This window comes from Catellatospora sp. KI3, assembly GCF_029948125.1.
Classification (GTDB): Bacteria; Actinomycetota; Actinomycetes; order Mycobacteriales; family Micromonosporaceae; genus Catellatospora.
Window position 1 is genome coordinate 170,761 of sequence record NZ_JASAMB010000004.1, and the last position, 229,685, is coordinate 400,445.

General features: G+C 72.1%; 200 protein-coding genes, 1 pseudogene and 1 riboswitch (2 of these 202 only partly in view). Of the genes and pseudogenes, 103 read left to right on the forward strand and 98 right to left on the reverse strand.

All coding sequences use genetic code 11. The annotated features are described in order from the left end of the window. Positions 1-147, forward strand: the 3' portion of a protein-coding gene (locus QEZ54_RS09220) for a VOC family protein (RefSeq protein WP_281304089.1). It extends 261 nt beyond the left edge of the window; only the last 147 of its 408 coding nucleotides appear in the window; the start codon falls outside the window, past its left edge; it ends in the stop codon at positions 145-147. A 37-nt stretch (positions 148-184) separates the two neighbouring features. On the opposite strand, the gene QEZ54_RS09225 is transcribed toward QEZ54_RS09220, so the two are convergent. The 3 genes from QEZ54_RS09225 to sulP are packed head-to-tail and all read right to left on the reverse strand — an operon-like array spanning position 185 to position 2,986. Next, a complete protein-coding gene (locus tag QEZ54_RS09225) occupies positions 185-859 on the reverse strand; it encodes a phosphoribosyltransferase family protein (protein WP_281304298.1) in 675 nt (224 codons plus the stop codon). After that, positions 792-1,247, reverse strand: coding sequence for a hypothetical protein (locus tag QEZ54_RS09230; protein ID WP_281304090.1), 456 nt, complete (start codon positions 1,245-1,247; stop codon positions 792-794). The genes QEZ54_RS09225 and QEZ54_RS09230 overlap by 68 nt, the downstream gene beginning before the upstream one ends. Positions 1,248-1,300: 53 nt before the next feature. After that, the gene (gene sulP, locus QEZ54_RS09235) at positions 1,301-2,986 is read right to left on the reverse strand and encodes a sulfate permease (protein WP_281304091.1); all 1,686 of its coding nucleotides are present in this window, start codon (positions 2,984-2,986) and stop codon (positions 1,301-1,303) included. A 185-nt stretch (positions 2,987-3,171) separates the two neighbouring features. On the opposite strand from sulP, the gene QEZ54_RS09240 reads away from it, so the two are divergent. Next, complete coding sequence (locus QEZ54_RS09240) at positions 3,172-4,068, forward strand: alpha/beta fold hydrolase (protein ID WP_281304092.1); 897 nt, start codon at positions 3,172-3,174, stop codon at positions 4,066-4,068. 121 nt (positions 4,069-4,189) lie between these two features. Next, entirely contained in the window at positions 4,190-5,512 is a 1,323-nt protein-coding gene (locus tag QEZ54_RS09245) for an FAD-dependent monooxygenase (protein ID WP_281304093.1), read from the forward strand. Between the two features lie 29 nt (positions 5,513-5,541). Here the strand turns inward: QEZ54_RS09245 and QEZ54_RS09250 are convergent, their stop codons facing one another. Further along, positions 5,542-5,835 carry a hypothetical protein gene (locus tag QEZ54_RS09250; RefSeq protein WP_281304094.1) on the reverse strand — a complete coding sequence of 98 codons (294 nt, stop codon included), beginning with the start codon at positions 5,833-5,835 and terminating at the stop codon, positions 5,542-5,544. A 215-nt stretch (positions 5,836-6,050) separates the two neighbouring features. Here QEZ54_RS09250 and QEZ54_RS09255 point away from each other — a divergent pair, with 215 nt between their 5' ends. Together QEZ54_RS09255 and QEZ54_RS09260 are read left to right on the forward strand one after the other, a co-directional pair. Then, positions 6,051-6,710, forward strand: coding sequence for a TOPRIM nucleotidyl transferase/hydrolase domain-containing protein (locus tag QEZ54_RS09255; RefSeq protein ID WP_281304095.1), 660 nt, complete (start codon positions 6,051-6,053; stop codon positions 6,708-6,710). Positions 6,711-6,772: 62 nt separating this feature from the next. After that, positions 6,773-7,003 (forward strand): hypothetical protein, encoded by a 231-nt coding sequence (locus QEZ54_RS09260; protein ID WP_281304096.1) that lies wholly within the window; start codon positions 6,773-6,775, stop codon positions 7,001-7,003. A 32-nt stretch (positions 7,004-7,035) separates the two neighbouring features. Here QEZ54_RS09260 and QEZ54_RS09265 read toward each other — a convergent pair whose 3' ends face one another. Together QEZ54_RS09265 and QEZ54_RS09270 are read right to left on the reverse strand one after the other, a co-directional pair. After that, positions 7,036-8,088: a universal stress protein gene (locus tag QEZ54_RS09265; RefSeq protein ID WP_281304097.1), complete on the reverse strand. Its 1,053-nt coding sequence runs from the start codon at positions 8,086-8,088 to the stop codon at positions 7,036-7,038. Beyond that, positions 8,085-10,481 (reverse strand): phosphoketolase family protein, encoded by a 2,397-nt coding sequence (locus QEZ54_RS09270; protein WP_281304098.1) that lies wholly within the window; start codon positions 10,479-10,481, stop codon positions 8,085-8,087. The genes QEZ54_RS09265 and QEZ54_RS09270 overlap by 4 nt, the downstream gene beginning before the upstream one ends. Positions 10,482-10,656: 175 nt before the next feature. On the opposite strand from QEZ54_RS09270, the gene QEZ54_RS09275 reads away from it, so the two are divergent. After that, positions 10,657-11,175, forward strand: a complete 519-nt coding sequence (locus QEZ54_RS09275) for a (2Fe-2S)-binding protein (RefSeq protein ID WP_281304099.1) — start codon at positions 10,657-10,659, stop codon at positions 11,173-11,175. 93 nt (positions 11,176-11,268) lie between these two features. Here QEZ54_RS09275 and QEZ54_RS09280 read toward each other — a convergent pair whose 3' ends face one another. Further along, a complete protein-coding gene (locus tag QEZ54_RS09280; RefSeq protein ID WP_348650526.1) occupies positions 11,269-11,613 on the reverse strand; it encodes a PPC domain-containing DNA-binding protein in 345 nt (114 codons plus the stop codon). A 313-nt stretch (positions 11,614-11,926) separates the two neighbouring features. Between QEZ54_RS09280 and QEZ54_RS09285 the strand changes: the two genes are divergently transcribed. Then, positions 11,927-13,321 carry a hypothetical protein gene (locus QEZ54_RS09285; protein ID WP_281304101.1) on the forward strand — a complete coding sequence of 465 codons (1,395 nt, stop codon included), beginning with the start codon at positions 11,927-11,929 and terminating at the stop codon, positions 13,319-13,321. A gap of 218 nt (positions 13,322-13,539) precedes the next feature. Here QEZ54_RS09285 and QEZ54_RS09290 read toward each other — a convergent pair whose 3' ends face one another. After that, positions 13,540-13,722 (reverse strand): hypothetical protein, encoded by a 183-nt coding sequence (locus QEZ54_RS09290; RefSeq protein ID WP_281304102.1) that lies wholly within the window; start codon positions 13,720-13,722, stop codon positions 13,540-13,542. 228 nt (positions 13,723-13,950) lie between these two features. Beyond that, a complete protein-coding gene (locus QEZ54_RS09295; RefSeq protein ID WP_281304103.1) occupies positions 13,951-14,127 on the reverse strand; it encodes an RCC1 domain-containing protein in 177 nt (58 codons plus the stop codon). Positions 14,128-14,308: 181 nt separating this feature from the next. Between QEZ54_RS09295 and QEZ54_RS09300 the strand changes: the two genes are divergently transcribed. From QEZ54_RS09300 to QEZ54_RS09315, 4 genes are all read left to right on the forward strand, one after another. After that, a complete protein-coding gene (locus QEZ54_RS09300; RefSeq protein WP_281304104.1) occupies positions 14,309-15,304 on the forward strand; it encodes a xanthine dehydrogenase family protein subunit M in 996 nt (331 codons plus the stop codon). Continuing rightward, positions 15,301-17,529 carry a xanthine dehydrogenase family protein molybdopterin-binding subunit gene (locus QEZ54_RS09305; RefSeq protein WP_281304105.1) on the forward strand — a complete coding sequence of 743 codons (2,229 nt, stop codon included), beginning with the start codon at positions 15,301-15,303 and terminating at the stop codon, positions 17,527-17,529. The genes QEZ54_RS09300 and QEZ54_RS09305 overlap by 4 nt, the downstream gene beginning before the upstream one ends. A 12-nt stretch (positions 17,530-17,541) precedes the next feature. After that, entirely contained in the window at positions 17,542-18,102 is a 561-nt protein-coding gene (locus tag QEZ54_RS09310; RefSeq protein ID WP_281304106.1) for an antibiotic biosynthesis monooxygenase, read from the forward strand. A 273-nt stretch (positions 18,103-18,375) separates the two neighbouring features. Further along, entirely contained in the window at positions 18,376-18,753 is a 378-nt protein-coding gene (locus tag QEZ54_RS09315; RefSeq protein WP_281304107.1) for a VOC family protein, read from the forward strand. Between the two features lie 61 nt (positions 18,754-18,814). Here the strand turns inward: QEZ54_RS09315 and aroA are convergent, their stop codons facing one another. The 3 genes from aroA to QEZ54_RS09330 all read right to left on the reverse strand — a co-directional run bounded on the left by aroA (position 18,815) and on the right by QEZ54_RS09330 (position 21,706). Continuing rightward, positions 18,815-20,137, reverse strand: a complete 1,323-nt coding sequence (gene aroA / locus QEZ54_RS09320; protein WP_281304108.1) for a 3-phosphoshikimate 1-carboxyvinyltransferase — start codon at positions 20,135-20,137, stop codon at positions 18,815-18,817. A 153-nt stretch (positions 20,138-20,290) separates the two neighbouring features. Beyond that, positions 20,291-20,686 carry a chorismate mutase gene (gene aroH, locus QEZ54_RS09325; RefSeq protein WP_281304109.1) on the reverse strand — a complete coding sequence of 132 codons (396 nt, stop codon included), beginning with the start codon at positions 20,684-20,686 and terminating at the stop codon, positions 20,291-20,293. Positions 20,687-20,746: 60 nt separating this feature from the next. Next, on the reverse strand, positions 20,747-21,706 hold the full coding sequence (locus QEZ54_RS09330) for a LysR family transcriptional regulator (protein ID WP_281304110.1): 960 nt from the start codon (positions 21,704-21,706) through the stop codon (positions 20,747-20,749). 209 nt (positions 21,707-21,915) lie between these two features. Here QEZ54_RS09330 and QEZ54_RS09335 point away from each other — a divergent pair, with 209 nt between their 5' ends. The 6 genes from QEZ54_RS09335 to QEZ54_RS09360 all read left to right on the forward strand — a co-directional run bounded on the left by QEZ54_RS09335 (position 21,916) and on the right by QEZ54_RS09360 (position 27,316). Beyond that, complete coding sequence (locus tag QEZ54_RS09335) at positions 21,916-23,193, forward strand: M64 family metallopeptidase (RefSeq protein WP_281304111.1); 1,278 nt, start codon at positions 21,916-21,918, stop codon at positions 23,191-23,193. Between the two features lie 144 nt (positions 23,194-23,337). Beyond that, positions 23,338-24,087, forward strand: coding sequence for an SDR family oxidoreductase (locus tag QEZ54_RS09340; protein WP_348650527.1), 750 nt, complete (start codon positions 23,338-23,340; stop codon positions 24,085-24,087). 91 nt (positions 24,088-24,178) lie between these two features. Continuing rightward, positions 24,179-24,649 carry a DIP1984 family protein gene (locus QEZ54_RS09345; RefSeq protein ID WP_281304113.1) on the forward strand — a complete coding sequence of 157 codons (471 nt, stop codon included), beginning with the start codon at positions 24,179-24,181 and terminating at the stop codon, positions 24,647-24,649. Between the two features lie 333 nt (positions 24,650-24,982). Next, positions 24,983-25,606 carry a class I SAM-dependent methyltransferase gene (locus QEZ54_RS09350; RefSeq protein WP_281304114.1) on the forward strand — a complete coding sequence of 208 codons (624 nt, stop codon included), beginning with the start codon at positions 24,983-24,985 and terminating at the stop codon, positions 25,604-25,606. 36 nt (positions 25,607-25,642) lie between these two features. Continuing rightward, positions 25,643-26,221 carry a DUF664 domain-containing protein gene (locus tag QEZ54_RS09355; protein ID WP_281304115.1) on the forward strand — a complete coding sequence of 193 codons (579 nt, stop codon included), beginning with the start codon at positions 25,643-25,645 and terminating at the stop codon, positions 26,219-26,221. A 252-nt stretch (positions 26,222-26,473) separates the two neighbouring features. Then, positions 26,474-27,316, forward strand: a complete 843-nt coding sequence (locus QEZ54_RS09360) for a hypothetical protein (RefSeq protein WP_281304116.1) — start codon at positions 26,474-26,476, stop codon at positions 27,314-27,316. A gap of 66 nt (positions 27,317-27,382) precedes the next feature. Here the strand turns inward: QEZ54_RS09360 and QEZ54_RS09365 are convergent, their stop codons facing one another. After that, on the reverse strand, positions 27,383-27,736 hold the full coding sequence (locus tag QEZ54_RS09365) for a hypothetical protein (protein ID WP_281304117.1): 354 nt from the start codon (positions 27,734-27,736) through the stop codon (positions 27,383-27,385). A gap of 283 nt (positions 27,737-28,019) precedes the next feature. Further along, on the reverse strand, positions 28,020-29,138 hold the full coding sequence (locus QEZ54_RS09370; protein ID WP_281304118.1) for a lytic polysaccharide monooxygenase: 1,119 nt from the start codon (positions 29,136-29,138) through the stop codon (positions 28,020-28,022). Positions 29,139-29,389: 251 nt separating this feature from the next. Here QEZ54_RS09370 and QEZ54_RS09375 point away from each other — a divergent pair, with 251 nt between their 5' ends. Then, positions 29,390-30,319 (forward strand): aminoglycoside phosphotransferase family protein, encoded by a 930-nt coding sequence (locus tag QEZ54_RS09375; protein ID WP_281304119.1) that lies wholly within the window; start codon positions 29,390-29,392, stop codon positions 30,317-30,319. Positions 30,320-30,352: 33 nt separating this feature from the next. Here QEZ54_RS09375 and QEZ54_RS09380 read toward each other — a convergent pair whose 3' ends face one another. The 4 genes from QEZ54_RS09380 to QEZ54_RS09395 form a co-directional block, all read right to left on the reverse strand. Next, positions 30,353-30,889, reverse strand: coding sequence for a hypothetical protein (locus QEZ54_RS09380; RefSeq protein WP_281304120.1), 537 nt, complete (start codon positions 30,887-30,889; stop codon positions 30,353-30,355). A 2-nt stretch (positions 30,890-30,891) separates the two neighbouring features. After that, positions 30,892-31,932, reverse strand: a complete 1,041-nt coding sequence (locus tag QEZ54_RS09385) for a LuxR C-terminal-related transcriptional regulator (protein WP_281304121.1) — start codon at positions 31,930-31,932, stop codon at positions 30,892-30,894. A gap of 182 nt (positions 31,933-32,114) precedes the next feature. Then, positions 32,115-33,293 (reverse strand): MFS transporter, encoded by a 1,179-nt coding sequence (locus tag QEZ54_RS09390; protein ID WP_281304122.1) that lies wholly within the window; start codon positions 33,291-33,293, stop codon positions 32,115-32,117. 106 nt (positions 33,294-33,399) lie between these two features. After that, positions 33,400-33,951 carry a hypothetical protein gene (locus QEZ54_RS09395; protein ID WP_281304123.1) on the reverse strand — a complete coding sequence of 184 codons (552 nt, stop codon included), beginning with the start codon at positions 33,949-33,951 and terminating at the stop codon, positions 33,400-33,402. Positions 33,952-34,496: 545 nt separating this feature from the next. Between QEZ54_RS09395 and QEZ54_RS09400 the strand changes: the two genes are divergently transcribed. Continuing rightward, entirely contained in the window at positions 34,497-36,536 is a 2,040-nt protein-coding gene (locus QEZ54_RS09400) for an endo-1,4-beta-xylanase (RefSeq protein ID WP_281304124.1), read from the forward strand. Positions 36,537-36,585: 49 nt separating this feature from the next. Here QEZ54_RS09400 and QEZ54_RS09405 read toward each other — a convergent pair whose 3' ends face one another. Both QEZ54_RS09405 and QEZ54_RS09410 read right to left on the reverse strand, forming a co-directional pair. Further along, on the reverse strand, positions 36,586-37,857 hold the full coding sequence (locus QEZ54_RS09405; RefSeq protein WP_281304125.1) for a glycoside hydrolase domain-containing protein: 1,272 nt from the start codon (positions 37,855-37,857) through the stop codon (positions 36,586-36,588). A gap of 92 nt (positions 37,858-37,949) precedes the next feature. Further along, positions 37,950-40,241, reverse strand: coding sequence for a tetratricopeptide repeat protein (locus QEZ54_RS09410; RefSeq protein ID WP_281304126.1), 2,292 nt, complete (start codon positions 40,239-40,241; stop codon positions 37,950-37,952). 355 nt (positions 40,242-40,596) lie between these two features. On the opposite strand from QEZ54_RS09410, the gene QEZ54_RS09415 reads away from it, so the two are divergent. Next, positions 40,597-41,019: a peptidase inhibitor family I36 protein gene (locus QEZ54_RS09415; protein ID WP_281304127.1), complete on the forward strand. Its 423-nt coding sequence runs from the start codon at positions 40,597-40,599 to the stop codon at positions 41,017-41,019. A 4-nt stretch (positions 41,020-41,023) separates the two neighbouring features. Then, positions 41,024-41,992: a hypothetical protein gene (locus QEZ54_RS09420; RefSeq protein ID WP_281304128.1), complete on the forward strand. Its 969-nt coding sequence runs from the start codon at positions 41,024-41,026 to the stop codon at positions 41,990-41,992. A gap of 61 nt (positions 41,993-42,053) precedes the next feature. Here QEZ54_RS09420 and QEZ54_RS09425 read toward each other — a convergent pair whose 3' ends face one another. Then, complete coding sequence (locus QEZ54_RS09425; RefSeq protein WP_281304129.1) at positions 42,054-43,625, reverse strand: PP2C family protein-serine/threonine phosphatase; 1,572 nt, start codon at positions 43,623-43,625, stop codon at positions 42,054-42,056. A 102-nt stretch (positions 43,626-43,727) separates the two neighbouring features. Here QEZ54_RS09425 and QEZ54_RS09430 point away from each other — a divergent pair, with 102 nt between their 5' ends. Beyond that, the gene (locus tag QEZ54_RS09430) at positions 43,728-44,036 is read left to right on the forward strand and encodes an STAS domain-containing protein (RefSeq protein ID WP_281304130.1); all 309 of its coding nucleotides are present in this window, start codon (positions 43,728-43,730) and stop codon (positions 44,034-44,036) included. Here QEZ54_RS09430 and QEZ54_RS09435 read toward each other — a convergent pair. The 8 genes from QEZ54_RS09435 to QEZ54_RS09470 all read right to left on the reverse strand — a co-directional run bounded on the left by QEZ54_RS09435 (position 44,033) and on the right by QEZ54_RS09470 (position 51,372). Then, positions 44,033-44,623, reverse strand: coding sequence for a TetR/AcrR family transcriptional regulator (locus tag QEZ54_RS09435; RefSeq protein WP_281304131.1), 591 nt, complete (start codon positions 44,621-44,623; stop codon positions 44,033-44,035). The two genes, QEZ54_RS09430 and QEZ54_RS09435, sit on opposite strands and share 4 nt — an antisense overlap. Before the next feature lies 1 nt (position 44,624). Continuing rightward, a complete protein-coding gene (locus QEZ54_RS09440) occupies positions 44,625-45,431 on the reverse strand; it encodes a fatty acid desaturase (RefSeq protein ID WP_281304132.1) in 807 nt (268 codons plus the stop codon). Positions 45,432-45,483: 52 nt separating this feature from the next. Further along, complete coding sequence (locus QEZ54_RS09445; RefSeq protein WP_281304133.1) at positions 45,484-47,007, reverse strand: NAD(P)/FAD-dependent oxidoreductase; 1,524 nt, start codon at positions 47,005-47,007, stop codon at positions 45,484-45,486. Between the two features lie 162 nt (positions 47,008-47,169). Further along, positions 47,170-48,069, reverse strand: a complete 900-nt coding sequence (locus QEZ54_RS09450; protein ID WP_281304134.1) for a bile acid:sodium symporter family protein — start codon at positions 48,067-48,069, stop codon at positions 47,170-47,172. Positions 48,070-48,136: 67 nt separating this feature from the next. Beyond that, on the reverse strand, positions 48,137-48,673 hold the full coding sequence (locus tag QEZ54_RS09455) for a hypothetical protein (protein WP_281304135.1): 537 nt from the start codon (positions 48,671-48,673) through the stop codon (positions 48,137-48,139). Between the two features lie 45 nt (positions 48,674-48,718). Next, positions 48,719-49,891, reverse strand: coding sequence for a threonine synthase (locus QEZ54_RS09460; RefSeq protein WP_281304136.1), 1,173 nt, complete (start codon positions 49,889-49,891; stop codon positions 48,719-48,721). A gap of 78 nt (positions 49,892-49,969) precedes the next feature. Further along, positions 49,970-50,485, reverse strand: coding sequence for a cupin domain-containing protein (locus QEZ54_RS09465; RefSeq protein ID WP_281304137.1), 516 nt, complete (start codon positions 50,483-50,485; stop codon positions 49,970-49,972). Further along, positions 50,482-51,372, reverse strand: a complete 891-nt coding sequence (locus tag QEZ54_RS09470) for a LysR substrate-binding domain-containing protein (protein ID WP_281304138.1) — start codon at positions 51,370-51,372, stop codon at positions 50,482-50,484. The genes QEZ54_RS09465 and QEZ54_RS09470 overlap by 4 nt, the downstream gene beginning before the upstream one ends. Before the next feature lie 155 nt (positions 51,373-51,527). Between QEZ54_RS09470 and QEZ54_RS09475 the strand changes: the two genes are divergently transcribed. The 12 genes from QEZ54_RS09475 (at position 51,528) to QEZ54_RS09530 (ending at position 66,960) form a co-directional block, all read left to right on the forward strand. Then, positions 51,528-52,733, forward strand: a complete 1,206-nt coding sequence (locus QEZ54_RS09475) for an RNA-guided endonuclease TnpB family protein (RefSeq protein ID WP_281304139.1) — start codon at positions 51,528-51,530, stop codon at positions 52,731-52,733. Positions 52,734-53,163: 430 nt separating this feature from the next. After that, positions 53,164-54,534, forward strand: a complete 1,371-nt coding sequence (locus tag QEZ54_RS09480; RefSeq protein ID WP_281304140.1) for an NtaA/DmoA family FMN-dependent monooxygenase — start codon at positions 53,164-53,166, stop codon at positions 54,532-54,534. Further along, entirely contained in the window at positions 54,531-56,081 is a 1,551-nt protein-coding gene (locus QEZ54_RS09485) for an ABC transporter substrate-binding protein (protein ID WP_281304141.1), read from the forward strand. The genes QEZ54_RS09480 and QEZ54_RS09485 overlap by 4 nt, the downstream gene beginning before the upstream one ends. Then, positions 56,078-57,076 (forward strand): ABC transporter permease, encoded by a 999-nt coding sequence (locus QEZ54_RS09490; RefSeq protein WP_281304142.1) that lies wholly within the window; start codon positions 56,078-56,080, stop codon positions 57,074-57,076. The genes QEZ54_RS09485 and QEZ54_RS09490 overlap by 4 nt, the downstream gene beginning before the upstream one ends. 1 nt (position 57,077) lies before the next feature. Next, positions 57,078-57,950 carry an ABC transporter permease gene (locus tag QEZ54_RS09495; protein WP_281304143.1) on the forward strand — a complete coding sequence of 291 codons (873 nt, stop codon included), beginning with the start codon at positions 57,078-57,080 and terminating at the stop codon, positions 57,948-57,950. Continuing rightward, complete coding sequence (locus tag QEZ54_RS09500; protein ID WP_281304144.1) at positions 57,950-58,795, forward strand: ABC transporter ATP-binding protein; 846 nt, start codon at positions 57,950-57,952, stop codon at positions 58,793-58,795. Before QEZ54_RS09495 ends, QEZ54_RS09500 begins: the two co-directional genes overlap by 1 nt. Then, positions 58,785-59,618, forward strand: a complete 834-nt coding sequence (locus QEZ54_RS09505) for an ABC transporter ATP-binding protein (RefSeq protein ID WP_281304145.1) — start codon at positions 58,785-58,787, stop codon at positions 59,616-59,618. Before QEZ54_RS09500 ends, QEZ54_RS09505 begins: the two co-directional genes overlap by 11 nt. A gap of 18 nt (positions 59,619-59,636) precedes the next feature. Continuing rightward, on the forward strand, positions 59,637-62,084 hold the full coding sequence (locus QEZ54_RS09510; RefSeq protein ID WP_281304146.1) for an FAD-dependent oxidoreductase: 2,448 nt from the start codon (positions 59,637-59,639) through the stop codon (positions 62,082-62,084). Between the two features lie 67 nt (positions 62,085-62,151). Beyond that, positions 62,152-62,973 carry an ABC transporter permease gene (locus tag QEZ54_RS09515; RefSeq protein WP_281304147.1) on the forward strand — a complete coding sequence of 274 codons (822 nt, stop codon included), beginning with the start codon at positions 62,152-62,154 and terminating at the stop codon, positions 62,971-62,973. A gap of 26 nt (positions 62,974-62,999) precedes the next feature. Then, positions 63,000-64,058, forward strand: a complete 1,059-nt coding sequence (locus QEZ54_RS09520) for a glycine betaine ABC transporter substrate-binding protein (protein ID WP_281304148.1) — start codon at positions 63,000-63,002, stop codon at positions 64,056-64,058. Continuing rightward, the gene (locus QEZ54_RS09525; protein WP_281304149.1) at positions 64,042-64,866 is read left to right on the forward strand and encodes an ABC transporter ATP-binding protein; all 825 of its coding nucleotides are present in this window, start codon (positions 64,042-64,044) and stop codon (positions 64,864-64,866) included. Before QEZ54_RS09520 ends, QEZ54_RS09525 begins: the two co-directional genes overlap by 17 nt. A 102-nt stretch (positions 64,867-64,968) precedes the next feature. Beyond that, entirely contained in the window at positions 64,969-66,960 is a 1,992-nt protein-coding gene (locus tag QEZ54_RS09530; RefSeq protein ID WP_281304150.1) for a sulfatase, read from the forward strand. A gap of 45 nt (positions 66,961-67,005) precedes the next feature. Here the strand turns inward: QEZ54_RS09530 and QEZ54_RS09535 are convergent, their stop codons facing one another. The 5 genes from QEZ54_RS09535 to QEZ54_RS09555 form a co-directional block, all read right to left on the reverse strand. Then, positions 67,006-67,257, reverse strand: coding sequence for a hypothetical protein (locus QEZ54_RS09535; RefSeq protein WP_281304151.1), 252 nt, complete (start codon positions 67,255-67,257; stop codon positions 67,006-67,008). 195 nt (positions 67,258-67,452) lie between these two features. After that, entirely contained in the window at positions 67,453-67,905 is a 453-nt protein-coding gene (locus QEZ54_RS09540) for a GNAT family N-acetyltransferase (protein WP_281304152.1), read from the reverse strand. Between the two features lie 143 nt (positions 67,906-68,048). Next, on the reverse strand, positions 68,049-68,342 hold the full coding sequence (locus tag QEZ54_RS09545) for a hypothetical protein (RefSeq protein ID WP_281304153.1): 294 nt from the start codon (positions 68,340-68,342) through the stop codon (positions 68,049-68,051). A gap of 60 nt (positions 68,343-68,402) precedes the next feature. Further along, the gene (locus QEZ54_RS09550; protein WP_281304154.1) at positions 68,403-68,975 is read right to left on the reverse strand and encodes an ATP-binding protein; all 573 of its coding nucleotides are present in this window, start codon (positions 68,973-68,975) and stop codon (positions 68,403-68,405) included. Between the two features lie 150 nt (positions 68,976-69,125). Then, on the reverse strand, positions 69,126-69,923 hold the full coding sequence (locus QEZ54_RS09555) for a hypothetical protein (protein ID WP_281304155.1): 798 nt from the start codon (positions 69,921-69,923) through the stop codon (positions 69,126-69,128). 301 nt (positions 69,924-70,224) lie between these two features. Here QEZ54_RS09555 and QEZ54_RS09560 point away from each other — a divergent pair, with 301 nt between their 5' ends. After that, a complete protein-coding gene (locus tag QEZ54_RS09560) occupies positions 70,225-71,430 on the forward strand; it encodes a multidrug effflux MFS transporter (RefSeq protein ID WP_281304299.1) in 1,206 nt (401 codons plus the stop codon). Positions 71,431-71,535: 105 nt separating this feature from the next. Further along, the gene (locus QEZ54_RS09565; protein WP_281304156.1) at positions 71,536-72,489 is read left to right on the forward strand and encodes a hypothetical protein; all 954 of its coding nucleotides are present in this window, start codon (positions 71,536-71,538) and stop codon (positions 72,487-72,489) included. Positions 72,490-72,550: 61 nt separating this feature from the next. Here QEZ54_RS09565 and QEZ54_RS09570 read toward each other — a convergent pair whose 3' ends face one another. From QEZ54_RS09570 to QEZ54_RS09585, 4 genes are all read right to left on the reverse strand, one after another. Then, the gene (locus QEZ54_RS09570) at positions 72,551-72,688 is read right to left on the reverse strand and encodes a hypothetical protein (RefSeq protein ID WP_281304157.1); all 138 of its coding nucleotides are present in this window, start codon (positions 72,686-72,688) and stop codon (positions 72,551-72,553) included. A gap of 3 nt (positions 72,689-72,691) precedes the next feature. Continuing rightward, positions 72,692-73,210: a pyridoxamine 5'-phosphate oxidase family protein gene (locus QEZ54_RS09575; RefSeq protein WP_281304158.1), complete on the reverse strand. Its 519-nt coding sequence runs from the start codon at positions 73,208-73,210 to the stop codon at positions 72,692-72,694. Between the two features lie 61 nt (positions 73,211-73,271). Then, complete coding sequence (locus QEZ54_RS09580) at positions 73,272-73,700, reverse strand: hypothetical protein (RefSeq protein WP_281304159.1); 429 nt, start codon at positions 73,698-73,700, stop codon at positions 73,272-73,274. Continuing rightward, complete coding sequence (locus tag QEZ54_RS09585; protein WP_281304160.1) at positions 73,700-74,704, reverse strand: hypothetical protein; 1,005 nt, start codon at positions 74,702-74,704, stop codon at positions 73,700-73,702. Before QEZ54_RS09585 ends, QEZ54_RS09580 begins: the two co-directional genes overlap by 1 nt. Before the next feature lie 135 nt (positions 74,705-74,839). Here QEZ54_RS09585 and QEZ54_RS09590 point away from each other — a divergent pair, with 135 nt between their 5' ends. Beyond that, positions 74,840-75,133 (forward strand): hypothetical protein, encoded by a 294-nt coding sequence (locus QEZ54_RS09590; RefSeq protein WP_281304161.1) that lies wholly within the window; start codon positions 74,840-74,842, stop codon positions 75,131-75,133. On the opposite strand, the gene trpD is transcribed toward QEZ54_RS09590, so the two are convergent. From trpD to QEZ54_RS09605, 3 genes are all read right to left on the reverse strand, one after another. Beyond that, positions 75,084-76,163 (reverse strand): anthranilate phosphoribosyltransferase, encoded by a 1,080-nt coding sequence (trpD, locus tag QEZ54_RS09595; protein ID WP_281304162.1) that lies wholly within the window; start codon positions 76,161-76,163, stop codon positions 75,084-75,086. The genes QEZ54_RS09590 and trpD overlap by 50 nt on opposite strands. A gap of 341 nt (positions 76,164-76,504) precedes the next feature. Next, positions 76,505-77,101: a TMEM175 family protein gene (locus tag QEZ54_RS09600; protein ID WP_281304163.1), complete on the reverse strand. Its 597-nt coding sequence runs from the start codon at positions 77,099-77,101 to the stop codon at positions 76,505-76,507. A 102-nt stretch (positions 77,102-77,203) separates the two neighbouring features. Beyond that, positions 77,204-77,617 carry a group III truncated hemoglobin gene (locus QEZ54_RS09605; protein WP_281304164.1) on the reverse strand — a complete coding sequence of 138 codons (414 nt, stop codon included), beginning with the start codon at positions 77,615-77,617 and terminating at the stop codon, positions 77,204-77,206. Between the two features lie 106 nt (positions 77,618-77,723). Between QEZ54_RS09605 and QEZ54_RS09610 the strand changes: the two genes are divergently transcribed. Then, positions 77,724-78,422, forward strand: a complete 699-nt coding sequence (locus QEZ54_RS09610; RefSeq protein WP_281304165.1) for a Clp protease N-terminal domain-containing protein — start codon at positions 77,724-77,726, stop codon at positions 78,420-78,422. A gap of 111 nt (positions 78,423-78,533) precedes the next feature. On the opposite strand, the gene QEZ54_RS09615 is transcribed toward QEZ54_RS09610, so the two are convergent. Beyond that, entirely contained in the window at positions 78,534-79,925 is a 1,392-nt protein-coding gene (locus tag QEZ54_RS09615) for a hypothetical protein (RefSeq protein WP_281304166.1), read from the reverse strand. A gap of 293 nt (positions 79,926-80,218) precedes the next feature. Here QEZ54_RS09615 and QEZ54_RS09620 point away from each other — a divergent pair, with 293 nt between their 5' ends. Beyond that, on the forward strand, positions 80,219-81,130 hold the full coding sequence (locus QEZ54_RS09620) for an arginase family protein (RefSeq protein WP_281304167.1): 912 nt from the start codon (positions 80,219-80,221) through the stop codon (positions 81,128-81,130). Here the strand turns inward: QEZ54_RS09620 and QEZ54_RS09625 are convergent. Next, entirely contained in the window at positions 81,049-82,614 is a 1,566-nt protein-coding gene (locus tag QEZ54_RS09625) for an SDR family oxidoreductase (protein WP_281304168.1), read from the reverse strand. The two genes, QEZ54_RS09620 and QEZ54_RS09625, sit on opposite strands and share 82 nt — an antisense overlap. A 216-nt stretch (positions 82,615-82,830) precedes the next feature. On the opposite strand from QEZ54_RS09625, the gene QEZ54_RS09630 reads away from it, so the two are divergent. After that, entirely contained in the window at positions 82,831-83,091 is a 261-nt protein-coding gene (locus QEZ54_RS09630; RefSeq protein WP_281304169.1) for a hypothetical protein, read from the forward strand. A gap of 61 nt (positions 83,092-83,152) precedes the next feature. Here the strand turns inward: QEZ54_RS09630 and QEZ54_RS09635 are convergent, their stop codons facing one another. Then, positions 83,153-84,403, reverse strand: a complete 1,251-nt coding sequence (locus tag QEZ54_RS09635) for a cellulose-binding domain-containing protein (protein WP_281304170.1) — start codon at positions 84,401-84,403, stop codon at positions 83,153-83,155. Between the two features lie 231 nt (positions 84,404-84,634). Here QEZ54_RS09635 and QEZ54_RS09640 point away from each other — a divergent pair, with 231 nt between their 5' ends. From QEZ54_RS09640 to QEZ54_RS09650, 3 genes are all read left to right on the forward strand, one after another. Next, complete coding sequence (locus tag QEZ54_RS09640) at positions 84,635-85,423, forward strand: methyltransferase domain-containing protein (protein ID WP_281304171.1); 789 nt, start codon at positions 84,635-84,637, stop codon at positions 85,421-85,423. Between the two features lie 129 nt (positions 85,424-85,552). Then, complete coding sequence (locus QEZ54_RS09645; protein ID WP_281304172.1) at positions 85,553-86,110, forward strand: hypothetical protein; 558 nt, start codon at positions 85,553-85,555, stop codon at positions 86,108-86,110. Continuing rightward, positions 86,107-88,920, forward strand: coding sequence for a M48 family metalloprotease (locus QEZ54_RS09650; RefSeq protein ID WP_281304173.1), 2,814 nt, complete (start codon positions 86,107-86,109; stop codon positions 88,918-88,920). Before QEZ54_RS09645 ends, QEZ54_RS09650 begins: the two co-directional genes overlap by 4 nt. A gap of 167 nt (positions 88,921-89,087) precedes the next feature. Here QEZ54_RS09650 and QEZ54_RS09655 read toward each other — a convergent pair whose 3' ends face one another. The 10 genes from QEZ54_RS09655 to QEZ54_RS09700 form a co-directional block, all read right to left on the reverse strand. Next, positions 89,088-90,530, reverse strand: a complete 1,443-nt coding sequence (locus tag QEZ54_RS09655; protein ID WP_281304174.1) for a glycosyl hydrolase — start codon at positions 90,528-90,530, stop codon at positions 89,088-89,090. 75 nt (positions 90,531-90,605) lie between these two features. Then, the gene (locus QEZ54_RS09660; protein ID WP_281304175.1) at positions 90,606-92,369 is read right to left on the reverse strand and encodes a ricin-type beta-trefoil lectin domain protein; all 1,764 of its coding nucleotides are present in this window, start codon (positions 92,367-92,369) and stop codon (positions 90,606-90,608) included. A gap of 85 nt (positions 92,370-92,454) precedes the next feature. Then, a complete protein-coding gene (locus QEZ54_RS09665) occupies positions 92,455-93,786 on the reverse strand; it encodes a GH1 family beta-glucosidase (protein WP_281304176.1) in 1,332 nt (443 codons plus the stop codon). Positions 93,787-93,862: 76 nt separating this feature from the next. Continuing rightward, a complete protein-coding gene (locus QEZ54_RS09670) occupies positions 93,863-95,299 on the reverse strand; it encodes a glycosyl hydrolase (protein ID WP_281304177.1) in 1,437 nt (478 codons plus the stop codon). Between the two features lie 32 nt (positions 95,300-95,331). Continuing rightward, positions 95,332-96,429, reverse strand: coding sequence for a mannose-6-phosphate isomerase, class I (gene manA, locus QEZ54_RS09675; RefSeq protein ID WP_281304178.1), 1,098 nt, complete (start codon positions 96,427-96,429; stop codon positions 95,332-95,334). Positions 96,430-96,445: 16 nt separating this feature from the next. Continuing rightward, entirely contained in the window at positions 96,446-97,330 is an 885-nt protein-coding gene (locus QEZ54_RS09680) for an ROK family protein (RefSeq protein WP_281304179.1), read from the reverse strand. Beyond that, positions 97,327-99,696, reverse strand: coding sequence for a glycoside hydrolase family 2 protein (locus QEZ54_RS09685; protein WP_281304180.1), 2,370 nt, complete (start codon positions 99,694-99,696; stop codon positions 97,327-97,329). The genes QEZ54_RS09680 and QEZ54_RS09685 overlap by 4 nt, the downstream gene beginning before the upstream one ends. A 101-nt stretch (positions 99,697-99,797) precedes the next feature. Next, positions 99,798-100,679, reverse strand: a complete 882-nt coding sequence (locus QEZ54_RS09690; protein ID WP_281304181.1) for a carbohydrate ABC transporter permease — start codon at positions 100,677-100,679, stop codon at positions 99,798-99,800. After that, positions 100,676-101,635, reverse strand: a complete 960-nt coding sequence (locus QEZ54_RS09695; RefSeq protein ID WP_281304182.1) for a sugar ABC transporter permease — start codon at positions 101,633-101,635, stop codon at positions 100,676-100,678. Before QEZ54_RS09695 ends, QEZ54_RS09690 begins: the two co-directional genes overlap by 4 nt. Before the next feature lie 99 nt (positions 101,636-101,734). Further along, entirely contained in the window at positions 101,735-103,054 is a 1,320-nt protein-coding gene (locus QEZ54_RS09700; RefSeq protein ID WP_281304183.1) for an extracellular solute-binding protein, read from the reverse strand. Positions 103,055-103,398: 344 nt separating this feature from the next. Between QEZ54_RS09700 and QEZ54_RS09705 the strand changes: the two genes are divergently transcribed. Next, entirely contained in the window at positions 103,399-104,448 is a 1,050-nt protein-coding gene (locus tag QEZ54_RS09705; RefSeq protein WP_281304184.1) for a LacI family DNA-binding transcriptional regulator, read from the forward strand. Positions 104,449-104,459: 11 nt separating this feature from the next. Here the strand turns inward: QEZ54_RS09705 and QEZ54_RS09710 are convergent, their stop codons facing one another. From QEZ54_RS09710 to QEZ54_RS09720, 3 genes are all read right to left on the reverse strand, one after another. Then, complete coding sequence (locus tag QEZ54_RS09710) at positions 104,460-104,951, reverse strand: DUF3253 domain-containing protein (RefSeq protein ID WP_281304185.1); 492 nt, start codon at positions 104,949-104,951, stop codon at positions 104,460-104,462. Between the two features lie 74 nt (positions 104,952-105,025). Continuing rightward, positions 105,026-105,193, reverse strand: a complete 168-nt coding sequence (locus QEZ54_RS09715) for a hypothetical protein (protein WP_281304186.1) — start codon at positions 105,191-105,193, stop codon at positions 105,026-105,028. 63 nt (positions 105,194-105,256) lie between these two features. After that, positions 105,257-106,273: a LacI family DNA-binding transcriptional regulator gene (locus QEZ54_RS09720; RefSeq protein WP_281304187.1), complete on the reverse strand. Its 1,017-nt coding sequence runs from the start codon at positions 106,271-106,273 to the stop codon at positions 105,257-105,259. A 205-nt stretch (positions 106,274-106,478) separates the two neighbouring features. Here QEZ54_RS09720 and QEZ54_RS09725 point away from each other — a divergent pair, with 205 nt between their 5' ends. The 3 genes from QEZ54_RS09725 (at position 106,479) to QEZ54_RS09735 (ending at position 110,767) form a co-directional block, all read left to right on the forward strand. Further along, positions 106,479-108,584: a cellulase family glycosylhydrolase gene (locus QEZ54_RS09725; RefSeq protein WP_281304188.1), complete on the forward strand. Its 2,106-nt coding sequence runs from the start codon at positions 106,479-106,481 to the stop codon at positions 108,582-108,584. A gap of 150 nt (positions 108,585-108,734) precedes the next feature. Continuing rightward, complete coding sequence (locus tag QEZ54_RS09730; protein WP_281304189.1) at positions 108,735-109,343, forward strand: C39 family peptidase; 609 nt, start codon at positions 108,735-108,737, stop codon at positions 109,341-109,343. Between the two features lie 65 nt (positions 109,344-109,408). Then, positions 109,409-110,767: a family 43 glycosylhydrolase gene (locus QEZ54_RS09735; protein ID WP_281304190.1), complete on the forward strand. Its 1,359-nt coding sequence runs from the start codon at positions 109,409-109,411 to the stop codon at positions 110,765-110,767. Between the two features lie 67 nt (positions 110,768-110,834). Here QEZ54_RS09735 and QEZ54_RS09740 read toward each other — a convergent pair whose 3' ends face one another. Both QEZ54_RS09740 and QEZ54_RS09745 read right to left on the reverse strand, forming a co-directional pair. Further along, positions 110,835-111,491, reverse strand: coding sequence for a TIR domain-containing protein (locus tag QEZ54_RS09740; protein WP_281304191.1), 657 nt, complete (start codon positions 111,489-111,491; stop codon positions 110,835-110,837). Between the two features lie 101 nt (positions 111,492-111,592). Beyond that, entirely contained in the window at positions 111,593-112,750 is a 1,158-nt protein-coding gene (locus QEZ54_RS09745; protein WP_281304192.1) for a phosphoribosylaminoimidazolecarboxamide formyltransferase, read from the reverse strand. 33 nt (positions 112,751-112,783) lie between these two features. Next, positions 112,784-112,868, reverse strand: a riboswitch (ZMP/ZTP riboswitch). Between the two features lie 72 nt (positions 112,869-112,940). Here QEZ54_RS09745 and QEZ54_RS09750 point away from each other — a divergent pair. Next, entirely contained in the window at positions 112,941-113,906 is a 966-nt protein-coding gene (locus tag QEZ54_RS09750) for an NAD-dependent epimerase/dehydratase family protein (protein WP_281304193.1), read from the forward strand. Positions 113,907-113,969: 63 nt separating this feature from the next. Here QEZ54_RS09750 and QEZ54_RS09755 read toward each other — a convergent pair whose 3' ends face one another. The 3 genes from QEZ54_RS09755 to QEZ54_RS09765 all read right to left on the reverse strand — a co-directional run bounded on the left by QEZ54_RS09755 (position 113,970) and on the right by QEZ54_RS09765 (position 119,609). Then, entirely contained in the window at positions 113,970-116,855 is a 2,886-nt protein-coding gene (locus QEZ54_RS09755) for an AbfB domain-containing protein (protein ID WP_281304194.1), read from the reverse strand. Between the two features lie 257 nt (positions 116,856-117,112). Continuing rightward, on the reverse strand, positions 117,113-119,029 hold the full coding sequence (locus QEZ54_RS09760) for a protein kinase (RefSeq protein WP_281304195.1): 1,917 nt from the start codon (positions 119,027-119,029) through the stop codon (positions 117,113-117,115). Between the two features lie 82 nt (positions 119,030-119,111). Next, entirely contained in the window at positions 119,112-119,609 is a 498-nt protein-coding gene (locus tag QEZ54_RS09765; protein WP_281304196.1) for an ATP-binding protein, read from the reverse strand. A gap of 114 nt (positions 119,610-119,723) precedes the next feature. On the opposite strand from QEZ54_RS09765, the gene QEZ54_RS09770 reads away from it, so the two are divergent. The 3 genes from QEZ54_RS09770 to QEZ54_RS09780 are packed head-to-tail and all read left to right on the forward strand — an operon-like array spanning position 119,724 to position 121,716. Next, positions 119,724-120,155 (forward strand): NUDIX domain-containing protein, encoded by a 432-nt coding sequence (locus tag QEZ54_RS09770; protein WP_281304197.1) that lies wholly within the window; start codon positions 119,724-119,726, stop codon positions 120,153-120,155. Continuing rightward, the gene (locus QEZ54_RS09775; RefSeq protein WP_281304198.1) at positions 120,155-120,748 is read left to right on the forward strand and encodes a histidine phosphatase family protein; all 594 of its coding nucleotides are present in this window, start codon (positions 120,155-120,157) and stop codon (positions 120,746-120,748) included. The genes QEZ54_RS09770 and QEZ54_RS09775 overlap by 1 nt, the downstream gene beginning before the upstream one ends. 50 nt (positions 120,749-120,798) lie before the next feature. After that, positions 120,799-121,716: a serine hydrolase domain-containing protein gene (locus QEZ54_RS09780; RefSeq protein WP_281304199.1), complete on the forward strand. Its 918-nt coding sequence runs from the start codon at positions 120,799-120,801 to the stop codon at positions 121,714-121,716. Positions 121,717-121,738: 22 nt separating this feature from the next. Here QEZ54_RS09780 and QEZ54_RS09785 read toward each other — a convergent pair whose 3' ends face one another. Continuing rightward, on the reverse strand, positions 121,739-122,101 hold the full coding sequence (locus QEZ54_RS09785; RefSeq protein WP_281304200.1) for a hypothetical protein: 363 nt from the start codon (positions 122,099-122,101) through the stop codon (positions 121,739-121,741). An 81-nt stretch (positions 122,102-122,182) separates the two neighbouring features. Between QEZ54_RS09785 and QEZ54_RS09790 the strand changes: the two genes are divergently transcribed. Next, positions 122,183-122,983, forward strand: coding sequence for a class I SAM-dependent methyltransferase (locus tag QEZ54_RS09790; RefSeq protein ID WP_281304201.1), 801 nt, complete (start codon positions 122,183-122,185; stop codon positions 122,981-122,983). Here QEZ54_RS09790 and QEZ54_RS09795 read toward each other — a convergent pair. After that, positions 122,973-123,941, reverse strand: coding sequence for an NAD(P)-dependent alcohol dehydrogenase (locus QEZ54_RS09795; RefSeq protein ID WP_281304300.1), 969 nt, complete (start codon positions 123,939-123,941; stop codon positions 122,973-122,975). The genes QEZ54_RS09790 and QEZ54_RS09795 overlap by 11 nt on opposite strands. Before the next feature lie 115 nt (positions 123,942-124,056). Between QEZ54_RS09795 and QEZ54_RS09800 the strand changes: the two genes are divergently transcribed. After that, complete coding sequence (locus QEZ54_RS09800) at positions 124,057-124,752, forward strand: TetR/AcrR family transcriptional regulator (RefSeq protein WP_281304202.1); 696 nt, start codon at positions 124,057-124,059, stop codon at positions 124,750-124,752. Between the two features lie 4 nt (positions 124,753-124,756). Here QEZ54_RS09800 and QEZ54_RS09805 read toward each other — a convergent pair whose 3' ends face one another. From QEZ54_RS09805 to QEZ54_RS09815, 3 genes are all read right to left on the reverse strand, one after another. After that, positions 124,757-124,975 (reverse strand): hypothetical protein, encoded by a 219-nt coding sequence (locus QEZ54_RS09805; RefSeq protein WP_281304203.1) that lies wholly within the window; start codon positions 124,973-124,975, stop codon positions 124,757-124,759. A gap of 36 nt (positions 124,976-125,011) precedes the next feature. Beyond that, entirely contained in the window at positions 125,012-125,197 is a 186-nt protein-coding gene (locus QEZ54_RS09810; RefSeq protein ID WP_281304204.1) for a hypothetical protein, read from the reverse strand. 63 nt (positions 125,198-125,260) lie between these two features. After that, on the reverse strand, positions 125,261-125,455 hold the full coding sequence (locus QEZ54_RS09815) for a hypothetical protein (protein ID WP_281304205.1): 195 nt from the start codon (positions 125,453-125,455) through the stop codon (positions 125,261-125,263). A 189-nt stretch (positions 125,456-125,644) separates the two neighbouring features. Between QEZ54_RS09815 and QEZ54_RS09820 the strand changes: the two genes are divergently transcribed. Beyond that, the gene (locus QEZ54_RS09820) at positions 125,645-126,883 is read left to right on the forward strand and encodes an MFS transporter (RefSeq protein ID WP_281304206.1); all 1,239 of its coding nucleotides are present in this window, start codon (positions 125,645-125,647) and stop codon (positions 126,881-126,883) included. Between the two features lie 55 nt (positions 126,884-126,938). Here the strand turns inward: QEZ54_RS09820 and QEZ54_RS09825 are convergent, their stop codons facing one another. Then, positions 126,939-127,463, reverse strand: coding sequence for a hemerythrin domain-containing protein (locus QEZ54_RS09825; protein WP_281304207.1), 525 nt, complete (start codon positions 127,461-127,463; stop codon positions 126,939-126,941). Between the two features lie 170 nt (positions 127,464-127,633). Between QEZ54_RS09825 and QEZ54_RS09830 the strand changes: the two genes are divergently transcribed. The 4 genes from QEZ54_RS09830 (at position 127,634) to QEZ54_RS09845 (ending at position 132,122) form a co-directional block, all read left to right on the forward strand. Further along, positions 127,634-127,966 carry a hypothetical protein gene (locus tag QEZ54_RS09830; RefSeq protein ID WP_281304208.1) on the forward strand — a complete coding sequence of 111 codons (333 nt, stop codon included), beginning with the start codon at positions 127,634-127,636 and terminating at the stop codon, positions 127,964-127,966. A 6-nt stretch (positions 127,967-127,972) separates the two neighbouring features. Further along, positions 127,973-129,049, forward strand: coding sequence for a hypothetical protein (locus QEZ54_RS09835; protein ID WP_281304209.1), 1,077 nt, complete (start codon positions 127,973-127,975; stop codon positions 129,047-129,049). Then, positions 129,046-131,382: a lanthionine synthetase LanC family protein gene (locus tag QEZ54_RS09840; protein ID WP_281304210.1), complete on the forward strand. Its 2,337-nt coding sequence runs from the start codon at positions 129,046-129,048 to the stop codon at positions 131,380-131,382. Before QEZ54_RS09835 ends, QEZ54_RS09840 begins: the two co-directional genes overlap by 4 nt. Before the next feature lie 95 nt (positions 131,383-131,477). Beyond that, on the forward strand, positions 131,478-132,122 hold the full coding sequence (locus tag QEZ54_RS09845) for a carbonic anhydrase (RefSeq protein WP_281304211.1): 645 nt from the start codon (positions 131,478-131,480) through the stop codon (positions 132,120-132,122). Positions 132,123-132,280: 158 nt separating this feature from the next. Here QEZ54_RS09845 and QEZ54_RS09850 read toward each other — a convergent pair whose 3' ends face one another. Further along, positions 132,281-135,169, reverse strand: coding sequence for a BTAD domain-containing putative transcriptional regulator (locus QEZ54_RS09850; protein WP_281304212.1), 2,889 nt, complete (start codon positions 135,167-135,169; stop codon positions 132,281-132,283). A 215-nt stretch (positions 135,170-135,384) separates the two neighbouring features. On the opposite strand from QEZ54_RS09850, the gene QEZ54_RS09855 reads away from it, so the two are divergent. From QEZ54_RS09855 to QEZ54_RS09875, 5 genes are all read left to right on the forward strand, one after another. Beyond that, on the forward strand, positions 135,385-135,861 hold the full coding sequence (locus QEZ54_RS09855) for a PLAT/LH2 domain-containing protein (RefSeq protein ID WP_281304213.1): 477 nt from the start codon (positions 135,385-135,387) through the stop codon (positions 135,859-135,861). A gap of 820 nt (positions 135,862-136,681) precedes the next feature. Continuing rightward, positions 136,682-137,536 (forward strand): hypothetical protein, encoded by an 855-nt coding sequence (locus tag QEZ54_RS09860; RefSeq protein ID WP_281304214.1) that lies wholly within the window; start codon positions 136,682-136,684, stop codon positions 137,534-137,536. A 134-nt stretch (positions 137,537-137,670) separates the two neighbouring features. Continuing rightward, positions 137,671-138,993: a beta-ketoacyl synthase N-terminal-like domain-containing protein gene (locus QEZ54_RS09865; protein ID WP_281304215.1), complete on the forward strand. Its 1,323-nt coding sequence runs from the start codon at positions 137,671-137,673 to the stop codon at positions 138,991-138,993. Positions 138,994-139,022: 29 nt separating this feature from the next. Then, on the forward strand, positions 139,023-145,322 hold the full coding sequence (locus QEZ54_RS09870; protein ID WP_281304216.1) for a type I polyketide synthase: 6,300 nt from the start codon (positions 139,023-139,025) through the stop codon (positions 145,320-145,322). A gap of 53 nt (positions 145,323-145,375) precedes the next feature. Then, complete coding sequence (locus QEZ54_RS09875; protein WP_281304217.1) at positions 145,376-145,762, forward strand: RidA family protein; 387 nt, start codon at positions 145,376-145,378, stop codon at positions 145,760-145,762. A gap of 59 nt (positions 145,763-145,821) precedes the next feature. Here the strand turns inward: QEZ54_RS09875 and QEZ54_RS09880 are convergent, their stop codons facing one another. Further along, a complete protein-coding gene (locus tag QEZ54_RS09880) occupies positions 145,822-147,294 on the reverse strand; it encodes a pentapeptide repeat-containing protein (protein ID WP_281304218.1) in 1,473 nt (490 codons plus the stop codon). 227 nt (positions 147,295-147,521) lie between these two features. Here QEZ54_RS09880 and QEZ54_RS09885 point away from each other — a divergent pair, with 227 nt between their 5' ends. The 4 genes from QEZ54_RS09885 (at position 147,522) to QEZ54_RS09900 (ending at position 151,615) form a co-directional block, all read left to right on the forward strand. Next, positions 147,522-148,136: a hypothetical protein gene (locus QEZ54_RS09885; protein ID WP_281304219.1), complete on the forward strand. Its 615-nt coding sequence runs from the start codon at positions 147,522-147,524 to the stop codon at positions 148,134-148,136. Between the two features lie 112 nt (positions 148,137-148,248). Further along, the gene (locus tag QEZ54_RS09890; RefSeq protein WP_281304220.1) at positions 148,249-149,595 is read left to right on the forward strand and encodes an MFS transporter; all 1,347 of its coding nucleotides are present in this window, start codon (positions 148,249-148,251) and stop codon (positions 149,593-149,595) included. Between the two features lie 9 nt (positions 149,596-149,604). After that, entirely contained in the window at positions 149,605-150,528 is a 924-nt protein-coding gene (locus QEZ54_RS09895) for a serine hydrolase domain-containing protein (protein ID WP_281304221.1), read from the forward strand. Between the two features lie 343 nt (positions 150,529-150,871). After that, positions 150,872-151,615, forward strand: a complete 744-nt coding sequence (locus QEZ54_RS09900; protein WP_281304222.1) for an AfsR/SARP family transcriptional regulator — start codon at positions 150,872-150,874, stop codon at positions 151,613-151,615. 15 nt (positions 151,616-151,630) lie between these two features. Here QEZ54_RS09900 and QEZ54_RS09905 read toward each other — a convergent pair whose 3' ends face one another. Continuing rightward, complete coding sequence (locus QEZ54_RS09905; RefSeq protein WP_281304223.1) at positions 151,631-153,694, reverse strand: tetratricopeptide repeat protein; 2,064 nt, start codon at positions 153,692-153,694, stop codon at positions 151,631-151,633. Between the two features lie 13 nt (positions 153,695-153,707). Further along, positions 153,708-154,892, reverse strand: a complete 1,185-nt coding sequence (locus tag QEZ54_RS09910) for a hypothetical protein (protein ID WP_281304224.1) — start codon at positions 154,890-154,892, stop codon at positions 153,708-153,710. A gap of 171 nt (positions 154,893-155,063) precedes the next feature. On the opposite strand from QEZ54_RS09910, the gene QEZ54_RS09915 reads away from it, so the two are divergent. Further along, a complete protein-coding gene (locus QEZ54_RS09915; RefSeq protein WP_281304225.1) occupies positions 155,064-155,375 on the forward strand; it encodes a hypothetical protein in 312 nt (103 codons plus the stop codon). A 177-nt stretch (positions 155,376-155,552) separates the two neighbouring features. After that, positions 155,553-155,795: pseudogene (locus tag QEZ54_RS09920) on the forward strand (hypothetical protein); the annotation flags it as partial. Here QEZ54_RS09920 and QEZ54_RS09925 read toward each other — a convergent pair. Then, the gene (locus QEZ54_RS09925) at positions 155,776-156,285 is read right to left on the reverse strand and encodes a hypothetical protein (protein ID WP_281304226.1); all 510 of its coding nucleotides are present in this window, start codon (positions 156,283-156,285) and stop codon (positions 155,776-155,778) included. The pseudogene QEZ54_RS09920 and the gene QEZ54_RS09925 sit on opposite strands and share 20 nt — an antisense overlap. Positions 156,286-156,853: 568 nt before the next feature. Here QEZ54_RS09925 and QEZ54_RS09930 point away from each other — a divergent pair. Continuing rightward, positions 156,854-157,498 (forward strand): class I SAM-dependent methyltransferase, encoded by a 645-nt coding sequence (locus QEZ54_RS09930; RefSeq protein WP_281304227.1) that lies wholly within the window; start codon positions 156,854-156,856, stop codon positions 157,496-157,498. A gap of 52 nt (positions 157,499-157,550) precedes the next feature. Here QEZ54_RS09930 and QEZ54_RS09935 read toward each other — a convergent pair whose 3' ends face one another. The 4 genes from QEZ54_RS09935 to QEZ54_RS09950 all read right to left on the reverse strand — a co-directional run bounded on the left by QEZ54_RS09935 (position 157,551) and on the right by QEZ54_RS09950 (position 167,184). Further along, on the reverse strand, positions 157,551-160,067 hold the full coding sequence (locus QEZ54_RS09935; protein ID WP_281304228.1) for a DUF4832 domain-containing protein: 2,517 nt from the start codon (positions 160,065-160,067) through the stop codon (positions 157,551-157,553). 67 nt (positions 160,068-160,134) lie between these two features. Beyond that, positions 160,135-162,807: a fibronectin type III domain-containing protein gene (locus QEZ54_RS09940; protein ID WP_281304229.1), complete on the reverse strand. Its 2,673-nt coding sequence runs from the start codon at positions 162,805-162,807 to the stop codon at positions 160,135-160,137. Between the two features lie 51 nt (positions 162,808-162,858). After that, positions 162,859-164,223 (reverse strand): DUF4832 domain-containing protein, encoded by a 1,365-nt coding sequence (locus QEZ54_RS09945; RefSeq protein ID WP_281304230.1) that lies wholly within the window; start codon positions 164,221-164,223, stop codon positions 162,859-162,861. 72 nt (positions 164,224-164,295) lie between these two features. Next, on the reverse strand, positions 164,296-167,184 hold the full coding sequence (locus QEZ54_RS09950) for a DUF4832 domain-containing protein (RefSeq protein WP_281304231.1): 2,889 nt from the start codon (positions 167,182-167,184) through the stop codon (positions 164,296-164,298). A gap of 259 nt (positions 167,185-167,443) precedes the next feature. Between QEZ54_RS09950 and QEZ54_RS09955 the strand changes: the two genes are divergently transcribed. The 7 genes from QEZ54_RS09955 (at position 167,444) to QEZ54_RS09985 (ending at position 175,791) form a co-directional block, all read left to right on the forward strand. Continuing rightward, positions 167,444-168,325 (forward strand): sugar ABC transporter permease, encoded by an 882-nt coding sequence (locus QEZ54_RS09955; RefSeq protein WP_281304232.1) that lies wholly within the window; start codon positions 167,444-167,446, stop codon positions 168,323-168,325. A gap of 14 nt (positions 168,326-168,339) precedes the next feature. After that, a complete protein-coding gene (locus tag QEZ54_RS09960; RefSeq protein ID WP_281304233.1) occupies positions 168,340-169,221 on the forward strand; it encodes a carbohydrate ABC transporter permease in 882 nt (293 codons plus the stop codon). Positions 169,222-169,252: 31 nt separating this feature from the next. Next, a complete protein-coding gene (locus tag QEZ54_RS09965; RefSeq protein WP_281304234.1) occupies positions 169,253-170,596 on the forward strand; it encodes a sugar ABC transporter substrate-binding protein in 1,344 nt (447 codons plus the stop codon). A gap of 87 nt (positions 170,597-170,683) precedes the next feature. Then, positions 170,684-172,180 (forward strand): glycoside hydrolase family 36 protein, encoded by a 1,497-nt coding sequence (locus QEZ54_RS09970; RefSeq protein WP_281304235.1) that lies wholly within the window; start codon positions 170,684-170,686, stop codon positions 172,178-172,180. Between the two features lie 137 nt (positions 172,181-172,317). Further along, positions 172,318-173,487, forward strand: coding sequence for an ROK family transcriptional regulator (locus QEZ54_RS09975; protein WP_281304236.1), 1,170 nt, complete (start codon positions 172,318-172,320; stop codon positions 173,485-173,487). Positions 173,488-173,498: 11 nt separating this feature from the next. Next, on the forward strand, positions 173,499-174,677 hold the full coding sequence (locus tag QEZ54_RS09980; protein ID WP_281304237.1) for a Gfo/Idh/MocA family oxidoreductase: 1,179 nt from the start codon (positions 173,499-173,501) through the stop codon (positions 174,675-174,677). Positions 174,678-174,819: 142 nt separating this feature from the next. Beyond that, entirely contained in the window at positions 174,820-175,791 is a 972-nt protein-coding gene (locus tag QEZ54_RS09985; protein WP_281304238.1) for a LuxR C-terminal-related transcriptional regulator, read from the forward strand. A 77-nt stretch (positions 175,792-175,868) separates the two neighbouring features. Here QEZ54_RS09985 and QEZ54_RS09990 read toward each other — a convergent pair whose 3' ends face one another. The 6 genes from QEZ54_RS09990 to QEZ54_RS10015 form a co-directional block, all read right to left on the reverse strand. Continuing rightward, entirely contained in the window at positions 175,869-177,284 is a 1,416-nt protein-coding gene (locus QEZ54_RS09990; protein ID WP_281304239.1) for a CHAP domain-containing protein, read from the reverse strand. A 146-nt stretch (positions 177,285-177,430) separates the two neighbouring features. Continuing rightward, positions 177,431-177,694, reverse strand: coding sequence for a hypothetical protein (locus QEZ54_RS09995; RefSeq protein ID WP_281304240.1), 264 nt, complete (start codon positions 177,692-177,694; stop codon positions 177,431-177,433). A 1-nt stretch (position 177,695) separates the two neighbouring features. Further along, entirely contained in the window at positions 177,696-177,914 is a 219-nt protein-coding gene (locus tag QEZ54_RS10000) for a hypothetical protein (protein ID WP_281304241.1), read from the reverse strand. 193 nt (positions 177,915-178,107) lie between these two features. Next, complete coding sequence (locus QEZ54_RS10005; RefSeq protein WP_281304242.1) at positions 178,108-179,499, reverse strand: FAD-dependent monooxygenase; 1,392 nt, start codon at positions 179,497-179,499, stop codon at positions 178,108-178,110. A gap of 81 nt (positions 179,500-179,580) precedes the next feature. Then, positions 179,581-181,284 carry a PQQ-dependent sugar dehydrogenase gene (locus QEZ54_RS10010; RefSeq protein WP_281304243.1) on the reverse strand — a complete coding sequence of 568 codons (1,704 nt, stop codon included), beginning with the start codon at positions 181,282-181,284 and terminating at the stop codon, positions 179,581-179,583. A gap of 68 nt (positions 181,285-181,352) precedes the next feature. After that, entirely contained in the window at positions 181,353-182,339 is a 987-nt protein-coding gene (locus QEZ54_RS10015) for a hypothetical protein (protein WP_281304244.1), read from the reverse strand. Positions 182,340-182,342: 3 nt separating this feature from the next. Here QEZ54_RS10015 and QEZ54_RS10020 point away from each other — a divergent pair, with 3 nt between their 5' ends. After that, positions 182,343-182,684, forward strand: coding sequence for a hypothetical protein (locus tag QEZ54_RS10020; RefSeq protein ID WP_281304245.1), 342 nt, complete (start codon positions 182,343-182,345; stop codon positions 182,682-182,684). Here the strand turns inward: QEZ54_RS10020 and QEZ54_RS10025 are convergent. Continuing rightward, a complete protein-coding gene (locus QEZ54_RS10025; RefSeq protein ID WP_281304246.1) occupies positions 182,668-182,796 on the reverse strand; it encodes a hypothetical protein in 129 nt (42 codons plus the stop codon). The genes QEZ54_RS10020 and QEZ54_RS10025 overlap by 17 nt on opposite strands. A gap of 89 nt (positions 182,797-182,885) precedes the next feature. Here QEZ54_RS10025 and QEZ54_RS10030 point away from each other — a divergent pair, with 89 nt between their 5' ends. The 4 genes from QEZ54_RS10030 (at position 182,886) to QEZ54_RS10045 (ending at position 186,764) form a co-directional block, all read left to right on the forward strand. Then, positions 182,886-183,662 carry a hypothetical protein gene (locus QEZ54_RS10030; protein WP_281304247.1) on the forward strand — a complete coding sequence of 259 codons (777 nt, stop codon included), beginning with the start codon at positions 182,886-182,888 and terminating at the stop codon, positions 183,660-183,662. Positions 183,663-183,832: 170 nt separating this feature from the next. Next, the gene (locus QEZ54_RS10035) at positions 183,833-185,056 is read left to right on the forward strand and encodes a hypothetical protein (RefSeq protein WP_281304248.1); all 1,224 of its coding nucleotides are present in this window, start codon (positions 183,833-183,835) and stop codon (positions 185,054-185,056) included. A gap of 29 nt (positions 185,057-185,085) precedes the next feature. Then, positions 185,086-185,874, forward strand: coding sequence for a class I SAM-dependent methyltransferase (locus QEZ54_RS10040; protein WP_281304249.1), 789 nt, complete (start codon positions 185,086-185,088; stop codon positions 185,872-185,874). Between the two features lie 143 nt (positions 185,875-186,017). Then, on the forward strand, positions 186,018-186,764 hold the full coding sequence (locus QEZ54_RS10045) for a methyltransferase domain-containing protein (RefSeq protein ID WP_281304250.1): 747 nt from the start codon (positions 186,018-186,020) through the stop codon (positions 186,762-186,764). A 48-nt stretch (positions 186,765-186,812) separates the two neighbouring features. Here QEZ54_RS10045 and QEZ54_RS10050 read toward each other — a convergent pair whose 3' ends face one another. The 4 genes from QEZ54_RS10050 to QEZ54_RS10065 all read right to left on the reverse strand — a co-directional run bounded on the left by QEZ54_RS10050 (position 186,813) and on the right by QEZ54_RS10065 (position 190,403). After that, positions 186,813-187,844 (reverse strand): hypothetical protein, encoded by a 1,032-nt coding sequence (locus tag QEZ54_RS10050; RefSeq protein ID WP_281304251.1) that lies wholly within the window; start codon positions 187,842-187,844, stop codon positions 186,813-186,815. 126 nt (positions 187,845-187,970) lie between these two features. Continuing rightward, positions 187,971-188,618 carry a hypothetical protein gene (locus tag QEZ54_RS10055; protein ID WP_281304252.1) on the reverse strand — a complete coding sequence of 216 codons (648 nt, stop codon included), beginning with the start codon at positions 188,616-188,618 and terminating at the stop codon, positions 187,971-187,973. Between the two features lie 136 nt (positions 188,619-188,754). Beyond that, positions 188,755-189,864, reverse strand: a complete 1,110-nt coding sequence (locus tag QEZ54_RS10060; RefSeq protein WP_281304253.1) for a GerMN domain-containing protein — start codon at positions 189,862-189,864, stop codon at positions 188,755-188,757. Beyond that, positions 189,861-190,403: a SigE family RNA polymerase sigma factor gene (locus tag QEZ54_RS10065; protein ID WP_281304254.1), complete on the reverse strand. Its 543-nt coding sequence runs from the start codon at positions 190,401-190,403 to the stop codon at positions 189,861-189,863. Before QEZ54_RS10065 ends, QEZ54_RS10060 begins: the two co-directional genes overlap by 4 nt. 317 nt (positions 190,404-190,720) lie before the next feature. On the opposite strand from QEZ54_RS10065, the gene dnaK reads away from it, so the two are divergent. Genes dnaK through trxA form a run of 6 tightly spaced genes read left to right on the forward strand, consistent with a single transcriptional unit; the run spans position 190,721 to position 197,515 of the window. Beyond that, positions 190,721-192,637, forward strand: a complete 1,917-nt coding sequence (gene dnaK / locus QEZ54_RS10070) for a molecular chaperone DnaK (RefSeq protein ID WP_281304255.1) — start codon at positions 190,721-190,723, stop codon at positions 192,635-192,637. Between the two features lie 2 nt (positions 192,638-192,639). Continuing rightward, positions 192,640-193,155 carry a nucleotide exchange factor GrpE gene (locus QEZ54_RS10075; protein WP_281304256.1) on the forward strand — a complete coding sequence of 172 codons (516 nt, stop codon included), beginning with the start codon at positions 192,640-192,642 and terminating at the stop codon, positions 193,153-193,155. After that, entirely contained in the window at positions 193,155-194,138 is a 984-nt protein-coding gene (locus tag QEZ54_RS10080; RefSeq protein WP_281304257.1) for a DnaJ C-terminal domain-containing protein, read from the forward strand. The genes QEZ54_RS10075 and QEZ54_RS10080 overlap by 1 nt, the downstream gene beginning before the upstream one ends. After that, positions 194,135-194,470 (forward strand): chaperone modulator CbpM, encoded by a 336-nt coding sequence (locus QEZ54_RS10085; protein ID WP_281304258.1) that lies wholly within the window; start codon positions 194,135-194,137, stop codon positions 194,468-194,470. The genes QEZ54_RS10080 and QEZ54_RS10085 overlap by 4 nt, the downstream gene beginning before the upstream one ends. Next, entirely contained in the window at positions 194,424-197,069 is a 2,646-nt protein-coding gene (gene clpB, locus QEZ54_RS10090) for an ATP-dependent chaperone ClpB (protein ID WP_281304259.1), read from the forward strand. Before QEZ54_RS10085 ends, clpB begins: the two co-directional genes overlap by 47 nt. After that, positions 197,069-197,515 (forward strand): thioredoxin, encoded by a 447-nt coding sequence (trxA, locus tag QEZ54_RS10095; RefSeq protein ID WP_281304260.1) that lies wholly within the window; start codon positions 197,069-197,071, stop codon positions 197,513-197,515. The genes clpB and trxA overlap by 1 nt, the downstream gene beginning before the upstream one ends. A gap of 6 nt (positions 197,516-197,521) precedes the next feature. On the opposite strand, the gene QEZ54_RS10100 is transcribed toward trxA, so the two are convergent. After that, on the reverse strand, positions 197,522-199,714 hold the full coding sequence (locus QEZ54_RS10100; protein WP_281304261.1) for an acyltransferase family protein: 2,193 nt from the start codon (positions 199,712-199,714) through the stop codon (positions 197,522-197,524). A 151-nt stretch (positions 199,715-199,865) separates the two neighbouring features. Here QEZ54_RS10100 and QEZ54_RS10105 point away from each other — a divergent pair, with 151 nt between their 5' ends. Together QEZ54_RS10105 and QEZ54_RS10110 are read left to right on the forward strand one after the other, a co-directional pair. Continuing rightward, the gene (locus tag QEZ54_RS10105; protein ID WP_281304262.1) at positions 199,866-201,017 is read left to right on the forward strand and encodes a hypothetical protein; all 1,152 of its coding nucleotides are present in this window, start codon (positions 199,866-199,868) and stop codon (positions 201,015-201,017) included. A gap of 79 nt (positions 201,018-201,096) precedes the next feature. Continuing rightward, entirely contained in the window at positions 201,097-202,086 is a 990-nt protein-coding gene (locus tag QEZ54_RS10110; RefSeq protein ID WP_281304301.1) for a zinc-binding alcohol dehydrogenase family protein, read from the forward strand. A gap of 37 nt (positions 202,087-202,123) precedes the next feature. Here QEZ54_RS10110 and QEZ54_RS10115 read toward each other — a convergent pair whose 3' ends face one another. Next, positions 202,124-202,657, reverse strand: a complete 534-nt coding sequence (locus QEZ54_RS10115) for a DUF5997 family protein (RefSeq protein WP_281304263.1) — start codon at positions 202,655-202,657, stop codon at positions 202,124-202,126. A 106-nt stretch (positions 202,658-202,763) separates the two neighbouring features. On the opposite strand from QEZ54_RS10115, the gene QEZ54_RS10120 reads away from it, so the two are divergent. Next, complete coding sequence (locus QEZ54_RS10120; protein ID WP_281304302.1) at positions 202,764-203,552, forward strand: LysR family substrate-binding domain-containing protein; 789 nt, start codon at positions 202,764-202,766, stop codon at positions 203,550-203,552. A gap of 6 nt (positions 203,553-203,558) precedes the next feature. Here the strand turns inward: QEZ54_RS10120 and QEZ54_RS10125 are convergent, their stop codons facing one another. The 3 genes from QEZ54_RS10125 to QEZ54_RS10135 form a co-directional block, all read right to left on the reverse strand. Beyond that, positions 203,559-205,058 carry a class I SAM-dependent methyltransferase gene (locus QEZ54_RS10125; protein ID WP_281304264.1) on the reverse strand — a complete coding sequence of 500 codons (1,500 nt, stop codon included), beginning with the start codon at positions 205,056-205,058 and terminating at the stop codon, positions 203,559-203,561. A gap of 51 nt (positions 205,059-205,109) precedes the next feature. Next, the gene (locus tag QEZ54_RS10130; RefSeq protein ID WP_281304265.1) at positions 205,110-206,081 is read right to left on the reverse strand and encodes a radical SAM protein; all 972 of its coding nucleotides are present in this window, start codon (positions 206,079-206,081) and stop codon (positions 205,110-205,112) included. Between the two features lie 123 nt (positions 206,082-206,204). Further along, positions 206,205-206,666: a MarR family transcriptional regulator gene (locus tag QEZ54_RS10135; RefSeq protein WP_281304266.1), complete on the reverse strand. Its 462-nt coding sequence runs from the start codon at positions 206,664-206,666 to the stop codon at positions 206,205-206,207. A 102-nt stretch (positions 206,667-206,768) separates the two neighbouring features. Between QEZ54_RS10135 and QEZ54_RS10140 the strand changes: the two genes are divergently transcribed. Then, positions 206,769-207,224, forward strand: a complete 456-nt coding sequence (locus QEZ54_RS10140) for an SgcJ/EcaC family oxidoreductase (RefSeq protein ID WP_281304267.1) — start codon at positions 206,769-206,771, stop codon at positions 207,222-207,224. Positions 207,225-207,240: 16 nt separating this feature from the next. On the opposite strand, the gene QEZ54_RS10145 is transcribed toward QEZ54_RS10140, so the two are convergent. The 3 genes from QEZ54_RS10145 to QEZ54_RS10155 all read right to left on the reverse strand — a co-directional run bounded on the left by QEZ54_RS10145 (position 207,241) and on the right by QEZ54_RS10155 (position 210,056). Further along, entirely contained in the window at positions 207,241-208,515 is a 1,275-nt protein-coding gene (locus tag QEZ54_RS10145) for a vanadium-dependent haloperoxidase (protein ID WP_281304268.1), read from the reverse strand. A 256-nt stretch (positions 208,516-208,771) separates the two neighbouring features. Next, on the reverse strand, positions 208,772-209,716 hold the full coding sequence (locus QEZ54_RS10150; RefSeq protein ID WP_281304269.1) for a hypothetical protein: 945 nt from the start codon (positions 209,714-209,716) through the stop codon (positions 208,772-208,774). After that, positions 209,706-210,056 (reverse strand): PadR family transcriptional regulator, encoded by a 351-nt coding sequence (locus QEZ54_RS10155; protein WP_281304270.1) that lies wholly within the window; start codon positions 210,054-210,056, stop codon positions 209,706-209,708. Before QEZ54_RS10155 ends, QEZ54_RS10150 begins: the two co-directional genes overlap by 11 nt. Positions 210,057-210,504: 448 nt before the next feature. Between QEZ54_RS10155 and urtA the strand changes: the two genes are divergently transcribed. The 11 genes from urtA (at position 210,505) to QEZ54_RS10210 (ending at position 219,723) form a co-directional block, all read left to right on the forward strand. Beyond that, entirely contained in the window at positions 210,505-211,749 is a 1,245-nt protein-coding gene (urtA, locus tag QEZ54_RS10160) for an urea ABC transporter substrate-binding protein (RefSeq protein ID WP_281304271.1), read from the forward strand. Positions 211,750-211,826: 77 nt separating this feature from the next. Continuing rightward, a complete protein-coding gene (gene urtB / locus QEZ54_RS10165; RefSeq protein ID WP_281304272.1) occupies positions 211,827-212,726 on the forward strand; it encodes an urea ABC transporter permease subunit UrtB in 900 nt (299 codons plus the stop codon). After that, a complete protein-coding gene (gene urtC, locus QEZ54_RS10170; RefSeq protein ID WP_281304273.1) occupies positions 212,723-213,814 on the forward strand; it encodes an urea ABC transporter permease subunit UrtC in 1,092 nt (363 codons plus the stop codon). Before urtB ends, urtC begins: the two co-directional genes overlap by 4 nt. Further along, positions 213,811-214,551, forward strand: coding sequence for an urea ABC transporter ATP-binding protein UrtD (gene urtD / locus QEZ54_RS10175; RefSeq protein WP_281304274.1), 741 nt, complete (start codon positions 213,811-213,813; stop codon positions 214,549-214,551). Before urtC ends, urtD begins: the two co-directional genes overlap by 4 nt. Next, positions 214,551-215,240: an urea ABC transporter ATP-binding subunit UrtE gene (gene urtE / locus QEZ54_RS10180; protein ID WP_281304275.1), complete on the forward strand. Its 690-nt coding sequence runs from the start codon at positions 214,551-214,553 to the stop codon at positions 215,238-215,240. The genes urtD and urtE overlap by 1 nt, the downstream gene beginning before the upstream one ends. Before the next feature lie 15 nt (positions 215,241-215,255). Beyond that, positions 215,256-215,558, forward strand: a complete 303-nt coding sequence (locus QEZ54_RS10185; protein WP_281304276.1) for an urease subunit gamma — start codon at positions 215,256-215,258, stop codon at positions 215,556-215,558. After that, positions 215,555-215,860, forward strand: a complete 306-nt coding sequence (locus tag QEZ54_RS10190) for an urease subunit beta (protein WP_281304277.1) — start codon at positions 215,555-215,557, stop codon at positions 215,858-215,860. Before QEZ54_RS10185 ends, QEZ54_RS10190 begins: the two co-directional genes overlap by 4 nt. Continuing rightward, positions 215,857-217,560 (forward strand): urease subunit alpha, encoded by a 1,704-nt coding sequence (locus QEZ54_RS10195; protein ID WP_281304278.1) that lies wholly within the window; start codon positions 215,857-215,859, stop codon positions 217,558-217,560. The genes QEZ54_RS10190 and QEZ54_RS10195 overlap by 4 nt, the downstream gene beginning before the upstream one ends. Before the next feature lie 2 nt (positions 217,561-217,562). Beyond that, entirely contained in the window at positions 217,563-218,291 is a 729-nt protein-coding gene (locus QEZ54_RS10200; protein ID WP_281304279.1) for an urease accessory UreF family protein, read from the forward strand. After that, the gene (gene ureG / locus QEZ54_RS10205) at positions 218,281-218,991 is read left to right on the forward strand and encodes an urease accessory protein UreG (protein WP_348650528.1); all 711 of its coding nucleotides are present in this window, start codon (positions 218,281-218,283) and stop codon (positions 218,989-218,991) included. Before QEZ54_RS10200 ends, ureG begins: the two co-directional genes overlap by 11 nt. A gap of 12 nt (positions 218,992-219,003) precedes the next feature. Beyond that, positions 219,004-219,723 carry an urease accessory protein UreD gene (locus QEZ54_RS10210; protein WP_281304280.1) on the forward strand — a complete coding sequence of 240 codons (720 nt, stop codon included), beginning with the start codon at positions 219,004-219,006 and terminating at the stop codon, positions 219,721-219,723. Between the two features lie 21 nt (positions 219,724-219,744). On the opposite strand, the gene QEZ54_RS10215 is transcribed toward QEZ54_RS10210, so the two are convergent. Further along, positions 219,745-220,161, reverse strand: a complete 417-nt coding sequence (locus tag QEZ54_RS10215) for a hypothetical protein (protein ID WP_281304281.1) — start codon at positions 220,159-220,161, stop codon at positions 219,745-219,747. Then, positions 220,158-229,685, reverse strand: partial view of a LamG-like jellyroll fold domain-containing protein gene (locus QEZ54_RS10220; protein WP_281304282.1) — the 3' portion only. It continues 2,577 nt past the right edge of the window; 9,528 of the gene's 12,105 nt are visible here — the last part of the coding sequence; its start codon lies off the right edge, out of view — the gene reads right to left on this strand; its stop codon occupies positions 220,158-220,160. Before QEZ54_RS10220 ends, QEZ54_RS10215 begins: the two co-directional genes overlap by 4 nt.

Consider the following 229,685-nt stretch of genomic DNA (forward strand, 5'->3'; position numbering starts at 1 on the left):
GCCGACCAACTGCGCGGCTACTGGGAGAAACTGGCGGCCACGGGCGACGTGCAGGTGCCCCTGGAGAAGCAGATGTGGGGCGACGAGTTCGGCTCGCTGGTCGACCAGTTCGGCATCCCGTGGATGGTCAACATCACCCAGTCCTGAACCGGCGCCGGCCCGGGGACCCCGCCCCGGGCCTCGGTCAGGCGGCGGGCCGCTCGCGGTGGGCCGCCTCCAGGATGTGCCCCGACCCTTCGAGCAGCGCGACGACCTCCTCGTCGGAGGTCTGCCGGAAGTCGGCGTAGAACTCCCCCACGGCGAAGAACGACGACGGGGTCTCCAGGCTGATCACCTCGTCGGCCACCCGCCGCAGCTCGGCGGCCGAGTCCGGCGAGGCGACCGGCACCGCGAGCACCACCCGCGCCGCACCCCGGGCGCGGGCGATCTCGCACGCGGCCCGGGCGGTCGCGCCGGTGGCGATCCCGTCGTCGACGATCACCACGGTCCGGTCGGCGATCGACTCCGGCGGCCTGCCGCCGCGGTACCGCCGCACCCGGCGGTCCAGCTCGATCCGCTCGTGGTCCTCCACGACGGCGATGTCGTGCTCGCCGAGGCCGGTCATGGCCAGCACGTCGTCGTTGAGCACGCGCACGTCCTGCTCCCCGATCGCGCCCATGGCGACCTCGGACTGGCCCGGGACGCCGAGTTTGCGGACGACCAGGACGTCAAGCGGCGCCCCGAGCGCGCGGGCGACCTCGACGGCGACGACCACGCCGCCGCGCGGCAGGCCGAGCACGACTGGTTCGGCGTCATGCAGGAACGTGAGCCGCTGAGCCAGCCGGTGCCCGGCGTCGGTACGGTGCGCGAAAGTCATGATGTGCCACCCCCACACCCCATGGTGTCCCGGCGGGGCCGCACCGGCCAGCGGTACCTCGATCCTGCGCGGCGGCCGGCACCTTGCGTGGCCACCAGAGCACCAGCGAGTCCACGTACATCGCCCGGATCAGGTACTTGTCGCGCACCTGCCAGGACAGGCCCCTCCTGACGAACGGGACGCCCGAGCGGTGAAGCAGTAGCAGGCCACCAATGATCATCGCCATAGCAGCTCCCCAGGTGCCGATGATCTCCGCCTGGTTCGTCGCTCCGGTGCTCGCGGCCCGGAAGAACAGGAGCATGGGCACCAGGGTCAGCCGTTCGAGGTACAGCGCGGCGACGTAGGCGGGCCTGCTCCGGATGACGGCCAGTTCCTCGGAGGTGATCGACATGCGGACACCGTAGTGGCCGGCCGCCATCCCCGGCCGTCGGCGGTGACGCTGCTTCAGGGGCGGTCGTGGGCGGCGTGGAACGCGTCGACGGCGGTCGGCAGGGTGGGATAGAGGCGGTCGCGGCCTATGGTGTCGGCTATCCCGAATGCCACCAGTTCCTCCATCAGGTCCTGTTTCACCCTGGCCAGCGCGAGGGTGACGCCGCGACGTTCGAGCTCCTGCCGCAGCGCGTCCAGGGCCTCCAGCGCGGTGATGTCGACCTCGACGATCGCCTCGGTGTTCAGCACGAACCAGGTCACCGGCTGCGGATTGGCGTCCAGCGCGTGCAGGGCCCGGCGGCGGAAGTCCTCCGCGTTGGCGAAGAACAGCGGTGAGTCGTACCGGTAGACCAGCAGCCCCGGCACCGTGGTGGCCTCGGGGTAGTCCTCGATGTCGTGCATCCCGGCCAGGCCGGGCACCGTGCCCTGCACGGCGTCGTGCGGGCGGGCGACCCGCGACAGCATCTCGGCCACCGACAGCGCCACGGCGGCGAGCACCCCGTACAGGATGTCGAAGGCGAGCACGCCCACGCACGCGGCCAGGGCCAGCAGGAACTCGCTGCGCCGGAACCGGGCCAGGCGGCGGAAGCCGGGCAGGTCGATCAGGCGCAGCGCGGCGTACACGATGATGGCGCCCAGGGCCGCGGTCGGGAACCCGGCCAGCAGCGGCCCGGCGAACAGCAGCGTGGCCAGGATCAGCACCAGCGTGGTCAGCGAGTAGAGCTGGCTGCGGGCACCCGCCGCGTCGGCCAGCGCGGTACGGCTGCCGCTGCTGCTGACCGGGAAGCCGCGCAGCAGCCCCGACCCGAGGTTCGCCGCGCCCAGGGCCAGCAGCTCGGCGTTCGCGTCGACCTCGCGGCGGTGCCGGGCGGCGAACGCGCGGGCGGTCAGCATGTTGTCGGTGTAACCGACGAGCATCACCCCGACGGCGGGCAGCAGCAGGTCCGACAGGTCGGTGACGTCGGGCCAGGCGAAGGTCGGCAGGCCGGAGGCGACCGGGCCGACCACCCGGATGCCGTAGCTCTGCAGGTCGAAGGCGGCCGTCGCGGCGGTGGCCAGCAGCACCGCCAGCAGCGGGGCCGGCACCGCGCGCAGGTAGCGCTGCGCCACGAACAGGAACACCAGCACCGCCGCGCCGAGCGCGAGTGTGGCCGGGTGGATGTCGCCGAGGCCGCCCAGGAACGCGCGCACCTCGCCGAGCAGCGACTGCCCGTCCACCGGTACGCCGGTGAGCCGCTCCAGCTGGCCGATGATCATGATGACGGCGACGCCCGCGAGGTAGCCCACGAGGATGGGCTTGGACAGCAGGTCCGCCACGAACCCGAGCCGGACCACCCGGCACAGCAGGCACAGCAGGCCGACGAGCGCGGCCAGCCCGGCGGCCAGGGCGGCGTACCGGCCCGGGTCCCCGGCCGCGAGGGGTGCGATCACGGTCGCGGTCATCAGGGCCGTGGTCGACTCCGGACCCACGGACAGGTGGCGCGAGGAGCCGAACACGGCGTACAGCGCCAGCGCCGGGACGGCGGCCCACAGCCCGGCCACCGGCGGCAGGCCGGCCAGGCCCGCGTACGCCATGACCTGCGGAACCAGGTATGCCGCGACGGTCGCTCCAGCGAGCAGGTCACCGCGCAGCCAGGTCCGGTCGTACTCGCGCAGGGCCGCGAGTCCGGGCAGCAGCGACGTCGATCGTGGACGGTCCATCCGACACTTCTACCCCACCGGCGCCAGTGCCGCGATCAGACGAACCGGTCATTCGCGGGACGGCCGCCAGCCGGAGCAGTCCGCGCAACACGACCCAGGGTTCGGCGACATATCCCCAGGTAGGTACCAGTTAGACGACTAAGGTGACGGCATACCCGTTTCCACCGTCCGAAAGGTGATCGGCTGTGCCTGGCGAACCCGGAGCATTTGCTACCTGCAACAACATCCAGATCTGGTACCGGGACGAGGGTCCCCAGACCGGCGAACCGATTCTGCTGATCATGGGCCTGGGCTCGCAGCTCATCGCCTGGCCGCAGGACTTCGTGGACGACCTGACCGGGCGGGGCTACCGCGTCATCCGCTTCGACAACCGCGACAGCGGCCTGTCGGAGAAGATCGAGCCGGCGGCGGGCGCCATCGAGACCGATCCGACGATCAACGCGGCGTACCAGCTCACCGACATGGCGGCCGACAGCGTCGGGCTGCTGGACCACCTCGGCATCGACCGCGCGCACATCGTGGGCGCCTCGATGGGCGGCATGATCGCCCAGACGCTCGCGATCCACCACCCCGAGCGGGTGCGGACCCTCTGCTCGATCATGAGCACCACCGGGGCGCCGTTCGTCGGCCTGCCGACGCTGGAGGCCGCCGCGGCCGTACTGGCCGGGACGCCCGCCGAGCGCGAGGCGGCCATCGCGCACATCGCCAACGTCACGCGGATCATCGGGTCCCGCACGCTGGAGGCCGAGGAGCGGGAGGCCCGGCTCGCGGGCGCCACCGCCGCCTACGACCGGATGTTCTACCCCGCCGGCACCAAGCGCCAGTTCGGTGCGATCACCGCGGCGCCCAACCGCACCGCTGCGCTCGGGGAGTTCGCCAAGCTCGGCATCCCCGTCCTGGTGGTGCACGGCGGCGAGGACTCGCTGATCAACGTCAGCGGCGGCCGGGCCACGCACAACGCCGTACCCGGCTCCGAGCTCGTCGTGCTCGACACGATGGGACACGACCTGCCGGCCAGCCTGCGGCCGCAGGTCCTCGACGCGATCGACGCCAACGCGAAGAAGGCGCTGGTCAGCGCCTGATCTGGTGGTGAACCCGGGTGGTCGCGGCTGGTCCGCGGCCACCCGGTTTACCGCCGGGCGTCTGAGGCGACTGCGCATCGTGGAAGAAGCGGCCGCTGACCTCGCGTGTTTAGGGTGCGGCATGCCTTCCGACCGTACGGCCGTGGTGATCGGCGCCAGCATGGGCGGCCTGCTGGCCGCCCGCGCCCTCAGCGACACGCACACCCGGGTCGTGGTCGTGGACCGCGACGACCTGCCCGCCCAGGCGGCCGACCGGCGCGGCGTGCCGCAGGGCAGGCAGCTGCACGTGCTGCTGTCGCGGGGGCGGGAGGCGATGGAGGAGCTGTTCCCCGGCCTGACCCGCGAACTGCGCGACCTCACCGTGCCGATGGTCGACCTGCACGGCCAGGTGTACTGGTACAACGACGGACATCTGATGGCCCAGGCCGAGTCCCCGCTCATCGCGGCGGGGATGAGCCGTCCGCTGCTGGAGCACGCGGTCCGGGGCCGCGTCGCCGCGCTGCCCGGGGTCGAGTTCGTCCCCGCCACCGAGGCGGTCGGGCTGGTCACCACCGCCGACCGGCAGCGCGTCACCGGGGTGCGGCTGCACCACCGCGACGGTACCGAGACGGCGGTCGCCGCCGACCTCGTCGTGGACGCCTGCGGCCGGGCCTCGCGCACTCCGGTGTGGCTGACCGAGCTGGGCTACCAGGCGCCCGCCGAGGAGCAGGTACGCATCGATGTCACCTACGTCACCCGGGTCTACCGGCACGAACCGCACCACCTCGACGGGATGCTGGGCACGCTGACCAACGCGGTGCCGGGCGCGCCCCGCTCGGGCATCGTCGCGCTGCAGGAGGACGGCCGGATCGCGGTGGCGTTCAACGGCGTGCTCGGCGAGCAGCCGCCGACCGATGACGAGGGCCTGCTGTCGTTCGCCGAGTCGCTGGCGGCGCCGCAGATCGCCGAGATCGTCAAGTCGGCGCAGCCGCTGACCGAGCCGGTCAGCATGCGCTTCCCGGCCAGCCGGCGCAGGCGGTATGAGCGGCTGCGCCGGTTCCCGGCGGGCTACCTGGTCGTCGCGGACGCGCTGTGCAGCTTCAACCCGATCTACGGGCAGGGTATGACGGTCGCCGCGCTGGAGGCGCTGCTGCTGCGCCGGCTGCTGGCGGCCGGCGACGCGCAGCTGAGCCGCCGCTTCTTCCGGGGCAGCGCCCGGCTGATCGACGCGCCCTGGGCCATCGCGGTCGGCACCGACCTGCGCTTCCCCGAGGTCGAAGGGCCCCGCTCACTGCGGGTCCGGTTCGTCAACGCGTACGTGCACCGCCTGCACGTCGCCGCGACCGCCGACGCGCCCCTCGGGGCGGCGTTCCTGCGCGTGCTGAACCTGGTCGACCCGCCGACCGCACTGCTCGCGCCGAAGACGGTGTGGCGGGTGCTGCGCGGCTACCGGCGGGGCCGTTGAGGAAGGGGCGGCCTCAGCCACCCCTCGCCTCAGCAGTTGGCGTTGACGGCGGGGATCCACCCGTCCTGGCCGGGCGCCTCGGCGCCGTGCCCGTAGATCCATACTGAACCGTCGTCGATGGCCTGACCGTGCCAGCGGAAACCACGTCCGGCCGACAGCGTGCGCAGCACGAAGCCGTGCGGATCGGTACGCAGCCAGGTGTTCTGGTTGAGGTTGCACACGAAGCCGGGAGCGTCACTGGCCGAGGCCGGTGCGGCGGCCGCCGTCGTGCCGGCGAGGACGACCAGCACAGCCGTGCCGGCATGGAGGAGTCGGCGCTTCACAGATGCCCTTCCGTAGATGGCCGGGAATTGCGATCATGGTCCAGCCCAGTATCGCGATCTCGGCCGGACCCGCAACTTGAGCCGGGGTCGAGGTGGATACGTGGTCACTTCGATGCCGGTGCCCCCGCTCCGCAGCCCGCAAACCCGGCGACCGGCGCTGCACGCGGCCATAAATGGCTGTGCAGCGCCTGGCCGCATCCTCGATCATCGACGCCATGGTTGGCACTGATCCCGGCGATTCCACCGGTAGGCGGCCCGACGACCTCGGCGGGCCCGACGCCACGGTCCGGGCCACGGCCCGCGCCCTGGCCAAGGTCGACGACGCGGCGTCGCTGGTGCTGGTCGAGGGCCTGCTCGACGAGATCGCGCTGCGGACGGCCGCCGAGGCCCGGGGCCGGGACCTCGACGCCGAGCGGGTCGTGCTCGTGCCGATCGGCGGCGCGCACGCGATCAGCCGGTTCCTGGGCGACCTCGGCCCGCTCGCCACCCGGGTACGGCTGGCGGGCCTGTGCGACCTGCGCGAGGCCGAGCTGTTCCGGCGGGCCGTGGCCGCCCATGTCGGCTCGGAGCTGACCCGCGCCGACATGGAGCGCCTCGGCTTCCACGTCTGCGACCGGGACCTGGAGGACGAGCTGATCCGCGCGCTCGGGATGGAGGAGGTCCAGGCCCTGTTCGAGGCTCAGGGCGACCTCGGGCTGTTCCACCAGTTCCAGAGCCAGCCCGCCTGGCGCGGCCGGCCGGTCCAGGCGCAGACGTACCGGTTCGTCCGCAGCAGCGGCAGCCGGAACCTGCGCTACACGCGCCTGTTCGTCGAGGCTGCGGTCGCGCTCGGCAGGCTGCCCCGCCCGCTCGACGCCCTGCTCACCGCCGTCTGAGCCGCGTACGCAGGATCAGGAAGGTCGCCTGGTGGCGTCGCATACCTCGCTAACCTGGGCACATGGTTACGGTGACGGCGAACGACATCCGGGTGCTCGCGCGTTCACGGGAGGTCGATCCGGTCCTCGCGGTGGTCGACGGCGAGATCGCGGTGATCCCCCACGCGGCGCTCAAGGCGGGTGACACGGCCCTGTGCAGCCAGCAGAAGCTGGTCGGCGAGCTGGGCGACGAGATCACCGACATCGAGGCGCAGCTGTTCGCCGGGCGCCTGGCCAACCTGCTGCCCGAGTAGCCCGGCGCGCCCGGCCGGAGGCGAGGCCGCGGTCATGCCGCGGGTCGGGGCACGAGCAGGACCGGGCAGCGGGCGTGGTGGAGCACCTGGTGGCTGACCGAGCCCATGACCAGTCCGGTGAACCCGCCGCAGCCGCGCCCGCCGACGACGACGAGCTGGGCCTGCTCGGACAACTCGACCAGGACCCGGGCCGGCCGGCCCCGGACCAGGTGCTCGCGTACGGCGACGTCGGGGTGCCGCTCGCGTACCGCCGCCAGCGCCTCGGCCAGGCTGCGCCCCTCCTTCTCGGCCACCGCGGCGGTGGCGTGGTCCTGGCGCAGGATCGCCGTACCGATCGGCTCGGCGCCGGGCGCCCCCGGCCGGATCGTGCCCACCTGCACCCCGCCGACGTGCGCGGTCTCCTCGCGCACGACCGCGCCGTGGTGCGGCTCGACGCCCTGGACCGCGCCGTGGTGCGGCTCGCCCCGGTGCACCGCGCCGGGGACCGGCTCGTGCCCGTGGCCGGAGTGGCGGGTCCAGGTGTGCACGGCCATCAGCTCGGCCCGGCGCAGCTCGGCCTCGGCGAACGCCGCGTCGATGGCGGTGGCGCTGTGCAGCTCCGCGTCGACGCCGACCACGACCGGGCCGCCGGGGTGCTCGGTGCCCCGGGCGACCAGGACCGGGGTGTGCCCGTGCTGCGTGCAGTGCACGGCGACCGACCCGACGAGTAGGCCGGTGAACCCGCCCAGGCCCCGGTCGCCGAGGACCAGCAGGCTGGCGTCCTTGGCGGCGTGCATGAGCACGGGGGCGGGCGCCCCGGTGAGCAGCTCCGCGGTGACGGGCACCGACGGGGCCGCCGCGACGGCCGCGGCGTGGGCGTCGGCGAGGATGCGTTCGGCGTCGTGGCGCAGGCCGCCGGTGGCCGGGCCGGACTCCGAGGGGCCGGTGTTGACGTTCATCAGCGGCCAGATGAACGCGTGCACCAGGCGCAGCGGCAGCCGCCGCAGGACGGCCTCCTGGGCGCCGAGCCGTACGGCCAGCAGGGACGAGTCCGAGCCGTCGACGCCGACGACGACGGGGCCGCGCGGGTCGTCGATGGTGTTCATCGCCGGCCCTGCCACATCCACTCGGTGATCTCGGGCGCGTCGGTGCCGTACGCCCGGGTGTAGTCGCGGGCGCGCTGGCGGGCGTCGGTCATCTGCTGGCGCAGCCCGGCGGCGCTGACCGCCAGCCCCGGCACCCGGTCGACGACGTCGATGACAAGCCGGTAGCGGTCCAGGTCGTTGAGCATCACCATGTCGAACGGCGTGGTGGTGGTGCCCTCCTCCTTGTACCCCCGGACGTGGATGTTGTCGTGGTTGCGGCGCCGGTAGGTGAGCCGGTGGATCAGCGACGGGTAGCCGTGGTAGGCGAAGACGACGGGCCGGTCGGTGGTGAAGATGGCGTCGAACTGGGAGTCGGGCAGGCCGTGCGGGTGCTCGGACTCCGGCTGCAGCCGCATCAGGTCCACGACGTTGACCACGCGTACCCGCAGCTGGGGCAGGTACTGCCGCAGCAGGTCCACCGCGGCCAGGGTCTCCAGGGTGGGCACGTCCCCGGCGCAGGCCATGACCACGTCCGGCAGCGTGCCCGCGTCGTTGCCGGCCCAGTCCCAGATGCCCAGGCCGCGGCGGCAGTGCAGCGCGGCGTCGGCCATGGACAGCCACGACGGCTGCGGCTGCTTGCCCGCCACCACGACGTTGATGTAGTGGCGGCTGCGCAGGCAGTGGTCCATGGTGGACAGCAGCGTGTTGGCGTCCGGCGGCAGGTACACCCGGATGACCTCGGCCTTCTTGTTGACCACGTGGTCGATGAAGCCGGGGTCCTGGTGCGAGAAGCCGTTGTGGTCCTGCCGCCACACGTGGCTGGACAGCAGGTACGTCAGCGACGCGACCGGGCGCCGCCACGGGATGGACCGGGTCGTCTTGAGCCACTTCGCGTGCTGGTTGACCATCGAGTCGACCACGTGCGTGAACGCCTCGTAGCTGGTCAGCAGGCCGTGGCGGCCGGTGAGCAGGTAGCCCTCGAGCATGCCCTGGCACAGGTGCTCCGACAGCACCTCGATCACCCGGCCGGAGGGGGCGAGGTGGTCGTCGCCGTCGAGGATGTCGGCCGCGAACACCCGGTCGGTCACCTCGAACACCGCGCCCAGCCGGTTGGAGTTGGTCTCGTCCGGCGCGAACAGCCGGAACCGGTCGGGGTTGGCGCGCATGACGTCGCGCAGCCAGGTGCCCAGCACCCGGGTCGCCTCGGCGCTGCCCCCGCCGGGCTGCTCCACCGGCACCGCGTAGTCGGCGATGTCGGGCAGCACCAGGTCGCGCAGCAGCAGGCCGCCGTTGGCGTGCGCGTTGGCCGACATGCGCCGGTGCTCGCCGGGTGCGAGCGGTTCGAGCAGCGCCGCCGGGTGGCCGGTGGCGTCGAAGAGCTCCTCCGGCCGGTACGAGCGCAGCCAGCGCTCCAGCTCGGCCAGGTGCGCCGGGTTGTCCCGCACCTGCGCCAGCGGCACCTGGTGCGCCCGGAACGTGCCCTCGAGCTGGACCCCGTCGACCTCCTTGGGCCCGGTCCAGCCCTTCGGCGTACGCAGGATGATCATCGGCCAGCGGGGGCGGGCGTCGCCCTCGCCGCGCCGGGCCCGGCTCTGGATCGCCTTGATCTGGTCCAGCGCGCTGTCCAGGGCGAACGCGAACTCGTGGTGCACCCGTTCGGGGTCGTCGCCGGAGACGAGGATCGGCTGGTAGCCGTACCCGCGCATGAGCGACAGCAGGTCCTCCTCGGGGATGCGGGCCAGGATCGTCGGGTTTGCGATCTTGTAGCCGTTGAGGTGCAGGATCGGCAGCACCGCCCCGTCGCCGACCGGGTTGCAGAAGGTGTTGCACAGCCAGCTGGCCGCCAGCGGCCCGGTCTCGGCCTCGCCGTCGCCGACCACGCACACGGCCAGCAGGTCCGGGTTGTCGAGCACCGCGCCGTAGGCGTGCATGAGCGAGTAGCCGAGCTCGCCGCCCTCGTGGATCGAGCCGGGCACCTCGGGCGCGACGTGGCTGGGGATGCCGCCGGGGAAGGAGAACTGGCGGAACAGCCGCGCCATGCCCGCCTCGGACCGGTCGACGCTGGGGTAGTGCTCGCTGTAGGTGCCCTCCAGCCAGGTGTTGGCCACGATCGCCGGGCCGCCGTGGCCGGGGCCGGTGATGTAGATGGCGTCGAGGTCGCGGGCGATGATCGCCCGGTTCAGGTGCGCCCAGATCAGGCTCAGTCCCGGGCTGGTGCCCCAGTGCCCCAGCAGGCGCGGCTTGATGTGCTCCGGGCGCAGCGGCTCGCGCAGCAGCGGGTTGTCCATCAGGTAGATCTGGCCGACCGTGAGGTAGTTGGCCGCCCGCCACCAGGTGTCGATCCGGGTCAGCTCCTCGTGGCTGAGGTGGACCACGCCCGCGGTGGTGTCGGTGCCGTGCGAGTGCAGGGTCATATGACCGATCTTCGCCGGTTTAGACGGGGGCGCGCAGGGAAAATGTCCGCTCCGTCGACCTGAGATCCAGGCCGTGGGCTGCGCCATTCCGGTAACGCCCGAACAATGCGAATTTGACCGAGTATGCCTGCCTGGCGCTATACCGTGTCGGGAAGGCCTGCCACTAGGAGGAGCGATGTCGGCTTCCAACCTGCCTGACGCCGAAGCGGGTCCCGGCCCGGTCGACGTGGTGCTCACCATCAACGGACGGACCCACGTCGTACGCATCGAGCCCAGGGTGAGCCTGCTGGACTGCCTACGCGACGTCGTCGACCTCACCGGCACCAAGAAGGGCTGCAACCAGGGTGCCTGCGGCGCCTGCACGGTATGGATCGACAAGCGCCGGGTCCTGGCCTGCCTGACCCTGGCCATCGCCTGCGAGGGCCGCGAGATCACCACCATCGAGGGCCTGGCCGAGAACGGGCACCTGCACCCGATGCAGAAGGCGTTCCTCAGCCACGACGCGTTCCAGTGCGGCTACTGCACGCCGGGGCAGATCATGTCGGCGGTCGCGCTGCTGGCGGAGGGGCACACCGGCGACGACGCCGAGATCGGCGAGTGGATGAGCGGCAACCTGTGCCGCTGCGCCGCGTACCCCAACATCCGCGCCGCCATCCGCGAGGTCCGCGACGGAGTCCCGCACGCGACCCGCTAACCTCCCGCGGCTTGAGTAACCTGCACGGGGGCGTAGGGCTGCTCCGAGGGAGTCCTACGCCCCCGTGCGGTACGTGGGACTTTGCCGACCCCGCTAAAGGGCCAGCACGTAGGCGTTGACGAAGAACGTCTCGACCCGCGCCCAGTGAAGGTGACCGGCGAGCGCCGCGTCGCCTTCGCGACCGAGCACTACATGAAGGTGCACTTTCCCGTTCTTGACCTCGCCCGTACCCGTCAGCTCGAACGGCTGCCGATACTCGGTGAGGATGTCCTTGGAGGCGTCCTCGGCGGGCATGTTCGAGATGCAGCACTCGTCGACGGCACCGATGAGCGACACGACCGCCCCGTCCGTGACGCCACGCTCCGCGAGCTGAGCCGCGATGGTCTCCATGACCTCCTGCCCCGGCTGGACAGACACTACAAGCATTGCTCTCCTCATTAGGGCGTAACTGGGCTGACACCGGCCAGGAGTGCGGCCATGGTCCGAAGATTCTCCCGTGCGCCGACCGTCAAGCTATTGAGTTTGTGCCAGGAACTTACTCATATCGATTGTCTGCCCAGCCAGCCTCCCATGATCATCTGCTCGCACCCCTCACGGCAGGTTGCAGGAGTGCCCTTAATGGATGGCGCGACTCTCTACCTGTGGCTAGGCTGGAACCCTTTGGCTCGCGCTGAAGGTCACTCAAGGCAGGTAGCCAGTGTCCAACCGCAGGTCCCGACAGCAGCCCGACAGCCCCTCCCCGGTGCCGGAGGTGGCGATCCTAATAGGCGACGTCGACGTGGCACCGTGGCTAGCAAATCCGCTTACCATCACCAAAAAGTCCGGGCTGCACAGTGAAGCGAAGTTCCTCCTTAAACACGAGGTCGTTCGACACGGCGCATTTGACTACTCAGCTCGCGTTGTCATCAAGGTTCGGCTGGCGGGAGTTGAGCACCCTCGCTTCCACGGTTACGTCAACCATGCTTGGCCAGACCGGTCAGGTCTGCATGTCCACTGCATCTCTCACGCACAGATCAGCCTGAACGAAGCACGCCCAGGCTGGTGGATGCACGAGAACGTCCGCCCTTTCGAGCTTATCTATACGATGTCGCGCACGGCGGGATATAGCGACGATCAACTTCGAATTGAAGGCATAGATGAACTGAAGGAAGAAGATGTGGAAGTCCTCGTTCCCATTTACGGAATTCGCGTGGAACGAGAAACGAAAGTTGGGCCTTATACGTTAGTACCCCCATCGCAGATCACATGGACCAAAGGCCCATGGACACCACCCGACGTGCCGCCCGCACGGATTGGCAACACCCAGACTGTGGTACAAGGCTTCAACGAACTTAAGGCTTACCTTAAAGGCACTTATAGAGCGAAGACCTTGTTTGAGGCTGAACGTCGAGGCAGTGAGGATGCCGATATCGCGTCAGCGTGGCTGGCCACCAGACTTAAGTTTACCTCTGTTGCACTTCCCCACGAAGTGCCCCAGTGGTTTAACCAGATGTCTAGCCGCGTCCGACCTCAGAGCGGCTCGCTGCTAGCGGTACGTGCGCTCGAAAGCGGTCGGCGCTGGATTCGGGCAACGACTCTCAACATGCGATATATGGTGACCGAAATACCGATCTCAGAAAGTTGGGCTGAAGAACCCCAGCTTATGGACGAGATTACGGTCCAGGAAAGAGAGGCGTTCCTCTGCTTTTGGCGGTCAGTCGACCTGCGTGACCCGCTTACGTCGTTGATAGCTTTGTTTGACACGATTGAATTTTATGTTGGATCGACAACCCTGCCAGACACGTTCGCAAAAGAAGACCTTAATCGCCTGATGCGCGAGGCGCCAGAATGGCTGTCGGACACCCAAAGAACCCGCTATACAGAGGTCTTGCGAAATGGACTGAATAGTCCTTCCCTGGCCCGGCGGTTGGACGCGAGGCTCAAAAGTGATGGCGTCCCGGTGACGGAGGCCGAGCGTGCAACAATACGGAAGCTTAGGGGGCTCAGAAATCCCGCACAGCACGGGCGAAAGAGAAAGGCTCCAGCGATGGAGGACCTTAGGACTGGATGGTCAGTCGTTGCTCGCATGCTCGTTTACCGGGCAGCACGGGTCAGGGGTGATGCGAATGATGACGAAAGTGCCCAGCCCGTGAGCATTGATACCTGACGCCCCCACGTGAGCGAGTGTGTTCTAGGCAGCCCGGGGCAACTGCTCCCATGGCTTGGGCAGTGCCTCCAGCCGGGCGAGATGCTCGCGGTGCCTCCGAGCGCGCAACTCATCCCCCGCAGCCTCGGCAGTCTCTGCCCAGCCTCGGATTTTCGCCACGAACTCCTCGTGGTCTGCACGTTCCAGCGCCCACAGCGCAGCTGCGTGTTCCTCTGCCGTCATGGCTGGCCACCTCCTAGCCGCTCGTCGAGCCTACCCAGCTCGTACAGGATCTCCTGCAGGTGTAGGCGGCGAAACGCCAGCCCCTCTTCGTACTGGCGGATCATGGTTCGGTCACAGTCCAGCGCTTCGCGAAGGTCGATCCGCTCAAACTCGTCGCGCATCCGCTCTTCGTCGTCCACCTTCTCCCTTCCGCCAGAGAAGTGTCACGGTCCCAGCAACGATCGTGGCGTCATCGCTGGTCTTGTTGCGCGGCCACCCCTGGCCGAGAGGGGCCGACGGGACGACCCTCCCGCCGAGAGAATGGCCCCCAGCACGCCGGATCGCATCCCCGGAACTGGGGGCCATTTGCGTACGCCGGAGAGCACCGGGTGAGTACTGGATCACCCTCGTAGGACCGGGCGGCGCGCTCAGCCGGGTGCGTGGTGCCCGGTTCGCCTCGGGGTCAGGGCGACGAGGGTGGGCGCCGCCCGACTGGCGCCACTGAGGCCGAGCCGGCCGTCGTTGTTGCCGCCCCAGCAGTAGAGGTGGCCGCTCTGCGCGATGGTGCAGGTGTGGTAGTAGCCGGCGACCACTCGGCCCATCATCGTCGAACCGATGGGAGCGTTCCCAAAGCGTAAGCGCAGGGGCCTCGTAGGGTCTCCCCAGCTGCTCGAACACGGGATGTTTCACGACGGAATGCCCTGAAATGCCGATATCCTCGTAGCCACCGCCCAGACGGCACCGGGGTTCCCGATGGAGCGCGGCGAGAAAGGCACAACCCAGAACATGAGAAGCATCAGCTACTCCAGGGTCGCCGACGTGGCCACCGCCATCGCGACGGTCACCGCCGACCCCGACGCCGCCTACCTGGCCGGGGGCACCACCAAGGTCGACATGCTGCGCATCTACGCCGAGCCGAGCCAGCGCCTGGTCGACATCAACGACCTGCCCATCAACCACATCGAGCTGCAGCCCGACGGCGCCGTACGCCTGGGCGCGCTGGCGCGCATGAACGACGTCGCGATGTCGCCGATCGTCGCCCAGCGCTACCCGCTGCTGGCCGAGGCGCTGGTCCTGGGCGCCTCGGCGCAGCTGCGCAACATGGCCTCGATGGGCGGCAACATGCTGCAGCGCACCCGCTGCTCGTACTTCCGCGACCACGAGGCCGCCTGCAACAAGCGCGTGCCGGGTTCGGGCTGCTCGGCGCTGACCGGCGTCAACCGCGGCCACGCGGTGCTGGGCACCAGCGAGCACTGCATCGCCGCCCACCCCTCCGACGCGGCGGTGGCGCTGAGTGCGCTGGACGCGGTCATCCACGTGCAGAACCGCGACGGGCACCACGCGTACGCCATCGACGACTTCTTCCTGGCACCCGAGGACACCCCGGAGCGGGAGCACCCGCTCCAGCACGGCGACCTGATCACCGCGATCGAGATCCCGCCCCTGCCGATGGCCCGCGACTCGCTGTACCTGAAGGTGCGCGACCGGGAGTCGTACGAGTTCGCGCTGGTGTCGGTGGCGCTGGCCCTGCGGGTCGAGGGCGGGGCGGTCGCGGAGGTGCGGATGGCCCTGGGCGGGGTAGCCACCAAGCCGTGGCGGGCGCGCCGCGCCGAGCACGCGCTGCTGGGCCGACCGGCCACGCACGAGCACTTCCTGCACGCCGCGCGGGAGGAGACGGCCGACGCGGTGCCGCGCTCCATGAACGGCTTCAAGATCGAACTGGCGCGCCGCACGATGGTCCGCGCCCTCGAAACCGTGACCGCGCGAGGGGGCACACCATGACCACCGCGATCGGACGACCGATCGACCGCGTCGACGGCCCGGCGAAGGTCACCGGCGCGGGCCGCTACTCCGCCGACGTACCGCTGCCGGGCCTGGTCCATGCGGTGGTCGTCGGATCGCGGATCCCGGCCGGGCGCATCATCTCGATCGACACCCGCGCCGCCGAGCAGGCCAACGGGGTGCTGGCCGTGCTCACCCACCTCAACCTGCCCAAGGGCGGCTCGGTGCCGCCACTGGTGCCGTCGCTGGCCGGGGCCGCCGCGACCGGGCAGACGTTCTTCCCCATGCAGGACGAGGTGATCCACTACGCGGGCCAGCACGTCGCCGTGGTCGTCGCCGAGACGCTGGAGCAGGCCGAGCACGCCGCGACACTGCTGCGGATCGACTACGCCGCCGCACCGTTCGTCACCACGGTCGAGCAGGGGCGCGAGCAGGCGTACGAAGCGCGGCGGATCTTCGGCGGGTTCCTGCCCGGCCGGGTGGAGCGCGGCGACGTCGACGCCGGGCTGGCCGAGGCGGCGGTCACCGTCGACCTGGGCTACCGGTACGCGGCCAACCACCACAATCCGATCGAGTGCTCAGCCACCACCGCGGTGTGGCAGGGCGACCGGCTCACCGTGTACGACGCCACCCAAGGCCCCAACGCCACCCTGCACACCCTCGCCGAGCTGCTCAACGTCATGCCCTCGCACATCCGGGTGGTGACCGACTTCGTCGGCGGCAGCTTCGGCTGCAAGGCGATGATCTGGGACCACCCCGCGCTGGCCGCGCTGGCCGCCCGCCACGTGGGGCGCCCGGTGCGCCTGGCGCTGTCGCGCGAGCAGATGTTCAGCTCGGTCGGGCACCGCGAGCAGCAGGAGCAGCAGCTGACGCTCGGCGCGGACGCGCAGGGGCGGCTCACCGCCGTACGCCATCACAAGCTCTCCCCCACCTCGCACTTCGACGACTGGGCCGAGCCGTCCCTCGGGGTGGCCTCGCAGCTCTACGCCTGCCCGAACTACCAGGGGGTGTACCGGCTGATCCGTGCCAACACCATGACGCCGACGTTCACCCGCTGCCCCGGCGAGGCGTCGGGCATGTTCGCCCTGGAGACCGCCCTGGACGAGCTCGCCGAGCGGCTCGGCCTGGACCCGCTGGAGATCAGGCTGCGCAACTACGCCGAGACGACGCCGGGCGACGGGACGCCGTGGTCGAGCAAGAAGCTGCGCGAGTGCTACCGGCGCGGCGCGGAGCTGGCGGGCTGGGACCGCCGCGACCCGCGCGTCGGCGCGCTGCGCGACGGCGACACCCTGCTCGGCTGGGGTATGGCCACCAGCGCCTACCCCTGCTACCAGCCCGGCAACCCGCAGCGCGCCCGCGCCCGCCTCTACGCCGACGGCAGCGCCGTGGTGCAGGCCAGCATCTCCGACATCGGCACCGGCTCGGCCACCGCGATGACCCAGGTCGCCGCCGACGGCCTGGGTGTACAGCTGGAACGCGTCCGCTTCCAGTACGGCGACAGCGACCTGCCCAACACCGCCGCCGCCGTCGGCTCGGCCGGCGCCGGGATGGTCAGCGCCGCCGTGCACGTCGCGACCACCGCCCTGCGCGACCAGCTCATCGCCCAGGCGCTCGCCGACCCGGGATCGCCCCTGCACGGCGCCGATCCGCGGCAGGTCACCGTGGCGGAGGGCCGGATGGCGCTGCGTGAACGGCCCGACGTCGGCGAGACCTACGCCGCGCTGCTGCAGCGGGCGTTCATGGCCGACGCCGAGGCCGTGGGCACCTGGAACCCGCCGCCCGACACCAGCGGCGGCTCGATGACCTTCGGCGCCCAGTTCGCCCAGGTGGCCGTCGATCCGGACCTGGGCCTGGTCCGGGTACGCAGACTGATCGGCGTCTTCGACGCCGGCCGGATCCTCAACCGCAAGACCGCGCACAGCCAGCTGATGGGCGGCATGATCTGGGGTATGAGCCACGCGCTGCTCGAAGGCACCCGGATGGGTCCGGACGGGCGCTGGGCCAACGCCAGCCTCGGCGAGTACCTGGTGCCGGTCAACGCCGACGCGCCCGAGGTGGTCGTCGAGACGGTCGAGTCGACCGACACGGTGGTCAACCCGCTGGGCGTCAAGGGCGTCGGCGAGGTCGGCATGGTGGGCACCGCCGCCGCGATCGCCAACGCGATCCACCACGCCACCGGCAAGCGGCTGCACCGACTGCCGATCACCATCGAAGACCTGCTCTGACCGGGAACCGCGGTGGCGCCCTCGGCAGACTCGGAGCCGGTGTCGGTGCTGTTCACGTTCGACGTGGTGCCCGGCCGGGAGTCCGACTTCGAACACTGGCTGGGCCTGGTCAACGCCGAGTCGGCGAAGTTCCCCGGCCACCAGGGTGTGACCTGGCTGCGGCCGACCACCCCGGACCGGCACTACCACGCGGTCCTGCGCTTCGACAACGGCACGCACCTGAGCGCGTGGCTGACCTCGCCGCAGCGCGTGGAGTGCGTACGCCACCTCGACGGCATCGCCGAGGAGGCCGCGCCCCGGGAGACCACCACCGGCATGGAGACCTGGTTCAGCCTGCCCGGACGGCCGGTGCTGCCGCCGCCGAAGTGGAAGATGGCGCTGGTGTCGTTCCTCGGCGTGTATCCGCTGGTGGTGCTGTTCCAACTGGTCGGCGCACCGCACGTCGCGGCCCTGCCGCTGCCCCTGCTCCTGCGCGCGGCGATCCTGCCCCTGATGCTGTCCCCGCTGCTCACCTACGTGGTCATGCCCCTGCTCAGCCGCCTGCTACGCCGCTTCCTCTACTCGGGGTCGTGACGGGCAGTTTCGGGGAAACTGCTGGATTGGCGGCCGGTATTCGTGCAGTTTCCCCGGAACAGCGGCCTGTGCTAGCGTCGGGTCGCGCCCCAGATGGGCCTACCCCCGGAGGTTCTGGCTACTTCAGCCGCCACGCCGAGAACGACGCGACATCCGCGTCCGCTCGCGTGGGATCCGGGGCGTCGGTGCTCTCGGGGCCTTGCCATCGGTGCGGCTGATGGATGCTGCGGGCTTCCGGTCGGGTCTTCGGATCGACCGGGAAGACGGTTCAACATGACAGTCACGTTCAACCACACGATCATCGCGGCCAAGGACCGGCACGCTTCGGCCGCGTTCTACCGGGAGCTGTTCGAGCTGCCGGAGGCGCCGTCGTGGGGGCTGTTCACCAATGTGCTGCTGGACGACGGGGTGCTGCTCCAGTTCGCCGAGCCGCCGTTCGACATCCAGATGCAGCACTACGCGTTCCTGGTCGACGACGAGCGGTTCGACCGGTGCCGCCGGTTCATCGCCGAGCGCGGCATCACGTACTGGGCCGACCCGCAGATGAAGCGGCCGGGCGAGGTCAACAGCGAGCACGGCGGGCAGGGCTTCTACTTCAAGGACCCGGCGGGGCACGCGATCGAGATCATCACCCGGCCGTACCTGAGCTGACCGCACCCCGCCAGGGAGCGCGTGCCCGGCCAGGCCGCGCTCCCTGGTGCTGAACCGGGGGTCAGTTGGCCGAGAGCTTGCCGCCGAGCGCCTCCACGTCGGACCAGAAGGCCGGATAGGTCTTCTCCACCGCGTCGGCGTTGTCGACGACGATGTCGTCGACCGCGGCACCGAGTGAGGCGAAAGCCATCGCCAGCCGGTGGTCGTGATGGCTGTAGAGGGACGCGCCCGGCCGGGCGGTGCCGCCCTCGACGAAGACGTCATCGCGCGTACTCGTGACGGTGACGCCGACCTTGGCCAGCTCCGTCTCCAGCGAGGCGATGCGGTCGGTCTCGTGGAACCGGGTGATGCCCACGCCGCGGATCACCGAGCGGCCCTCGGCCAGGGCCGCCAGGACGGCGATGTTCGGCAGCTGGTCGGGCGTCTGCGACAGGTCCGCCTCGACCGGCCGGAGCCGCTGCGGACCGCTCACCGTGATCGACCCGTCCGGGTCGTGGGTGACGGTGCAGCCGAAGTCCGCCAGCACCTGCAGGATCCGCATGTCGGGCTGCATGGTGGCACCGGCGAGCTTCTCGACGGTGATCGTGCCGCCGGTCGCGGCCGCGAGGGTGAACACGTGGCTCGCCGCGCTGGCGTCCCCGGCCACGTCCTCGTCGATCGCGGCGTAGCCGTGGCCGCCGGGCGGGATGACCAGCCGCATGCCGTCGCGCTCCACCGCCACGCCGCGCCGCCGCAGCATCTCCAGCGTCATGTCGAAGTAGCCGGGAGCGCCCAGGCCGGACAGCTCGAGGACCAGGCCGTCCGGGAAGAACGGGGCGGCCAGCAGCAACGCCGAAGCGAACTGGCTGGACCTGCTGGAGTCGACCGTCGCCGCCCCGCCGCGCGGGAGTCCGGGATGGACGACCACCGGCGGGAAGTCCCCGTTCGCCGACACCTCGGCACCGAGCTGTTCGAGCACCTTCAGCAGCTCTCCGACGGGCCGGGTCAGCAGCGTCGGCCGGCCGGTGAGCGTGGTCTGATGCGGGGCCAGCGTGGCTGCGGCGGTGAGGAAGCGCATGACGGTACCGGCGAAACCGGAGTCGATCGTCACCGGTCCGACATCCGGCAGGGCGCCGCCGCTGCCGGTCACCCGCCACTGCTCACCGGCGTCGTCGAGCGCCTCGACCGCGATGCCCAGCGCCCGCAGGCCGTGCACCATGTGGCGCGAGTCGTCGGCCACCAGCGCGCCGGTGATGCGCGACTCGCCGGCGCCGAGCGCGGCGAGCACGAAGGCCCGGGCGGTCTGGCTCTTGCTACCGGGCACCCGTACCCGGCCGGACAGCGGGCCGCTGCGGGTGATCGCGACGGACGCTGGAGCGCGGTGGAATGCGCGTTCTTCACTCATGAGGCCGGTCTCCGTAGCTCATCGAGAATCACGACGTGTATTGGCGAGACGGCGTCGTCCTCGACCATTGTCGTTTCTACGGCGATCAGGCCTGCTCCGGCCAGCAGGTTGCCCAGTCCGTGGTCACCGGGGCGCGTGTCCGAACGGGACCGGTCAGCCCTGGGTCGACTCGTCGGACTTGGCGTACACGTGGGTCAGGTCGCGGCGCAGGGTCGCGGCACCGTGCAGGTACACGTGGGTGACCTGGTCGCGGGCCAGGTCGGTCTCGACGTGGGCCATCAGGCGGATCACCCGGGGCATGGCACCGGCGATGTCCAGCTCCTGGGCGCAGATCAGCGGCACGTCGGCCATCCCCATCAGGCGGGCCGCGTACGCCGGGAACTCCGAGTGGATGTCCGGGGTCGCGGTGAAGATCGCGCTGACGAAGTCCTCGTCGGAGAGGTCGTTGGCGTGCAGCACTGCCTTGACGAGTTCGGCGACCCGCTCCAGCAGGTGCTCGCGCTCGTCGACCTCGAGCTGGGTGGCGCCGCGTACGGCCCTGATCGGCACGGTTTCAGTGTAGGCGCCGCCCCGGCGGCGGGCGCGCAGGGGATCACCGCATCGCGCGGGTCAGTCCACCGCCGTACCGGCGCCCTCCACCCGCAGCCAGTCCTGGTAGTGCGGGCGGCGGCTCGCGTACGCCCAGTACGCCTGCCGGGCCAGCCGCACCAGCGCGTCGAACAGGTGCGCCACCGGCCCCTCGCCGCGGCACACCAGCAGGTGCCGCATCTTGACCGGATCCCCGGTCAGCGGCTTCACCACGACCCCGCCGCCGCTGTCGAAGACCGCCTGGCAGGCGGCGATGGCCCGGCGCGTGGCGACCAGCTCGCGCAGCGGCTGCGCGTCGGCGACCGTGTACAGCACCCGGGGCGCGAAACCGGCCCGGTCGCAGGCGACCAGGAAGCAGTCGGGCCAGCCCGACCCGTCCGGCGGGCTCAGCGCCCAGGGTTCGTCGGCCAGTTCGGCCAGGTCCACCGAGGCCCGGCCGGCCAGCCGGTGCTGCTGCGACATCGCCACGAACACCGGCTCCACCGCGACCACCTCCGCCAGCACCGACACCGGCTGCCGCAGCAGGAACCCGGGGTAGTCGACCATGGCCACCGCGTCCAGCCGGTCGGCCAGCAGCAGCTCCCACAGCAGGCGCGGCGAGTACTCCGTGGTGAGCCGGACCTCGGCTTCGGGCAGCAGGTCGCTGAGCCGGTCGGCCAGGCCGACGGAGACGGCCCCGGCGATGCCGCCGAGCCGGATCACCGGCCGCTCCGCCGGTGCGTGCTGCCGGGCGCTGCGGCGCAGCTCCTCCACCGCCAGCAGCACGCCCCGGGACCGCGTCAGCAGGTACTGGCCCAGCGGGGTCGGGGTCACCCCGCGCCTGCCGCGTACGAAGACCTGCGCGCCGAGCTCACGCTCCACCCGCTGCAGCTGCGCGGTCAGCGCCGGTTGCGAGACGCCGAGCAGCGTCGCCGCCTTGGTCAGGCTCCCGGCATCGGCGATCACACACAGAGAATGCAAATGCCGCAATTCGAGCTCCACAGCGGCACGCTATGCCACCCGGCCCGTACGCGGAAGGCGCTCGCGCGCCTTATTCACGCGCAGCCATCACGCGCCGGTTATGGCGAGCCGGGATTGCCGCAGCCCCGCCCCCGACCGGCAGAGTGGGACGCCAGCCACGCACGGTCATCGATGTCTTGGGCTCGGCGACCGGCGGGCGCGCCCGTACCCCTTCGTCATAGGAGGCGCCCATGCGCCGACGTCCCCTGACTCTCGCCGCCGCGCTGCTGTCGGCGGCCACGATCCTCGCCGCCGCCCCGGCCGCGGCCGCACCGGAACGCCCGGAGCAGCAGTGGCGGGAGGTGTTCTCCGCCGACGGGACCATCACCCCGATGCTGCTGCCCGCGGAGCGCACCGGCGCGCAGAGCGCCGACAGCCGGGCCGCCGCCGCGGCCGCCGCCGTGGTCGCGATCCAGAACACCGGGCCGTCCAGCGAACGGTTCGACCTGGTCATCGTCGGCGACGGCTACACCTCGTCGGAGATGGCCCTGCTCCGGCAGCACGCCCAGGCCAAATGGGACACGATCGCCGCCACCGCGCCGTGGAGCACCTACCGCGACTCGGTCAACGTGTGGCTGGTCGAGGTGGTGTCCGCGCAGTCCGGCGTGGACAACGACCCGACCCAGGGGATCAGCAAGAACACCGCGCTGGACATGTACTTCTGGTGCGGCAACATCGAGCGGCTGCTGTGCCTCAACGAGACCAAGGCCAAGTCGTACGCCGCCCAGGCCCCGGCTGTCGACGCCATCGTCGCGGTCGGCAACACCACCAAGTACGGCGGCGCGGGCTACCCGAGCCTGGCGACCGTCTCCGGCGGCAACGCCCAGGCCGGGCAGATCGCCATCCACGAACTCGGCCACTCGGTCGGCGGCCTGGCCGACGAGTACTGGACCGCGGGCACCACCTACACCGGCAGCGAGCCGAGCGAGCCGAACGTCACCAAGTCGTCCAGCTGCGCCAAGTGGGCCTCCTACGCCGGCCGGGCCACCCCCGACGGCGGCGTCATCGGCTGCTTCCAGGGCGGCCACCAGTACGCCAACGGCATCTACCGGCCGTCGCAGGACTCGCTGATGCGTACCCTCGGCAAGCCGTTCAACCTGGTCGGCCTCGACGTCATGGACCGGGCCATCCGCGCGAAGATCGGCGGCGGCGGCACGACGTGCACCGGCTACCAGAACACCCGCACCGGCAGCCTGAGCAGCGGCGGTTCGGTGTACCAGCCGGACGGCACCTACTACTACTCGGCCGCGTCCGGCACCCACCGCGCCTGCCTGGACGGCCCCGCCGGGGTCGAGTTCAACCTGCAGCTGCAGAAGTGGAACGGCTCCGCCTGGGCCACCGTCGCCACCGCCGCCACCAGCGGCCCCGACGAGACCCTCAGCTACAGCGGCACCGCCGGCTACTACACCTACCTCCTCCAGTCCGCCTCCGGCGCAGGCTCCTACACCTTCGCCTACTCGGCCCCTTGACCCCGTCGGGGCGCCCTCCGGGGCGCCCCGCGGTCCCGGTCGATCATGAACCTATGGCACGGTTCGGCGGCGTGTCGCGGGCACGGTTTCCTGATCGACAAGGGCTGTGGCGACAGCCGGGCGCGCTCGGGCATGATGACCGGTGTGACAGGGCGCGCGGTGCTGGTGACGGGGGCTTCCCGGGGAATCGGACGGGCTGTGGCGGAGGCGTTCGCCGGCAGCGGGGACCGGGTGGCGATCCACTGCCGGGAGTCGGTGGCGGCCGCGCAGCGGCTGCGCGACGAGCTGCCCGGCGAAGGCCATGTCGTGGTACAGGCCGACCTGGCCGACCCCGAAGCGGTCCGCACCATGGTCGACGGCGCCGCCGAGGCGCTCGGCGGGCTGGACGTGCTGGTAAACAATGCCGGCGTCTACACCGCACACCCGATCCTGGACACCTCGTACGAAGACTGGCAGCGCCACTGGCGGCTCACCCTCGACACCAACCTGGTCGGCGCGGCCAACGTGATCTGGTGCGCCGCGCGGCACCTGCGCGACCGGGGTGGACGGATCGTCAACGTCTCCTCCCGCGGGGCGTTCCGCGGCGAACCGCGGCACGCGGCCTACGGCGCGAGCAAGGCGGGGCTCAACTCGCTCACCCAGTCGCTGGCGGTCGCGCTCGCCCCGTACGGCATCGCGGTCACCGCCGTGGCGCCGGGTTTCGTCGAGACCGACATGACCAGCGAGCAGCTCGGCGGCGTACGCGGCGACGAGATCCGGGCCCAGAGCCCGTTCAACCGGGTCGCCCGGTCCGAGGAGATCGCCGCCGCCGTCCTGTGGCTCGCCTCGCCGGAGGCCGAGTGGTCCTCGGGCACGATCGTGGACCTCAACGGCGCGTCGTACCTGCGCAGCTGACCCGCCCGGTCACGGCTGGGGCCGACGGAGAAAAGCGATCACGCCGCCGGGGCGCTGAGGCTATAGTCCGTGCCGGAACGGGAGGACGATCATGAAGCTTGCCGAGGCGCTGGCCGAGCGCGCCGATGCCGTACGCCGGGTGGAGCAGTTGCGCAGCCGGATCACCGCCAACGCCCGCCACCAGGAGGGCGAGGAGCCGTCGGAGAACGCGGCCGAGCTGCTGACCGAGGTCGAGGCGGTGCTCGACCGGCTGGAGACGCTCATCGCCCGGATCAACCGCACCAACTCCGCCACCTCCGTCGGCACGACCACGCTCACGCAGGCACTGGCCCGACGTGACGTGCTGCGCCTGCGGCACTCCGTGGTCACCGACGCGGCCGACGCGGCCGCCGGGCGCGACCAGCGGGGCTACGCCGTACGCCAACTGCGCTCGGAACTGAAGTTCCTGTCCACGCTGCCGGTCGCCGACCTGCGCGGGCAGGCCGACCAGCTCGCCCGGGAGCTGCGCGAACTCGACACGGACATCCAGCGGACGAACTGGGAGGTCGACCTGCTGGACTGAGCGTGGAGCAGGTAGTCGTCCTGGAGGCGCGCACGAGCCGCGCCGGCGGTCAAACCGGCACCTTTCTCCGGCGCGCGGAGGGCAGCGCGGGGTTCAAATCCCTGATACATCGCAGCTCCGCACCGTGCACAGGTGACAGGTAATCGCGCACGGCACACCACCGCTGTGCGGATCCGAGACGGCGAGGGCGGGTACGGGGTACTCCACGCAAGATTTGTTTGCTGATCCGGCAAGGAAGGTTGCCGAATCGGCGAGAGCCAGGCATGGTCGACCCGACCACGAAACGACCGCCGACCAGTATGAACGGTCGGCGTCGCTGTGAGAGGAGTCGGGGTGTCCGGGGAATTCGACGAGGCGTACTGGGAAGATCGATACCGCGACCACGCCGGGCCGGGCGCCGGACATCCGAACCCGCAGCTGGCCGCTGAGGTCGCCGGGCTCGCGCCCGGAACAGCGCTGGAAGCCGGTTGCGGCGAGGGCGCGGACGCCGTCTGGCTGGCCGCGCGCGGCTGGCGGGTGGACGCGGTCGACATCTCCCCTACCGCACTCGACCGGGCCCGCGCCCGCGCCGAGGCCGTCGGTGCCGACCTCGCGGCCCGCGTGGCGTGGACCCGCGCGGACCTGGCCAACTGGACGCCCAACCGTGAATACGACCTGGTCTGCACCGGTTACGTGCACACGCCCGGCTCGCCCCTGGACCTGTACGCCCGACTCGCCGCTGCCGTCGCACCCGGCGGCACCCTGCTGATCGTCGGGCACCACCCGGCCGACCACCACTCCCACGGCGCGCACGGCGCCACCCACCAGGTCCACGTCACGCCGGAGCAGGTGGCCGCCGCCCTCGACCCAGCCCGGTGGGACGTCGTGGTGGCCGAGACGCGGCAGCGCGCCGTCGTCGGTCACGGTGGCGAGATCATGCTGCACGACACCGTCGTACGCGCCCGCAGGCGGGCCTGAGCCCGAACTGTCGGTCGGACGGCCTACGGTGCAGGCATGATCGACGACGACACCCCGTGGGAGCCGCCGCTGGCGGGCAGCGAGGCCGAGCATCTGACCGGCGCCCTCGACCGGCTGCGCACCACGTTCCGGTTCAAGGCCGACGACCTGGACTCGGCCGGGCTGCAGACCCGCGTCGGCGCGTCCACGCTGACGCTCGGCGGCCTGCTGAAGCACCTCGCTCTGGTGGAGAGCTACACCTTCGCCAAGAAGCTGAGCGGCGAGCCGATCGGCGCGCCATGGGACACACTGCACGACGGCACTGACGACTGGGAGTTCACCACGGCCGCCGCCGACTCCCCCGAGCAGCTGTACGCCCTGTGGGACGACGCGGTCGAGCGGTCCCGCGCGAGACTGGCGGCGGCGCTGGCCGAGGGCGGTCTGGACCAGCTGGTGCACGCCGCGCATCCGGACGGCCGCCGCGCCAGCCTGCGGCGACTCGTCTGCGACCTGATCGAGGAGTACGGCCGCCACACCGGCCAGGCCGACCTGATCCGTGAGGCCGTCGACGGCCGGGTCGGCGAGGACCCGCCCGCGGGCTGGCGCCCCCGCTCCGGGGCCTACCGCATCCGCTGAGTTCCGCCGTCGGGCCGCTCGCCCGTTAGGAAGGGTCCCTTGTACTACAGATTCCGATAAGAAGGGGCCCTTCCTTTCCCCGGGGCGGGGCGGTGATGGGGCAGGTCACAGGGTGTGGGGGTGGTCACGGGGGTTCTGTCGGCTGCTGGTGGTGCGGGTGTCGCGTTCGCGGCTCAGCCGGGCTTGCGGCGGTGGTCGAATCGTCGGCGAACACAGCGGACGGTCCGTCCGCGACTGACGAGGGGAACACCCATGCGGCTCCACCGAGCCACCGCACTGCTCGCGTCCGCCATCACGTTCGCGTCCCTGGCCCTGGCGCCCACCGCCGCCGGGGCCGACCCCGACCTGTTCTACTCGTCGTACGGCATCGCCAAGGCGCACGAGGTCAAGAACAACCTGAACCTGATCGGCTGGCCGGGCGAGAACGCGTACAACTACTACCCGGGCAAGAACGGGCACCCCAGCAGCAGCACCAACTCGGTGGTGTGGGGGACGCCCGGCTCGCCGTACACGTACGAGGCGAAGACCACCTGCGCGCCGTTCGTGACCCTGTCGCTCAAGGCCGCCTACGGCTGGGCCGACGACACCTACTTCAGCACCTACCTGGGCAGCACCAGCCCGACCTCGGCGCAGTACTACGCCAAGTTCACCGCCGGCACGGTGCCCAACCTGGACCGGCGCACCAAGGTCACCGAGCTGGTCCCCGGCGACCTCATCGCCATCAAGTACAGCGGCAGCGACTCCAGCGCCGGCGACCCGACCGGGCACACCGCGTTCTACGCGGGCCGCACCCAGGTCGAGCGGGACGGCGACGCCGCGACCGTGGAGTGGGCCGTCAGCGTCGTGGACTCGACCAGCAACCCGCACGGCGTCGCCAGCACCAACCCGGCCTCGCCGTACCTGAACTTCCCGGACACCCGCGCCGTCGGCGCGACCGAGTACGACGGCGTGGGCCAGGGCTACCTGGTCATCCAGGCCGACGCGACCGGCACGGTGCTCGGCTACTGGTGGGGCATCAACGAGAACCTGACCTCTCAGTTCCACGCGGTGGCCGACCGGCCGATCGCGTTCGCGCACATCGTCGCCGCGGCGTGACCCGCCCATCGTGACGACGCGGTGCCGCACGCTCCCGAGATCCGGGGCGTGCGGCACCGCCGCGTCTCAGCGCTGCCGCGGCGTCCAGTCCGCCCGGCGGCCGAGGTAGGCCAGCAGCGCCTCGACCGGGTCGGCGGCCGCGGCGACGGGCAGCTCGGGCGCGTAGGCCCCGTACGCCCGCAGCGGCTCGACGATCTCGCGTGCCACGGCCAGCAGCTGTGCTGCGGCCTGGTCGCTCAGCGGCGACGCGGCGCCGACCGCGACGGCGATGTCCCAGGCGTGTACGGCGGCGTCAAGCGCCGCCGCTCCGGCCGCGATCCACAGTGGCAGCGGCCCCTGCGGCAGCGGGACGGGCACCTGCCGCGCGTCCGCGTCGACGGTCGTGAAGGCGGCGGCCGACGCGTCCAGCGCCCGCCGCATCGCGTCCACCGTGTCGGCGGCGAGCAGGCCAGACGGCGGCTCACCGAGTGGGACGGCGGCTCCGGCAGCTGGCGGCCGATCGAAGAGGACCCCGAACCCGGCGAATTCCAGACCCTGGAAGGACCGGACAGCCCGACGGGGACGACCATCGGCCGCGGTTACGGCCTGTGGGTCTTCTCCTGCCCGACGTCCTTCGACCACCCGCACCGCACCGCGATGCAGTGACCTCTGCCGGACAGCCCGGCGCTCGGCTGAGCGCCGGGCTGTCCGGTCGTTGTTACGGTCAGACCGGCGAGCAGGTCAGGGTCGGCGCGCCGTTGCTGCTCTGCGGCGCGTTGCCCAGGAATCCGAACGTGGTGCTGGCCCCGGCGGCGAGGCTGCCGTTGTACGAGACGTTCTTGGCGGTGGTCGTCGATCCGCTGGTGGTGATCGTCGCACCCCATACCTGGGTGATCGTCTGGCCGTTGGCGAAGGTGACGGTGACGGTCCACTTGGTGATGGCGGCCGATCCGGCCGTCACCTTGACCTCACCCTGGAACCCGCCCGGCCACTGGCCGGTCAGCGCGTACGTGGCCGAGCAGCCGCCCGGCAGCGGCGACGGCGACGCCGACCGCGAGGGCGACGGGGACGGGCTGGCCGAACGCGACGGCGACGGGGAGGGGGACGCCGACCGGGACGGCGAGACCGACGGCGACGGGCTGTTCGTGCCGCCGAAGTTCACGTCGCTGCAGAAGTAGTACGACTGGTCCAGGTGGCTGGCCTGCCAGATGGTGAACAGCATGCCCCGCCCGCTGCGGCCGGGGGCGCTGCCGTTGACCATGATCGACACACCGCCGCCGCTCTCCGGGGTCCACTGCGCGGCCGGGGTGTTGCCGATCTGGCCGACAAGCTCCAGGTCACTCCACTTCAGCGCCTGGGTGACCGGGTTGAAGCCCTGCTTGGTGGCGTACACCCAGATGTAGTCGGCGCCGTGGAGAGCGCCGTCGAACAGCTTGATCCGGAAGTTGGTGCTGATGTTCTGCGCCTTCCAGTCCCCGACCGTGTCCATCGAGGAGTAGAAGCCGTTCTGGGTGCGCCCGGCGCTGCACAGCTGGCCGTCGGGGATGGCGCCCTGGTGGTTGCCCGCGACACCCTCCCGGAACAGCGAGTTCCAGTTCCACATGGCGTTCGGGTTGGCCTGCCAGGCCTGCCAGCACATCGGGTCGAGGGTGGCCATCTGGGGGTTCTGGAAGTCGCTGCCCCAGCGGGCCCAGCAGCCGTAGTTGCGCGAGGCCGGGTCGACCACGTTCCCGTGCGCGTCGGCGACCTTGGCCAGGGCCGTGGTGAGCAGCAGGATCGAGGTCAGGGCCACGACCAGGGACGAGATGATCAGTTTGCCGCGGGTTGCGGCGAGTGAGGACATGATGGCTCCAAGACATCGGAGGTACGGATGTCACGCGCGCTGGAGTGGCGCGGGCCCGGTCCGCAGGCGCTGGCGCGCGTGCTGGACACCGACGTGATCGGTCGTCGGCGATGCGATGGTCGGATGCGTGCCCGGCATCCATACCGGCTGCGTGGCTCCCGCAGCATGCCCGGCTAAACTTTACACATTCCAATAAATGTGTCAATGAATGCCCGCATCGGCACGGTTCCGCCAGCCGATACGCTGGCCGGATGGACCGCGCCGCGTCATTCGATCTGCTCCCGCCGGACCTGCCCGTCGTGACTCAGCTCAGCCGTATCGCCGACGCCCGGGGCTGGCTGGCCGAGCTGCCCGAACTGATCGCCCAGGTGCGTGAGCGCTTCCAGCTCACCCTGTCCCCGCCGCTGCGCGGCGGCAGCTGCAGCTGGGTCGCGCCCGCCACGCTGCCCGACGGCACCGGCGTCATCGTGAAGATCGCCTGGCCGCACCCCGAGATGTACGGCGAACCCGCCGCGCTGCGGCTGTGGCAGGGCGACGGCGCCGTCCGGCTGCTCGCCCACGACCCTCGGCACCACGCGCTGCTGCTGGAGCGCTGCGATCCCGGCCTGCCGCTGGGCGACTCCACCGCGCCCGCCGACGAACGGCTGCGGCAGGGTGCGCGCGTGCTGCGACGGCTGTGGCGGGCGGCCCCGACCGGCGGGTTCGACCCGCTGGACAGGGTGACCGCCCACTGGGCCGACCTGGTCGACGAGCGCATGGCCCGGCTGCGGCCCGGCTACGACCCCGACCTGGTCGCCTACGGCGCCCGGCTGCTGCGGGAGCTGCCCGCGACCGCCGACCGCCGGGTGCTGCTACACGGCGACTTCAACCCCAACAACGTCCTGTCCTGCGGCGACGGCCGCTGGCTCGCGATCGACCCCAAGCCGATGGCGGGCGATCCCGCGTACGACCCGTGGCCGCTGCTGGAGCAGGTCGACGACCCGTTCGCGCACCCGGACCCGGCCGCGGTCCTGGCCGCACGGCGCGACCTGCTCGCCGCCGAGCTGTCCGTCGACCCGCAGCGGATCGTACGCTGGGCGGTGGCCCGCCGGGTCGAGACGGCGCTGTGGCTCGCCCATCACGGCGACACGCCGGGCGGCGCGGCGGTGATGGGCGAAGCGCGGACGCTGGCCGAGTTGTGAACGGCCGCGGGCGGCGACCACCCGCGGCCGCGATCAGCCCCAGCAGGTCGGGCAGTTGGGGCCCTGGTCGACCATCCCGTACTCGATCGAGATGGCCGCGGGCCTGTCGACCAGCGGGGAGTCGACCGGTATCTGCGCGCCGACCTCCTTCATCCGTCCGTCGCCGGGCGTGACGGTGACGGTGACCGAGCGGCAGTCCAGGCGCACGTTCGGCGCGGCCAGCAGGCACACCGCCTGCGTCTCATCCGGTGCGCCGACCTTCGCCTCGAAGAGCGGCGGCAGCGGCGCGCCGCCCCAGTACGTCGTCGCGGTGCCGTAGGTGTGGCCGTTGGAGAGGTAGACGGCCAGTGCGAACACCTCGTACTGGGTGGGCGGGTGGCACGTCTGGAAGCGGCCGTGCAGCATCAGACTGCCGTCGTAGTTCATCGCGCCGTCGTCGATGTGGCCGGTGGTGGCGGTGCCGGCGGCACAGCTCATCCACTTGAACCGGTCGGTGGCCGCGTGCGCGGGTGCGCCAAGGGCCAGCAGCACCGCCAGCACCGAGATCAGCGCGGCAAGTCGACGTCTCATGATCACTCCTCTTCCGGTTCGCCCGGATCCGCGACGCGGTCGGATCCGGGATCGTCTCCGGCCCCGAGCACGAGGCCGAGCTGAAACCTGTTGATGACGTGGTACCGCTCCATCAGGCCGCTGATCGTGTACGCCACGGTGCGCAGGCTGATCTCGAGCTTCGCCGCCACGGCGGCGTCGGTGAATCCCTTGGCCAGCAGCGCTAGCACCGCTTGCTCCCGAGGGGTGAGGTCCATGGGTGGTTTCCAATCCCGTATCGGATCCCGGGCGCGGTCCCAATGCTCGTGGAAGAACGCGACCAGCTGTTCCACCACGGTTGGGGCGGTGATCTCCCAGGCGCCCGCCGCGAGGCGGTCCGGATCGATCGGAAGGATCGCGCAGCGACGATCGATGAGCATGATTTTCGACGGGAGGCTGGGCAGTTGCCGGAAGGCGAGGCCGTAGGCGTTGAGCTCGTCGGTGTGCCAACCCGACTCGTCCTCGGCCGTGGGCGGCACCCCCAGCGTGCGCACCTGCATGCCTCGGGCGTGCAGCGCGCGGTTGAGCGGAGCAGCCGCCTTGACCGTCTCGGCGCTGAACGCCGGCTCCGGGTTCATCGCCAGGTGCTCGCGGCGCGCCCCGTTGATCAGCTGCGCCAGGCGGTCACGAACCCCTGCCACGGTGAACAGCGGCCGTACGTCGCGGGCCGCCATGCGGTGCGGGTCGGGCACGAACTCCGGATTGATCAAGTGGGTGAGCCGCTCGCGCAGCCGGTGCCGGGCCGCGGCCTCCACCTGGCTGCGCCGTCGCAGCCCGGCGACGACCTCGGTGGCGGACCGCGCCGTCCACTGGCGACCGTCTCCGGTCCCCAACGGCAGCGCGGCCACCGCACCGATGGCGAGCAGTTCGTCGAGCGCTCCGCGCACCCGCTGGTTCTTCCATCCCAGCGAGGCTCCGGTCTGGTCGACCGACCAGGGACCGAAGGCGGCGAGCGTCCGGAAGACGAGATCCGCCCCCGCCGACACCCCCCACCGCGACAGCGACGGCACGACCTGCGTCTGCACTGGTGTATCCCCCCTGAAAACGATGCCATCCCCCGTCGAGCTGACATCGTTTCCGAGCGGGACGCTGCCAGCCCCGGCCGGGCTGGCGGGACTCACGGTAAAGACTCCGACCTGGCCCAGCCAGGATGTCGCCGCGCATTGCACTTTTGTGCAAGCGTCGGCGGCGGGCGACCGCTACCGGCTCAGGCGGTCGCCTCGACGGTTTCGCCCGAGACCGCCTCGGTCCGGCCGCCGTGCCAGGCCAGCACGCCGCACGCGGCAGCGGCCACGGCGCACACCGGCCACAGGGCGGCGGGCGCGAGGCCGTACAGGGCGGCGCCCAGCGGGGCGGCGAGCATGGTGCCGCTGGTCGCGGCGGCGGTGTAGAGACCCTGGTAGCGACCGGTCAGCCCGTCCGGGGCCCGGTCGAGCACGTACGCGGTCGCGGTGGTCTTGTAGAGGATCTCGCCCGCGGTGAGCACCACCATCGCGGCGATCACCAGCGCCGCGCCGGTGCCGAGGCCGAACAGCGCCATGCCGGCGCCGACCAGGGCGTAACCGGTGCCGAGGATCCTGGGGGCCGGCCGGTGCCGCAGCAGCATGGTCACCGGGATCTCCAGCAGCAGGATCAGCCCGGAACCGACCGCGATGAGCGTGGCGTACAGGGTGAGCCCCTGCCCGTGGTCGCGCAGGTGCACCGGCAGGGTGGTGTACAGCTGCCGGTACACGACGTCCACGACCACGATCGCGGGCAGCAGCGCCAGCAGGGTCCGGTCGGCGCGCACACTGGACCACAGCCCGGACGACCGCGCGGCCGGGGCGGTGGCGGCCACCGGCTCGGCGCGCAGCAGCGCGGCGGTGACGGCCCGTACCGCCAGGACGACCAGTCCGTCGATCACGAACAGCGCGGTGAAGTGCTCCACCGCCAGCAGCGCACCCAGTGGCGGGCCGATGACGCAGCCCGCGTTGAACGCCGCCCGGCCGATCGCGACGGCCCGGCGCCGGTCACCGGGCGCCACGGCCAGCGCGGTGAGCGCGCCCTGGGCGGTGCCCGCCGTGGCGCCGCTGTAGCCGAGCACGGCGGTCGACACCGCGAGCAGCGCCACCGGCGTCCACGGTATGAGCAGGGTGACGACCCCGGCGACGGTCGAGGCGGCCAGCAGGACGCGGCGGTGGCCGTACCGGTCGCCGAACCCGCCGCCGGTCAGGTTGCCCGCGAGCAGGCCCACGCCCAGTGCCCCGCTGACCAGGCCGGCCTGGGCCAGCGGCAGGGCACGCGGTCCGGTCAGGTACAGGAACAGGAAGGTGAAGACGAAGGACCCGGCGGCGTTGACGAAGCGGCCGACGGCGAGGATCCACACGATCCGGGGGATGTCGCGCACGCGGGCACCCTATGCCCATGATCACTCTCGCGCAAAGCCATTAGGCCACCCCGCCCGGCCCGATCTGTGGACGCGGTGCCGGGTCGACCCGGCACCGCGTCGGATGTCATCCCCAGCAGGTCGGGCAGTTCGGCCCGCCGCCGCCGGGGTCGTCGCTGTACTTCAGCGGGACCGTGACCGGCCGGGCGACCGACGGCGCGTCCGTGGGCACAGGATCTCCAAGTCGGGGCACGGCCTGCCCGTTCACCACCTCGAACACGATCGCGCGGCAGTCCAGGCGCGTGGTCGGGCTGACCAGCAGGCATACGGCGGTCGTGTCCGAGGGCAGTCCCACGTTGACCGCGAACGACGGCGCCGCCGGACTCACCGACCGCAGGTAGGGGTGGGCCCAGCCCCGCACCTCGGAGGGCCGGTAGAACACGATCGAGAAGATCTCGAAGGTCTCGATGTCCGAGCAGGCCACGAGCTGGCCGCGGAAGACCGAGGACACGCCCGGCACGACCGTGAGACTGTCGATCTGCCCGGTGACCACCGTCGGCGGGCAGTACGTGCTCATCCACGAGTAGGCGTCGCCGGTGAAGCCCCCGGCATGCGCCGAACCGGGCGAGCCGAGAGCCAGCAGCAGCGCCGTCGCGGCGGCTAGAAAGGAACGTCGCATCATCCACCTGTCTGCGGTCGATCTATACTCCGAACACCGGGCGGCCTTCTCAGGACGCCGGTGGCAGCACGGAACCGCACAGCACCGAGCACTTCGTCGAGCCCGCCGACCCCTCGTCGGCTCGCGGTGACACTCTGACCGCGACATCGACGGCGCGACCCGCATCCGCACTCGGTGCCTCCGCTGCCTCCTGATGCCATCCCCCGTCGGCTGACATCATTCCGCGTCGGATCTTGCCGTGCGGTCCCGTGCCGCTCCGGTGGACTCAACATAAAGATCGCGACGCACGGACGCCAGGATCGCGACCGCCGTTGCACTTTTGTGCAACGGCGGCGGCGCGGTGGCGCGACGCACCGGGGACCGTTTGACGCCCCGCAGGCCCGGCTCATAGCATCGACCCGGATCGCCTTCCGGGCAGACCGTCGCACCGCGACGGTCGGCACGCCTTTCGGGAGTCGGCGGGTCACAGGCGTCCGCAGCCCGCGCGACCGGCCGTACCCCTGGGCAGGGTGCGCGGCGGCGCGCACGCCCGTTGAGGACCCCACGTGTCTCCACTGTCCTGGAAACGCCTGCATGCCGGTCTCGGCATGCTCCTGCTGGCCGCCACGCTGCCTGTCGCGGTCATCGCCCTGTCCCCCGAGCCGGTCCGCGCCGCGGACCCGGTCACCGTCCTCACCAGTGACTTCGAGGACGGCACCACCCAGAGCTGGGCCATGCGCGGCACCGCCGAGGTCGTGGCCAGCAGCACCGCCGCCGCGCACGCCGGCACCCGCAGCCTGCTCACCAGCGGCCGCACCGCCGCCTGGAACGGCCCGAGCCGCAGCCTGCTGTCCACCGTCACCAAGGGCGTGCGCTACACGTACTCGGTGTGGGCGCGGACGGCGACCGGGGCGGGCACCGCGCAGCTGCGGATGAGCGTCGAGCGGCGACTGGGCACCACGACCAACTATGAGCAGGTCGTCAACAGCACCAACGTGTCCGAATCCGGCTGGACCCAGCTGACCGGCTCGTACACGCTGGCCAACGACGCCGACTTCTTCGCCGTGTACGTCGAGACGGTCAGCGGCACGGCCTCGTTCCACATCGACGACTTCACCCTGTCGTACGTCCCGGCGAGCCCGATCCAGACCGGCATCCCGTCGCTGAAGACCGTCTTCGCCAACGACTTTCCGATCGGGGCGGCCGTCGGCCGCTCGGAGCTGCTGGCCGAGCACGGCCAGCTGCTGGCCAAGCACTTCAACTCGCTCACGCCCGGCAACGCGCTCAAGTGGGACGCGACCGAGCCCACCGAGGGCGTGTTCAACTACACCGACGCCGATGCGATCGTCGCGTTCGCCAAGGCCAACGGCATCAAGGTGCGCGGGCACACGTTCGTGTGGCACCAGCAGACGCCCGCGTGGGTGTTCAACGACGCGGCCGGGCAGCCGATGACCGCCACCGCGGCGAACAAGACGCTGCTGCTGGCGCGGCTGGAGGCGCACATCCGCGCCGTCGGCACCCGCTACGCCAACGACATCTACGCCTGGGACGTCGTCAACGAGGTCATCGACGAGAACCAGTCCGACGGGCTGCGCCGCAGCACCTGGTTCAACATCACCGGGCTGGACTTCATCCGGACCGCGTTCCGGGTGGCGCGCCAGGTGGCGCCGAACGCGAAGCTGTACATCAACGACTACAACACCAACGTGGCGGCCAAGCGCGACAAGCTCTACGCCCTGGTCAGCCAGCTGAAGGCCGAGGGTGTGCCGATCGACGGGGTCGGGCACCAGATGCACGGCAACGTCGACTGGCCGACCGGCGCCGACGTCGACGCGATGATCGCCAAGTTCATCCCGCTGGGGGTGGAGCAGCAGATCACCGAGATGGACACCAGCATCTACACCAGCTCCTCGGAGAGCTTCACCACCCCGCCCGCCGAGCGGCTGACCCGCCAGGCCGCCCGGTACAAGGCCTGGTTCGACGTGTACCGCAAGTACAAGGCGAACATCACCTCGGTGACGCTGTGGGGTCTGGCCGACGACAACACCTGGCTGGACAGCTACCCGGTCAGCCGCAAGGACTTCCCGCTGCTGTTCGACGTGTCGCTGCAGGCCAAGGAGGCGTACTGGGCGATCGTCGGCACCACCTCGCCGTCGGCGTCCGCCTCGGCCTCGCCGTCGCCGAGCAGGTCGGCCAGTCCGAGCCCGTCGGCCAGCGCGTCGCCCAGCGCCTCGCCGAGCCCGTCGCGTAGCGCGTCGCCGTCGCCGACGGCGAGCACGCAGCCGGTGGGCTGCCGGGTGACGTACACGATCACCAACCAGTGGAACAACGGGTTCCAGGGTGACGTGGTGATCACGAACATGGGCGCCGCGCCGGTCAGCGGCTGGACGCTGCGGTGGACGTTCGCCAACGGCCAGGTGATCAACCAGGCCTGGAACGGCAACTACACCCAGACCGGGGCCAGCGCGGCCGTCACCAACGCGAGCTGGAACGGCACCATCGCGCCGGGGACCAGCCAGGGCTTCGGCTTCCTCAGCAGCTGGAGCGGCACCAACAGCAAGCCGACGCTGTTCAGCCTCAACGGCACCAACTGCACGGTCGCCTGACCGGACGGGTGCGGGTGCCCTCGCCGGGCACCCGCACCCGCCTCGCGGGTCAGACCCGGGTGATGCGTACCGCGTCGGCCACCACGTAGCCGGTGCCGCTGGTCCAGCGGCTGACGCCGATCTTGTTACCCGGCCCGGCCGGGAGCGTGAACGTGCCGATGGACACCCACTGGCCGCCGTTGGCCTGCTGGTTGACGTACACGGACTGGTTGCCGCCGGTCGTGGCCACGATGAAGGGCGTCAGATTGTTGTAGCCGGGGTCGGCCGGATACCAGACCGAGACCTGGTAGGCGCCGGTGGTCGGCAGGTCGGCCTGGAACCAGGCGACGTCGCTGGAGTTCACCGGGGTGGCGAACCGGTAGTCGGCCCCGTTGCGCTGCGGCGAGTAGGACGAGGTGCCCCAGTTGGCGCTGGCGGTGAAGCCGCCCGCCGCGGCGTTGTCGACGGTCGTGCTCCACTGCTGCGGTGCGCCCGGCGCGACGAGGTCGAGGTAGTCGTGGTCGATGTTCATCGTCACGCCGCCCCAGGTCTCGTTGCCGCCGCCGGTGTACTGGTGCACCCGCTGGTGGTCCGCCCAGTACGCGTCGGGGCAGTAGGTGCCCGCGTCGGTGTCGGCCACCCCGTTCCACCAGGCGATCCACAGCTGGTCGACCTGGGTGTAGGCCGGGTTGCCGTACTCGGCGCACACGTCCTTGATGCCGGAGTTGCCGCTGGAGTACATGCCGGACACGTAGCCGAGTTCGTGCAGGCGCTCGGTCCAGCCGGACAGGAACGACAGCACCGCCGCCTTGCAGGAGGCGCTCGTCGGGTACGCCTCCATGTCGTTGAAGATGGTGCTGCCGGCGCCGATGCCCAGCGCCTTGGCGGCGGTGGTGGAGCTGTTGGCGGCGGTGCGGCCCTGGGAGCGGGCCGTGGTCGGGTCAGCCGACATCTTCGGGGCGCGGGTGCCGCAGGGGGCCTGGTAGCCCAGCTCGATCGGCATCAGGTGCCAGCCGTTGGCGACCTGGTTGGCGACCCAGGTGGCGGTGAGGTTCGGCTGGGAGCAGGAGCGGCTGCCGCCGCTGATGTAGATGCCGACGGCCCGGTACGGCGAGCTGCTGCGCCAGGCGTTCATGTTGGACTGCGACGGGGCGGCGCAGGTCTCGAAGCCCTTGCCGGTGTAGGTACCCGGCTGCGGGGCGACCGCGAGCGGCGCGGCGGCCGCCGCCAGGGGTGTCGGCCCAGCCCCGGCGGTCGCGGCCGGTGCGGCCGCCCAGGTCGCGGCCACCACGAGTATCGCCGCCGCGGCCGTACCACCGATGCGGGCCAGTGCTCTTCCCATCCGCGCCTCCTTGAAGATTTCTTGCATTCCTCCGTCGTGAATAGAAAGCTTTTACCACACATCGAGCGCCGTCGGTAGGCCGCGCTTACCGGTCAGCTCGGCTCGGCCCGGACCTGCCGCGCGGTGGCCCGCAGCTTGCGGCGCAGATCCCCGGTCAGCGGATGCCCGACGGCGTTGAGGATGCGGTACGCGGTCAGCCAGTGCTCGCGCGCGGTCTCCAGGTCGCCGACCGCCTCCACCGCGTCGCCGAGATGGGTGAGCAGCTGCGCCTGCAGCACCTGGTCGTCCAGCTCCCGGGCCAGCCGCAGCCCCCGCTCGAACTGCCGCACCGCCTGCGCGTGGTCGCCCAGGTGCTGGTACACCAGCCCCAGCCAGTCCCAGCCGACCGCCTCGTTGGCGCGGTCGCCGCAGCGCCGCAGCGCGTCGATCGCCGCGAGGTGGTACGGCACCGCCTCCCGGTGCTCGCCCGCCATGTCGAGGTACAGGCCGACCGCCAGCCCCGACTTGCCCACCCAGTACCCGTCCCGCAGCTCGGTGTACAGGGCGAGGGCCTGCTGCGCCTGTTCGAGCGCGCGGACCAGGTCGCCCTGCAGCCAGTACACGTAGGACAGCACGTAGTGGGCCTCGCCCGCGCCGGCCCGGTCGCCGACCGCCCGGCTCAGCGCGACGGCCTGGCTCATGTGCCGGTGGGCGTCGTCGAACCGGGCCAGGCGGCCCTGCACGGCACCGAGGAACCGGTGCGCGTGGGCGGCCGCGGGCTGGTCGGTCATCGCGGCCGCCGCGCGCAGCGCTACCGCCCAGGCGGCGCCCTCCTCACGCCAGAGCCGCCGCTCGTGCAGGAACGTGTCCAGCGCCCAGGTGAGCTGCCACGCCTGCATGTGCAGCCCCGCGTCGGCGGCCTGCCGCAGCGTCGCGAGCAGGACCCGGTGCTCGTTCTGCAGCCAGCGCACGGCCGCGTCGAGGCTGTTGTAGGCCCGGTGCGCGCCGGGACGGACCGCCAGCACCAGCGGGATCGGCGGCCGGACCGGGTTCAGCACCAGATCGGCCTGGTAGGCGGCGTGGGTGTAGTGGTCGAGCAGCCGGGTCAGCGCCGCCCGCCGCGACTCGTCCGACTCCTGCGCGCGGACCAGCTCGGCGGCGTACGCCCGCAGCAGGTCGTGCAGCTGGTAGCGGCCCGGCACGTGCTCGGTCACCAGGCTCGCGTCGGCCAGCTCCCGCAGCGTACGCCGCACCTGCGGAACGGGCAGCCCGGCCAGCGCGGCGACCGCCGCCACCGCGATGTCGGGCCCGGCCGCCAGGCCCAGCAGCCGGAACAGCGCGGCGGCGGCCGGGCTCAGCGCCCGGTACGACCACGAGAACACCGCCCGCACGCCCTGCCCGTCGCCGTCGGCCAGCACCTCCAGCTGCCCTCGGGTGCGGCGCAGCTCCAGCGCGAGGGTGACCGGCGAGAACCCGGTCAGCCGGGCCCTGGCTCCGGCCAGCGCGAGGGCCAGCGGCAGCCGCCCGCACGCGGCCGCGATGGCGGTGACGGCGTCCCGGTCGCCCGGCTCGGTGCCCATCCGGCGGGCCAGCAGCTCCACCGCCTCGGCGACGGGCGGCACGTCCAGCGGCACCGCCAGGGCGCCGGTGTGCGCGATCAGCGTCGCCAGGCGGCGCCTGCTGGTGACCACGGTGCGGGTGGCCGCGCCGCTGGGCACCAGCGGGCGCACCTGATCTGCGTCGCGCGCGTTGTCCAGCACCACCAGCAGCCTGCGGTCGGCCGTCAGGCTGCGGTACAGCGCCACCTGCGCCTGCGGGTCGGTCGGCACCCGGTCGGGCGCGACACCGAGCGCGTCCAGGAAGCCCCGCACGGCCGCGACCGGGTCCACCGCCTCGTCGCTGTCGTCGAAGCCGCGCAGGTTCAGGTACAGCTGGCCGTCGGCGTACCCGGCGGCGACCCGGTGCGCCCAGTGCACCGCGAGCGCGGTCTTGCCGACCCCGGCCACCCCGGAGATCACCACCAGGCCCGGCGGCGCCTGGTCGAGGGCGGCGAGTTCGCCGTCGCGGCCGGTGAACCCGGTGACGTCGGCGGGCAGCTGCGCGGGCGTCAGCAGATCGGGGGCGTCCGAGGGCGGCGGTTCGACCCGCTCGGCGTCGTCCGCGCGGTCGCCGGACTGCTGCGGCTCCGGCTCGGCGGGCAGGGCGGACTGCTGGAAGCGCTCGCGGTCCTCCGGCGACAGGGCCAGCGCGTCGGCCAGCGCCCGGACGCTGCTCGGCCGCGGTGCCGCGACCCGCCCCGCCTCCAGCTCGCGGATCTGGCGCACGCTCAGCCCCGACGACGCGGCCAGTTCCTCCTGCGTGAGCAGCGCCTGCGTACGCAGGGCCCTCAGCGTGCTGCCGAACACGGCGCTCCTCCCCCAGCTGCGGCACCCCGTCTGCTGCGTCCGCCACCGGCAACCGCCGGTAAGCCGCCGGTGTGCCGCCGCCGCACCGCCCGCGGCGGCTCGTGCGGCAGGTCTCGCCCGAGGGGCGACCACTGACGACGAAACACCAGGTCGGGCGCTTGCGGCGGAACGGATCAGGCCTCGTCCGATAGTCGCCGGGCGACTAGCCGATCATCCAATCCGTACGCACCGGTCGAGGCTAGCAAAGCGGCAAAACGCCGATCAACCGCAGGCGCGACGCCTGTCCTCCGACCCGGGGTCCGAACAAGACTGATCACGGCGCCGAGAACCGGCGCCGGATTCCCTTGGAGGAAGCATGTCCCTGAAGAAGTTCGTGGGACGGGCCGCGCTCATGGTGGCAGCCGCCACCGCGATGCTCGTCCCCACCACGACCGCCGCCCACGCGGGTGACTACACCGTCTGTCCCGAGGAGTACGTGTGCGCCTGGGTGGACCGCGACTTCACCGGCCCGATGAAGCAGATGAAGTACGACAACCCGAGCTGGAACTGGACGCAGTCCTCCTGCGGCAGCGGCACCTGGATGAACTGCGCCTCGTCGGTCTACAACCACGGCAAGAACTGCGACGTGTGGCTGTGGTCGGGGACCAACTACACCGGCCAGGCCCTGTACCTGTACAAGACCAGCCGGCTGGCGTTCCTGAACTCCAACCCCGGCCCCAGCCCGGTGGGCTCGTGGGAGGACATCATCAAGTCCAACCACTGGTGCTCCTCGCGGTGACCTGGTGAACCTCCGCAGCGGACCGGTCAACCCGGTCGACCGAAGGGCACTCACCCTGGGGCTGTCGGCGGTTCTGCTGGTGGCGGCGCTCGGCGGATGCGGCACGGCCGCACCGGCGGGCGTCGCCCCGCCCGCAGCCGCGGGCGCACCGGCCCCGACCTGGGCCGCCGCGCCGAGCCCGGCCGCGCAGGATCTGGTGACCTGGTCCGGAACGTTTCCGCAGCACCGGTACCTGGTGACACTGGCCGAGAACGAGCTGACCAGGCGGTGCATGAGCGATCGCGGGTTCGCGTGGTCGGGCTACACACCCGACCAGCCGACGGGGGCGACCGACGAGCAGCGCCTGCTGGACCTCGACCGGCGCCGCCGTGAGGGCTACGGCATGGCGGCCGGCGGCGACGACGCCGAGCCCGCGACGGCCGCCGACCCGGCCGAGAGCACGCCCGCCTACCGGCTGGCGCTGTTCGGCGACGAGAAGCGGACCGGCTCGGTCGAGGTGCCGGGGCTGGGCACGATCACGTACGCGCTGGACGGGTGCATCGCGCAGGGCTACGCGGGGGTGTTCGGCGATCTGGACAGCTGGGCCCGGGTGGCGTACCTGCCGCAGGGGCTCAACCGGACCGCGGCCCGCCAGGCGGCCGCCGATCCCCGCTACACCGCCGCCCTGGACGGGTGGCGCCGCTGCATGGCCGCGCACGGGCACGCCTACCAGACGCCCGACGCCATCCGGGTGGCCCTGGGCACGGCCTACGAGCAGAGCACCGAGCCCGCCGAGACCCGGCTGCGCACCGAGATCGCCCTGGCCGTGCAGGACGGGCAGTGCGACGTGCAGGCCGGGCTGTCGCGCACCGAGCTGCGGCTGCGGCGGGAGTCGGTGCTGGCGCTGGACACGGCCCAGCGCGCCGAGGTGGCCGACCTGGCCGTCCGGTTCGCCGCCGCGGTGGGCCGGGCGCATGCCCTGCTCGGGAGATGAGCGGCGTGCGGCGCCGGGCGGGTCGAGGTGAGGGGCAGACCCCGAACCGCCCGGCGCCCAGCTAGACGGTGCGGACGATCGTGAGCGCGACGTCGTCCTCAAGGTCGTCGCCGAAGTGCTTCAGGATCTCGTCGCACAGCTCGTCGGCGGACAGCTGCTGCCGCTGGGCGACCACGTCGAGCAGGCACTCGGGCGCGGCGCTGCGCTCGGCCTCGCGGCGTTCGATGAGTCCGTCGGTGAACAGCACCAGCGACGACCCGGGCGGCAGCTCGACCGTGTGGTCGGCGCGGGTGGTGGTGCTGAGGAACCCCAGCAGCGGCTCCGGCGGCGGTGTCAGCAGCCGGGCCTGGCCTGTGGGCAGCAGCAGCACCGGGGGCGGATGCCCGGCGTTGGACCAGCGCAGCAGGTGGCCGCCCGCAGGGCGGGGCGGCAGGGTGAGCTGGGCCAGCAGCACCGTGGCCAGCGTACTGGGGCCGAGGGTGGCCATCGCCCGGTCCAGGGCGGACAGGATGGCCGAGGGCGGCGACTGGACGGTGAACGCGATGCCGCGCAGCAGGTTGCGGATCTGGGCCATGTCGGCGGCGGCCCGGCGGTCGTGCCCGCTGACGTCGCCGATCGCCACGGTCAGGCAACCGCCGGGCAGGACGAACGAGTCGTACCAGTCGCCGCCAACGTGGGCCTGCTCGGCCGCCGGGCGGTACCGGACGGCGATCTGCACCCGGTCGTCCTCCACCGGCGGGGTCAGCAGGCTCAGCTGCAGGGCCTCGGACATCCGGCGCTCCAGCGCGGCGGCGCGGCGCTCGGCCTGGTGCGCGGCGACGCGGGCGATCGCCTCGGCGGTGGTGGACCCGACCAGCCGCAGGAAGGTGCGGTACGCCTCGTCGACGACGAGCGCGTCGTTGAGCCGCGCGGTGAGCAGGAACTCCACCGGCGGGTCGGCCAGCGACGCCAGCGGGATGCGCACCAGCGGACCGTCGGCGGTCTGGGCGATGGTCAGGTCCTCGCGGGCCACGCCGTCGTGGTCGTGCAGCCGGTGCAGCCGCACCTGCGACAGGTCCGACGCGGCGGGTCGCAGCGCCGCCGCGACCTTGTCGGCCAGGTGGTCGAGGTCCTCCAGCACGGCCAGCGCCTGCGCCAGGCGGCCCAGCGCCTCGATGCGGCGGCGGGTGACTATGCGCGGGGTCGCCTCCTCGGTGATGTCGATGACGCCCTCGATCGCGTTGCCGGCGCCGCGCACCGCCGAGTACGCGAAGGTGAAGTAGCACTCCTCCAGGAAGCCGTTGCGGTGCAGGTCCAGCCGCAGGTCCTGCATGAGCACCGAGCCGTCGCCCCGGCGTACGGAGTCCAGCAGCGGGCCGATGACGTCCCAGATCTCCGGGAACACCTCCTCGGCGGGGCGGCCCAGCGCGGCGGGGTGCTTGCCCGCGATCAGCTCGACGTACGCCTCGTTGTAGAGCAGCACGTAGCGGGGGCCCCACAGCAGCGTCACCGGGAACCTGGTGTTCAGGGTGATGCTGAGCGACGCCCGCAGCGTCGGGCTCCACGAGTCCGGCGGACCCACCGCCGTCGCCGCCCAGTCCACCTGCTCGTAGGCGCCCCGCAGGCTGCCCGCATCACCGAATGCGGCGATCATCGGGTACAGACCCTCACGAATGGTGATCCTATAGAGGCGCGGCACGACCGCCCAGCGCACCGGGAAAAGTCGTCTGCCGCCGCGACGACGCCAGGGAGTTCCATGCCGATTTCGCATACGGTGTCGGAAACCGCCGACGCGTGCACGGTCCACCTCGTCGGCGAGCTCGACATGGCCGAGATCGAGGCGGTCACCGGCTGGCTGAAGCAGGTCGTGGACGCCTGCACCCACCCGGTGGTCGAGGTCGACCTGGCCGAGACGATCTTCCTGGACTCGACCGGCCTGTCCGGCCTGATCCGCGTCTACCAGTACGCCCACGGGCGCGGCGTCGAGCTGCGCTGCGTCAACCCCCGCCCGTGGCTGCGCCGCATCTTCGACCTGGCCGGGGTGTCGCCGTACTTCGGGCTCTAGGCGTCGGGGCGCAGCGAGTCCAGCAGCGGGGCGAACCGCTGGGAGGCGTCGAACAGGGCCTCCGGGCCGAGCCGGTTGGCGTGCAGGTGCGACAGCAGCTCCATGCCCAGGTACATGGCGACCGCGGCGGTGGCCAGCTCCCGGACCGGGATCACCTCGGCCAGCGGCGTGCCCGCGAGCAGCCCTTCGATCGCCTCGGCGGCGAAGTCCTGCCAGACGGCGGTCTGCACGCGCACCTGCTCGGCCAGGCGCGGGTTGCTGTTGGCCGCCGCGACCAGCTCCTGCACCGCCGCGATGTGCCCCTCGGCGCCGTCCTCCTCGTAGAGCCGCCGCAGCCGCTCCAGCACGTCGGCGAAGCCGCCGACCCCGGCCAGCTCGGCCCGGTAGCGGGCCAGGCGGGCGTCGCTGGTGAACTGGGCGGTCGCCACGAGCAGGTCGTCGAGGTCGGCGAAGTGGTAGTAGATGACACCGGGGGCGAAGCCCCCGGTGCGGGCGATGGCGCGGGCGGTGGTGCGCCCGTACCCCTCGGTGGCCAATGTCGTGACGGCCGCCTGCAGGACCCGGGCGCGGGTGTCGGCGCGGGGCACGTCAGATCACCCGGACCGGCCTGACCCCGGCGCGGGCGAGGTGCGGGTCGAGGCGGCGGGCCAGTTCGGGCAGGCGGTGGCTGGGGATCTGCGGGTACAGGTGGTGCTCCAGGTGGTAGGTCAGTTCGAGGAAGACGGCGGGGATGATCCTGCCGCGCAGCGTACGCGTCTGGGTGAGCGGGTCGTCGCCGTACCGGTGGTGCGGCAGGTAGACGGTCAGCAGCGGGTAGACCCAGCTGCCGACGATCGCCATCACCGCGTACGCCAGCAGCGCCGGGCTGTGCGGCCACAGCAGCACCCCGCCGGCCACCGCCGCGAACGGCACCGCCGCCTCGGCCAGCAGCCACGCCCGGCGCCGCCGGTCGCCCTTCGCCCGCCCGAACGCCCACCACCACAGCCTGCCCAGGAACACCGGCCCGTAGGCGACCGCGCCGAGCAGCGTCAGCTTGGCCGGGTAGCCCTCCGGGTCGTCGTCGGACGGGAACAGGCGGTGGTGCTGCAGGTGGGTGTCGCGGTAGGCGTGGCCGCTCTCCAGCAGCACCACGCCCATCGCGAACAGGGCCCACTCGGTCTGCCGCGGGCTCAGCCCGAGGCTGCGGTGCACCACGTCGTGGGTGACGGTGACGACCGCGACGAAGATCCCGAAGACCAGCGGCGGCGTCAGCCACCACCAGCCGCGCCAGGCCGCGACGGCGAAGAGCACGATTCCCGCGTACGGCCGCAGCAGCGCCAGCCACCGCCGCCGCCCCGACACCGGCAGCAGGTCCGCCCCGACCTCGGCCAGGCTCGGCAGCCCGGCGGCGCTCACAGTGCCGCCCGGGTTCGTGCCTGCGGGCCTCGCATCGCTGCGTCCTCGCACTTCACGAGAGCACCGCCGCGCGGGTGTGCCGGCGGACGTCGGCGGCGACGATGCGGCTTCCCAGCACGCAGGCGACGGTGCCGAGGCCGGGCCAGGTGCTGTCGCCGACGAGCCAGAACCCCGGCTGGGCGCTGCGGTGGCCCAGGGCGTGCTGGTTGGTGTTGCGCGGCGTCTGCCGCACGCCCCCGACCGCCCCGCCCGGCCGGCCCGTGAACCGCTGGTAGCTGCGCGGCGTGCCGACCTGGCACACCACCGCCCGCTCCGCCAGCCGCGGGTACGCCTGCCGGGCGTACCCGATCAGCCGCCGTCCGATCTCGTCCTTGCGCGCCGTGTAGTCCGCCTCGGACAGTCCGGCCCAGCCGCCCAGCTCGGTGTGCGTCGAGATCATCACCGCGCGGTGCCCCGCCGGGGCGCTGTCGAGGTCGCCGGGGTCGGACACGGACACGAACATGTTGTTGCCCTCCCCCAGCGGCCGCGCGTAGTCCTGCAGCAGCTGGTGGTGGGTGAACTCCTGCCCGGACACCTCCTCCTCGGGCACGCCCAGGAACACCGCCACCGCCCCGCCCAGGTCCGGCTCGTCGCGCCGCAGGTACGGCGCCAGCCCGGCGGCCACCGCGCCGGGCGCGATCGCGGCGGTGAGCTGCGCCGGGATCGCGCTGACCACGCTCGCCGCGCTGACGGTGCCGCGCGGGGTGTGCACGGCGAACGCGCCCGCCCGGCCGGTGACCTGCTCGACCCGGCAGCCGGTGCGCAGGTCGCCGCCGAGGCCGCGGTAGTGGGTGACCAGGCGGCGCCAGAACCCGTGCATGCCGCCCCGGTGGCGGCTGAGCCCCGCGCCCCGGATGGTCACCCCGAGCGCGGCGTTGATCAGCGGCGCCCGGTCGACGCTGCTGTGCACCGTGTCCTCCACCAGCATCCCGAGCAGCGCGGCGAGGCTGTCCTGCCCGCGCAGGCCGTGGCGGCGCAGCTCGTCGCCCAGCGTCCGGTTCAGGTGCCGGGCGAGCGGGAGGTGGCGCGGGCCGAGGGCGCGCAGGTCGTGCAGGGCGTCGCCCGGGGTGCGCACGGGCAGGCGGATGCCGGTGCGGCTGGCCGCCCAGAACACCTGCGCGAGGTGGTCGAGGGTCGCCCAGAAGCGGCGGTGGGCGCGGGTGTCGCCCAGGGTGCGCAGCCGCTCGGCGTGCCAGCGGTCCGGGTCGCGGTGCAGGGTGACGGTGCGGTCGGGCAGCCAGGCGACGTAGCCGGGCAGGTCGTGGGCGTCGAGGCCGGTCAGGCCGGTGGCGTCGAGCAGCTCGGCGCCCACCCCGCCCGGGGTGAAGTCGACCAGGGTGGTGGCGCCGACGTCGAAGGAGAAGCCGCGGTGCCGGTAGTAGCCCGCGCACCCGCCCGCGTGGCCGTGCGCCTCGAAGACGACGGTGGCCAGTCCTTGGGCCTGTAGGCGCAGGGCGGTGGCCAGCCCGGCCATGCCGCCGCCGATGATCGCGACGTCGCACCGCCGCGGCAGCGCGCGCGGTGGGCGGGTGCCCACCGGTACCTGGTTCTGAACATCCGTTCTGAACATGTGTTCAAATTAGAGGCGCGCGCGCGTCACGTCAATGTCGTTGGCAGGGGCCAGTTTCGGCGAAAGTGCAGGAATCTTGGCGGGCATTCGTGCACTTTCCCCGAAACTGCAGCCAAAACGGCGCGGTGTCTACGCGGCGGCGTCGCCGCGGGCGGCGGCCAGGGCACGGGTGCGGGCGGGGCGGGCGGCGACCAGGCCGAACAGCGCCGCGGTGAGGAACATCAGCGAGCCGTAGATCACCGACGGCATGCCGATCACCTGGTTGTTCAGCAGCGACGGGCTCAGCGCCAGGGTGATCGCCAAGGTCGCGTTGTGGACCCCCACCTCGAACGACGAGGCGACCGACTCGCGGTGGGCCACCCGCAGCAGGCGCGGGGCGGCGTACCCGATGGCGAGGCTGAGCAGGTTGAACGCGACGACGGTGACGCCGACCGCCTGGATCGCGGGCCCGAGCTGGTCACGTACGCCCAGGACGGCGCCGGTGAGGACGAACACGAGCACCGCGACGGACAGGATGCGGACCGGCCGCTGCATCCGCTCGGCGAAGGCGGTGAACCGGCCGCGCACCCACATGCCGACCCCGATCGGGACCAGCACCATCGCGAACACCTGGAGGACCTTGTCGAACTGCAGGCCGAGCGTGGTGTCAGACCCCATGAACGCCGCGATCGACCAGTTGACGATCAGCGGCAGCGTGAACGCGGCGAGCACCGAGTTCACGGCGGTGAGGCTGATGTTGAGCGCCACGTTGCCGCGGAACAGGTGGCTGTAGAGGCTGGCGGTGCTGCCGCCCGGTGACGCGGCGAGCAGCATCATGCCCACGGCGAGTTCCGGACGCAGATCGGCGAGGGTGACCAGGCCCAGGCAGACCGCCGGCAGCACCACCATCTGGCAGACCAGGCACGCGACGACGGCTTTCGGATAGGCCAGCACCCGGCGGAAGTCGCCGACGGTGAGCGTGAGACCCAGGCCGAGCATCACGATGCCCAGCGCGACGGGAAAGAGAACTATCGATACGACACTGTCCATCTCAGAATGGTCGGGCCGGGTGGGTCGCGGCTCATCTCCGAGAATGTCGTACCTGCGCCGATCCGGACTATTCGCGACACCAGACTTCAGCGTCGGCGAGGAAGGCGGTGGAGGACACCCGGGGCTCGCGGGTCACCCGCGGCGTCCCCGCCACGGCGGCGCCGTCCAGGGTGAGCACGCCCTCGGCGCAGGGAATGTACACCGTGGACAGCAGGTGCGGTACGCCCCCGAGGTCGAAGCCCGGCGCCTGGATCAGCCGGCGGTCCAGCGGACCGGTGATCTCTACCGTGGCCCCCGCAGCGCGGGCGCGCACGCCCGCCGACAGGTCGTAGTCGAGCTCGACCGGTGCCCGCACGACCGCCGGAGCGGGCCAGGGCAGGCCGGACACCTCCGGGAAGTGACGGGTGAAGTCGGCCGCCAGCCACTCGCCGAGCGGCGCGTCCTCGGTCACGACCCGTACGGCACCGTCGTGCCACACCACCAGCGCGCTCCCCGAACCCCGCTCGGACCAGTCCACCCGCCACACCGAGGCGAACGCGGTGCGTGCCCCGGACTCGTCGAACAGGGTCAGGCCCGGGTTGGCGCCCATGAGACGTACCGACACGCGTGCTCCGTTCGATCGACCGGGAGTCCGCGAACGTAGCAGACGTCAGTCGTGCGCCACGGTGCCCGGATACTTGATGCCCGCACCGGTGTTGAGCACCACGACCTCGTCGGTCGCCGACAGCCAGCCGCGTTCGCGCAGCAGCCGGGCCGCGGTCAGGCACGCCGCACCCTCCGGGCACAGCAGCAGCCCTTCGGTACGCCCGAACTCGCGCAGGTCGGCGAGGATGTCGGCGTCGTCGACCGCGATCGCGGTGCCGCCGCTGTCCGCCAGGGCGTCCAGGATCAGCTCGTCGCCCAGCGGGGCGGGCACCGTGATGCCGAACGCGACCGTCCGCGCGTCCGGCCATTGCCGCACCCGCCGCTCGCCGCGCTCGAAGGCGGCGACCACGGGTGCGCAGCCGGTGGACTGCACCGCCACCAGGCGCGGTGCCGGACCGGTCAGCCAGCCGAGTTCGCGCAGCTCGACAAGTGCCTTTTGGATGCCGATGAGACCCACGCCGCCGCCGGTCGGGTAGAGGATGACGTCAGGCGCCCGCCAGCCGAGCTGCTCGACGATCTCGTACCCCATCGTCTTCTTGCCCTCGAGCCGGTAGGGCTCCTTGAGCGTGGAGGCGTCGAAGATCCGCCCGTCCGACGCCGCGATCAGCCCGGCGATCAGCTTCCCGGCGTCGCTGATGAGACCGTCCACCAGGTGCAGCTCGGCGCCGGCGGCGACCACCTCCTGCCGGGTGATCAGGGGCGCGGCCAGCGGCATCGCGATGGTCGCGCCGATGCCGGCGCGCGCGGCGTACGTCGCCCAGGCCGCGCCCGCGTTGCCGTTGGTGGGCATCGCCACGTGCCGCGCGCCCAGCTCGACGGCGCGCGACACCCCGACGGCCGCGCCGCGCGCCTTGAACGACCCGGTCGGGATCAGGCCCTCGTCCTTGACCAGCAGGCGCTCCAGCCCGATCAGCGCACCGTATGCGGGCGCGTGCCACAGCGGCGTCCAGCCCTCGCCCAGCGTGGTCACATGCCGGTCCTCCCGCACGGGCAGCAGCTCGCGGTAGCGCCACAGGTCGGCGCCGCGGCCGGCCAGCGCGGCCGGTTCGACGGCGCGCGCGACGGCGGCCAGGTCGTAGCGGGCCAGCAGCGGCGAGCCGCAGGAGCACAGGTTCTGCAGCCGGTGCGCGTCGTGCTGGGCGCCGCAGCGGGGGCAGTCCAGGTGGGTCAGGAACATGGGCGCTCGGCTCCTCCGTGTGCGATGGTGCACTCTCGATGATGCGCCGCCGCTACCCGCAGCCGGTGGCCTGACCGCTCAGTCGAGTTCGACCTCGGACCAGTCCAGCCCGTCCAGGTTGACCACGATCGCCTCCTGGGTGGTCCGGGCGATCACCACCACCGCCTCGGTGTCGGGATCGGGGTTCTCCTCCCGGTGCGGCACGTACGGCGGGACGAAGATGTAGTCGCCGGGGCCGGTCTGCACGGCGGTCTCCACCGGCTCCTCCCCCTCCAGGTCGAGGAAGACGAACACCGGGGTCCCGGAGACCACGAAGATCGCGGTCTCGGAGGCGCCGTGGTGGTGGTTGGCCGACTTCGTGTGGCCCGGGACGTGCGTCTGCCCCATCCACAGGCTGCGGGCGCCCACGGTCTTGCCGCTGACCGCCTCCAGCCGCTTCATCCCGGGCGTCTGCGTGGTCTGCGACACCAGCCCGTCCGGGGCGACCCGGTGCAGGCGCCGGTGGAACGGGTCGATGTCGGCGGGCAGCAGCACCCCGCTGGGCGTACGCACCGGGCCGCCGGACGTTCCGGCGGGCACGTGCAGGACGTTCATGATGCTCCTTGTGCAGTTAGTACGCGCGGGGCCTCGCCCGCGGGTGACAGGACGCGGCGCAGCGACTCGGCCGCGCCCTCGACGAGATCGGGGCGCAGCCCCCGCCGCGACCACACCGACAGCGGCAGCGGCAGGGCAGGCGGCAGGTCGTCGCGGGTGACCAGCCCCTGCGGCGTCTGGCCGAGGGTGGCCATCAGCCCCACGCCCAGGCCCGCCTGCACCGCCGCCTGCACCCCGGCCAGGTGCGGGGCCTCGCAGCCGACCTCGGCCGGCAGGTCGGCCCCGGCCAAAGTGTCCAGCGCGCGGGTACGCAGCGCGCACGGCGCGTCGAAGGCCACCAGCGGGATCGGCTCACCGGAGCGCGGCGGGCGCCAGCCCGGCGCCGAGTACCAGGTCAGCTCCAGCTCACCGACGGTCAGCGCGTCGGGGTCGTCGGCGGGCCCGAACAGCAGGGCCAGGTCGATCCGGCCGTCGGCCAGGCCGGTACGCAGCTGCGCACCGCGGTCGATGCGGAACCGCACCCGCCAGTCCGGGAAGGTGCCCGCAAGCGCACCCGCCAGCTCCGGCAGCAGCTGCGCCGCCGCGTGCTCGGTCGACCCGATGACCAGTGCCTGCTCGGTGTCGATGCCGAACCCGCGCAGCACCTCGTCGTGCAGGGCCAGGATGCGCCGCGCCTGCAGCAGCAGGGTCTCGCCGGCCGCCGTGAACCGCGAGCCGCGGCCCTGCCGGGCCACCAGTGGGCGCCCGACGGCCGCCTCCAGGCGGCGCACGTGCTGGCTGACCGCGCCCTGGCTCAGGTACAGGGCGGTGGCCGCGCGCTGGAAGCCGCCGCAGTCCGCGACAGCGACGAAGCTGCGCAGCGGGGCGATGTCCAGGATGCGGTTCATCAGATTCCTTCCGTGGATACTCCGGCGTTCAGGCCGGGGAGGAAACGGAGCCCCTGTGGAGCAGGACAGGCAGAGCCGGTCCGCGGCCAGGGCGGACCGGTGTCCGCCCGCACCTCGACCTGAGGTCGGCCGTCTGTCCTGTTAGGATGTTCGGTGTGACCGGGGCGGTGAAGCGGGCGTTCAAGTTCCGCTTCTACCCCACCGACGCGCAGGCCGCGCAGTTGTCGCGGACGTTCGGGTGCGTCCGGCTGGTCTACAACATGGCCTTGCAGGCCAGGACCGAGGCCTGGACCCTGCGCCGGGAACGGATCAACTACAACGCCACCTCGGCGCTGCTCACCGCGTGGAAGAAGACCGACGACCTGGCGTTCCTCAACGAGGTCTCGTCCGTGCCGCTGCAGCAGGCGCTGCGGCACCTGCAGACCGCGTTCACCAACTTCTGGGCCAAACGCGCGAAGTATCCGAGGTTCAAGTCCAGGAAGCGCTCGCGCCGGTCGGCGGAGTACACCACCAGCGCGTTCCGGTGGCGCGACGGCACCTTGACCCTGGCGAAGATGACCGAACCCCTCGACGTCGTGTGGTCGCGGCCCCTGCCGCAGGGCTGCACGCCGTCGACGGTGACCGTGTCGCAGGACCCGGCCGGACGCTGGTTCGTGTCCCTGCTCTGCGACGACACGATCACCCCCACCCCCGCCTGCGGCGCGGTCGGGATCGACGCCGGCCTGGACAGCCTGCTCACCCTGTCCACCGGCGAGAAGATCGCCAACCCCCGGCATGAGCGCGCCGACAGCAAGCGGCTGGCCCGCGCCCAACGCGACCTGGCCCGCAAGCAGAAAGGCTCGGCCAACCGGGCCAAAGCCCGGATCAAACTCGCCCGCATCCACGCCCGCATCACCGACCGCAGACATGACCACCTGCACAAACTGACGACTCGGCTCGTTCGTGAGACGCAAACGATCGTGATCGAGGACCTCGCCGTGCGCAACATGGTCAAGAACCACCGCCTGGCCCGCGCGATCTCGGACGCGGCCTGGCGGCAGCTGCGCACCATGCTGGAGTACAAGACGGCCTGGCACGGCCGCACCCTGATCGCCGTGGACCGCTGGTTCCCCTCGACCCGACTCTGCTCGACCTGCGGCGCACTCGCGCAACCGATGCCACTGGGCGTACGGGAGTGGACGTGCCCATGCGGGGCCGTCCACGACCGCGACGTCAACGCCGCACGCAACATCCTGGCCGCCGGACTGGCGGTGACAGCCTGCGGAGACGATGTAAGACCTCAACGAGGAACCTCTCGGACGGGGCAGTCGTCGGCGAGACAGGAACACCCGAGGGCGACCAAGGGAATCCCCGTCCTTTAGGGCGGGGAGGATGTCAAGACCTTGAGCGTAGGAGCAGGTTGAGCACGGAATGTGAACGCCGTTTCACGGGTTTCGAACACCCATCACGAATCGTGATCGATCGCCATCACGATCCATTGTTGGACATCGGCCCTGCTCGGCGGCCAGACTCATCGCCATGAGCCGCCCAGTCGCCGTGTACCTGACACGCCGCCGCTGGCTCGACAACGCACGGACCCGCACGACGCTCTGTCGCTGACGCGGTGAAGGCGCTGTTCGAGCGCCAGCCCGCCGTGCACCCGTGCCGCCCGCACCGCCGCGGGTATCCCACCTGATTTCCAGCCCTCACCCCAGCCTGCCCGCATGCTCCGCGGTCACCGGCTGCCACCCGTGCACGCCCATCGCGGCGGGCACGTCTGTCTGCGCACCCTCCTGCCCGAAAGGCATACCCGTGACTCAACGCACCCTGAAACTGGGCGCCGTACTGCTCGGCGTCGGCGGCCCCGGCCAGCACCACACCTGGCTGAGCCCCGAGATACCGGGCGACGCCAGCGTCGACATCCGCTGGTACATCGCCCGCGCCCAGCAGGCCGAGGCGGCCGGGTTCGACCTGGCGTTCATCGTGGACAGCCAGTTCATCACGCCGGACTCGCCGCACCACTACCTCAACCGGCTGGAGCCGCTGACGCTGCTGTCGGCGATCGCGGTGCACACCAGCCACATCGGCCTGGTCGGCACGCTGACCACCTCCTACAACGACCCGTTCAACATCGCCCGCAGGCTCGCCTCGCTCGACCTGATCAGCGGCGGCCGGGCGGGCTGGAACGTGGTGGCCACCGGCGACGGCGGCACGGCCGGCAACTACGGCCGCGACGAGCACTACGACTACGCCACCCGCTACGGCCGGGCGCTGGAGCACGTACGCGTGGTGCAGGGCCTGTGGCAGTCGTACGAGGACGACGCCTTCCCGCGCGACAAGCAGCGCGGCGTCTTCTTCGACCGCAGCCGCCAGCACCGGCTCGACCACGTCGGCGAGCACTTCTCCGTGGTGGGGCCGCTCAACATCCAGCGCTCGCCGCAGGGCCAGCCGGTGATCTTCCAGGCCGGCGACTCCGGCGAGGGCCGCGACCTGGGCGCGAACATCGCCGACGCGATCTTCACGCACGCCCAGACGGTCGAGCAGGGGCAGGCGTTCGCCCGCGACATCCGGGCCCGCGCCGCCGCCCTGGGCCGCGACCCCGACCAGATCGTCATCTTCCCCGGCATCAGCACGATCATCGCCGACACCGACGCGCAGGCCCGGGAGAAGGAGCAGGAGATCCTGGGCGGCAAGAGCTTCGACCGGGCGCTGGCCGAGCTGGGCCGCCCGTTCGGCTGGCACGACCTGTCGCAGTACGACCTGGACGCGCCGTTCCCGGACCTGGGCGACCTCGGCGACCGCAGCTTCAAGACCCAGGCCGAGAAGATCAAGAAGCTGGCCAGGGACAACGGGTTCACGCTGCGCCAGGTCGTGCAGCACCAGCTCGACTCGCGCCGCTCGCCGTTCGTCGGGTCGGCCGCGACGGTGGCCGCCGAGATCGAGCGCTGGTTCCGCGCCGGGGCGTTCGACGGGGTCAACATCACCGTCACCGTGCCCAGCGAGTTCGCCCGCTTCACCGACGAGGTGCTGCCGATCCTGCGCGAACGCGGCGTGGTCCGCACCGGCTACGCCGCCACCACGCTGCGCGGCAACCTCGGCCTGCCCATCCCCGAGAACACCCACACCGTGGCCCGGCGCACCGCCGCGCAGCAGCCCGCCCGCACCCCCAGCCTCGTCGCGTGACGCGCACGACCTTTCCGAAGGGCACCACGATGAAACTGGCACGACGTACCAGACAGCTGGCCGCAGCCGCGGCCGCACTGCTCGCCCTGGCCACGACCGGCTGCGGTGCGGACGCCGGAGCCGCCTCCGGCGAGTCGACCCTGCGCTGGGCGGTCGCCCTGCCCGCGCACTGGGACCCGGTGGTCAGCGGCAGCGGCGCCCAGTTCCGGATCCTGTCGCTGGCGTACGCGTCGCTGACCGAGATCGACGAGCAGGGCAAGGCGGTGCCGAGCCTGGCCAGGGGCTGGGACTACAACAGCACCGGCGACCAGGTCACCTTCCACCTGCGGCCCGGCCTCAAGTTCACCGACGGCGAGCCGCTCGACGCCCGGGCGGTCAAGCTCTACCTGGAGCGGGCCAAGACGCAGAAGAACTCGGCCCTGTTCGGCGACCTCACCTCGATCAAGGAGATCACCGCCGACGGCGACCTCGACGTGGTGATCAACCTGACCCAGGTCGACTACCAGATCCCGCTGCTGCTCGGCGAGCGCGTCGCGCAGATCACCAGCCCGAAGGCGGCGCAGGACCCGGTCAAGCTGGACCAGAACCCGGTCGGCGCCGGACCGTTCGTGGTGACCGAGTTCGTCCCCGGCTCGCACGTGTACTTCAAGAAGAACGCCGACTACTGGGACGCGGCCAACATCCACATCGACAGGGTGGAGCTGCACGCCGCACCGGACAGCGCCACCATCGTGTCCAGCCTCAAGACCGGCGTCTACGACCTGGCCTACCTGGACGCCTCGCAGGTGAAGGCCGCCAAGGCGTCCGGTCTGGACGTGGTGCTGCAGCCGGGCTTCAACGCCTCCAACATCAGCATCAACGTCAACAAGAAGCCGTTCGACAACCCGAAGGTGGTCGACGCGGTCCGCTACGCGGTCAACCGGCAGGAGTTCGTCGACAAGGTCACCTTCGGCTACGGCAAGGCCACCGACCAGCCGTTCCCGCCGGGCTACCTCGCCTACGACGAGAAGTCGGCCGGGCAGTTCGGCTACGACCCGGCCAAGGCCAGGCAGCTGCTGGCCGAGGCCGGATACCAGCCGGGCCAGATCAAGCTCGACCTGGTCATCCCGGCCCAGTCCACGGCTGCCGAGATCGTGCAGGCGCAGCTGGACGCGATCGGCATCACCGTCAGCATCAAGGTCGACCCGAACTGGTCCACGCCGTTCTTCGCCAAGGACCTGACCCTGTCGCTGTACGGCACCACCGGCCGCGAGTCGCCCGTGCAGACCCTGACCGCGCACTTCGGACCCAACGGCCCGCTGAACCTGAGCACGCCGTACCAGCCGGAGGGCTTCGAGGCGGCGATCGCCCTGGCCCGCCAGACGCCGCTGGACTCCCCCGACTACGCCGCGAACCTGCAGGCGGCGACCCGGGCGGGCCTGGCCAGCCGGGCGCTGGTGTTCACGCACGCGCCGACGAACATCTTCGTCAAGAGCACCCGCGTCTCGGCGCTGCCCGCGATCCCCGGCCAGATCCACTGGACCGGCGTCACCGTGGCCGCGTCATGAGCGGCGCCGGGCTGGGCACCGCCCGGCTGCGCCGGGCCGCCGCGCGCACCGCATCCGTGGCGGCCCGCTCGATCGCGATCTTCGTACCGGTGTTCCTGGTCGCGACGTTCGTGACGTTCGCGCTGCGTTCGCTGAGCGGGCTCAGCCCGGCGCACCTGCAACTGGGCGAGTCGGCGACGCCGGAGTCGCTGGCCCGCATCGAGCACGAGTGGGGCCTGGACCGGCCGTTCCTGACCCAGTACCTGGACTGGTTCGGCAAGGTCCTCTCCGGTGACCTGGGCACCAGCTGGTACAACGGCGCCGACATCTCGCGCCTGCTCACCGAGGGCGCCGTGATCAGCCTGTCGGTGGCCGGGCTGGCCCTGCTGATCGGTGTGGTGTTCGGGTTCGGCTTCGGCATCCTGGCCGCGCTGCGGCGTACCACCTGGGTCGACCGGGTCATCACCGGGGCGATGACGTTCATCTCGGTGATGCCCTCGTTCGTGGTCGGCATCGCATTGGTGGCCGTGTTCGCGGTGAGCCTCGACTGGCTGCCCTCGGCCGGGTGGGTCCCGGCCGAGCGCGGGTTCGGCCTGTGGCTGGCGCACATCACCCTGCCCGCGATCGCGCTCAGCTTCGACACCGTCTCCGACGTCGCCCGGCAGCTGCGGGCCGGGCTGGTCGCGGCGTACCGGGAGAACTACGTGACCGGGGCCCTGGTGCGCGGCCTCGGCCCGCGCCGGATCTTCTTCCGGCACGTGCTGCGCAACGGCATCGGACCGGCGCTGACCGTGCTGGGCCTGAAGTTCCCGAACCTGCTCGGCGGCGCCGTCGTCACCGAGGCGGTCTTCGGGATGCCGGGCTTCGGCCAGTTCGCCGCCGCCTCGGCCCAGCGCGGCGACGTACCTGCGGTGCAGGGCGTGCTGGTCGTCTCCATCGTGCTGGTCGTCGTCTTCAACCTGCTGGTCAACCTGATCCTGGCCCGCCTGACGCCCGCCTCGGCCCGAGGAGTCTGACGTGGTACGCCGCCTGCTCGCCCTGACCTCCGGCCGCATCGCCGCGGTCATCCTCGCCCTCATCGCGCTGCTGGCCCTGCTCGGGCCGCTGCTGTCCCCGCAGGACCCGCTCGCGGGCAGCGCCGACATCCTCGCCGACCCCGGCCCGCACCACTGGCTGGGCACCGACTACCTGGGTCGCGACGTGCTCAGCCGGCTGCTGGCCGGGTCCCGGCTCAGCGTGCTCGGCGCGCTCCAGGTGACCGTGATGGCGCTGCTGGTCGGCGTCATCCCCGGCATCCTGTCGGTCTACCTGGGCCGCGCCTTCGAATGGGTCACGCTGCGGCTGGCCGACACCCTGATCGCGCTGCCGTTCCTGGTCTTCGCCGTCGCCGTCACCGCGCTGCTGGGCAACGGCATCCCGCAGGCCATGCTCACCGTCGGCATCATGGTCTCGCCGCTGTTCTTCCGGGTGTCGCGCGCGGCCACCCTGTCCGTGGCGCGATCGCAGTACGTCGAGGCGGCGATCATCGCCGGGGCGTCGGTCGGCTGGATCGTGCGCAGGCACGTCTGGACGAAGGTGCTGCCGCCGATCGCCATCGCCCTGGCCCACACTGCGGGCGTCGGCTTCGTGGTCGTGTCCAGCCTGACCTTCCTCGGCATCGGCGTACGCCCGCCCGCGCCGACGTGGGGCGGCATCCTCGCCTCCGACCTGGGCTTCCTCAGCTACCGGCCGTGGGCGCCGCTGCTGCCCACCGCCCTGATCATGGCCACCGTCTGGGCCTGCAACCTGCTCGCCGACGCGATCCGCGACGTCTCCGGCGAAGCGGGCCGCGCCCTGCTCGACAACAGGAAGCTGCGCGGCCGCCTGGCTGTCGCCGGAAGGGGTGCCTGATGAGCGACGCCGCACTGCGCCTGACCGACGTCCGGATCCACGACGCGGTGGGCGACCGGGACATCGTCCACGGCGTCTCGTTCGAGCTGACCCCGGGCAAGGTCGTCGGCATCGTCGGGGAGTCCGGCAGCGGCAAGACGCTGACCTGCCGGGCGGTGCTGGGCATCCTGCCGCGGCACTTCTCCGTCACCGGCGGCACGATCGAGCTGGCCGGACGCGACACGTCCGGGCTCACCCAGCGCGAGTGGACCGGGCTGCGCGGCACGACGGTCGGGGCCGTGTTCCAGGACCCCGCCTCCTACCTCAACCCGTCCATCCGCATCGGGGCGCAGCTCGCCGAGGTCGTCCGGGTCAAGAAGGGGCTGACCCGCCGCGAGGCCCGCCGCCGGGCCCTGGACCTGCTCAGCTCGGTACGGCTGCGCGAGCCTGACCTCGTCTACCGGCAGTACCCGCACGAGCTGTCCGGCGGCATGCTGCAGCGGGTCCTGATCGCCGCCGCGATCGCCGCCGACCCGCAGCTGCTCATCGCCGACGAGGCGACCACCGCCCTCGACGTCACCGTGCAGGCCGAGATCCTGGACCTGCTCACCGAGCTGCGCGAACGCACCGGCATGGCCCTGATCGTCGTGTCGCACGACCTCGCCGTGGTCGCGCAGCTGTGCGACGAGGTGCTGGTCATGCGCGACGGGATCGTCGTCGAGCAGGGCCCGACCGCCCGCGTGCTCTACGACCCTCGCCACGACTACACCCGCCTGCTCATCGCCGAGCACGAGCAGTACGGCCTGGACCGCTTCCGCGACGCCGCCGAACCCGCCCTGAGCAAGGAGCTCGACCATGTCGGCTGACGCCCGCCCGGTCCTGCGCGTGACCGACCTGGACGTGCACTACCGCCGCGGCACCGGCCGCCTGCACGCGCTGCGCGGCGCGAGCCTGACCGTGGCGCCCGGCGAGACCGTGGGCGTGATCGGCGAGACCGGCTCCGGCAAGTCCACCCTGGCCCGCGCGGTGCTCGGCCTGGTCCGCCCGTCGGGGGGCCGGATCGAGATCGCGGGCGGGGACGTAACCGGTCACTCGACCCGGCAGTGGCGCGCCCTGCGCCGCCGCGGCGTGCTCCAGTACGTCTTCCAGGACCCGCTGCGCAGCCTGGACCCCGACCTGACCGTCGCCGAGTCGCTCATCGAACCGCTGCTCGTCCAGGGCCGCCCGCGCCGCGAGGCGACCGAGCTGGCGCGGGCGTACCTGGACCGGGTGCACCTGGACGAGGAGCTGCTGCACCGGCTGCCGGGCGAGCTGTCCGGCGGCCAGCGCCAGCGGGTGGCGGTCGCCCGGGCCCTGGTCACCGACCCGGAACTGATCATCCTCGACGAGCCGGTGAGCGCGCTGGACTCGGCCAACCGGGTCCGGGCGCTGGAGCTGCTCAAGCAGCTGCGCGACTCCGGTGCGGCGCTGGTGTTCATCTCGCACGACCTGGGCTCGGTGGCCGGGATCGCCGACCGGATCGCGGTGCTCTACCAGGGCCGCGTCGTCGAGACGGCGCCGGCCCGGGAACTGGTCAACGCGCCGCGGCACCCGTACACCCGCCTGCTCGTCAGCTCCGCGCCGACGCTGTCCTCGGCGGCGGGCGACCGTGCCCGCCGCGAGGCGCTGCGCGAGCTCCTGCACGTCTGAACCGAGAGGAAGAGAGCCATGGTCCGTCAACCCGCAGCCGACGTCCACTTTCCCACCGCCGCACCGCCCGCCGAGACCGACGTGCTGATCGTCGGCGCCGGCCCGGTGGGCCTGTCGGCCGCCGTCGAGCTGACCGCGCGCGGGGTCTCGGTCGCCGTCGTCGACGCCGCCACCGGGGCGACCCTGGTCCGCGCCGGGGCGATGGGGCACTCGCCGCGCGTGGTCGAGCACTTCCGGCGCTGGGGCGTGCTGCAGCGCATCCGTACCGGCTGGACGTTCCCGCCGGAGTGGAACCGGGGCATCCGGCTGGCCACGTCGCTGACCGGGCACGACCTGATCCCGGACGGCGAGCGGCGCCAGCCGTCGGGCGCCTCGCTGGCCCGGCCGATCCGCCGCCCGCAGACCGCCCTCCAGCAGGCGTTCCTGGACCACCTGGGCCTGCACGGGGTGCCGGTCAGCGGCGGCTGGCGCGTCACCGGACTGGACGACACCGGCGACGGCGTACGCACGACCGTCACCGCCGACGGCCAGACCCGCACCATCGCCTCCCGGTACGTCATCGGCGCCGACGGGGGCAGCAGCACCGTGCGCCGGCTGGCCGGAATCGAGCGGGTGGGCGAGCACGCCACCGAGCGGCTGTTCCGCCTGATCGTCCGGCACGCGCCGGGCGCGCTCGGGGCGGCGCCCAGCGGCACCAACATCGTCTACAACCAGCGGGCGTCGGGGTTCCTGGCCGCGATCAGCCCGACCGAGTGGCGCGTGTACGCGGGGCCGTACCCGCTGGACGTCGAGCCGGCCGCCGACGAGCTGCTGGACATCGCGCGGTCGGCGTTCGGGGTGCCCGACCTGGAGCTGGAGCTGGCGTCGAAGACGACGTACTACCAGGCGACGCGGATCGCCGAGACGTTCCGCAAGGGGCGGGTGCTGCTCGCCGGGGACGCCGCGCACGTGCGCACCCCGGGCGGCAACCTGGGCGAGGGCTTCGGCGACGTGGCGAACCTGGGCTGGAAGCTGGCGGCGGTGCTGGCCGGGCACGGCGGCGAAGCGCTGCTGGACTCGTACGACGCCGAGCGCCGCCCGCACAACCAGCGGGTCGCCGACCACGCGCTGGACTCGGCGCGGCGCTCGCGGGCGCTGCTGGCGCGCATCCGCGCCGACGGGGTGCCCGACGACGCCGACGACAGCGCACGGGCGCGGCGGCGCCGGGGCGAGATCGCCGAGCTGCTGGGCGCCGAACCGCGCGGCGAGGCGATCGGCGTGCTGTTCGACGAGCGCTACGACGCCTCGGGCGTGGTCTGGTACGAGCCCGGCCAGCAGGAGACCGACCAGCCGTGGCGCGCGGCGGTCTACACCGACGATCCGCGCCCCGGCCACCGGGCCCCCGACGCGTACGTGGACCCGTGGGGCGACACCCTCTACGACCGGCTCGGCCTGGACTTCGGACTGCTGCTGAGCGAGCCGGACGCCGAGCTGGCCGAGGCGTTCACCGCGGCGGCGGCCGAGCGGGGCCTGGGGCTGGCGGTGGTGCACCTGCCCGAAGGACCGGCCCGCGAGCACTACCCCGAGGGCGCGGTGCTGGTGCGGCCCGATCAGCACGTCGCCTGGCGGGGCCGGGCGCTGCCGCCGGGCGGGGCCGCCGCCGTCCTCGACCACGTCCTCGGCGTGCGCGCCGCGACCGTACCCGCGAAAGGCACCACCATGTCGTACTTCCTCGACTTCACCGGCCCGGCCGAGCTGCGCACCCGGGGCACCGTCCTGATCGTCCCCGGCCGCGGCGAGAGCGCCTCCGGGTACGTCCGCCTCGGCAGCCGCCTGGCCGCCGACGCGTACCGGGTGCGGGTGGTACCGGCTCCGGCGCTGGACGAGTCCGACGTCGAGGGCTCGCTCGACCGGTTCGCGGCGGTGCTGACCGAGGCCGTCAAGGGCCTCGGTGACGAGCCCGTGACACCGCTGGTCCTGCTCGGCGCGGACACCGGCGCCGCCACCGTGGCGAGCCTGGTGGCCCGGTCCGGCCCGGAGGTGCCGTGGTGGCCCGCGGCCGTGGTGCTGGCGGGGCTGCCGGGCTACGCCGAGCACCGGACTGAGGGCTGGGAGGCGGAGCTGGACGGGCGTACGCACTGCCCGGCGCACCGGGGCGTGCTCGGCAACGATCCGACGGTGGTGCCGGGCGCGCTGGCCGGGCCGGTGCCCACGCGGCTGCTCGACGGCGCCTACGCGAGCAAGGCGGAGGTGCCGCACCTGATCCTGACCGGCGACACCGACCCGTACGCCGACCGCGAGCGGCTGGCGCAGCTGGCCGGGATCCTGCCGACGGCCCGGCTCGCGGTGGTGCGCGGCGCCCACCACGACGTCCTGAACGACCTCCAGCACCGCTCGGTCGCCGCCGAGGTGGTGTCCTTCCTGGAGGCCGTGCGGGCGGAGCAGCCGCTGGAGCGCGTCGTCCAGGTCGAGCACAGCACCTGGTGAACGGGGTCGCGTCCCAACATGTAATCCCTACTTGACCGATAGGAGATGTAGGTAGCAAGCTCCCTGCGTGCCCGATCACAGCAACACCTCCGCGACGACCTCGCGCCGCCTGCGCACCACCGGCCTGCGGCTCGGGGCCGTCGCGCTGCTCATCGCCGCCTGGTGGGCGGTCGCGGCGGCCGAGATCTGGCCGCCGGTGTTCGTGCCGTCGCCGCAGTCGGTGTGGCAGCAGTTCCTGGACACCGCCGGACTGAGCGGCGCCGCCCGACCCGGCTGGGCCGGCTACTCGCTGAGCGAGCACCTGCTCGCCAGCCTGCGGCGGATGGCCCTGGGCTGCGCGTACGGCATCAGCGGCGGCCTGGTCCTCGGCCTGCTGGTCGGCCTGATCCCGGCCGTGTCCACGGTGCTCGGTCCGGCCATCACGTTCCTGCGCACCCTCCCGCCGCTGGCCTACCTCAGCCTGCTGGTCATCTGGTTCGGCATCGACGAGGCGCCCAAGGTGTGGCTGCTGCTGCTGGCGGCGCTGCCGCCGGTCGCGGTCGCCACCGCCGACGCGGTGCGCGGGGTGCCCGCCGACTACCTGCACGCCGCCCGCTCCCTGGGCACCGGCCGGGCGATGCTGCCGTGGCGGGTGCTGCTGCCCGCCGCCGCGCCGGAGATCCTCACCGGCATCCGGCTCGCGGTCGGCGTCGCGTACACCACCGTGGTCGCCGCCGAGACGATCAACGGCGTGCCCGGCGTCGGCGGCATGATCCGCGACGCCCAGCGCTACAACCAGACCGACGTCGTCGTACTCGGCATCATCCTGATCGGCCTGTCCGGCCTGGCCTTCGACGGCCTCCTCCAGCTCGCCCAGCGCCGCCTCACCCCGTGGCGCGGGCGTGTGTGACCCCCGAAAATGATGGAAGGAATCCTGTGAACCACTCCGTAGACCGCCGCCGACTGCTGCTGGGAGCCCTGGGGCTGGCCGCCGCGCCGGTGCTGGCGGCCTGCACCGGCGACGCCGACCCCGCCCCGGCGGGCAGCGGCGGCACCGCCGCCCCCAAGCAGCTGCGCATCGGCTACCAGCTGATCCCGAACGGCGACCTGATCGTCAAGGACCTCGGCTGGCTGGAGGAGGCGCTGCCCGGCACCAAGGTGGTGTGGAGCAAGTTCGACTCCGGCGGCGACGTCAACACCGCCATCCTGGCGGGCAGCCTCGACATCGGCCTGGCCGGCAGCAGCCCGGTCGCCCGGGGCCTGGCCGCGCCGCTGAACATCCCGTACGCCGTGCCGTGGATCTTCGACGTCATCGGCGACAACGAGTCGCTGGCGGTCAAGCCGGAGATCGCCGACGTGGCGGGGCTGGCAGGCAAGAAGGTGGCCACCCCGTTCTCGTCCACCTCGCACTACAGCCTGCTCGCCGCGCTGGCCGACGCGGGCGTGCCCGAGAACAGCGTGAAGATCATCGACCTGGAGCCGCCGGAGATCCAGGCCGCCTGGCAGCGCGGCGACATCGACGGCGCCTACGTGTGGACGCCTGTGCTCGCCGAGCTGCGCAAGACCGGCAAGGTGCTGGTCACCAGCCGCCAGCTGGCGGCCAAGGGCAAGCTCACCGCCGACCTGGCCGTGGTGCGCACGGAGTTCCTCCAGCAGTACCCGGCCGTGGTCAAGACCTGGATCCAGCAGCAGGACCGGGCCGTCAAGCTCGTCCGCGGCGACAAGACCGCCGCCGCGCAGGCCATCGGACGCCAGCTCAACCTCGACGCCGACGAGGCCGGGGCGCAGCTGTCCGAACTGGTGCTGCTCGACGCGTCCGAGCAGGCCGGACCGGACTACCTGGGCACCCCGGCCGCGCCGGGCAAGCTCGCCGACAACCTGCACTCGGCCGCCGAGTTCCTGACCGCGCAGGGCAAGCTCACCGCCGCGCCGAGCCTGGACGCGTACCGCAAGGGCCTGGCCACGCAGGCGCTCGCCGATGCCGCCAAGGCCTGAGCAGGCCGTCCCGGACAGTGCCGCCGCCGCGGCGGTGGCACTGTCCGGGGTGCGGCACCAGTACCGCGCCCGCGGCCGCGGCGTCCTCGCCCTGGACGGGATCGACCTGCTCGTCGAGCCCGGCGAGGCGCTGGCCGTGGTCGGCCCGTCCGGCTGCGGCAAGAGCACGCTGCTGCGCATGATCGCCGGGTTCCTGCGCCCCACGCACGGCCGGATCACCGTCGGCGGAACGCCGGTGACCAGGCCGGGTCCGGACCGTGGCGTGGTGTTCCAGCAGCCGCGGCTGTTCCCGTGGCTGTCGGTGCGCGCCAACGTGGCGTACGGGCTGCGCGAGGCCGGAGTGCCGCGCCGGTCCCGGCTCCCGCGCGTGGAGGAGCTGCTGGACCTCGTCGGGCTGGGCGACGTCGGCGGGCTGCGGCCGTACGAGCTGTCCGGCGGGATGCAGCAGCGGGCGGCGATCGCGCGGGCGCTGGCCCCGGACCCGGGCATCCTGCTGCTGGACGAGCCGTTCGCCGCGCTCGACGCGCTGACCCGCGAGCGGCTGCAGGACGAGCTGCGCCGGATCTGGCTGCGTACCGGCAAGACGCTGGTCCTGGTCACGCACAGCGTGGACGAGGCGGCGCTGCTCGGCAGCCGGATCGTCGTGCTGAGCCCCCGGCCCGGCACGGTGGTGCTGGACCAGCGGTCCGAGCTGCCGCGCGCCGAGCACCCCCGCACCGAACCGGAGTTCGCGCGGCGGCGGGAGCAGATCCTCGCGGCGGTGCGCGGCGACGCCCGCCCGGCCGACCCGGCACCGGTTCACATTTAAATAAACACATCTCAATCAATCACTCGTTGCCGGAGGAATACCCTCGCCGTACGGTCGCCTGTGCGGCGCCTCCGACAACCGTCGCGGAACGAGGTAACGGACATGGCCGACATCATCGACCGGCGAGGCGTGCTGCGCGCGCTCGGCGCCGCAGGGCTCGGCGCCGCCGCCGGCTGGGCGGTCGGCGCGGGACCGGCCGAGGGCGCCGCGCCGCCGAACGTGATCGTCGTGCTCATCGACGACCTGGCCCGGCGCGAGATGGGCTGCTACGGCAACACCTTCAACGAGACGCCGCACATGGACCGGCTGGCCGCCGACGGCACCCGGTTCACCCACGGCTACTCGGCCGCGCCGGTCTGCTCCCCCACCCGGGCCAGCATCGTGACCGGCCAGTACCCGGCCCGGGTCGGCATCACCGAGTTCCTCGGCCCGTCCGGCGACGACCACCTGCCGACCAGCTTCCAGACGCTGCCGGAGACGCTGCGCGGGGCCGGGTACCGCACCGGCCTGATCGGCAAGTGGCACCTGTCCGAGACGTACACCGGAGAGGTCCGCAACCGGCCCGGCAACCCGTGGTCGCACGGGTTCACCGACGTGATCGCCTCGGAGCAGAAGTACATCGCCGACGGCGACTACTTCTACCCGTACTTCATGCTGCCCGACCTGCCGCAGCGCAAGCCGGACGAGTACCTCACCGACCGGCTGAACCTGGAGGCGGTCGACTTCATCACGTCGTCGCACCAGCAGGGCACCCCCTTCTACCTGCAGCTGTGCCACTACGGCACCCATGCCGCGCTGGCCGCCCCCCAGGCCCTGGTCGACAAGTACGCCGCCAAGCCCAACGCGGGCCAGCCCGGCCGCAACGCGAAGCTGGCCGCGATGCTGGAGGTGATCGACGACGGCGTGGGCGCCATCCGGGCCACCCTGAGCAGCCTCGGCATCGCCGGGAACACGGTGATCCTGCTGCTGTCCGACAACGGCGGTGACGGCGCCGTCGCACCCAGCACGCCGCTGCGCGGCGCCAAGGCCACGCTGTACGAGGGCGGCGTGCGCGTGCCGATGCTCGCCTACCACCCCGCCGGGCCGAGCGGCCGCGTCGTGGACACCCCGTTCAGCACGGTCGACTTCATGCCGACCCTGCTCGACACGGCCGGAGTGGCCCGTCCGGCGGGCGTCAGGCTGGACGGCGTCAGCTTCGCGGGGCTGCTCACCGGCGGTGCGGCCCCGGCGCGCGACACCCTGTTCTGGGTGTACCCGCACTGGCACAACCCCGGTGCGCCGACCGCGTCGGTCCGCCGGGGCAGCCACAAGCTGCTGCGCTACCTGCACGACAACCGCGTGGAGCTGTACGACCTGGCCGCCGACCCCGGCGAGGCGACGAACCTCGCCGCCACACAACCCGCCAAGGTGCAGGAACTCCAGGCGGCCCTGGACGCGCACCTGCGCGACGTCGACTTCTTCCCGCCCGAGCCGTCGCCGGCCAACCTGCCCACGCTCGTGCTGGAGCAGGAGTTCGACAGCGGGCTGGGCGGCTTCACCGTGCTGGCCGCCGCGCCGGAGCAGCGCGCGGGCACGGTTCAGGCAGCGGGCGGCCTGCTGAGCGTCTCGGCCGACGGGGCACCGGCGTTCGCGCTGCTGCGCTCAAACGTGGCCGCCACGCACACCGACGTGGCCGCGATCGTCAGCCAGCGCACGTACGCCAACGCGGCCACGACCGACCAGGACACGCTGTTCGCGGGGCTGATCAAGGACGCGAACAACTACTTCCTGGTCTGGTACAACCACCGGCAGAAGCGGGTCGGCTGGGACGTGCGCGTCAACGGGACGCTGACCGGCAACCGCGTCACCCAGCTCGACTCGAAGGTGAACTACCCGGGCCCGAACGCCCGGCTGGCCTGCCAGCTGCACGACGACCAGCTCACCGCGTACGCCGTCGGCATCAGCGGCGGGTGGCAGTACCTGTTCACCGCCGACGTCGGCCGGTTCGCCCGGCTGGACGACCCGGCCGTGCGCGGCCAGTACAAGTACGGCTTCGGCGTACGGCTCGACGGCGGCACCATCGCCGTGGAGCGCTTCGCCGTCCGCCGCCGCTGAACGCCGGTCGGCCAGGGCGGAGGACCGCCCTGGCCGACCGGTCCGTCAGTGCCGGGTCATGTCGACGTTGGCCGCCCCGGAACCGCTCAGGCAGCGCGTGTAGTAGCTGCGTCCGCACTTGTCCGACGTGACGACCAGCGGCAGGTTGTAATACCCGTCCACCACCCGGTAGAACCTGCCCTCGTCGTAGAACCGCCAGCGGATGGTGCTGGAGGACGCCGCATAGGGGCAGGCCTCGCCTGAGACTCCGCAGCCGCAGCCGCAGCCGACATGGGACGAGGGCCGGCCCCTCCACACCTTCGGGGAAACTGCACCAATCTTGGGCCTCTCAACAGCAGTTTCCCCGAAAATGTGGCCCAGTGCGGCACCGCTGGCGCCCGGCACCACGCTCACGACCCGGCTACACCTGCCTGGCGGCGATCCTCTCCCCGGGGCGGCTCTCCTCGTGGGCCGCGCCACCCCGGGGACGACCCGCGATCCGATTCGACGCCCTCAGCCGAGGTCCAGGACGCCGACGGTCTGGCCGCCGCTCTGCTCGCCGGTCGTCCGGAAGCCCAGCTTCAGGTAGAACTCCTCCGGGCCGCCGGTGCGCGGGTTCCAGCTGACGTAAGTCCGGGTGCCGCCGCGGGCACGGATCTCCTCGGACACGGCCCCGACGGCGAAGCGGCCGTATCCGTGCCCCTGCGCGTCGGCCGCGATGTTCAGCCGCCAGAGGCCGGAGCGCAGGTCGGCGGGGTCGTCGTTCCACTTGATGTCGAAGAAGGCCATCACGAAGCCGACCAGGCGGTCGCCGTCGTAGATCAGCCTGGGCCAGGCGTGGTCGGGGTAGACGTACGCCTCGGCCAGCGACTTCACCACCGGAGCGACCAGGTCGCCCTGATCGGGGTGCACGGACAGCGCGAGAGCCGCCGCGTAGTTCGTGGGGGTGACCTTCTCCAACCGCATGCCGACGACCCTAACCCGCCCACCTCCGCCGCCCTCTCGGGCGAGGCGACTGGGCTGCAGTTTCGGGGAAACTGCACGAATCTTGGCAGCCTTTGCGGCACCTTCCCCGAAACTGCACCCGTCGGCGCTCGACCCGGTGCGGGTCAGCGGCAGGTGAAGTTGGTGCTGGAGCTGCCGCCGGAGAAGGTGACGCGCATGCCGTGGCGGGTGCCGGGCACGCAGGTGCCGCCGGCCGAGGACAGGTTGTTCGCGCCGGACAGCAGCACGCCGTCGTAGTACCAGCGCTGGGAGTAGTACCCGCTGGGCAGGTAGCAGTCGAAGTAGCCGGACTCGCTCTCGCACACGACGAGCGAGGCGGCGTTCGCCGCGGGAGCCGCGAGGACGACGGCGGCGGCAGCGGTGGCCACGACGGCCAGGAGGGAGGACATCATCTTCATGGACGTCACTGTAGAAATCCTTCGTCACCTATACAAGATGCGAAGGAAAAAGCCAGGCACTCAGGCCGGCCAGGCGGCGCCGGCGGGGATCTTGGCGGTGACGACGGTGCCCAGCGGGCCGGAGTCGATGGTGAGCCGCTCCGAGAAGCAGCGGGCGATCCACAGGCCGTAACCGCCGGACTGGTCCTCGGTCGGCGGCTGCCAGCCCGCGGTGCAGGGGCGGCTCATCCCCGGGCCGCTGTCGGCCACCAGGCAGAACACCCAGCCCGGATAACGGGACAGGTGCAGGCGGCCCTGCCCGTCGGCGTAGCGCACCACGTTGACCACGAGCTCGGTGGCCACCGCACCCAGCGCGAACACCGTCGCGTCGTCGAGTCGCCACGGCGTGGCCAGCTGCTGGATCCGCACCCGCAGGCCGCTCAGGGACTGGCGGGTGAAGGGTCCGGACACCCGCAGGTGCTCCTGCGGCCGCGGCGGCCCCTCCTCCGCGGGCAGCTCCTCCGCGGGCAGGTCCGGCAGCCCACCGGCCACCAGGCGCAGTTCGGCGGCACCGCGCGCACCCGCGACGGCGTCGCGGTGCACGCCATGCAGGCGTAGGCGGCTCGCTCTCAGGCGGCGGATGTCGGGCGTCATCGTCACTCCGTCGGCAGGTGGCATCACCGCGCCGTATACCCAAGTACAGCCGTTCCGATCTCCTTTCCGCAAGATCACTCGGAAACCGGCGCCGGAAGCAGCGAGCGGGCGCGATACTCATCGATGAGTATCGCGCCCGCCGGACTGGCCTCAGGCGGCTGGGCGCTGCCGTACGCCCGACACCTCGAAGTCGTAGACGGTGTTGTTGATCCGCAGGCCGTCGACGGCACCGATCCACATGAAGTCGCGGCCCTTGCCCACGGCGGCGGTGTAGACGGTCGCCGGTTCGCCGCCGTCGGCGTCGAGTCTGGCCTTCACCTCGGCGAAGGTGCACTGGACGGTCAGGTTGCAGTTGGTGGCGGTGCCCGCGGCGCCGGTGAGGAACCAGGTGCCGGAGGTGGCGGCGTCCAGGTACCCGCTCCAGCGGTTCGTCACCGGGGCGGCGGCGGGCGCCCACACCAGGGTGGAGTACTCGGTGGTCGGCAGCGCGGCCAGGTTCGGGTCGATCTCGAACCTGATGTTGGGCATGTTGCGCGAACCGCCGTACGTGATGTTCTCGCCGGTCTGGAACACGTGGAAGCCGACCTGCGTCAGGCCCGACACCGGCCGCCCGAAGAAGTCGACCTCGTTGCCGAAGTCCACCTTCTCCGCGGGAGGAGTGAGGGCGGTGGCGCCGTCGGCCACTTCGATCCCGAGGCTGCCCTGGCCGTACGGCGGCCGGGACTCGGGCCCGAACACGCCGAACGAGCCGAACGGGCCGTTGCGCAGGTCGGCGACGGGCGAGCCGATCGTGTTGCGGGTGATGATCCCCCAGTGGTCACGGTCGTCGCGATGCCCGCCGTCGCCGTCCGGTGACGCCTGGCCGGGGCCGGCCGCGGCGACGACGGCGAGCAGCGGCGCGGCGAGCAGTACCGCCGCCAGGCGTCGGATGCCGATGCGAGTCTTCACACGCACTCCTTGCGATTGTCGGGTGCCAGAGTGTGGTCACCGTAACTCACTGTTAGTAATTGGATGATCACGCCATGCGGTGATCGGGGCCGGGCAGCCCGTCACCAGCCCCGGGTCCGGGTTCACGTGAGCCGGACCACGTCCGGGTGAACCGGGAATGCGGCGGTGCCGCGTCGATTTGATGTTCACAGCGGCACATGATCGGCGTGCCGAACCGCCACCGCTGAAGCGAAGAGGTCTCATGCACACGAACGCCGACGAGGCCGCCCCACCCGCCGAGGCGCCCCTGCCCGGCGAGCTGATGACCGGCGGCCAGCGCGCACGGCTCGTCATCGTGCTCGGCTCGCTGATCGCCATCGGCCCGCTGACCATCGACATGTACCTGCCGGCCCTGCCCAACATCACCACGAACCTGCACACCACCTCGGCGGCGGTACAGCTCACCCTCACCGGCACCCTGCTCGGCCTCGCCATCGGACAGCTGCTCATCGGGCCCGTGTCCGACGCGGTCGGCCGCCGCGTACCGCTGCTGGCCGGGCTCGTGCTGCACGTGGTCGCCTCGGTGCTCTGCGTCGTCGCCCCGAACATCGCCGCGCTCGGCGCCCTGCGGGTGCTGCAGGGTCTCGGCGTCGCGGCGGCCTCGGTCGTGGCGATGGCCATCGTGCGGGACCTGTTCAGCGGCTCGGCCTTCGCCAGCCTCTTCTCCCGGCTGATGCTCGTCATGGGCGCCGCGCCGATCCTGGCCCCGACACTGGGCAGCTGGCTGCTGCGGTGGACCGACTGGCGCGGCGTGTTCGTGGCGCTGGCGCTGCTCGGGACCGCCCTCATCGTTGTCGGCCTGGTCGGCCTGAAGGAGACCCTGCCCCCGGCGCAGCGCCGCTCCGGCGGTGTCGGCGCCACCCTCGGCGTCTACGGCGCACTGCTGCGCGACCGCACCTTCGTCGGCCTGGTCGTGGTGGCCGGACTGGCCATGGCCTCGCTGTTCTCCTACGTCGCCGGCTCCTCGTTCGTCCTGCAGGAGCAGTACGGCCTCGACGAGCAGCAGTTCGGCTTCGCCTTCGGCGCCAACGCGTTCGGGCTGATCCTGGCCACCCAGTTCAACGTCCGGCTGCTGCGCCGCTACAGCCCGCAGCAGATCCTCGTCACCGCGCTCGTCGCGGGCAGCGTGGCGGGCATCGCCCTGCTCGCCTTCGCCGCCACCGGGATCGGCGGCCTGCCCGCGATCCTCGCCTCGCTCTGGTTCGTGCTGGCCTCGGCCGGGCTCGCGCTGCCCAACGCGCCCGCACTGGCGATGTCCCGGCACGGCGAGGCCGCGGGCACGGCGGCGGCGCTGCTCGGCGCGGTCCAGTTCGGCATCGGCGCGGCGGCCGCCCCCCTGGTCGGCGTCCTGGGCAACGACAGCGTCGGCATGGCCGTGGTCGTGGCGGGCGGCATGATCGCCGCCCTGGCCGCGGTCTTCCTCGTGGTGCAGCCCGCCCGCGCCGGGCTGGGGGCAGCCACCGCATAGACGGCCGTCTTGACGACGGCGGGTCGGCCACGGAGACTTGAGCCGCGTCCGGAGAGCGCTCTCCCACAGCTTCGGACGCGCCCTCCTACTCCCTGGAGTCACTCCATGAACCGTCGACGGCTCGCGCTGCACCTGGGCGCCGTCACGATCATCGCCACACTGCTCACCGGCACCGGCGCGCCCGCCTCCGCGCTGACGCTGGGCAACACCGGCAGCGGCCGCCCCGCTCTGGCCCTGGTCGGCACCCGGATGTACATAGCCTGGGCGGGGTCCTCCGGCACCGCCGCCGCCAAGGAACTGGTCGTGGGCTACTCGACCAGCGCCGGCCTGCGCATCACCAAGGTGCCCGGCGGCGAGCGGGTGCCGCAGGGCGAAGGCGCGGCGCTCGACGCCGACGGCACCGGCGTGTACGTGGCCTGGCCGGCAGGCGACAACGGCAACACGCTGACCGCCGCGTACACCGCCGGGGCGGGGCTGACCTGCCGCACCGCCTTCACCGGCGTCGTCTCCGGGCACGCGCCCGCGCTGGCCACCGATCCGGCGGGCGTACGGTATCTGGCCTGGACGGACACCTCCGGCCACCTCAACGTCGGCCGCCTGGGCAGCTCCGCCTGCGCGGGCGGCGGCATCATGACGCTGACCAACCGGGTGGTGCTGCCCGAGACCAGCGTCGCCGGTCCGGCCCTGGTCTACGACGACAGCGGCAGCAGCAACCTCGGGCTGGTGCTGGCCTGGACCGCCGGAGACGGCGCGCACAGCGTCCAGGTCGGTTCGTTCACCGGGTCGGCGGTGCTGAGCCACCGGTCGCGGGTGACGGCGGCCTCGGGCAGCACCGCCGCGCCCGGCCTGTCCTCGGCCACCGCCGACCTGTACATCACCTTCCGCGGCGACAACGGCTCGGTCTTCTACGGCTACTCCGAGGGCTGCATCCCGACCTGCTTCAACGCCAGTGACCTGGGCGAGCAGGCAGCAGCCGGCGTCGGGCAGCCCGCCGACGGCGACTACCACTACTACACCTACTTCGACCCCACCGGGCACCTGGTGATCTCGCACCTGTGAACGGCGGAGAGCCCGGCGGCGCCCACCGCGCCGCCGGGCTCAGCCCTGTCGGCCGGGCGGCTCAGTCGTCCGATTCCGGTTCTTCCAGCAGTCGCAGCCGCTCGCGCAGCCGACGCGCCTCCCGGCCGCGGTAACGCCTCAGCGCGCTGGCCAGGATCTCGCGCACCTCGGGGTCCTCGTGGTCGGCCAGGTACGCCACTGGTCAATTCGCCAGGAGCTTGGCCACGTCCGGGGCGTAGACGGTCATCCAGTGCGGATGGAGCCGGTAGTAGACGACCTCGCGGTCCCAGTCGAAGGCGTTCTCGCCGTAGCAGTCCTTGAAGTAGGCGAGCAGCTCCGGCCAGTCCGCGGCGGGCTCGGCGCCTTCCGGGTTGAGGATCTCCACGGTGCCGTGGGTGAACACGCCGAGGTCCTCGCCGCGCAGGTGCGCCGCACTGGCGGCGGGCCGGGCGGCCAGATGCCGGGCCTTGGCCGCGCCGCGGGCGGTGCCGAAGTGCCATTTCCCGTGTATGAAGTGACCGTCCGCACCGCTGACGCGCGGCTCGCCCTTGGCCGTGACGGTCGACAGCGCCAGCGTGCACATGCCGGTCAGGATCTCGGTCAATTGTGCCGCCGTCACCGTGCGTTCGACGACGATGGAGCGCAGATGCGCCGTGGACCGGGACAGGGAGGAGTCGAGCAGCGCCTGCAGCTCGGCGAGTTCCTCGCTCGTTTCACGCATCAGACCACCCTAGTGAGAGGCGTCGGAGACCGCCCGGACCGGACGGCCTCCGACTCGGCTGCTACCGGACCGGCGCCTGCGCGGGGCACGGTGCCGCGACACCGGCGGCGACGTCTTGGCCGGAGCCCGTACCGCCCAGGTAGCGGGCCAGCGCGAACCCGCCCTCGGTGAGCGTGGCGTCGAAGGTCGAGCCCGCCACGACCACGCGGCCCTTGCCCTGCAGCACGGCACCGGTCGCCCCCGAGTCGGCGCCGATCGCGGTGGTGGTGCGCCCGCAGGTGCCGAACGCCGGGTCGAGGCCGCCGTCGGGCAGGTATCCGGCGAGGGCGAACACGGACGGGAAGCCCGCGCTGCCCACCGCCGTGATCCGGCCGTCATGGCGCAGCAGTACGGCGGTCGCGGCGGATTCGCCGCCGGGGAACTCGGTCAGCACCTTGCCGGTGCCGCCGCCGAAGGACGGGTCGAGCGTGCCGCCGGTCAGGAACCGCATCAGCCCGAACGCCCCTGGCCGGCCGGGGTCTGCCCGAGTCCGGCCACGACGATCCGCCCCGTGGTGTCGACGGCCACGGCCGCCGCGCCGCCCTTGCCCTGGGACGGCACGTTCTGGGCGACGACGATGCCGGCGTCGCCGAAGGTCGGGTCGAGCTGGCCGCCGGTGGTGAGCCGGACGAGTCCGAACTGCTGGCCGACGTTGCCCTCGCCGATCGCCGTACCCGCAAGGATGATCTTTCCGTCCGGTTGCAGAGTCACTGCTGTGGCCATGGCGTCGCCGCCCGGGATGTGCACCAGGGTCGTGCCGCCGGTGCCGAAGTCGGGGTCCGGGGTCCCGTCCTTCAGGTAGCGGGCGGCGGCGAAGACGGCGTCGCCTGACGCGTCGTTCGCCCCGCCCACCACGACGATCCTGCCGTCGGGCTGGACCACCACGTCACTGGCCCCGGCGTCGCCACCGGCACCGACCGGGCTCACCACGACGCCGTCGCCGCCGAAGCTCCGGTCCAGTCGGCCGTCGGGCCGGTACCGGACCACCGCGAAGCCGATCTCGGTGTCCGTACCCAGGCCCGCGGTGCCGACCACGACGATGCGCCGGTCCTTCTGGACGGCGACCGCCTCGGCTCCGCCGGCGCCCTGCACGAGGTTGAACGGGGTCACCACCTGGCCGCCGGCGCCGAATGCGCGGTCGAGGCCGCCGTCGGCGCGGTAGCGGGCGAGCAGGAAGTCGGCGTTGCCGTCCTGCAGCGCGCCGCCGACGGCGATGATCGCGTCACCCTGCAGGGCGATGCCGCTGGCTCCGGCCGCGATGTCCGGGAATCGGGTCACGACGGTGCCGCCGGTGCCGAAGCCCGGGTCCAGGGTGCCGAGGGCGCCGGGCGGGTGGGGCGCGGGCACCGGCGCGGCCGTGGCGGCCGCCGCGGCGGTCAGCAGCGCGAGCGCGGACAGCCCGGCTGCCGCGAGCGTCTTGCGTACCGGCGACCACGTCGTCGCGGTTGGTGTCATGTGAAGCCTCCTGTCGGGTCCGCCCCATCGTGCCAAAACATGGACAAACAGGAACTAGTTCGCCGAAACTAGCCGGGATTGGTCGATCACCGGAACTATGCTGATGCCACTATCAGGATCGGACGGGGGATCTCCATGGCGGTCGTGCTGATACACGAGGGCCCGACACTGACCCAGGAGCGGTACGACCAGATCGTCCTGCGCCTGACGGGCGGCAGCGGTCGCATGCAGAGCGTCGCGGACTGGCCCGTCAGCGGCCTGCTGATGCACGTCGCCGGGCAGAGCCCGCACGGCTTCCGGGTGGTCGACGTGTGGGAGTCCGAGGAGGCGTGCCAGCGGTTCGGCGAGATCCTGAAGCCGATCCTGGCCGAGGTCGGCGTCACCGACCAGGCGCAGGTCTACCCGCCGCACGCGTTCGTCGCCGCCTGAGCGAGCCGGGCGGCACCGGCCTTTCGCACAACCGCGCCAGCACCGCCTCGGCGGCACCGCTGTCGATCGCCCGCGCACAGTCGAGGAGTGCGGCGGCGATCCGCTCCTCGAGGTCGCCGTCCAGCGTCGTGGCACGGGCGGCCGCCGCGTTCAGCAGCACCACGTCGCGCACCGGGCCGGGCGCGCCCGCCAGCACCGCCCGCACCACCGCGGCGTTGGCCGCCGCATCGCCGCCGCGCAGGGCCGCGGGCTCGGCCAGCGGCAGGCCGAAATTGCGCGGATCCAGCACGGTATGCCGGACCGGCCCCGCTCCGACCTCGATGACCTGGGAGGTCGTGGTGGTGGTGAGCTTGTCCAGGCCGTCGCCGCCCCGGACCACCAGCGCTCTCGTGCCGCGCGCCGCGACCACGTCCGCTAGCACCGGCAGGAACCGCGCGTCGGCCACGCCGACCAGCTGGTGCGTCGGGCGTACCGGATTGAGCAGCGGCCCGAGCAGGTTGAAGATCGTCGGCACGCCCAGCTCCCGCCGGACCGGACCGGCGTGGCGCATGCCGGGGTGCGTCCGCGACGCGAGCAGGTAGGCGACGCCCTTCTCCGCCACGGCGGACGCGACCTGATCGGGCGTCAGATCCACCGGGATGCCGAGCGCCTCGATCACGTCGCCGGAGCCCGCCGACGGCGACGACGACGCCCGACCGCCGTGCTTGACCACGGTGATGCCGGTCGCCGCCACGACGAGGGCCACCATCGTGGAGATGTTGACGGCGCCGGTGCCGTCACCGCCCGTACCCGCGATGTCCATGACCGTGCCCGGCACGGTGACCTGGACGGCGTGCGCGAGCAGCCCGTCGGCGGCCGCCGCGACCTCGCCCGCCGACTCGCCCTTGGCGCGCAGCGCGACGAGGAAGGCGGCCAGCCGGGCCGGGGTCGCGTCGCCGCGCACCACCTCGCCCATCGCCCAGACGACTGCGTCGGAGGTGAGGTCGCGGCCGGCGATCAGCTCGGCGAGGATGGCGGACCAGTCGTGCATAGCCTGTCCTTCGAGGTGGAGCCGACCCTCGGAGGCGGGAACGAACGACATCGGCCGCCTCCGGGAGAGGCGGCCGATGGATGCGCATCAGACTGGTCCGCCTAGGGGGCGGGCCACCAGCCATCGATGCGTACGGTCACGCGCGCACGCTACCACGCGCCGAGCCACGGCGTGGTGACCGCAACTCGCGATCTCCAGCCTCACTGCGGCCGATGAACAGTGCCTCCGGTCAGAACATGCGACACCAGCCGAGGTTCCGACCTCAGACCGCGATCATCGCGAGCCGCGAGCCGCGAGCCGCGAGCCGCGAGCGACGCGCGCCGAGCGAAGAGCGCGGGCGCTCAGCCCTGGAGGAGTTCGGCGCCCTCGGGGCGGTGGCGGTCCATGAAGATGCCGAACGGGACGGAGAGGAACCACACCGCGACGGCGGCGGTCGTGTTCCAGTAGGCCACCGGGATGGACAGTGCGAACAGCACCACCGGCGACACCGACGCGACGGTACCCCACCGCAGCACGTCGGGGCCGATCCGCACCCGCAGCAGGCCCGCGCGGTACGCGTGGCGCAGCAGCACCACCTCCAGGCCGCTCACGACCGCGGCGACGGCGGCGTACACGGTGACGGCCAGGGGGTTGCCGAAGTAGTCGCCGAGCAGCGCGGTCGGGAACGGCAGGAACGCCACGAAGGCCAGGTAGACCAGGTTGCGCACGATCAGACCCGTGTCGACGCCGCGCAGCAGGCTGAACATCTGGTGGTGGGCGACCCAGTACCGGCCGATGACGGCGAAGGACAGGAAGAAGCCGACGAAGTTCGGGATCAGGTCGGCGAGGTCGTCGGCCAGCTCGCGGACGTCGTTCTCGTGCAGCAGTTTCGGCACGCCGACCTCGACGACCAGCAGCGTCATGGCGATGGCGAACAGGCCGTCACTGAAGTTGATCACGCGACCGAACTCCACGCTGTCGCGCGGAAAGAACCGCTTCGCGCCCCCGCCCACGAGACCACCCTATGGGCGGGACTCGGCAGCGGGCCGCTTTTCGGCTGGTCAGGCCCCTGCGCGTACGCCGATCGTGGTGAACTCGCTGCCGGTGCCGCCGCCCAGGCGCCGCTGCAGCGACCAGCCCATCCGGGTGGACTGGGTCTTGGCCAGCTCGGCCACCGGGCCGGTGAACAGGTCGTCGAGAGTGGCGTGCCAGAGCTGGAGCCAGCGCAGGAAGTGGTCGCCGCGCAGCGGGGCCCGCTCGTGCAGCGCCACGTGCACCTGCAGCGTGTTGCCCCGGTAGCTCTTGGCGTGCAGCAGCACGGTCTCCCAGAAGTCGACCATGGTCGGCAGGTGCGCGGCCAGGTCCATCCGGACGATGTCGACGAAGATCGGGCCGAGCAGCGGATCGGCGAAGGCGCGCCGGTAGAAGGTCTCCACGAGGGTGGCGATGTCGTCCCGACCGCTGATGTCGCGCATGCTTCGACCGTACTGAGGCGAGCCCTCGCAGTGCCCGGTCCGGCGGTGTGATCTCATCGTCAACCTATGGTTGACGCCAAGGACCCGTCAACCTATGGTTGACGGCATGGCTGACACTCCGAGGCTCGACGACCTCATCACCGTCATCAAGCAGCGGCACCCGGACGGGGACCCGCTGTCGCAGCTCAGCGACGCAGTGCTGCTCGGGCAGCACCTCGGCGAGCTGGCCGACCACCTCATCGGCCACTTCGTGGACCGGGCCCGCCACTCCGGCGCCTCCTGGACCGACATCGGCCAGAGCATGGGCGTCACCAAGCAGGCCGCGCAGAAGCGCTTCGTGCCCAAGGAGGGCGGCGAGAGCGACCTGCGGGTCTTCGCCCGCTACGACGACGCCGCCCGCCAGACCCTGGTGCAGGCGCAGGAGGTGGCCCGCCTGGCCGGGCACGAGCACCTCGGCCCCGAGCACGTCCTGCTCGGGCTGCTGAGCGTGCCCGGCACCCCCGCCATCGCGGCCATCACCGACGCGGGCACCACCCCGCAGGCGGTGCAGGCGATGCTCGCCGCACGGTTCCCCTCCACCGGACGGGAATCCACCGGGCCGGTACCGTTCTCCGGAGCGGGCAAGAAGGCGCTGGAGCTCGGGCACCGAGAGTCGCTGCGCCTCGGCCATGAGCACATCGGAGCGGAGCATCTGCTGCTCGGCGTGCTGGCCATGGACGAAGGAGAGGCGGTCAGCCTCCTGCACGAGTCCGGGTTGAGCAGCCCGCAGACCGAAGCGGTGGTGCGCCGGGAGTCGGCCGCCTAGCTCCCGCCACGGCATCGCCGCCCGTCGACGCGAGGCGGACGGCGATACCTCACGGCAGCTCGGTCACCTGCTGTCCGATTCAGCTCGCCGGCAAGCCCGCACGGCCGGGACCTACTTTCGAATGGTTACGAGATAGATCGCGCCGAGACCGACCACACCCACCAACGCGGCCACGACCACCGTGCGGAACGGGTCCGCGCTGTCGACACCCTGCACCAGGCTGGCCAGCCCGACGACGATTCCCAAGGCCGTGGCCACTTCATTGCGGATCCGCGCCGCTCGTTCATGCGGCTCCTCCGGAGCCCGCGCTGCGCCAGCCAGCCGAGTCGGCTCCGCGGCGGTCGGCATCGCCGACGGCGGTGACTGCCGGGCTCGCTCATCCACCAGCGCGGACGGCGGGCTCTCCAGTCGGGGTCCGACGGCCTGCAGCCTCACGTCATCCGGTGACGGCGCCTTCACAGGCGCCGTCCAGGACTGCATGACTGCGGGGTTGGACACTGGAGAACGCTCTGGCGGCACGCTGGAGTAGGTCCGTCGAGTGGACGGTGCCTCGATGACCGGAGCGGGCATCACCGGCGGGACAGGCGAGAGATCCGGCAGGGAGGACGGAATCTCCGTTCCGGGAGCGGTACGCCGGATCAGCGCGCGGACGGGTGCAGCGACAGCCACGACACACAGCAGCCCGGCCGAGGCGATCATGAGGTAGATAGCGACTATTCCACCCGCATCCAGGGGCGTGCTTGCCGCCTCCGCATCGGGCGACGGACCGGTAAGGCTGATCGCACCCGTCAACAGCCCCGCGATGACGTGCACGGCGTAGACGAACGTGTGCAACTTGCGCTTGGTCAGCCACCACTCGGCCAGGACACCTGGCAGCCTGAGCAGCACGGCGATCATGAGCCCGCCGAGGAAGCCGAACACCACCGTCGCATCCGACTGCGCGGCCAGGCTGGGCGCGATCAGAATCGCCGCCGCGATGAGGAAGACGGTGTTGAACCATGACACCGCCGAGATCGCCCCGAGGGTGAGACCGCCGCGGCGCTCCGGCGGACGCCCCTTGCGACGTACAGCCTTGACAAGTGCGATCCCGGCCGCGACGAACAGGCCAGCGGTCGATGTCATCAGATAAACGCCGATCATGAAACTCAGCGGCTCGTCTGCGAACAATTGCGTCGTCTTCTGCTGCGACGGACTCGTGACGACCATGAGTGCCATGCCAACGCCCACCAGGTGGACGACGGCAATGGACCGGTACGCGTACTGGCGGGTCAGGTACCACTCCAGGGGCGCCGCCAGGAGTCTGAGGCTGGTATAGATACACAGCCCGACCATGACTCCCATCACCAGCGGGTCGTCCGGCCGCGCGAAGGCATCGGCCGTAACCGCGATGGCGAGCACTATCCCTAGCACGTTGCCGGCGACCCATACCCAGATCGGTACGCGCCGCTTGAGGTGGCCCTCCTGCGCCGGGGTCACCGGTCCGGTCGAGAATGGTGCTGTCACCAGTACATTGTGTCTGCGCTATCGAGACTTATGCTCACCCGAGCAGGCCGATGTGTCATCCGAGTGAGCAAATCTACGTAATCCATCACGGAAGGGTCTATCCCCGACCGATTCCACTGTGGTATTACGACGGCGGTCAGGCCACTCCGCGAACACGGTACGAGCCGAGATCGAGCGGCACACTGCGTCCGTTGCGGAAGGGCGCTCACGGCCTGCGCGTTACCGGGCAGGCGAGTCAAGTTGCGATCTGTGTCGCGCTTGCCCAGGTCCGCGGGGACATCCAGACTGGCAGGATGATCGACGAGCGGTGGCCCACCGTGCTCGGGGTGCCGATCGACTGCGTGGGCGTGCCCGAGGCGGGCGACCCGCCGTTCGGCACCGAGCTGTCCCCCGCCGCGCTGCGCGGCGCCGGACTGGTCCGCGCCGTCGGGGCGGCCGACGCCGGGGACCTGGCGGTGCGGCTGGTCGGGCGCGACCGCGACCCGAGCACCGGGGTGCTGGCGTGGGCGTCGGTGCGCGAGGTGACCTCGGCGGTCCGGACCGCCGTACGCGACCTGGTCGGCTCCGACCGCATCCCGCTGGTCATCGGCGGCTGCTGCACCCTGCTGCCCGGCGCCCTGGCCGGTGCCCGCGACGCGCTCGGCCCGACCGCCCTGGCCTACCTCGACGGCCACCTCGACCTGTACGACGGCCGCACCTCCCCCACCGGCGAACCGGCCGACATGCCGATCGCCGTGGTCACCGGCCTCGGCCCGGCCGCCTGGGCCGCCGACGTGGGCGCGCCGCTGCTGGCGCCCGGACAGCTCGCCCTGCTCGGCCCCCGGGACCGCGCCGAGGCGCTCACCTACGCCACCGCCCTGCCCGAGCACCTCGGCCACCAGCCGGAGCGGACGCCCGACGCGCTGCGCGCCGACGGGATGGCCGCCGCCGGGCTGCACACCTGCGCCGAGCTGTCCGCCGCGACCGGCCGCTACTGGGTGCACCTGGACGTGGACGTGCTCGACCAGGCCGCCTTCCCGGCCACCGACTATCTCATGCCCGGCGGGCTCAGCCTGCCCGAACTCGGCGCGCTGCTGCGGCCGCTGCTGGGCACCACCGCCCTGGCCGGGCTGTCGCTGGGCTGCTACAACCCGGACAAGGACCCTGACGGCGCCTGCGGGCGGGAACTGGTCGACCTGCTGGCCCAGGCGCTCGCCCGGGACTGACCGGCCGTCCGCTCGGCGGCGCGCGCGATGTTGCGGGCCATGCCCCCGAAGATCAGGGCGTGGAAGGGCACGATCGTCCACCAGTACGCGTGCCCGGCCAGCCCGCGCGGGATGAACACGGCCCGCTGGTCGTACCGGCTGTGCCCGTCGCGGGCCGGGTCGGGGGTCACCCGCAGTTCCAGCCAGGCCCGGCCGGGCAGCCGCATCTCGGCGCGCAGGCGCAGCAGGCGCCCCGGCTCGATCTCCTCGACCCGCCAGAAGTCCAGCGCCTCCCCGACGTACAGGGCGACCGGGTCGCGGCGGCCGCGGCGCAGCCCCACCCCGCCGATGAGCCGGTCGAACCAGCCCCGCAGCGCCCAGGCCAGCGGGTACGAGTACCAGCCGGTCTCGCCGCCGATGCCGGTGACCACCGACCACAGCGCGCTCGCGGGTGCGGCGACCTGCCGCGTCCGGTTGTCCAGGTACACGCTGCCGCCGGACCAGTCGGGGTCGGTGGGCAGCGGCTCGGCGGGCGCACCGGTCCAGACGGCGTTCGACCAGCGCGTCTCCACGTCCGCGTCACGGATCTTGACCAGGGCCAGCGCGACGGCCTCGTCGAAGCCCTTGAGCCCGCCGGGCGGCGGCGGCACGTACGCCTCGATGTCGTGCTCCCGGCAGACCGCCTCGTGCACCAGGCTGGCCACCAGCGGCTTGGCCAGCGCACCGGGCACTGGCGTGACCAGCCCGACCCACTGCGAGCTCAGCCAGGGCGAGAGCGTGCGCACGCCCATGATCACGCGCGGGGTCAGCCCGGCGACCCTGGCGTACCGGTGCATCATGTCGCGGAAGGTGAGCACGTCCGGGCCGCCGATGTCGAACGAGCGGTTCAGGTCGTCGGGCACGCTCGCGAACGCGACCAGGTAGTGCAGCACGTCGCGGACCGCGATCGGCTGGATGCGGTTGTCCACCCAGCGCGGGGTGACCATGACGGGCAGCCGTTCGGTCAGGTACCGCAGCATCTCGAACGAGGCCGAGCCCGACCCGATGATCACCGCGGCGCGCAGCGTCACGGTCGGCACACCGGAGGCGGTCAGGATCGCCCCGACCTCCTCGCGCGAGCGCAGATGCGGCGAGATCTCGCCGTCGTCGGTCTCGTGCGGCGCCGGTCCGCCCAGGTACACGATGCGCTTCACGCCCGCGCGGCGGGCGGCGGCGGCGAAGGTCTGCGCGGCGCGGCGGTCGATCCGCTCGAAGTCGCGCGAGCCCAGCGAGTGCACCAGGTAGTACGCGACGTCGATGCCGTCGAGCGCGGCGCGCATGTCGTCGGCGTCCAGCAGGTCTCCGGTGACGATCTCCGCCTTGGCCGCCCAGGGCACGTCGCGCAGGCGGTTGGCCGACCGGGTCACGCACCGTACCCGGTGCCCGGCCTCGATGAGGCGCGGCGCGAGGCGCCCGCCGATATACCCCGTCGCCCCGGTGACGAGCACGCGTGTCTGCTCGGACATATGCCCAGCCTAGGGCGTTGCGAGGTCGGGAACCCGGCGGACCGGCGAGGTGGCCCCGACTTCGGGCAACCGCGGTCCGGCCGATCCGCCACCGTCCTACGCTGGAGACGCGGCCCGATCTCGGGGCCAGCCCTGCGATCGCCGCGCCGGACGCCACCTGATCCGCGCTCAGGAAGGCAGAGCCACATGTATGTGACGGTACGTCGATACGAGGGTGTGACCGATCCCCGTGAGGCGGGGCGGCGGGTGCAGGAGGGGTTCGTCCCGATCATCAGGGCGGTTCCGGGCCTGCTGGCCTACTACTGGGTCGACGCCGGAGACGGCGTGATGGTGTCGACGAGCGTCTTCGAAAGCCAGGCCGGCGCGCAGGAGTCGAACGCGCGGGCCGCGGCCTGGGTGAAGGAGAACCTGGCCCCGCTGCTGCCCAACCCGCCCCAGATCGCGGCCGGGGAGGTCGTCGCGATCTGGGCCGGGTGAGGCGGACGCTGATCGGCGCCGAAGCCGTGCACGGTTCGGCGCCGATCAGCTCGTGCGCGGGTCAGCAGCCGATGCGGGTGCCGCCCCAGGCGATGTCGTCGAACCAGAGGCGGTCCGCGCCGACGCCGTAGCTCTCCCAGCCCAGCCGCAGGTCGGTCAGGTTCGGACGCCAGTTGGCGCGGCTGAGCCACTGCCGGTCCACGTCGGCGGTGGGCACGCCGTCGACCCGCAGGCCGGTCACCTCGGAGCCGTCGGTCCAGGTCTGCACCTGCCCGGCCGGGCCGTCGACGCGCAGTTCGACGCAGACCCAGCGGTCGACCGGCAGCGGGCGGCTCTGGGCCACCCCGGCCGGGCTCTGCTCGGGCAGGGTCGCGTCGTCGGACTGCCGGTTCCACTGCAGAGCCGCGTTCTGGCCGCCCACGCGCAGGTCGCGGTTGCCGTCGGCGGCGTCCTTCATGGCCAGGAACGTGACGTGCGAGGCCGGCAGCGCGGTGGTGTGCCGGACGTAGAAGCGGCCGTACCAGACCCCGCCCAGGGCGCTGAAGTCACGCGTCGACTTCACGAACACGTGGTTGCAGTACCCTTCCGCGCCGTCGACCCGGATCGACCTGCTGCCGGTACGGGCCACGGTGCTGTCGACGACGGCGGTGCCGGTGCCCTGGCAGTCCGGGTAAACCAGCGTCCACGCCCCGGACGGGACGGTGCCGGTCTGGGTCTCGAACCCGTCGCACCACAGCGCCCCGGTGCAGCCGGTGGGCGGCGGGCCGGACGGCGACGGGCTCGCCGAGCGGCTCGGCGAGACGCTCGGCGACGGCGACGCGCTGCGCGACGGGCTCGCCGACGGGCTGGGCGAACCGCTGCGCGACGCGCTGGGTGAGGCCGACGGCGACGGGCTGGCGCCGCAGGGCGCGCCGTTGACCGTGAACGCGGTCGGGGCGGTGTTGCTGCTGGTCCAGGTGCCCTGCATGCCGAACTCCAGGGACGCCCCGGGCGCCAGGTCGGCGTTGTACGCGAGGTTGACCGCGGTGACCGCGGTGCCGGACTGGGTCACCGTCGCGTTCCACCCGTTGGTGATCTTCTGGTCGCCGGGCCAGGTCCAGCCGATGGTCCAGCCGTGGATGGCGGTGTCGCCCGCGATGAGTTTCACGTAGCCGACGAAGCCGCCGGTCCACTGGTCGGCGCGGTAGGTGACCTGGCAGGCCGCGGCGGCGTTGGCGGCGGGCGCGGCGGCGACGACGGCCCCGACGCCCGCGGCGGTGACCGCGGCGAGGATGGCGGCGGCGGACGCGCGCCATCGTGCGGACAGGTGCATGGATGGTCCTTCCGGGAGGCCGCGCGGCAGGTGGCCGCAGCGGCTGGGTGCGCTGTCAGACCAGCCGGCGCCCGGTGCGCGGCTGGGGCGGAACAGCCCCGGCTCCCGGATCCGCCTCGCCGCACCCGCAGCGAGCAGACCTGATGGATGAGTGTAAATGTCAGTACGAGCGGCGTCCAGCGATGCTTTATCCACTTTCGTGTGATCGGCGGCACTGGTTAGGGTTCGGCCATGACGACACCACGCGACCAGCGGCGGGTCTTCGGCGAGGTCGCCGAGGCCTATGACGACGTACGGCCCGGCTACCCGGCGGAGGTGCTGGAGCGGATCACCGCGTACGCGGGGGGCGTGCCGTCGGGCGTGGTCGAGTCGGGGGCGGGCACGGGCAAGGGGACGGCGCTGCTGCGTACCCTCGAACGGCCGTTGACCTGCGTCGAGCCTGACCCGGCGATGGCCGGGGTGCTGGCCCGGCGCTTCGCCGGGGACGACCTGGTGTCGGTCGTGGTCAGCCGGTTCGAGGACTGGTCGCCGCCGCCCGGCGGGGTGGAGCTGCTGGCCAGCGCGCAGGCGTGGCACTGGGTCGACCGCACGGTGCGCACCCGCCTGGCCGCCGCCGCACTGGCCCCGGGCGGGGTGTTCGCCGCGTTCGGGCACGAGTTCGGGTTCGCCGACGACGGGCTGAAGGCGGCCATGGACGTGGTGTACCAGCGGTTGGCGCCGGAGATCGCCGACAAGCCCGGCCTGCCTGCCAGCGCGCAGCACCCCGACTCGTTCCACACCTCGGAGCTGCGCGTCTCGCCGCTGTTCACCGACGTCGAGCAGCAGCTGATCGTCAGCGTGGTGCCGTACGAGACCGCCCGCTACCTGACCCTGCTGACCACGTTCTCCGGCCACCGGATGCTGCCGGAACAGCGGCGGCACCGCCTGCACCAGGCGCTGGGCGAGCTGGTCGACGAGCGCGGCGGTGTCGTCGAGCAGAAGCTGACCACCGCCCTGTGCCTGGCGCGCCGGGCGGGGTAGACCCCACCGGCCATACCGGCGCAGTCGCCTATCCGACCGGTTCGATCCTTGGTCGGCAGGCATTGATCTGCGTACGGCCTCTCTAAACTGACGACGGTCAGCAGCGGTGCGGCGATGGAACGAGGCGGCATGGGCGGGACCTCTCCGACGGACGAGCAGCTTGCCGTCGAACTGGCGCGGGTGATGTTCGAGCGCATCGTGCAGGTGGAGCCCGAGCAGTCAGCGGCCCGGCTGATCTTCGCCCAGCAGGCGCGGTCCTATCTCGACCATCCGGCCCGGGCACTGGCCGGACAGGACGCCAAGGGCCGGCCCCTGCAGTTCGGGCTGACCGGCCTCGAACTGCTGCTGGTGCCGGTGCTGATGGAGGCGTCCGTCGAGGTCATCGCCTATCTCGGCGGGCAGGCGGTGCTGCGCGGCGGGGCCGCCACGGCGGCTGTGCTGCGCAGGCTGTTCGCGAAGAAGCAGCCCTCGGCCGACACGGACGGTCCGGGCGGAGCTCAGGCTCGCGGCTCGGCGCCGACCGAGCCTGGGGATGACGATGTGGCGCTGACTGCCGCGCAGTGGGCCGAGGTCGCGAGGATCGTCGAGTCGGTGCTGGTCCGGCACGCGAGGATGGCGCCCGAGCGGGCCGACCGGCTCGCCGTCGCCGTGGTCGGCGAGGGCGTGCTGCGCGGAAGCGGCCGGTGACCTTCCCGGCGGGCGCCCGAGCGCCGACCGGGACCGCGAGCCGGTTCCTGCTGCTGGTGGCCGCAGTCCTCGCCTCCAGCGTGTCGGTGTTCAGCTGGGTGTATCTGGCGGTGCCGGCGAAGGCACGGCTGTTCCAGACCGTGCTGACCACCTGTTTCGGTGCCGAGCGGCAGCAGTTCGACCCGCCCGTCGTCACGGTCGCGGACTTCACCGACCGGCTGGTCCCCGCCGTCGGCCGGTTGAGCCGCTGCACCCAGCCGCTCTACCTGGACCAGGCGGCGTGGATCGCCGTCGGCGTGGGCGTGGTGTTCCTGCTCGCCACCCTGCTGTACCTGCTGCACCCGTGGTGGATCACCCGCAGCCGCGGCCTGCTGCCGCTGGCCGGCCCCGACAGCGCGGACCTCGTCGCCGACCTGGATCGCCTGCCGGCACAGGTCGGTCTGGTCCGCGCGCCGCGCTGGCTGCTGGACCCGCGCGCCGCGACCGCGGGCGGCCAGGCGTTCGGCCTGCCATGGCGGCCCGCGGTCGTGCTCGACGCCGGGCTGATCATGCGTTACGGGACGGATCCGGACGCGGTGCGCGCCGTAGTGCGGCACGAGCTGGCCCACCTCGGCAACCGTGACGTCGCCAGCACCTACTTCAGCATCGCGCTGTGGCGCGCGTTCGTGCTCGCCGGGTTGCTGCCGTTCGCGGCGCTGCTCCTCCACCCGGCACTGTTCTACACGCCGCTGCGCTGGTCGGCCGACCGGTTCGCCGGACACGGCGCCCAGATCGCGTACCGGGTGGGCGCCGTGGCCGCGCTGACGGTCGTGGTCTACCTGACCCGCAACGCGATCCTGCGTACCCGTGAGCTGCACGCCGACGCGCGAAGCGCCGCCGGCGCCGACGCCACGGCGCTGCGGTCGGTGCTCGCCGGCCTGCCCCGACCGGCCGGTCCGTGGCGGCGGCTGACCTCACGGCTGGGCACACATCCGTCGCCGGCGGCGCGGCTGGCCGCGATCGACTCCCCCGGCCGGCTGCTGCGTACCGGCGTGTGGGAGATGGCCGGCGTCGGGTTCACCGCCGCGCTCGCCGCGCTCAACGCCAGCCTGCTCGCCGCGAGCGTCGCACCGAAGGCCCTGCTCGGCTTCGCGCTCAGCGGCCTGCCGGCGGGGGTCCTGGCCGCGGGCGCGCTGGCCGCCGCGATGTGGCGGACCGCTGTCGCAGACCCGGACCGGCCGCCGAAAGCACGCGATTGGCTCGGTCCGCCCGTCGCGCTGGTCGCCGGATACGCCGCCGCGCTGCCGCTGACGCTGCTGTCGGCGACGACCAGCGGAGCGGCACTGGACCGCCCCGGTCTGCTGGTCGGTCTCGTCCTGCTGCTCGTGGGCGGCGCGGCACTGGCGGCGTGGACGCACTCGGTCGCCCGGGGCGGCCTGCGCGCGGCCCGGCGCGGCAGGGCGCAGGCGGTCGTGGTGACCGCTTCGGTCGCCCTCGGCGCGCCGCTGTTCGCGCTGTGGCACGCGTTCCTGCTGGGCGGTCTGATCGTGGCCGTGCTACCGGGGGGCACCCCCGAGCCCGGCGGTGACATCGGTTGGTTCGCCGCGCTATCGCACGTCACTGGCGCGCAGTACCTGCCGCTGCGGTACGTGATCGAGAATCCCCTGTTCACCGTCGCGCTCGTCGGCCTCTGGGCGGTCCCCGCGCTGCTGCGCCCGCACCGGTCCGCGCCACCGGCCGACCTCGGCGGCGCCGCAGCTGCGGGCACCGCGATAGGTGGCGACGGCGGCCCGGCATTCGGCGTCGCCCTGCGCGTCGGCGCGGTGGCCGGGCTGGCCGTCGTCGTCCTCGGCGTCGCCGCCGCGTTCACCGCCAAGGCCCTACTGCCGGCCCAGGTCCGGGCCAACCCGCCGCTCACCGCCGACATGCCGCCGTTCTTCGCGCTGGTATTCCTCAACACGTACTGGGCCGTCGCGGTGGTGGCCGCCGGCGTGGCCGCCTGTGTCGTCGCCGCCCGCAGCCGCACCGGCCGGCCCGCGCTGGGTGCGCTGGCCACGACCGTCGTGGCCGTCGTCGCCAGCCTCGGCCTGCTCGCCACCTACACGGTGACCCGCTGCATCCAACTGTCCGGCGGCAGCGGCCGCTGCACCCCGCCCGCCTTCTCCGCCGCCGAGCTCGCCGGCTACGTGCACACGCTGCTCGTCATCGGGCTCGCCGTGGCGATTCCGGCGGTGCTGGCGGGCGCGTTGATCGGCCGTCGGCTGCGACGCCCGCACCCGGCGCGGGCCGCCCGCTGGCCGGTGCTCGCCACGATGGCGTTGCTCAGCGCTTCGCTGCTCGCCGCGGCGGTCGTCGTGGTGCCGCACAACATCGGCTACTGGAACTCGGCGGACAGCGAGCAGAACCCGGCGACCGCGCAGTCATGCCTGGTGGGCGACTGGACCGAAACCAGCGACATCCTCGACCTGGACATCGCCGACGTCGGCACGGTGCGGTTCACCGGTAGCGGCACCCGGCAGTCCTTCCACGCCGACGGCACGATCACGATCGACTACGCGCAGGCCACACCGCTACGCGCGACGTCGACGGGTCATCTGCTGGAGATCACGGTCCAGGGCGGCGCCAGCGGCTCGTACCGGGCGGACGGGTCGACGATCACCTACGGGGACTGGACCCCGCGCGGCACCGTGGTGACGCGTCTGGACGGCACCGTCCTGGCGAGCGCCGACCTCCCGGCCAGCGCCTCTCCGGAGCAGTACAGCTGCGCGGGAGAGACCATGCTGCTGTACGGCTCGGACTACCAGGTCGAACTGACCCGGGTCCGGAACTGACATGCGGGGCGCCTGGACCCGATCGTCAGGGTCCAGGCGCCGCTCGGTCATCTGAATGCTGCCGGGTCGGCGACGGTGCCCTGGTCACCGCGCATCCGATGTGGTCCTGTCGACTGGGCCGGGTCCGGTCGGCGGGGCAGCCGCCCGCCGACCGGCTGGTCAGGCCCTCAGGCGGGCAGATTCCACTGCTGGTTGGCCTGCGCGTTGCAGGTCCAGATCTGCAACTTGGTGCCGTCGGCGGTGCCCTGACCGGTCGCGTCGAGACACTTGCCCGTCACCGGGTTGGTCAGCCGCTTTGTCGAGGCGTTGTACGTCCACTGCTGGTTGGCGTTGCCCGCCGTACAGTCCCAGATCTGCACCTTCGTACCGTCAGCATTGATCCCGCCGTTGACGTCCAGGCACTTGCCCAGCGCCCGCACCGTCCCGTCGGTCCCGACCGTCCACGACTGCGCACCCGTCCCGTTGCACGTCCACAGCTGGACCTGCAGCCCGTTTGCGGTCGCGGCGCCGGGGATGTCGACGCACCGGCCTGAGCCGACGCCGGTGATCGGGCCGGTGCCGCCCGGCGGCTGGTTGCCGACCGGGATGGATATCTCGCCCCGGTTGAGCACGCGCGGGTCGTAGTAGCTGGCCTTGACCCCGTCGTTGGTGTTGTACTCGGGCTTGATCAGCCAGTCCATCCATACGCTGAAATAGGTCCAGCGCGGCTGGGCCGCCATCTGCGCCGGAGTCGGTGTGCGGCCCACCTCGGCCAGGGCGATCGGCTTGCCGTGCGAGACGTTCAGGATCGCCTGGTACCACTCGGTCGACGGGAAGTACTGCACCCACACGTCGAGCGTCACGAGGTCCACGTAGGCGTCACCCGGGTAGTAGTCGGCGACCCGGGCGGCACCGCCGGCCACGTCCTTGACGTTCCAGACCCAGACGATGTTGCTGAACCCGCGCCCGACCAGGTAGTCATGGGTGATCTGGTACAGCTTGCGGCTGCCGTTGGCGCCGGGGCGCCCGCCCCACCACGCCCAGCCCTCGTTCATCTCGTGCGAGGGCCGGAACAGCACCGGGATGCCCGCGTCCTTGAGCTGCTGGAAGTAGGGCGCGGTCTGGTCCAGGCGCCGCTTCCAGGACGTGTTCAGCGCGGTCCCGTCGGTGACGAGCTCGGTCCACTGGCTGTCGGACAGCCAGCTGCCCTTCACCGGCCAGCTGCCGCCCTCGAAGTTGCAGACGGCCACCAGCGGTACGCACGCGTGCCAGGTGATCGCCGGGATCGTCCCGGCGGCCCAAGCGGCCTTGGCCTGGTCGAAGACGCGCTGCCGGTTGTCGATGTCGCTCTGGCTGAACCCGAAGTCGCCGCCCCACACACCGGGGAACAGGCCGGTGATGTCGCGGACCTTGTTGGTCCACTGGGTCGGGTTGCTGTTCGGGCCGTCCTGCTGGCCCGACAGCCAGTTGCGGCCGCTGATGCTCTGGAAGTAGTTGATGACGTCGGTCCGGGTGACGCCCGGTGCGCCGGGCGGGGCCGCGAGCGCCGGCTGGGCCGGTGCGGCGGTCAGGCCGACGGCGGCGGCGAGAAGCGCCGCTGCCAGCAGCCGTAGGGGTCGCCGTGTTGCCATGGTCTGGTCACCTTTCGGGATGCGGAGGTGCGGGTGCTCGGCTGACGGCCGCCGAGGTGGTTCCCCCGCCTGGGCTCAGGGCAGGCGGAAGCGCTGGAAGAACTGCCACATCAGGGTGTTGGCGCTGATCTCGCGGGTGGTGTTGCCGTTGCCCGGTGACGCCTGCGCGGTGCCGGGCCAGGTGTGGCCGCCGTCGGAGATCGTGTACAGCTGCACGTCGGCGCCGTCGCGGCAGCCCGGGTAGGCGATCCGTGACACGTGCGCGGAGACCGCGGTGGTCACCGGAGCGCCGCAGGTGTTCAGGGCCGCCCACCGCTGCGCCGCGACCGGCACCGAGTAGCGCCACGCCTCGGAGCCGCCCCCGGCGTACGGGTTGGTGGCGTCCTGCTGCCCGTGGAACGCGATCACGGGTACCGCCCGCGTGGGCTGGCATGAGGCTGCTTCGGGCCGCGTCGGGTCGGCCGGGTCGGGGCGTCCGGCGCGCAGCCCCGCGACCGGGGCGATCGCGGCGACGAGGTCCGGCCGCGCGCAGGCGAAGGCGGAGGTCATCCGGCCGCCGCCGGAGTAGCCGGTCAGGTAGACGCGGGTGCGGTCGGCGCACAGGGTGCCGCCGGTCATGGTGGCGATCACCTGGGCGAGGAAGGCGACGTCGTCGCGGCCGGGCGGGTTGCCGACCCCGGGCACGTTCCAGGCGAAGCCGCTGCCGTTAACGAACGCGCCGTTGGGGGCGGCCACCAGGAACCGGCCCGCGTCGGCCGCGCTCTTCAGCTCGCTGTAGGCGAGTTGGTTGCTTCCGGTGCCGGAGGTGCCGTGCAGGTTGAGCACCAGCGGCAGGCGCGCGTCGGCAGCCACCCCGGTCGGGACGTACACGGTGACCTGGTAGGTGGTGCCGTTGAAGGTGACCGGCACGGTGCGCTCGCCCGAGCCGAAGGCGCGAGTGCACGGCAGCGGGCCGGAGGTTCCGTCCGGGACGGTCCACTGCTGGTTGGCCTGGCCGTTGCAGCTCCACAGCTGCAGCTTGGTGCCGTCGGCGGTGCCCTGGCCGGCGGCGTCGAGGCACTTGCCGGTCTCGGGGTTCACCAGCGTCCTGCCCGTCGCGCTGTAGGCCCACTGCTGGTGGGTGTTGCCGGCGGTGCAGTCCCACAGCTGCACCTTCGTGCCGTCGGCGTTGACGCCGCCGTTGACGTCCAGGCACTTGCCGAGTACCCGCAGGGTCGCGCCGCTGCCCGGGGTGAACGTCTGGGAGGCGCCGCCGTTGCAGGTCAGCAGCTGTGCCTGGGTGCCGTTCGCGGTGGCGGGCAGGTCCACGCATCTGCCCGACGCGAGGCCGGTGATCGGCCCAGAGCCGGTGGCGGGTGCGCCGGGCAGGGTCCAGCGCTGGTTGGTCTGCCCGTTGCAGGCCCAGAGCTGCAGTTTCGTGCCGTCTGCGCTGGACTGGCCGGTGGCGTCGAGGCACCGCCCGGTCTCGGGGTTGACCAGTGCCGAGGAGGTCGCGTTGTAGCTCCACCGCTGGTGGGTGTTGCCGGCGGTGCAGTCCCACAGCTGCACCTTTGTACCGTCGGCGTTGACGCCGCCGTTGACGTCCAGGCACTTGCCCAGGGCCCGTACCGTGCCGTCCGCCCCCACGGTCCAGGACTGTCCGGTGCCGCCGGTGCAGGTCCACAGCTGCAGCTGGAGGCCGTTGGTCGCGGCGGCTCCAGGCACGTCCACGCACTTGCCCGCCAGCCCGGTGATCGGTCCGACCGGGTCGGCGGCCGCGGCGGGTGCGGCGGTGACGGATAGCAGTCCGGCGGTGAGGGCGAGCAGGCCCAGCCGCGCCACCATAATTCTATATTTCACGATAATTCTCCCTGTTGAACGGCGTGAGGTGCCGTACCGCGCTCGGCGGCATCGCGGTGTTCGTGATTCGGGCGGGCAGCGCCCGTCAGGAGCGGCGACCGGCGATGATCTCGCGGTAGCGGTGGGCACTGGCTTTGAGGGTGCGCTGCTGGGTGGTGTAGTCGACGCGGACGATGCCGAACCGGGGACCGTAGCCATGCCCCCACTCGAAGTTGTCCAGCAGCGACCAGACGAAGTAGCCCCGCACGTCGGCCCCCTGCGCGAGTGCCGCGTCGACGGCGTCCACGTGGGCCTGCAGGAACGCGGCCCGGCCGGTGTCCTCGACGTACCCGTCCGCGTCGGGTTCGTCGGTGAAGGCCGCGCCGTTCTCCGTGATCACCAGCGGCAGCCCCGGGTAGTCGCGGCTGAGCCGCAGTAGCAGCTCGGTCAGTCCGGACGGGGTGACCGGCCAGCCCAGGCCGGTCAGCGGACCGGTGCGGACCTCTCCGGCCGCGTTCAGCGTGGCGTCGAAGTAGTAGTTGACGCCGAGCACGTCCAGCGGCTGCCCGACGACGGCCATGTCGCCGTCGGCGATCGGCAGGGCGACGCCGCGTTCGGCCAGGTCGGCCAGGACGTCGGCCGGGTAGCGGCCGTGGACGAGGGCGTCGAGGTACAGCCGGTTGTTGAGGCCGTCGGCGCAGCGAGCGGCCTCGGCGGCGGCTTCATCATCGGGTACGGCCAGGACGTTGCCGAGGTTGAGGGTGATCCCGAACCGGTGCGGCCGGGTCGCTGCGGCACGCATCGCCGAGACCGCCAGGCCGTGGCCGAGCAGCAGGTGGTGCGCGGCCGCCATCGCGGCCGGGAAGTCCTGGCGGCCCGGGGCGTGGATGCCGTCGGCGTAGCCGTACGTGGCCACGCACCAGGGCTCGTTGATGGTGGTCCACACCTCGACCCGGTCCGACAGCGCCGCGAACACGAGCTCGGCGTAGTCGGCGAACCGGTACGCGGTGTCCCGGTGCGGCCAGCCGCCCGCGTCCTCCAGCTCCTGCGGCAGGTCCCAGTGGTACAGCGTCACCCACGGGTCGACCCCGTGTGCCAGCAGCTCGTCGACGAGCCGGTCGTAGAACCCGATCCCGGCCGGGTTGACCGGCCCCCGCCCGCCGGGCTGCACCCGGGGCCAGGAGACCGAGAAGCGGTACGTGTCCACGCCGAGCCCCGCGATCAGGGCCACGTCCTGCGGCATGCGCCGGTAGTGGTCGCACGCGGTGTCGGCGGTGCTGCCGTCGCCGATGGCACCGGGGCGGCGGGTGAAGGTGTCCCAGATCGAGGCGGTGCGCCCGTCGGCGCCGGTCGCGCCCTCGATCTGGAAGGCCGACGTGGCCACGCCCCACCGGAACGGCGCCGGTCCGGCGGGTGGGCTGTCGTTGCGGAAACTCATCTGCTGCGTCCTGTCGAGTGGGTGGGCCGGTCGGCGGGCGGCGGGGCAGCCGCCCGCCGACCGGCTGGTCAGGCCCTCAGGCGGGCAGGTTCCACTGCTGGTTGGTCTGCGCGTTGCAGGTCCAGATCTGCAACTTGGTGCCGTCGGCGGTGCCCTGACCGGTCGCGTCCAGGCACTTGCCCGTCACCGGGTTGGTCAGCCGCTTCGTGGTCGCGTTGTAGGTCCACTGCTGGTTCTGGTTGCCGGCGACGCAGTCCCAGATCTGCACCTTCGTACCGTCAGCATTGATCCCGCCGTTGACGTCCAGGCACTTGCCCAGCGCCCGCACCGTCCCGTCAGTCCCCACGGTCCACGACTGAGCGCCGGTCCCGTTGCAGGTCCAGATCTGGAGCTGGGTGCCGTTGGTGCTGTTGGAGGCAGGGACATCGACGCAGCGACCGCTGCCGACGCCGGTGATCGGGCCGGTCCGGGACCCGCCGCCACCGCCGCCGATGCTGAACTCGCCCCGGTTGAACACCCGCGAGTGGAAGTACGACGCCTGCACGGCGGCGTTGTTGTTGTACGCCGGGTCGGTGAGCCACTCGGCCCACACCATCCACCAGGCCCACCGGGGCTGGGCGTTCATGACGGTCGGGCTCGGCACCCGGCCGACCTCGGCCAGCGCGATCGGCTTGCCCCCGGCGATGTTGAGCATCGCCTGGTAGTCGGACTGGCTCGGCTCCATCTTGACCCAGATGTCCAGCGACGCGACGTCGACGTACGAGGCGCCGGGCCAGTAGTCGCCGATCGAGCCCATGTTGACGTCCTTGACGTTCCACACCCACACCAGGTTGTTCAGGCCCTGGCCGGTGAAGTAGTCATAGGTGATCTGGTAGAGCCGGCGGCTGCCGTTGGCGCCGGGGCGCCCGCCCCACCACGACCAGCCCTCGTTCATCTCGTGGATCGGCCGCCACAGCACCGGCACCCCGGCGTTCTGCAGCTGCCGCAGGTAGGGCACGACCTCGGCGAGGCGGTTCTTCCACGCGTTGTTGAGGCTGGAGCCGTTGGTGATCAGCTGGGTCCACTGGCTGTCGGACAGGCTGCCGAGGATGCCCGCCTCGTTCCAGCTGCACGTGCTGCCGATCGTCGGCGGGCACATGTGCCAGGTCAGCGCGACGACCGAGCCGCCCTGCCACTGCCGGATCGCCTCGTTGACCATCGTCTGGCGGGCGTTGACGTCGGCGGCCTCGAACAGGAAGTCGCCGCCCCATAGCCCCGGGGTCTGCCCGGTGATCGACTGCGCGACCCGGGTGTACTTGGTCGGGTCGGAGTTGGGTTCGCGGTTGTGCTGGCCGGACAGCATGTTCTGCCCGGAGATGCCGTTCAGGAAGCTGATCAGCTGAGCCCGGGTCGAGGCGGGGAACGCCTGGGCCGGGGCGGACGGGGCCAGGACCAGAGCCAGTGCCATGGCCGCGAGCAGGGCCAGTGCCCGGCGCAGGCTCGGTGGTCCGGTTCGGTCGGTGCGGTTGCGCATGGTGGAACCTCCTTGTGGGGGACGGGGAGGATCTAGATACCGGGTTCGGCGCAGTACGCCGTGCCCTCACCGCGGATGGTGAGGGGGTCGTGGCGGGCAGGCAGGAAAACCGCCTGCCCGGCGTGCAGGCGGTGCTCGCCTGCGGTGACGGTGCCGCCGGTACACAGCAGGATCCGGGGCAGCGCCCCGGCCAGCCGCGACGTCGAGCCGCTGACGTGGTGCAGCCGGAACTGGGGGCAGCCGGGCCGGTAGACGCCCGAGGCGTCGGGGACCACGCGGCCGGGCTGGGCGCGCACGTCGGTGATCGCCAGCAGCGCCGGGACGTCGACCGGTTTGCCGGTCAGCCCGGCGCGCAGCACGTTGTCGGAGGCGCCCATCACCTCGACCGCGAAGCCGCCGAGGTAGGTGTGCAGCACCCCGGCGGGCAGGTACAGGGCCTGCCCGGGTGCCAGCGTGTGACGGCGCAGCAGCAGCGGGGCGAGCACGGCCGGGTCGTCGGGGTGCTGGCCGGCCAGTCGGGCCGTGGCGTCGAAGTCCTGCCCGCCCAGCTCGCGGGCGGCGGCCGCGACGGCGGTGACCAGTTCGCGCCGCGCGGTTCGCGGCCAGGTCAGCACGGTGTGCAGCGCGGCCGCGACGTCGCCCTGCCCGAGTGCCGCGACGACCGGCGCGAGCTGCGGCAGTGCCAGCCGGGCCAGCAGGTCGGCCGCCTCGGCGGCCGGACGCAGCCCGGCCAGGGCGCTGAACTCGGTCAGGGCGACGACCAGCTCGGGTTTGGCCCAAGGGTCGGCGTAGTGCGGGTCGCGGCGGGCGTACCCCTGGCGGGCCTGCTCGTCGGACGGGTGGACCTGCAGGGACAGCGCCCGGCGCGCCGACAGCAGCTTGAGCAGGAACGGCAGCCGGGGGCCGAAGCGGTCCACGGTCGCCGTGCCGAGTTCACCGACCGGGTCGGCGTCGAGGACCTCGGCCAGCGTGTACGTCCGGCCGCCCCGGTCGAGGGTGGACGGCCCGGACGGGTGCGCGCCGAGCCAGAGTTCGGCCCTGGGCGGCCCCGGCGGCAGCCCGAGCAGGGCCGCGAGTTCGGTGGTCGAGCCCCAGTCGTACTCCTTGACGGGGTTGGTGAGCAGGTCCATCGGTCCTCCCTCCGGGTTAGACGGGTACGCCCGCGAGCGCGAAGGCGAGCGCGGCGGCGCCGTACAGTCCGGCGTCGCGGTCGAGCGAGGTCGGGGTGACCGTGACCCGCTGCAGGAACCCGAGTCCGGCCTGCTCGGCCAGCGCCCGGCGCAGCGGGGCGAACAGGACCTCGCCCGCGGCGGCGACCCCGCCGCCGACCACGACCGTGTCGAGGTCGACCAGCGCGGCGGTGGTGAGGATCGCGGTGGCGAGCGCGGTGGCGCCGCGCGCGAACGCCAGCCGGGCCACCGGGTCGCCCGCCCGCGCGTCGGCGGCGAGCGCCCTGGCGTCGGGGCCGGTCCAGCCGTTGGCGCGGGCGTACGCGGTCATGCTCGGCCCGGACGCGACCGTCTCGACGCAGCCGGTCGCCCCGCACGGGCACAGCGGCCCGGCCGGGTCGATGCTGATGTGGCCGATGTGCCCGGCGTTGCCGGACCGCCCGAAGTAAGGCTCCCCGTCCAGGACCAGGCCGCCGCCGATGCCGGTGGACACGACCACGCCGAGCATCGACGGGGCGGCGGCGCCGTGCCAGTACTCCCCCAGCGCCATGCACTGGGCGTCCCCGGCCAGCCCGACCGGCAGTCCGGTCAGCGCGCCGGCCACGGACGTCAGCGGGTAGTCGCGCCACGCGGCGATGTTGACCGGGCTGACGGTGCCGGCGGCGGCGTCCAGCGGCCCGGCCGAGCCGATCCCGACCCCGAGCAGCCCCCGCGGGTCGAACCGTCCGATCAGGTCCGCCAGCGTCGCCGACGGATCGGCGCCGATGGGCACCTCGACCCGTCGGACGATCGTCCGGTCGGCGCGCACCGCGGCCGCGGCGAAGGTCGTGCCGCCGATGTCGACGGCCAGCACCGCGCTCATGGTCTGGCCTCGTTCACGGTACGCAGCACCGGGTAGGCCAGCAGCCGGGCCGGGTCCAGGGGCCGGTCGGCGGTGACGTGGAAGGTGACGCTCTCCCCCGGCAGCAGCGTGACCAACTGCTCGTCCACGGTCGCGGCCGGGTCGAGGCGGTCGGGGAACAGGGCCAGTTCGCGCAGCAGCGTCCGCGCGGTGAGGTGCACGTCCACGCCGTCGGCGGTCGGCTCGACCGTGGCGTCGAAGTCCGCGACGGGGTAGGCCATGGCCGGGTCCTCGGCGAACATCCTGATCGCCCGCAGGCCGTCGGCCTCGGCCAGCAGCAGCTCCCGGGTCGGATCGCCCGGGGCGGCGACAGCATCGGCCAGGCTGACCCGGGCCACCGACCGGGGCGCCGCCTCCACCGCGACGGCGTCCTTGGCCAGCGGCTGGCCGTGCACGTCCAGGCGGGCCAGGGTCAGGTCGGTCCGCCAGGGCTCGTCGGTGTCGTTGACCAGGGCCAGGCCGCCGTCGTGGAAGGTCAGCAGCCGGTCTGCGTACGAGCGGCGCAGCTCGTACCACAGCGGTTTGCGGCGGGCGGCGCCGTCGACGGCGGCCCACGAGGTGACCGGCCAGCAGTCGTTGAGCTGCCACACGATCGTGCCCATGCAGTACGGCATCAGCGCCCGGAACCGGTTGACCCCGTACGCGATGGCGCGGGCCTGGTTGAGCTGCGTGTAGTAGTGCCAGTCGTCGAAGTCCTCCGGCTGCGGCAGGTGCTCGCCGAGGCCGCGCAGCAGCTTGCCGTTGCCGTCGGCGGCCTTCTGGTGGTGCATGATGCCGGGCGAGTCCGGCGCCAGCGGCTCGTCGGAGACCGAGGCTCGCAGGGTGGCGTACGACGGCGGGCCCTGGAACCCGAACTCGGCCACGAACCGCGGCGTGTAGGTGCCGTAGTAGGTGTAGTCCTCCCGCCCCCACACGGTCCAGATGTGGATGGTTCCGGTCGACGGGTCGTGCACGTCGCGGTCCGGGTCACCCGAGTACGGGCTGCCCGGCCAGTACGGCCGGGTCGGGTCCAGTTCGGCGACCACGCGCGGCAGCAGGTCGAAGTAGAACCCGGCGCCCCAGGCGCGCCCGGCCAGCGGCTCGCGCCAGTCCCAGTGCTGGTGGCCCTCGATGTTCTCGTTGTTGCCGCACCAGATGACGAGGCTGGGGTGGCTCATCAGGCGCACCACGTTCTCACGCGCCTCGGCCTCGACCTCGGCGCGCATGATCTCGTCCTCGGGGTAGGCCGCGCACGCGAACGGGAAGTCCTGCCAGATCAGCAGGCCCAGCTCGTCGGCCAGGGCGTAGAAGTCACCGGACTCGTACAGGCCGCCGCCCCAGACCCGCAGCGTGTTGGCCCCGGCGTCGATCGCCTGGCCGAACCGCTGCGCCAGCCGCCGCGGCGTGACCCGGTGCGGGAAGGTGTCGTCCGGGATCCAGTTGAAGCCCTTCACGAACACCGGCCGCCCGTTGACGACCAGCCGGAACGCGTCGGGGTCCAGTTCGACGGTGCGGAACCCGATCCGCCGGGTCCAGGTGTCGTCGCCGGCGGTCACGGTCAGCGGGTAGAGCGGCTGCTCGCCGTACCCGCGCGGCCACCAGCGGCGGGCGTCGGGTACGTCCAGGCGCAGCACCGCCTCGTCCTGCCCGGCCGGGAGCACCGCCGCGGCCGTCCGCCCGGCGACCTCGGCGGTCACGGTGACGGGGGCGTCGCCGGTGCGCTCGACGCGCACGTGCACGTCGACGCCGTCGGCGCGCACGTGCGGCCGGACCTCGGCGAGCCGCGACCCGGACCACGAGTGCAGGCTCACCGGACGCCAGATACCGGAGGTGACCAGCGTCGGGCCCCAGTCCCAGCCGAAGTTGCAGGCCATCTTGCGGATGAACTGGTACGGCTCGTCGTAGGGCCCCGGTAGCGGCCCGTACGCGGCCTGCCGCTCGTCGGTGTAGGCGTAGGGCGCCCGGAACACGACTTCGAGGCTGTTGGCGCCCTCGACCAGCTGCGCTCCGACGTCGAAGCGGTAGCCGCGGTGCATGTTGGCGGTGTCGCCGATCCGGACCCCGTTGAGCAGGACGGTCGCGACGGTGTCCAGCCCTTCGAACACGAGGTCGGTGCGGGCCGCCCCGGCCGGGTGCCAGTCGAAGGCGGTGCGGTAGCTCCAGCCGGTGCGACCGATCCAGGTGAGCCGGGTCTCGTTGTCGTCACGGTAGGGGTCGTCGATGAGCCCGGCCGCGAGCAGGTCGGTGTGCACGCAGCCGGGCACGGTCGCGGCGACGGAGGTGATGTCACGGTCGCCCGTGGCGGCCGACAGGGTCCAGCCGTCGTGCAGGCGGCGGTAGGTGCTCACAGTTGCGCTCCTTCGACGAACGCCCTTGGCGGCGTTCGGGTGAACTCGTTTTACAAAACCGTGTAAGTAACTGCTGCCGCCGGGGCGCGGCCCGGGAGCCGCTACTTCGCGGCGCCGGAGGTGAAGCCGTTGTAGATGAACCGCTGCAGCAGCAGGAAGATGACCAGCGTCGGCACGATGACCAGGACCGCACCGGCGGAGATGGTCTCCCAGTGGGCGCCGAACGGTCCCTTGAACCGGAACAGCGAGGTGGAGATGGTGCCCAGCTCCGGCGACGGGTTGTAGAGGAACGGGATGTAGAAGTCGTTGTAGACGGTGATGCCCTTGATGATCACGACGGTGGCGATGGCCGGCTTGAGCAGCGGGAAGATCACCGTACGGTAGATCTTGAAGCTGCCCGCGCCGTCGATGCGGGCCGCCTCGTCCAGCGACACCGGGATGCCCCGGATGAACTGCTGGAAGATGTAGATCGCCACGATGTCGGTGCCCATGTAGAGCAGGACCGGCGCCCAGCGGGTGTCGAACAGGCCCAGCGCGTCGACCACCTTGAACGTCGCGACCTGCGTGGTCACCGCCGGCACCAGCGTGGCGACCAGGAACGCGGCCACCACCAGCTTCTTGAACCGGAAGCTGAACCGCTCGATCGCGTACGCGGCCATCGAGCCGATCACGACGGTGCCGGTGATCGAGAACAGCAGGATGAACGCCGTGTTCCCGAACGCGGTGAGCATCTCGCCCTTGGTGAACGCGGTGGCGTAGTTGGCGAAGTTGAACCAGTCGCGCGGCGGCGACAGCGTGTCCCCGCCGGCCATCTCCTGCTCGGTCTTGAGCGAGGTGAAGAAGATGGTCAGCAGCGGCAGCAGCACCACCACCGACGCGGCCACCAGGGACAGGTACTTCAGGGTCACCGCGACCGGGCGCAGGAGCGCGGCGCGGCGCTCCCGGCGGTCGAAGGCGGCCCGCGCGGTCGACGGCACGGTCATGGCCGGTCAGCCCTCTCGTCCGGCACCAGGCGCCGCTGCACCCAGGTGATCAGCAGGATGATGGCGAGCAGCACCACGGCCATGGCCGAGGCCAGCCCCATCTTGTTGAAGTCGAAGGCGAGCTTGACGGTCTGGATGACGAACGTCTTACTCTCGCCGAAGCCGCGGGTCATGATGAACGGGATCTCGAAGACCGACAGCGAACCGGAGATCGCCAGGATCACGGACAGGCCGATGATCGGCCGGATGCTCGGCGCGATGATGCCGCGGAACACCTGCCATCTGGTGGCCCCGTCGATCTCGGCCGCCTCGTGCAGCTCGGCCGGGATGGACTGCATCGCCCCGAGGAACAGCACGAAGTTCAGGCCCAGGAAGCGCCACACCGACACTCCGGACAGCGACACGTTGACCAGGTCCGGGTCGCCGAGCCACAGCTGCTTCGGGTGTACGCCGACCAGGGCCAGCACCGAGTCCAGCGTCCCGCCCTCCTTGAAGAAGTAGAGGAACACGAACGCGACCGCGACCCCGTTGATCAGGTACGGGAAGAACAGCAGCCCCTTGAACAGGTTCCGGAACCTCGTCCTGAAGGTCAGGACCGTCGCGAAGTACAGCGCCACGACGATCTGCACCGCGGCCGCCGCCAGGTAGAACAGGCTGACGAAGAAGACGTGGAACAGGTCCGGCCGGGTGAACAGCTCCACGTAGTTGTCGACGCCGACGAAGTCCTTGTCGGGGCTGACCCCGTCCCAGTCGGTGAAGCTGTAGGAGATCATGTTCGCGACCGGGACGTAGGTGAAGGCCACCAGCAGCACCAGCGCGGCGGCCAGGTATCCCCAGGGAGTCAGCCGCCGGGCCCAGGTCGCCCCGCGCGCGGGCGGCACGGCGGTCCTTGCCGGCGCGTCGGCGGCCGCCGCGGGCGCCGGGTCGACCCGGGGGCCGGTCTTGAGGTCGGTCATGCGGTTCGTGCCCTTCCGAGGTCTGTCCGCTGGTCGGGAGGTGCGGGGGCCGTCAGCCCCGCTTCGGCCGGTCGGCCCCCGCACCACGTACGGGATCGGTCAGCCGACGTTCTTGGCCGCTTCCGACCAGCGCTTGGCGAGGTCGGCGAAGATGCCCGCGAGGTCGCCCTCGGCGGCACCGCGCGCGACGTCGATCAGGCGCTGGCGGTACTCCGGCTTGCCGATGCCGACCTCGGAGAGGTTGTCGATCTCGCTGACCTTCGCCGCGTTGACCTGGGCCAGGTCGATGAACTGCACGCCGGCGTCGGTGAACGGCTTCAGCGCGCTGGGCAGCGGCGCGCCCTTGAGCGCCGACACGGCCTGGTTGACCGCGGCGGTGTCGGACTTCTCCAGGATCCAGTCGATCCACGCCCGCGCGGCGGCCTTGTTCGGCGAGTGGATGTTGACCGCCGACTGGTAGTCCGGCGCCACCACCGAGCAGAACTTGCCGCCGACCTGGGCCGGGAACGGCAGGTAGCCGATGCTGTCGGGGCTCTTGCCGGCCTTCCTGGCGGCGTCCTGCATCTGCACCAGCGACCACGAGCCCAGCCACATCGTGGCGATCTTGCCGGTGGCCAGCAGACCCTTCGAGTCCTCCCAGTTCGTCGTCGTCGGGTCGGACTCCGACAGCTTGTTCTTCACGATGTCGAACAGCAGCGTGTCCCCGGCGTTGAGGTCGCCGCCCGCCGCCCACGGGTCGGACGTGGGCAGGTTGTCGCTGGCCTTGGCGTCGCAGGTGGCCGAGCCGAGCACCGACGACCAGGAGCTGAGCGGCCAGCCGTCCTTGTAGTTCGTGTAGTACGGCGTCGCGCCGGTCTTCGCCTTGATCGCCTGCAGGGCGGCGAGGAAGTCGGCGGGCGTCTTCGGCCACTCGGTGACCCCGGCGGCGGTCCAGACGTCCTTGTTGTAGACGAAGCCGTTGATGAACGAGAAGCCGGCCAGGCCGTAGACCTTGCCGCCCACCTTGCCCTTGCCGGTGCCGGCGGCGGTGTACTTGGCCTCCATCGCCGCGGCGTCGCCCAGCGAGGCGAAGAACTTCGGGTAGTCGGTGGTGACGACGGAGTTCGGGATGAGCAGGACGTCACCGTACTTGTCGGTGTTCATCCGGATCTTGACTTCGCCCTCGTAGTCCGTGATGCCCTCGAACTTGACGGTGACGTTCGGGTAGTCCTTCTTGAACAGGTCCGCGTACTTCTGCATCGTCCCGTCGGTGACCAGGTCGGTGCGGTTGGTCAGCACGGTGATGTCGCCGGAGACCTTGGCCGGGTCCGCCGGGGAGAGCGCGCTGTCGTCGGCCGGGCCCGCACCACTGCCGCCGCCGCAGCCCGCGGCCAGCAGTGCCGCTGACAGCAGCACCGCGGCGAGCGCACGTCGTTTCATGTCAACAACTCCATCTCCAGAAACGCCTGCTGGGGCCCGAGGTGCGGCCGCGACGTCCCTGCTCGTCAGTCGAACTTACGCACTTACTGAACCGAGTAAGTGCCCAGACTTTACGACCGGGTTTCACACCTGTCAACGCGAGCCCGCCAAGCCGCCCCGGCTCCACCTGCGGTCAGCGGTTCCCATCTGCGGCAATGCTTTCCGGCAGCCGTGGCTGGCTGCCCCACCCGCTCGGCGCGACCGCATCCGGGCGACCGCGCGCCTCTTCCCGACCCGCCGCTGCGGTACGATTGGTGAACCGAGAAAGTTCAGGCGGCACGCCGCGACGGGATACGAGGGCCTCCGTGAAACGACCGACCATCGCCGACGTGGCAAAAGCCGCCGGCGTGTCCAAGGGCGCCGTGTCCTACGCCCTCAACGGCCAGCCCGGCGTCTCGGAGGCCACCCGCAGCCGCATCCTGGCCGCTGCCGACACCCTGGGCTTCCGCGCCAACAGCGCCGCCCGGGCCCTGGCCGGCGCGCCGTCCAACGTCGTCGGGCTGACCCTGCACCGCCCGGCCAAGACCCTGGGCGTCGAGCCGTTCTTCATGGAGCTGGTCAGCGGCCTGGAGGCCGAACTGTCGATTCACTCATACGCGCTGCTGCTGCAGATGGTCTCCGGCAGCGACCAGGAGATCGCCGTCTACCAGCGCTGGTGGAGCGACCGGAGCGTCGACGGCGTGCTGGTCTGCGACGTGCGCGACGGCGACCAGCGCATCGAGGCGCTGACCCGGCTGGGCCTGCCCGCTGTCGTCATCGGACCGCCCGCCGCCAGCGGCGCCCTGGCCAGCATCTGGTCCGACGACGGGGTGTCCCTGGTCGAGGCGGTGGAGTACCTCGCCGCGCTGGGGCACCGGCGCATCGCCCGCGTCGGCGGGCTGCCCGAGCTGTCGCACACCGCGATCCGCAGCCAGACCTTCGCCCGCCTCGCCGAGCAGCTGCGCCTGGAGAGCGCGGTGACCGTGCCGACCGACTACACCGGCGAGGACGGCGCCCGCGCCACCCGCCGCCTGCTCAGCTCCGCCAACCGCCCCACCGCGCTGATCTACGACAACGACATCATGGCGATCGCGGGGCTGGCCGTCGCGCGCGAGATGGGCCTGACCGTGCCGGGCGACCTGTCGATCATCGCCTGGGACGACTCACCGATCTGCCGCCTGGTGCACCCGCCGCTGACCGCGCTGACCCGCGACATCTCGGCGTACGGCACGCACGCCGCGCGGCTGCTGCTGGCCGCGATCGACGGCAAGCCGGTGACCGACGTGCACGACGAGCCCGCGCACCTGAGCCCGCGCGGCAGCACCGCTCCCCCGCCGCCCGCCCCGCGCCGACGGGCCGCCCGCCCGGACGCCTGACCGCGCCGGTCTCACCACTGCGGCCCGCGGGCCAGGCGAACGGGGCCCACCGCGGCAGCCGCGTCGACCTCGACGCCGTGCTGGCGAACGGACAGGACCCCCGCTCGCGACAGCTCACCGGCGACCTCGCGGGCCACGCCCAGCAGGCCGCGCCACGAGTCGCCGCCGGCCACCCGGGCCGCGTCGCTGGGGCAGATCGTGGCCTCGGGGCGACGGTGCCGCAGCAGCGCACGCATGGCCGCCGCCAGCCGCACCCGCGAGCCCTCGGGCGTGGGCTCCCACCAGGGGTCGCCCCGTTCGCCCAGGGCCACCTTGGCGTCCTGCACCCGCCGACGGCCCGCCTGCGGATCACTGCGGACGAGTCGGCGAGCCGCCATCAGTTCGTGCACCAGTTCCTGACGGAGCGGCTCGGGGATGGCCGGATCGGTGGTCCGCCAGCGGCGACCGGAGACGATCAGGTAGTGGCCGTCCGCCGTCCTCGGATGATCGCCGTCCGGGTGCATACCCCCATTGTCCTCGGCCGGGTCGCCGCCGGGGCGGCGAGTGGCCGGGGCCGTCCGCCCGGGTCGCCGGCGGGTCAGTCCTCGCGGGCTTCGTCACGCCCGCCGTCCGCGCGCCCGGGCTCGTCCTCGGGTCGCTTGGCAAGATCGGGATCATCGACGACGTCGTCGGAAGGCTGGCGCAGGAGCGCGTCATCCTCTGCGGGTACGGATCCATCACCGGAACGCGGCTCGTAGATGCTCATGAGGCCGATGTACCCGTCCGCACGCCGTCCACACTTCCCCGTCGAGGCGGCGTGCGCCTGGCGTCAGGCCCGGATCGGGCCGGTGCTCTCGCGCACCACCAGCGAGGCGACGTGGTCGAGCACGGTCCGCGCGGGCAGTCCGGCCACGGCGTCGAACAGCAGCCGGGCCGCGTGCGCCCCGTACGAGACGATGTCGCGCCGCAGCACCGTCAGCGGCGGATGCACGACCTGGCACAGCGGCGAGTCCTCGTACGCCACCAGGGACAGGTCGCCCGGCACGGCCAGGCCCATCTCGGCGGCCACGGCCAGGCCCGCCACCGCCATCACGTCGTTGTCGTAGCAGATCGCCGTCGGCCGGGCCCGGGCGCTGAGGATGCGACGCGTCGCCTGCGCCCCTGCCTCGCCCGTGTAGTCGGAGGCCAGCACCGCGCCGTCGACCCCGGACTCGGCGCAGGCGCCCAGGAACACCTCGTTGCGCAGCTTCGTGTGCAGCATCTCCGCCGGTCCGCCGACCCGGGTGACGCGGCGGTGGCCCAGCGCCGCCAGGTAGTGCACCGACTCGGCGACGGCGGTGGCGTCGTCGCTCCACACGCTGCTGAGACGTGGACCGCTCACCGGGCCGCCTACCACCACGGCGGGCAGGTCCAGGCTCTCCAGCAGCGGCACCCGGGGGTCGTCGGCGACCAGGTCGCACAGCAGCACGCCGCTGACCCGGCGGTCGGCGCTCCACCTGCGGTAAACCTGTATCTCGGCGTCCAGGCTGTCGACGAACTGCAGCGCCAGGCCCATCCCCCGCGTCATCAGCTCCGACTGCACGCCGCTGATCAGCTCGCGCCGGAACACCTCGATGTGGAAGGCGGCCGACGGCCGGCGCATGGTCAGCCCGACCGCGGGCACCGCCGCGCCGTGCATCGCCTGCGCGGGCCCGTTCGCACTGAACCCGACCTCGCGGGCGATCCGCACGATCCGCGCCCGGACCTCGTCGGAGACCCCGGGGCGCCCGTTGAGCGCGTACGACACGGCCACCCGGGAGACACCAGCCCGCTGGGCGATGTCCGCCATCGTGGGCTGACGTGCCATCCACCCTCCCCAGTCCAACCACCGGTGAGCATACCGTCACCGCCTCAGCGGGGTCGCTGGCCGCGCGGCCAGCACCGGTGGCCGTCCCGGAGTTGAATAGTTTGAACGCACAACTTAGTGTCTGACCTATCCGCCATCGTCACTGCGCGGCGAGGCGGCCTCCGGGCGGCTGCCACCTCGCGCGGTCCCGTACCGAGGAAAGGCCATGACGCAACCTCTGCCGCGATCTGCCCGATGGAAGGTCGCCCTGTTCAGCAGCGCCGTGACGCTGCTCGCCGCCGTCGGCGTCACCCTGAGCACCAGCGCGTACGCCGCTGCCGGCTGCCGGGTCGACTACACCGTCCCCAATCAGTGGACCGGCGGGTTCACCGCCAACGTCGTCATCACGAACCTCGGCGACCCGGTCAACAACTGGAACCTGGTCTGGACGTACGCCAACGGCCAGAAGGTCACCAGCATGTGGAACGCGAGCTACACGCAGCCCGCGGCCACGGTCACCGCCACCAACATGTCGTACAACGCCGCGATCGGCACCAACGGCAACGTCCAGTTCGGCTTCAACGGCTCGTGGTCGGGCACCAACACCGCGCCGACCGCGTTCACCCTCAACGGCACGGCCTGCACCGGTGCGGTCGGCTCCCCGAGCGCGTCGCCGTCGGCGTCCCGCTCGGCCAGCCCGTCGCCGTCGGTCAGCCCGTCCACCAGCCCGCCGCCGACCGGCAACGCGATGGCGACGGTGGCCGCGATGCAGCCGGGCTGGAACCTGGGCAACTCGCTGGACGCCACCGGCGCCGACGAGACCTCGTGGGGCAACCCGCTCATCACCCAGGCGCTGATCAACAACATCAAGGCGCAGGGCTTCAAGAGCATCCGCATCCCGGTCACCTGGGGCCACCACCAGGGCGGGGCGCCGAGCTACACCATCGAGGCGGCGTACCTGGCGCGGGTGAAGCAGGTCGTCGACTGGGCGCTGGCCGCCGACCTGTACGTGATGGTGAACATCCACCACGACTCGTGGGAGTGGATCGCCAACATGCCCGGCGACCACGACAACGTGCTGAACCGGTACAAGGCGATCTGGACGCAGCTGGCGAGCGCCTTCAAGGCCTCGTCGCCGAAGCTGGTGCTGGAGAGCATCAACGAGCCGCAGTTCACCGGCAGCTCCGGCGACGCGCAGAACGCCAGCCTGCTCAGCGAGCTGAACACTTCGTTCCGCACCATCGTGCGGGCCTCCGGCGGCGGCAACGCCACCCGGCTGCTGGTGCTGCCCACCCTGCACACCTCCAGCGACCAGCCCCGCATCGACGAGCTGCTCAGCACGTTCACCAGTGTCAACGACCCGAACCTGGCCGCCACGGTGCACTACTACGGGTTCTGGCCGTTCAGCGTGAACATCGCCGGGTACACGAAGTTCGACGCGACCACGCAGCAGGACGTGACCGACAGCTTCGACCGCGTCTACAACTCGTTCGTGTCGCGCAACATCCCGGTGATCGTCGGCGAGTACGGCCTGCTCGGCTTCGACCGCAGCACCGGCACCATCGAGCAGGGCGAGAAGCTGAAGTTCTTCGAGTACTTCGGCTACTGGGCCAAGACCCGCAAGCTGACCACCATGCTGTGGGACAACGGCCAGCACCTCGGCCGCACCTCGCTCGTGTGGAGCGACCCGGAGCTGATCGCCCAGATCAAGTCGAGCTGGACCACCCGCTCCGGCACCGCCGACACCGACCAGGTGTTCACCGCCAAGACCGCGACGATCGGCGCCAAGTCGGTGACCCTGAACCTCAACGGAGCGACCGTGACGGCGGTCCGGCAGGGCAGCACCAACCTGGCCCAGGGCAGCGACTACACGGTCTCGGGCAGCACGCTGACGTTCACCGCCGCGGCGCTGACGCGCCTGCACGGCAGCCGGGCGTACGGGGTGAACTCCTCGGTGCAGGTGGTGTTCTCGCAGGGTGTGCCGTGGCGGATCAACTTCGTCACGTACGACCCGCCGACGGTGTCGGCCGCGACCGGCACGACCGGCTCGTTCGCCATCCCGACCCAGTTCCGCGGCGACACGCTGGCCACCATGGAGGCCAAGTACGCCGACGGCAGCAACGCCGGGCCGCAGAACTGGACGTCGTTCAAGGAGTTCGACTACACGTTCACGCCCAACTACACCGCCAACACGATCGTGCTGAAGCCGGAGCTGTTCAACGACTTCAACGACGGCGCGAAGGTGACGCTGACGCTGCACTTCTGGAGCGGCACCCGGGTGACGTACTACGTCACCAAGTCGGGCGGGAACGTGACCGGCTCCCTGAGCTGATCCACTCTCGGACGGCGGGTCGGGCTGGTCCCGGCCCGCCGTCGCCGTGCGCGCGAAACTCGGCACATCCGTGATCTTGACTGCCCACAATTCGACACCATTGAATGTAGAAACATTTCATCGGTACAGTCGAATCAGAAAGGCAGTTCCATGGCGCACACCCTCCGCCGCGGAGCCCTCGCGACCCTGCTGTCGGTCGCCGCAGCCGCCACCATCGGCCTCACCAGCGTCGACACCGCGCACGCCGCCACCGCCAGGACGCTGACCACCTACTCCTTCCAGGCCCAGCAGACCGGGTACTGGTGCGGCCCCGCCGCCACCCGGCTGGCCCTGACCCAGCGCGGCTACGCCCCGAGCCAGAGCTCGCTTGCCTCGAAGCTGCCGACCGACACCGCCGGCACCGACTCGATCACCCAGGTCATGCGCGTGCTCAACAGCTACGCCAACGTGAACGGCTGGTACGAGCACAAGGTGGTCAACAGCAACAGCGCCGCCGAGCAGAACCTGCTCAAGTACGACATCGTCTTCGACGTCGACCGCAACTACGCCCTGGTCCTCAACGTGCGCGGCGGCCGCACCGACACCGCGGGCGTCTACCACAACTACCCCGGCGGCCACTACCTGACCGTCGTCGGCTACACCAACTCCGGCGCGTACGCGGTCATCGAGGACGTCGCCCTGGGCAGCGGGCACCGGTACACGATGAGCCTGGCCAACCTGTCCTGGTGGGTATGGAGCACGACCGGCTACACGGCCTGAACAATTCGATAGACTTGCTTCTATCGATGTACTTCTTCCCCGTCCCGCCCATTCGAGGAGGCTCGATGCTCCGCCCCCGATCATCCCGCATCACCCGGTGGCTCGCCCTCGCGGCCGCCGCCGCGACCCTCGCCTCGGTCCCGCTCACCGGTTCCCCGGCGGCCGCCGCGGACGTGTCGATCGCCGCCACGACCGCACCCGCGCTGGTCATCGGCAGCGACTTCCCCGATCCCGACGTCGTCAAGTTCGACGGCGTCTACTACGCCTACTCCACCAACAACGGCAACGGCAACGTGCCCGTCGCCTCCGCCGGCTCGCTCACCGGGCCGTGGACCCGCCGCGGCAACGCGCTGCCCGCTCTCGGCGCCTGGGCCAGCGGCGGCCTCACCTGGGCACCCGACGTGTCGCGCCGCGCAGACGGCAGGTATCTCCTCTACTACACCGCCCGCAGCACCAGCGTGGGCCGCCAGTGCATCGGCGCGGCCCTGGCCACCTCCCCCGTCGGCCCGTTCACGCCGGTCGGCACCCAGCCGCTGGTCTGCAACGGCGGCGAGGGCGGCGACATCGACGCCTCCAGCTTCACCGACAGCACCGGCGTGCGCTACCTGCTCTACAAGGACGACGGCAACGCCATCGGCCAGCCCACCAGCCTGTGGCTGCAGCAGGTCGCCGCCGACGGGCTCACCCTGCAGGGCGCCCGCGTGGAACTGCTGCGCAGCGGCCGGGCCGAGGAGGCCGGCGTCATCGAGGCCCCGGTGCTGACCAAGGTCGGCACGCAGTACGTGCTGTTCTACTCCCTCGGCGGCTACGGCGGCGACGGCTACCAGACCAGCTACGCGACGTCGGCCGCGCTGACCGGGCCGTACACGAAGGCGTACCGGTCGCTGATCACCACCGACAGCGTCAACGGCACCGTACGCGGGCCGGGCGGCGCCGACATCGTCCGCGACGCCGCCGGGGACTCCATCGTGTTCCACGGCTGGATCAACAACTACTCCGCCCGGGGCATGTACGTCGCGGCGCTGGGCTGGGCCGGCGGCTTCCCGGTGGTCCGGGGCAGCCGGGTGCGCACCGAGACCGAGCGCGGCACGCTCAACCACTGCGTCGTACGCAACACCACCAGCGCCTCGCAGGGGCAGGTCGTGGCAGGCATCGACTACGCCGACAGCTGGGTCCAGCTGAGCGTCTTCGCACCCCGTGCCGGCGGCTACAACGTCTATGTCGCCTACTCGGCCGGTTACGGCGACGCCCAGCACACGCTCACCGTCAACGGCGGCTCGCCGGTGACCGTGAACTACCCCAACACCGGCTGGGAGACCTGGCGGCAGGCACCGGTCGGGGTCAACCTGGTGGCGGGCTGGAACACGGTTCGCCTGACGTTCCTGTCCCGCTGGGCCGAGCTGGACTACATCGAGGTGGCCTAGCCGGCACTGATCGGGCCGGGTGCCGTGGCAGCCGTTCGAGCGCGACGGCACGCGGCCCGATCATTGTTCAAGCTCCGCTGCCAGGTCGGCTGGACGCCGCCGGGTGAGAGCATGCAGAACCCTCGTGCCCTCCGGCCACCAGCGGTGAGTCGACTGCACCGATGTCTGCCTGGCCGTCCTCGGCGGTGGTGAACGTCTCCGAGTGGCGGCACGGCACAGCCGTGCCCGGCTTGATCAGCGGGAAGAACGCGCCTCCCCTGACCTCGATGCCGATCGCGGTCGCGAGCCCGGCCTTGACGACCGGCACATGGATACCCGATGCCGACGGCTCCGGCACGACGCCTGGTCCCGGATGCGCCCCGAGCCGCCGCACGAGATCGGGGCCTGGCATGCCGCCGGACGTCACATCCTCATGGCCGTGCGCCCCCAGGTCGCGAAAGGGCCTGCCGCGCAGCAGCAGCGGCACGATCGGCTTGCCGCCCAGCCGCGCGTGCTCGATCTCCCGGGCCACCCACCCATCCTGTCCGGACTCCGGCGTCATCACGACGACCACCGCGTCGCACGAGTCGATCTGCGCCTGGGTGTAGGTCGACCACCAGGTGTCCGACATCGGCTGCGTGTCGTAGACGGGCAGGAGCCCGGTGCCCGCGAGGTGCGCCGCGAGGCGGGAGGCGTAGGCGGCGTCGTGCTGGCGGCTGAAGCAGAGGAAGACGCGTCCGCTCATGCCCGGCATGGTAGTCGCTGCCAGCGCTCACACCTGTGAGGTTGTACGCACAACCCCACAGGTGTGAGACCGCGACCAGTACACCTCGGGTGCCGGTGTCCTCAGTGGTGGAACAGCCGCAGACCGGTCCGGGCCAGCGCGATCCCGTACTCGCGGCACGCGTCCGCCACCTCGCCGGAGCGGATCGATCCGCCCGGCTCGGCGATGTACTCCACACCGTGCCGGTGGGCGTGGTCGACGTTGTCACGGAACGGCAGGGCGCCGTCGGAGACGAACGCCACCCGCGTCAAGCCCGCCAGCCACTGCGTACGCTGCTCGGCGCTCAGCTCGGGGGCGGGCGTGGACAGCACCGCCGCCAGCCGCCCGCTCTCGTCCGGTGTGAGGTCGCCCTCGATGAAGCGGATCTGCCAGTTGATCTGCTCCTGGCGGCGGACGTGCGGCTGGAAGGCGAGCGTGCGGACCGCCGGGTGGCGCCGCAGCCACCAGGTGTCGGTCTTCGCCCCGGCCAGGCGGGTGCAGTCGACGCGGGACTGCTGGCCTGCGCCGATGCCGAGGGTGGCCCCGTCGCGCAGGTAGCACACGGAGTTCGACTGGGTGTACCGCAGCACGGCCAGGCCCAGCAGGAGATCGTCGGCGGCCGCCGGGGTCAGCGCGCCGCACACGACGTCGTCGAGCAGCGCGGGCGACAGCGGCGCGTCGTCGCGCTGCTGGGTCAGCCGCAGGCCGAAGACCTCGCGTCCCTCGTACCGCGGCGGCTGGTAGCTCTCGTCGCCCTCCATGACCAGGAACCGGCCGCCCTTCTTGCGGCTGAGCGTCGCGACGGTGCCGGGGGCGTAGCCCGGGGCGATGACGCCGTCGCAGACCACCCCGGTCAGCAGGTCGGCGAGCTCGGCGTCGACCGGCTCCGAGACGGCGGCGAAGTCGCCGTACGAGGACTTCGGATCGGCGTCGCGCGCCCGCAGGTAGGCGCTGGTCAGCGCCCCGACGCCGGCAGGGTTGACGCCGTACAGCCCGGCGACGACATCGTCGAGCGGCCCCGCGACCGCGGCTCCGGCGGGCGAGACGTGCTTGAAGGACGCGGCGGCCGGTCGGCGCAGGGCCCGGCTGGCCGCCAGCACCAGCTGCCAGCCGTTGAGCGCGTCGAGCATGTTGATGTAGGACGGGCTGCCGTGCAGCACCCGGACCGGCCAGCGGCCGGGCCGCACAGGGGCGGCGGTGGCCGCCTGCTGGCGCGGGTTGGTTCCGTAGCGTAGATCCACGTCGTGGCCTCCTGGGTCAGCGGACATCACTGACGCAGGCGCCCAGGCGGTCGACGCGCACGCGGAACAGCAGCCGCTCCCCGGTGGTCCTCCACCTTCGCCAGTCGCGGCCGGACCAGAGCATACCGGTGGTGACCACGCTCGGATTCCGGGCACCGTGCCGCGTCCCGTTCCTGGCTACGATCGCGGCATGCGTGTGCTGATCGTCGGGGGTACGAAGTTCGTCGGGCGCCACCTCACCGAGGCGGTGCTGGCCGCCGGGCACGAGGTGGCGCTGCTGCACCGGGGCCGCACCAACCCCGACCTGTTCCCGCAGGTGACCCACCTGCTCGCCGACCGCAATGAAGACCTGTCGGTGCTGGCCGGGCACGAGTTCGACGCCACCGTCGACGTCGTCGGCTTCCACCCGGATCAGATCACGTCGCTGGCCGAGGCGCTCGGCGGACGGGGCGGCCACTACACGTTCGTGTCGTCGGTGTCGGCGTACGCGCCGCCGTCCGGTCCGGGCTATCCCGAGGACTCCCCGCTGCTGGAGCACACCGGCCCGATCGAGGGCGTCGCCGTGACGGCCGAGACCTACGGCTCGATGAAGGTGCTGTGCGAGCGGCGCGCGCGGGAACTGTTCGGCCCCGACGTACTGATCGTCCGGCCGACGTACGTAGTGGGCCCGTGGGACCCGTACGGCCGCCTCGGCTACTGGGCGCAGCGCCTGGCTCGCGGCGGGCGGGTCCTCGCCCCCGGCGACCCGGCGCTGCCGACGCAGGTCATCGACGCCCGCGACCAGGCCGCCTGGATGGCCTCCATGCTGGGCCGGGGCGGGGTCTTCCACACCGTGACCGCGTCGGTGCCGCTGGCGGAGCTGCTGGAGGACCTGGCCCGCGAGTTCGCGCCCGCCGGCACGGAGCTGGTCTGGGTCGAGGACGCGTTCCTGCTGGAGCACGGCGTCGACAGCAACGCCCTGCCGCTGTGGGGCGACGGCATCGCCGCGGACTACTGGGCCGGTGCCGCCGACCCGGCCGCCGCGGCGGGCGCGGGCCTGGTCACCCGGCCGGTGGTCGAGTCGGCCCGCGACCTGCTGACCGTCGGACTGCCGGAGCGGCTGCTCACCGGGCAGCGCGAGGCCGAACTGCTGGCCGCCTGGACGGCCCGGTCCTGACGATGACCGTGGGCCCGGTGGATCAGGCCGGGCCCACGGAGTCAGGACGTCACGGTCGCGGGGTCACGGTGCCCACGGCGAGGCGGTCAGCCAGCTGGTGTCGGGCGCGAAGTTGGCCGTGGCGTCGGCGGCCAGGGAGCCGCCGTTGCTGCCGACCCAGACCTCGCTGTTGTAGTGGCGCAGGTAGCGGTTGGCGAAGTTGTACGACTGCCACGACAGCCCTGTGCCGCTGTTGCCGGGCTGGGCGCAGAACGTCGCGTCGGCCGCGTAGAGCGGGGTGGCGGCGTACGCGTCGAGCCGGATGCGGTAGTCGGAGTGGCGCAGGTAGTAGCCGGGGAAGTTGCGCGACTCGAACGAGTAGCACGAGTTGTCGGCCAGGCCGGTGACGATCCGGAACGTCGCGTCCTGCTTGTCGGTGGCACTGGACCCGCTGGTGATCTGCGCGGTGTAGCCGACGTACGCCTGGTGGCGCACGTACCGGTCGGTGTAGCCGGGCGTGGTCGCCTGCAGCGACTGGTACGACCCGGAGGTCACGTTCGCGTCGCTGCGCCACCAGGCCGAGCCCAGCCGCCAGGTGGTGTCCTGCGCCCAGTTCGCGGTGGCGTCGCTGGGCAGGGTGCCGCCGTTGCTCGCGATCCACACCTGGCTGTTGTAGTGGCGCAGGTAGCGGGTCGGGAAGTTGTACGACCGCAGCGAGATCCCCTGCCCGCTGTTGCCGTCGGCGGCGCAGAACGTCGCGTCGGCGGCGAACTGGGCGGTGCCGTCGTTGGCCGCCAGCCGCACCTGGTAGTTGTAGTGGCGCAGGTAGCTGCCGGGGTTGTCGCGGGACTCCAGCGAGTAGCAGCCGGTGCCGGCCAGCCCGGCCCGTACCAGGAAGGATCCGTTCTTCTTGTCCGCGGCGGCGCTGGCGGCGGTGAGGACCGAGGTGACCGCGACGCCGCCGGAGTGGCGCACGGACCGGTCGGTGTAGCCGGGAGTGGTGGCCCGCAGCGAGGCGCCCTTGCCGACTGCCAGCAGCGGGGTCGCCGCGCCGGTGGTCGTCAGCGTCAGCACGACCACCGAGTTCGCCGGGAAGGTCCGTACGAAGCTCGCCCCTACCGCCGCGCTGGTCGTGGTGGGCGCGATGGTGTTCGGGGCGGTGATGCTGTTGCGGGCGTTGGGGTCACCGGTCAGCGTGGTGACCGTGGCGGTGCCGCCGACGCTGCTCGCCCCGTTGATGGTCAGCTGGGTCTCGATCGCGGCGGCGGTCGAGTTCACCACCGTGACGTACAGCGTGCCCGAGGTGGTGCGGGTGGCGACGGCGCGCAGGTCGGCGGGCGCACCGGTGAGCCCCACCGGCACGACGTGGTCGCCGAGCAGCGTGCCGAACATCTTCTGCACGTGGTACGACGGCGACCCGTAGGAGGACACCGCGTTGAACCCGATCAGGTTCGACGACCACTGCCAGTTGTCGACCGAGGTCAGCGCCGGGGCGTACGCGGCGCCCATGACCAGGTCGGCGTTGCGCAGCATGCCGGTCATGAACGCGGCCTCGCCGATCGCGCCGGACAGCGTGCCGGTCGGGTTGGCGGAGCTGCCGTTGGTCACGCCGTACTCGCCGACGAGCACCTTCGGGCCGTTGCGGTCGGCGCTGTCGTAGCGGGTGGCCAGCCCGGCGATCCCGGCCGGGTCGCCGTTGTAGTAGTGGTCGTCGATGACGTCCATCGGCCGGGAGGTGACCGGCATGGAGGCGACGATCTGCAGCTGCGGGTAGGCGGCCTTGATCGCGTCGTAGAACATCGGGTACCGGTAGCTGTTGTAGCTGCCGCTGCCGTCGAACCAGTCCTCGTTGCCGATCTCGACGTAGCGCAGCGGGAACGGGGCGGGGTGGCCGTCGGCGGCGCGGCGGGCGCCCCAGGTGGTGCTGGTGCTGCCGGTGATGTACTCGATCTCGTCCAGCGCCTCCTGCACGAACGGCGCGAGCTGGTTCTGCGGGGTGACGCTGCCGTTGAGGGTGTATCCGGCGAAGACGCCCAGCAGCGGCTCGGCCCCGGCCTGCTCGGCCATGAGCAGGTAGTTGAGCAGGCCGAAGTGGTCGGTGGACCAGTAGCCCCAGGCGTCGTTCTGGTGCCCGGCGCGCTGCTCGACCGGGCCGATGGTGTTCTTCCACGCGAACCGGTTGGCCAGCACGGCGCCTTCGAGGTAGTTGCCGCCGGGCACCCGGATGAAGCCGGGGTTGGTGTCGGCCAGCTTCTGCTGCAGGTCGGCGCGGATGTTGCCGGAGGCGGCGAAGGTCGGGGCGTTGCACTGCACCACGGTCAGCCACAGGGTGCGGCCCGCGCCGGTACCGTTGGCGGAGATCACGAACCGGTTGGCGGTGGAGGTGGGCGCGGACGCGGGAGTGGTCAGCGTGGCGGTGTAGCGGGCCCAGCCGGTGCCCACCGTACCGACCTGCGCGCTGGCGTAGACGGTGCCGCCGGTGCTCTCCAGGCTCACCGTGACCGGCCCGAACGCCTGGTCGGCGCGGGCGAAGAAGGACACCTGGTACATCGCCGACGGGCGCACCCCGACCCCGTAGAACCCGGCGTTGGCGGCGCCGACGCGCTGCCCGGCGCCGTCGGCGCCGATGGTCAGGCGCAGCGAGTTCGGGTTGGCCGCGTTGAGGCCGCCGCCGGTGTCCAGGGCGACCGATCCGCTGCCGCCGCCGGAGGTGAGCAGCGACCAGGAGGAGATGCCGTTCTCCTTCAGGTTGGCGTTGCGCACCACGTTGGCGTTGAGTCCGCCTTCGACGGAGTGGTTGATGTCCTCGACGATGTGTCCGAACTGGGTGCTGTTGACCGCGGCGGTGGTGTGTCCGGCGTCGACGGTCAGGAAGGCGGTGGGCGCGGCCGCCGCCGGTGTCGCGGGGCCCGCGGTCAGCCCGGCGGCGAGGGCGAGGACGAGCAGGATGGGCCGTGCTCGGTGCTGCATGTGGCTCCTCCAGGGACGGTGAGGTGCATCGCATGCCGCTGCGGTGAGGCTCCGGAACTGTGCCGGAGCGCCGGCCTGGGACGACCATTGTTAGCGAGAACATTCGCTGACGTCACTTTGTAACCCACGTGAAATCGAGTGTCAACGACTTCCGAAATGTTTAGTGTTCGCGCTCACATTCGGTCCGCTGTGGACGTTGCGGAAGGTGACGGCTACCCGTCATCGGCCTGGGACGCCCCCTCGCGACCTCCCGGGCCTCAGCCGCGGGCCGCCTCGAACAGGGTGCTGACCTCCGGCGCACCGAGCACCCGGTCGAAGTAGGCGAAGTCGCTGAGCCCGCCGGAGAGGTAGCCCACATCGCCGGTGGTCTCAGCCCAGTGCGACCACTTGCCGCCGCCCGCATAGGCGTACGAGGGCACCAGGTACTGCGCAGGGCCCTTGAGCCGCCGGGAACCCGCCTGGGCACCGTCCAGGTACAGCACCTCGTCGCGGCCGTCGGCGGACTTGGTCAGCACGACGTGGTGCCAGCGCCTGTCGTCGACCCGGGCCCGCGTGGTCATGCTCTTCGCGGGCCCGCTCCGGACACCGCTGTCGTAGTAGCCGGCGTGCAGCAGCCCGTCCGTGCCCACGTACAGGCTCGGCTCCAGACCGAACTCCAGGTACTCCAGCAGCGGCTTCTTGGCCGTGCCGTACAGCACGCCGGGCCCGGCGGCCCGGAACCACAGCGTCACCGACAGCGGCCTGGACCGGACCGGCGAGTCGCGGCGCGGCAGCTCCACGAACGCGGGACCGCCGCCCGGGCCGCCCTCGGCCCCGCCGAAGGAAGCGGCCGGGGTCTTCGGACCGAACGGGCCCTCGACGGCGGCCAGGCGGACGCCGTGATAGACGGCCGACGGGCCGGAGGCCGAGTTCGCCGCGGCGGTCCCGGCCCGCTCGCGCAGCGGGAAGTAGTCCACCGGCCGCGCCGCCAGGACCGCCGCGGTATACCGGTCTGCCCGCGAGACCGCCGCCGCCGAAGGGCTGCCGGCCGCGCTACTGCCGGGCGTGCTCGTCGTGACCGGGCCGGGCCCGTCGGCCTGGCGCTCGCCCGCGACCTTCACCAGGATCACCGTGATCACCACGGCCACGGCCACCCCGGCCACCACCGCCGACCGCAGCACCCACCGGGATGCGGACCGGGCGGCGACCCGCGTCCCCAGCGATGGCCGCGCCCCGGGCGGGGACGACGCGGCCGTGACGTGCGCAGACGGCGGCAGCGGCGTGACCGGCGCTGCCGCGGTCGGCTGCGGCGCGGCGGCGAGGACCATGGTGACCGGACGCGGGATCGGCGGCGGCGCGGCCGGCTGCGGTGCCGCCGCGCCGCCGGAGGCGGCCAGCAGCAGCTCCCGGGCCCGGTCGGCGGGCATCCGCTGGTTCGGGTCCTTAACGAGCAGGCCCTCGATCACCTCGGCGAGCCCGTCGGTGCCCGCGTTGACCGCAGGCTCATGCGGCCGCGACGCGCTGGCGAACAGACCGACCATGGGGTCGCTGTGCGAGAACGGGGACACGCCCTCGACCAGGAAGTACAGCACCGCACCCAAGCCGAAGTAGTCGCCCGGCGCGCCCATCCGGCCGGTGAGGATCCGCTCGGGTGCCACGTACCCGGGCGAGCCGAACGCCAGTCCGGTATGGCTGCGCATCGCGTCGGTCACCACCCGCGCGATGGAGAAGTCGGTGACGAACACCTGGCCCTGCTCGGTCATCAGGACGTTGGAGGGCTTGACGTCGCGGTGCAGCACCTGCCGTGCGTGCGCGTGCGCCAGCGCGTCGAGAATGGACAGACCGATCCGGGCGGCGGCGGCCGGCGGCATCGGGCCGTGCTGCTCGACGTGCTGCTGCAGCGACAGCCCCGGCACGTACTGCATCACGATCAGCGAGACGGCGGGGTCGACGATGACGTCGTGGACGGTCACGATGGCGGGGTGTGACAGCCGCGCCGCGGCCTTGGCCTCGGCCGCCGCCCGCGCGGCCACGTCGTCGGCGCCGTTCCCGTCCGCCGCGGCGAACAGCTCCTTGACCGCGACCGTACGACCCAGCAGCTGATCGGTGGCGCGCCAGACCCGGCCCATGCCGCCGACGCCGAGGACGGACTCCAGCAGGTACCGCCCGGCGGCCAGTTCACCCTCGTGTAGCACCCGAACTCCCGGAAGACGTCGCGGCGGGCAGGCCGCGCCGCACAGACTGTACCGCCAGCCGGCCCTCGCGATTGGATCCCGCCTACCGGCAGTGCTCCAGCACCTCGGCCAGGCAGCGGTCCGCGCCGGCGGCGGTGTCGACGGTCAGGCGCGGTCCGGTCCACGGGTCGTGCCGCAGCCCGGTCACGTCGTCCCAGGTCGGCACCTGCGGCTGGTCGGGCTCCGGCGGACGCTGCTCGATCCGGCGCCGGTGCTCGACCGGGTCCGAGCAGACGACCTCCACCAGCCGCAGCGGCACGTCATGGCGCACGGCCAGGTCGCGCCACCCCTGCCTGGCCTCCTCGACCGGGTTCACCGCGTCGACGACCACCGTGCCGCCCAGGGACAGCTGCCCGGCGGCGGCCGCGTGCGCGACCGCGTACGCGGCCAGGCCGACCGGGCCGTCGTGCGGCAGCCCCACCCGCCACATCGCCGCCTCCAGCGCGTCGATGCGCAGCCACACCGCACCGAGCTGCCGCGCCACCGGGCGGCTGAGGCTGGTCTTGCCCACCCCGGGCAGGCCACCGAAGACGATCAGCAAGCGCGCTCCCCGGCTCGGTCGGCACATCGGACCGACGCCACTGTGCCAGGCGGGGCCGCGCGGGCGCACCCCGGCGTCCCACGAGGTGGGCCGGGCCGGGTTAGGGTGGCGGGCATGAGCGAGCCCGTACAGCTGTCCGCCGTGCTCCTGGTCGACCGCGCCGGGGCGCTGCTGCTGCAGCTGCGCGACGAGCACGCGCCGAACTACCCCGACATCTGGGGGCTGCCCGGCGGGCACGTAGAGCCCGGGGAGACGCCCGAGCAGGCGGCGCCGCGGGAGCTGTGGGAGGAGACGTCGCTGCGGGCCGACGGGCCGCTGACCCTGTTCGAGACCCAGCACCTGCCCGAGCACAACCGGATCAAGCACTACTTCTACGGAGCCACCTCGGCGGTGCAGGACGACGTGGTCGTCGGCGAGGGCGCGGCGATCGTGTTCGTACCGGCCGCGCAGGTGCTCGACGGGCGCCCGTTCACCCCCGGCACCCGGCAGACGCTGGCCCGGTTCCTGGCCTCCGACGTGTACGCGGCCCTGGCCGCGCGCGCCTGATGGCCGCCCGCACGCTCTACCTGGTCCGCCACGGCGAGGCCGGTGCCGACGGCTACCTCACCGACGACGGTCGGCGCCAGGCGGAGCTGACCGGGCGGCGGCTGGCCGCGTCGCCGATCGCCGCCGTGCACCACGGGCCGCTGCCGCGCGCCGCGCACACCGCCCAGCTCATCACCGCGCAGCTGCCGGGCGTGCCGGTGACGGCGAGCGAACTGGCCGACGACTACGTGCCGTACGTGCCCGAGCCGGCGCTGATGCCGTCGGGCCTGACAGGCTTCCTGGACGGCTACACCGAGCAGGAGCGCGCCGACGGCGCCCGTCGCGCCGCCGCGCTGGTCGACCGGTTCGCCACCCCGCCCGAGCAGGACGTCCACGAGCTGGTGATCACGCACGCGTTCGCGGTGGCGTGGCTGGTGCGGCACGCGCTGGACGCGCCCGAGCACCGGTGGCTGGGCCTGAACCAGGCCAACTGCGGCGTGACCGTGATCCGGTACAGCGAGCAGCGGCCGCCCGCGCTGCTGGTCTTCAACGACCTGTCGCACCTGCCCGAGCAGCTGCGCTGGACCGGCTTCCCGCCGCGGCTGCGACCCTGACGCGGTCAAAGCGGTTGCGCCCGGCGTACCCGGTGCCATAAGAAACGATCATGCCCGAACTCCTCGACGCCGCCGCGGCGCTCGCCCAGCGGTGCCGGACCGAAGCCGCGCTCGCGCACACCAGCAGCCTGCTCGTCGCCCACCGGGGCGTCGAGCTCGCGGCGTACGACCTGCACGCCGACGGCCTCGACACGCCTGTGCCGACCATCGCCAGCGTCACCAAGTCGCTGCTGTCCACGGTGACCGGCTGGGCCTGGCACGACGGGCTGGTCCGGCTCGACGACACCCTCGGCGCGCTGCTCGGCGACCGGGTGCCGCCGGCCCGCCGCGGTGCGACCGTGCACCAGCTGCTGTCGATGACCTCGGGCGCGGCCGGCGGGATGCTCGAGATCGACGAGATCATGGAACTGCCGCGCGGCTGGGTGGACGAGCTGCTGCGCTTCCCGCAGACCGATCCACCCGGCACGGTGTTCCGCTACGACAACGGCGCCCCGCACCTGCTCGCCGCCGCGCTGCACCAGGTCACCGGGGACCTGCCCGGGTACGCCGGACGGGTGCTGGCGCGGATCGGCTGCGCCGGCGCGGACTGGCCGGTCGACCCGGAGGGTGTGCCGTACGGGTTCGGCGACGCCCGGCTGTCGCCCCGGGCCCTGCTGCGCTTCGGCGAGGCGTGGCGCACGGGTGCGGCGGTGCCGCCGGCGTACCGCGAGCTGGCCTGGACCGCCCACTCCCCCGGCGGCCCGCCGCTGGACCGCGGGTACGGCTACCTGTGGTGGGTCGCCGCCGACCGCCCCGAGACCGTCCATGTCGCCGCGGGCTGGGCCGGGCAGTGCGTGCTCGTGGCGCCCGCCCTGGAGCTGACCGTGGTCGCCACGGGCAGCCCCGACCGCTGGCGGGAGGGGTTCTCCCGCTCGGTGTTGGAGGAGCTGGAGCCGCTGGTCGTGGCCGCTCGGCGCGGCGCAAGTTGAGTGGCGCTGCCGGACGGGCGGATCAGCGGTCGCGGACCAGCCGTACGAGCATCTCGGTGTCCTGGTTGTTGCCCACGAACTCGGAGAACTCACCGCCGGCGAAGGTCCAGCCGCCCTCGGCGATGATGGTGCGGAGCTTGCCCAGGGGCAGCTGGACGGCTGCGGCGGGCATGTTCCAGTCGCGGACGACGGTCTGCGCGACCCGCTCGGCGAGGGCGTCGAAGGTGTCGAACTCGTCCGGTGCCGCGTCGTCGACCTCGAACCAGTCCCCCTCGGCCGCCACCCGCAGCAGGGTCGCCTCCGCCGCCTGCGGCCCGTCGATGTCCTCCTCGATCCAGTCGTGTTCGAAGTACGAGAAGCGGAGAAGGATGCTCTGCGCGGCCATCCGCGAATCGTACGAACCACCCGGTCGGCCCGGCCACCGCCGGCGGTTTGCTAAGTTGGTCGACTTGTGGAGCCAGCAGCGATGACGGGCCGTCCCGCGCCGGAGCCCGCCCCGGTCGGCTACGGGCTCACCGTCACCCGGCCGAGCGCCGCCGGGCCGGCGCTCGCCGAGGACGACCTGGCGATGGCGTACGACCTGGTCTTCGGCGACTCCGTCGGCAAGAGCTACGCCACCGAGGCGTACGACATCGCCGAGCTGGTCCACCAGCGCCACCCCGGCGCGGCCAGCCTGCTCGACGTCGCCTGCGGCAGCGGACTGCACCTGTCGCACCTGCGCGGCGTGTTCGACCACGTCGAGGGCCTGGAGATCGCCGCCGGGATGCGCCGCCGGGCCACCGACCGGCTGCCCGGGGTGGCGGTGCACGCGGGCGACATGCGCGACTTCCGGCTCGACCGGACCTTCAGCGCCGTCACCTGCCTGTTCTCCGCGATCGGGTACGCCCAGTCGGTCGCCGAGCTGCGGCAGGCCCTCGACTGCATGGCGGCCCACCTGGAACCGGGCGGCGTGCTGGTGCTGGAGCCGTGGTACACCCCCGACCAGTGGACCCCCGACACCGTGCACACGGCGGTCGCCCGCGACGGCGACCGGCAGCTCACCGGCGTCTGCCACTCGCGCCAGGACGGGCACACCTCGATCATGGCCATGCACTACCTGCTCGGCGAGCCGGGCACCGGTGTCCGCTACTGGACCGAGGAGCACGCCATGACCCTGTTCACCGACGAGCAGTACCGCGATGCGGTGCGGGAAGCCGGGTTCGGCCGCATCGAGTGGCTGCCCGGCTGGTACGACGTACGCCCGCGCATCGTGGCCGTCAAGGCCTGACCGGCTGGATCTCCACGACGATCTTGCCGCGGACGCCGCCGTCCTCCAGCGCCCGGTGCGCGGCCGCGATCTGCGACAGCGGGAAGATCCGGTCCACCACCGGCCGCACCGCACCCCGCGCGACCAGGGCGGCGAGCCGGTCCAGGTCGGCGCGGCGCGGATTGCCGCTGAAGAAGCGCACCCGCCGCGGCCCATGCACCGCCGACGCGGCCAGGTACCCCAGCGAGGACGCGGCCCGGTCGAGGTCGAACGAGACGGCGACCATGCGCCCGCCCGGCGCCAGCAGCCTGCGCCATGCGCGCAGGTCCGTGCCCACGGTGTCCACCACGACGTCGAACCGGCCGAGGTCCGGCGGGGCCGCCGTACGGTAGTCGACGCACTCGTGCGCGCCGAGTTCGCGTACCAGGTCAAGGGTCGACGCCCCGGCCAGCGCGGTGACGTGGGCGCCTTCGGCTCGGGCGAGCTGTACCACGATGCTGCCGACACCGCCCGCCCCGCCCCGGACCAGCAGCCGTTCGCCGGGCCGCAGGCGCGCCTCGTCCCGCAGCGCGGTGACCGCGGTCGTGCCGACCCCGGCCAGGGCCGCGGCCTGCGCATAGGTCAACTCCGGCGGCAGCGGGGCCAGCCGGTTCGCGTCGATCGCCGCGTACTCGGCGGCCGTGTTCATGGCGCGGCTCACGCCCCACACGGGCTGGCCAACGGTCAGGCCGGTGACGTCCGCGCCGAGGGCGGCCACCTCGCCCGCGAGGTCGATGCCGAGCCGCTTCGGGAAGCCGCGTCCGCCGACCAGGCCCGTCACCGCCTTGACCCGGCCCGCCCGGCCGTAGAGTTCGCCGCCGTTGACGCTGGTCGCGTGCACCCGCACCAGCACCTGGCCGGGTCCGGCCGCGGGCCTGGGCAGGCTGCCCTCGTAGAGCACCTCCGGCGGGCCGTACCTGTCGTAGAGCGCGGCGCGCATCTGTGCCACTGAACCCGTCCCTCCGGTCGCGGCGACCCGAACGGCTCGGGTGCCCGCGGGACGAGGCTAGCGCCAGAAACGGACAAGGCAATCCGCTTCGGCTAAAGTGAGGAGGATGAGCGCGCGGACTTCTCGGTTGCCCCAGAAGACGCCGGGCAGGACCCGGTCGGACGCGGTGCGCAACCGGGCGCTGGTGCTGGCCGCGGCCGGTGCGGCGTTCGCCGCGGCCGGGTTCGACGTACCGATGGCGGCGATCGCGCGGCGCGCCGGGGTCGGCATGGCCACGCTCTACCGGCACTTCCCCACCCGCGAGGTGCTGGTCACCGAGGTCTTCGCGGACCGGTTCCGGGCCTGTGCCGCCGTCGCGGAGGAGGCGTTCGCCGACGACGACCCGTGGCGCGGCTTCTGCACCCTGGTGACGAAGGTGTGCGCCATCCAGGCCGAAGACCGGGGCTTCACCGCCGCGTTCCTGACCGCCTTCCCGACCGCCGTCGACTACGAGCGGGAACGGGCCCGCGCCGAGGACGGTTTCGTACGGCTGGCCGAGCGTGCCGTCGCCGCCGGATCGCTGCGCGCCGACTTCGCCCTGGCCGACCTCATCATGCTGCTGGTCGCCAACGACGCGGTCATCGCCGCCGCGCCCGCCGGGCAGGCGTCGGCCGCATCGCGGCGGCTGGTGGCGTACCTGCTCCAGTCCTTCGCCGCCGGCCACGACCGGCCGCTGCCGCCGGCGCCCCGGCTGGAACTGCACCACGTGCCCGGCCATGGACCGGCCCGGACCTCCGCATCAGGCGGCTCGGCCACCGCCTGACCCGTCAGGCAGGCGGCTCGGCGGTGCCAGGGGTGCCGAAGTCTGCGCTGTGTTCGACGCGCCCGTCGGCGGCGACCACCTCCAGGTGGCTGGGCGCGTTGGCGCGGGCGGCGCGAGCGGCCAGGCGGACCGCGTCGGGCCTGCGTTCGTACACTCCGACCAGCTCGTCGTCGTCGAGCACGTCCCACACGTCGTGATTGGCCACCACGTCGATCCGTCGCATGTTCGATCTCCTCGGCTCAGCCGCGGCGCTCGGCCGTCAGTGGGTGAGCCGCACCCGGACCTGGTGGGCGGCTTCGTCGGTCAGCGCTTCGCCACCCGGCTCGGCTGCCGTCCGGGCGATGACCGCCGGCTCGCCGTCGCGCTGGACCAGCTGGTCCACATAGTCCTGGACCTGCTGCGGGGTCACATCCAGCTCCTGTGCCAGAGCGGTGATCGTGTCCATGATGCCTCCTGTGGTCTCACGCGTCCTATTGCCCGCCGCGCGCCCTGATAACCAGGTGCGCGCTCACTCGTCCGACCGGGTCGGGCTGCCGGCGGCGTCGATGTCCGGCTCCTGCGCCTCGCCGGTCGGCGGGTCGACGAACATGCCGGGCGTCTGCCCGAGCTGCTGGCGACGGCGCAGTTCGTCGGCCGACGGCTGGCGCTCGGAACCATCGGCGCCGGACGGCCCGTGCGGACGGTTGCCGCGTTCGTCTGTCATCTCGTTCCCCCTTCGCGGACTGCCTCCTGCCACGTCGATACCCAGCAGCCGCCCGCCCACGCATCGCGCGGCGTACCCGACCCGGCGGTCGGCCCAGCGGGGTGGCGGTATCGCCGAAGGTGGATGATGTGGGCCAGCGCACGCGAAACGGGCACGCGGCGAGGACAGCGGCAGCGCTAGCGTCCCAGCATGCCCACCTGGTTGACCTCCCGCCTGCCCACCGACGAGGCCACTCGGGCCCTGATCCTGAGCACGCTCGCCGGGTCCACGTCACGCGGCCTGTTCATCACCGTGAGCGTCATCTTCTTCACCCGGTCGGTGGGGCTGTCGGCGGCCGAGGTGGGGCTGGGCCTCACCGTCGCCGCGGTGGCCAGCCTGTTCGCCGGGGTGCCCGCCGGGCACCTGGCCGACCGGATCGGCCCGCGCGGGGTCATGGTCACCTTCGGCGTCACCCGCGCCGCGCTGATGCTCGGCTACCTCGCGGTGGACAGCTTCGCCGGGTTCGTCGTCGTCGCCGCCGGGGTGCAGCTGCTGGAGACCGGGTTCGGTGCCGCCAACGGCGCGCTGATCGCCGGTTCGATCCCGGGTGAGCAGCGCGTACGCACCCGTGCGCTGCTGCGCTCGGTGACCAACGTCGGCTGGGCGATCGGCGCGGCGATCGCGGGCGTGGGGCTCAAGTTCGACACCCGCGCCGCGTACACGGCCATCATCGTGGTGTGCGTGGCGATCTCGCTGCTGGCCAGCACCCTGGTGCTGCGCGTGCCGCCGGTGGCCGCGCGGCCGAAGACGGCATCGGGTCCGACGCTGATCGTGCTCCGCGACCGGCCGTACCTCGCGCTGGCGGCGCTCAACGGGGTGCTGTGCATCCACTACGGCATGCTCAACGTGGCCGTGCCCCTCTGGGTGGTCGAGCGCACGGACGCGCCCACCTGGGTCGTCGCCGGGATGACCATGCTCAACGCGGTCGTCGTCGCCCTGTTCCAGGTCCGGGCCAGCCGCGGTACGGGCTCGGTCGACGGCGCCGCGGCCGCGCAGCGCGTGTCCGGGCTGCTGCTGCTCGGCGCGTGCGTGCTCTACAGCCTCGCCGCCGGGGTGCCCGGCTGGGCGGCCGCGCTGATCCTGTTCGCGGCGGCCCTGGTGCACGTGCTCGCCGAGCTGCGCCAGGCCGCGGGGTCGTGGGGCATCTCGTTCGGCCTCGCCCCCGAGCACGCCCAGGGGCAGTACCAGGGCCTCTTCGGCACCGGGTTCTCCGTGGCCGGGGTGGTCGCCCCCGCGCTGCTGGCCACGGTGGTGGTGGGCTGGGGCTGGCCGGGCTGGGTCCTGTTCGGTGTCGTGTACGCCCTCGCGGGCGCGGCGGTGCCGGTCGCGGTGCGCTGGGCCCGGCGTGCCCGCGCCCAGGCGGCGCAGCTCGAACCGGTGCCGGCGTGAACGCCGGGTCGGCGCAGGCGGTCGCCTCCGCCGACCCGGTGACCGGGGCAGCCGGTCAGGCCTGGGAGTCGCCGTCGTGCGGCTGGAAGGACGCCACGTAGCGCTGCGGGTCCTTGTCGCGGAACGTAAGGCCCCTGCCCGACGGGTGCTCGCCGTAGAAGGCCAGCCACTGCGCGCCGAGCTCGGCGCGCAGTTCGTCACTGGCGTGGCGGCGGAAGTCCGGCAGGCCCTCGTCCTCCTCTTCGCCGAGGTGCTCGGTGTTCTCCCGGCGGGCCTGCCACACGGCGGCCCACCACGGATCCGTGCCGACATCGTGCCTGCGCGACTCCGCGATCGCGTCCCGGATCTTGTTGTGGTCGCGGATCGCGTCCAGGCTCTCGTCCTCGGCGTCGTCGCCGCCGCGCCGCAGCAGGTGGGGGTAGAGGATGCGCTCCTCGGCCTCGGCGTGGATCTCCAGGTGGAGCGCGAGCGGCTCCCACACGGCACGCATCTGCTCAGGATCCTTGGCGTCGTCGAGGCGGGCGAAGCCGCGCCGGAAGGAGGCGTGGTCGTCGAGGATCAGTGCGGTGATGTCGTCCATACCATCCTTCTACCGCAGAACCTCCCTGGTAAACCGCAGCCACACGGCCCGTCGCGCGCCGGGCCGCCGCCCTCGTCCGGGTGATTCCGTCGTACGTCGGCGGCGCCCATTGCTACCATCACGAGCAGGTATTCCCAGAATTTTCCATTCTCGCCTTTTGGGGTGACTCGATGGAGTTCGAAGCGCGTGCCCTGCGGGTGCAGCTGCCATGCCAGTCGGTCACGGTGTTCGACGCGGACGGCGAAGACGCCCGGCTGGACGTCCATCGCTACTGGCAGGCGGTCGCGGCGGGGTTGGTCGGCGGGGTCGACCTGGGCGGGATGTGCGACGACTGCAGTGCCAACCCGTCCGAGCCGCTGTGCACCAACGCGAGCGAGGACATGGATCCGTTCGCGTTCATCGACTACCGGGTGCTGCCTGTCCTGCGGCGGCAGCTGGAGGCGCGGCTCAACGAGATCGCGCAGGCCGAGCAGGCCGTGGCAAGGGCCGTCGGCAACGGATAGCCGCTGGTGGAGAAGCGATTCCGCGCCAATCCGCGCTACGAGCTCCACGCCGGCGAGCAGTCGGCGGAGCCGTCCGAGGAGCCGGTGTACGGCTACCTGCGACCCGTAGCCCCCTCGTCGTCGGCCGGCCGGGCGGTGTCGGCCGACGCGGCGCTGCTGTTCCTGACCCTGCGACAGGCAGGCCCGGTGCCGGGGTACTTCCGCTCCCGGCTGGGCGGCCGGACCGACACCCTGCTGCTCCGCCTCGTGCTCGACGGCGTACTGGAAGTGGAGCACGCGGGTGGGTTCCTGTCGGGCGACCCCGCCAGACAGGTGCTGCTGGGCGACTCCGGCTACCACGGCGACGGGCCGCTCGCCCGCCTGTCGATCGAGGCGGTGCGGTACGGGGAAGCACTGGGCGAGCTGCCCTTCCCGGAGCTGACCCGCCGGTTGTACGGCTTCGGTCGGCGCCCCGCGACCGCGGCGCGCAAGCGGGCCGCGCCCGACCCGGGCCGCGACCGCGCCGCCCGCAGCCGGTACTGGACGCCGGCGTCCGAAGACGAGCACTGGGTCATGTGGCGTCCGCTCCGGCCGCAGGACACCGCCGAGCAGGCCAGATTCAAGCTCTACATCAGCCCCGACCCGAGCCGGACCGCCGAGGCGTTCGAAGCGGCGGCTGACGTCCTGGGCCATTACGCCGGTGCCCGAGGGCTCAAACTCGGACGGGGCCCGGCCGGGCTGACCCGTCCCGACAAGCTCGTCGCCTACTTCTCCCGGCTCGACGATCTCCACGAGGCGGGTCACGCCCTGCACCGGCGGCTGGCCGGCTGCCCCGTGCACGGCGTCCCCTTCAGCGCCGAGCTGTCGCCCGACGGCCTGCTGTCCTGGGGTGCCGACCGGCCCCGCTCCGCGCCCGGCCAGCCCGCGAGCTGGCGCCTGTGGATCGCGGCCCGGCTCGCCGCCCATCTCGGTACGGCTCGCACCAGCGGCGTTCGCGGCGCGCTGTGGCAATTCGCGCTCGACCGGCTGCGCCTCGACGGGGTGGACACGCGGTCCTGGGCGCCCACCGACGAATTCTGGCTCTCCATGGCGGCCCCGACATGATCGAAGGTCGGTTCACCCTGCCCGACGACGTACGGCTCGAAGCCGTCGAGTCGATGCCGGCCCAGGTCCTGGCCGGGTTCGCCTACGCGACCGGCGACTTCGTGCTGACCCGGCCGCGATCGCGGATGCCGACCCACGTCGTCAACGAGCCGACGATGCGGCTGCTGCGGCTCTTCCGCGAACCGATGACCATCACCGACGCCGTCATCGCGTTCTGCGACACGGCGCGGGCCGATCCGGCGACCGTGCTGGACCGCGCGTTCCCGGTGCTGCGCACCCTGATCGGGGCCAAGCTGCTGCTGCCGGCGGAGTCGCAGCTGGCGTCGCCGATCGAGTTCCTCCTGGCCCCGGGCGAACGGGCCGGCGACCTGGTCATCGAGGAGCCCGTCGCCATAGTCGCCGACACCGAGGTGTACCGCGCCCGGACCGCCGACCGGGCCTGGGCGGCGATCAAGATGGCGCGCCCAGGGGCGGAGGAGTTCCTGCGGCCGGCGCTGGACCATGAGGCGTCGGTGCTCGCACTGCTCGGCGGCGGTCACAGCCCGCGGATGCTGGCCCGAGGCGATCACGGCGGTCGGCCGTTCCTGGCGATGGAGTGGTGCCAGGGCGTGGACGCGCTCGCCGCCGCCGAGCTGATCCGCGGTCGCTCGCCGGTCGACTGGCAGGAGATGACGCGGCTTGTCATCGCGGTCGCCGACGCGTACACCGCACTTCACGGACAGGGCGTCCTGCACGGCGACGTCCACCCGCGCAATCTCCTGATCGGCAGATCCGGCCAGGCCACATTGATCGACTTCGGCCAGGCCCGCTGCCTGCGGGCCGGACCGGTACGCCAACGGCCCGGCCGGGGCGTGGTCGACCTGTACATGGAGCCGGAACTGGCCCGGACCCGCCTCGCCGGGGACGGCGCGCCGCCGCCCACCGAGGCAGGCGAGCAGTACTCCGTCGCCGCACTGGTCTACTTCCTGATCTCAGGCTCGCACACGCACGACTTCGTCCTCGAAGAGCGGCAGATGCTACGACAGGTCGCCGACGACGCACCGAGGCCCCTCGCCGAGCGGGGCCTACGAGGATTCGACCGCACGGACCGGGTGCTGCGGCGGGCCCTGGCGAAGGAGCCCGAAGCCCGCTACCCGGACGTCGCGCAGTTCAGGACCGCGCTGCGGCAGGCGCTCAGGCGGGACCGCAGACCGCGGACCTCCCCGGTACGACCACAGCCGGGCGCGCCCCTGCTGGAGGCGTTCCTCGAACGGTCGGCTGTCGGCGGCTCGCTGATGTCGGAGGGTCTCGAAGCGCCACTGGCCTCACTCAACCTCGGATCCGCAGGACTGGCGTTCGCGCTCCTGCGGATCGCGCAGCGCCGCGACGCCGCGTCGCTACTGGCCGCCGCCGACGTCTGGAGCCAGCGGGCGCTGCGCGCGTTCGAGTCCGCCGGTCCGGCCGCGTTCACCGCCCCGGACCTGGAGATGACGCCCGAGCTCGTCGGTGAGGTCTCGCTGTTCCACTTCCGGCCCGGTGCGCTCTGCGTGGCGGCACTGGTCGCCGACGCGCAGTCCGATGAGGTCAGATGCACGCAGGCGGTCGAGTCGTTCATCGCCTCCGCCGCTGCCCGCGATCCGCGCGCCGAGGTCGTGTTCGGCCAGGCCGGGCTGCTTCTCGGCTGCGGTCTGCTACTGGACGCGATCGGTGCGCGACCCGGGCTGGCGGCGCTGGGCGGCGACCTGCACAGCGGGCTGCTCGACCAGGTCGGGGACATAGGCGAGTCGACCAGCCTCGGGGTGGCCCACGGCTACGCGGGCGTCCTGTACGCACTGCTGCAGTGGACGAAGACGGCCGGCGCGGAGGTGCCCGGTGCGCTCCGACGACGCCTCGGACAGCTGGCGGACCTGGCCCGGCCCACGGGCAGAGGGCTGGGCTGGCCGGTGTCCGCGCGAGCCGGCCGCGCCCTCGACGGCCTGCGCGGCACCTGGTGCAACGGGGCCGCGGGCCAGCTGCACCTCTGGCTGCTGGCCCACGAGCTGCTGGAGGACAGCCGCTACCTGGACCTCGCGACGCAGGCCGCCTGGACGTGCCACGAGGCGCAGAGCACCGGAGGCGATCTGTGCTGCGGCTCGGCCGGCAGGGCGTATGCGCTGCTGCGCCTCTTCCGCCATACCGGTAGCCAGGTCTGGCTCACGCGCGCTCGGCAGTCGGCCGACCATGCCGCGACGGCGATCCGCCGCCGCCGGCTGCGAAGCAGCAGCCTGTACCGGGGCGAAGCAGGTGTCTGCCTGCTGACCGCCGAACTGGACGACCCGCACCAGGCCCGCATGCCGATGTTCGAGCTCACTTGAGCGAGTCCCGGCGGAATTGCGCACCTGCGCGCCGGCGGTCAGCTGTGGCACGCAAGCAGGCAGCGCGATCGCGGCGACTAGCCTAGGCTGCGACCATGGCCGAGATCAAATCTCCCACCCCGGCGAAAGCCTTCGAACTGCTGCTCTCCGGGAACCACCGCTTCGTGGTCGGCTCCCCGGAGCACCCGAACCAGGACGCGATCCGGCGTGCCCAGATCGCGCCAGGTCAGCGGCCGTTCGCCGTGGTCTTCGGCTGCTCCGACTCCCGCCTTGCCGCCGAGATCATCTTCGATCGCGGCCTGGGCGACCTCTTCGTGGTCCGCACCGCGGGCCACGTGATGGGCGCCGAGGTGCTGGGCAGCATCGAGTACGGAGCAGCCGTGCTCGACTGCCCGCTCGTGGTGGTCCTCGGCCACGACTCGTGCGGCGCGGTGGGCGCCGCGTGCGCCGCGCTGGAGGACGGCATCGCACCGAGCGGGTACATCCGCGACGTCATCGAGCGGGTGACCCCGAGTGTGCTCGCCGCGCGGGCCGCGGGGCGGTTCGAGCCGGACGAGATCCTGGCTGAGCACATCCGGCACACCGTCGAGCTGATCCTGGACCGCTCGCGGGTGCTGTCGGAGCGGGTCGAGGCCGGCCAGGCCGCGGTCGTCGGCCTGTGCTACCGGCTCGCCGACGGAAGCGCCCAGGTGGTGGCGGCCCGGGGCCTCGACCTCTCGGCGACCGCTCCGCGCGCCTGACGGGGAGCGGGCCGGAAGACCGTAATCGGCTGGCGGCCGCGAACGCCTTGATACATCGGCATGACCGATTTCGATTAAGGGCAGTTCGACGGCGGCCAGAGGCGACGGCTCGGTGCGCCCGGAGGCCGCCTGGGTCGGATGAGGTCGGCCGGCGCCGGTCAGGTGCGCACGAGCGGGTCGTTGCGCAGGGTGGGATCGGCCTGGCGCAGCCGTTCCCGGATCTGGGCGGCGTCGGGGTGGCCGAGCTGGTCCAGCGTGGCCAGGGCCCGCCGCAGCGCGGCCCGGGCCGCCTCGGCGTCGCCGACCGCCCAGTGGGTGGTGGCCAGGTTGGCGTCGCTGACCGCCCGTCCGTACTGGTCGCCGACCTGCTCGAACAGGGTGATCGCCCGCTGGTAGCACGCGACCGCGCGGGCGTGCTGCCCCAGTTGGTGGTGGGCGTGGCCGAGGCTGTCCCACGTGTCGGCCTCACCCTGCCGGTCGCCGACGTCGCGGAGCAGGTCGAGCGCCTGCTCGCAGTAGGTCACCGCCTGCTCGTGGTCACCCAGCAGGGTCAGCTTCCAGCCGATCATGTTCAGGGTGTACGCCTGCCCGGCCGGGTTGCCGTCGCGCCTGAACTCCTCGCGGGCCAGCCGCGCGTGGCGCAGCGCGGCGTCCAGGTCGCCCTGCCGCTCGGTGAGCATGGACAGGTTGACCCGGGTGTGCCCGGCCCCGGACGCCTCGCCGAGCTCCTCGAACAGGCGCAGCGCCTGGTCCAGGTGACCGGCGGCCTGGCGGTCGCCGCCGAGGCGGAAGTACGCCATGCCGAGTTCGCGGTGGCAGTGCGCCCGTCCGGTCAGGTCGCCGCCGCGTTCGGCGGCCGCGAGCGCGGTCTCCTGGACCGCGAGCCGGTCCGCCCACTGCCCGCGCCGGTCCAGGTCGCGGGCCATGCTCCAGGCGAGCTGCCAGGCGTGGACGGGGCTGCCGCCGCGCGCGGCGTGTGCCACGGTGAGCAGCAGACCGGCCCGTTCGGCCGCGAACCATGCCTGCGCCGCGGACTCGCCGCCGATCTCCGGCAGCACCGTGCCCGGGGCCGCCGCGGCCAGGCGCAGGGAGCTGAACGGCGGGTGCAGTGCGAGCGTCGCGGCGTAGGACGTGTGCAGGTAGTGGTCGAGCATGCGGGTGCGGGCGTCATCGCGCCGACCGCGCCCGCCCGCGCCGTCGGCGAGGTCCTCGGCGTAGGCGCGCAGCAGGTCGTGCAGGACGTACCGGTCCGAGCCCGACGGGGTGACCAGGTTCGCGCCGACGAGTTCGGCGAGGACGGGGTAAGTGCGCCGTACGGGCAGCCCGAGCAGGCTCGCTGCGGCACCGATCCCGAGGTCGGGGCCCGGGTGCAGGCCGAGCAGGGTGAACAGCTCCGCCGCCGGGGCGCTCAGCCCACGGTAGGACCAGGAGAAGACCGCGCGCAGGTCGGTCGCGGGGTCGCCGTCGCCGCGCAGCGTGTCGAGCACTCCCGCCGGGTCGGCGAGCTGGTCGGCCAGCGCCGCGAGGGTCTGCTGCGGGCGGGTCGCGGCCAGGGCGGCGGCGATGGACAGCGCCAGCGGCAGCCCGCCGCAGCGGGCGACGATCGCCTCGGTAGCGGCGGGCTCGGCGGCGACGCGGCGGGCGCCCAGTCGGCCGTGCAGCAGCTGGCAGGCCTGCTCGTCGGTCATCGGGCCTAGGTCGACGGGGCGGGCGCCGTCGGTGGCGACGAGTCCGGTGAGCCGGTTGCGGCTGGTCACCAGCACCAGGCTGCCGGGTGCCCCGGGCAGCAGCGGCCGCACCTGGGCGACGTCGCGGGCGTTGTCGAGCAGCACCAGCATCCGCCGCCCGGCCAGCAGGCTGCGGTAGAGGCCGAGTTGCGCGTCGACGCTGTGCGGCATGCGGGCGGCGGGCACGCCCAGCGCGTCGAGGAACGCGCGGACCACCGCCGCGGTGTCCAGGACCGCCTCGTCGTCGGGGTCGAAGCCGCGCAGGTTGACGTACAGGCTGCCGTCGGGGAACCGGTCCATGACCCGGTGCGCCCAGCTGACCGTGAGCGCCGTCTTGCCGATCCCGGCCGGGCCGGAGACGATCACCGGCGGCGCCGGTGCGGGCGCCCCGGTGCCGGGCAGGGCCTCGTCGAGCTGGGCGAGCTCGTCCGCGCGACCGGCGAAGCCCGGCACCGGGGGCGGCAGCTGCGCGGGCAGCGGCCACGCGGCCTGCTCCGGCGCGACGGGCGCCGCGTCGGCGGGGTCGGATCGCGGGGCCGGTCCGGCCTCAGCCGACAGCTGCGGGTCCTGGGCGAGGATCCGCCGGTGGACCTCGGCCAGCTGCGGCGAGGGCTCGATGCCGTACCGGTCGGCGAAGACCGTCCGCACCTCGCGGAACACCGCGAGCGCCTCGGCCTGCCGATCGGCCCGATAAAGGGCGATCATCAACTGGCTCCAGAGGCGCTCGCGCTCAGGGTGCGCGCGGCACAGCGCCTCCAGCTCCGCGACCACGTCGGCGCCGGTGGCCAGGGCGGAGGTGAGCCGCTCCTCGCTGATGCTCAGCCGCAGGCGCCGCAGGCGGTCGGCGGCGGCCGGGAGGGCGTCGCCGCCGTCGAACTCGGCGAACGCGTCGCCGCGCCACAACCCGAGGGCCTCGTCCAGCAGCGCCACGGCCTCGGCATGGCGTCCGCCGGACGCGGCGTCGCGGCCGGTCTTGGCGAGCTGCTCGAAGCGGGTGGCGTCGAGGGCGTCGCGGTCGACCCGCAGCAGGTAGCCGGGTGCCGCGGTGACGAGTTCGACGCCCCCGGCCCGCACCAGCGGCCCGAGCGCGGCCCGCAGGCGGGAGACGTAGGTGCGGATGGTCCGCTCGGCGTCGGCCGGAGCGTCATCGGCCCAGACCTCACGGGCCAGCGCGGTGACGCTGACGGCGCGCCCGGCCTGGGCGAGCAGTCGGGCCAGGACGGTGCGGATGTTCGGCCCGCCGACCGGCACCGGGTGCCCGTCGTGACTGACCTCCAGCGGCCCGAGCACCCGGAAGGTGAGACCGTGCGTCGCTTCCATCAGCCCTCCTGTCAGGGCAATTCTGACCGCGGACGGGATCGGCTGCCACTGATATCGGGTACCGGACACAGTGGACGGCACGGGGCATCCCGTCCCTGGTCGCGGCTGGCGGGCGGAGTGCTGTCGACGCGCTGTCGACGGATCGTCGACGGGTCGTCGAAACCGGGCCGCATCGTCGTCGGCAGGAACGAACCAGTCCGATCGACGGAGGAATCATGAACATCAGGGCAGCGCTCTCGGCGACCGCGATCGCGATCACCGCAGTGGTGGCCTTCACCGGCCAGGGCGCCTCGGCCGCGCCCGCCACCCCGGCCGGCACGACTGCGGGCGTGGTCACCCTCGCGGGTCCGGGCTACAACGTGACGGTCCGCACGGGCGACCTCTCGAGCGCGGGCACGGACGCGAACATCTACATCCGGGCGTACGGCCTGCTGGCCGTCTCCTCGGAGAAGCAGCTCGACGACTCGCGCGACAACTTCGAGCGCAACAGCACCGAGACGTTCGGCGTGACGAGCTGGGCCGACCTGGGCCGCATCGACGGCATCGGGCTGCGCAAGGACGGCAGCGGGTCGGAGTGGTACCCGGAGTGGGTCAGCATCCAGAACCTGGTCACCGGGGCGGTGGCGTTCTGCTCGGTCTACACCTGGTACCCGGACGGCGCGGCGACGAAGTACTTCTCCTGCGCCAACTGACGGTGCACCGAGCCGGGCCTGGCCGCCGAGCGATCGCTCGGCGGCCAGCCGCCGTCGGGCAGCGGGTGATGCGTCGGATGGTCGGCGCTCGTCGGCGAACGTCAGGCCGCCGATGCTAACGCGCGGTCGCGCGGCTCAGGGCCGGCGGACGCCGGGTCGGGGGCGACGCGACCGGGAGGACCGCCCGAAGCCCGGGCCGGCCCGGCCGTCGAGCCGACGACGCGGGCGCGCCGCCGGCCCGGCACCGCTGGCCGGGTGGAGCCGCAGGTTCAAGCGCTGCGAGGCCGTCAGCCGCGCCGGGTCCCTGCGGCCGGTGCACAGCGCCAGCAGCCAGACGTCGGCCAGATCGGCTCCGGCTCCGACGAGCGGCCCCGGTCGCGATGCGTGGCGGCAGTGGAGGAGGTGCGGCAGAGAGGCGGGGATGGCCGCCTGGTTTTCGAGCATGGAAGTACACCGTTCCTAGTGAGAAGTCCGCAGCAGGAAGGAGCGCGCGGCGCAGGGCGCACGCGCGGCAGATCAGCACTCGGGATGTCTCACAAGGTGTACAACGGCGGACCTTCGGCTGGACGCGACTCGGCTACCGGCACGGTAAGGGCGTACAGCGACCCCGGTCCAGCGATTTCGGCGCGGCTGTAAGCGGATCCCGTCGGGAGCGGACAGCTCGGGGCAACGACCGGCGTACATCGCATTCGCTGACCGGACACCGGTCCGCCGCGCCGATATCATATGATCCACTTTGGGGTGGCGGCGTCCGTCGAATCAGCGTGCTGCCTGGCTTTATCGATCGGTTCCATTGATGGGTCGTGTTACGCTGCCGCGCATGTCCACCCCACCGGGCAACCGGGTCTCTCCTGAGCGATGGACGGCTGTAGCCGCCGTTATCGCCGCTGTGCTGGGAGTCGTCAGCTCGCCGGTGTGGGGACCGCCGCTGTGCGCCGCGGTCGGCGTGTGCCAGAGTGCCCCTGGCCAGCCTTCGCCGGACGACCCGGGCGGGTCCGCCGCCACCGGCGCCACGGGTTCGCCGAATACGCGCCAATCCCCCAATCAGCCGCCGCAATCGGCTGCCGTCGTGCCGGTCGAATTGAACTCGATAAGCCGTAACGAGCCCGGCTGCGATGAGCGCGACACCAGGGTGGTGTGGGACCGGGTAAAGGCCGATGTCGAATGCTCGGCGGAAGGCACGACGCTGCGCAAGCAGATAGGCTGGGACGACGGTTACCTGAAGTCGTACGCCGAACTGCGCATGTCCTTGAAGGACCAGCGGTTCCCCAGTGCCTTCAAGGTCACGTTCGTCATCAGCGGCTTGTCCGCCCCCGAGCTGGACATGAACCGCGGCGGCTGCGGCGGCCTGGCGGTGCACACGTCGGCGGACTCCGGCACCTACGACTACTTCAACGTGTGCGGTGACGGCTGGGTCGAGACGATCCGGGTGATCGGCCATTCGGGAGCCGACAACCAGACGCGCCAGCTTCCACCGAGCGGGTCCTACGCCGTCATCGTCGACGTCACGGCGGCGGAGGTGCGGGTCACGGTCAGCAACCGGATCGGCCAGTCCACGACCGTGTCGTCGCCGGCGGTCGGTGGCACCACCGCCTACCTCAGCCTGATGACGACCTGGCGCAACGCCGGCGCGACCGCCACCTTCTCGGACTTCTCCTACAGCACCGCCGGTTGAGACACCCCCTGTCCGCCGATCGGGGCGGGTCATCACTGTGGGTGTTGGCAGCATAATCACTCTCCGTGTCTTATTGACAACAGAAAGGAACCGCCGCTGCTGACCATTTAAGGGGCCTGCCGGTGACCGCAGCCATGACGACACCATCCGCATCGCACTCTCCGTCGCGCCACGCCGTGGTCACCGGGATGGGCTTCTGCCTTCCGGGGCTCGACCGCCCCGTGCTGACCGGCGACGACCTCTGGCAGGTCGCCGCCACCGGCCGGACCTGCCTGCGCCAGCAGGGGGTCTACTACGGCTCGGTGGGCCTACCGCCCACCATGTTCACCGACCTGGTGCCCTGGGTCCCCGACCATTTCGCCCGCCACTTCACCGACGCCCACCGCTACGGGCTCATCGCCATGGCACAGGCCTGCGCCGACGCGGGCCTGGACCCTGCCGCCGGCGACCTGGTCGAAGCGGCGGTGCTGGCGGGCCGGGGCGGCGTCGACACCACGATCGAGCGCTACCTGGCGGTGCTGCGCGCCGACCCGGCCACCGCGACCCCGCACGACGCGATGAACCTGTTCATCGGCGGCGAACTCGGCGTGACACTGTCCGACCTGGCCCTGGTACAGAGCGCGGTCGCGCGCTCGACCGGCCCGTGCCACACCGTCTCGTGCGGCTGCGCCTCCTCGGCCGTCCAGATCGGGCACGCGCAGAGCATGATCGAACGCGGTGAGGCGGACGTCGCCGTGGTGACCGGCGTCGACGTGTTCAACATCGACCTCATCCGCCGGACGCAGAGCCTGCTGAACGCCGTACGCGACGCCGACGAGCACCCCGACGGCCTGCCCGCGCTGACGCCCGCGTTCGACCGGCTGATGCGGCCCTACGACCGGCGTGCCGACTGCGTGAACTACGGCGAGGGCGCCGCGACCGTCATCCTGGAGAGCCGCGAGCACGCCGCAGCCCGCGGCGCGGCGCCCTACGGCCGGGTCGTCGCGCAGGCGACCACCCGAGACGGCCTGGCCCACCCGCTGACCAGCGACGACAGCGGCGCCGGACTCGTCGCGGCGGTGCGCCGCTGCCTCGCCCGGCACTGCGACATCCGCGAGGTCGGCTACGTGCACGGCGGCAGCGACGGCGACGCGCTGGTGACCGCGTTCGAGGCCAACGCGGTACGCGAGCTGTACGGCGACGCCGTCGGCGGCCTGCTGATGACCTCCCAGGAGGCGTGCTTCGGCCACAACGGCGCCCCGGCGGGCGCCCTCGGCGTGGCGCTGACGCTGCTGATGCTGCGCCACGGACAGGCGTGCCCCACCGCCAACTGCGAGCAGCCCGACCCGGCGATCCCCTTCGACCCGGTGCCCGGCACCGCCGCCCGGCCCCTGCGGACGGCGTACGCGCTGAGCCTCAACTACCAGGTGGGCGGGGTGAAGAGCGCGATCCTGCTCAGCCAGCCAGACCTGCGCTGACCCGGCCGCCCGAACGAAGGAGCAGAACAGTGGACCGCACCCGAACCGACGCCGAACCGCTGGTCGCCGTGATCGGCATGGCCTGCCGGCTGCCGGGCGGCGCCGACGACCCGCAGCGGCTGTGGCAGCTGCTGACCGAGCGGCGTGACGTGATCGTGGCCCGCCCGGCCGACCGGGACCTGCCCGGCCCGGCCCAGCTACCCGCGTACGGCGGATACCTCGCCGACGTGGCCGGGTTCGACGCCGACTTCTTCGGGGTGTCGCGCCGCGAGGCCGACGTCATGGATCCGCAGCACCGGCTGCTGCTGGAGGTGGCGTGGGAGGCGTTCGAGCACGCCGGCCTGCCGCCCGAGCGCCTGGAGGGCAGCCGCACCGGCGTGTTCACCGGGATCTCCTACACCGACTACATGGAGCGCCTCGCCGAACACCCGGCCAGCCTGGAAGGGTCGGTGCTCACCAACGGCGCGTGCCTGGCCCCGGGGCGCCTGTCGTACCTGCTGGGGCTGCGCGGCCCCAGCATCGCCGTCGACACGGCCTGCTCGTCGTCGCTGATGGCGCTGCACCTGGCCGGGCAGGCGCTGCGCGAAGGCGACTGCGACGTCGCCCTGGCCGTCGGCGTGTCGCTGATGCTGTGGCCGCGGGCCGCGCAGGCGTTCGCGCGGATGGGCATGCTGTCGCCCACCGCCCGCTGCCGCACCTTCGACGCGGCCGCCGACGGCTTCGTCCGGGGCGAAGGGTGCAGCGCGGTGGTGCTCAAGCTGCTGCCCGACGCGCTGCGCGACGGCGACCGGATCCTGGCCGTCGTACGCGCCTCGGCCGCCAACCAGGACGGCCACTCCGACGGCATCGCCGCTCCGTCGCCGGACGCGCAGCGGGCGCTGCTGGCCGAGACCGTCGCCCGCGCCGGTATCGCCGCCGCCGACGTCGGCCTGGTCGAAGCGCACGGCACCGGCACCCCCGTCGGCGACCCGATCGAGTTCGGCGCGCTGGCCGACGTCTACGGCACCGGCGAGCACCGCTGCGCGCTCGGCTCGGTGAAGACCAACCTCGGCCACCTCGAACCCGCCGCCGGGCTCACCGGCCTGATCAAGGCGGTGCTGTGCCTGCAGCACGGGCAGATCCCGGCCAACCTCCACTTCGACCGGTGGAGCGGCGACATCGACGCCGCCGCGACCCGCTTCTTCGTACCCGGCGAACTCACCGCCTGGCCGGTGCCGGACCGGGAACGGCTGGCCGCCGTCTCCTCGTTCGGCTACGCCGGCACCAACGTGCACGTCATCCTCGAGCAGGCGCCGCCGCCGCGCGGCAACCGGCCCGACGTGCTCGCCCGCATCCCCGCCAGCCGCCGCCCCGAGCCCGGCGGCGCCCGGCCGCCCCATCCGGCGCCGGTGACGCTGCTGGTCGCCGCGGGCTCGGCCGCCGCCCTGCCGCGGGCGGCGACCCGGCTCGCCGACTGGCTGACCGGTCCCGGCCGGGGCAGCCCGCTGCACGACGTGGCCCACACCCTGGCCCGGCACCGGTCAGCCGGGCGGGGCCGGCTGGCCGTGACCGCCGCCGACCGCGCCGGGCTGGTCGAGGCGCTGCGGGCGCACGCCGCCGGGCAGGCGCATCCGGCGGTGGTCGCCGGCGCCGTCGGCGCGGGTGTCACCCGGGCGCCGGTGTTCGTGTTCTCCGGGCAGGGCTCGCAGTGGGCCGGCATGGGCCGTGCCCTGCTGCGCACCGAACCCGCCTTCGCGCACACCCTCACCGAGCTGGACGGCCTGATCCGCGCCGAGGCCGGGTTCTCCCCGCTGGAGCTGATCGACTCCGGGCAGGACGTCACCGGACCGGGGCAGGTCCAGCCGACGCTGTTCGCCATCCAGGTCGCGCTCGCCGCGGCCTACGCCGCCTACGGGGTACGGCCCGCCGCGGTCATCGGCCACTCCATGGGCGAGGTGGCCGCGGCCGTGGTCGCCGAGGCGCTGAGCCCGGCCGACGGTGTCGCCGTCATCTGCCGCCGCTCGGCGCTGCTGGCCCGGATCGCCGGCACGGGCGGCATGGCCACCGTCAGCCTCGACCGCGCCCAGGTGCAGACCCGGCTGGTGGAGGCCGGGGTGAGCGGGTCGGTATCGGTGGCCGTGCTCGCCGGGCCGTCCTCTACCGTCATCGCCGGTGACGCCGGGCAGGTCCGGGCGCTGACCGAGGACTGGCAGTCGGCCGGAGTCCCCGCGCACCTCATCGCGGTCGATGTCGCGTCACACTCGCCGCAGGTCGAGTCGCTGCTGCCGGAGTTGGCGCAGTCGCTGGCCGGGCTGCGGCCGAGGCCGCCGCGGGTGCGGCTGTACTCCACCGCCGTCGCCGGGGACGATCCCGCGCCGCTGATGGACGCCGCCTACTGGTGCGCGAACCTGCGCCAGCCGGTCCGCTTCGCCGACGCGGTCACCGCCGCGGCCGCCGACCGGCACAGCGTCTTCGTCGAGGTCGCCCCGCACCCGGTGGTCACCCACGCCGTGCACGGCTGCCTGCGCGGCCGCGCCGCCGACCCGGTCGTGCTGGGCACGCTGCGCCGCGACGCCGACGACCCGACCGGTTTCAGCCACGCGCTCGCCGCCCTGCACTGCCACGGCGTGCCGGTCGACTACAGCGCCCGCTACCCGGGCCGGGTCCTCACCGACGCCCCCGCCCTCACCTTCGACCGCCGCCGGCACTGGATCGATCCGCTCCCGGAGCGGGCCGCGGCGACCGGCGCCGGGCTGCCCGGGGCGCACGTACCGCTGCCCGACGGCGACCTGTGGCACGGTGACGCCGGCACCGGCGCGCTGCCGTGGCTGGCCGACCACCGCGTCCACGGCGACCCGGTCCTGCCCGGGGCAGGCTTCGCCGCGCTGGCGCTGACCGCCGCCGCGGCCGCGTTCGGCACCGCGCCCGCCGACGTGCACATCACCGGCCTGCGCCTGGACCGCATGCTCACCCTCGGCGAGCACACCGCCGTCAGCACGCTCGTCGAACGGCGCGATCCGCGCCGGGCCACGGTGACGGTGTCCACCCGCGACGCCGACGGCGGCTGGGTACGCCACGCCGCCGCCGTCCTGCACTCCGGCAACCAGGACCCGGCCGAACCCGTCGCCGACCTGGCCGCGCTGCTCGACGCGCACCCGGTCGCGGGCGACCCCGCCGAGCTGTACGCCTCGATGCGCCGCCGCGGCATCGAGCACGGCCCCGCCTTCGCCGCCGTACAGACCCTGCACCGCAGCGCCGACGGCACCGGCGCACTGGCCCGGCTGCGCCAGCCCGGCCAGGCCGGTGACCTCAGCCCGCACCCGGTCCTGCTCGACGCCGCCCTGCAGACCCTGGTCGCGACCCTGGACACCGTTGCGGGCACCGGCCTGGTGCTGCCGGTCGGCCTGGGCACGCTGCGCCTGCACGGCGACCCCGCCACGGCGGTGTACTGCCAAGCCCGGCGCACCGGCGCGGACGGCACCCGCCTGACCGGATCGCTGCGGCTGCTGGACGCCCACGGCCGGACCGTGCTCACCGCGGAGCGGATCGAACTGGCCCGCCGGCAGAGCCCCGTGCCCGACCCCGGCCGCTGGTTCCTGGAACCGCACTGGCGCCCCGCGGTACGACCGCCGGACGGATCAGACGCGGTGCGTACCGGACACTGGCTGGTCCTCGGCGAGCGTGACACCGCCTTCTGCGGCCTGGTCGCCCGCGGCCTGCGGCTCGTCGGCGCCAGCGCCAGCACGCTGTGCGTGAAACTCGGCGACGATCCACTCGGGCCGATGGGCGACGCGCTGGCCGACCGCTGGGCCGCCCGCACCGTCGTCCCGCAGGCGGTGGTGCTGATCTGCGACGACCGACCCGCCGCCGACGCCGCCGCGACGGCGCTGGCCCGCGTCCGGCGGCTGCTCGACGCGGTGCAGGCGATGGTCGCGGCCTGGGCCGACCCGCCCCGGCTGTACGTGGTCACCCGGGGCGCGCACCGCGTCGAGCCCGCCGACCGGGTCGACCTCGCGCTGGGCGCACTGCGCGGCGTGCTGCGGGCGCTGGCCTGGGAGCATCCGCGACTGCGCGCCACCCAGATCGACGTGGCCGGCCAGGACGTGCCCGGACTGGTCGCCGAACTGCTCGCCGCAGTGGCCGACGACGAGGTGGCGCTGCGGGGCCCGCAGCGCTTCGCGGCGCGGCTCGCCTACGCGCCGGTGACGGCGCAGCACCGCCGGGCCGCCACCACCCGCACCGTGCGGTTCGGACAGGATGCGTTCCGGCTGCGCGCCGCGCAGCTCGGCGACCTGGAGAGCCTCGTGCTGACCGGCGCCGAGCGGCGGCCGCCCGGCGCCGGCGAGGTCGAGATCAGGGTGACCACCGCGGGCGTCAACTTCCGCGACGTGCTGACCACGCTCGGGCTGCTGCCGGGCCGCCACCCCGGCGACGACGTCGGTGCCCGGATCGGGTTCGAGTGCGCGGGGGTCGTCAGCGCCGTGGGCGAGCACGTCACCGACCTGCGACCCGGTGACGTGGTGGCCGCCGTGGACCTGCGCGGCGGCGCGTTCGGCTCGTTCGTCACCGTGCCCGCCGACATGGCCGTCCGCGTGCCGCGGCAGCTGGACCCGGCCGACGCCGCCGGGGTGCCCGCCGTGTTCCTGACCGCCTGGTACGCGCTGCACGACGTGGCGCGGCTCGCCGAGGGCGAGCAGGTGCTGATCCACTCGGCGGCCGGCGGCACCGGCCTCGCCGCGATCGCCGTCGCCCGGCTGCTCGGCGCCCGGGTGCTCGCCACCGCCGGCACCGAGGAGAAGCGGGCGTACCTGCGCGGCCTGGGCATCGAGCACGTCATGGACTCGCGCGGGCTGGACTTCGCCGAGCAGACCCGCGCCGCCAGCGGGGGCGGCGTGGACGTGGTGCTCAACTCCCTGTCCGGAGCCGCGGTACGGGCAGGGCTGGAGACGCTGCGCCCGTTCGGCCGGTTCGTGGAGCTCGGCGTACGCGACATCATCGCCGACGCGCCGCTGGGCCTGGCCCCGCTGCGGCACAACGTCACCATCAGCGCCGTCGACCTGATCGAGGTGCAGCGGCAGCGGCCGCAGCGCTTCGCCGCGATGCTGCGCGAACTCATGGCCCACATCGCCGCCGGGCGGCTCAGCCCGCCCCGGACCCGCCGCTTCCCGCTCCTGGCCGCGCCCGAGGCCATGCGGACGATGGCGGGCGGCCGGCACCTGGGCAAACTGGTGCTCACCGTGCCCGACAGCGGCACCGCCGAGGCGGTGTACCCGGCGCGGAGCCCGGTCCGCGCCGACGGCGCGTACATCGTGTCCGGGGGCCTGCGCGGCGTGGGTCTGGCCACCGCCGAGTGGCTGGCCGCGGCCGGGGCGAGGCGGCTGGTCCTCAACGGCCGCGGCGAACCCGGACCGCAGGTCCGGCAACGACTCGCCGCGCTGGTCCAGGGCGGCACCGACGTGGTGGTCGTGCGCGGCGACATCTCCGAACCGGGGGTCGCCGAGCGGCTCGTGGCCGCCGCGGGCGCCGACGGGGCGGTACTGCGCGGGGTGGTGCACTCGGCGATGGTCCTCGCCGACGCGGCGGTGACCAACGTCGACGACGCGGACCTGTCGCGGGTCTGGGCGCCGAAGGTGACCGGAGCCTGGCGGCTGCACGAGGCCGTGGGCGACCGGCCGCTCGACTGGTTCGTGGCCTACTCCTCGATGTCGGCGCTGATCGGCAACGGCGGGCAGGCCGGGTACGCGGCGGCGAACTCGTGGCTGGACACCTTCGCCGCGTGGCGCAGCGCGCAGGGGCAGCCCACCCTGGCCGTGGGCTGGGGGCCGTGGGGCCAGACCGGCGCCGCGACCGACTTCGCCGAGCGCGGGTACGAGACCATCCCCACCGAGGAGGGCCTGCGGGCACTCGGCGAGCTGCTGACGCACGGCCGGGTCCATACCGGCGTGATCCCCGGTCCGCCGCAGAGCTGGCTGCGCGGCCCGGCCCGCGACTGCGCGCTGTTCGCCGAACTCGTCGACGCCGCCCCCGCAGCCGCGGGCACCGCGGACATCGTCGCCCGGCTGCGGGAGCTGCCCGGCGGCCCCGAGCGACAGGTCGCGCTGGAAGGGCACCTCGCCGAGCACATCCGCACCGTGCTGCAGCTGGGTGCGGCCACGCTCGACCCGCAGACCCCGCTGCGGTCGCTGGGCTTCGACTCGCTGCTGACGCTGGAGCTGCGCAGCAGGCTCGAGAACGAGCTGAGGATCCGGCTGCACGCGAAGTTCGTCTGGCACTATCCGACGCTGGCCGCGCTGGCCGCCGCGATCGCCGAGCAACTGGACCTGGACCGCGAGCGGCCGACCAAGGACTGAGCACGGCCGACCCTGTCCACGCCTGGCGAAGTCGGCCGCCTAGCGTACGGCGGGTGACTGAACGACGTGTGATCCTCAGCGGTTCGACCTTCGAGGAGCAGATCGGCTATGCCCGTGCCGTGGTCGACGGCGACCGCGTGTACGTGTCCGGGACGACCGGCTTCGACTACGCCACCATGACGATCTCCGACGACGTGGTGGAGCAGGCCGAGCAGTGCCTGCGCAACATAGGTGCCGCGCTGGCCGAGGCGGGCTGCACGTTCGCCGACGTGGTGCGGGTGCGCTACCTGCTGCCCGACGCCGCCGACTTCGAGCCCTGCTGGCCGGTGCTGCGCCGCTACTTCGGCGACGTCCGCCCGGCCGCGACGATGCTGGTGTGCGGGCTCTCCTCCCCCACCATGAAGATCGAGATCGAAGTCGACGCGCATCTGCCGAGATAGGCCGCTGACGGCCCGGCGACGGTGCTGCCGCCGGGCCGCTTCCTGGTCCGCCTGCTCGGTCAGCAGCCGCCGTCGCCCTGGCGCCGGAGCTCCGATGTAGCCCGCTGGGCTGGCTTCGGCAGGCTGGACACGGCTCCGTAGGCGTTCTTCTTCGCCGCGGCGACCAGGTCATCGCCCTGCTTGCGAGTGAGCAGCAGCGCCTGGACCGCATAACGCGTGCCGTCGGGGGTCGAGTCGTCGCCCAGGATGACGTAGGACACCGACCAGCCACCCGATTTGTCCGGTACGGCGGGAAGCCACGACGGGAAGTACGGGTTGTCGCCGGCCACCAGGATCACCACCATCCCGGGCGGGATGTACCCCTTGCCCCGGACCGTACCGCACCTGGGCAGTTGCTGACCGGAGTTGATACTGATCTTCGCGCGTACCACCGGCGTCGGCGGCGGAGGCGGCGGCGGCGCGGACACGTCCGGGCTCGGCGTGCCTGCCGCACCGGTCGGCGGCAGCGGGCTGACCACCGCCGACGGCGCCGGTGTCGGCGCCGGCGAGGACTCGGGCCCGGTGACTCTCGGGCACGGTGCGGGATCCGGCTTGTCCGACTTCCAAGCGGTATGACCGGCGCCGAAGCTCTCGGGAGACGTCGCCGACGCCTCGAACTCCAGCGCCTCCCCTTCGGGCAGGTCGACCACCTTTTCGATCCGCGCACCCTGCCAGATCGCGCCGCCCAGGTCCGCCTCCAGCGTGAAAGGCCGGTCCGCGCGGTGTACGAAGTGCGCGTTGGTGAAGTCCGCGCCGCGCATGTCGACCCGGGTCAACGGCGCGTCGCCGCCGGCCACCTTGAAGACCGCGCCCGCCAGGTAGGCACCGCGCACCCGGGCCCCGGCGAACCTGGTGTCCTGCAGGAACGCCGAGTTCATCAGGGCGCAGTCAAGGTTCGCGCCGGTCAGATCGGTGGCCAGCAGCCAGGAGCCCGACAGGTCCGCGTAGCTGAGATCCTTGCCCGCCAGCTGGGCGAACGGCAGGCACAGGGCGGAGAGGTCGAGCCGGTGCCCGGTCGAGGCGCCCTTCTCCTCGGCGCGCTGCTGCCCGTACAGCTCGACCGCCGCCGCCAGCGCCGCCCGGACGTCTCGCTGTGCCGGGTCGTTCACCCACGCCGGCGAACACCCGGCCTGTGCGGGCCGGGGCACCGTGCCCGACAGGTACGCGGCCAGCAGATCGATCACCGCCGTGCGCTCCTCCGGGAACTCGTCGACGAGCTGCCGCAGCGCGCGCACCCCGGCGGTACGCGAGCCGGTGCTGGGCGCGGCGAGCAGCCCTGCTGCGGTCGCGAACCGATCGGCACGCTGCTGCTGCGTGGCGGCCCGATCCGAGTGCCAGGCGATCAGCAGCCCAGGAATGCTGACCACCAGCGCCACGATCGTCGCGATGACGATCGTCCACTCCCTGCCCTCCTTCGCCCTGTCCGACTTGCTCCCCGACGTCGAGCGGTCGGACTCCGCCGAAGTCGATGGATCTTCATCACGCTTCGTCATTGGTCGACCACATCACGTCAAGGCAAGCTCGACAATCGTCGAACCGACGAGTGCACTCGCACCGAGAAGCGAGTGTCCACATCGTACGTTCGACGCCACGGCACCGATCGCGGTCGGCCGACGCGCACATCGTCCATGACCCGCTGCCGACCGGGCCAGGCGCGATGGGACCAGGCAGAACCGGGAGGCCAGGTGCGCGGGAACCGGCGGCGAGGTAGCATCCGCGGATGTTTTTCGGCGCCCGGAACAAGATCGACAAATACTGCGATCAGCTGGAGGCGGCCGAAGACCCGGTAGCCTTCGAGCAGGCCGCGGTAGGACTGTGGAATGCCGCGCAGAAGGCCTCGCCCCGCGACGCCACCGCCGCCCTCGAACGGTGCGCCTGGCTGCTGAGCGGCCTGAGCATCGGCTCCGGCGGCCGGTTCTCCATCCTGTGCGGGGCGCTGGTCGAGCTCGGTGCGGAGCCTGACGCACTGGTCGTGCCGGTCGCCGACGGCCTGCTCCGGTCGCTCGGGCAGGCCGGCCGGTTCCGCGACGCCTGGATCAGGGCGAGCGCCGGGCAGAAGCTTCCCGATCCCGAGGCCGCCGACGAGCACCTGCAGGGCGCGGTCGCGCGGCTGGCGCCGGTGCTGGGCGGCGAGGCGGCATACCGTGCCACGGAGGGCTGGTTCAGCGTCACGAACTGGGCCAGACCGGCGACCACGCTGCTGCGTCAGGCGCCGGAGCTGTGGGCGCCGTACCCTCGCCGGGCCGAGATCCACGCCGCGGCGGCCGCCCTGGTCGCCGACGTCCCCGACCTCGATGAGGTGCTCGAACTGCTCAACGGCCGCCGCCCGCGGTGAGGCCGGCCGCCGCTGACCGGCTCTCGCCGCAGGCGGCGCGTCGGCGACAGGGCGAGTTCACCGGAGTGTAAATGGGGCGACAAGCCTCGTACCGCCCGGACAGAATCCGCGGGTGACGCTCTCCGCCCTCCTCGGCCGTGCCCGCCCGCCGTCGCCCCTGGCCGGCCGCCTCTCCGCGCAGTCGCTGCTCTTCGCGCTCGGCGAGGGCACGTTCATGACCGGGTCGGCGGTCTTCTTCACGAAGATCGTCGGACTGTCGGCCGCGCAGGTCGGCCTCGGCCTCACGCTCGCCGGCATCGCCGCCTTCCTCGCCGCCGTACCGATGGGCAAGCTGGTCGACCGGTTCGGGCCGAAGAAGATGTGGGCAGTGAGCGCGGCCGGACAGGCGGCGATGTTCGCGCTCTGGCCGTTCATCACCGACTTCAAGGGCTACGTCGCCATGGCTGTGGGCATGGAGGTGATCGGGGCGCTCGGCAACGCCGCGCACGGGGCGTACACGATCGACGTGCTGCCGCTGGACGAGCGGGTGAAGTCCCGCGCCTACATGTACTCCGCGCTCAACCTGGGCTTCACCCTCGGCTCCGTGATGGGCGGCATCGCGCTCGCGTTCCACTCCGACGACGTGCTGCACGCCCTGCCCTGGTTCACCGCCGCGGTCTTCCTGGTCAACGCGGCGGCCGTCACCCGGCTGCCGCGGGCCTCGCACGACGAGCGCAGCCCGGCGGAGCGCAAGGTGCGCATCCCCGGCCCCGGTCCGCTGCGCAACCCCGGCTGGCTGCTCACCATGTTCTTCACCGGCGTGTTCTGGACCAACCAGGTGCTGCTGAACGTCGTCATCCCGCTCTGGCTGGTCGAGCAGACCGACGCCCCGCGGGTGCTGCTCGCCTTCCTGTTCGGCACCAACACGGTGATGTGCATCTTCCTGCCGATGGTCACCTCCCGCGGCGTCAAGGACCTGCCGACCGCGCTCAAGGCGATCCGGCTGTCGTCGACCTTCTTCGTGCTCTCCTGCCTGATCACGCTCGCCACGCACGACACCGTCGGCTGGGTGACGATCGCGCTGGTCTGGCTGGGCCACGTCACCGTGACCGGGGCCGAGCTCTACCTCTCGGCGGCGAGCTGGTCCTTCGAGGCCGAGCTGACGGATCCGCGCCAGCGCGGCGCCTACCAGGGCGCGGCCGAGCTCAGCGGCACCCTGGGCAAGGTATGGGCTCCGGCGGTGTACACCTTCCTGGCGCTGAACTGGGGCGCCGCGGGCTGGCTCGTGATCGCCGGCATCATCCTGGCGGCCACCTTCGGCATCCACCGCTCGACCCGGCTCGCCCGGCGATTCCTCGAGCAGCACGTCCCTGCGGACGTGCTGGCCGACGCCCGCGCCTCCGGCGGCGACGCCGAAGAAGCCACCGGTACGGCGACGCCGCACCAGGCCCAGGTGACGGCGGCGGCACCCACGGTCTAGGGTCCAGGCATGTCGACCATGCCGGAGTTCCGGGGCGCGCTGCTGGCCATGCAGGGTGAGACCGTGCTCGCCGAGGTCGCCGCCGCGGGCCACTCCGCCCGCACGCGCTTCCAGATCGCTTCGGTGAGCAAGCAGTTCACCGCCGTCGCGGTGCTGCTGCTGGCGCAGCGCGGCCTGCTGGGGCTGGACGACCCGATCGACCGCTGGGTCGACGACCGCCCCCCGTCCTGGGACGGCATCACGCTGCACCACCTGCTCACGCACACGTCGGGGCTCGGGCACTGGGGCGAGTATCCGATGATCGATCTGTTCCAGCCGGTGCCGCCGGGTGAGCTGCTGGCGGCGTTCCGCCAGGTGGAGCCGCTGTTCGCACCTGGCGGCGGCTGGCACTACAGCAGCCCGGGGTACGTGCTGCTGGCGCACGCGGTGGCGCGGGCCGCCGACCGGCCGTACCGCGACGTGCTCACCCAGGATATCTTCGAGCCGCTGGGGATGGCCGACACCTTCGTCGGGTCGCCCGGCGACCGGCCGGACATCGCCCGCGGCCACGGCGCCGACGGCGAACCGCTGCCCTCCTACGAGCTGGATGTCGTCGCGATGGGCGCCGGTGACCTCTGGTCGACCACCGGTGACCTGCTCCGCTGGCTCGACGGCCTGCGGACCGGGCAGCTGCTCGACGCCCGGCACCGTGAGCTGATGCTGACCGAGCACGCGGCGACCGGCCACGAACCGGATTCGCGCGGGTACGGATACGGCTGCTTCGTCGGCCTGTTCGGCGACGAGGCGTGGTTCCACCACTCCGGTGGGAACTCCGGCTTCCGGTCGTTCGCGGCCTGCCTGCCCGCCTCGAACCGCCGGATCGTGGTGCTCAGCGACTCCGAGGCCACGAACATGGCGGTGCTCGACGAACTGCTCACCGCCACGCTCACCTGACCACCCCGGCACCGGACGCGCCCGGGCGGCGGCATCCGCCGTACTGACCTGTGCGACCACTGCACCTGGCTGGCCGATACCCGCCGCTCCCACGACACCGTCGCCGACAGCTACCACGAGGTGGTCCGCGACACGCTCGCGCAGACGCCACTGCCGTAGAGGAGCCGTTGTACGTCCTCAAGCGCACGGCCGTACAACCGGACGAGTTCCCGGAGCCGCAGTTCCGGTCGATTAGCGGCAGACCACGCCGCCGCCGTCAGACCACGGACGGAAACATACACTTATCAATGTTACATCGAGCGTTCGCATTGCGACCCTGAGTGTCCATGATGAAAATACATGGGTGCCGATATTTCAGGTCCTCGGGCCGGTCGAGGTGACGGGGCAGGGCGGACCCCCTGACCGCATGCTCCCCGCCAAACCCCGCACCCTCCTGGCGGCGCTGCTGCTGCGGCCGAACCAGTGGGTGCCGACGGCCCACCTCGTCGAAACCCTGTGGGAGCGCCCGCCCAGGTCGGCGCACGGCAACCTGCGCACCTACGTATGGCAGCTGCGGACGCTGCTCGCCGGCACGGCCGACACGGACCGACTGGACAGCCGGCTCGGGCTGTACCGGCTCGCCGTGCAGCCCGGCGAGATCGACATGCAGGTCTTCACCGAGCTGTCCGACCTCGCCGCGGAGGCCCTGGCCGCCGGCGAGGCGGCGGCGGCAGAGCGGCTGCTCCTCACGGCGTTGCGGCTGTGGCGCGGCGACCCCTTCGAGGACGTGCCTGCGCTGCTGTCCCAGCCGAAGGTGGTCCGGCTGCGCGAGCAGCGGTGGTCGGCGTCGGAGATGCTGGCCGAGGCGCGGCTGATGCTCGGGCAGTCGCAGCGCGCCGTCGACGACCTGCGCCCGCTGCTGGCCGAGCAGCCGTTCCGTGAGCAGATGTGGATCCTGCTGATGCACGGCCTGACCCAGCTCGGCCGCCGCGCCGACGCCCTGGCGGCCTACCGCGAGGTGTCCCACCTGCTCAGCAGCGAGCTGGGCCTGGAGCCCGGACCACGGCTGCGCGACGCGCAGCGCATGATCCTGACCGGCGCGGCTTGATCGGCGCGGGCTGACTCAGACAAGCTGCAGGACGGCGTCGCGCTCGGCCAGCACGTCCGGGTCGTCCGGTGCCAGCCGCAGCGCCTGTTCCAGATCGCGCAGCGCGTCGGCGGGTCGGCCCAGCGCCAGCAGGGCGGTGGCCCGGTTGTAGAGCAGCGCCGGATCGTCGCCCTGCGCCAGCGCCGCGTCGAGGTGCTCGGCGGCCGCCGCCGCGTCACCGGCCTCGAATGCCAGCACCGCCAGACCCGCCCACGCCGCCGGCAGCGCCGGATCGAGCTCCAGCGCCCGCCGGTAGCCGGCCGCGGCACCGGCCGCGTCACCGGCCGCGGCCGCCAGCTCGCCGAGCAGGCAGTGCAGGTGGGCGTGGCCGGGGTCCAGGGCGAGGCCCGCGTCGACGTCGGCTCGCGCGGCGGCGTGGTCACCCATCGCCACCAGCACCCCGGCCCGGTTCACGTACGCGTCGAGCCAGTCCGGGTCGAGTTCCAGCACATAGCTGAAGTCGGCCAGGGCCGCCTCCAGCTCGCCCAGCCCGAACAGCACGTCGGCCCGGTTGTAGTAGACCTCCGGGAACGGCGGGCTGAGCCGGATCGCCTCGGCGTACTCGCGCAGGGCCTCCTCGTCGTGGCCCATCCGGTGCAGCAGATTCGCCATCTCGAACCGGTATTCGGGGTAGTTCGGGTCCTGCGCCACGACCGTGCGGTAGTCGGCGAGCGCCTCATCGAGCCGGCCCAGCCCCGACAGCACCCGGGCCCGGTTGTTGACCAGCACCGACCGGTGCAGCAGGTGCACCTGGTCGCCCAGGTCTCGGTCCAGCCGCTCGATACCGTCGTTGACCAGGCCCAGTGCGTTGGCCGGGTTGGCCAGGTGGGTCTCGATCAGTGCCAGCCCGTTCTGCTCGAAGACCAGCCCGAAGCTCTCCGAGTCCCCGTTGACCTTGGCAAGCAGCATGCTGAACGCCATCGCCTGGTTGATCCAGCCCTTGGCCTTCTGGTGGTCGCGGCGCTCCGGCTCGTGGTGGCGGGTGTAGAGCATCGCGGTGGCGTACGCGGCCTGCTGGTGCACCCGGGGGTTGGTGCTGACGGCCCGGCACTCGTCGTACAGGGCCTCGGCCTCCAGCGGCCTGCCCAGCGCGGCCAGCGAGGTGGTCATCTTGGTGGTGTACGTCCACCACAGGTCCTCGCGGACCTTCCAGTCGACCACGGCCCGGCCCCGGTGCCCGAAGTCGACGGTGGCGTCGTAGAAGCCCATGTCCACGCAGTAGTCCAGCGCCGCGCGCAGCGCCTCACCGCCCAGCCCGGCCGGGTCCGACCCCCGCTCCAGGTGGTACGGGATCGCGCCCAGGCGCAGCGACCAGTCACCGGACTCCAGCTCGGCCACCCGCGCGTCGTGCAGCGCGACCCGCTCCGCGTCGCCCAGCCGCTGATAGGCCTCGACCAGCTCGGCCACGTCGCTGGTGCAGTCGCTCTCGACATACCGCGCCGCCAGCGCCGCGTCGCCGCCGGTCACCACCGGTGCGGGCGCCCGCGTCACGGCCAGCTCCACGGTGTATCGCTCCAGCCCCGCCACCAGGTCCGGGTGCACCGGGGCCGCACCCCCGCACAGCACCAGCGTGAGCAGGGCCGGGTCCAGCCGCCGCAGCAGCACCGACAGCAGCTCGGCGTCGGTCGGGTCGGCGTGCTCGATGTTCTCGACCACCAGCACCCTGCCCGGTTCGGCGGTCTCGCGCAGGTAGTCGCGCAGCAGCTCGGTCAGCCCGTGCGCGATGCGCAGCGTCCGCTTGCGGGAGTAGAACCTGGTCCGCTCGGCCGGCCCGGCCAGCGAGGTCAGCGTGTGCTTCTCGGCCGGGATCAGGCGCTCCAGCTCGGGGGCGATGGTGAGCAGCTCGATGTCGCGCTGGTGCACCAACTCGGGCCGGGTCGCCATCATGCGCTCGGCCAGCGGCCGGAACAGCTCCGACGCGCCGGTGTACGGCCCGCGCCGGCGCCGGTGGGCGTCCACCGTGGGCAGCAGCTCGGGGCGGCCGAGCGCGGTGGCGGCACGGTCGTGTCGGCGACCGCCGATGATCCTCAGATGCGACATCACTGGCTACCTTTCAGCTGGTCAGATGGGTCGGGGCGGCGGGGCGGAGGCGGCGGGCGCGCATCGCGAGGTAACCGGCGAGTGCGAACTGGCCGAGCATCAGCGTCAGGAAGACCACCGAGTCGAGCACCTGCCCGCCGTCGCCGGCGGTCAGGCCGTGCCAGAGCATCGTCAGCAGCCGCCACAGCGCAGGCACCCCGAACAGCAGCAGCGTCGCGGTGGTGAGGACGTAGCCGAACAGCAGCAGCCACGAGTACCAGCGTCCGACCTCCCTGTCGCGCGGGTGCAGGCCGGTCAGGTCGAGCCCGGGGCGGCCGGCCAGTCTGCGGAACCTGTCGCGCAGGATGCGCCGGGCGGCGGCCTGGAGGTCCTGGCAGCCCAGCACGGTCACCGCGACGACATACAGGTCGGTCTGCAGGTGGAAGTAGAACTGCCAGAGGAAGCGCAGGAACGTCGCGAAGGCCAGGGCCAGGCAGATCGCGCCGAGCAGGCCAACCTTGCCGTCCGGGCCGAGCGTCGCCGCGGCGACCAGCGTCAGCACCGCGATCACCAGCAGGTCGGCCAGCATGCCGGCCAGGATCGGCAGGTAGCGGCGGCGGCGGGGGAACACCACCAGCCCGTCCAGGCTGGTCTCGAAGACCACGAAGTACAGCCGGCGGGAGATGCGCAGCCGCGAGTGCAGGCCGAGCCGGCGTCCGGCCAGGGCATGGAACGACTCGTGCACGAGGATCAGCGGGAACTGGCCCAGGAAGAAGGTCAGCGCGATCGCGGTCGTGTAGTCGGTGTAGAACAGGTTCGCCACCCGGGGGATCAGTTCCGGGGTGCTCGCCATCGCGACGGCCGCCGCCGCCAATAGGAGCCCGTGACAGACCCAGCCGACCGGCGAGAACAGCCAGCGCCCCAACCGCTGCCAGCGGGGCGGCTTCGGGTCCGCGATGACCTCGTCCTGCGCGGTGAACTCCAGCTCGGTCAGCACACCCAGGAACTCGTCGAGGTCGACGGGCTCGCCGTAGGTGCGGGCGTACCAGTCGGCGGCGGCGTGCGGCGGCACACCTGCCACGAGCTGCTGGAGCAGGGCCGCGCCGTCCGGCGGGAACACGCCGTAGGAGTCGATGTCGACCCGGCCGACCACGACGTCATCTCCGTCGGGCAGGAAGGTGAGATCGTGCAGCCGCAGCGGCTCGGAAAGCTGTGTCATCTGAGCCTCCGGGGGTAGGCGGCCCGGGATCCGCCGGCTGGCGGACCCGGGCCGGTGCATCAGGACGCGGCCGGGGCCGAGAACGGCCAGCACGGCGGCGGGTAGCCGTAGAGCTGGTCGGCGGCCGTGGTCAGGCGGACAGTGCCCGCCTTGCGAACGACGATCTTCTTCATGGGAATCACCTCCTCGCCAGCGATGGGTCCGATCCTGCCGGGTTCACGTCCATCAATCGTCCATCGTCAATCCATTCGCAGGTCGGCGCGCACCGCCGCGCGGCGTACCACCGACAACGGGTCACCCTGGACTTCTCGACCGTCGAGTCTGGTGCCCGCGCCGGAGCACTACGCCTTGCTGGTGAGCGAGGAGGAGTTCGACGCCGCCTTCGAGCGGATCGAGGAGTTCCATGTGACGTACTCGCCGACCCGCACGGCTGGCCGCCGGGCGAAATCAACCACAACGACGGCGGGCGCGGCGTCTGCTTAACCGATCCGGACGGATACGGCATGGAGGACGTCGCCCTGGCGGAGGCCGACGGTGACATCGACTGGGACGCCCAGGTCGACGCCACGATCGTGCGGGTGCACCAGCATGCGGCTCGGCCGTCCGCGCAAGCGACCGGACCCGCTGACCGGCGACAAGGCGTACTCGTCGCGGGCCAACCGGAAGCGGCGCGGCCGAAACGGCGGCAGACCACCGAACTTCGACCGCGCCGCATACCGCAAATACAACAAGGTAGAACGCGGGTTCAACCGGCGCAAGCACTGGCGCGGACTCGCCACCCGCTTCAACAAGCTGGCCAGCCACTACCAAGCCACACTCGACCTCGTCGAGATCCTGGACTGGCTACTCGCCGTACCCGACGACATGATCCGCGAGAGAGAACCTAGTCCACCCAGGAGATGAGGAACTTCTCGTATGGGCCGGCGCCGTACTGGCAGTTCACGATCCCGCCGCCCCAGTGGTTCTCCGCGGTGAAGCTACTGGCGTCCATGCGCAGGAAGACGTTGGCGAACGTGATCGATTCGATGGTGAATCCGGAGGGGTCGTAGGCGAACTTGAACCGCTCGTGGTCGCCGTCGGGGCGGCCGTACTGGCAGTTCACGATCCCGCCGCCGGCGTCGGTGGCGGCGGTGACGTCGAAGGCGACCATGCGCAGGAAGACGTTGGGGAAGCGGACGGATTCCACGGAGAACGACAGGTCGGGCTGCTTCCTCAGGATGAACCTCTCGAAGTTGCCAACATAGGTCTGGCAGTTCACCTCTCCGCCGCCGGGGCCCGAGAGCGTGGCGTACCCCTTGCTGTCCATGCGCAGGTAGCGGTTGAAGTGCTTCGACCGGATGGAAACCGGCCTTCCCGCGGTGTTGGTGGAGATGTCGGTGAGGCTCAGGTCCATGGGTGCCCTCTCTCGGCTCGGCGGCCGGTCGTTCACCGGCGCCAGCAATGACAATCCGTCACCGCCCAGTCACATACTGCACGAGTAGGTGCGGGCGCACACCCCCCTTTTCATCGAGAGACATGACTGAAAGCTGGTCCGCTGCGAACTCAACGCGGCCAGCCTGGAAGCCCGAGGCGCCGACCCCATCCTCGGCGCCATCGCCGACGAGGCCCGCATCACCGACGAGTTCACCAGCCACGCCCTGCGCCACACCATCGGCACCAGACTCATCCGCGAAGGACACGACATCCCTGCCCACCGACCACTGAACAGCCCACACCAAGCGACTGCGGCTTCCACAGTGTTCCGACCGGCCTCATGCCACGACAACGATGCTGACCGAGCACGCGGCGACCGGCAGCGAACCGGATTCGCGCGACTCCGAGGCCACGAACATGGCGGTGCTCAACGAACTGCTCACCGCCACGCTCGCCTGACCACTCGTGGCGGCGGGTACGGTGCCCGGCGGCACCGGACCGATCGTGCGCGGGCGGCGGCACCCGCCGCCGTACTAACCTTTGCGGCCGTGGACTCCGACACCTGGCTGGCCGATACCCGCCGCTCCTACGACACCGTCGCCGACAGCTACCACGAGGTGGTCCGCGACATGCTCGCGCAGACGCCCTACGAGCGGGCGGCGCTCGACCTGTTCGCCGCGCAGGTGCGAAAGCTCGGCGGCGGGCCGGTCGTCGAGGTGGGCTGCGGACCGGGCCGGATCGCGGGGTACCTGCACGGGTCGGGCATCGAGGTGTCCGGGCTCGACCTGTCCCCCGCCATGATCGAGATCGCCCATCGCGAGCATCCGGACCTGCGGTTCGAGGTGGGTTCGATGACCGACCTGGACCTGCCCGACGCCTCGCTGGCGGGTGTCGTCGCCTGGTACTCGCTGATCCACGTGCCCGACGCCGAGATCCCTTCGGTCCTGGCCCGGTTCCGTCAGGCGCTGCGTCCATCGGCCCCGCTGCTGGTCGCCTTCCACGCCGGAAACGAGACGACCCTCAAGACCGAAGGTTACGGCGGGCATCCGATGCACGTCCATGTGCACCGCCGCCTGCCCGAGCAGGTCGCCGAGTCGCTGGAGCAGGCGGGGTTCACCGTCGAGGCGACGATGCGGCTGCGTTCGGCGGAGAGCCGCGACGGCGCGATCGTGTTCGCCCGTCGCGCCGATTGACCGCTGCCGGGTGCCCGGCTCACGCGGGGCACCCGGCAGGTCCCTCCTCGGACTACTGGAAGGTGATGTGGTCGATGGTGATGGTGGAGTTGCCGCCGTACCAGAAGCCCATGGCCAGCTGCGACGGCGAGTTGCGGTTGATCCCGTTGGCGACCATCGGGATCTTGACGTCCTGGTATGACGTCGTGATCACCGGATGCGCGCCACCGTCCAGGGTGAAGTCCCCGAACACCTTCGTCGCCCCGCCCAGACCCAGGTTGAAGTGCGCCTGCTCGCCACCGGCGGCGCCCTTCACCCGCACCACCAGGTAGGTGTACGAGCTCAGATCCACGCCGACGTCACTGCCGAACCAGCCGCAGTTGTTGTAGCGCAGGCTCAGCGCCCCGCCCACGACCACACCCGAACCGCCGCCGTCGAGGAAGCAGTTCGCCCCGGTCCACTTGCCCAGATCGTTCTGCGTGGAGGACGGGTAGGCCGGGGTGCCGTCGAAGTTGTCCAGCACCAGACCCGTCGGCGGCTGCGGCGCCGCGTCCGTGGTCACCGCGATCGCGTTGCTGGCCGCCGACCGGTTGCCCGCCGCGTCCCGGGCCTTCACCGTGTACGAGTACGCCGTACTCGCCGTCAGCCCGGTGTCCGTGAACGACGTGCCTGTCGGGCTGCCGACCAGCGCCGACCCCCGGAACACTTCATACCCGGTCACCCCGACGTTGTCGGTCGACGCCGTCCACGACAGCGACACCGTCGTGTCGGACTTGCCGGTGGTCGAGAGCGTGGGTGCCGACGGCGCGGTGCAGTCGCCCGAGCAGCCCGTCGTCGTCGCCGACACGGCCGCCGACGTCCCGGAGACGTTCCCGGCGGCGTCCACGGCCCGGACGGTGTACTGGTAGGTCGTGCCCGCGCTGCGGCCGGTGTCGGTGTACGAGGTACCGGTCGCGACAGCGATCTGCACCCCGTTGCGCAGCACCTGGTAGCCGGTCACGCCTACGTTGTCCGTCGAGGCCGACCAGGACAGCGACACGCTGCTGCTGGTCACCCCGGTCACCGCCAGATTCGACGGCACCGACGGCGCCGTGCAGTCACCGGTGCAGGTGCCGACGGTGACGGCGGTGGACAGGACGTTGTAGCCGCTGGCCGCGTCCCAGGTGCCGGTGTTGGCCAGGCGGATCGAGTACTCCGGCCGGGCCTGCAGCGCGGCGGTCGGGTCGGGCAGCCACAGGGCCAGCTTGTACGTTCCCGATGCCGCGTTGCCGGGCACGGCGACGTTCGCGGTGACCGTGCTCGCCCCGGCCAGCCAGCTCCGGGGGTCGACCGAGGCCAGCGGCAGGTTGTAGCGGTTGGTGCCGTTCTGCAGGACCAGGTAGACGGGCCGGTTCTTGATCAGGCCGGACCAGCCGTCGTTGTTCAGGTGCGCGGTGAAGCTCAGGTTCGTCCCTGGGGTGACGCTGGTCGGGAACGTCGCATCGAGCAGCCTCAGCCGGTAGCCGAGCTTGCGCTTGATCCGTACGAAGCAGGTCTCGGCCGGGTCGTTGCCGGCGGCGGCGAGGTTCGAGGCCTTCCACTTGTCGGTGTTGACCGCCGCGTAGTCCTCGTTGATCTCGGTGAAGTTGAGCCGGTTCATCTCGGTCTGCGCGTTGACGCAGGCGGCGTCGTTGTAGCCGTCGGCGCCGCAGGTCTCACCGCCGACCATCTTGTTGAACCCGGTCGAGGTGGCCAGGTCGTACATCCACTGCTTCTTCTGCTCGATGTAGTACCAGCCCATCCACGACGGGTTGTCGTAGGTGCCCATGTCGTTGGCGTCGGCCAGGAAGCAGTCGTTGTGGAAGCCGATCCGGTCCTTCTGCGCCTGCGTCAGCGCGCAGCCCTCGGGCACCACGCACGAGGTCGGGTCGACGACCTCCTTGATGTAGATCGGGTAGCGCATGACGAGCGGGATCGTCGCCGGGGTGGTGTCGACGATCTTCTTGACGATGCGGTACCGGGCGGGCGCCTCCTCGACCGAGGACGAGTTGGTGAGGGTGCCGGTGTGCCACTCGCCCCACGCGCCCAGGTAGCCGGTCTCCAGGTGCAGGACGACGTCGGCGTTGGCGGTCACGACCGCGTCGATCTGGGCGATGTGGGCCAGGATCTGCGACTCGGCGACGCTGGCGTACCCGTCCCAGGTGTAGGCGGGGCGCAGCACGATCTTCATACCGGCGGCGCGGACCGCGGCCAGGCCCGAGGCGAGGTTGTTCAGCAGCGCCTGCGGCAGGGCCTCGGTCTTGTACTTGTCCAGGTGCAGGTAGCTGTGCACGATCGTGTCGCCGTCGGCCTTGGCGCGGGCGAAGGTCCGGTCGAGCAGGTCGGGGTTGAATCCGGGGATGGTGGCGGCGTTGACGTAGTCGTTGACCGCCGGGTCGTTGACGATCTCGTACCGGTTGTGGAAACCGCGCTCGGGATTGGCGAACGCGGTGGCCAGGTCGGCCGCGTAGGTGACGGTGGCGGCCTGGGCGGGCGCGGCGTCGACCGCCGCGGTGCCGAGCGCCGCCAGCAGCGCTGTCACGGTGAACACGCGCAGTGAACGGAGTTTCATTGGCGCCTTCCTGTCGTGGGACGGGAAGCCGCCTGACCGGATAGCGCCCGGCCAGGCGGCCGGACTGCTACTGGAAGGTGATGTGGTCGATGGTGATGGTGGAGCTGCCGCCGTACCAGAAGCCCATGGCCAGCTGCGACGGCGAGTTGCGGTTGATCCCGTTGGCGACCATCGGGATCTTGACGTCCTGGTACGACGTCGTGATCACCGGATGCGCGCCACCGTCCAGGGTGAAGTCCCCGAACACCTTCGTCGCCCCGCCCAGACCCAGGTTGAAGTGCGCCTGCTCGCCACCTGCCGCACCCTTCACCCGCACCACCAGATAGGTGTACGAGCTCAGATCCACGCCGACGTCACTGCCGAACCAGCCGCAGTTGTTGTAGCGCAGGCTCAGCGCGCCCCCCGTGACGACACCGGAGCCGCCGCCGTCGAGGAAGCAGTTCGCCCCGGTCCACTTGCCCAGGTCGTTCAGGTTCGACGACGGGTACGCCGGGGTGCCGTCGAAGTTGTCCAGGACCAGACCCGTGGGCGGCTGGGGTGCGGTGTTCGTGGTCACGGCAACCGTGTTGCTGGCGGCCGACCGGTTCCCGGCCGCGTCACGAGCTTTGACCGTGTACGAGTACGCCGTGCTCGCCGTCAGCCCGGAGTCGGTGAACGTGGTACCCGTCGGGCTGCCGACCAGCGTCGAGCCCCGGAACACCTCGTACCCGGTCACGCCGACGTTGTCGGTCGACGCCGTCCACGACAGCGACACCGTCGTGTCGGACCTGCCGGTGGTCGAGAGCGTCGGCGCGGACGGGGCGGTGCAGTCGCCGGTGCAGCCGGTGGTGGTCGCCGACACCGCTGCGGACTGGCCGGACACGTTGCCGGCGGCGTCCACCGCCCGGACCGTGTACTGGTACGTCGTACCCGGGCCGCGGCCGGTGTCGGTGAAGGTCGTGCCGGTCGGCGAACCGACCACCGCGCCGTCGCGCAGCACCTGGTAGCCGGTCACGCCGACGTTGTCGGTCGACGCCGACCAGGACAGCGACACGCTGGTGTCGGTCCGCCCGGTCACCGCCAGGTTCGACGGCACCGACGGCGCCGTGCAGTCACCGGTGCACGCGTTGGTGCTGACCGCGCCCAGGTTGACCCACCCGTCGGCGCCCTGGGTGCTGTTGGCGAACGACAGCGGCAGGCGCGGCCGCCACTGGTCGATGATCCAGTCGGTGAGCCGGCTGGCCGCCGGACGGGCGCGCAGCACGTCGGCGGTGACCGTCTCCAGCGGGTTGCGCACCTTCAGGACCAGGCTGTAGCTGCCCGCGGGCACGCCTGCGGTGCTGACCGTGGCCGAGAAGTTCACCGGGCGGCCGAAGTCGAGGTACTTCGGGTCGGCGCCGACGTTCCAGTCGGGAAAGGCCCGGATCTGCAGGGGCTGCACGGTACGCAGGTCCCAGCTGGTGTCCCAGGTCTTCACCACGTTGCCGGCGCTGTCGCGCAGGCCGAGCTGGACCGTCCACGGGTAGTAGAACGGCGCCACGCCGTTGTTCTGCACGGTCACGCCGACCTTGAAGCTGCCCGAGGCGACGGCGTTGAAGTTGGCCTGCGGGATGTGCAGGTTGTAGCCCATCTTGCGGACCCCGGCCGACACCTTCGGGTCGGTGGGGCTGTAGCCGCCCGCCCCGGTCTGGTTGATCATCCAGCTGATGTGGGTGAGCTCGGTCGCGGCCAGGACGTTGTCGACCTGGTTGGCGCCGTTGGGCCAGTCGGTGTAGAGGCTGCCCTGGATCTCGGGGCGGGCCTCGCCGCCGATGGACTGGGTGATCCACCGGTTCTCGGTGCCGGTGTTGAGCTGGAGCTGCAGGAACGCGTCGTCCCAGCCGTTCATCGACATCGGCAGGGTCATGCCCTTGAGCTGCCCGTTGCGGATCTCCTTGTACGGCCACGAGTCGTCGTGGAACCCGATGTTCGCCGTGCCCTCCGTACCCGCGAGCGGGTAGCGGACCTCGACCTGGATGTTGGCGAACGCCGCGTCGGCCGCCCCGATCAGGGTGCGGATCGTCGCGTCGGTCGGCATCAGGTTCGGGTAGCCGTCGGCGGTGTCGCGGTCGTAGGGCCAGGTGTGCCACTCGCCCCACAGGCCGACCAGGCCCAGGGTCATGAACCCGATGCGCGGATCGGCGGTGCCGCCGGGACCGGCGTGGTCGTACTTCGCGGCGAACGCGTTGATGAACGTGGTCAGCGCGGCGATCACGTCGGGGTCGTCGTAGTCGGGGCTGACCGTGCCCCAGAACCCGTTGGTACGCAGCGCCATCTTGCCGTTGAGGCACGGCGGGATGCCGTTGCCCGGGTGGGTGCCGCTGCCGCCCGGGTACTCGAGGTAGAACCGGAACGCGACCTGGCGGCTCCAGACCGCGGCCTCGTCCAGGGCCTTCTCGAACACGCTCCAGTCGATGTTCGCGCAGTTGGCCGGGTCCTTCATCACCTCGTTGAGCGCGAAGTAACTCCAGACCAGACCGCCGGGGTACTTGGTCGACAGGTTGTCACCCGGGAACAGGTACGGGGCGAACCCCTTCAGCGGCTGGCCGACCGGGGCGTCGGCGTAGGCGTAGGTGTGGGTGGTGAGGCTGGTGTCGGCGGCGGGTCCGGCCGCCGGTCGCGGGGGCGGGCCCGCCGGTGCCGCCGCGGCCGGTGCGGCCGCGGTCAGCGTGAGCGTCAGCGCTGCCGCGGTGGCCGCGAGCAGTCTGCGTAGCTGGGGCATGTGCTGGTGTTCCTTTCGTGGACGGAAGGGCAGGAACAGTTCCCGGGCGGGTCAGCGGGTGGTGACGGTGCCCAGGTGCAGCCAGCCGGTGTGGGTGTCCTGGCTGGTGTTGGCGAAGCGCAGCGCGGCGCCCTGCGGCAGCGGGTTGGGCACCCGCAGGACGATGTCGTAGCTGCCGCGCCGCAGGCCGCGGCTGTTGATCGCGGTGGACAGCTCGGTGGGGTCGGCGCCGGGCTGGATGCCGGTGACGGTCCAGCCGGTCTGCCAGCGGGCGGCGACGCGGCCCTGGTCGTCGACGGCGGCGAGCTCCGCGCGCCACGGGTAGTAGAAGGGCGCGGTGCCCCGGTTGGCGACGCGTACCGAGACGCGCTGGGCGCTGACGGCGGCCTCGGTGACGGTCAGCTCGTAGCCCAGGGACTTGGCCGCCTCGACGGCGCGGAAGTACTCGTCGCCGGTGTAGCCGGTCGGCGCGAACGCGGCGTGGTTGATGAGCCAGGAGGCGTGCGTCTGGTCGACCGAGGCGGTGTAGTCCTCGTACTGGCCGCAGCTGACGGGCTGCTCGAACACGCAGGCCTGGATCTCGGGGCGCAGCTCGCCGCCGACGGGTTCGGTGCGCCACTTGTCGGTGACGCCCTCGTCGATCAGGCGCTGCACGAAGTGCCACGAGGTCGGCGGCAGGGTCTCGAACGCGAACGAGTCGTCGTGGTAGCCGATGTTCAGGTCCTTGTTCTGCGGGCTCGGGTAGCGGGCCAGCAGCCGGGTCCGGTCGAACGCGGTGTCGTAGTCGGTGAGGATGCGGGTGAGGATCGCGGTGTCGGGCATCCAGTTCTCGGGGTTGGTCCAGCCGTCGTACGGCCAGGTGTGCCACTCGCCCCAGAAGCCGATCAGGCCGAGGGTGAGGAACCCGATGCGCGGATCGCCGTCGTAGCGGCGGCCGAACGCGCCGATGAACTCCTCCAGCGCCGAGACCAGGCGCGGGTCGCTGTAGTCGGGGGCGACGCTGACGCCGTTGTTGCCGAAGTCGTCGTAGGCGTGCGTGGCCAGGCCCTGGTCCAGCAGGTACTGCGGGACGCCGGTGGGCTTGCCCGGGTAGTCGAGGTAGAAGCGGAACACGGCCTGGTGGCCGCGCGCGGCGATGTCGTTGAGCTGCTTCTCCAGGGCGGTCCAGCGGAACTGGTGCGGGCCGGTCATCACGGCGTTCAGCGGCAGGTAGAACCATTCCATGCTGTACGGGAAGGTCTGGTAGCTGCCCGCGTACGGGATGAAGCCCTTGAGGGGGTTGTCGGCCGGCGCCGAGGTGTAGGCCAGCGGGGTCCACTGCGGGGCGCTCGGCGTCGACCCGGCCACGGCGGGGGTCCCGGCGGCGAGCGTGAGCGTCGCCAGGAGGGCGACGGCGATTCGTACTGTTCGTCTCATTCGAACCTTCTTGGGGGCAGGGTGGATGACCGGCCGGGCAGGTTCGCCCGGCCGGGGCTCAGCGCGGATGGATCAGCCGACCGTGATGCGGTCGAGATCGGGTGCCCAGCCGCTGGGGTTGGTCACCGTGATGGTGTTCGTTCCGCTGGAGAGGTTGAGCGTGAAGGTGGTGGAGCCGACGGTGTTCCAGTCGGCGGTGGCCGGGAAGCTGACCGTCTGCCCGTTGAACACGGCGGTCCGGGCCACGGCCGAGGCGTAGTACACGGTGATCGTCTTCGCCCCGCCGGTGCCGCCGGCGATCCCGTTGAAGGCCAGGGTGCCGCTGTTGTTGCCGACGTAGCCGACCTTCGCCCCACCCGAGCACGCCGCGCACGACGCCACCGCCGCACCACCGGCCAGGCTGTTGCCTGACGCCTCGGCCTCGTAACTGACAGACCCGCCGCCGCTCGCGCTGGTCGAAACGCTGAGCTGCGACGACGCCGCCGAGTAGTTACCCGCCGCGTCGTAGGCCTTGACGGTGTAGGTGTACGCCGTCGACGCGGTCAGGCCCGAGTCGGTGAACGAGGTGCCGGTCGAGGTGCCGACCGGGCTGCCGCCGCGCAGGATCTGGTACCCGGTCACCCCGGTGTTGTCGGTCGACGCGGTCCAGGTCAGCGACACCGACGACGAGGTCTTGCCGGGCGACGCCAGACCGGTCGGGGTGCTCGGCGCGGTGGTGTCGCCGCCGCCGGAGGTGCCGACGGTGATCCGGTCCAGGTCGGGTGCCCAGCCGCTGGGGTTGGTCACCGTGATGGTGTTGGTGCCGGAGGCCAGGTTGAGGGTGAAGGAGACCGATCCGAGGGTGTCCCAGTTCGCGGTGGCCGGGAAGCTGACCGGCTGCCCGTTGAACACGGCGGTCCGGGCCAGCGCCGAGGCGTAGTACACCGTGATCGTCTTCGCCCCGCCGGTGCCGCCCGCGATCCCGTTGAAGGCCAGCGTGCCGCTGTTGTTGCCGACGTAACCGACCTTCGCCCCACCGGAGCAGGCCGCGCACGACGCCACTGCCGCACCACCGGCCAGGCTGTTGCCTGACGCCTCGGCCTCGTAGCTGGCCGCCCCGCCACCGCCACCGGCCGTGGTCGAAACGCTGAGCTGCGACGACGCCGCCGAGTAGTTACCCGCCGCGTCATAGGCCTTGACCGTGTACGAGTACGCCGTCGACGCCGTCAGGCCCGAGTCGGTGAACGAGGTGCCGGTCGAGGTACCGACCGCGCTGCCGCCGCGCAGGATCTGGTACCCGGTCACCCCGGTGTTGTCGGTCGACGCGGTCCAGGTCAGCGACACCGACGACGGGGTCTGCCCGGTCGAGACCAGCCCGGAAGGGGTGCTCGGCGCGGTGGTGTCGCCGCCGCCGGTGCCGATGGTCGCCGCCCCGAGGTGCAGCCAGCCGTCGGCCTGCTGGGTGGCGTTGGCGAAGCGCAGCTTCTTCGCGTTGGCGTTCACGCTCTCCAGCGGGTTCTTGACTCGCAGCACCCACTGGTAGGAGCCCTGCGCCAGGCCGGTGAGGTCGGCGGAGGTCTGGAAGTACTGCGCGTAGCCGTAGTCGCGGTAGCTCGGGTCGGCGCCGGTGTTCCAGTCCGGGAAGTTGCGGATCGTGCGCGGCTGCACGGTACGCAGGTCCCAGGGGGTGTCGAAGGTCCGCACCACGGTGCCGGAGCTGTTCTTGAGCCCGAGGGTCATCGTCCAGGGGTAGTAGAACGGGGCGACACCGGTGTTGCTGATCTGCACGCCCACGTTGGTCGTACCGGATGCGGTGTTCTTGAAGTACGCGTTGTCGACGGTGAGGTTGTAGCCCATGAGCCGCACTCCGGCCGAGACGTTGGCGTCGGTCGGCGAGTAGGCGGCACTCCCCTCGTCGATCATCCAGGTGGCGTGGGAGAGCTCGATGCACGCCTTCAGGTTGTCGACCGTACCGGAGCCGTTGGGCCAGGACTGGAACGCCGAGACCTGGATCTCGGGCCGCAGCTCGCCGCCGATCGAGCTGTTGATCCACTTGTTCTCGGTGCCGGTGGCGATGTTGCGCTGCAGCTGCGCGTAGGAGGCGCCGCCCAGCGACGCGGGCAGGGTCACGCCCTGCAGCGGCGAGCCCTCACGGAAGCAGAACGAGTCGTCGTGGTAGCCGATGTCGCGGGAGTTGGCCGCGCCGCCGGCGGCGTCGGGGTACCGGATCTCGACCTTCGTCCGGTTGAACGCGGTGTCGAACGCGGCCACGATCTGGGCGCCGTTGGCGTCGGTGGGCATGTAGTTGGGCAGCCCGTCGCCGGTGTCGGTGTCGTAGGGCCAGGTGTGCCACTCGCCCCACAGCCCGACCAGGCCGAGGTGGATGAACCCGATGCGCGGGTCGCCGTCGTAGCGGGCGCCGAACGCCGCGACGAAGTTCTTCAGCGCGTTGATCAGGAACGGGCTGTCGTAGTCGGGGTGGACGACGTTCCAGGTGGCGTCGGCGCGGGTGGCGACGTTGCCGTTGAAGCAGGCCGGGATCGCGTTGGCCGGGTGGCTGCCGGTGCCGCCGGGGTAGGTCAGGTAGATCCGGATGGCGGCCTGGTTGCCGTAGCCGGCGGTCTCGGCCAGCATGCTGTCCAGGATCGCCCAGTTGTAGCTGCCGCAGTTCGAGGCATTGGTCATGATCTCGGAGAGACCGAAGTAGCCCCAGGTCAGCGAGTGCGGGAAGCCGTTGTTCTGGTCGCCGCCGGGTGAGTAGAACCGGGCCCAGCCCTTCAGCGGGTTGTCCACCGGCCCGGGTGCGGAGCTCAGCGGGTGGGCCTGCAGGGTCGGATCGGGACTGGCGGGTGCCGCGGGGCGGGGCGGCGGACCGGCGGGCGCGGCCTGGGCGCCGGCCGGGACGGTCAGGACGAGGGCCGCGCCGAGCGCGGCGGCGCCCAGTGCGGCGAGCAGTGTCCGGCCGCGTTTACGTGAATTCATGTCGCTCTCCGGTGCAAGAGTTCGGGCAGATCTCCTGGCGGTGCAGCGCTCGCGCAGCGGGCTACGCGGCGTTCGTGCGGTGGTGCGACGTTCGATGTGCAGGTCAGGACGCGGGTACGGTGCATCGCGCCCCCACCCCGTCGGGCTCCGTTACCGAAGCAATACGAAGAGGTGTTGACAAAATTTCGAAGGTCTACATCATTATTCGAGAGCGGGGCGGCTGGCAAGAGCCGACCGAGAGATGGATCTGAGGACGTGGATGAGCTCGACAAAACAGCGCGACGACCGGCGGGCGGCATGGTGGTTCCTGCTGCCGGTGCTGGTCGGATTCGCCGTCTTCTACGGCTACCCCGCCGCCCGGGGCATCTGGTACTCGGTCACCGACTACACGATGCTCAACACGCCGACCTACGTCGGCGCGGAGAACTACACCAAGCTCCTGGCCGATGACCAGTTCTGGAACTCGATGCTGGTCACCGCCTGGTACGTGGTGCTCAACATCGGCTCGCAGACGCTGCTGGCCCTGGGCATCGCCACGCTGATGCACCGCCTGACCCGCTCGGTGGCGCTGCGGGCGATGCTGCTGCTGCCGTGGCTGGTCCCCAACGTGACCGTCGGCCTGCTGTGGATGTGGCTGCTCGACACCAACCTCGGCTTCGTCAACCACCTGCTCGACGCCATCGGGGTGGGGCCGGTCGGCTTCTTCACCGACGAGAGCTGGGCGATGCCGTCGGTGGCCGCCGTCAACACCTGGGCCTACACCGGCTACACCGCGCTGCTGCTCTACGCCGGGATGCTGCAGATCCCGCATTACCTGTACGAGAGCGCCGCCATCGACGGCGCCCCCGAGTGGCGGATGTTCCGCGGGATCACGCTGCCGCTGCTGCGCCCCGTACTGGCGCTGGTGCTGGTGGTGTCCCTGATCGGCTCGTTCCAGATCTTCGACACCATCGCGGTCACCACCAAGGGCGGCCCGGTCGCGGCCACCCGGGTCATCTACTACTTCATCTACCAGCAGGCGTTCAAGTTCTTCCACCTGAGCTACGCCGCGGCCGCGGCCATCTGCCTGGCCCTGGTGCTCGGCGTGCTCACCGCGATCCAGATGCGCCTGCTGCGCGCGTCCCGCTCGGACCTGGCGTGAAGGGGCGACAGACGATGAAGCGAAAGTTCAGCCCCGGCCGCGTGCTGGCGTGGGCCGCGATGGCCCTGGTCGTCCTGGTGACGCTGTTCCCGTTCTGGTGGATGGTCCGCACCGCGCTGACCCCCGCCGCCGACCTGTACGGCGACAACTCCAGCCTGCTCCCCCACCACCCGACCCTGATCAACTTCATCCGGGTGCTGGGCCTGACCACCGAGGCCGAGGCGCGTGCCGCCGGCGGCTCCGGCGCCCAGATCGACTTCGCGGCGTACCTGTGGAACTCGATCGTCTACTGCGGCCTGATCGCGGTGCTGCAGACCCTGTTCTGCGCGATGGCCGGCTACGCCTTCGCCCGCCTGCGCTTCCCCGGCCGCGACCTGGTCTTCGGGATCGTGATCGCGGCGCTGATGGTGCCGCCGATCTTCACGCTGCTGCCCAACTTCATCCTGGTCAAGGACCTCGGCCTGATGAACACCATGGCCGGCATGGTCGCCCCGACCATCCTGATGACGCCGTTCGCGGTGTTCTTCCTGCGCCAGTTCTTCCTGTCGCTGCCGCGCGACGTGGAGGAGGCGGCCATCCTCGACGGCAACGGGCCCTGGGGCATCTTCTGGCGCATCGCGCTGCCGATGAGCCGCGGGCCGCTGATCACCATCGGGATGACCACCACGGTGTGGGCCTGGAAGGACTTCCTGTGGCCGCTGCTGGTGGGCCGCGACGAGGACAACCGGCTGGTCACGGTCGCGCTCGGCGTGTTCCTGCAGCAGTCCCCCAACACCCAACCCGACTGGACCGGCCTGATGGCCGCCTCGACGCTGTCGGTCCTGCCCGTCCTGCTGCTGCTGATCCTCATGGGCAAGCGGCTGGTCCAGTCCCTGAACTTCACCGGAAGCAAGTAGCAACACCCATCCCTCAAGAGAGAAGGAACCGATGAACCGCAGATCACGGGCCGGGGCTGCACTGCTGGCTCTGGCTGTCGCGGGCGGCCTGGCCGCGTGCACCAAGGCCGACGACGAGGCCGCCGGCCCCGTCACGCTCAACTACTGGCTCTGGGACGACAACCAGAAGGCGTCCTACCAGCAGTGCGCCGACGCGTTCCACACCGCCAACCCGGACGTCACCATCAAGATCAGCCAGTCGGCGTGGAACGAGTACTGGCAGAACCTCACCACCCAGATCGCGGCCGGGGACGCCCCCGACGTGTGGACCAACCAGGGCTCGTACTACCCCCAGTTCGTCAGCTCCGGGCAGATCCTCGACATCCAGCCGTACGTCACCGCCGACAAGGTCGACCTGTCGCAGTACTCCGGCGGCCTGGCCGACCTGTTCACCAAGGGCGACCAGCGCTTCGGCCTGCCGAAGGACTGGGACACGATGGCCCTGGTCTACAACACCGAGCACTTCACCAAGCAGGGCATCGACCCGGCCAGCCTGCAGAACCTGACCTGGAACCCCACCGACGGGGGCACGTTCGAGCAGGTGATCGCCAAGGCGACCGTCGACGCGAACGGCAGGAACGGCCTCGACCCGGCCTTCGACAAGACCAAGGTCAAGGTCTTCGGCTTCCTGCCGGAGTGGGCGGACGGCTCGCAGGGCCAGAACGGCTGGGGCGAGCTGGCCGCCAGCAACGGGTTCACCTACCTGGACAAGAACCCGTGGGGCACCCAGTACAAGTACGACGACCCGAAGCTGGCCGAGACCATCGACTGGTTCAAGCACCTGATCGCCAAGGGCTACAGCCCCGCGCTGGACAAGGCGTCCACGCTCAGCCGCGACGCGCTGCTCAACGCGGGCACCGGCGCCCTGACGGTGTCGGGTTCCTGGATGATCAACAGCTACCTGGGTGAGGGCGCGAAGCTCAAGTTCGCGTTCGCGCCGCTGCCGGCCGGTCCGCAGGGCCGCAAGACGGCGATCAACGGCCTGTCCGACGCCATCTGGGCCGGCACCAAGCACAAGGACGAGGCCTGGAAGTGGGTCAAGTACCTGGCCTCGGCCGACTGCCAGAACGTCGTCGGCGGCAACGGCGTGGTCTTCCCGGCCATCAAGTCGGCCAGCGAGAAGGCACTGGCCGCGCACCAGAGCAAGGGCCGTGACGTCCAGGTCTTCGTCAGCGAGGCGACCGCCCCGGGCGGCACGTACTTCCTGCCGATCACCGAGCACGGCAACGAGGTCAGCCAGATCGTGCAGGACGCCATCCAGGCGGCGGTGCTCGGCGCCGACACCGCTACCACCCTGAAGAAGGCCAACGAGCAGGTCAACGCCCTGTTCAAGTAAGCGTCCGCCGTACCAGGCGCGGCGGGTCCGGCACGAGTCGGACCCGCCGCACCCGCCCTCGCCGCATCGCACCTGTCTAGGAGAACCATGGCACTGCTCATCGAGCTCGCCGGCCACACCCTCGCCCTCGAACATGACGGACCCGGCAGCCCGCTCGCAGCCGACGGGGGCCTGATTCTTCCACCGGGACGCGTCGCCCTGCTGCACGGACTCGGGGACGCGCCGTTCTACCGGCACGGGTACAACTCGTGGAGCCCCTGCGGCTGGCGGCGGCTGTCCGAACCCCCACTGCGCATCGCCAACCCGCAACGGCGCGTCACCGCCGACGACGACGTGTGGGACGACCCGGCCCGGCACCACTCCTCCGCGGTGGCCGCGCTGGAGGCCGAGAACGGCGACGTCCTGCTGCTGGGCGCGCTCGGCCTGGGCGTGGGCCGCCTGTCGGCCGACCGGGACACCCTGTCCGGCTGGTACGAGACCGGCGCGCAGCCCTGGTTCCTCGCCTTCGGGCCCGAGGACGAGGTCTTCGCGGCGTACACCCGGCAGCTCGCGGCCCGGCTGGGCAGCAGCGGCCGCCGCGCCGGCAACGTCTGGTGCTCCTGGTACGCCTACTACGAGACCATCACCGAGCAGCAGCTGGCCAAGGACGTCGACTCGCTGCGCGGCCTGCCCTTCGACGTGGTGCAGGTCGACGACGGCTGGGAGCGCCTCGTCGGCGACTGGGAGCCCAACCACAAGTTCCCCTCCGGCATGAAGGCGCTGGCCGAGCGCATCACCGACGCCGGGATGACCGCCGGCCTGTGGCTGGCGCCGTTCATCGCGCTGCCCGACTCGCAGCTGGCCCGGCAGCGCCCGGAGCTGCTGCTGCGCGACGCGCGCGGCGAGCTGGTGATCGCCGGGCACAACTGGGGCACCGGCTACCACGCGCTGGACCTGTCCACCCCGGCCGCGCACGAGTACCTCGCCGAGCTGACGCACCGGGTGGTGCACGAGTGGGGCTTCAAGTACCTGAAGCTCGACTTCGTCAACGCCGGTGCCGCGCCGGGCGCGCGGGCGGGCGGCGACGAGCGGGAGCAGTGCTACCGCGACGCGCTGGCCGTCGTCCGCCGGACCGCCGGGGACGATGTGTACCTGCTGGGCAGCGGCGCCATGCTGCTGCCGTCGCTGGGCATCCTCGACGGGCTGCGCAGCGGCCCGGACGTCGCGCCGATGTGGCAGAACTACGCCAGCGACGACCCGTCCGACGCGATGGCGCGCAACGCGGTCGTCAACACCCTGCACCGGCTGTGGCAGCAGCCGCTGGCCGAGGTCGATCCCGATGTCATCTACTTCCGCAGCCGCCTCAACCTGCTCACCGAGCAGCAGCTGGCGTGGCTGCGGGACCTGGCCGACATCAGCCGGTTCCGGGCGGTGTCCGACCCGCCCAGCTGGCTGACCACCGTCGAGCTGGAGGCGATGAGCGCGTACCTGACGGCCCGCCCGGACGTCCGGCGCATCAGCCGCTACCGGTACTCGATCGACGGCAGGTCCACCGACTTCGGCCCGGCGGTCGTTCCGGCCGACCAGGCGTACCCGATCTCCTGATCCGGCCCGGCACGCCTGCTGACCGGCGGCATCGCCCGCGGGTCGGCAGGCGTGGGCCTACTTGCCATGACCCCACTATTTTGTAAAGATCGTAGCGTATTCATCATGTGTATTCACGCGCTCTCAAGGGACAAACCGTGACAGACCTGGCCACCACCGGAACGGATCTGCCGCGGCTGCGCGAACTCAACTCCCTGAGCATCGTGCGTGCCCTGCGCAACCAGCCGCCCTCCACGGTCACCGAACTGTCGCAGCGCACCGGCCTGTCCCGCCCCGCCGTCGACGTGATCGCCCAGGGCCTGGTCGCCGACGGCTGGGCCGTCGTGCTGGAGCCCGGCGCCAACAGCGCCGTCGGGCGCCCCGCCCGCCGCTACCAGTTCCGGGCCACCGCCGGACACGTGCTCGGCATCGACGTCGGCGTACACAAGATCCTCGCGCTGCTGTGCGACCTCGACGGCAACATCGTGCAGACCGTACGGCAGAGCGTCGCCGCCGACGCCCCGCCGGCCGACCGCCTCGCCGAACTCGACAAGGTCGTCAGCGACTGCCTGGCCGGCGCCGCCATGACGCCCGCCGACATCTGGGCCGTCACCGTCGCGGTCACCGGCGCCGTCGACGCCACCGGCCGGACCAGCTTCTTCAGTCCGCTGCCCGGCTGGAAGAGCGTCAACCTGACCGGACACCTCAGCACCCGGTTCGCCTGCCCGGTCGTCGTGGAGAACGACTGCAAGCTGGCCGCCGTCGCCGAGCAGTGGAAGGGCGCCGCCAGCGACGCCAACGACATCGTGTACCTGCTCGCGGGTATGCGTACCGGCGCGGGCCTGATCCTCGACGGCGTGCTGCGCCGCGGCTTCGGCGGCGCCGCCGGTGAGATCGGCGCCCTCAAGCACGTCCGCTGGCTGAACGCGCCCGAGCACCTGCAGAACTGCCCCGGCGTGCCCGACACAGTCGGGCCCGACGACGCCGCCGCCTGGGTGTTCACCGCCGCCCGCCAGGGCGACAAGGCCGCCCGCCTGGCCGTCAGCCGCTACGTCAAGGACCTCGCCGTCGGCGCGGCCGCCCTGGTGCTCACCCTCGACCCGCAGGTGGTCGTCCTGGGCGGCGGCTTCTCCCGCTCGGCCGACCTGATCCTCGACCCGCTGCGGCACGAGCTCCAGCGCCTGTGCCTGCGCATGCCCGAGGTCCGCGCCTCCACCCTCGGCGCCGACTCCGTCGCCCTCGGCGCGCTCAAACTGTCCCTGAACGAGGTCGACGACCGGCTGTTCAGCGCCGGACTCTCCGCCCCGGTCGCACCCCGCCGCAACTGAACAGGTTCCCCATGCACGACCTCAGACTCGGCGTCATCGGCTACGGCCTGCGCGCCAGCCTCGCCGTCACCGCCCACCGCCCCGGCCGCGGCTCCCGCGTCGTCGCCGTCGCCGATCCCGACCCCGCCGCGCGGGCCCGCGCCGCCGCCGACCTGCCCGGCGCCGACCTCGTCGCCGACCATCACCGGCTGCTCGAACGCGGCGACGTCGACGCCGTCGTCGTGCTGACCCCCGACCACACCCACGAGCAAGTCGCCACCGACACGCTGCGCGCGGGCAGGGCCGCGTTCGTGGAGAAGCCGCTCGGCATCAGCACGCAGGAGTGCGACCGCATCCTGGCCGTCGCGCACGAGACCGGCTCCCGGCTCTACGTCGGGCACAACATGCGGCACATGGGCGTGGTCCGGCTCATGCGCGACATCATCGCCCGCGGCGAGATCGGCCAGGTCCAGACCGTCTGGGTACGGCACTTCGTCGGCCACGGCGGCGACTACTACTTCAAGGACTGGCACGCCCAGCGCCGCCACACCACGTCGCTGCTGCTGCAGAAGGCCGCGCACGACATCGACGTGCTGCACTGGCTCGCGGGCGGGTACACCGAGGTCGCCAGCGCCTTCGGCGACCTGCGCGTCTACGGCCGGGTCACCGACCGGCTCGCACCCGGCGAAGCCAAGCGCGACGACTGGTTCGACCCGGCCCGGAACTGGCCGCCGCTGGCCCAGACCGGTCTGGACGCCGAGCTCGACGTCGAGGACGTGTCGGTGGTCAACCTGCGCCTGGACAACGGGGTGCTGGCCGCCTACCAGCAGTGCCACTTCACGCCCGACTACTGGCGCAACTACACCGTCATCGGCGACGCGGGCCGGCTGGAGAACTTCGGCGACCAGCCCGGCGCCGTGGTGAAGGTGTGGAACGCCCGGCGCTCGGACTACCGCGCCGACGCCGACGCCGAGTACCCGGTGCCGGTCGCCGAGGGCGGGCACGGCGGGGCCGACTCCCTGATCATGGACGAGTTCTGCCGGTTCGTCCGCGAGGGCGGCCACACCGACACCTCGCCCGTCGCCGCCCGGATGTCGGTGGCGGCCGGGGTCGCCGCGACCGCCTCGCTGCGCGCCGGCGGCGCACCCCAGTCCGTGCCGGAGCTCGCCGGAGAGCTGGCCGCCTACTTCGCCGCAGGTCAGCGCCGCTGAGGTCGGCCGGACCCCCTTTTCGGGACATGCTCGCGGCCCGCCGCCGAGCACGCGCACCGGTCACCGTTTTCCAGCCGCAGCGGGGTTGATCATTACCGACCGGTGCCCGATACTCGGTCATGCCAACGGGGAGGCCGAGTCGATGTTGTCGACATTGGGAATTAGTGAGTTCACCGAATCCGTCTACCGCGCCATGCTGGCCGACCACACCTGGAGTGTGCAGCAGCTCGCGTTGAGGCTCGGCGCGACCGAGAAGCAGATCAGGCAGGCCCTGGACCAGCTGGCCGAACTCGCCCTGCTGACCGACGACGGGTCGAGCGGTGGGATGAAGGCGGTCGGACCGTCGGTCGGGCTGTCAGCGCTGCTGGCACAGGCCGAGACCGAGATGGCCGAACGGCAGCGGCAGATCGCCGCGACCCGCGAGGCGATCGCGGCCATCGCCTTCGAGCAGGAGCGGCAGGCCCAGCGGGAGAGCTCCATCCGGCTGGAGGGCCTCGACGCGGTCCGGGCCCGGATCGAGGAGCTGAGCCGCACGGTCCGCACCGAGTGCCTCTCGCTCAACCCGCGCAGCGCGCAGACTCCGGACGCCAAGGCGGCCAGCACCCCGCTCAACCAGCAGATGGTCGAGCGCGGTGTCGCACTGCGCTGCATCTACCAGGAGAGCTACCGCAACGACCCGGCCCTGGTCGCGTACGCGAACTGGCTGACCGGTCTCGGCGGCAGGCTCCGGACCGCGTCCACGATCCCCATGCTGACCATCGTGTACGACCGGGAGATCGCGCTGCTGCCGCTCGACCCGGCCAACAGCAGGCTGGGCGCGGTCGAGGTGCGCAGTCCGGCCCTGGTGGCCGCCGTCTACGCCCTCTTCGAGCAGATCTGGGCCGGTGCCGTTCCCTTCGGCGAGACGGCTCCGCTCGACGCCAACGGGCTACAGCCGCAGGAGAAGCAGCTGCTGGAGCTGCTGTCCTCCGGGCAGACCGACGAGTTGGCGGCCCGCAAGCTGGGCGTCTCGCTGCGTACCGTACGGCGGATCGCCGCCGACCTGATGGAACGCCTCGGGGCGCGCAGCCGGTTCCAGGCAGGGTTGGAAGCCGGCCGCCGCGGCTGGCTCTGATCCGCTGCCCGCACAGGGGGAGGGCCCCGGGAGTTCCCGGGGCCCTCGCCCTGTCCATCGCCGTCAGCCGGGAGGTGTCACCAGCCGGAGGAGCCGATCTCGATCCGGGCGCCGAAGTAGCCGCCCGCGGTGACGCCGGGGTAGAGCCACAGCTTGGTGGTGGGGTCCTCGACCACGAGCAGGTCGTCGTAGGCGTCGCCGCGGTTGAAGTCGCCCGCGGTGAGGTCGCTCATCGCCGTCCAGCCGCTCGAGCCGACCACCACCCGGGCGCCGAACGAGCCGCCGGTGCTGGTTCCGGGGTAGAGCCAGAGCGTACCGGTCGCCTTCTCGACCACCAGCAGGTCCTCGTAGCTGTCCCGGTTGAACTCGCCGGCGACGTAGGACTGCATGGTGCCCCAGTTGGTACCGATGTTGACGCGGGCGCCGAAGCCGCCGCCTGCGGGCAGGCCGGGGTAGAGCCACAGCTTCCCGGTGGCGGTCTCCAGCAGGAGGAGGTCGTCGTAGTCGTCGCCGCGGTTGAAGTCGCCGGACGTCAGTTCGGTCACGGCGTTCCAGCCGGTGCCGAGCTCGATCCGGGCGCCCAGGCCGCCACCGGTGGCGAGGCCCGGGTAGAGCCACAGCTTCCCGGTCGCCTTCTCGACCGCCATCAGGTCGTCGATCCCGTCGCGGGTGAACTCGCCCGTCACCAGGCTCTGCATGGCGTTCCAGTTGAAACCGATGTTGATGCGGGCGCCGAAGCTACCGCCGGTGCTCGTGCCGGGGTACAGCCAGAGCCGGCCGGTGATGCTGTCCAGGGCGATGAGATCGGCGTACGTGTCGTTGGTGAACTCCCCCTGCACCAGCTCGGTCATGTGGACCGCGGTCGAGGGCGCCGTCCCGGTGCCGATGGGCGAGCTGTAGCCGACGATGTCGGAGTTGGACAGCGAGTACGTGTGCGCCGACACCTTGTTGCCGGAGTTGCCCTCGATCGTGCTGACGTTGCCGCCGGAGGAGCTGACGACGATGCCGACGTGGTCGATCGGGTGCGCGTCGTTCGGCGACGAGTCCCAGTCGAACACGATGGCGTCGCCCGGCTGCGGCGTGTACGAGCCCGCCGCGTGCCAGGTGCCGTTGTCGGCGCCGTAGTCCTCGAACGACTGCGCCCAGGTGGTGAGGCTGGAGTAGTCGGTCACCCCGGCCTCGCGCCAGACGTACTTCGAGAAGTTGGCGCACCAGGCGTACACGTCGTCGTTGGCGGTGGTCCCGCCGCGCCATCCGGTGGGCCCGCACGCGGGCCAGTTGGTGACCTGTCCGCTGTAGTACGTGCAGTTGTCACTGCCCCGGTACTCGTAGTTGCGGCTGTTGTCGTTCAGTTCCCGCTGGGCGATCGACACGATGCTTTCGCGTAGTGTGGCCGCGCTGGCGCCCGGTGGTGCGGCCAGTACGCCGATCACGCCACTGGCCGCGACCGTAGCGGCGACCAGAGCCGTCCTGAGGGCAGCGATCTTGTTCATCAGCATTCCATTCGTCAGATAAGGGGTGATTCGGAGGTAGATCGGGCGCAGACCATCCACGTATGAGCTGCTTGGCCTGGAGGCGACGGAACTCGGCCCGTCGATTCAGCGGCACGCAGGTGCCACCACCCGAGTCATCGGGGACTTCAGGGGGAGATTTGCCAGCCGCGCATTGCGGGAGCCGCTGCCGCGCGTTTCATGAGTTCCGCGGCGATCACCCGCGCATGTGTCTCATGGGCTGTTCGAATGAAGAGGACGACCGTCATGGAGTCCGGCTCCACCCGGGTGACGACGTGCTCGACGCCGTCCTGCGCAAGAGCGTGTGCCCAGATCAGATCGGAGACGACCGCGCTGTCGACCAGCGTGCGGTCAGGGGCGACGCCTACCAGGCGCATCTTGACAAGATGCATGTCACCCCCATTCGTTACCGCCGTTGGTGGAGACGGACGCCGAAGCGGAGGTGCTCACGAAACCCGTCTGCGCCAGCGCACCGACGACGGTCACCGACATCATCGCGATGACAATTAGAATTCGCGCTCTCCGCTTCATTTCCCTGCTCTCCCTCATCGTTTCTCCGAGCCTTTCCGGCTCGCCTGAAACAAGGATGGAGCAGCTCTCGGGAGAAGTCATCAGAGATCAATTGGCACCAACGTGCATGGCAGCTTGATGCCACCTCCGCCGAGCCGACCGGGCCATATCGCGCCAGTTCGAAGGGCATGCGCGGGATGAAGCCGAGTAATGCCCCAGACGCTGCAAACCGCGCTTTCGGTACAAGCCTCAACCGCCTAATCCACGGGCGCCCGGCCCGCGGGCCGGGCGGGTCTCACCGCACGGTCGGCGGCACCGGGTCACCGGCCAGGCCCGGCCTGCCCGCTACCGGCCTCGTCGCGGCTCCGCCGCGCCAGAAGCCGCGCAGCACCCGCAGCACGGTTCCCGGCCGCAGCAGGGCCGTCGGCGGCTCCAGCAGGTTGAGCACCCGCAGGAACGCCGCGCCCAGCTCCGGATCGGCCGTCGCCGCGATGTGCAGCCGGTGCACGTACGCGTTGACGAACCGGACCCGCAGTGACCGGGGCCCTTCCACTTCAGGGAAGCGCAGGTCGGTGCCGACGGCGATCGACCACGGCCCGTCGATGACGGCCGAACTGCCCCGGAAGAAGCGGCGGCTCAGCTCCGGCTCCCCCTCGGCGAGCAGTCGGCGCAGCAGCAGCGCCTCCAGCGCGGCGACCGTCATACCCTGGCCGTAGATCGGGTTGAAGCTGCACATCGCGTCGGCGACGACCAGGTAGCCCGCCGGGAACCGGCGCAACCGCTCGTACCGCCTGCGCACGCTCGCCGGGAAGCGCATGCGGACCCCGTCGGTCACCGCCGCCCCGGACCTGACGATCTCGGCGATTCCCGGCGCCGTCAGGGTCTGGGCGAAGGTCAGCATCTCGTCGTCGTCGACCGGCGGCTGCTCGCCGTGCATCCCGCTGAACCCGATCGCGATCAGGCCGTTCTCCTGCACCAGTGCCAGCCCCGCGCGGGGCGCGCCCGGCACCGCGTTGCCCAGCGTCCCGAGCAGTCCGTCGAGGTGGTGCGGCTCGTGCCGGTACACCCGGGTCACGTAGGTGACGTCGACCTGGACGCGCTCCTCCTCCGGCGGCGCGTAGCCCAGTTCACCCAGCCACAGCGGCGTACGCGAAGCCCGGCCGGCGGAGTCCACGACCAGGTCGGCCGCGACGGTCCGCTCTGCGCCGTCGCGGTCGCGCAGCCGCACACCGGTGACCCGGCCCCGGTCGGCGGTCGCGGTGAGCCCGAGCACCTCCGTGCCGGAGGCGAACTCGACCCCGGGCAGCTCGGCGACCCGCGCGCGGACCGCGTGCTCGAGCAGCGGACGGCTCACCCCGGCCGCGACCAGCTCCGTCGACGGCCGCAGGGCCATCGGGTAGCCGTCGTTGAACCAGGACATCCGGCCGTGCAGGTCCACCAGCGGCACCGCCGAATCGGTCAGCTCCTGCGACAGCCCGGGGAACAGCTCCTCCAGCGCGTGGCGGCCCCGGGCGAGCATGACGTGCAGCTGGCGGCCCTGCGGCACGCCGCGGCGCGGGGCGGGCTCGGCGGGCAGGTCGTCGCGGTCCACCAGCAGGATCCGGGGGTAGGAGTCGCTGAGGGCGCGGGCGGTGAGCAGCCCGCCCATGCTGGCGCCGATCACCACGGCCGTACGGTCGGAGGGCATGTCAAACCCTAGCTACGCCCGCCCCCCGCCCACGTCTTCCTGCGTGCGCAAGTCGACGTGGACGGGTGGTCACCGGCCAGGTCAGGGGGTGGGCGGGGGCAGGGTGAGGTGGAGGATCTGGGTTTCGGGGCCGGCTGGAGTGGTGGTGCGGGTGGTGAGCCAGAGGGTGCCGTCTCGGCCGGGCTCGGCCTCGACCAGCGGGCCGTACGCGCCGACCAGCAGCGGCTTCATCTCGGTGAGCCCCTCGTCGGTGATCGGCACCCGGTAGAGCCGGGCGCCGCCCGCGCAGGCGACGTAGCCGATGTCGCGCACGATCGCCATCCCGGTGCAGAGCCCCTCGGCGGGCTTCAGCGTGACGAACGGGGCCTCGAACCCGTGGGTGTCGCAGCCGGTGCCGGACTTCGAGTCGGTGCCCTCGCACAGCGGCCAGCCGTAGTTGCCGCCCTTGGCGATGTAGTTCGTCTCGTCCACCGAGCCGTCGCCCGACTCCTGCGACCACAGCCAGCCCCGCGAATCGAAGGCCAGGCCGTGCGGGTTGCGGTGGCCCAGGCTCCAGATGTAGCCGCCGAACGGGTTGCCCGCCGGGATCCTGCCGTCGGGGTTGAAGCGCAGGATCTTGCCCGCGAGGCTGTTGTTGTCCTGGGCGAGCTTCGGGTTCTGGGCGTCGCCGGTGGCGGCGTACAGCTTGCCGTCGGGTCCGAAGCGCAGCCGCCCGCCGTTGTGGAACTTCGCCTTGGGGATGCCGACCAGCAGCGACTCCATCGACCCGGTGTCCAGCGAGTCGCCGCGCAGCCGCAACCGCGCGATCCGGTTGTCCCGCGCGGTCGTGTAGAAGACGTACAGCCAGCGGTCCTTGGCGAAGCCCGGACCGACGGTCAGGCCCAGCAGGCCGCCGTCGCCGCCGGTGCTCACCGCGCCGGGCAGCTGGCCCAGCGACGTCGCCTGGCCGGTCTTCGGATCCAGGCGGACGATCTCGCGCTTGTCGCGCCGGCCGTAGAGCACCGAGCCGTCGGGCAGCTCGACCAGCCCCCACACGAGGTCGGTGTCCTTGGCCACGGGGGTGACCGAGCACAGCAGCGTGCACTTGTCGCCCGCGGTGACCTCGGCGACGACGCTGCGCGCCGACGCGTTGCCCTGGCTGTCGCGGGCGCTGACCTGGTAGCCGTGGCTGCTTCCGGCGGGCACGCCGAAGTCGAGGAAGGTGAACTGCTTCGCCTCGCCGGTGCTCGCGACGGTGCCCACCCGGTTGCCGTCGCGGAACACGTCGTACGCGGCGACGCCGGTGTCGTCGGTGGCCGCGTCCCAGGCCGCGGTGACGGTGGTGCCGTCGGCGGTGGCCTTGACGCCGCCCGGGGCGCTGGGCGCCTTGGCGTCCGAACCGCACTGCGGCGGGGTGACCGCGACCGCCGCGCTGGCCGGCGACACGTTGCCCGCCTGGTCGTGGGCGGTGACGTGGACGTTCCAGGTGGTGCCCGGCTCGCCCGCGACGACCGCGTCCAGCTTGTCCCCGGCCACCCCGGTCACCCGCTGTCCGTCGTGATAGACGTCGTAGCCGGTGACGTCGGTGTCGTCGGTCGACTTTCCCCAGCTGAGCGCGATCGACCGGCAGGTCGTCTCGCCGACGCTGACAGCGCCGGGGGCGGTGGGCTGCCGCGTGTCCGGTGGCGGCTCGGGCCACTGCGTCACGACGACCACCAGGCCCACGAGCGCGAGCACCAACAGGCCGCCGAGCATGCGGGAGCCGCCGGAGGCCGAGGCGATCGGCGACGGTGTGACGGGGGTCATGGCGGAAAGGTATCCAGCCGCAACGCCGAGCACCAGCCCCTCCGTGCGAAGGACTGCCGAGAATGACCTCAGCGGTCGGCGGCACCCACTGTGGACATCGACCGCTCCCGTCGAGAGCCGGCGGCGAACAGCAGCGCCAGCAGGACCGGGAACTCCAGGTACGCGTGGTAGCTGGCGAAGGCCTGGTAGAAGGCGCGGCCCTGGAGGTAGTCGGCGACGAACAGCACGCCCAGCACCGCCGCCGCCCCGAGGCCCAGTGCCCACGGGCGCCAGCCGCGCAGCCACGGCACCCGCGCCTCGAACGCCGCCACCGCCTCCGGTGCCTGCCACGGCAGGAAGCCGAGCCAGACCACGTAGTGCATGGCCTGCAGGAACGCGAACGCGGCCAGGAAGCGCAGCCCCGCCTCGGCGCCGGGCGGCACCACGGGCGCGGCCAGGGCCGCCGGCGCGCCCGCGAACGCGGTCACCGCCGCGCTGCCGCGCACCAGCAGGCCGTCGAGCAGCCCGGACAGCAGCAGCGCGGGCACGGCCAGCACCCAACCGAGCTGAACCGCCCGGAACACCAGGCGGGACCGGTCGGGCAGCCGCCGCGACCACTCCCACAGGAAGAACAGCGGCACGACGTTGTGCAGATGGGCCAGGACCACGAAGTGGTACGCGGGCCAGCGCAGCGACACCGCCGCCGCCACCCCCAGCCCGGCCAGCGCCGGCAGCAGCCAGCGGCGGGGCACCGCGAACCACACCCCGACCGCGAGCACCCCGTAGCCGAGCAGGATCTCCGGCGTACGCAGGGTCAGCAGGCGGCAGGCGGCGATGCCGGTGACCGCGGCCGCCGACCAGAGCAGCAGCGGGCCGCGCAGCACGTCGGCGAAGCGCCCGGCGACGTAGCGCAGCTCCAGCACGTTGTGCAGCACCCCGAACGCCATCAGCCCGAGCACCATGGCCGCCAGCGGGGCGCGCAGCGCGGCGGCCAGGGCCACGGCGGCGCAGCACGCCAGGGCGAGGCTGGCCGGCAGCGCCCGGTCGCGGGCGGTCGCGGCGGCGGCTACCGTCACCGGATGCCCCCGTACCCGGCCGCGCTGGCCCTGACCCTGGCGGTGGAGGTCCCGCTGTACGCCGTGGCACTGCGGGCGGGCTGGCGGGTGCCGTGGCCGCGCGCCGCGACGGTGGCCGTCGCGGTCAACCTGGTGACCCATCCGGTGCTGTGGAGTGTGCTGTGGCAGGTCCGGGGCGCGGGGTCGTACCCGGTGCTGCTGGCGGCGGCCGAGGTCGCGGTGTGCGCGGCGGAGGCGGCGCTGCTGGCCTGGTGGCTGCGCCGCCCCGACCGGCTGCTGGCGGTGCTGGCGGTCGGAGTCAACGCGGTGTCGGTGCTCGCCGGGTTCATCAGCGCGAGCGTCTGACCAGGACGACCACCACCACGACCACGGCGATGACGGCCAGGCACCCCAGTCCGACCAGGACGAAGGGGGCGGCGACCTCGGTGGGATCGGGGGCGACATCGGCGAGCGGCATCGGTCCAGTATGAGCATCGCCGCGCACGGCCACCAGACTCGCGGCGAGCGGCTGATGCGTACCGGACCGGAATTTGTGATCATAGGCACGTGGCCGACACTCCCTGGCGACCCGTGACCCTGGCCGAGGCCGACTGGCTCGCCGAACTCGACCCCGACGGCGCCGATCGGGGCTACGACCCCGGCGCCCGGCCCGACGCGGTCTGGATCCTGCACGCCATGTACGAGTGGGAGTCCGGCCCGACCCGCACCACCCATCAGGACCTGCGGCGCAGCCTGCTGGAGGCGGGCATCGTGGAGCCGAACGTGGTCGGCGGCATCGACGTCGACGCCTGGGGCGTGATCGAGACCGGCGGCCAGGTCGGGCGCTCGCAGCATCCGGGGCCGGGCTGGCGGCGGCTGCGCTGGCACGAGCTGGCCGAGCGGCTGGGCGAGCCGGTGGTGGCCGAGGGCGAGCAGCCGTGCTTCCGCAGCCTGGCCGGGGCGCACCCGGACGGCAGCTGGCCGGCCAGCGTCGAGCCGCCCGCCGAAGGCTCCCTGGACCGGGAGAGCTGGTCGCGGCTGGTCGAGCTGCTGCTGCAGAGCTCCCCGATGGGCGCGGCGACCCCGTGCCTGGCGTACCTGAGCCCCGGGCACTCCCCCGACGACCGGGCGCGGGTGCTGACGGGCCCGCTGGGTGCGGCGGCGGCGCTGTACGACCACGACTTCGGCGACGGGTCCCCGGCGAACCTGTGGCCGGTGGACCGGGCCTGGGTGACCTGGTCGGACTGGGACCTGTGGGGCACCAAGGTCAGCGGCCCGCCGCAGCTGGTCGAGGCGATACTCGCCGACGGAGGGTTGGAGGCGGTGCGGCTGCCCTGGTGCTGAACGGGCGGAGATCCGCCGCCGACCCGGCAGCGGGTGGCGACCGGGTGTCCGCCGCGGGTACGACAACGCTCCACCGCTGCACGCCCGAAGGCGTGGAGCGCTACCACCGATCGTGTGAGTTCTATTCATGGGACGAGCCTGTGCGCAATACGTTGGGTAGCCTCGCCACAATGCGTGATCTCTGGCTGCGCGGACTGGCCGCCAATCCGGCGGCCCCTGCCGATGTCCTCGTGCGGCTGTTGTACCCGTCGGCGGCAGCGGCCTGGCCGGTGCTGTGCGCGCAGCGGCCGCTGCCGCAGCCCGTCGTCGACGCGGTCATGCGCCATCCCGAGGGGCAGCCCCGCAGCCTGCTGGCGGACAACCCGCACGTGCCGGCGTCGCAGTGGGCGCACGCGCCGGTCGACGAGCGGGGGCTGAAGCGCCTGGCCCGCAACCCGCGCGAGCTGCTGCGCGGCAAGCTGCTGCCCGACGCCGCGCTGCGGTACCTGCTGGACCGGGACCGGCCGGAGATCTTCGAGGAGCTGGTCTACTCCGCGCACGCCCGACGCACGTACGAGCTGGCCGCCGTGCATCCGAAGCCGTACGCGCGCACCTGGGCGTGCCGGTTCTGGACCTCGCTGAGCGACCAGGCGCGGGCCGCGCTGCGCGAGGACCCCGATGCGGGGGTACGGGCCGCCGCGCTGTCCGCGCACACCCGGCACACCACCGCGCTGGAGGTCGACGACCTGCCGGACCGGCACGACCCCGCCTACCACGACGCGATCATGAACCGGCGCCTGTCGACGGCGGTCGTCGCCCGCGCGCTGGCCGGCGGCGACCCGTCGGACCTGCACATGCTGGCGTACAACCCGAGCACGCCGCCGGAGGCCGTGGCCCGGCTCGCCCGGCACCCTTCGTCGTCCATCCGGGCGCAGCTGGCCGCCCGCACCGACCTCGACCCGGAGCTGATCGGGCTGCTCGCCGCCGACCCGGACATCGAGGTGCGGCTGGTGCTCAGCCGGCACCACCCGCAGACCCCCGCCGAGGCGCTGCTGCGCACGTTCCTGGAGGACCCCGGTCCGCACCGGTGGCCGCTGACCGCCCACCCGAACTTCCCGGTCACCGGACTGGCCCGGTTCGGCCAGCACGGTGATCCGCAGGTGCGGCGGCTGGCCACGCTGGACCCGCAGGCCGATCCGCTGCTGATCGAGCGGTTGACCTTCGACAACGACCCGGACGTGCGTGACGCGGCGGCGGCCTGCCCGCGACTGCCCGCCGACCGCCTGGCGTTCCTGCTGGAGGACGAGGACCTGGCGCAGGCCGCGGCCACGAACACGGCGCTGAGCTCGGCGCGGATGCACGAGCTGCTGGACCAGGCCGGTGTCCCGGCGACACGCTCCCCGGTGGTGCGCTGACCCGTCGGCGGCTGCCCTACCGTGTCGTGATGACACCTCCCACCTTCGCCGACCCGGCGGCCTACGAGAGGTACGTCGGCCGCTGGAGCCGATCGGTCGCGCCGGAGTTCCTGGCCTGGCTGGGTGTGCCCGCGCACCGGCGCTGGCTGGACGTCGGCTGCGGCACCGGCGCGCTCACCGAGACGGTGCTCGCGCTGTCGGATCCGGAGGCCGTCACCGGCGTGGACCCGTCGGCCTCGTTCGTCGCCGACGCGGCCGCCCGCGTCACCGACCCGCGTGCCGGGTTCCGCGTCGGTGACGCGCGTGCGCTGCCCCTGGCCGACAGCACGGTCGACGCCGTGGTCAGCGCGCTGGTGCTCAACTTCGTACCGGAGCCGGCCGTGGCCGTGGCCGAGTTCGCGCGGGTGACCCGCCCCGGCGGGCTGGCCGCCGCGTACGTGTGGGACTACGCGCAGGGCATGGGCCTGATCCGGCACTTCTGGGACGCGGCGGTGCTGCTGGACCCGGCCGCGGCCGAACTCGACGAGGGCCGCCGCATGCCGGTCTGCGCCCCCGACCCGCTGCGGGCCCTGTGGACCGACGCCGGGTTCACCGAGGTGCGGACCGAGGCGCTGGTGATCCAGACCCCGTTCGCGGACTTCGCGGACTACTGGGAACCGTTCCTCGGCGGGCAGGGCCCGGCGCCCGGGTACGTCCGCTCGCTGGGCGACGTACACCGGTCGCGGCTGCGCGACCTGCTCGCCTCGCGGCTGCCGGTGGGGCCGGACGGGACGATCCCGCTGACCGCCAGGGCGTGGGCGGTGCGCGGGCGGCGGTAATGCGATTGCGGCAGCCGAAGGCAGCGGTTAACCTGCGGCGATCATTGGCTCCGGTATGGAAGCAGGTGTTTTGATGCGTGTCGTTGTGGCTCGTCAGCTCCCCTTTTCGACGACCCGACAAACACACGTGAGGAAGCAAGACATTGGATCTGCCTCGTAGTTACTCCATCCGGGAAGACAGCCACCGGGTCCTGAACCCGATCGACACCGCCAAGCTCGCCCTGCTGGGCGAGGTGATCGGCCTGCGGGCCGGCATGTCCATGCTCGACCTGTGCTGCGGCAAGGGCGAGGCGCTGGCCACCTGGGCCCGCGACCACGGCATCGGCGGCGTCGGCGTGGACATCAGCACCGTCTCACTGGCGGTCGCCCGCGAGCGCGTCGCCGAGTTCGGCGTCGCCGACCGGGTGTCGTTCGTGCACGGCGACGCGAGCACGTACGTGTCCGCCGAGCCGGTGGACGTGGCCGCGTGCATCGGGGCGACCTGGATCGGCGACGGCGTGGACGGGACTGTGGCGCTGCTGCGGCAGAGCCTGAAGCCCGGCGGCCTGATGCTGATCGGGGAGCCCTTCTGGCGTGACGAGGTGCCCGACGCCGAGACGGCTCGGGCCTGCCACGCGAACTCGCCCAACGAGTGGGACACCTTGCCGGACCTGGTCAACCGGTTCGGGCGGCTCGGCTACGACCTGGTGGAGATGGTGCTGGCCAGTGAGGACAGCTGGGACCGCTACCGGGCGGCGCAGTGGCTCAACCTCCGCCGGTTCCTGGACGCCAACCCTGGCGACGAGCTGGCCCCCGAATTGCGGGCCGAGCTCGACCGGTCCCCGCTGGAGTACGTCCGCTTCCAGCGGCGCCTGCTGGGCTGGGGTGTGTTCGCGCTGATGGAGCGCTGAGCACGACCGGGGCCGGCCGGTGCGAACACCGGCCGGCCCCGGGCCGGATCACGAGGTGGGCTGCCAGAGCACCGCACGGTAGGTGCCGTCGGCGGCGTGCGCCCAGCCCACGACCTGGCTGCGGTTGTTCAGCCGCATCGCGCCGCTCTGGCCGCCCGAGACCAGGCTCGGCAGCCGGTGCACGACGCCGGTCTCCGACCAGTAGACGGCCCGCGAGACGGCGATGTCGCCGGTGTTCGCGATCCCGACCGCCTTGCCGAGGTCGTTGATCCCGGTCGGCGACACCCGGTCCGTCCCGACGGGCACCTGCAGCGCCACGGTGGTGCCGTCAGCCCGCCAGACGTACGAGCCGTAGGGCGCGAAGTCGCCGGAGACGGTGACGTCGCCCGCGGCGTTGACCCCGCCGGACGTGGCACCCGGCTGGCCCACCACCGTGACGGTCCCGTTCACCCAGCGGGCGGCCTGCTCCTGGTTGTCACCGGCGATGAGCCCGCTGTTGTTGATCTGCGTGGGCAGGAACTTGCGCCACTCGGGGTCCGGCGGGACCGCCGCGTTCTCAATCATGGTCAGCACGCCGTTCTTCCAGCGGAAGCCCCGGATGCCCAGCTCCGGGTCGGAGTAGTAGCCGACCACGACACCGGAGTCGTTCACGTCGCGGGCGACGCTGTGGGTGCCCGCGGGGCCGATGTCGACCATGCCCAGCCCGGGGCGCCACAGGAACGCGTGGTGGATGTTGCTCCCACTCGTCAGGTTGCTCGACCCGACGATCCAGCCCTTGTTGTTGATCCCGTTGGCGGCCACGATCGGCCCGCCCAGGGACCCGAGGTCGGCCATGACGCCGTTCTCCCAGCGAAACGCACGGGAGTACTGCCCGGGACCGTTCGGGGTGAAGCTGTGGCCGACCACGACGCCGAACTCGTTGACGTCGGTCGCGGCGCTGCCCGTGGTGCCGGGCAGCAGTCCCAGCTCGATGATCTGCGGGCTGGCCGCGGACGCCGGTGACGCCGCCAGCGGCGCGGCGACCGCCGCGACCACGGCGGAAGCGCCGAGGGACAGGATTCTGCGACGATCTGCCTTCACTGGCTCTCGCTCTCTCATCGCTCGGTGATCGTGCCCACGTGGGCACGATCACCGCAGTATGCCCGCAGCCGGCACGCCTGCCATCGACGTTCGGAACCGACCCGACAGTCCATTGCCGACTCCGGCTCACCGGTGGGGAGGTATCTCACCCGCCTGGCTGTCCTGGACCGGTCCCGCGCTGCCGCCGGACGCGGGTGCGGCAGCCGGCCCGGTGCCGGTCGGCGCACCGTAGGCGCTCGGGTGGTAGTAGAGCGGATAGCCGCCGTACGGCATGGGGTACGGCGGCTGGACGGCCGCCGGACGCGGGGCGTACCAGCGGTTCGACGGCGGCACCAGCAGCAGCGCGAACGCCGCGATCAGCAGCAGGACCAGGAGCAGTCCGAGCGTCGGCCCGGCCAGGTCCGTCCAGTGCGTGTCGCTGCCGGAGAGCTCGAAGAGCCGCTCGCTGAACGGGCTGCCCCGCCACATCGGCAGCAGCGTCGCGCCGAACCACAGCGCGGTCAGCCCGAGCAGCACCGTCGCCACGATCGTCATGCCCTGGTCCCAGGCGCGCTCGCCGGCGACGGCGGCCGGGTCGGCGCCGGGGACCTCGCGGCGGGCCTGGTCGATCAGGTCCAGCCAGTGCAGGTGGGTTGCCCAGGCGACTGCGGTCAGGAGCAGGCTGAACAGCACCGCCACACCCTGCAGCGGCACCGCCACGGCGACTGTGGCGGGCCGCGGGCCGCGGGTCTCGGTCGGCGGAGGCGGGAAGGGCGAGGCGACGGGGTGGGTCATGGCCCGGCATGTTACGGACGTCTGGCCACGGGCGATGTCCCCGAGCCAGGCTGCGGACGAATATGGCCGTGCCGGGCGGGGTGGTCGACCGCACGGCTGCTGACGCGCCGCGTCCGGCCACCCCGCCCTCAGACGTTCACCCGACGGTGAACTGGTGCTCGTCCAGCGCCTGGATCGAGCTGTCGTCAGGCGAGTAATAGAAGCCCTCTACCGAGTACTTCCCCGCCGGTAGCGCCGGTGTGCGCACCGTGGCGGCGCCCTGGCTGGGTGGGCCCGCGTCCAGGTTCACCGACCGGTCGAACACGATCTTCCCGGCGGCGTCGCGGACCCGTACGCGCATGGTCGCCTCGTACACGATCCCGGCCACCTTGATCGTGACCGGACCTTTCGCGACCACGGCGTTCTGCTGCGGGTCGATGACCCAGACCGGGGCGAGCACGTCCACGGCCGGGCCGCGGCGCAGCGGGCCGCGCACCGGGAACTGGTTCCACAGCTTGTCGACCTGCTTGCCGTCGAGCAGCAGCACCATCGCGTCGGTGTCGCTAGCGGCGGTCGCGGTCCAGATGAGCTGCTGCAGCGCGGCCCTGTTCGACGGCGGGTCGTAGCCGTTGACCGCCGCACCGCTCAGGTCGACCGTCACCGTCGCCCCGTCGACCTTCACCCCGCGCAGCCTGGCGCTGGCGGGCCAGGTGCTGATGTAGTCGGGGTCGTAGGCGGTCCGCCCGTCGAGCATGGCGGTGACGGCGGCCTTCGCTCGGGCCGCCTTTCCGCCGTCGCCCACCGCGAGCCGGTGGTACTCGCGGTACAGCTTCGGCACGCCCTTCAGTTCGCCCTGGTAGTAGATCGGCACGTTGGCCGAGACGGTGCTCGGCGACCCGGGGCTGCTGGGCGTGCCGCCGGGCGTGGGCGAGGTGGCCGGGTCCGGCGCCGGGCTGGCGGAGGTGCTGCTGCCTGGGGCGGCCGACGAGTTCGCGGGGTCGGGGGTGGTCGGCGGGGCGCAGCTGCCGACACCGAAGACGACGGCGGCCACGGTGGCGGCGACCGCGGACGCGGTGCCGGTGGTGAACACGAGCGGCATGTTCCCTCCTCGGAGACGGTGCCACCAGGTGCGTTCCCGCACCCGGGTCCTGATGGCCGAGAGTGCTCCGGCGTCGGCTCCCACGGTCGCCGCGTACGCCTCCAGGGTCTGGCGCAGCAGCTGCTCGGTCACCTCGTCGCCGGTGCCCCGGCCGTGGTGCGTGGTCATGACTCCTCCCGGTGGGCCCACTGCTCGGACTGGCGCAGTGCGGCCAGGCCCCGTGAGGTGTGGCTCTTGACCGCGCCGCGGCTGACGCCCATGGCGTCGGCGACGTCGGCCTCGGACAGGTCGAGGTAGTAGCGCAGGACCAGGGCCTCGCGCTGGCGGGCGGGCAGGGTGCGCAGTGCCGCGAGCATGCGCGTCTGGGCGATCGAGTCCAGGGCGAGGTGCTCGGCCGAGGCGATGGTCGGCGGGGGCGGCTGCGCGGCGAGGTAGCGGTCGGCGACCAGCCTGCGGCGCAGGGTGGAGCGGGACCGGTTGACAAGGCTCTGGCGCAGGTACGCCAAAGCCTTGTCGGTGTCGCGCAGGCGGCTCCAGCGGGCGTGCAGCTGCACGTACGCGTCCTGGACCAGCTCCTCGGCGCGGGCCGGGTCGCCGCAGAGCATCGCGCCCAGCCGCACCAGGATGCGGTAGTGGGCCCGGAACAGGTGGGTGACCGCGGCGTCGGCGTCCCAGTCGCCGGGTTCGCCGGAGTCGGTGCCGATCATCGCGAGGTGGCTCCCCGGTGTCCCGGGGCGCACGGGAACGCCCGCGGCGGGGGCGGGCGGGTCGGCGGCGGGGCGCGGGGTCACGCCGCTTCGACGCTTCGACCTTGATATCGGTTTACCGTCCTGACCTGCCTCTTTTCCGACAGCGCGGCCGCTGTGCGGCGGTGGGGAGTGCTCGAAGCGGCCACGGGCGCCGACGGGCGGCGATACAGTTCCGGTAAGTGCGTTATGCCACGAAATGACGGACAGCTGAAGCGTGCCCGGCGGCGCGAGCCCGCGTGCCCGCCGTACCGGGCGGATCGGGGCGGGAGCAGGTCATGGCAAAGGCAGTCGGTATCGACCTCGGCACCACCAACTCGGTGATCGCGGTGTTCGAAGGCGGTCAGGCGAGCGTCATCCCCAACGCCGAGGGCGCCCGCACCACCCCGTCGGTGGTGGCGTTCACCGACGCCGGGGAGCGCCTGGTCGGCCAGCTCGCCCGGCGGCAGGCGATCCTGAACCCGAAGGGCACGATCTACTCGGCCAAGCGGTTCATCGGCCGCCACTTCGACGAGATCAGCTCCGAGGCCAGAGCGGTCGCGTTCGACGTGGTCGCCGGGCCGGACGACCTGGTGCGCTTCGACGTCAAGGGCAAGCTCTACTCCCCCGAGGAGATCAGCGCGCTGGTGCTGCGCAAGCTGGTCGAGGACGCGGGCAGGTTCCTGGGCGAGAAGGTCACCCAGGCGGTGATCACCGTCCCGGCGTACTTCAACGACGCGCAGCGGCAGGCGACCAAGGACGCCGGGCGCATCGCCGGGCTGGAGGTCCTGCGGATCATCAACGAGCCGACCGCGGCCGCGCTGGCGTACGGCCTGGACAAGCAGGGCCACGAGACCGTCCTCGTGTTCGACCTGGGCGGCGGCACCTTCGACGTCAGCATCCTCGACGTCGGCGACGGCGTCGTGGAGGTACGCGCCACCGCCGGCGACTCGCACCTGGGCGGCGACGACTTCGACAAGCGGCTGGTCGACTACCTGGCCGACGAGTTCCGCAACGAGCAGGGCATCGACCTGCGCGCCGACCCGCAGGCGCTGCAGCGGCTGTTCGAGGCGGCCGAGAAGGCGAAGGTGGAGCTGAGCTCGGTCACCCAGACCCAGGTCAGCCTGCCGTTCATCACCGCCGACGCGGCCGGGCCCAAGCACCTGACCACCACCCTGACCCGGTCGAAGTTCGAGGACCTGACCAAGGACCTGGTGCAGCGCTGCCTCGGCCCGGTCGAGCAGGCGATGAGCGACGCGAAGACCACCGCCAACGACCTGGACGAGGTGATCCTGGTCGGCGGCTCGACCCGCATCCCGGCGGTGCAGGCGCTGGTCCGGCGGCTGACCGGCGGCAAGGACCCGAACATGAGCGTCAACCCCGACGAGGTCGTGGCCATGGGCGCCGCGATCCAGGCGGGCGTGCTCACCGGCGAGGGCCCGGACGTGCTGCTGCTCGACGTGACCCCGCTGTCGCTGGGCCTGGAGACCCTCGGCGGCCGGATGACCAAGGTGATCGAGCGCAACACCACCATCCCGGCCCGCCGGTCCGAGACGTTCACCACGGCCGAGGACAACCAGCCCGCCGTGGACATCGCGGTGCTGCAGGGCGAGCGGGAGCTGGCCGCCGACAACCGGGTGCTGGGCCGGTTCCGGCTGGAGAACATCCGGCCCGCCCCGCGCAGCGTGCCGCAGATCGACGTCACCTTCGACGTCGACGCCAACGGCATCCTCAACGTGTCCGCCAAGGACAAGGAGACCGGCGCGGAGCAGGCCATCACCATCTCCGACAGCGGCAACCTGGACCGTACCGAGGTGGACCGGATGGTCGCCGACGCCGACACCCACCGCGAGGAGGACGCCCGCGCCCGGCAGGCCATCGACGCCCGCAACGAGCTGGAGTCGCTGACGTACCAGGTGGAGCACCGGCTGTCGGAGCTGGGCGAGTCGGCGCCGCAGCACGAGAAGGCGCGGGCGGAGCTGCTGGCGAACGACGCCCGGCAGGCGATCAAGGAGAACGCGCCGCTGGACCGGCTGCGTTCGCTCATCGGCGACCTGCAGCAGGTCGCGCAGGGCCTGATGGCCCGGCCGTCCGGCCCGCCGCCCGGCGGTGGGCAGCCCGGCGGCCCGTCCGGCCCGAGCGCGGGCGCCGGGGCCGGGGCGCGCACCGGGCAGGGCGACGACGACGTCATCGACGCCGAGTTCTCCCCGAGCTGACCATGACCGAGCCGCACGCCCACCCCGCGCACCAGGCCGACGTCGAGGTGGATGAGCCCGCGCAGCCGGCCGCTGCGGCGCCGGCTGCGGCCGAGCAGGTGGCCGAGCTGGAGAACCGGCTGCGGCGGGCGCTGGCCGACCAGGAGAACCTGCGCAAACGGTACGAGCGGCAGCTGGCCACCGAGCGCGAGGCCGAGCGGGCCCGTACCGCCGCGGTGTTCCTGCCGGTCGTGGACAACCTGGACCTGGCCCTGCAGCACGCCGACGCCGACCCCGGCACCCTGGCCGACGGCGTGCGCGCGGTCCGCGACCAGGCCGTGTCCACGCTGGCGATGCTCGGCTACCCGCGCCGGGAGCAGGCCGGGATCCCGTTCGATCCGATGTGGCACGAGGCGGTCAGCGTGCTGCCCGCCGGGGACGCCGCGCCGGGCACCGTGCTGGCGGTGGTGCGGCCCGGCTACGGCGAGGCCGACCGGACGCTGCGCCCGGCGTCGGTCGTGGTCGCGGGCAACGACTGATGGCCCGCGACTTCTACGAGGTGCTCGGTGTCGCCCGGGACGCCACCGCCGACGACATCCAGCGGGCGTTCCGCACCCTGGCCAGGAAGTACCACCCGGACGTCAACAAGTCGCCGGAGGCCGAGGAGCGCTTCAAGGAGATCAACGAGGCGTACCACGTGCTGCACGATCCACAGCAGCGCGCCCGCTACGACCGCTTCGGCGCGGACTTCCGCCGGATCCCCGAGGGCTACGAGGACATGGCCGGCGCCGGCGGCTTCGGCCCCGGCGGCCGGGGCGGCTTCCCCGGCGGCGGGTTCCGGGGCGCGGGCGGGCAGGGCGAGCCGTTCAGCTGGTCCTACGAGGGCGGCGACGTCGACCTCGACGACCTGCTCGGCGGGCTGTTCGCCGGGCGCGGCGCGGGGCGGGCGCGCGGGCCGATGGGCCCGATCCCGGGCGCCGACCAGGAGGCGGAGCTGGAGTTGAGCGTGGCGGAGGCGTACCGGGGCGGCCCGCGGTCGATCACCCTGTCCGGCCCGGAGGGTCCGCGCGGCTACGACGTGAACATCCCGGCCGGGGTGACCGACGGGCAGCGCATCCGGCTGGCCGGGCAGGGCGGCCGGGCCCGCGGCGGCGCCCAGCACGGGGACCTGTACCTGGTGGTGCGGCTGCGCCCCGATCCGCGCTTCCGGGTCGAGGGCCGCGACATCCACGTACGCCTGCCGGTGACCCCGGCCGAGGCGGCGCTGGGCGCGACGGTGCCGGTGACCACGCCCGCAGGTGAGGCGTCGGTGCACGTTCCGGCCGGTACGGGCAGCGGACGGCGGCTGCGGCTGCGCGGGCAGGGCATGCCGTCGCGGCGGGGCGAGCCCGGCGACCTCTACGCCGAGGTGCGCGTCATGGTGCCCGACCACCTGAGCGACCGCGAGAAGGAGCTGTACGAGGAGCTGGCCCGGGTGTCGGTGTTCGACCCGAGGCGGGAGCGGGAGAGGGCCGGACGATGAGGACGTACGCGATCGCCGTACCGGTGCGGCTCGATCTCGACCGTTTCGCCCGGCAGGCCGGACTGCACCCGGTGCTGGTGCAGCGGTTCGTGGCCCTGGGCCTGGTGGACGCCGAGCGCGACGGGTACGGGCGGCTGTGGTTCCACGCGGCCGCGCTGCACCAGGTCGCGCGGGTGCAGCGGCTGCGCACGGACCTGTGCCTCAACTACACCGCGATCGGGCTGGTCGTCGACCTGCTCGACCGCATCGACGACCTGCAGGCGGCGCTACGAAGGAGTGAGCACGGTGGACCTGAACCGGCTGACGCAGAAGTCCCAGGAAGCGCTGCATGACGCCCAGGCGATCGCGCTGCGCCTCGGCCAGACCGAGGTCGACGGCGAACACCTGCTGCTCGCCCTGCTGGACCAGCCCGACGGCATCGTCCCCCGGCTGATCTCGCAGCTCGGCGCGAACCCGGACGTGCTGCGCGCCGAGGTCGACCAGGACCTGGCCAAGCGGCCGAAGGTCAGCGGGCCCGGCGCGCAGCCGGGCCAGGTGTTCGTCACCCAGCGCCTGTCGCGCCTGCTCGACACCGCCGAGCGCGAGGCCAAGCGGCTCAAGGACGAGTACGTCTCCGTCGAGCACCTGCTGCTGGCCCTGTCCGATGAGGGCTCGGCCACGGCCGCCGGGCGGCGGCTGAAGGAGAACGGCGTCACCCGCGAGGCCTTCCTCAACGCCCTCACCCAGGTACGCGGCAACCAGCGGGTCACCTCCGCGATGCCCGAGGTCACCTACGAGGCGCTGGAGAAGTACGGCCGCGACCTGGTCGCCGACGCCCGCGGCAACAAGCTCGACCCGGTCATCGGCCGCGACGGCGAGATCCGGCGCGTGATCCAGATCCTGTCCCGCAAGACCAAGAACAACCCGGTGCTCATCGGCGACCCCGGCGTCGGCAAGACGGCGATCGTGGAGGGCCTGGCGCAGCGGATCGTACGCGGCGACGTGCCCGAGGGCCTGCGCGACAAGACCGTGTTCGCCCTGGACATGGGCTCGCTGGTAGCCGGGGCGAAGTACCGGGGCGAGTTCGAGGAGCGGCTCAAGGCGGTGCTCAACGAGGTACGCGCCGCCGAGGGGCGGATCCTGCTGTTCGTCGACGAGCTGCACACCGTCGTCGGGGCGGGCGGCGGCTCGGAGGGCGCGATGGACGCGGGCAACATGCTCAAGCCGATGCTGGCCCGCGGCGAGCTGCACATGATCGGCGCGACCACGGTGGACGAGTTCCGCAAGCATGTCGAGAAGGACGCCGCGCTGGCCCGCCGCTTCCAGCAGGTGCTGGTCGACGAGCCGACGGTCGAGGACACCATCTCCATCCTGCGCGGCATCCGCGAGCGCCTGGAGGTGTTCCACGGCGTGCGCATCCAGGACTCGGCACTGGTCGCGGCGGCGACGCTGAGCCACCGGTACATCACCGACCGGTTCCTGCCGGACAAGGCGATCGACCTGGTGGACGAGGCGTGCGCGCGGCTGCGTACCGAGATCGACTCGATGCCGGCCGAGCTGGACGAGATCACCCGGCGGGTGATGCGGCTGGAGATCGAGGAGGCGGCACTGGCCAAGGAGGACGACCCGGCCAGCCTCGCCCGGCTGGACCAGCTGCGCCGTGAACTGGCGGACCTGCGCGCCGAGGCCGACGCCAAGCGGGCCCAGTGGGAGAGCGAGCGGCAGGCCATCCGCCGGGTCCAGGACCTGCGCGGCGAGCTGGAGCAGGCCCGGCGCGAGGCCGAGGACGCCGAGCGGGCGTACGACCTCAACCGCGCCGCCGAGCTGCGCTACGGCCGCATCGCCGAGCTGGAGCGGCGGCTGCAGAACGAGCAGGACAAGCTCGCCGACCGGCAGGGCGGGCGCGGGCTGCTGCGCGAGGTCGTCACCGAGGACGAGATCGCCGACATCGTCTCGGCGTGGACCGGCATCCCGGTCGCCCGGCTCCAGGAGGGCGAGCGCCAGAAGCTGCTGCGCCTGGACGAGATCCTGCACGAGCGCGTCGTCGGCCAGGACGAGGCGGTGCAGGTCGTCGCCGACGCGATCATCCGGGCCCGGTCGGGCATCAAGGACCCGCGCCGCCCGATCGGGTCGTTCATCTTCCTGGGGCCCACCGGTGTCGGCAAGACCGAGCTGGCCAAGGCGCTGGCCTCGGCGCTGTTCGACGCCGAGGACGCGATCGTGCGCCTGGACATGAGCGAGTACCAGGAGCGGCACACCGTCAGCCGCCTGGTCGGGGCGCCGCCCGGCTATGTCGGGTACGAGGAGGGCGGGCAGCTGACCGAGGCGGTGCGGCGCAAGCCGTACTCGGTGGTGCTGTTCGACGAGATCGAGAAGGCGCACCCGGACGTGTTCAACACGCTGCTGCAGGTGCTCGACGACGGCCGCATCACCGACTCGCAGGGCCGCACCGTCGACTTCCGCAACACCGTCATCATCATGACCTCCAACATCGGCGCCGAGCACCTGCTGGAGGGCACCGGCAACGAGATCAGCCAGTCCGCCCGCGACCAGGTCCAGGCCGCGCTGCGGGCGCACTTCCGGCCGGAGTTCCTGAACCGGATCGACGACATCGTGCTGTTCCACCGCCTGTCGCTGGACCAGATCGAACTGATCGTGGACCTGCAGTTCGCCGACCTGCGCGCCCGGCTGGCCGAGCGGCGCATCGAGCTGGAGGTCACCGAGCCGGCCCGAAAACTGATCGCCGAGCACGGCTACGACCCGGTGTACGGCGCCCGGCCGCTGCGCCGCTACATCTCGCACGAGGTCGAGACCCGCATCGGGCGTGCCATCATCGCCGGCGACCTGCGCGAAGACGCCGTGATCCGGGTCGATGCGCAGGACGGCGAGCTGGCGGTATCCTTCGAAGCCACTCCCGCCGATCGGATGGCGCACGCCGGAACAGGATCATGATGGCCGACGACAGTGGCATCACCGCCTGCCCGCACTGCGGCACGCGCAACCGCGTACCGGCCGCCGCCAAGGGGCTGCCCCGCTGCGGCAGGTGCAAGGAGCTGCTGCCCTGGCTGACCGAGGCCACCGACGCCGACTTCGCCGAGGTCGTCGCGGAGTCGGCGCTGCCGGTGCTGGTCGACCTGTGGGCGCCGTGGTGCGGCCCGTGCCGCATGGTGGCGCCGGGCGTGGCCAAGGCGGCCGAGGTGTTCGCGGGCAGGCTGAAGGTCGTGAAGGTCAACGTGGACATCGCCCAGAGCACGGCGGTCCGCTACCAGGCCCAGTCGATCCCGCTGCTGCTCCTGCTGGACCGGGGCGCGGTCCGCGCCCGGCAGGTCGGCGCCGTCCCCACCGACGCCGTCCTCCGCTGGGTCGACCAGTCGCTGGCGCTGCCGGCCGCCGCCTGACTCGGCTCAGAGTCGCGGCAGCCGCCGCTCCAGCAGCGGTGCCAGCAGCCGCGAGTAGGTCGCGGTGAGATGGCTGTCGTCCAGGTAGACGAGCGTGTCGCCGACGATCGGCGGGCACAGGTCGGTGCACAGCCAGGCCGTCGGGTCGATCACCGTGGCGCCGACCGCCGCCGCGGCCGCCGCCGCCCGTTCCCGCCGGGGCCGGTTGAGCAGAGCCTCCCCCACGGGCCGTACGCAGCGGGTCACCTGCTCGGCGTTGGTCGACAGGCAGGCCGGGGCGTTGCCCTTGGGCCACGACGTGTCGCTGATGAACGCGAGCCGGGTGCCGGGGATGACGAGTCGGCGCAGCGTGGTCTGCCAGCCTTCGGTCCAGACCGCCTCGACGTCGGTCGGCGCGCCGGCCAGCCCGGCGCCGTCGCCGTCGCTGGAGGACGTCACCACCAGCGCGGGCCGCAGCCGCCCGATCTCGTCGAGGGTGCTCTCGCGCCAGGTTGAGCACTCATGGTATGCCCGCTTGTAGGTCTTGCTGTCCGGCAGCACCGACGCGGCCGAGCAGCCGCTCTTGGTCCGGGACAGCAGCCGCCAGCCGCGCTCGCCCGCGATCCGCTCCAGCGCGGGCAGCCACTGGGCGGCGTGGGAGTCGCCGAAGAGCACCACCGTCCGGTCCCCGCCCGGGTCGCCGTAGGCGCATGCGCCGGGGGCGGTGACCGCGGTGAAGACCAGGTGGCATCCGTCGTCGTACGACCGCGGCCGGTCGTCGACCGCCTTCGTGACCGACGGCGTCAGGTTGGCGGGGATCAGCTGGTAGGCGGTACTGTCGGCGAGCAGCCGGGCCAGCTCGGCCTCCTGATCCGACACGCCGGTGAGGCTCGACGCCAGGTCGACCGCGTCCTCGCCCACCTTGACCACCGGCGGCGTGAACGAGATGCCGAAGGCCGCCACCGCGGTCACCGCGGACAGGGACAGGCCGAGCGCGATGCCGCGGACCGGGCGGCTGTGCAGCGAGCGGCGGCGCCGGACCGGCTTCTCCACCAGGGCGTACGACGCGGCGGCCGCGGCCAGCCCGACCAGGCTCAGCGCCAGCATCAGCGGGACGCTCGGCTCGCGTCCCAGCGCCGTCGGCGCGATCATCAGGATGGGCCAGTGCCACAGGTACCAGCCGTAGGAGAGCTTGCCCAACCACTGCATCGGCGCCCGGTCCAGCAGCAGCCTCGCGCCCAGGCGCGGGGCGGCGCAGCCGCCGGCGATCAGCAGGACGGTCCCGCCGACGGGCAGCAGCGCCGCGTAGCCGGGGAACGGCGTGGCGTTGTCGAACAGCAGTGCGGCGCTCACCACCGCCGCCAGCCCGACCCAGGTCAGCAACGTCGCCACCCCGGCGGGCAGGCGGGACAGGCGCGCGGCGGCGAACGCGAGCAGGGCGCCGGCGGCCAGCTCCCACACCCGGGTGTGCGCACCGAAGTAGGCCCAGGTCGCCGAGCGCTGCGTCTCGGACACGCTCAGCGCGAACGACACGGCGGCCAGGACGGCGATGACGACCGCGGCCGACGCGCCCAGGTGCGGCAGCCGGCGCCGCCGCCGATACCACGCGAGCAGGAGCAGCGTCAGGGGCCAGACCACGTAGAACTGCTCCTCGACCGCCAGCGACCAGAAGTGCTGGAAGGGTGAGGGGTCGGCGGTGGCGTGCAGGTAGTCGGTGCCGATGACGGCGAGCCTGATGTTCACGGCGTAGACGGTGCTGGCCAGCGCGTCGCCGACGTACTCGGCGAACCTGGCCGGGGGCAGCCACAGCCAGGCGCCCGCGAGCGTCGCCAGCACCACCACGGTCGAGGCCGGCAGCAGCCGGGTCATCCGCCGAGCGTAGAACCGGGCCACGGACAGAGTGCCCGTCGCCGTCAGCTCCGCGAACAGCAGCGAGGTGATCAGGAAGCCGGAGATCACGAAGAACACGTCGACGCCGACGTAACCGCCGGCCAGGGCCGACAGGCCGGTATGGCTCAGCACGACCAGCAGGACGGCGATCGCCCGGATGCCCTCGATGTCGGCGCGGAAGGCGAGCGTGCGGTGGCCGGCGCGGGGGCGGTCGCCCCCGTCAGGCTGGCGGGGCAGCGGCACTGCCCGGTCCGGCTCGACCGGCGACGGCGGACACTCGATCGCCGTACGGTGATCGGGCAGGGCTGGGGTGCGGTCAGATCTGGTCATGGTCCCACTGAGCTCGAGGGGTTGAGCCGGGCCAGCCTACCTGATCATGCTCGGCGCGGCTTGCCCCACGTTGCGCACCCAAGATCCCCGGCGACCAGTATCGGCCACCCGGCCGGTGTTGTCGCGCGGAGCTCGAACCGATGCTGGTCCGATGGTGGAACCGATCATGCTCAGCGCCGTGATGGTGCTCTTCAAAGCCGCCTTCGCCGGTGAGGACCTGGACCGCAAGGTGGGCGCCGACGTCATGTCGACGCTGCTGGGCGGCCTGCTGCGCACCACCTCGCCCACCGACCCGGTGCTGCTCAAGGTGTATGAGATCGTCAAGAGCCTCGACAGCCGGGCCTACCAGCAGGCCATGGCGGCCGGGAACCGCTACCTCGCCGAGGCGCGGCTCAGCACCGGCGTCCGTACCGAGCGGCTCAAACTGGCCCGGGAGCGCCTCGTCGACGCGGCCTCGGCCGCCGAGAGCATGAACGTGCCGATGCTGATCGCCAACGCCGAGTTCGCCGTGGCCAAATGCGACGCGCTGCTGGCGGCGCCGGCGCACGCCGCGATGGCGCTCGACCGGGCGGCGGCGGCCCTGGAGTCGGCCATCGAGAAGCTGGACGTCCACGGCGCCGGGGCCCGGTGGCGCGGCATGCGCGACGCGAGATACCTCCAGAACGACTCCGTGTCCCACTGGCTGACCCGGGCGACCAGCGGTGACCTGGTCAGACAGCGTGACCTCGACGCCCTCGGGCGGACCGTCGCCGACATGCAGGCCGAGCTGGGCGACCTGACCGCGCTGTACAGCGAGGTGCAGACCGCCGAGCTCGGCAGCGCCGGCCACGGGCAGCCGGTGGTGTGGGCGATGCCGGCGGGCCAGACCATCCAGTCCGGCCTGGACGCCAAGGCCGTGGCGACGGTGACCGGCTCGGCCCCGGTCCGCGGCTTCGGCCTGACCGTGCAGGTGGAGCAGCAGCAGGTCAGGGGGCCGCTGGAGCAGGGCGTCCTGGTGGAGCTGCTGCTGCGGATCACCCTGGAGGACGACCGGCGGCTGTACTTCCGGGGCTCGGCCGCACCGGCGGCGCGACCCGCGGCCGTCCGGCCGCTGCTGCCCAGGCTGTCCGCGCTGCACCCGCTGCTCAACCCGGACGGTGCCACCACCCTTCACCTGCGCAAGGGCAGGTATCACCACGTCCTGAACCTTCCGGTCGAGGGGCAGGCCGTCGACCTGGTGAAGATCCGCATCTCCCGGCCGACCGGCGGCGGCCGCTACGCCGAGACGGGCGCCTGCGTGTACGTCCCGATCGTCACGGGTTGAGCGCTCGACCCGTCGCCGCGTCCACCGGGTTTCGGGGGCGGCGGCGGGGGCGGGCGGCGATGATGGCGGTGTGTCCTCGATGCGTGCCTGGCAGGTGGTCCGGCCCGGCCCGATGGCGAGCCGCCCGCTGCGGCAGGTCGAGCTGCCCGTGCCGGAACCGGCCCCGGGCGAGCTGCTGGTACGGGTCCGCGCCTGCGGCGTCTGCCGCACCGACCTGCACGTGGCCGAGGGCGACCTGCCCGTGCACCGGCCGCACGTCGTACCCGGGCACGAGATCGTCGGCGAGGTCGTCACCGGCGCCGAGGGCTTCGACGCCGGGGAGCGCGTCGGCATCGCCTGGCTGCGCCACACCGACGGCACGTGCGCCTACTGCCGCCGCGGCCGGGAGAACCTGTGCCCGGACTCCCGCTACACCGGCTGGGACGCCGACGGCGGTTACGCCGACTACGCCGTCGCCCCGGCCGCCTACGCCTACCGCCTGCCCGACTGCTACTCCGACGAGCAGGTCGCGCCGCTGCTGTGCGCCGGGATCATCGGCTACCGGGCGCTGAAACTGGCCTCGCTGCCGCCCGGCGGCCGGCTCGGCGTGTACGGCTTCGGCGCCTCGGCGCACCTGGCCGCCCAGCTCGCCGCCGCGCAGGGCGCGCAGGTGTACGTGATGACCCGCTCCCCGGCCGCCCGGCGGCTCGGCCTGGACCTGGGCGCGGCCTGGGCGGGCGGCGCCGACGAGCCGCCGCCGGTGCCGCTGGACTCGGCGATCCTGTTCGCCCCGGTGGGCACCCTGGTGCCGACCGCGCTGCGGGCCCTGGACCGGGGCGGCACCCTGGCCGTGGCGGGCATCCACCTCAGCGACGTCCCACCGCTGGACTACCAGGCCGACCTGTTCCAGGAGCGGATCCTGCGCAGCGTCACCGCCAACACCCGCGCCGACGGCCGGGAACTCCTCGACCTGGCCGACCTGCACCGGCTGTCGGTGACGACCACGCCGTACCCGCTGGTAGCAGCCGAGGCCGCGCTGACGGACCTGGCCGCCGACCGGGTCAACGGGGCGGCTGTGCTGATCCCGTGACCCGGATTACCGCGATTTCCCCGAACCCGCGCCCAGGTCAGCCCCGCGAAGACGGCTTGCGCGACGAGCCCGAACCGGTGCGGCGGGGTCCGCTGGAGACGCGGACGTTGAAGACGGACTTCTTAGTACCCTTGGGCGCCGCGCTCTTGCGCGCGGCCGGCTTGGCGGGCTTGGCGGGTGCGGCGGCCTCCTGCTCGGCCTCCGCCCGGCGCGACTCCAGCCGCCGCTGCTCCCGCAGCGCCTCGGCGTGCTTCTCGCGCTCGAGGACGAGCCACTCCGGCGGGTCGGCGGCCAGCGCCGTGATCTGCGCCGTCGTCAGCGCCTCGGTCACACCGGCACGGGCCAGCCCGCTGTTGGACACCCGCAGGCGGGCGGCGACCACGTTGCGCGGGTGCGGACCGTCGCGGCGCAGGTCCGACAGCCACTGCGGGGGGTTGCGCTGGAGCTCGTCGAGCTCCTCGCGCGAGATCTCGCCCTCCTGGAACTCCCGGGGCGTGGCCGGCAGGTAGACATCGAGCTTCACTGCCGCCGTGGCCGGCTTCATCACCTGGGACTTCTTGGGCTTGCTCATCCCGTCAGGGTACCGGCCCGACCCCCGGCGGGACCGGTCGCCCCGGCCGGGGTGCCCGCCACCACCGGCCGGGCATCCCGCCCCCGGTACCCTGACCAGGTTGCGTGTGCTCGCCCGCAGCATCCCGTTCGCCGGTATGTGGCCGGTAGACCCGCCGGAGGCAGCCGTGTCCGACACCGAGGAGCGTCCGACGTTCCGCCTGCTCGTCGTACCGGGCGTCGTCATCGACCGCTGGGCGCGCACCTGGTCGGAGCGGCTGCCCGACGTCGACCTGGCCCTGGTCCCGGTCGAGGCGGCCGAGGCCGCCGGGCAGCTCGCCCAGGCCGACGCGGGACTCGTCCGGCTGCCCGTCGACCAGGACACCTGCCACGCCATCCCGCTCTACACCGAGGCCACGGTCGTGGTGTTCCCGATCGAGCACCTGCTCGCCGCGGCCGACGAGGTCACCCTCGCCGACCTGGCCGACGAGACGCTGACCCAGCCGCTGGACGACGTGCTGGCCTGGACGGGAACCTCAGGCGTGGCGGTGACCGCGGACCGGCCCGGCACCACCGCCGAGGCCGTCGAGCTGGTGGCCGCGAGCGTCGGCGTGCTGGTGGTGCCGCAGTCGCTGGCTCGGGCGTACCACCGCCGCGACCTCACCTACCGGGTCCTCACCGACGCCCCGACCTCCTCGGTCGGCCTGGCCTGGCGCCGGGACCAGGACAACCCCCTGGTCGAGGAGATGATCGGGATCGTGCGCGGCCGGACCGCCAACAGCACCCGCGGCCGGGGACCGGCGCCCGCCGACCCGCCCACGCGGGCCGAGGGCGGTGCCCGCCGCACGCCGCCCAAGTCGGGGCAGGCCGGTCCCCGCCGCGGCGGGCAGACTCCGGGCAAGCGCCGGTCGCGGTGACGCCGCTCAGGTGTTCAGGGGTCGGCGGGCGATCGACAGGATGTGCGTCACCGGCCAGTCCAGCGGCATGCCGTCGAGGTCGGTGAGCGAGGCCACCGGCGCGATCCGGTTGTCGATCACCCAGTCGTTGCGCAGCGCCCGCGAGGCGGTGTCGATCTCCCAACCGGTGGCGGTGAGCAGCTCGACCCAGTCGCGGTACGACATGCCGCAGAACTGCTCGCCGGTCTCGGGCAGCCAGTTGTCGGTGTAGTCCTTGCGGGTCAGGTAGTCCATCGCGTCGGCCAGCCGCAGCCGGATCGCGCCGTCCTCGGTCTCGTACCCGAACGGGAAGCGGAAGTCGACGGCGAACTGGTCGAACCGGGCCCGGGTCGACAGGCCCGCCACGTACGCGGCGACGTCGGCGGGTGCCAGGTCGGCCAGGTCGCGGCGGGGTTCGGCCGGGTTCTGGCCGTCGTCGCCGGTCAGGTGCAGCAGGACCGGCCGGTCGGGGTCGTCGGGGCCGCACACGTCGCTGTTGATCCACACCCCGCCGGGCACGGTGTGCTCGTGGATGGCCTGGACGAACGCCCGCAGCGACTCGTACCGCCGGCCGTAGGACCAGATCTCGTGGGTCAGCGCGAACGTGAGCGTCGTGTCGACCGACCGGGGCGGGAAGACCGCGCCGCCCAGCACGTTGCGGCGGTAGAAGAACACGTTCGGGTTGGTGAAGACGCCCTGGGCCTTCTTGTGCACGCACTCGTCGTACAGGTGGCGGGCGACCTCGACGCCGATGAGGTCGCTCTCGCGCAGCGCGGGCTCGCGGTCGGCGAGTTCGAGCACGGCACCCGCGCCGCAGCCGACGTCGACGATCCGCCCCGGCCGGACGTACTCGCGCACCGCCGCCCACTTGCGGGCCGCCGCCTCGGCGAACGCCTCCTCGTAGGTGCGGTAGTCACGGGTGGCGGTCAGGCCGCCCTCGTCCCCGACGACCGGATCGTTGACGACCGCCCGCACCCCCTCGGCCAGCCCGTAGCGGTCGAACACGTCGACGGTCGCCGGGTGGGCCAGCTCCCGCCATGTCTCGTCGCCGCCGGCCAGGCGCAGCAGCACGTCCCAGGGGCGTTCGGGCTGCGGCCGGACCGACGCCTCGACCGCGGCCAGGGTGAAGCCGAGCCGGTCGTAGAGCGCCGCGACCTCGGGCGTGGAGCAGGCCACCACCGTGTTGCCCGGGGTCAGCGCGATCCCCGCGTCGACCGCCACATTCTTGATCGTGACCTCGGCGAACCGGTCGGTGGGCGCGGTGTCGAACACCGGCACGACCAGCGAGCGCAGGCCGGTCAGCGCGCTGAACCGCTCGATCGCCGCCTCCCGGCGGTGGTACGGCACCGGGTTGCGCCGGGTGTTGGCGTGGTTGGCCGACGTCACCGCCCACACCACGGTCGCGCCCGCCGCGGCGAGCTCGTGCAGGTAGCTCGCCTGGAACCGGGTCAGCACGTGATGACGGCCGGGAAACAACACGAATTCCACCCGACGTTGATACCCTATCGCCGCCTGTCGAAGGCCGCCGCCCGGCCCGGATCACCGGCCGCGTGCCGCACCGGCGGGGACGCGCGTGCCCGCCGCCGGGTCCCCCGACGCGCCGGCCAGCGCGGCGCGTACCGCCTCGCGCTTGCCGGTCAGGCTGGCCCCGGCTATGTCGGCCACGGCCACGCTCTGGCACGTGCCCAGCTCGCCGTACGGGTCGAGCCGCAGCTGGTGGCCGCTGCGGCAGGGGTGGGGGCCGGTCCGCGCGGCGACGACGCCGAACCGGACCGGGCTGCCCGCGATGCGGTAGTAGGTGCACTCCCGGCCGTCGACGACGTCGGTGCCGGCGTCGGGCACCAGCGGCCCGAGCTCGGCCGCCAGGGCCGCCAGCGCCAGCTCGGCCGGGACCGCCCGCGCGCGTACCGCGCCGGGGTCGCCCTCGGGCAGGTCGCCGGACAGCTCGACGAACCGCGGCGTCACCCGGCCGCCGAATCCGTCCGCCCAGATGACGATGTCGGCGATCTCGTCCAGGTTCTCGCGCAGCAGCAGCGTGTTGACCTCGACGGCGCCGAAGGACTCGACCGACTCCCGCACCGCGCGCAGTACGGTGTCCAGGACGTCCTGTCCGGTCAGGTCGATGGTGCGCTCGTGCTGCAGCGAGTCCAGGTCGATGTCGATGCGGGTCAGTCCTGCGTCGGCCAGGTGCGGCAGCAGCACCGGCAGGCGCAGGCCGTTGGTGGTCAGCGACTGCTCGAGGTAGCCGAGCTCCCGGGCGTGGGCCAGGTAGCGGAGCAGGCCGGGGCGCAGCGTGGGCTCGCCTCCGCTGTAGTGGACCCGCTCGACTCCGTACCGGTGGGCGGCGGCGAGGACGTCCAGGATGTCGGCGTCGCCGAGGGGGGCGCGCGGTGGGCGGCGGTGCGGGTCGGCGTACCCGCCGCGCAGGTTGCCGACCGGGGCCAGCCGGACCCGCAGTTCGAAGTCTCTGCCCAGGCTGTCGTCGCCCGGCGGTAGTGGGGACACGGACATGGCGCCTTCACCATCCCTGTGCGCGGTGACCTGCCGTTCGTCCGGCGCTGGACGACGCGTCATGATGCGGTAAGCATCCATGATCACATCGAAGATTCGCAATGGTTTCGGTGCCCTTACCGTTCACCCCCGGCGGCGGGCCGTCTCGGCGCGCACCTCGCGGGTCGCCGCCGCCAGCGCGTCGGCGGCGCGCCCGAAGTAGTCGAACAGGACCTCGAGCTGGTCGGGCCGGTACCCGGCGAAGACCTCGCCGAGGTGCCTGCGGGCCGGTTCGACGATGGCGCCGGCGTCCAGGCCGGGCAGCGGCTCGACGACGACCCGGCGGCGGTCGGCCGGATCGGCGACCCGGCGCACGTGTCCGGCGCGCTCCAGCCGGTCGATGAGCCGGGTGGTCGCCCCCGTGGTCAGACCGGTGCGTTCGGCCAGCTCACCGGAGGTGAGGCGGCCGGCGAGGTTGAGCACGCTGAGCGCGGCCCAGTCGGTGGGGTGCAGGTCGGCGGCGTCGGCGGCGGCCTGGGCGTGCGCGGTCATGGCGTCGAGGTAGCGGCGGAAGGTCTCGTGGGCGTGCGCGGGCAGCCGGGGCATGGCGACGCGGTCTCCGATCCGCTAGTATCTGCATGCGCGCAGATATTGCATTCGTGCAACATCTGCGTCGACGTGGCCATACTAGTGTGCTCAGGAGAGACCGTGTCCGATACCGACCGCACCGCCGACCGGGACGCCGTCTCGGCCGTCCTCGACGCGATCAGCCGCGCGTGGGACGCCGCCGACGCCGACGCGTTCGGCCGCGCCTTCACCGAGGACGCCTCGTACATCACCTTCGTCGGCACCGAGTACCGCGGCCGCGCCGACATCACCGAGAGCCACCGGGCGCTGTTCCGCGCCTTCACCAAGGGCACCCGCCTCATCGGCGAGATCACCAGCCTCCGGTTCCCGGGCCCGGACACGGCCGTCGCGGTCGGCCGCGGCGACACCTACAAGCGGCGCCCCCCGGCCGAACCCAGCAAGATCCAAACCTTCGTCCTGGTACGGCAGCCCGACGGCTGGCGGGTGGCGGCCTTCCACAACACCCGCCGCCGCCCGCTGATGGAGGCGATGCAGTTCCGCTTCGCCCCCGCGACCCGGCCGCTCGCCGCCCGCTGACCCGGCTCCCCGCCCGTCAGTCCACCGGCTGGAAGTAGTGCTGCCTGGCGTACTTGGCGACCTTGGCCCCGATGACGGCGCCCGCGGCGTCGGCGGCGCGGAAGTGGATGCCGCCCCAGACCCGGGCCCCCACCAGCTCCCGGCGCGCCTGCGTGAAGGTGGTGAAACTGCGGGTCGTGCCGGTCACCGGACTGGTCCCGGCGAACGCCACCTTGTCGGTGCCGAAGAAGTCGCGCAGGGAGTGCGTCCAGGCCGAGATGTTGCAGGAGTGGCCGGAGGAGTGCTCGTACCAGGGCGGGGTGTCGAGCAGCGGGGTCCAGGCCGGGTCGGCGTCGGTGTCGGGGTTGCCGTCGGTGTCGGCCTCCCGGATCGCGGTGATGGGCCGCCACGACGTCCAGTGCGCCTTGTCGCTGTGGCAGGCGATCACCGCGTCGGCGGTGGCCAGCGCCACCTTCGCGAACAGGCGGGCGCTGTCGTCGGCGGACAGCTGGTGCCCGTTGGCCAGCGCGCGCAGCATCGCCTCCTGCGGCACGGCGGCCCACCACTTCGCGGCGTCGGTCTGGTCGGCGGTGCGGGTGGTGCTGGTCCGCGAGCCGACCGACTTGACCTCCTCGAAGTCCTCCGTGTACGCGTCACTGGTCAGCGCGTTGGGCCCGTCAGAGCGCAGCGCCGCCACGTCGGGCACCAGGAACGGCTTGACCTTCCCGGCCCACGGCGCGGGATCGATCAGGAAGTTCGGCGGGGTCGGCCGCCACTGGCCAGGCGTGGTGCTGACCACGACATCGGTGGGCGCGCCTCGGCCGTCGCCGGTCCGGGCCGCGATCATCGCCGCCGCCGCCTGCTCCCCGTCGGCGATGCCGCCCTGCTCGGCCGGTCCGTCCGGGATGGCCGCGAGCGACGCCTGGTACTTGGTCTGCAGTACGCCCGCCTGCCCGGGGAACAGGTGCACCAGCATCCGGTACGCGGCCGTCGCGGCGGCCGCGTCGATCGAGTCGCCCGGCCCGGCGTCGACCTGCAGCAGGTACGGCCGGTGCGTGCGCGTGATCCCGTTGACCGCGTCGTAGACCGCGCCGTGCACCATCGCCCGGTTGAGCAGCGCCACGTGCGGCACGAACGGCCCCGAGGCGAGGATCGCCTGCTCGGTGTTGAGGTTCCAGTCGAGCACGGCGTTGCCGGCGGCGGCGCGCTGCGGCGGCGCGGCCGACGCGGGCGAGTCCGCGGCACGGGTGGCCGGGACCACGAGCAGGGATGCCAGGGCGGCAGCAGCCGTCACGCAAGGCCAACGCGACATCTCGGTCCTCCGGACCACTCCGAGGTAACGCCGCTCCACAGCCGCGCACACGGAGAGTAACCATCCGGCCAGGCGCCCACCATCTGCCACGCCGGACCAGGCGCTTGATCCAGAATCGTGGACGCCCGGTGTCGCCATGGCAGCACCCAGCGTCCACGATCCCGGATCTTCAGCGAGCCGGCGATGACGCGGAGCGCAGGACCGCGCAGTTGCGCGCGCTCAAGGACGGCTCCGCGTCGGCCTGGCGGCACGGCGGTCAGACGACCACCACGGGCACATTGGTGCCTGGCCTGCGCAGCCGGCGGAGCTGCCGGAATATCTCGATCACCGACAGCAGGGCCGACACCGCCAGCGCCAGCTTCATGAAGTCGTCGGTCGGCCGGGCCGTGAAGACCGGTCCGGCCAGGACGCACCACGTCATGACCGCGGCGGACAGCGCGGCCAGCCCGACCGAGAACCGCCTGGTCGAAGTCTGCCAGCGCCGGCGGACCCCGAGCACGACCAGCAGCGCGATCTGGGTCAGCATGAGCGCGAGCAGGAGCGGGCCGCGCAGGCGCAGGAAGTCGGGGTCGTAGGCGAAGGCGTCGAGGGCGGACTGCGCCACGCGGCCGCCGGACAGCCGGTCGAGCACCACCGGGAACCAGATCAGCAGCGCGGTGCCGATCAGCGCGAAGAACGCCCCGGTCAGGTTCGCGGCGCGGTTGACCCGGTCGGTGGAGGTCGGCCGGGGCTGCCAGGTGAGGCGCCCGGCCCAGCGGCGGCGCACCCAGGCGGTGCCCGTGAAGGCGACCCCGACCGCGCCGGGCCACCACAGCGCCGCCAGCCCGGCGTTGAACCACCAGTGGCTGACCGCCTGCAGCGCGTCGGCATAGGGCACCGGCGGCCACAGCACCTCGATCAGGCCCGCCACCCAGATGACGGCGACGCCGATGACGGAGCTGCGCACCGCCCGCCGGGTGTCGACGGGGTCGATGAGCGGCCGGGCGGGCCGGTAGCGCAGCGCCACCTCGTTGGGGTGGCCGAACCCGTTGAGCAGTTCGCGGGCGAGGCTGTCGCGGTCGGCGCCGGGTTCGGCGGCGCGCTCGGCGAGTTCGTCGTGCAGCAGGGTGCGCAGTTCGGCGGCGACGTCGTCGCGCTGGCCGCGCCGCAGCTGCCCGACGACGTCGGACACGTAGCTGTCGATCAGTTCGTCAGCGTTCATCGGTCTTCGAACCCTTCAGCAGGTCGGCCATGGTGTCGTTGAGGGTGCGGTAGGTCTCGGTCAGGCGCTGGTAGAGCTTGCGGCCGTCGGTGCTGAGCGCGTAGTAGCGCCGGGGCGGGCCCTCGCTGGTGCGCCACTGGCTGGTCAGCAGGCCCTGGGTCTCCAGGCGGCGCAGCAGCGGATAGAGGGTGCCCTCCTCGATCTGCATGCCGGCCTCGGCCAGGGACTGGCGCAGCTCGTAGCCGTAGCGGAAGTCGTCGAGCTGCGACAGCACGGCGAGCACCACGACGCCGCGGCGCAGTTCCAGTTCGAGCTTGTCGTACACGTCCGCCGTTGCCATGTGCCACACAGTACTGTGTGGCGTACAGTAAGGCAACGCCTTGACAGGGCGGACGGTCGGCAAGATACTTCATGCGTGAAGGATCCGGCCGGATAAGGGCCGGGCCACGTCTTTGCGCCAGCGCTCTCGCGCCCACCATCCGGGCCGCGATTGAGCGCTGGCTTTTGCTGTTTTGGCAGCTCAATGAGCATGCAATGTGCTCAGTACACAGCGTATTAAGAATGCCGAAACAGTCGTGTAACGACACTCGCGGACGCTATGCGTGCCCGGCATTCAAGTGGCCGCCCGGCAGCCGACACGACCGGCTGGGGCCGCCACCGCGCACTGCCGGCGCACCGCAACGCCTCTACCACCGCGGGAGCGGCTCCAGCCGACGACGTCTCCCCCACCGCGGTTTCGTCCTCGCCTCAACGACTCGTGCTCCGCTGACGCTGGGAGATTTCCGAAGATGCTCAAGTTCCACGGCCGCCGCCTGGCGGTTTGCAGTGCCGTGCTGGCCGCCGCGCTCGCGCTGGCCGCCTGCGGCAGCAAGACCGGCGAGACCGGCAGCACCGGCGGCGTCACCGCCGACACCTCGGGCGACACCGTCAAGGTGGGCCTGCTCAACTCGCTGTCGGGCACCATGGCCATCAGCGAGGTGACCGTCCGCGACTCGATCAAGCTCGCCATCGAGGAGATCAACGCCGCGGGCGGCGTGCTGGGCAAGAAGCTTGAGCCCATCAGCGAGGACGGCGCCTCCGACTGGCCGACCTTCGCCGAGAAGGCCAAGAAGCTCATCAAGGAGGACCGGGTCGCCGCGGTCTTCGGCTGCTGGACCTCGGCCAGCCGCAAGGCGGTCAAGCCCGTGTTCGAGGAGAACAAGGCGCTGCTGTTCTACCCGGTGCAGTACGAGGGCCTGGAGCAGTCGCCGTACATCTTCTACACCGGCGCCACCACCAACCAGCAGATCGTGCCCGGCCTGGACTACCTCAAGGCGCAGGGCAAGAAGTCGGTCTACCTGGTCGGCAGCGACTACGTCTTCCCGCGTACCGCCAACAAGATCATCAAGGCGTACGCCGCCGCCAACGGCATGACCGTGCTCGGCGAGGACTACGCCCCGCTCGGCTCCACCGAGTTCGGCACCATCGTCAACAAGGTCAAGGCCGCCAAGGCCGATGCCGTGTTCAACACCCTCAACGGCGACAGCAACGTGGCCTTCTTCAAGGAGTACAAGTCCGCGGGCCTGACCGCCGCGGCGATGCCGGTCGTCTCGGTGTCCATCGCCGAGGAGGAGGTCAAGAGCATCGGCACGCAGTACCTGGCGGGCCAGCTCACGGCCTGGAACTACTACCAGACCACCAGCGGCGCCGCCAACGACAAGTTCGTCAAGGCGTACAAGGCGAAGTACGGCGCGGACAAGCCCACCTCCGACCCGATGGAGGCCGCCTACGTGTCGGTCTACCTGTGGAAGGCGATGGTAGAGAAGGCGCAGTCCTTCGACGTGGAGAAGGTCAAGGCCGCCTCCGACGGCATCACCTTCGAGGCCCCGGAGGGCACCGTGACCGTCGACGGCGCCACCCAGCACATCGCCAAGACCGCCCGCATCGGCAAGATCGGCGACGACGGCCTGATCACCGAAGTGTGGAACTCCGGCTCGCCGGTCAAGCCGGACCCGTACCTCAAGGGCTACCCCTGGGCCGCCGGCCTGTCCTGATCCCTCACCACCCCGGCCGGTGGAGCGGAGCCCCAGCCGCCCCACCGGCCCTCACCCACGACGAGGGGCGAACCCCGATGACCGTGATCCTCGGCCAGCTGTTCACCGGCGTCAGCATCGGCGCGGTGCTGCTGCTGATCGCGCTCGGCCTTTCCCTGACCTTCGGGCAGATGAACGTCATCAACATGGCGCACGGCGAGTTCATCATGGCCGGCGCCTACACCGCGTACGTGCTCCAGCAGGTGCTCACCGACGCCGGGATGTCGCTGCTGGTGGCGCTGCCCGTCGCGTTCGTGGTCGCCGGGCTGCTCGGCGTGCTGCTGGAGGTGCTGCTGATCCGGCGGCTCTACCTGCGGCCGCTGGACACCCTGCTGGTCACCTGGGGCGTGTCGCTGATCCTGCAGCAGCTGGCCCGCGACGTGTTCGGCGCGCCGAACGTGCAGACCCGCGCGCCCGACCTGCTCACCGGCAGCACCACGCTGCTGCGTACCGCCGACGGCGACGTGTCGATCGCCAACAGCCGCCTGTTCATCCTGGCCCTGGCCGTGCTCGCGGTCCTCGCGCTCACCGCCGTGCTCAAGTGGACCCCGCTGGGCCGCCGCATCCGGGCCGTGGTGCAGAACCGCGACCTGGCCGCCGTCTCCGGCATCGCCAACGGCCGCGTCGACCGGCTCACCTTCTTCATCGGCTCCGGGCTGGCCGGAGTGGCCGGGGTGGCACTGACGCTGCTCGGCCCGATCGGCCCGACCATGGGCACCAACATCATCATCGACGCGTTCCTGGTGGTCGTCGTCGGCGGCATCGGGCAGATCAAGGGGAGCGTGATCGTGGCCTTCGTCCTCGGCATGCTGCAGTCCACGGTGGAGTACCTGACCACCCTGTCGGTGGCCAAGGTGATCGTGTTCGTGGCGATCGTGGCGTTCCTGCAGTGGCGCCCGCAGGGCATGTTCACGCTGCGCACCCGGAGCTTGGCGTGAGCGCCCGCACCCGCGCGCTGGCCGGGTTCGCCGCCGGGGCGGTGCTGCTGTTCGCGCTGGCCCCGACCGTGCTGACCGACTTCCGGCTGAGCCTGCTGGCCAAGTACCTGTGCTTCGCGATCGTCGCCATCGGCGTCGGCCTGGCCTGGGGCCGGGGCGGCCTGCTCACCCTCGGCCAGGGCGTCTTCTTCGGCCTGGGCGGCTACGCGATGGCGATGCACCTCAAGCTCGCCGACGCGGGTCCGGGCCAGATGCCCGACTTCATGCAGCTGTACGGCCAGCTCGACGAGCTCCCCGCCTGGTGGCGCCCGTTCGAGAACCCGGTCTTCGCGCTGGCCGCCACCATGCTGCTGCCGATGCTGGTCGCCTTCGGCCTCGGCTCGCTGGTCTTCCGCCGCCGGGTGCGCGGCGCCTACTTCGCCATCCTCAGCCAGGCCCTGGCCGCCGCGATGGTCATCCTGCTCATCGGCCAGCAGGGCACCACCGGCGGCACCAACGGCCTCACCGACATCAAGGGCTTCTTCGGCTACGCCCTGGACGACCCGGTCAACCAGCGCACCGTCTACTTCATCATCGCCGGGGTGCTGCTGGCGCTGCTGTGGCTGGCCCGCCAGCTGATGCAGAGCCGCTACGGCGAGCTGCTGGTCGCGGTCCGCGACGGCGAGGAGCGCGTCCGCTTCCTCGGCTACAACCCGGCCAACGTCAAGCTCGTCGCGTACGTCGTCGCCGCCGGGATGGCGGGTCTGGCCGGGGCGCTGTTCGTGCCCGCGGTCGGCATCATCTCCCCCGCGCTGATCGGCATCGTGCCGTCGATCGAACTGGTGATCGGCGTCGCCGTGGGCGGCCGGGCCACCCTGCTCGGGCCGGTGCTCGGCGCGGTCGCGGTGGCGTGGGCGAAGACGGCCCTGTCCGAGCGCTTCCCCGGCACCTGGACGTACGCGCAGGGCCTGATGTTCGTGCTGGTCGTGGCGTTCCTGCCGGGCGGGCTCGCGTCCCTGTGGGGGCTGGTGCGCCGCCGTGCCGCGACGCCTGCGCCGACGACCGAACCGGCGCCGCTGGCGCCCGAACCGAGGAAGGTGGCCGCATGAGCGGCGGGCTGCGCATCCGCGACCTGCGGGTGGTGTTCGACGGCTTCGTCGCCGTCGACGGCGTCGACCTGGACGTGGCGCCGGGTGACCTGCGCTTCCTGATCGGACCGAACGGCGCGGGCAAGACGACGCTGGTCGACGCGGTGACCGGGCTGGTCAGGGCGTCCGGGTCGGCCCGGTTCGGCGAGACGGAGCTGCTCGGGCGCGACGTGCACCGCATCGTCCGGCTGGGCGTGGGGCGTACGTTCCAGACGGCGGCGGTGTTCGAGGAGCTGACCGTGCTGCAGAACCTCGACATCGCGGCGGGCGCCGGGCGGGGGCCGTGGACGATGCTGCGGCGGCGTCGGGGCATACCCGATGATGTCGCGAAGGCGCTGGAGACGATCGGCCTGGCCGACCGCCGCGACGACCTCGCGGGCACCCTGGCCCACGGCCAGAAGCAGTGGCTGGAGATCGGGATGCTGCTGGTCCAGGACGCCAAGCTGCTGCTGCTCGACGAGCCGGTGGCCGGGATGAGCCACGAGGAGCGCGAGGCCACCGGTGCGCTGCTGGAGGCGGTCAGCGGCGAGCGGACCGTGGTCGTGATCGAGCACGACATGGACTTCCTGCGCCGCTTCGCCCGCACCGTCACCGTGCTGCACGCCGGGAAGGTGCTCAGCGAGGGCACCGTCGCGCAGGTGCAGGCGGACCCCCGGGTGCAGGAGGTCTATCTCGGACACGCGGCGAAGGAGGCGTGATGCTGCGCATCGAATCGATCACCGCCGGGTACGGCCGCAGCATCGTGCTGCGCGACGTCGACGTCACCGTGGCCGACAGCACGGTGACGGCCGTGCTCGGCCACAACGGCGCGGGCAAGAGCACCCTGCTGCGGGTGGCGATCGGCCTGCTCAAGCCGCGTTCGGGCATGGTGCTGCTGGCCGGGGAGGACATCACGAGGCTGGCCCCGCACCAGCGGGTCGACCGCGGCATGGCGTACGTCCCGCAGGGCCAGCAGTGCTTCCCGCACCTGACCGCCGCCGAGAACCTGCAGCTGGTGGCCGACGGCCGCCGCGGCGGCAAGGAGGCGTTGGCGCAGGCGCTGGACCTGTTCCCGGCGCTGACCGGGCTGCTGCGGCGCCGGGCGGGGCTGCTGTCGGGCGGGCAGCGCCAGCAGCTGGCCATCGCCCGGGCGCTGATCACCCGGCCGAAGCTGCTGCTGCTCGACGAGCCGACCGAGGGCATCCAGCCCAACGTGGTGGCCGAGATCGAGCAGGCGATCCTGTCGCTGGCCGGTGACGGCCTGTCGGTGCTGCTGGTCGAGCAGCACCTGGGGTTCGCGCTGCGCGCGGCGCACCGCTACCACGTACTCGAATCGGGCAGAGTGACCTCGACGGGTGCGGGTGGCAGCGGCGCCGAACCCGCCGTCCGCGCCGCCCTGTCCGTGTGAACCGAAGGACGGTCCATGTTCCTCACCCAGCATGAGCAGGAACGGCTGCTCATCCACGTGGCCGCCGACGTCGCCGAGCGGCGCCAGGCCCGTGGGCTGCTGCTCAACTACCCCGAATCCGTCGCGATCATCACCCGGTTCCTGCTGGAGGGCGCCCGCGACGGGCGCACCGTGGTCGAGCTGATGGAGTCCGGCGCGCAGGTGCTCACCCGAGCCGACGTCCTGCCGGGCGTCCCCGAGATGCTGAAGGAGGTGCAGGTGGAGGCGACGTTCCCGGACGGCACCAAGCTGGTGACGGTGCACCACCCGATCCGGTGATCCCCGGCGAGGTGCTGCACGGGCCGGGCGGGGTCGAGCTGAACGCCGACCGCCCGGTGACCGTGCTGCTGGTGACCAACACCGCCGACCGGCCGGTGCAGGTCGGTTCGCACTACCACTTCGCCGAGGCCAACCCGGGCCTGGCGTTCGACCGGCAGGCCGCGTGGGGCCAGCGCCTGGCCGTCCCCGCCGGGACCGCGGTGCGGTTCGAGCCGGGGGTATCGCGAGAGGTCGAGCTGGTGCCGCTGTCCGGCGCCCGGATCGTGCCCGGCCTGCGCGGCGAGTGCGGAGGAGAACTGTGAGCGTCATCAGCCGGGAGCGGTACACCGCCCTCTACGGCCCCACCACCGGCGACCGGATCCGGCTCGCCGACACGAACCTGCTGATCGAGGTCGAGGCCGACCACTGCGCGGGCGGCGACGAGGTCGTCTTCGGCGGCGGCAAGGTGATCCGCGAATCGATGGGGCAGTCCCGGGCCACCCGGGCCGAGGGCGCCCTGGACACCGTCATCACCGGCGCGGTGGTCCTCGACCACTGGGGCATCGTCAAGGCCGACATCGGCATCCGGGACGGCCGGATCGTCGCGGTCGGCAAGGCGGGCAACCCGGACACCATGCCCGGCGTACACCCGGACCTGGTCATCGGCCCGGCCACCGAGGTCGTCGCGGGCAACGGGAAGATCCTCACCGCCGGTGCGGTCGACACGCACGTGCACTTCATCTGCCCGCAGCTGGTCGCCGAGGCCCTGGCGGGCGGGGTGACCACGCTGGTCGGCGGGGGCACCGGCCCGGCCGAGGGCACCAAGGCCACCACGGTCACCGCCAACGCCTGGCACCTGGCCCGTATGCACGAGGCACTGGACACGTTCCCGGTGAACGTGCTGCTGCTGGGCAAGGGCAACACCGTCTCGGAGGAGGCGATGTGGGAGCAGCTGCGCGCCGGGGCGGGCGGGTTCAAGCTGCACGAGGACTGGGGCACCACCCCGGCGGCGATCGACGCCTGCCTGCGGGTCGCCGACGCGTCCGGGGTGCAGGTGTCGATCCACACCGACACGCTGAACGAGGCCGGGTTCGTGCAGGACACCCTGGCGGCGATCAACGGCCGGGCGATCCACTCGTACCACACCGAGGGGGCCGGGGGCGGGCACGCGCCCGACATCATCACGGTGGCGAGCCTGCCCAACGTGCTGCCGTCCTCTACCAATCCGACCCGGCCGTACACCCGCAACACCCTGGCCGAGCACCTGGACATGCTGATGGTGTGCCACCACCTGAACGCGGCGGTGCCCGAGGACCTGGCGTTCGCGGAGAGCCGGATCCGGCCGTCCACGATGGCCGCCGAGGACCTGCTGCACGACCTGGGCGCGATCTCGATCATCGGGTCGGACTCGCAGGCGATGGGCCGCATCGGCGAGATCGTGCTGCGTACCTGGCAGACCGCGCACGTGATGAAGGCCCGGGTCGGGTCGCTGGCAGGGGACGGCGCCGCCGACAACACCCGCGCCAAGCGGTACGTCGCGAAGTACACCATCTGCGCGGCCATGGCCAACGGCCTCGAAGCCGAGATCGGGTCGGTCGAGCCGGGCAAGCTGGCCGACCTGGTGCTGTGGGACCCGGCCTTCTTCGGGGTACGGCCGCACGCCGTCATCAAGGGCGGCCTGATCGCCTGGGCGCAGATGGGCGACGCCAACGCGTCCATCCCCACCCCGCAGCCGATCCTGCCCCGCCCCATGTTCGGCGCCTACGGCGTGGCCGCCGCCAAGACCAGCCTCGCCTTCGTCGCCCCGGCGGCGCTCGAGGCCGGGCTGGAGCTGGACATCCGGCGGGCGATGGTGCCGGTCGGGGACGTGCGCTCGCGTACGAAGGCCGACCTGCCGCACAACGGCGCCATGCCGCACATCACCGTCGACGCGGACACGTTCACCGTCCGCATCGACGGGCAGGTGGTCGAGCCCGACCCGCCCGTCGAACTGCCCATGGCCCAGCGGTACTTCCTGTTCTGACCATGGACACCGCGTACCTGATGCTGTCCGACGGGCGGTTCCCGAGCGGCGGCCACGCCCACTCCAGCGGGCTGGAGGCGGCCGTGGCCGCCGGACGGGTCACCGACCTGGCCGGGGTGGCCGCGTTCCTGCGCGGCCGCCTGCACACGGCCGGACCGGTCACCGCCGCCTTCACCGCCGCCGCCCACCACACCGCCGCCCTCACCCCCTCCGGGAGGTTGGGAAGGGTCCCTTCCACATCAGATAACGATAAGAAGGGTCCCTTCCTTTCGCTGGTGGAGCTGGACGGGGAGCTGGAGGCGCGGACGGTGTCGCCGGCGCTGCGGCTGGCGAGCCGTCGGCAGGGCCGCGCCCTGCTGCGGGCCGGGCGGGCGACGTGGCCGTCGGAGCTGTATGCGGCGCTGCCGCAGCATCCGGACGGGCCGCATCAGGCGCTCACGCTGGGCGTGGTCGCGGCCGCGGCGGGGCTCAGCGCCGAGCAGGCGGCCCGGATCGCGGTGTTCCATGTGGTGACGGGCCCGGCCAGCGCGGCGGTGCGGCTGCTGGGGCTGGACCCGTACCAGGTGCAGCGGCAGCTGGCGCTGCTCGCACCCGACTGCGACGCCGTCGCGGCGAATGCCGCCGCGCTGGCGTACAAGCCGCCAGCGGAACTTCCGTCGCACAGCGCCCCGCTGGCCGACATCTCCGCCGAACTGCACGCCACCTGGGAGGTGCGTCTCTTTGCTAGTTGACCACGACGAGACCGTTCCGCACACCCACCCCGAGCCCGGGGTCGACCCGCACCCGCCGCTGCCCGTGCTCGACCGCGCGGTACGCGTCGGCATCGGCGGGCCGGTCGGGTCGGGCAAGACCGCGCTGGTCGCGGCGCTGTGCCGGGCGCTGTCGACCGAGCTGCGGCTCGCGGTCGTCACCAACGACATCTACACCACCGAGGACGCCGACTTCCTCAAGCGGGCCGGGGTCCTCGACCCGCAGCGGATCATGGCAGTGGAGACGGGATGCTGCCCGCACACGGCCATCCGCGACGACATCTCCGCCAACCTCGACGCGGTCGAGGAGCTGGAGCAGCGGCTGGGCCCGCTGGATCTGGTGCTGGTGGAGAGCGGTGGCGACAACCTGACCGCGACCTTCAGCAAGGGGCTCATCGACCAGCAGATCTTCGTGGTCGACGTGGCCGGGGGCGACAAGGTGCCGCGCAAGGGCGGGCCGGGCGTGACCGCGTCCGACCTGCTGGTCATCAACAAGACGGACCTGGCGCCGCTGGTCGGGGCGGATCTGTCGGTGATGGACCGGGACGCGCGCGCCCGGCGCGGCGACCTGCCGACGATCTTCCTGTCGATCGCGCAGGACAAGCAGGCCACACCGGTCGCCGACTGGATCCGGCACCTGGTCGCGCACAGCCGCGGGCACGCTCATGCCCTGGCGCGCTGAGATGGGGCGCTGATGCGGGCACTGGCCCGGGTGACCGCCGTGGCCGACGGCCGCGGCGGCACCCGGCTGGCTCAGGTACGCGGTGAGCCGCCGCTGATCCTGCGGCATACGCCGACACCGACCGGGCCCGCCGTGGTGTACCTGGTCGGGGCGGCGGCCGGACCGCTGGCGGGCGACGACCTGCGAATGGAGATCGAGGTCGGTGAGGGCGCGGAGCTGCGACTGCACAGCGTTGCCGCGTCGGTGGCGCTGCCGTCGCGGGTCGCCGCCGCGTCCCGGTTGAGCGTCACCGTGACCGTGGCCGCCGAGGGCAGCCTGGAGTGGCTGCCGGAGCAGCTGGTCGCGGCACGCGGCTGCGACCACGTGTCGGCGTCCGCGATCGAACTGGCCGAGGGCGCACGGCTGATGTGGCGGGAGGAGCTGATCTGCGGTCGGCACGACGAGGCACCCGGCGACGTCGTGATCGAGACGTCGGTGCGGTATGCCGGACGGCCGCTGCTGCGGCAGTCCACGGCGGTCGGCCCCGCCTCGGTCGGCTGGGACGGCCCGGCCGTGCTCGGCGGAGCGAAGGCCGTCGGCTCGCTGCTGCGGGTCAGGCCCGGCCGCCCGCAGGCCGCAGGCCGCGTCATCGGGCCCACGGCCGTGCGGATGCCGCTGACCACCGGACCGGCTGACCTGGTCAGCGCCACGGCGCAGGACGCGCACGTACTGCGCCGCCTGCTCGACGAGTAGCCGGCCCGGTGGTCTGCCCGGTCACAGCCCCAGCCGTGAGATCAGGGTCTCGATGTCGACCGTGATCTCACGCCAGCCGAGGTCTCTGTCGCCGAGGAAGAGCACCCGTGGACGTGCGGGATCGAGCCGGTAGTCCAGCACGATCGGGGTGTCTATGCCCAGATCGCCGATGATCACCGACCGCGTGTTGTCCACGCCGACGCCCGGCCGGGGAATGTACAGGCTCTTGCTCAATTCCTGTGCGGACCACTGCTGGTACGGGTCGTTCTGCCCCGCGATGCTGTCGAGCCCGTAGAAGGACGGCCAGTCGGGCTCGTGGTCGAACACCCGGGCGAGCACCTCGTGCGCCGGTGCCCGCCACCGGCCGTCCCTCATGGCGGCGAGCAGGGCATCAGGCAGCCTCAACCCGCCGACCGTTCCGTCCACCAGCGCCGTCATCCCGTCACGTTCATGCCGGTGGCGCTCCGAATGGCCTCGAGGATGTCCGCGCGGAACATCTCGGGCGCTTCGTCCTGCCCCCAGTTCAGCTTGTTCACTCCGCCGGACTTCCAGGTCACGTGCACCACATCGTTCTTCACGACCATCGCGAAGCCTACCGTCTCAAAGGAGTCGCCGAAGTCCTCCTCATTGATCTTGGTGTGGGCACCGTTGCGCAGCATCCCCTTGACCTGGGCGGGCCCCTGGCTCACGTACGCGGAGAAGAAGCGGGTGGACGTGTCGTAGACACCCGAGAACCCGTTCCCTTCGCCACCCCACAACCGCAGGGCGGCGGCGTTGGCCCGCATCCCGCCGTCGGCCCGGGCCGATCGCACCATCACGAGGCTGCACGAGTCGATGTTGTTGTGGACCAGGACCGGCCCGCCGCCGGCGACCACGTAGTACGTGTGCAGGTTCGCGACCGTGAGGTCGCGCATCTGCCGGCCGCCGAGGTAGTTGCGGACGGCCAGCACGTACTGGACGTCGCCGTCGGGTCCGACGAGTTCGTGACCGACCGTCAGATGCGCCGCATCGACCCAGCGTCCGTCCGTCGCGTCCCAGAACGGGTGGTTCTGGGTCGTCTTGAGGGTCGCCGTGGGACCACGGGTGGTGCCGGCACCCCGCGCCGGACCGCGCCCTTCCAGCGCCAGGCGCGGCTCGGTGGGCGCGCCCACCGAGATGTCGGTCAACTCGACGTCGAAATTGACATGCAGCGCGGTGACCTTCTGCGCAGCCGTCTCGCCGGTCTGGGGGTCGGTGGCGAGCACCTCGTCGCCGATCCGGACAGTCCCGATGGGCTGCGTGACCCCGCCGGCCATGAGCACCGGGGTCGCCGGGTCGAAGCTGTGGCACGCGCCGCCCTTGTTGAGGCCGGCACCGAACCCGCCGCTGATCCCGCCCGTGATGGCACCGGTGATCGTGCCGCGCAGCATCGAGTCGGCCAGGCCCTCACTGGTGCACTCCTGGTCGAGCAGGCATCCGACACCGTACTCGGCCGCCGAGGTCAGCCCGCCGCTGATCGCGCCGGAGGCCGCACCTGACAGCAAACCGGTGCCGATGCGAGCCGCCAGACCCGCTCCCGCGGCGGCGGCCATCCCGCCCGTCACGAATCCGGCGAAGCCGCCGACTGCCCCGCCCACAGCTCCGACGAGGCTCGCCGTCAGCGCGGACTTCCACGCGTCACCGCTGGTGAGCGCACCCCAGCCGTTCACGGCGACGCTCTGGGCCAGCGAACCGGCGAGTCCCGCGATCGCACCCGAGACAGCTCCGCAGACGACAGCCGCACCAAGGGTCGCCGCGCCCATGGTCACCGCGCCGGCCGCGACCCCGACCGCCATGCAGCCCGCGTACGCCACCACCCCGGCGACCATGCTGACCGCCGCGCCGACCCAGCCGGCGTTACTGCACCAGAAGTCGGCCTTGCATCTGGCCTCCTCCTCCTTCTGGGCCCGTCTGACACCCGCGGCCCCGGCCTTGTCGATCGCCTTGCCGAGGACCTCGGCGGTGATCCACTTCTTGAGCCGGTCATTGTCGTAGCCGAGGTAGTCCCCGGCCAGGTCGTCGACGAACTGGGCCAGGTCGACGCAGGAGACGACACCGAGCTCGGAGTACTTGAACGACATGCCGTTGATCGAGCAGCCGTCGCCGGTGTAGCTCAGCTCGGTGCAGTTGGCGAAGGTGTTCTCCACCCCGCCGGGCATGTGCGGGCAGCTCTGCTTGAGCTTGATGTCGCAGCCGATGGCATACCAGTCCTTGCTGCCCGGCCGCGTCTTTCCGCAGGTCGTCTTCGGCGGCGGAGGCGGCGTGGCCTTCTTCTTGGCCTCCGCGACGTAGTACTTGTTGCGCTCCTCGATGTCCGCCTTCGTCGTCCCGCTGTCGGTGACGGTCGGGAAGTGCCCGCTGGGGTCGGTACGCGTCAGCGGGTTGTTGTCGCCGTACGAGTACCGGTTGGCCGCACCCGACGAGCCCACCGGGCTGTTGGAGTACGTGTCGCGCGAGTCGAACTGGCCGGTGTCCGGGTTGTACCAGCGAGCCGCCATGTTGACGCGACCGGTGGAGGTGTCCGTCCACTCCGACTGGTAACCCAGGCGGCCGATCAGGGTCGACGTTCCGATCGGCTTGCCGAACGGGTCATAGGTGGCGGAACCGGCTAGAGACGCGCCGGTGGCCGTGAACTGGCCGACCACGTCGGTGTGCAGATCGGTCCAGGCGTAGCGCTGGGCGGCGCCCACCTGCGTACCGATGACCGAGCCACCCGGGCCCCGTACATAGGTCGCCTCGTCTCCACTGGCCGGGCTGGCGGGAGTGGGATCGTCGGCGGCCAGGCTGTTGCCGATCCCGGAGTACTTGTGCCCGGCCCGCACCGCCCGGCCCAGGCCGTCGTAGGTGTACGTCTGGGTCACGCCGGAGGTGCTGGTCTGCGACGCCACCTGGTCGAACGCGTCGAAGGCGCTGCCCGCGGGGACGGTGCCCTGGGTGGTGGTCTGCAGGGTGCCGCGAGCGGTGTACGCGTAGCTGGTGGAGCCGGAGGTCAGCAGCCGGTTGCGCTGGTCGTACGTGAAGGTGCTCGCCCCGGCCTGGACCCGGTTGCCAGACTTGTCGTAGTCGTAGTCCGTGGTCACTGAACCGGTGGTCCACGAGGTCAGCCGGTCGGCGTAGTCGTAGGTGTAGGCGTTGGCGGTGGCGACGCCGCCCTTGATCACCGTCTTGGAGGTCTCGTTGCCGTTGGCGTCGTACCCGTAGGTGATCTTCCCGATCTGCTGGTTCGTCGAGGTCAGCAGCTCGTCGCTGGCCAGCCGGTGCGCGGAGTCGTAGCCGAGCACGCGGGCGGTGCCGCCGCCGTACACGACGCGCTGCGGCTGGCCGAAGGCGTTGAAGTTCGAGTAGTCGACCTGTACGGCGCTGCCGTTGGTGACGTGTTCGAGCCGGCCCGCGTTGTAGGTGAAGACGGTCTGCCCCGCCGCGTCGGTCCGCTTGGCGAGCAGGCTGTCGGCGTTCCACTCGTACGCGGTGTCGCCGAGGGTGCCGGCGGTGATGGTGAGCGGGCGGCTCGCGTCGTCGTAGGTGAGCGTGGTGTCGCCGCCGGGGCGGGAGATCGACACTGGACGGCCCGCCAGGTCGTAGTCGAAGACGCGGTCGGTGGTCGCCGCCTCGGCCCCGGATCCGGCCTGCCGGGTCAGGTTGCCCGTCTCGTCGTAGGTGTTGACGACGGTCACGCCGCCCGGTGACGTCTGGGTGACCGCCCGGCCCGCCTTGTCGTACGCGGTGGTGTAGGTGCGGTCGGCCAGGTTCGGGTACGCGGTGGTGGCCGGTTCGATCTGCGACTCGGGCAGGCCCCAGGTGTTGTACGTGGTCCAGAACGCGTTGCCGCGCCCATCGGTGAACCGGGTCCGCCGTCCGGCCAGGTCGTAGCCGAAGGTGCTGGTGATGCCGCTGCCCACCACCGCCGACACCGGCTGGACCTGCGACACCAGCATGCCGGTCGCGTCGTAGGTGAAGGTGGTGGTGTTGAGCCGCGGGTCGGTCACCGAGACCGGGTTGCCGCCCCGGTCGTAGGCCGTCGTGGTGCGGGCCAGGCTGACATTGGTGGCGTTGAACTGCTCGCCCACCACGACCTGCCCGAGCATGTCGTAGGTGACGTCGGTGTGCGTATTGTCCGCCGCGGTGGTGCGGGTCTGCCGACCGAGCGCGTCGTACAGGTACGACGTGGTGTAACCGGCCGCGTCGGTGGTGGAGGTCGCCTCACCGGCGGCGTTGTGGGCGGTCCGGGTCACCAGGCCGCCGGGAGACTGGACCTTGGTGAGGCGGCCGGGGTCGAGTGCGGGGGTGGCGGCCGAGCAGAGCACCGGGGTCGCGCCGTAGCTGTAGGTGGTGGTCAGCACCTGCGCGGTGGGCTGACGTACGAGCTGGGTGCTGGTGCACTTGCGGCCGAGGTAGTCGTAGGTGGACTGGGCCACAGCTCCCGTCGGGCCGGTGACCGACAGCGGGTCGCCGATGGCGTCGTAGGCCATCGTGGTGACGCCGCCGTCGGGCGCGGTGGTCTTGGCGAGCCGGCCGAGCTGGTCGTAGACGTAGGTGGTGGCGTTGTTCAGCGGGTCGGTCTCGGTCACGAGCCGGCCGAGGTTGTCGTACTCGCTGGTGGCCTGCGGGGTCAGCGGCGTGGACGAACCTGGCGGGGTGTACGAGGGCAGCGTCGTCGCGACGGGCTGGCCGAGCGCGTTGTACGTCGTGGTGGTGAGCTGACCGGTCGGGTCCTGCGACTCGACCACGGCGCCGAAGGTGTTGTAGCCCAGGTAGGACACGGCTCGGGCGGTGGTCTGCCCGCTGAACGTCTCCGCCGTGATCGACGGGCTCTTGGTGACGGCGACCCGGCCGGCCTCGTCATAGGTGTAGTCGGTGACGTTGCCCAGCGGGTCGACCACGCTGGTCGCCAGTCCGGCGGTGTCCAGGTTGTAGGAGGACCGGCTCACCGTGGCCCCGGCGGCCGGGATCGCGGCCGAGCCGTTCTTGAGGGCGGTGATGTCGGTGGCCGACAGCGCCCGCTGGTAGATCTGTACGTCGTCGATGGTGCCGCGCCACCCGGCTGCGGCGTCGCCGTCGAGGTTCGCGCTCAGGTGCAGGTCGATGCCGGTGAACGCGGACGAGCCGAGCTGGACCCGGGTGCCCAGCGTCGCGGTCCCGGTGCCGCCGGTGGCCGGGTACAGCCAGACGCTGCCGCTGGTGTCGCGGCCGATGAGGTCGCCGCGTCCGTCGCCGTTGAAGTCGCCGGCGCTGAGGCCGTACCCGGCGAAGGTCGCGGTGGTGGCCTGGGCGGAGGCGGTGAAGCCGGGCGACGTCAGCTTCCGGTTGAGGTAGTAGAGCATGACGTCGCCGCTGCCGCGGCCGAGCAGGTCCGCCCAACCGTCGCCGTTGAGGTCCACGGTGCCGATCCAGCTGATGCCGTTCCAGCCGAGGCCGATCTGCACCCCGGTCGTGGCCAGCACCGGACTGCCGGCCCGGTTGCCGAGGTTGCGGTAGAACATGAGCAGGCCGCCGGGGTCGCGGGCGACCACGTCGACGCGTCCGTCACCGTTGAAGTCGCCGGTGCCGATCCAGGTCATGGTGCTGAGCCCGCTGGCGGACAGGGTGACCGGCGGGCCGAACGAGACCGTGCCGTAGGCACCGGTGCCCGGGTGGAACAGCAGGGCGCCGGAGGCGTCGCGGCCGATCAGGTCGGTGCGGCCGTCGCCGTTGAGGTCGGCGAGGCTGAGGTGGCTGAGCCCGCCGACGCCGGTGGCGACGGTCGTGCCGGCGCCCAGGGCGGTGCCGACGGCGCCGCCGCTGTTGGAGTACAGCACGAGGTTGCCGCCGGTGGTGCGGGTGACCAGGTCCACCCGGCCGTTGAGGTCACCGCCCGCCTTGCCGGCGCCCAGGACGGTCGGGCCGGCCGCGGTCCAGGGCTGGGCCGCGCGGGTCGTCGTTCCGGCGAGGGTGCCGTTGACATAGATCTTGATGGTGTCGGCGCCGTCGGTGTCGTCGGTGTTGAACACCGCGGCGACGTGGGTCCACACCCCGGTCGACGCGGCAGCCGACGACATGACCACGTCGGACAGCGTGCCGTTGACGTCGGCGCGGGGCATCGCGAACGTCCACAGGCCGTTGGCCTTGTTGTGGTACAGCGTGAACCCGCTGACGTTGCGGCCGTCCTGGCTGGCGATGACCACGGGCGTGGTGGCGGTCGCCGACAGCTTCACCCAGGCGGCCACGGTGAAGCTGTTCATCGTGTCGACGGTGCCGGTGTTGCCGGTGAAGGCGCCGGTGCCGTCGAAGACCGCGCTGCCGGCGGTGGCGGTGATGGCGTGGTCGGTGCTCCAGCTGACACCGCCGGTGGCCACGGCCCGGTTGTTGCCGACCGCGTCGACGGCGTACGGGCCGCTGGTGGCGTCGAACTGCCAGCGGCCGACCGGCACGTTGGCGGGGTTGGTGCCGGCGGGGCCGCCGAAGACCGTCTGCGACAGCACGCCGTTCTTCGGGTCGTACGCGGTGCGCGCCGCGCCCATGATGTTGCCCGCGGCGTCGGTGGAGGTGCTGGACACCACCCGGTCGTCGTCGTCGAAGACCACCGACGTGGTGCGCTTGAGGCCGTCGGGGTCGACGGTGGTGGAGTCGGTGCGCGAGGCGGCGTCGACGTGGAAGCTGGTGACTGTCGCGCCGTTGTCGGTCCACTTGGTCAGCAGGTTGCCGACGGCGTCGTACTCGTGGTCGGCCAGCAGGTACTCCCTGCCGGTGCCGTCCTTGCGGGTGATGGTCGCGACGAGGTCGTTGTCGAAGTACTCGTAGCAGGTCTGCCAGCCCATCGCGTCGGTGACGCAGGCCAGGCGGCCGGCCGCGTCGTAGGACCGCTGGCTGGTGACGAACTCGGTCGGGGCGGTCGGGCTGTTCGGGTCGCCCTTCCAGTTCATGATCTTCGTGGTCAGCAGCTGCCCGGCGGCGTCGAACACCGACCGCAGGCTCGTGCCGTCGGGACGGACCTGACCGGTCAGGTTGCCGGAGGCGTCGTAGGTGAAGGTCGTGAAGTTGCCGCGCTCGTCGGTGACCTTCCACTTCTGGCCGTACTGGTTGAACTCGCTGGTGGTGCCGCGTTTGGCGTCGCCCCCGGTGAGGTCGGATATCTCCTCGTAGGTGACGTTGCCGTCGGCGTCGTAGTCGGCCCTGGTCCGCGCGGTATGCGTGGCGCCGGTGATCCGGTCGGTCACCGGCGGCTGGGTCTGCGTGAGCACCCGCGACTGCTTGTCGTAGGTGAAGGTCGTCGTCAGTCCGGCCGGGTTGGTACTGGTCCGGTCGGTCTTGACGATGATGCGGCCCATGCCGTCATAGGTGTACTCGGTGACCATCCCGGACGGGTCCGTGATGCTGGCGAGATCCCCCGACTGGTAGTAGGCCAGCGACTGGGAGGTGCCGGTCGGCGAGATGATCTTGGTGACCAGGCCCTGCGGGACGAATCCGGCGTCGACCGCGGGTGTGTCCTGGTCGCCGCTGTAGACGCTGGTGCTCTTGCGGCCCAGCGGGTCGGTCACCGCCACGACGTTGCACTTGGCGTCGTAGGTGTAGGTGGTCTTGTAGGTGTCGTCCGTCGCCGAGGCCGAGCGCGCGTCGCGCGAGGTGGCCATCTTGTCGTTGCACGGATCGAGCGGGTTGGCGGCGTTGAGCGTGTACGTGTAGTACGTGGTGCCGCACTCCACCGGGTCCGATGACCGGTCCAGGCAGTTGACCTGCTCGACGGTGTTGCCGCGGGCGTCGTGCTCGGTCTCGGCGAAGTTGCCGTTGGCGTCGACGACGATCTGCAGGCGCCCGGTCGCGTCGAAGCCGTACAGCGTCTCGTTGCCGAGGGCGTCGGTGGTGGCGACCTTGCGGCCGGACGGCAGGGCGTAGGACTGGGTGGTCAGCGAGCCCCCGGTCGGGTCGGTGATGGCGTACTTCTTGATCAGAGAAGTGCCGGTCGCCTTGTCCCGGGCCTTGAACTGCGCGTCGGCCTGGCTCGCCGACAGCTGGGTGCCCTTGTAGATCGCGACCTCGGCGAGGTCACCGGTGAAGTATCCGGTCAGATTGCCCTTCACATACGGCCAGTACGAGCTGGTCACAGCCTTGCCCGCGCCCAGGAAGGCGTAGGTGTCGCCGTTGGCGGTGACCGCGCCGCTCATCGAGCCGATCGCCGCGCCGTCGAGGTAGAGCGTCTGCGAACTGTTGCCCGCCGCCAGCGCCGCGTGGTGCCAGTTGCCGTCGTTGACCAGGCCCGGGGTGGTGATGGGCGTGGTGCTGGAGCCGCCCCAGAGCTTGCCCCGCAGCCGGCCGTCGGTGCCGACGTACAGCGCCGGGTTCCACTTGACCGCGTCGCTGCCGACCGGGGCGTCCTGGTAGCTGAAGATGTTGCCGCCGGCGGTGCTGCCTGAGGGCACGCGGAACCACAGCGAGATCGACCACGCCGCGCCCGCGTCCGGGATGACCGACGGAGGCAGGTTGACGTACGCGCCGGTGCCGTTGAAGGTGGCCGCCTGGGCGGCGTCGCCGAACGGCCCGGTCGACGAGCCGAGCACGACCCCGTTGACGTACTGCGCGACCGAACCCTCGATCTCGCTGGTGGCGTCGGTGCCGTCGGTGTCGGCCAGGCGCCAGTACTCGGTGGGCGACCCGCCCAGCACGGTGGTGGCGTAGGCCAGGTACGACCCCTCGAACGTCGGCGGACCCACCGACCAGGTCCCCCCGTTCTCGTCGATCACCTGCGTGAACTCGCCGGAGGTCGGGCTGTAGGACACCTGGGCGGCGACCCGGGAGGACGGGTTGGTGACCTTCTTGAGCGGGTGGGCATAGGTGTCGCGGGCGTACTTCAGCGCGGTGACGTCCGCGGCGGTGAGCGGCCGGTCGAAGAAGGCCACCTCCCCGACGCTGCCGTTGAAGAAGCTGGCGGTGCCCAGGTTGTTCTGAGCGTTGTACGAAGGCTGGTTGGGCCATCCGCCGCCCAGGTAGCCGGCGCCGATGAACTGGCGGCGCTGGCGGCCGCCGACCACGACGCCGCTCTTGCTGCCCACGGCGACGCCGTCCTGGTACATCGTCTGGGTGTTGCCGGCGGCGCTGAGCACGACCTGGTGCCAGTTGCCGTCGTTGACCGCCGGTCCGGTGGACACGATCGGGGCGTGCACGGTCGGCGACCAGATCTGGTCACCCTCCAGCGGGGTCTTGCAGGTCCACAGGTTCAGCTGGGTGCCCTGGGCCGTGCTCGCGCTGGACACCGACAGGCAGCGGTTCGTGGCGGTGAACACGATGTTGCCGTTGCTGTCGAAGCGCCAGTTCTGCGCGGTCCCGCCGTTGCAGGTCCAGATGACGACCATCTTGTTGTTCGAACCGTCGTTGCCGTCCAGGCACCGGGTGACGCCGTTGATCGTTACCGTCAGAGTGGAGCCGGTCAGGGTCCAGTTCTGGTTGGCCTGGCCGTTGCACAGGAACAGCTCGACCGGGGTGCCGTTGGTGGTGCCGGAGTTGTGCACGTCGGCGCACAGACCCGAGGCGGCGCCGTACAGCGGGCCGAGGTTGCCGGTCCCCGGCAGGGTCGGGAACTGGCCGGCGAGCTTGCCGCCGCTGTCGACGTACAGGGTGGGGGTGTAACCCCATTTGGCGGTGCTCTGCGTGGCCGGGTCGTCGACGGACTGGCTCAGCAGCACCTTGCCGGTCGCGGTGGTCTTGAACCAGAGGCTGGCCGAGCGGTAGCCGGACTCGTTGCCCAGCTGGGACGGCAGCGCCACCGACGAGCCGGTGCCGTTGAAGCCGACCGCGGTGCTCGTCAGGCCCGGAATCGGTCCGGCCTGGCCATAGGTGACGCCGCGGTAGTCGCCGTTGTCGGCACCGGCCTTGTCGGAGGCGGCGCTGGCCGCGACTTCGCCGCCGGCCTCGGTCAGCCGCCAGTTGGAGGTGGCGCCGAGGTTGCGCACGACCGACGGGTACAGCGAGGTGGA

Bases quoted from the DNA above. Each gene is read 5' to 3' on its own strand.
- QEZ54_RS09230 (WP_281304090.1), bottom strand. From the start codon at position 1,247: ATGTCGATCACCTCCGAGGAACTGGCCGTCATCCGGAGCAGGCCCGCC.
- sulP (WP_281304091.1), bottom strand. From the start codon at position 2,986: ATGGACCGTCCACGATCGACGTCGCTGCTGCCCGGACTCGCGGCCCTG.
- QEZ54_RS09245 (WP_281304093.1), top strand. From the start codon at position 4,190: ATGCCTTCCGACCGTACGGCCGTGGTGATCGGCGCCAGCATGGGCGGC.
- QEZ54_RS09255 (WP_281304095.1), top strand. From the start codon at position 6,051: ATGGTTGGCACTGATCCCGGCGATTCCACCGGTAGGCGGCCCGACGAC.
- QEZ54_RS09260 (WP_281304096.1), top strand. From the start codon at position 6,773: ATGGTTACGGTGACGGCGAACGACATCCGGGTGCTCGCGCGTTCACGG.
- QEZ54_RS09265 (WP_281304097.1), bottom strand. From the start codon at position 8,088: ATGAACACCATCGACGACCCGCGCGGCCCCGTCGTCGTCGGCGTCGAC.
- QEZ54_RS09270 (WP_281304098.1), bottom strand. From the start codon at position 10,481: ATGACCCTGCACTCGCACGGCACCGACACCACCGCGGGCGTGGTCCAC.
- QEZ54_RS09275 (WP_281304099.1), top strand. From the start codon at position 10,657: ATGTCGGCTTCCAACCTGCCTGACGCCGAAGCGGGTCCCGGCCCGGTC.
- QEZ54_RS09280 (WP_348650526.1), bottom strand. From the start codon at position 11,613: ATGAGGAGAGCAATGCTTGTAGTGTCTGTCCAGCCGGGGCAGGAGGTC.
- QEZ54_RS09295 (WP_281304103.1), bottom strand. From the start codon at position 14,127: ATGATGGGCCGAGTGGTCGCCGGCTACTACCACACCTGCACCATCGCG.
- QEZ54_RS09300 (WP_281304104.1), top strand. From the start codon at position 14,309: ATGAGAAGCATCAGCTACTCCAGGGTCGCCGACGTGGCCACCGCCATC.
- QEZ54_RS09305 (WP_281304105.1), top strand. From the start codon at position 15,301: ATGACCACCGCGATCGGACGACCGATCGACCGCGTCGACGGCCCGGCG.
- QEZ54_RS09315 (WP_281304107.1), top strand. From the start codon at position 18,376: ATGACAGTCACGTTCAACCACACGATCATCGCGGCCAAGGACCGGCAC.
- aroA (WP_281304108.1), bottom strand. From the start codon at position 20,137: ATGAGTGAAGAACGCGCATTCCACCGCGCTCCAGCGTCCGTCGCGATC.
- QEZ54_RS09335 (WP_281304111.1), top strand. From the start codon at position 21,916: ATGCGCCGACGTCCCCTGACTCTCGCCGCCGCGCTGCTGTCGGCGGCC.
- QEZ54_RS09345 (WP_281304113.1), top strand. From the start codon at position 24,179: ATGAAGCTTGCCGAGGCGCTGGCCGAGCGCGCCGATGCCGTACGCCGG.
- QEZ54_RS09355 (WP_281304115.1), top strand. From the start codon at position 25,643: ATGATCGACGACGACACCCCGTGGGAGCCGCCGCTGGCGGGCAGCGAG.
- QEZ54_RS09360 (WP_281304116.1), top strand. From the start codon at position 26,474: ATGCGGCTCCACCGAGCCACCGCACTGCTCGCGTCCGCCATCACGTTC.
- QEZ54_RS09365 (WP_281304117.1), bottom strand. From the start codon at position 27,736: ATGCGGCGGGCGCTGGACGCGTCGGCCGCCGCCTTCACGACCGTCGAC.
- QEZ54_RS09370 (WP_281304118.1), bottom strand. From the start codon at position 29,138: ATGTCCTCACTCGCCGCAACCCGCGGCAAACTGATCATCTCGTCCCTG.
- QEZ54_RS09375 (WP_281304119.1), top strand. From the start codon at position 29,390: ATGGACCGCGCCGCGTCATTCGATCTGCTCCCGCCGGACCTGCCCGTC.
- QEZ54_RS09380 (WP_281304120.1), bottom strand. From the start codon at position 30,889: ATGAGACGTCGACTTGCCGCGCTGATCTCGGTGCTGGCGGTGCTGCTG.
- QEZ54_RS09395 (WP_281304123.1), bottom strand. From the start codon at position 33,951: ATGCGACGTTCCTTTCTAGCCGCCGCGACGGCGCTGCTGCTGGCTCTC.
- QEZ54_RS09405 (WP_281304125.1), bottom strand. From the start codon at position 37,857: ATGGGAAGAGCACTGGCCCGCATCGGTGGTACGGCCGCGGCGGCGATA.
- QEZ54_RS09415 (WP_281304127.1), top strand. From the start codon at position 40,597: ATGTCCCTGAAGAAGTTCGTGGGACGGGCCGCGCTCATGGTGGCAGCC.
- QEZ54_RS09425 (WP_281304129.1), bottom strand. From the start codon at position 43,625: ATGATCGCCGCATTCGGTGATGCGGGCAGCCTGCGGGGCGCCTACGAG.
- QEZ54_RS09430 (WP_281304130.1), top strand. From the start codon at position 43,728: ATGCCGATTTCGCATACGGTGTCGGAAACCGCCGACGCGTGCACGGTC.
- QEZ54_RS09450 (WP_281304134.1), bottom strand. From the start codon at position 48,069: ATGGACAGTGTCGTATCGATAGTTCTCTTTCCCGTCGCGCTGGGCATC.
- QEZ54_RS09460 (WP_281304136.1), bottom strand. From the start codon at position 49,891: ATGTTCCTGACCCACCTGGACTGCCCCCGCTGCGGCGCCCAGCACGAC.
- QEZ54_RS09465 (WP_281304137.1), bottom strand. From the start codon at position 50,485: ATGAACGTCCTGCACGTGCCCGCCGGAACGTCCGGCGGCCCGGTGCGT.
- QEZ54_RS09470 (WP_281304138.1), bottom strand. From the start codon at position 51,372: ATGAACCGCATCCTGGACATCGCCCCGCTGCGCAGCTTCGTCGCTGTC.
- QEZ54_RS09490 (WP_281304142.1), top strand. From the start codon at position 56,078: ATGAGCGGCGCCGGGCTGGGCACCGCCCGGCTGCGCCGGGCCGCCGCG.
- QEZ54_RS09500 (WP_281304144.1), top strand. From the start codon at position 57,950: ATGAGCGACGCCGCACTGCGCCTGACCGACGTCCGGATCCACGACGCG.
- QEZ54_RS09505 (WP_281304145.1), top strand. From the start codon at position 58,785: ATGTCGGCTGACGCCCGCCCGGTCCTGCGCGTGACCGACCTGGACGTG.
- QEZ54_RS09510 (WP_281304146.1), top strand. From the start codon at position 59,637: ATGGTCCGTCAACCCGCAGCCGACGTCCACTTTCCCACCGCCGCACCG.
- QEZ54_RS09525 (WP_281304149.1), top strand. From the start codon at position 64,042: ATGCCGCCAAGGCCTGAGCAGGCCGTCCCGGACAGTGCCGCCGCCGCG.
- QEZ54_RS09530 (WP_281304150.1), top strand. From the start codon at position 64,969: ATGGCCGACATCATCGACCGGCGAGGCGTGCTGCGCGCGCTCGGCGCC.
- QEZ54_RS09540 (WP_281304152.1), bottom strand. From the start codon at position 67,905: ATGCGGTTGGAGAAGGTCACCCCCACGAACTACGCGGCGGCTCTCGCG.
- QEZ54_RS09545 (WP_281304153.1), bottom strand. From the start codon at position 68,342: ATGAAGATGATGTCCTCCCTCCTGGCCGTCGTGGCCACCGCTGCCGCC.
- QEZ54_RS09550 (WP_281304154.1), bottom strand. From the start codon at position 68,975: ATGACGCCCGACATCCGCCGCCTGAGAGCGAGCCGCCTACGCCTGCAT.
- QEZ54_RS09560 (WP_281304299.1), top strand. From the start codon at position 70,225: ATGACCGGCGGCCAGCGCGCACGGCTCGTCATCGTGCTCGGCTCGCTG.
- QEZ54_RS09565 (WP_281304156.1), top strand. From the start codon at position 71,536: ATGAACCGTCGACGGCTCGCGCTGCACCTGGGCGCCGTCACGATCATC.
- QEZ54_RS09575 (WP_281304158.1), bottom strand. From the start codon at position 73,210: ATGCGTGAAACGAGCGAGGAACTCGCCGAGCTGCAGGCGCTGCTCGAC.
- QEZ54_RS09580 (WP_281304159.1), bottom strand. From the start codon at position 73,700: ATGCGGTTCCTGACCGGCGGCACGCTCGACCCGTCCTTCGGCGGCGGC.
- QEZ54_RS09585 (WP_281304160.1), bottom strand. From the start codon at position 74,704: ATGACACCAACCGCGACGACGTGGTCGCCGGTACGCAAGACGCTCGCG.
- QEZ54_RS09590 (WP_281304161.1), top strand. From the start codon at position 74,840: ATGGCGGTCGTGCTGATACACGAGGGCCCGACACTGACCCAGGAGCGG.
- trpD (WP_281304162.1), bottom strand. From the start codon at position 76,163: ATGCACGACTGGTCCGCCATCCTCGCCGAGCTGATCGCCGGCCGCGAC.
- QEZ54_RS09605 (WP_281304164.1), bottom strand. From the start codon at position 77,617: ATGCGCGACATCAGCGGTCGGGACGACATCGCCACCCTCGTGGAGACC.
- QEZ54_RS09610 (WP_281304165.1), top strand. From the start codon at position 77,724: ATGGCTGACACTCCGAGGCTCGACGACCTCATCACCGTCATCAAGCAG.
- QEZ54_RS09620 (WP_281304167.1), top strand. From the start codon at position 80,219: ATGATCGACGAGCGGTGGCCCACCGTGCTCGGGGTGCCGATCGACTGC.
- QEZ54_RS09625 (WP_281304168.1), bottom strand. From the start codon at position 82,614: ATGTCCGAGCAGACACGCGTGCTCGTCACCGGGGCGACGGGGTATATC.
- QEZ54_RS09635 (WP_281304170.1), bottom strand. From the start codon at position 84,403: ATGCACCTGTCCGCACGATGGCGCGCGTCCGCCGCCGCCATCCTCGCC.
- QEZ54_RS09640 (WP_281304171.1), top strand. From the start codon at position 84,635: ATGACGACACCACGCGACCAGCGGCGGGTCTTCGGCGAGGTCGCCGAG.
- QEZ54_RS09645 (WP_281304172.1), top strand. From the start codon at position 85,553: ATGGGCGGGACCTCTCCGACGGACGAGCAGCTTGCCGTCGAACTGGCG.
- QEZ54_RS09655 (WP_281304174.1), bottom strand. From the start codon at position 90,530: ATGGCAACACGGCGACCCCTACGGCTGCTGGCAGCGGCGCTTCTCGCC.
- QEZ54_RS09665 (WP_281304176.1), bottom strand. From the start codon at position 93,786: ATGAGTTTCCGCAACGACAGCCCACCCGCCGGACCGGCGCCGTTCCGG.
- QEZ54_RS09670 (WP_281304177.1), bottom strand. From the start codon at position 95,299: ATGCGCAACCGCACCGACCGAACCGGACCACCGAGCCTGCGCCGGGCA.
- manA (WP_281304178.1), bottom strand. From the start codon at position 96,429: ATGGACCTGCTCACCAACCCCGTCAAGGAGTACGACTGGGGCTCGACC.
- QEZ54_RS09680 (WP_281304179.1), bottom strand. From the start codon at position 97,330: ATGAGCGCGGTGCTGGCCGTCGACATCGGCGGCACGACCTTCGCCGCG.
- QEZ54_RS09690 (WP_281304181.1), bottom strand. From the start codon at position 100,679: ATGACCGTGCCGTCGACCGCGCGGGCCGCCTTCGACCGCCGGGAGCGC.
- QEZ54_RS09695 (WP_281304182.1), bottom strand. From the start codon at position 101,635: ATGACCGACCTCAAGACCGGCCCCCGGGTCGACCCGGCGCCCGCGGCG.
- QEZ54_RS09700 (WP_281304183.1), bottom strand. From the start codon at position 103,054: ATGAAACGACGTGCGCTCGCCGCGGTGCTGCTGTCAGCGGCACTGCTG.
- QEZ54_RS09710 (WP_281304185.1), bottom strand. From the start codon at position 104,951: ATGCACCCGGACGGCGATCATCCGAGGACGGCGGACGGCCACTACCTG.
- QEZ54_RS09715 (WP_281304186.1), bottom strand. From the start codon at position 105,193: ATGAGCATCTACGAGCCGCGTTCCGGTGATGGATCCGTACCCGCAGAG.
- QEZ54_RS09720 (WP_281304187.1), bottom strand. From the start codon at position 106,273: ATGGCACGTCAGCCCACGATGGCGGACATCGCCCAGCGGGCTGGTGTC.
- QEZ54_RS09725 (WP_281304188.1), top strand. From the start codon at position 106,479: ATGACGCAACCTCTGCCGCGATCTGCCCGATGGAAGGTCGCCCTGTTC.
- QEZ54_RS09730 (WP_281304189.1), top strand. From the start codon at position 108,735: ATGGCGCACACCCTCCGCCGCGGAGCCCTCGCGACCCTGCTGTCGGTC.
- QEZ54_RS09735 (WP_281304190.1), top strand. From the start codon at position 109,409: ATGCTCCGCCCCCGATCATCCCGCATCACCCGGTGGCTCGCCCTCGCG.
- QEZ54_RS09740 (WP_281304191.1), bottom strand. From the start codon at position 111,491: ATGAGCGGACGCGTCTTCCTCTGCTTCAGCCGCCAGCACGACGCCGCC.
- QEZ54_RS09750 (WP_281304193.1), top strand. From the start codon at position 112,941: ATGCGTGTGCTGATCGTCGGGGGTACGAAGTTCGTCGGGCGCCACCTC.
- QEZ54_RS09755 (WP_281304194.1), bottom strand. From the start codon at position 116,855: ATGCAGCACCGAGCACGGCCCATCCTGCTCGTCCTCGCCCTCGCCGCC.
- QEZ54_RS09770 (WP_281304197.1), top strand. From the start codon at position 119,724: ATGAGCGAGCCCGTACAGCTGTCCGCCGTGCTCCTGGTCGACCGCGCC.
- QEZ54_RS09775 (WP_281304198.1), top strand. From the start codon at position 120,155: ATGGCCGCCCGCACGCTCTACCTGGTCCGCCACGGCGAGGCCGGTGCC.
- QEZ54_RS09780 (WP_281304199.1), top strand. From the start codon at position 120,799: ATGCCCGAACTCCTCGACGCCGCCGCGGCGCTCGCCCAGCGGTGCCGG.
- QEZ54_RS09785 (WP_281304200.1), bottom strand. From the start codon at position 122,101: ATGGCCGCGCAGAGCATCCTTCTCCGCTTCTCGTACTTCGAACACGAC.
- QEZ54_RS09790 (WP_281304201.1), top strand. From the start codon at position 122,183: ATGACGGGCCGTCCCGCGCCGGAGCCCGCCCCGGTCGGCTACGGGCTC.
- QEZ54_RS09795 (WP_281304300.1), bottom strand. From the start codon at position 123,941: ATGCGCGCCGCGCTCTACGACAGGTACGGCCCGCCGGAGGTGCTCTAC.
- QEZ54_RS09800 (WP_281304202.1), top strand. From the start codon at position 124,057: ATGAGCGCGCGGACTTCTCGGTTGCCCCAGAAGACGCCGGGCAGGACC.
- QEZ54_RS09805 (WP_281304203.1), bottom strand. From the start codon at position 124,975: ATGCGACGGATCGACGTGGTGGCCAATCACGACGTGTGGGACGTGCTC.
- QEZ54_RS09810 (WP_281304204.1), bottom strand. From the start codon at position 125,197: ATGGACACGATCACCGCTCTGGCACAGGAGCTGGATGTGACCCCGCAG.
- QEZ54_RS09815 (WP_281304205.1), bottom strand. From the start codon at position 125,455: ATGACAGACGAACGCGGCAACCGTCCGCACGGGCCGTCCGGCGCCGAT.
- QEZ54_RS09820 (WP_281304206.1), top strand. From the start codon at position 125,645: ATGCCCACCTGGTTGACCTCCCGCCTGCCCACCGACGAGGCCACTCGG.
- QEZ54_RS09825 (WP_281304207.1), bottom strand. From the start codon at position 127,463: ATGGACGACATCACCGCACTGATCCTCGACGACCACGCCTCCTTCCGG.
- QEZ54_RS09830 (WP_281304208.1), top strand. From the start codon at position 127,634: ATGGAGTTCGAAGCGCGTGCCCTGCGGGTGCAGCTGCCATGCCAGTCG.
- QEZ54_RS09840 (WP_281304210.1), top strand. From the start codon at position 129,046: ATGATCGAAGGTCGGTTCACCCTGCCCGACGACGTACGGCTCGAAGCC.
- QEZ54_RS09845 (WP_281304211.1), top strand. From the start codon at position 131,478: ATGGCCGAGATCAAATCTCCCACCCCGGCGAAAGCCTTCGAACTGCTG.
- QEZ54_RS09850 (WP_281304212.1), bottom strand. From the start codon at position 135,169: ATGGAAGCGACGCACGGTCTCACCTTCCGGGTGCTCGGGCCGCTGGAG.
- QEZ54_RS09855 (WP_281304213.1), top strand. From the start codon at position 135,385: ATGAACATCAGGGCAGCGCTCTCGGCGACCGCGATCGCGATCACCGCA.
- QEZ54_RS09860 (WP_281304214.1), top strand. From the start codon at position 136,682: ATGTCCACCCCACCGGGCAACCGGGTCTCTCCTGAGCGATGGACGGCT.
- QEZ54_RS09865 (WP_281304215.1), top strand. From the start codon at position 137,671: ATGACGACACCATCCGCATCGCACTCTCCGTCGCGCCACGCCGTGGTC.
- QEZ54_RS09880 (WP_281304218.1), bottom strand. From the start codon at position 147,294: ATGACGAAGCGTGATGAAGATCCATCGACTTCGGCGGAGTCCGACCGC.
- QEZ54_RS09885 (WP_281304219.1), top strand. From the start codon at position 147,522: ATGTTTTTCGGCGCCCGGAACAAGATCGACAAATACTGCGATCAGCTG.
- QEZ54_RS09895 (WP_281304221.1), top strand. From the start codon at position 149,605: ATGTCGACCATGCCGGAGTTCCGGGGCGCGCTGCTGGCCATGCAGGGT.
- QEZ54_RS09905 (WP_281304223.1), bottom strand. From the start codon at position 153,694: ATGTCGCATCTGAGGATCATCGGCGGTCGCCGACACGACCGTGCCGCC.
- QEZ54_RS09910 (WP_281304224.1), bottom strand. From the start codon at position 154,892: ATGACACAGCTTTCCGAGCCGCTGCGGCTGCACGATCTCACCTTCCTG.
- QEZ54_RS09915 (WP_281304225.1), top strand. From the start codon at position 155,064: ATGGGAATCACCTCCTCGCCAGCGATGGGTCCGATCCTGCCGGGTTCA.
- QEZ54_RS09925 (WP_281304226.1), bottom strand. From the start codon at position 156,285: ATGGACCTGAGCCTCACCGACATCTCCACCAACACCGCGGGAAGGCCG.
- QEZ54_RS09935 (WP_281304228.1), bottom strand. From the start codon at position 160,067: ATGAAACTCCGTTCACTGCGCGTGTTCACCGTGACAGCGCTGCTGGCG.
- QEZ54_RS09940 (WP_281304229.1), bottom strand. From the start codon at position 162,807: ATGCCCCAGCTACGCAGACTGCTCGCGGCCACCGCGGCAGCGCTGACG.
- QEZ54_RS09945 (WP_281304230.1), bottom strand. From the start codon at position 164,223: ATGAGACGAACAGTACGAATCGCCGTCGCCCTCCTGGCGACGCTCACG.
- QEZ54_RS09950 (WP_281304231.1), bottom strand. From the start codon at position 167,184: ATGAATTCACGTAAACGCGGCCGGACACTGCTCGCCGCACTGGGCGCC.
- QEZ54_RS09955 (WP_281304232.1), top strand. From the start codon at position 167,444: ATGAGCTCGACAAAACAGCGCGACGACCGGCGGGCGGCATGGTGGTTC.
- QEZ54_RS09960 (WP_281304233.1), top strand. From the start codon at position 168,340: ATGAAGCGAAAGTTCAGCCCCGGCCGCGTGCTGGCGTGGGCCGCGATG.
- QEZ54_RS09965 (WP_281304234.1), top strand. From the start codon at position 169,253: ATGAACCGCAGATCACGGGCCGGGGCTGCACTGCTGGCTCTGGCTGTC.
- QEZ54_RS09970 (WP_281304235.1), top strand. From the start codon at position 170,684: ATGGCACTGCTCATCGAGCTCGCCGGCCACACCCTCGCCCTCGAACAT.
- QEZ54_RS09980 (WP_281304237.1), top strand. From the start codon at position 173,499: ATGCACGACCTCAGACTCGGCGTCATCGGCTACGGCCTGCGCGCCAGC.
- QEZ54_RS09985 (WP_281304238.1), top strand. From the start codon at position 174,820: ATGTTGTCGACATTGGGAATTAGTGAGTTCACCGAATCCGTCTACCGC.
- QEZ54_RS09990 (WP_281304239.1), bottom strand. From the start codon at position 177,284: ATGAACAAGATCGCTGCCCTCAGGACGGCTCTGGTCGCCGCTACGGTC.
- QEZ54_RS09995 (WP_281304240.1), bottom strand. From the start codon at position 177,694: ATGCATCTTGTCAAGATGCGCCTGGTAGGCGTCGCCCCTGACCGCACG.
- QEZ54_RS10000 (WP_281304241.1), bottom strand. From the start codon at position 177,914: ATGACTTCTCCCGAGAGCTGCTCCATCCTTGTTTCAGGCGAGCCGGAA.
- QEZ54_RS10005 (WP_281304242.1), bottom strand. From the start codon at position 179,499: ATGCCCTCCGACCGTACGGCCGTGGTGATCGGCGCCAGCATGGGCGGG.
- QEZ54_RS10010 (WP_281304243.1), bottom strand. From the start codon at position 181,284: ATGACCCCCGTCACACCGTCGCCGATCGCCTCGGCCTCCGGCGGCTCC.
- QEZ54_RS10020 (WP_281304245.1), top strand. From the start codon at position 182,343: ATGCCCCCGTACCCGGCCGCGCTGGCCCTGACCCTGGCGGTGGAGGTC.
- QEZ54_RS10025 (WP_281304246.1), bottom strand. From the start codon at position 182,796: ATGCCGCTCGCCGATGTCGCCCCCGATCCCACCGAGGTCGCCGCCCCC.
- QEZ54_RS10035 (WP_281304248.1), top strand. From the start codon at position 183,833: ATGCGTGATCTCTGGCTGCGCGGACTGGCCGCCAATCCGGCGGCCCCT.
- QEZ54_RS10040 (WP_281304249.1), top strand. From the start codon at position 185,086: ATGACACCTCCCACCTTCGCCGACCCGGCGGCCTACGAGAGGTACGTC.
- QEZ54_RS10055 (WP_281304252.1), bottom strand. From the start codon at position 188,618: ATGACCCACCCCGTCGCCTCGCCCTTCCCGCCTCCGCCGACCGAGACC.
- QEZ54_RS10060 (WP_281304253.1), bottom strand. From the start codon at position 189,864: ATGACCACGCACCACGGCCGGGGCACCGGCGACGAGGTGACCGAGCAG.
- QEZ54_RS10065 (WP_281304254.1), bottom strand. From the start codon at position 190,403: ATGATCGGCACCGACTCCGGCGAACCCGGCGACTGGGACGCCGACGCC.
- dnaK (WP_281304255.1), top strand. From the start codon at position 190,721: ATGGCAAAGGCAGTCGGTATCGACCTCGGCACCACCAACTCGGTGATC.
- QEZ54_RS10075 (WP_281304256.1), top strand. From the start codon at position 192,640: ATGACCGAGCCGCACGCCCACCCCGCGCACCAGGCCGACGTCGAGGTG.
- QEZ54_RS10080 (WP_281304257.1), top strand. From the start codon at position 193,155: ATGGCCCGCGACTTCTACGAGGTGCTCGGTGTCGCCCGGGACGCCACC.
- QEZ54_RS10085 (WP_281304258.1), top strand. From the start codon at position 194,135: ATGAGGACGTACGCGATCGCCGTACCGGTGCGGCTCGATCTCGACCGT.
- trxA (WP_281304260.1), top strand. From the start codon at position 197,069: ATGGCCGACGACAGTGGCATCACCGCCTGCCCGCACTGCGGCACGCGC.
- QEZ54_RS10100 (WP_281304261.1), bottom strand. From the start codon at position 199,714: ATGACCAGATCTGACCGCACCCCAGCCCTGCCCGATCACCGTACGGCG.
- QEZ54_RS10105 (WP_281304262.1), top strand. From the start codon at position 199,866: ATGGTGGAACCGATCATGCTCAGCGCCGTGATGGTGCTCTTCAAAGCC.
- QEZ54_RS10110 (WP_281304301.1), top strand. From the start codon at position 201,097: ATGCGTGCCTGGCAGGTGGTCCGGCCCGGCCCGATGGCGAGCCGCCCG.
- QEZ54_RS10115 (WP_281304263.1), bottom strand. From the start codon at position 202,657: ATGAGCAAGCCCAAGAAGTCCCAGGTGATGAAGCCGGCCACGGCGGCA.
- QEZ54_RS10130 (WP_281304265.1), bottom strand. From the start codon at position 206,081: ATGTCCGTGTCCCCACTACCGCCGGGCGACGACAGCCTGGGCAGAGAC.
- QEZ54_RS10135 (WP_281304266.1), bottom strand. From the start codon at position 206,666: ATGCCCCGGCTGCCCGCGCACGCCCACGAGACCTTCCGCCGCTACCTC.
- QEZ54_RS10145 (WP_281304268.1), bottom strand. From the start codon at position 208,515: ATGTCGCGTTGGCCTTGCGTGACGGCTGCTGCCGCCCTGGCATCCCTG.
- QEZ54_RS10150 (WP_281304269.1), bottom strand. From the start codon at position 209,716: ATGAACGCTGACGAACTGATCGACAGCTACGTGTCCGACGTCGTCGGG.
- QEZ54_RS10155 (WP_281304270.1), bottom strand. From the start codon at position 210,056: ATGGCAACGGCGGACGTGTACGACAAGCTCGAACTGGAACTGCGCCGC.
- urtA (WP_281304271.1), top strand. From the start codon at position 210,505: ATGCTCAAGTTCCACGGCCGCCGCCTGGCGGTTTGCAGTGCCGTGCTG.
- urtB (WP_281304272.1), top strand. From the start codon at position 211,827: ATGACCGTGATCCTCGGCCAGCTGTTCACCGGCGTCAGCATCGGCGCG.
- urtD (WP_281304274.1), top strand. From the start codon at position 213,811: ATGAGCGGCGGGCTGCGCATCCGCGACCTGCGGGTGGTGTTCGACGGC.
- urtE (WP_281304275.1), top strand. From the start codon at position 214,551: ATGCTGCGCATCGAATCGATCACCGCCGGGTACGGCCGCAGCATCGTG.
- QEZ54_RS10185 (WP_281304276.1), top strand. From the start codon at position 215,256: ATGTTCCTCACCCAGCATGAGCAGGAACGGCTGCTCATCCACGTGGCC.
- QEZ54_RS10200 (WP_281304279.1), top strand. From the start codon at position 217,563: ATGGACACCGCGTACCTGATGCTGTCCGACGGGCGGTTCCCGAGCGGC.
- QEZ54_RS10210 (WP_281304280.1), top strand. From the start codon at position 219,004: ATGCGGGCACTGGCCCGGGTGACCGCCGTGGCCGACGGCCGCGGCGGC.
- QEZ54_RS10215 (WP_281304281.1), bottom strand. From the start codon at position 220,161: ATGACGGCGCTGGTGGACGGAACGGTCGGCGGGTTGAGGCTGCCTGAT.